General features: G+C 72.4%; 205 protein-coding genes and 3 tRNA genes (2 of these 208 only partly in view). 69 read left to right on the top strand and 139 right to left on the bottom strand.

Annotated elements, in window-relative coordinates; genetic code table 11:
- The 13 genes from ACTFTM_RS08185 to pcaF form a co-directional block, all read right to left on the bottom strand.
- Positions 1-12: the 5' end (the start) of a pyridoxamine 5'-phosphate oxidase family protein gene (locus tag ACTFTM_RS08185; RefSeq protein ID WP_449565218.1), read on the bottom strand. It extends 540 nt beyond the left edge of the window; only the first 12 of its 552 coding nucleotides appear in the window; the start codon lies at positions 10-12; its stop codon lies off the left edge, out of view.
- Positions 13-59: 47 nt separating this feature from the next.
- Entirely contained in the window at positions 60-809 is a 750-nt protein-coding gene (locus tag ACTFTM_RS08180) for a gamma-glutamyl-gamma-aminobutyrate hydrolase family protein (RefSeq protein ID WP_449565217.1), read from the bottom strand.
- 115 nt (positions 810-924) lie between these two features.
- Positions 925-1,692: a 3-oxoacyl-ACP reductase gene (locus ACTFTM_RS08175; protein WP_449565216.1), complete on the bottom strand. Its 768-nt coding sequence runs from the start codon at positions 1,690-1,692 to the stop codon at positions 925-927.
- Positions 1,693-1,697: 5 nt separating this feature from the next.
- Positions 1,698-3,053 carry an aldehyde dehydrogenase family protein gene (locus ACTFTM_RS08170; RefSeq protein ID WP_449565215.1) on the bottom strand — a complete coding sequence of 452 codons (1,356 nt, stop codon included), beginning with the start codon at positions 3,051-3,053 and terminating at the stop codon, positions 1,698-1,700.
- Between the two features lie 110 nt (positions 3,054-3,163).
- A complete protein-coding gene (locus ACTFTM_RS08165) occupies positions 3,164-4,528 on the bottom strand; it encodes a glutamine synthetase family protein (RefSeq protein ID WP_449565214.1) in 1,365 nt (454 codons plus the stop codon).
- A gap of 202 nt (positions 4,529-4,730) precedes the next feature.
- Entirely contained in the window at positions 4,731-5,141 is a 411-nt protein-coding gene (locus ACTFTM_RS08160) for a hypothetical protein (RefSeq protein ID WP_449565213.1), read from the bottom strand.
- Between the two features lie 5 nt (positions 5,142-5,146).
- Positions 5,147-9,511: a polymorphic toxin-type HINT domain-containing protein gene (locus ACTFTM_RS08155; RefSeq protein ID WP_449565212.1), complete on the bottom strand. Its 4,365-nt coding sequence runs from the start codon at positions 9,509-9,511 to the stop codon at positions 5,147-5,149.
- A gap of 255 nt (positions 9,512-9,766) precedes the next feature.
- Entirely contained in the window at positions 9,767-11,284 is a 1,518-nt protein-coding gene (locus ACTFTM_RS08150) for an amino acid permease (protein WP_449565211.1), read from the bottom strand.
- 334 nt (positions 11,285-11,618) lie between these two features.
- Positions 11,619-12,365, bottom strand: a complete 747-nt coding sequence (locus tag ACTFTM_RS08145) for an MBL fold metallo-hydrolase (protein ID WP_449565210.1) — start codon at positions 12,363-12,365, stop codon at positions 11,619-11,621.
- A 65-nt stretch (positions 12,366-12,430) separates the two neighbouring features.
- Positions 12,431-12,931, bottom strand: coding sequence for a DUF456 domain-containing protein (locus tag ACTFTM_RS08140; protein ID WP_449565209.1), 501 nt, complete (start codon positions 12,929-12,931; stop codon positions 12,431-12,433).
- An 85-nt stretch (positions 12,932-13,016) separates the two neighbouring features.
- Positions 13,017-15,179 (bottom strand): putative bifunctional diguanylate cyclase/phosphodiesterase, encoded by a 2,163-nt coding sequence (locus ACTFTM_RS08135; protein WP_449565208.1) that lies wholly within the window; start codon positions 15,177-15,179, stop codon positions 13,017-13,019.
- A 4-nt stretch (positions 15,180-15,183) separates the two neighbouring features.
- Positions 15,184-15,996 carry an SAM-dependent methyltransferase gene (locus ACTFTM_RS08130; protein WP_449565207.1) on the bottom strand — a complete coding sequence of 271 codons (813 nt, stop codon included), beginning with the start codon at positions 15,994-15,996 and terminating at the stop codon, positions 15,184-15,186.
- 154 nt (positions 15,997-16,150) lie between these two features.
- Entirely contained in the window at positions 16,151-17,356 is a 1,206-nt protein-coding gene (gene pcaF, locus ACTFTM_RS08125) for a 3-oxoadipyl-CoA thiolase (RefSeq protein ID WP_449565206.1), read from the bottom strand.
- A gap of 106 nt (positions 17,357-17,462) precedes the next feature.
- On the opposite strand from pcaF, the gene ACTFTM_RS08120 reads away from it, so the two are divergent.
- From ACTFTM_RS08120 to ACTFTM_RS08105, 4 genes are all read left to right on the top strand, one after another.
- Positions 17,463-18,428 (top strand): glutathione S-transferase family protein, encoded by a 966-nt coding sequence (locus ACTFTM_RS08120; RefSeq protein WP_449565205.1) that lies wholly within the window; start codon positions 17,463-17,465, stop codon positions 18,426-18,428.
- Entirely contained in the window at positions 18,421-19,089 is a 669-nt protein-coding gene (locus tag ACTFTM_RS08115; protein WP_449565204.1) for a DUF998 domain-containing protein, read from the top strand. The genes ACTFTM_RS08120 and ACTFTM_RS08115 overlap by 8 nt, the downstream gene beginning before the upstream one ends.
- Positions 19,090-19,287: 198 nt before the next feature.
- Positions 19,288-20,583, top strand: coding sequence for a dicarboxylate/amino acid:cation symporter (locus ACTFTM_RS08110; RefSeq protein WP_449566573.1), 1,296 nt, complete (start codon positions 19,288-19,290; stop codon positions 20,581-20,583).
- A 66-nt stretch (positions 20,584-20,649) separates the two neighbouring features.
- Complete coding sequence (locus tag ACTFTM_RS08105; RefSeq protein WP_449565203.1) at positions 20,650-21,717, top strand: NADH:flavin oxidoreductase/NADH oxidase; 1,068 nt, start codon at positions 20,650-20,652, stop codon at positions 21,715-21,717.
- A 52-nt stretch (positions 21,718-21,769) separates the two neighbouring features.
- On the opposite strand, the gene ACTFTM_RS08100 is transcribed toward ACTFTM_RS08105, so the two are convergent.
- A complete protein-coding gene (locus ACTFTM_RS08100; protein WP_449565202.1) occupies positions 21,770-25,438 on the bottom strand; it encodes an ATP-binding cassette domain-containing protein in 3,669 nt (1,222 codons plus the stop codon).
- A 1,137-nt stretch (positions 25,439-26,575) separates the two neighbouring features.
- Here ACTFTM_RS08100 and ACTFTM_RS08095 point away from each other — a divergent pair.
- The gene (locus ACTFTM_RS08095) at positions 26,576-27,142 is read left to right on the top strand and encodes a hypothetical protein (protein WP_449565201.1); all 567 of its coding nucleotides are present in this window, start codon (positions 26,576-26,578) and stop codon (positions 27,140-27,142) included.
- A gap of 85 nt (positions 27,143-27,227) precedes the next feature.
- Here ACTFTM_RS08095 and ACTFTM_RS08090 read toward each other — a convergent pair whose 3' ends face one another.
- Together ACTFTM_RS08090 and ACTFTM_RS08085 are read right to left on the bottom strand one after the other, a co-directional pair.
- Entirely contained in the window at positions 27,228-28,067 is an 840-nt protein-coding gene (locus ACTFTM_RS08090) for a GNAT family N-acetyltransferase (RefSeq protein ID WP_449565200.1), read from the bottom strand.
- Positions 28,068-28,124: 57 nt separating this feature from the next.
- Complete coding sequence (locus ACTFTM_RS08085) at positions 28,125-29,348, bottom strand: MFS transporter (RefSeq protein ID WP_449565199.1); 1,224 nt, start codon at positions 29,346-29,348, stop codon at positions 28,125-28,127.
- 111 nt (positions 29,349-29,459) lie between these two features.
- Between ACTFTM_RS08085 and ACTFTM_RS08080 the strand changes: the two genes are divergently transcribed.
- The gene (locus tag ACTFTM_RS08080) at positions 29,460-30,050 is read left to right on the top strand and encodes a PadR family transcriptional regulator (RefSeq protein WP_449565198.1); all 591 of its coding nucleotides are present in this window, start codon (positions 29,460-29,462) and stop codon (positions 30,048-30,050) included.
- A gap of 67 nt (positions 30,051-30,117) precedes the next feature.
- Here the strand turns inward: ACTFTM_RS08080 and ispG are convergent, their stop codons facing one another.
- From ispG to ACTFTM_RS08050, 6 genes are all read right to left on the bottom strand, one after another.
- Positions 30,118-31,290: a flavodoxin-dependent (E)-4-hydroxy-3-methylbut-2-enyl-diphosphate synthase gene (gene ispG, locus ACTFTM_RS08075; RefSeq protein ID WP_357122317.1), complete on the bottom strand. Its 1,173-nt coding sequence runs from the start codon at positions 31,288-31,290 to the stop codon at positions 30,118-30,120.
- A 9-nt stretch (positions 31,291-31,299) separates the two neighbouring features.
- Positions 31,300-32,550 (bottom strand): M50 family metallopeptidase, encoded by a 1,251-nt coding sequence (locus ACTFTM_RS08070; RefSeq protein ID WP_449565197.1) that lies wholly within the window; start codon positions 32,548-32,550, stop codon positions 31,300-31,302.
- On the bottom strand, positions 32,550-33,761 hold the full coding sequence (gene dxr, locus ACTFTM_RS08065) for a 1-deoxy-D-xylulose-5-phosphate reductoisomerase (protein ID WP_449565196.1): 1,212 nt from the start codon (positions 33,759-33,761) through the stop codon (positions 32,550-32,552). The genes ACTFTM_RS08070 and dxr overlap by 1 nt, the downstream gene beginning before the upstream one ends.
- Positions 33,762-33,896: 135 nt before the next feature.
- Positions 33,897-34,538 (bottom strand): Uma2 family endonuclease, encoded by a 642-nt coding sequence (locus tag ACTFTM_RS08060; protein ID WP_449565195.1) that lies wholly within the window; start codon positions 34,536-34,538, stop codon positions 33,897-33,899.
- Positions 34,539-34,730: 192 nt separating this feature from the next.
- On the bottom strand, positions 34,731-34,931 hold the full coding sequence (locus tag ACTFTM_RS08055) for a DUF397 domain-containing protein (RefSeq protein WP_449565194.1): 201 nt from the start codon (positions 34,929-34,931) through the stop codon (positions 34,731-34,733).
- Positions 34,922-35,728 carry a helix-turn-helix domain-containing protein gene (locus tag ACTFTM_RS08050; RefSeq protein WP_449565193.1) on the bottom strand — a complete coding sequence of 269 codons (807 nt, stop codon included), beginning with the start codon at positions 35,726-35,728 and terminating at the stop codon, positions 34,922-34,924. The genes ACTFTM_RS08055 and ACTFTM_RS08050 overlap by 10 nt, the downstream gene beginning before the upstream one ends.
- 209 nt (positions 35,729-35,937) lie before the next feature.
- Between ACTFTM_RS08050 and ACTFTM_RS08045 the strand changes: the two genes are divergently transcribed.
- Together ACTFTM_RS08045 and ACTFTM_RS08040 are read left to right on the top strand one after the other, a co-directional pair.
- Complete coding sequence (locus ACTFTM_RS08045; RefSeq protein ID WP_449565192.1) at positions 35,938-36,288, top strand: hypothetical protein; 351 nt, start codon at positions 35,938-35,940, stop codon at positions 36,286-36,288.
- Between the two features lie 102 nt (positions 36,289-36,390).
- Entirely contained in the window at positions 36,391-36,834 is a 444-nt protein-coding gene (locus ACTFTM_RS08040) for a hypothetical protein (RefSeq protein ID WP_449565191.1), read from the top strand.
- Between the two features lie 102 nt (positions 36,835-36,936).
- Here ACTFTM_RS08040 and ACTFTM_RS08035 read toward each other — a convergent pair whose 3' ends face one another.
- Positions 36,937-40,593, bottom strand: coding sequence for a CARDB domain-containing protein (locus ACTFTM_RS08035; RefSeq protein ID WP_449565190.1), 3,657 nt, complete (start codon positions 40,591-40,593; stop codon positions 36,937-36,939).
- Between the two features lie 337 nt (positions 40,594-40,930).
- A complete protein-coding gene (locus ACTFTM_RS08030; protein ID WP_449565189.1) occupies positions 40,931-41,482 on the bottom strand; it encodes a GNAT family N-acetyltransferase in 552 nt (183 codons plus the stop codon).
- Positions 41,483-41,533: 51 nt separating this feature from the next.
- Here ACTFTM_RS08030 and ACTFTM_RS08025 point away from each other — a divergent pair, with 51 nt between their 5' ends.
- Positions 41,534-42,364, top strand: a complete 831-nt coding sequence (locus ACTFTM_RS08025; RefSeq protein ID WP_449565188.1) for a YhjD/YihY/BrkB family envelope integrity protein — start codon at positions 41,534-41,536, stop codon at positions 42,362-42,364.
- On the opposite strand, the gene ACTFTM_RS08020 is transcribed toward ACTFTM_RS08025, so the two are convergent.
- The 4 genes from ACTFTM_RS08020 to ACTFTM_RS08005 are packed head-to-tail and all read right to left on the bottom strand — an operon-like array spanning position 42,365 to position 46,026.
- Positions 42,365-43,582 (bottom strand): ABC transporter permease, encoded by a 1,218-nt coding sequence (locus tag ACTFTM_RS08020; protein ID WP_449565187.1) that lies wholly within the window; start codon positions 43,580-43,582, stop codon positions 42,365-42,367.
- Positions 43,579-44,277, bottom strand: a complete 699-nt coding sequence (locus tag ACTFTM_RS08015; RefSeq protein ID WP_449566572.1) for an ABC transporter ATP-binding protein — start codon at positions 44,275-44,277, stop codon at positions 43,579-43,581. The genes ACTFTM_RS08020 and ACTFTM_RS08015 overlap by 4 nt, the downstream gene beginning before the upstream one ends.
- A gap of 44 nt (positions 44,278-44,321) precedes the next feature.
- On the bottom strand, positions 44,322-45,431 hold the full coding sequence (locus ACTFTM_RS08010; RefSeq protein WP_449565186.1) for an efflux RND transporter periplasmic adaptor subunit: 1,110 nt from the start codon (positions 45,429-45,431) through the stop codon (positions 44,322-44,324).
- A complete protein-coding gene (locus ACTFTM_RS08005) occupies positions 45,424-46,026 on the bottom strand; it encodes a hypothetical protein (protein WP_449565185.1) in 603 nt (200 codons plus the stop codon). The genes ACTFTM_RS08010 and ACTFTM_RS08005 overlap by 8 nt, the downstream gene beginning before the upstream one ends.
- A 122-nt stretch (positions 46,027-46,148) precedes the next feature.
- On the opposite strand from ACTFTM_RS08005, the gene ACTFTM_RS08000 reads away from it, so the two are divergent.
- The 3 genes from ACTFTM_RS08000 to ACTFTM_RS07990 all read left to right on the top strand — a co-directional run bounded on the left by ACTFTM_RS08000 (position 46,149) and on the right by ACTFTM_RS07990 (position 50,362).
- Positions 46,149-46,850, top strand: coding sequence for a response regulator transcription factor (locus ACTFTM_RS08000; protein WP_449565184.1), 702 nt, complete (start codon positions 46,149-46,151; stop codon positions 46,848-46,850).
- Positions 46,840-48,672: a HAMP domain-containing sensor histidine kinase gene (locus ACTFTM_RS07995; RefSeq protein ID WP_449565183.1), complete on the top strand. Its 1,833-nt coding sequence runs from the start codon at positions 46,840-46,842 to the stop codon at positions 48,670-48,672. Before ACTFTM_RS08000 ends, ACTFTM_RS07995 begins: the two co-directional genes overlap by 11 nt.
- 94 nt (positions 48,673-48,766) lie before the next feature.
- On the top strand, positions 48,767-50,362 hold the full coding sequence (locus ACTFTM_RS07990) for a phytoene desaturase family protein (protein WP_449565182.1): 1,596 nt from the start codon (positions 48,767-48,769) through the stop codon (positions 50,360-50,362).
- 123 nt (positions 50,363-50,485) lie between these two features.
- On the opposite strand, the gene ACTFTM_RS07985 is transcribed toward ACTFTM_RS07990, so the two are convergent.
- On the bottom strand, positions 50,486-52,075 hold the full coding sequence (locus tag ACTFTM_RS07985; RefSeq protein ID WP_449565181.1) for a Rieske 2Fe-2S domain-containing protein: 1,590 nt from the start codon (positions 52,073-52,075) through the stop codon (positions 50,486-50,488).
- Positions 52,076-52,273: 198 nt separating this feature from the next.
- Here ACTFTM_RS07985 and ACTFTM_RS07980 point away from each other — a divergent pair, with 198 nt between their 5' ends.
- The gene (locus ACTFTM_RS07980) at positions 52,274-52,498 is read left to right on the top strand and encodes a DUF2631 domain-containing protein (RefSeq protein WP_422738790.1); all 225 of its coding nucleotides are present in this window, start codon (positions 52,274-52,276) and stop codon (positions 52,496-52,498) included.
- Between the two features lie 88 nt (positions 52,499-52,586).
- On the opposite strand, the gene ACTFTM_RS07975 is transcribed toward ACTFTM_RS07980, so the two are convergent.
- The 3 genes from ACTFTM_RS07975 to ACTFTM_RS07965 form a co-directional block, all read right to left on the bottom strand.
- A complete protein-coding gene (locus ACTFTM_RS07975; RefSeq protein WP_449565180.1) occupies positions 52,587-53,849 on the bottom strand; it encodes a DivIVA domain-containing protein in 1,263 nt (420 codons plus the stop codon).
- Between the two features lie 31 nt (positions 53,850-53,880).
- Positions 53,881-55,038, bottom strand: coding sequence for a 23S rRNA (adenine(2503)-C(2))-methyltransferase RlmN (gene rlmN, locus ACTFTM_RS07970; protein ID WP_449565179.1), 1,158 nt, complete (start codon positions 55,036-55,038; stop codon positions 53,881-53,883).
- 104 nt (positions 55,039-55,142) lie between these two features.
- Entirely contained in the window at positions 55,143-56,609 is a 1,467-nt protein-coding gene (locus tag ACTFTM_RS07965; protein ID WP_449565178.1) for a phosphatidate cytidylyltransferase, read from the bottom strand.
- 427 nt (positions 56,610-57,036) lie between these two features.
- Between ACTFTM_RS07965 and ACTFTM_RS07960 the strand changes: the two genes are divergently transcribed.
- A complete protein-coding gene (locus tag ACTFTM_RS07960; protein ID WP_449565177.1) occupies positions 57,037-57,480 on the top strand; it encodes a hypothetical protein in 444 nt (147 codons plus the stop codon).
- 82 nt (positions 57,481-57,562) lie between these two features.
- On the opposite strand, the gene frr is transcribed toward ACTFTM_RS07960, so the two are convergent.
- From frr to ACTFTM_RS07935, 5 genes are all read right to left on the bottom strand, one after another.
- Positions 57,563-58,120 carry a ribosome recycling factor gene (gene frr / locus ACTFTM_RS07955; protein WP_121655235.1) on the bottom strand — a complete coding sequence of 186 codons (558 nt, stop codon included), beginning with the start codon at positions 58,118-58,120 and terminating at the stop codon, positions 57,563-57,565.
- A gap of 55 nt (positions 58,121-58,175) precedes the next feature.
- A complete protein-coding gene (pyrH, locus tag ACTFTM_RS07950; protein WP_449565176.1) occupies positions 58,176-58,943 on the bottom strand; it encodes a UMP kinase in 768 nt (255 codons plus the stop codon).
- Between the two features lie 162 nt (positions 58,944-59,105).
- The gene (gene tsf, locus ACTFTM_RS07945) at positions 59,106-59,933 is read right to left on the bottom strand and encodes a translation elongation factor Ts (RefSeq protein WP_449565175.1); all 828 of its coding nucleotides are present in this window, start codon (positions 59,931-59,933) and stop codon (positions 59,106-59,108) included.
- Between the two features lie 134 nt (positions 59,934-60,067).
- The gene (gene rpsB / locus ACTFTM_RS07940; RefSeq protein ID WP_449565174.1) at positions 60,068-60,976 is read right to left on the bottom strand and encodes a 30S ribosomal protein S2; all 909 of its coding nucleotides are present in this window, start codon (positions 60,974-60,976) and stop codon (positions 60,068-60,070) included.
- Between the two features lie 382 nt (positions 60,977-61,358).
- Positions 61,359-62,567 carry a hypothetical protein gene (locus tag ACTFTM_RS07935; protein ID WP_449565173.1) on the bottom strand — a complete coding sequence of 403 codons (1,209 nt, stop codon included), beginning with the start codon at positions 62,565-62,567 and terminating at the stop codon, positions 61,359-61,361.
- 252 nt (positions 62,568-62,819) lie between these two features.
- Here ACTFTM_RS07935 and ACTFTM_RS07930 point away from each other — a divergent pair, with 252 nt between their 5' ends.
- From ACTFTM_RS07930 to ACTFTM_RS07910, 5 genes are all read left to right on the top strand, one after another.
- Positions 62,820-63,179: a YraN family protein gene (locus ACTFTM_RS07930; protein WP_449565172.1), complete on the top strand. Its 360-nt coding sequence runs from the start codon at positions 62,820-62,822 to the stop codon at positions 63,177-63,179.
- A gap of 27 nt (positions 63,180-63,206) precedes the next feature.
- On the top strand, positions 63,207-64,727 hold the full coding sequence (locus tag ACTFTM_RS07925) for a YifB family Mg chelatase-like AAA ATPase (protein WP_449565171.1): 1,521 nt from the start codon (positions 63,207-63,209) through the stop codon (positions 64,725-64,727).
- Positions 64,724-65,920 (top strand): DNA-processing protein DprA, encoded by a 1,197-nt coding sequence (dprA, locus tag ACTFTM_RS07920; protein ID WP_449565170.1) that lies wholly within the window; start codon positions 64,724-64,726, stop codon positions 65,918-65,920. The genes ACTFTM_RS07925 and dprA overlap by 4 nt, the downstream gene beginning before the upstream one ends.
- Positions 65,921-66,048: 128 nt before the next feature.
- Positions 66,049-67,041 (top strand): tyrosine recombinase XerC, encoded by a 993-nt coding sequence (locus tag ACTFTM_RS07915; protein ID WP_449565169.1) that lies wholly within the window; start codon positions 66,049-66,051, stop codon positions 67,039-67,041.
- A gap of 44 nt (positions 67,042-67,085) precedes the next feature.
- Entirely contained in the window at positions 67,086-68,267 is a 1,182-nt protein-coding gene (locus tag ACTFTM_RS07910; protein WP_449565168.1) for an aminotransferase class V-fold PLP-dependent enzyme, read from the top strand.
- On the opposite strand, the gene ACTFTM_RS07905 is transcribed toward ACTFTM_RS07910, so the two are convergent.
- On the bottom strand, positions 68,201-68,878 hold the full coding sequence (locus ACTFTM_RS07905) for a M23 family metallopeptidase (RefSeq protein WP_449565167.1): 678 nt from the start codon (positions 68,876-68,878) through the stop codon (positions 68,201-68,203). The genes ACTFTM_RS07910 and ACTFTM_RS07905 overlap by 67 nt on opposite strands.
- 134 nt (positions 68,879-69,012) lie before the next feature.
- Positions 69,013-69,459 (bottom strand): DUF4240 domain-containing protein, encoded by a 447-nt coding sequence (locus ACTFTM_RS07900; RefSeq protein WP_449565166.1) that lies wholly within the window; start codon positions 69,457-69,459, stop codon positions 69,013-69,015.
- Between the two features lie 188 nt (positions 69,460-69,647).
- Between ACTFTM_RS07900 and ACTFTM_RS07895 the strand changes: the two genes are divergently transcribed.
- Positions 69,648-70,775, top strand: coding sequence for a sulfite oxidase (locus ACTFTM_RS07895; RefSeq protein WP_449565165.1), 1,128 nt, complete (start codon positions 69,648-69,650; stop codon positions 70,773-70,775).
- A 46-nt stretch (positions 70,776-70,821) separates the two neighbouring features.
- Here ACTFTM_RS07895 and ACTFTM_RS07890 read toward each other — a convergent pair whose 3' ends face one another.
- The 12 genes from ACTFTM_RS07890 to proS all read right to left on the bottom strand — a co-directional run bounded on the left by ACTFTM_RS07890 (position 70,822) and on the right by proS (position 79,058).
- Positions 70,822-71,145 (bottom strand): DUF2469 domain-containing protein, encoded by a 324-nt coding sequence (locus ACTFTM_RS07890; protein WP_018218957.1) that lies wholly within the window; start codon positions 71,143-71,145, stop codon positions 70,822-70,824.
- A complete protein-coding gene (locus ACTFTM_RS07885; RefSeq protein WP_449565164.1) occupies positions 71,142-71,954 on the bottom strand; it encodes a ribonuclease HII in 813 nt (270 codons plus the stop codon). The genes ACTFTM_RS07890 and ACTFTM_RS07885 overlap by 4 nt, the downstream gene beginning before the upstream one ends.
- On the bottom strand, positions 71,948-72,505 hold the full coding sequence (locus tag ACTFTM_RS07880) for an NUDIX hydrolase (RefSeq protein ID WP_449565163.1): 558 nt from the start codon (positions 72,503-72,505) through the stop codon (positions 71,948-71,950). The genes ACTFTM_RS07885 and ACTFTM_RS07880 overlap by 7 nt, the downstream gene beginning before the upstream one ends.
- A gap of 12 nt (positions 72,506-72,517) precedes the next feature.
- On the bottom strand, positions 72,518-73,153 hold the full coding sequence (gene lepB / locus ACTFTM_RS07875; protein ID WP_433537471.1) for a signal peptidase I: 636 nt from the start codon (positions 73,151-73,153) through the stop codon (positions 72,518-72,520).
- A 10-nt stretch (positions 73,154-73,163) separates the two neighbouring features.
- Positions 73,164-74,033: a signal peptidase I gene (gene lepB, locus ACTFTM_RS07870; RefSeq protein WP_449565162.1), complete on the bottom strand. Its 870-nt coding sequence runs from the start codon at positions 74,031-74,033 to the stop codon at positions 73,164-73,166.
- A gap of 181 nt (positions 74,034-74,214) precedes the next feature.
- Positions 74,215-74,571 (bottom strand): 50S ribosomal protein L19, encoded by a 357-nt coding sequence (gene rplS / locus ACTFTM_RS07865; RefSeq protein WP_030335223.1) that lies wholly within the window; start codon positions 74,569-74,571, stop codon positions 74,215-74,217.
- Positions 74,572-74,715: 144 nt separating this feature from the next.
- Complete coding sequence (gene trmD / locus ACTFTM_RS07860; protein ID WP_449565161.1) at positions 74,716-75,489, bottom strand: tRNA (guanosine(37)-N1)-methyltransferase TrmD; 774 nt, start codon at positions 75,487-75,489, stop codon at positions 74,716-74,718.
- Between the two features lie 11 nt (positions 75,490-75,500).
- Positions 75,501-76,058: a ribosome maturation factor RimM gene (gene rimM / locus ACTFTM_RS07855; protein WP_449565160.1), complete on the bottom strand. Its 558-nt coding sequence runs from the start codon at positions 76,056-76,058 to the stop codon at positions 75,501-75,503.
- A complete protein-coding gene (locus ACTFTM_RS07850; RefSeq protein WP_172862164.1) occupies positions 76,058-76,318 on the bottom strand; it encodes an RNA-binding protein in 261 nt (86 codons plus the stop codon). Before ACTFTM_RS07850 ends, rimM begins: the two co-directional genes overlap by 1 nt.
- Positions 76,293-76,763 carry a 30S ribosomal protein S16 gene (gene rpsP, locus ACTFTM_RS07845; RefSeq protein WP_355051573.1) on the bottom strand — a complete coding sequence of 157 codons (471 nt, stop codon included), beginning with the start codon at positions 76,761-76,763 and terminating at the stop codon, positions 76,293-76,295. The genes ACTFTM_RS07850 and rpsP overlap by 26 nt, the downstream gene beginning before the upstream one ends.
- Positions 76,764-76,993: 230 nt before the next feature.
- The gene (locus tag ACTFTM_RS07840; protein ID WP_449566571.1) at positions 76,994-77,614 is read right to left on the bottom strand and encodes a DUF402 domain-containing protein; all 621 of its coding nucleotides are present in this window, start codon (positions 77,612-77,614) and stop codon (positions 76,994-76,996) included.
- A gap of 37 nt (positions 77,615-77,651) precedes the next feature.
- A complete protein-coding gene (proS, locus tag ACTFTM_RS07835; RefSeq protein WP_449565159.1) occupies positions 77,652-79,058 on the bottom strand; it encodes a proline--tRNA ligase in 1,407 nt (468 codons plus the stop codon).
- A gap of 143 nt (positions 79,059-79,201) precedes the next feature.
- Between proS and ACTFTM_RS07830 the strand changes: the two genes are divergently transcribed.
- Complete coding sequence (locus ACTFTM_RS07830) at positions 79,202-79,804, top strand: TetR family transcriptional regulator (RefSeq protein WP_449565158.1); 603 nt, start codon at positions 79,202-79,204, stop codon at positions 79,802-79,804.
- Positions 79,805-80,163: 359 nt separating this feature from the next.
- Here ACTFTM_RS07830 and ACTFTM_RS07825 read toward each other — a convergent pair whose 3' ends face one another.
- From ACTFTM_RS07825 to ftsY, 9 genes are all read right to left on the bottom strand, one after another.
- The gene (locus ACTFTM_RS07825) at positions 80,164-81,243 is read right to left on the bottom strand and encodes an amidohydrolase family protein (RefSeq protein ID WP_449565157.1); all 1,080 of its coding nucleotides are present in this window, start codon (positions 81,241-81,243) and stop codon (positions 80,164-80,166) included.
- 99 nt (positions 81,244-81,342) lie between these two features.
- Positions 81,343-82,896 (bottom strand): signal recognition particle protein, encoded by a 1,554-nt coding sequence (gene ffh / locus ACTFTM_RS07820; RefSeq protein ID WP_449565156.1) that lies wholly within the window; start codon positions 82,894-82,896, stop codon positions 81,343-81,345.
- A gap of 109 nt (positions 82,897-83,005) precedes the next feature.
- Entirely contained in the window at positions 83,006-83,662 is a 657-nt protein-coding gene (locus ACTFTM_RS07815) for a response regulator transcription factor (RefSeq protein WP_449565155.1), read from the bottom strand.
- The gene (locus tag ACTFTM_RS07810) at positions 83,659-84,831 is read right to left on the bottom strand and encodes a sensor histidine kinase (protein WP_449565154.1); all 1,173 of its coding nucleotides are present in this window, start codon (positions 84,829-84,831) and stop codon (positions 83,659-83,661) included. The genes ACTFTM_RS07815 and ACTFTM_RS07810 overlap by 4 nt, the downstream gene beginning before the upstream one ends.
- Before the next feature lie 509 nt (positions 84,832-85,340).
- A complete protein-coding gene (locus ACTFTM_RS07805; protein WP_449565153.1) occupies positions 85,341-87,617 on the bottom strand; it encodes a [protein-PII] uridylyltransferase in 2,277 nt (758 codons plus the stop codon).
- 17 nt (positions 87,618-87,634) lie between these two features.
- The gene (locus tag ACTFTM_RS07800; RefSeq protein WP_007456507.1) at positions 87,635-87,973 is read right to left on the bottom strand and encodes a P-II family nitrogen regulator; all 339 of its coding nucleotides are present in this window, start codon (positions 87,971-87,973) and stop codon (positions 87,635-87,637) included.
- Between the two features lie 25 nt (positions 87,974-87,998).
- Complete coding sequence (locus ACTFTM_RS07795; protein ID WP_449565152.1) at positions 87,999-89,417, bottom strand: ammonium transporter; 1,419 nt, start codon at positions 89,415-89,417, stop codon at positions 87,999-88,001.
- A 275-nt stretch (positions 89,418-89,692) separates the two neighbouring features.
- A complete protein-coding gene (locus ACTFTM_RS07790) occupies positions 89,693-90,556 on the bottom strand; it encodes an aminoglycoside phosphotransferase family protein (protein ID WP_355051563.1) in 864 nt (287 codons plus the stop codon).
- A 6-nt stretch (positions 90,557-90,562) separates the two neighbouring features.
- Positions 90,563-91,753, bottom strand: a complete 1,191-nt coding sequence (ftsY, locus tag ACTFTM_RS07785) for a signal recognition particle-docking protein FtsY (RefSeq protein ID WP_449565151.1) — start codon at positions 91,751-91,753, stop codon at positions 90,563-90,565.
- Positions 91,754-91,836: 83 nt separating this feature from the next.
- Here ftsY and ACTFTM_RS07780 point away from each other — a divergent pair, with 83 nt between their 5' ends.
- The 5 genes from ACTFTM_RS07780 to ACTFTM_RS07760 all read left to right on the top strand — a co-directional run bounded on the left by ACTFTM_RS07780 (position 91,837) and on the right by ACTFTM_RS07760 (position 96,790).
- The gene (locus tag ACTFTM_RS07780) at positions 91,837-93,549 is read left to right on the top strand and encodes an alkaline phosphatase D family protein (protein ID WP_449565150.1); all 1,713 of its coding nucleotides are present in this window, start codon (positions 91,837-91,839) and stop codon (positions 93,547-93,549) included.
- Positions 93,550-93,575: 26 nt separating this feature from the next.
- A complete protein-coding gene (locus tag ACTFTM_RS07775) occupies positions 93,576-94,016 on the top strand; it encodes a MarR family winged helix-turn-helix transcriptional regulator (protein WP_449565149.1) in 441 nt (146 codons plus the stop codon).
- 83 nt (positions 94,017-94,099) lie between these two features.
- Entirely contained in the window at positions 94,100-95,710 is a 1,611-nt protein-coding gene (locus tag ACTFTM_RS07770) for an MDR family MFS transporter (protein ID WP_449565148.1), read from the top strand.
- A gap of 9 nt (positions 95,711-95,719) precedes the next feature.
- Positions 95,720-96,214, top strand: coding sequence for a universal stress protein (locus tag ACTFTM_RS07765; RefSeq protein ID WP_449565147.1), 495 nt, complete (start codon positions 95,720-95,722; stop codon positions 96,212-96,214).
- A 45-nt stretch (positions 96,215-96,259) separates the two neighbouring features.
- Positions 96,260-96,790: a DinB family protein gene (locus tag ACTFTM_RS07760; protein ID WP_449565146.1), complete on the top strand. Its 531-nt coding sequence runs from the start codon at positions 96,260-96,262 to the stop codon at positions 96,788-96,790.
- A 7-nt stretch (positions 96,791-96,797) separates the two neighbouring features.
- Here ACTFTM_RS07760 and ACTFTM_RS07755 read toward each other — a convergent pair whose 3' ends face one another.
- From ACTFTM_RS07755 to ACTFTM_RS07745, 3 genes are all read right to left on the bottom strand, one after another.
- Entirely contained in the window at positions 96,798-97,418 is a 621-nt protein-coding gene (locus ACTFTM_RS07755) for an HAD family hydrolase (protein ID WP_449565145.1), read from the bottom strand.
- Positions 97,418-101,032 carry a chromosome segregation protein SMC gene (gene smc / locus ACTFTM_RS07750; protein ID WP_449565144.1) on the bottom strand — a complete coding sequence of 1,205 codons (3,615 nt, stop codon included), beginning with the start codon at positions 101,030-101,032 and terminating at the stop codon, positions 97,418-97,420. The genes ACTFTM_RS07755 and smc overlap by 1 nt, the downstream gene beginning before the upstream one ends.
- A gap of 371 nt (positions 101,033-101,403) precedes the next feature.
- Complete coding sequence (locus ACTFTM_RS07745; RefSeq protein ID WP_007456482.1) at positions 101,404-101,598, bottom strand: hypothetical protein; 195 nt, start codon at positions 101,596-101,598, stop codon at positions 101,404-101,406.
- A 394-nt stretch (positions 101,599-101,992) separates the two neighbouring features.
- On the opposite strand from ACTFTM_RS07745, the gene ACTFTM_RS07740 reads away from it, so the two are divergent.
- Both ACTFTM_RS07740 and ACTFTM_RS07735 read left to right on the top strand, forming a co-directional pair.
- Positions 101,993-103,075 (top strand): CAP domain-containing protein, encoded by a 1,083-nt coding sequence (locus ACTFTM_RS07740; protein ID WP_449566570.1) that lies wholly within the window; start codon positions 101,993-101,995, stop codon positions 103,073-103,075.
- Positions 103,076-103,185: 110 nt separating this feature from the next.
- Complete coding sequence (locus ACTFTM_RS07735; protein ID WP_449565143.1) at positions 103,186-104,028, top strand: endo alpha-1,4 polygalactosaminidase; 843 nt, start codon at positions 103,186-103,188, stop codon at positions 104,026-104,028.
- Positions 104,029-104,078: 50 nt separating this feature from the next.
- On the opposite strand, the gene ACTFTM_RS07730 is transcribed toward ACTFTM_RS07735, so the two are convergent.
- From ACTFTM_RS07730 to rsmD, 10 genes are all read right to left on the bottom strand, one after another.
- Positions 104,079-105,572: an MFS transporter gene (locus ACTFTM_RS07730; RefSeq protein ID WP_449565142.1), complete on the bottom strand. Its 1,494-nt coding sequence runs from the start codon at positions 105,570-105,572 to the stop codon at positions 104,079-104,081.
- 191 nt (positions 105,573-105,763) lie between these two features.
- On the bottom strand, positions 105,764-107,983 hold the full coding sequence (locus ACTFTM_RS07725) for an MMPL family transporter (RefSeq protein ID WP_449565141.1): 2,220 nt from the start codon (positions 107,981-107,983) through the stop codon (positions 105,764-105,766).
- A 220-nt stretch (positions 107,984-108,203) separates the two neighbouring features.
- Positions 108,204-109,061 carry a bifunctional DNA-formamidopyrimidine glycosylase/DNA-(apurinic or apyrimidinic site) lyase gene (gene mutM / locus ACTFTM_RS07720; protein ID WP_357131113.1) on the bottom strand — a complete coding sequence of 286 codons (858 nt, stop codon included), beginning with the start codon at positions 109,059-109,061 and terminating at the stop codon, positions 108,204-108,206.
- On the bottom strand, positions 109,054-109,980 hold the full coding sequence (gene rnc, locus ACTFTM_RS07715) for a ribonuclease III (RefSeq protein WP_449565140.1): 927 nt from the start codon (positions 109,978-109,980) through the stop codon (positions 109,054-109,056). The genes mutM and rnc overlap by 8 nt, the downstream gene beginning before the upstream one ends.
- Positions 109,977-110,963, bottom strand: coding sequence for a phosphate acyltransferase PlsX (locus tag ACTFTM_RS07710; RefSeq protein ID WP_449565139.1), 987 nt, complete (start codon positions 110,961-110,963; stop codon positions 109,977-109,979). Before ACTFTM_RS07710 ends, rnc begins: the two co-directional genes overlap by 4 nt.
- A 114-nt stretch (positions 110,964-111,077) precedes the next feature.
- Positions 111,078-111,251 (bottom strand): 50S ribosomal protein L32, encoded by a 174-nt coding sequence (gene rpmF / locus ACTFTM_RS07705; protein ID WP_030335284.1) that lies wholly within the window; start codon positions 111,249-111,251, stop codon positions 111,078-111,080.
- 5 nt (positions 111,252-111,256) lie between these two features.
- The gene (locus ACTFTM_RS07700; RefSeq protein ID WP_449565138.1) at positions 111,257-111,820 is read right to left on the bottom strand and encodes a YceD family protein; all 564 of its coding nucleotides are present in this window, start codon (positions 111,818-111,820) and stop codon (positions 111,257-111,259) included.
- A 111-nt stretch (positions 111,821-111,931) separates the two neighbouring features.
- Entirely contained in the window at positions 111,932-112,429 is a 498-nt protein-coding gene (locus tag ACTFTM_RS07695; RefSeq protein WP_234590503.1) for an SPFH domain-containing protein, read from the bottom strand.
- Between the two features lie 294 nt (positions 112,430-112,723).
- A complete protein-coding gene (gene coaD / locus ACTFTM_RS07690; RefSeq protein ID WP_449565137.1) occupies positions 112,724-113,200 on the bottom strand; it encodes a pantetheine-phosphate adenylyltransferase in 477 nt (158 codons plus the stop codon).
- The gene (rsmD, locus tag ACTFTM_RS07685; RefSeq protein WP_449565136.1) at positions 113,197-113,760 is read right to left on the bottom strand and encodes a 16S rRNA (guanine(966)-N(2))-methyltransferase RsmD; all 564 of its coding nucleotides are present in this window, start codon (positions 113,758-113,760) and stop codon (positions 113,197-113,199) included. The genes coaD and rsmD overlap by 4 nt, the downstream gene beginning before the upstream one ends.
- Before the next feature lie 306 nt (positions 113,761-114,066).
- Between rsmD and ACTFTM_RS07680 the strand changes: the two genes are divergently transcribed.
- Complete coding sequence (locus tag ACTFTM_RS07680) at positions 114,067-115,590, top strand: cell wall anchor protein (RefSeq protein WP_449565135.1); 1,524 nt, start codon at positions 114,067-114,069, stop codon at positions 115,588-115,590.
- Between the two features lie 341 nt (positions 115,591-115,931).
- Positions 115,932-116,132, top strand: coding sequence for a BTAD domain-containing putative transcriptional regulator (locus ACTFTM_RS07675; protein ID WP_449566569.1), 201 nt, complete (start codon positions 115,932-115,934; stop codon positions 116,130-116,132).
- 296 nt (positions 116,133-116,428) lie between these two features.
- Here the strand turns inward: ACTFTM_RS07675 and ACTFTM_RS07670 are convergent, their stop codons facing one another.
- The 4 genes from ACTFTM_RS07670 to ACTFTM_RS07655 all read right to left on the bottom strand — a co-directional run bounded on the left by ACTFTM_RS07670 (position 116,429) and on the right by ACTFTM_RS07655 (position 121,870).
- Entirely contained in the window at positions 116,429-116,848 is a 420-nt protein-coding gene (locus tag ACTFTM_RS07670; protein WP_449565134.1) for a hypothetical protein, read from the bottom strand.
- Between the two features lie 160 nt (positions 116,849-117,008).
- The gene (locus ACTFTM_RS07665) at positions 117,009-117,905 is read right to left on the bottom strand and encodes a TIGR03619 family F420-dependent LLM class oxidoreductase (RefSeq protein ID WP_449565133.1); all 897 of its coding nucleotides are present in this window, start codon (positions 117,903-117,905) and stop codon (positions 117,009-117,011) included.
- Positions 117,906-118,061: 156 nt separating this feature from the next.
- On the bottom strand, positions 118,062-120,260 hold the full coding sequence (gene recG / locus ACTFTM_RS07660; RefSeq protein ID WP_449565132.1) for an ATP-dependent DNA helicase RecG: 2,199 nt from the start codon (positions 120,258-120,260) through the stop codon (positions 118,062-118,064).
- Entirely contained in the window at positions 120,257-121,870 is a 1,614-nt protein-coding gene (locus ACTFTM_RS07655; protein WP_449565131.1) for a DAK2 domain-containing protein, read from the bottom strand. Before ACTFTM_RS07655 ends, recG begins: the two co-directional genes overlap by 4 nt.
- 248 nt (positions 121,871-122,118) lie before the next feature.
- Between ACTFTM_RS07655 and rpmB the strand changes: the two genes are divergently transcribed.
- Positions 122,119-122,310 (top strand): 50S ribosomal protein L28, encoded by a 192-nt coding sequence (rpmB, locus tag ACTFTM_RS07650; RefSeq protein WP_091671657.1) that lies wholly within the window; start codon positions 122,119-122,121, stop codon positions 122,308-122,310.
- 93 nt (positions 122,311-122,403) lie between these two features.
- Here the strand turns inward: rpmB and ACTFTM_RS07645 are convergent, their stop codons facing one another.
- Together ACTFTM_RS07645 and ACTFTM_RS07640 are read right to left on the bottom strand one after the other, a co-directional pair.
- On the bottom strand, positions 122,404-122,898 hold the full coding sequence (locus ACTFTM_RS07645; protein ID WP_449565130.1) for a GNAT family N-acetyltransferase: 495 nt from the start codon (positions 122,896-122,898) through the stop codon (positions 122,404-122,406).
- A complete protein-coding gene (locus ACTFTM_RS07640; RefSeq protein ID WP_449566568.1) occupies positions 122,895-123,827 on the bottom strand; it encodes a thiamine-phosphate kinase in 933 nt (310 codons plus the stop codon). Before ACTFTM_RS07640 ends, ACTFTM_RS07645 begins: the two co-directional genes overlap by 4 nt.
- A 153-nt stretch (positions 123,828-123,980) precedes the next feature.
- Between ACTFTM_RS07640 and ACTFTM_RS07635 the strand changes: the two genes are divergently transcribed.
- Positions 123,981-124,214, top strand: a complete 234-nt coding sequence (locus ACTFTM_RS07635; RefSeq protein ID WP_007456453.1) for an Lrp/AsnC ligand binding domain-containing protein — start codon at positions 123,981-123,983, stop codon at positions 124,212-124,214.
- Positions 124,215-124,904 carry a DUF3515 family protein gene (locus ACTFTM_RS07630; protein ID WP_449565129.1) on the top strand — a complete coding sequence of 230 codons (690 nt, stop codon included), beginning with the start codon at positions 124,215-124,217 and terminating at the stop codon, positions 124,902-124,904.
- A 76-nt stretch (positions 124,905-124,980) separates the two neighbouring features.
- Here ACTFTM_RS07630 and ACTFTM_RS07625 read toward each other — a convergent pair whose 3' ends face one another.
- Together ACTFTM_RS07625 and ACTFTM_RS07620 are read right to left on the bottom strand one after the other, a co-directional pair.
- Positions 124,981-126,081, bottom strand: a complete 1,101-nt coding sequence (locus ACTFTM_RS07625) for a D-alanine--D-alanine ligase family protein (protein ID WP_449565128.1) — start codon at positions 126,079-126,081, stop codon at positions 124,981-124,983.
- Positions 126,082-126,254: 173 nt separating this feature from the next.
- Entirely contained in the window at positions 126,255-126,473 is a 219-nt protein-coding gene (locus tag ACTFTM_RS07620) for a hypothetical protein (protein ID WP_425893402.1), read from the bottom strand.
- 274 nt (positions 126,474-126,747) lie between these two features.
- Between ACTFTM_RS07620 and ACTFTM_RS07615 the strand changes: the two genes are divergently transcribed.
- Together ACTFTM_RS07615 and ACTFTM_RS07610 are read left to right on the top strand one after the other, a co-directional pair.
- Positions 126,748-127,593, top strand: coding sequence for a helix-turn-helix domain-containing protein (locus tag ACTFTM_RS07615; protein ID WP_449565127.1), 846 nt, complete (start codon positions 126,748-126,750; stop codon positions 127,591-127,593).
- 7 nt (positions 127,594-127,600) lie between these two features.
- Complete coding sequence (locus ACTFTM_RS07610; protein ID WP_422738737.1) at positions 127,601-127,801, top strand: DUF397 domain-containing protein; 201 nt, start codon at positions 127,601-127,603, stop codon at positions 127,799-127,801.
- 86 nt (positions 127,802-127,887) lie between these two features.
- Here ACTFTM_RS07610 and ACTFTM_RS07605 read toward each other — a convergent pair whose 3' ends face one another.
- From ACTFTM_RS07605 to ACTFTM_RS07585, 5 genes are all read right to left on the bottom strand, one after another.
- A complete protein-coding gene (locus ACTFTM_RS07605; RefSeq protein ID WP_449565126.1) occupies positions 127,888-128,937 on the bottom strand; it encodes an ROK family protein in 1,050 nt (349 codons plus the stop codon).
- A 197-nt stretch (positions 128,938-129,134) separates the two neighbouring features.
- Positions 129,135-129,920 (bottom strand): putative protein N(5)-glutamine methyltransferase, encoded by a 786-nt coding sequence (locus ACTFTM_RS07600; protein WP_449565125.1) that lies wholly within the window; start codon positions 129,918-129,920, stop codon positions 129,135-129,137.
- Positions 129,921-131,039 carry a cystathionine gamma-lyase gene (locus tag ACTFTM_RS07595; RefSeq protein ID WP_449565124.1) on the bottom strand — a complete coding sequence of 373 codons (1,119 nt, stop codon included), beginning with the start codon at positions 131,037-131,039 and terminating at the stop codon, positions 129,921-129,923.
- A 7-nt stretch (positions 131,040-131,046) separates the two neighbouring features.
- On the bottom strand, positions 131,047-132,054 hold the full coding sequence (locus tag ACTFTM_RS07590; RefSeq protein WP_449565123.1) for an NAD(P)H-dependent glycerol-3-phosphate dehydrogenase: 1,008 nt from the start codon (positions 132,052-132,054) through the stop codon (positions 131,047-131,049).
- On the bottom strand, positions 132,051-132,785 hold the full coding sequence (locus ACTFTM_RS07585; protein WP_449565122.1) for a lysophospholipid acyltransferase family protein: 735 nt from the start codon (positions 132,783-132,785) through the stop codon (positions 132,051-132,053). Before ACTFTM_RS07585 ends, ACTFTM_RS07590 begins: the two co-directional genes overlap by 4 nt.
- A 129-nt stretch (positions 132,786-132,914) precedes the next feature.
- On the opposite strand from ACTFTM_RS07585, the gene cofC reads away from it, so the two are divergent.
- The 5 genes from cofC to ACTFTM_RS07560 are packed head-to-tail and all read left to right on the top strand — an operon-like array spanning position 132,915 to position 138,616.
- Positions 132,915-133,562 (top strand): 2-phospho-L-lactate guanylyltransferase, encoded by a 648-nt coding sequence (gene cofC / locus ACTFTM_RS07580; RefSeq protein WP_449565121.1) that lies wholly within the window; start codon positions 132,915-132,917, stop codon positions 133,560-133,562.
- Positions 133,563-133,613: 51 nt separating this feature from the next.
- Complete coding sequence (locus ACTFTM_RS07575; protein WP_433537427.1) at positions 133,614-133,811, top strand: cold-shock protein; 198 nt, start codon at positions 133,614-133,616, stop codon at positions 133,809-133,811.
- A gap of 54 nt (positions 133,812-133,865) precedes the next feature.
- A complete protein-coding gene (locus ACTFTM_RS07570; protein WP_449565120.1) occupies positions 133,866-136,205 on the top strand; it encodes an RNA degradosome polyphosphate kinase in 2,340 nt (779 codons plus the stop codon).
- A gap of 24 nt (positions 136,206-136,229) precedes the next feature.
- Positions 136,230-137,750, top strand: coding sequence for a CYTH and CHAD domain-containing protein (locus ACTFTM_RS07565; protein WP_449565119.1), 1,521 nt, complete (start codon positions 136,230-136,232; stop codon positions 137,748-137,750).
- Positions 137,738-138,616, top strand: coding sequence for an NUDIX hydrolase (locus ACTFTM_RS07560; protein ID WP_449565118.1), 879 nt, complete (start codon positions 137,738-137,740; stop codon positions 138,614-138,616). The genes ACTFTM_RS07565 and ACTFTM_RS07560 overlap by 13 nt, the downstream gene beginning before the upstream one ends.
- 25 nt (positions 138,617-138,641) lie before the next feature.
- Here the strand turns inward: ACTFTM_RS07560 and ACTFTM_RS07555 are convergent, their stop codons facing one another.
- From ACTFTM_RS07555 to leuC, 4 genes are all read right to left on the bottom strand, one after another.
- Complete coding sequence (locus ACTFTM_RS07555; protein ID WP_449565117.1) at positions 138,642-140,717, bottom strand: endonuclease/exonuclease/phosphatase family protein; 2,076 nt, start codon at positions 140,715-140,717, stop codon at positions 138,642-138,644.
- A 146-nt stretch (positions 140,718-140,863) separates the two neighbouring features.
- Positions 140,864-141,523 (bottom strand): HU family DNA-binding protein, encoded by a 660-nt coding sequence (locus ACTFTM_RS07550; protein ID WP_449565116.1) that lies wholly within the window; start codon positions 141,521-141,523, stop codon positions 140,864-140,866.
- Positions 141,524-141,695: 172 nt separating this feature from the next.
- Positions 141,696-142,283, bottom strand: coding sequence for a 3-isopropylmalate dehydratase small subunit (gene leuD, locus ACTFTM_RS07545; protein ID WP_449565115.1), 588 nt, complete (start codon positions 142,281-142,283; stop codon positions 141,696-141,698).
- A 14-nt stretch (positions 142,284-142,297) separates the two neighbouring features.
- Positions 142,298-143,743 (bottom strand): 3-isopropylmalate dehydratase large subunit, encoded by a 1,446-nt coding sequence (leuC, locus tag ACTFTM_RS07540; RefSeq protein WP_449565114.1) that lies wholly within the window; start codon positions 143,741-143,743, stop codon positions 142,298-142,300.
- Positions 143,744-143,792: 49 nt separating this feature from the next.
- Between leuC and ACTFTM_RS07535 the strand changes: the two genes are divergently transcribed.
- Positions 143,793-144,479 carry an IclR family transcriptional regulator gene (locus ACTFTM_RS07535; protein WP_091671614.1) on the top strand — a complete coding sequence of 229 codons (687 nt, stop codon included), beginning with the start codon at positions 143,793-143,795 and terminating at the stop codon, positions 144,477-144,479.
- A gap of 229 nt (positions 144,480-144,708) precedes the next feature.
- On the opposite strand, the gene ACTFTM_RS07530 is transcribed toward ACTFTM_RS07535, so the two are convergent.
- The 4 genes from ACTFTM_RS07530 to ACTFTM_RS07515 form a co-directional block, all read right to left on the bottom strand.
- Positions 144,709-144,781 (bottom strand) — tRNA-Glu (locus tag ACTFTM_RS07530).
- 288 nt (positions 144,782-145,069) lie between these two features.
- Positions 145,070-145,142 (bottom strand) — tRNA-Glu (locus tag ACTFTM_RS07525).
- Between the two features lie 134 nt (positions 145,143-145,276).
- Positions 145,277-145,348 (bottom strand) — tRNA-Gln (locus tag ACTFTM_RS07520).
- Between the two features lie 108 nt (positions 145,349-145,456).
- Positions 145,457-146,260 carry a fumarylacetoacetate hydrolase family protein gene (locus tag ACTFTM_RS07515; protein WP_449565113.1) on the bottom strand — a complete coding sequence of 268 codons (804 nt, stop codon included), beginning with the start codon at positions 146,258-146,260 and terminating at the stop codon, positions 145,457-145,459.
- Positions 146,261-146,434: 174 nt separating this feature from the next.
- Here ACTFTM_RS07515 and ACTFTM_RS07510 point away from each other — a divergent pair, with 174 nt between their 5' ends.
- Positions 146,435-147,901, top strand: a complete 1,467-nt coding sequence (locus ACTFTM_RS07510; protein WP_449565112.1) for a hypothetical protein — start codon at positions 146,435-146,437, stop codon at positions 147,899-147,901.
- A gap of 34 nt (positions 147,902-147,935) precedes the next feature.
- On the top strand, positions 147,936-148,799 hold the full coding sequence (locus tag ACTFTM_RS07505; RefSeq protein ID WP_449565111.1) for a 3-methyladenine DNA glycosylase: 864 nt from the start codon (positions 147,936-147,938) through the stop codon (positions 148,797-148,799).
- Positions 148,800-148,809: 10 nt separating this feature from the next.
- Here the strand turns inward: ACTFTM_RS07505 and ACTFTM_RS07500 are convergent, their stop codons facing one another.
- The 9 genes from ACTFTM_RS07500 to ACTFTM_RS07460 form a co-directional block, all read right to left on the bottom strand.
- A complete protein-coding gene (locus tag ACTFTM_RS07500) occupies positions 148,810-149,403 on the bottom strand; it encodes a TetR family transcriptional regulator (RefSeq protein WP_449565110.1) in 594 nt (197 codons plus the stop codon).
- A 73-nt stretch (positions 149,404-149,476) separates the two neighbouring features.
- Entirely contained in the window at positions 149,477-150,475 is a 999-nt protein-coding gene (locus tag ACTFTM_RS07495; protein WP_449565109.1) for an aldo/keto reductase, read from the bottom strand.
- A 111-nt stretch (positions 150,476-150,586) separates the two neighbouring features.
- Complete coding sequence (gene arfB / locus ACTFTM_RS07490) at positions 150,587-151,012, bottom strand: alternative ribosome rescue aminoacyl-tRNA hydrolase ArfB (RefSeq protein ID WP_449565108.1); 426 nt, start codon at positions 151,010-151,012, stop codon at positions 150,587-150,589.
- Between the two features lie 34 nt (positions 151,013-151,046).
- Complete coding sequence (locus tag ACTFTM_RS07485; RefSeq protein ID WP_449565107.1) at positions 151,047-151,343, bottom strand: hypothetical protein; 297 nt, start codon at positions 151,341-151,343, stop codon at positions 151,047-151,049.
- A 98-nt stretch (positions 151,344-151,441) separates the two neighbouring features.
- Complete coding sequence (locus tag ACTFTM_RS07480; RefSeq protein ID WP_449565106.1) at positions 151,442-152,302, bottom strand: S1C family serine protease; 861 nt, start codon at positions 152,300-152,302, stop codon at positions 151,442-151,444.
- 34 nt (positions 152,303-152,336) lie between these two features.
- Positions 152,337-153,296 (bottom strand): VWA domain-containing protein, encoded by a 960-nt coding sequence (locus ACTFTM_RS07475; protein WP_449565105.1) that lies wholly within the window; start codon positions 153,294-153,296, stop codon positions 152,337-152,339.
- Complete coding sequence (locus ACTFTM_RS07470) at positions 153,293-154,318, bottom strand: DUF58 domain-containing protein (RefSeq protein WP_449565104.1); 1,026 nt, start codon at positions 154,316-154,318, stop codon at positions 153,293-153,295. The genes ACTFTM_RS07475 and ACTFTM_RS07470 overlap by 4 nt, the downstream gene beginning before the upstream one ends.
- Positions 154,315-155,364 (bottom strand): AAA family ATPase, encoded by a 1,050-nt coding sequence (locus ACTFTM_RS07465; protein ID WP_449565103.1) that lies wholly within the window; start codon positions 155,362-155,364, stop codon positions 154,315-154,317. Before ACTFTM_RS07465 ends, ACTFTM_RS07470 begins: the two co-directional genes overlap by 4 nt.
- A gap of 236 nt (positions 155,365-155,600) precedes the next feature.
- A complete protein-coding gene (locus ACTFTM_RS07460) occupies positions 155,601-156,110 on the bottom strand; it encodes a hypothetical protein (protein ID WP_449565102.1) in 510 nt (169 codons plus the stop codon).
- A gap of 364 nt (positions 156,111-156,474) precedes the next feature.
- On the opposite strand from ACTFTM_RS07460, the gene ACTFTM_RS07455 reads away from it, so the two are divergent.
- Complete coding sequence (locus tag ACTFTM_RS07455) at positions 156,475-157,401, top strand: endonuclease/exonuclease/phosphatase family protein (protein WP_449566567.1); 927 nt, start codon at positions 156,475-156,477, stop codon at positions 157,399-157,401.
- A 93-nt stretch (positions 157,402-157,494) separates the two neighbouring features.
- Here ACTFTM_RS07455 and cimA read toward each other — a convergent pair whose 3' ends face one another.
- Positions 157,495-159,078, bottom strand: a complete 1,584-nt coding sequence (gene cimA / locus ACTFTM_RS07450) for a citramalate synthase (RefSeq protein WP_449565101.1) — start codon at positions 159,076-159,078, stop codon at positions 157,495-157,497.
- A 209-nt stretch (positions 159,079-159,287) separates the two neighbouring features.
- Here cimA and ACTFTM_RS07445 point away from each other — a divergent pair, with 209 nt between their 5' ends.
- The 3 genes from ACTFTM_RS07445 to ACTFTM_RS07435 all read left to right on the top strand — a co-directional run bounded on the left by ACTFTM_RS07445 (position 159,288) and on the right by ACTFTM_RS07435 (position 161,218).
- The gene (locus tag ACTFTM_RS07445; protein WP_449565100.1) at positions 159,288-159,815 is read left to right on the top strand and encodes a carboxymuconolactone decarboxylase family protein; all 528 of its coding nucleotides are present in this window, start codon (positions 159,288-159,290) and stop codon (positions 159,813-159,815) included.
- Positions 159,816-159,956: 141 nt separating this feature from the next.
- Positions 159,957-160,415: a PRC-barrel domain containing protein gene (locus ACTFTM_RS07440; protein ID WP_422738709.1), complete on the top strand. Its 459-nt coding sequence runs from the start codon at positions 159,957-159,959 to the stop codon at positions 160,413-160,415.
- A 56-nt stretch (positions 160,416-160,471) separates the two neighbouring features.
- Complete coding sequence (locus ACTFTM_RS07435) at positions 160,472-161,218, top strand: tyrosine-protein phosphatase (RefSeq protein ID WP_449565099.1); 747 nt, start codon at positions 160,472-160,474, stop codon at positions 161,216-161,218.
- A gap of 47 nt (positions 161,219-161,265) precedes the next feature.
- Here ACTFTM_RS07435 and ACTFTM_RS07430 read toward each other — a convergent pair whose 3' ends face one another.
- The gene (locus tag ACTFTM_RS07430) at positions 161,266-162,363 is read right to left on the bottom strand and encodes a branched-chain amino acid aminotransferase (RefSeq protein ID WP_449565098.1); all 1,098 of its coding nucleotides are present in this window, start codon (positions 162,361-162,363) and stop codon (positions 161,266-161,268) included.
- Between the two features lie 162 nt (positions 162,364-162,525).
- Entirely contained in the window at positions 162,526-163,557 is a 1,032-nt protein-coding gene (locus tag ACTFTM_RS07425; protein WP_449565097.1) for a 3-isopropylmalate dehydrogenase, read from the bottom strand.
- Between the two features lie 224 nt (positions 163,558-163,781).
- Between ACTFTM_RS07425 and ACTFTM_RS07420 the strand changes: the two genes are divergently transcribed.
- Positions 163,782-164,624, top strand: a complete 843-nt coding sequence (locus tag ACTFTM_RS07420; protein ID WP_449565096.1) for an FAD:protein FMN transferase — start codon at positions 163,782-163,784, stop codon at positions 164,622-164,624.
- Between the two features lie 11 nt (positions 164,625-164,635).
- On the opposite strand, the gene ACTFTM_RS07415 is transcribed toward ACTFTM_RS07420, so the two are convergent.
- On the bottom strand, positions 164,636-165,586 hold the full coding sequence (locus ACTFTM_RS07415) for a hypothetical protein (protein WP_449565095.1): 951 nt from the start codon (positions 165,584-165,586) through the stop codon (positions 164,636-164,638).
- Between the two features lie 427 nt (positions 165,587-166,013).
- On the opposite strand from ACTFTM_RS07415, the gene ACTFTM_RS07410 reads away from it, so the two are divergent.
- Positions 166,014-166,370, top strand: a complete 357-nt coding sequence (locus ACTFTM_RS07410; RefSeq protein WP_449565094.1) for a hypothetical protein — start codon at positions 166,014-166,016, stop codon at positions 166,368-166,370.
- Between the two features lie 114 nt (positions 166,371-166,484).
- Here ACTFTM_RS07410 and serA read toward each other — a convergent pair whose 3' ends face one another.
- The 5 genes from serA to ACTFTM_RS07385 form a co-directional block, all read right to left on the bottom strand.
- The gene (gene serA, locus ACTFTM_RS07405; RefSeq protein WP_449565093.1) at positions 166,485-168,083 is read right to left on the bottom strand and encodes a phosphoglycerate dehydrogenase; all 1,599 of its coding nucleotides are present in this window, start codon (positions 168,081-168,083) and stop codon (positions 166,485-166,487) included.
- Between the two features lie 424 nt (positions 168,084-168,507).
- Complete coding sequence (ilvC, locus tag ACTFTM_RS07400) at positions 168,508-169,521, bottom strand: ketol-acid reductoisomerase (protein ID WP_433537396.1); 1,014 nt, start codon at positions 169,519-169,521, stop codon at positions 168,508-168,510.
- A gap of 56 nt (positions 169,522-169,577) precedes the next feature.
- Complete coding sequence (gene ilvN, locus ACTFTM_RS07395) at positions 169,578-170,093, bottom strand: acetolactate synthase small subunit (protein WP_449565092.1); 516 nt, start codon at positions 170,091-170,093, stop codon at positions 169,578-169,580.
- An 82-nt stretch (positions 170,094-170,175) separates the two neighbouring features.
- Positions 170,176-172,056 carry an acetolactate synthase large subunit gene (locus tag ACTFTM_RS07390; RefSeq protein ID WP_449565091.1) on the bottom strand — a complete coding sequence of 627 codons (1,881 nt, stop codon included), beginning with the start codon at positions 172,054-172,056 and terminating at the stop codon, positions 170,176-170,178.
- A 188-nt stretch (positions 172,057-172,244) separates the two neighbouring features.
- Complete coding sequence (locus ACTFTM_RS07385) at positions 172,245-174,599, bottom strand: putative bifunctional diguanylate cyclase/phosphodiesterase (protein ID WP_449566566.1); 2,355 nt, start codon at positions 174,597-174,599, stop codon at positions 172,245-172,247.
- A gap of 130 nt (positions 174,600-174,729) precedes the next feature.
- Between ACTFTM_RS07385 and ilvD the strand changes: the two genes are divergently transcribed.
- A complete protein-coding gene (ilvD, locus tag ACTFTM_RS07380) occupies positions 174,730-176,577 on the top strand; it encodes a dihydroxy-acid dehydratase (protein WP_449565090.1) in 1,848 nt (615 codons plus the stop codon).
- A gap of 198 nt (positions 176,578-176,775) precedes the next feature.
- Positions 176,776-178,377 (top strand): hypothetical protein, encoded by a 1,602-nt coding sequence (locus ACTFTM_RS07375; RefSeq protein ID WP_449565089.1) that lies wholly within the window; start codon positions 176,776-176,778, stop codon positions 178,375-178,377.
- 70 nt (positions 178,378-178,447) lie between these two features.
- Here ACTFTM_RS07375 and ACTFTM_RS07370 read toward each other — a convergent pair whose 3' ends face one another.
- Positions 178,448-180,892: a glycosyl hydrolase 2 galactose-binding domain-containing protein gene (locus tag ACTFTM_RS07370; RefSeq protein ID WP_449565088.1), complete on the bottom strand. Its 2,445-nt coding sequence runs from the start codon at positions 180,890-180,892 to the stop codon at positions 178,448-178,450.
- A gap of 123 nt (positions 180,893-181,015) precedes the next feature.
- Here ACTFTM_RS07370 and ACTFTM_RS07365 point away from each other — a divergent pair, with 123 nt between their 5' ends.
- Entirely contained in the window at positions 181,016-182,035 is a 1,020-nt protein-coding gene (locus ACTFTM_RS07365; RefSeq protein ID WP_449565087.1) for a LacI family DNA-binding transcriptional regulator, read from the top strand.
- 9 nt (positions 182,036-182,044) lie between these two features.
- On the opposite strand, the gene ACTFTM_RS07360 is transcribed toward ACTFTM_RS07365, so the two are convergent.
- Positions 182,045-184,390 carry an EAL domain-containing protein gene (locus ACTFTM_RS07360; RefSeq protein WP_449565086.1) on the bottom strand — a complete coding sequence of 782 codons (2,346 nt, stop codon included), beginning with the start codon at positions 184,388-184,390 and terminating at the stop codon, positions 182,045-182,047.
- A 244-nt stretch (positions 184,391-184,634) separates the two neighbouring features.
- On the opposite strand from ACTFTM_RS07360, the gene ACTFTM_RS07355 reads away from it, so the two are divergent.
- Positions 184,635-185,027, top strand: coding sequence for a PH domain-containing protein (locus ACTFTM_RS07355; RefSeq protein WP_449565085.1), 393 nt, complete (start codon positions 184,635-184,637; stop codon positions 185,025-185,027).
- 24 nt (positions 185,028-185,051) lie between these two features.
- Here the strand turns inward: ACTFTM_RS07355 and ACTFTM_RS07350 are convergent, their stop codons facing one another.
- A complete protein-coding gene (locus tag ACTFTM_RS07350) occupies positions 185,052-185,978 on the bottom strand; it encodes a 2-hydroxyacid dehydrogenase (RefSeq protein WP_449565084.1) in 927 nt (308 codons plus the stop codon).
- 159 nt (positions 185,979-186,137) lie between these two features.
- Between ACTFTM_RS07350 and ACTFTM_RS07345 the strand changes: the two genes are divergently transcribed.
- The 3 genes from ACTFTM_RS07345 (at position 186,138) to ACTFTM_RS07335 (ending at position 190,807) form a co-directional block, all read left to right on the top strand.
- Positions 186,138-187,955 carry a SpoIIE family protein phosphatase gene (locus ACTFTM_RS07345; RefSeq protein ID WP_449565083.1) on the top strand — a complete coding sequence of 606 codons (1,818 nt, stop codon included), beginning with the start codon at positions 186,138-186,140 and terminating at the stop codon, positions 187,953-187,955.
- Positions 187,956-188,001: 46 nt separating this feature from the next.
- Entirely contained in the window at positions 188,002-189,174 is a 1,173-nt protein-coding gene (locus tag ACTFTM_RS07340; RefSeq protein ID WP_449565082.1) for a PQQ-dependent sugar dehydrogenase, read from the top strand.
- Positions 189,175-189,235: 61 nt separating this feature from the next.
- Positions 189,236-190,807 (top strand): metallophosphoesterase, encoded by a 1,572-nt coding sequence (locus ACTFTM_RS07335; RefSeq protein WP_449565081.1) that lies wholly within the window; start codon positions 189,236-189,238, stop codon positions 190,805-190,807.
- Between the two features lie 22 nt (positions 190,808-190,829).
- Here ACTFTM_RS07335 and ACTFTM_RS07330 read toward each other — a convergent pair whose 3' ends face one another.
- The 6 genes from ACTFTM_RS07330 to ligA form a co-directional block, all read right to left on the bottom strand.
- Positions 190,830-193,187 (bottom strand): transketolase-like TK C-terminal-containing protein, encoded by a 2,358-nt coding sequence (locus ACTFTM_RS07330; protein ID WP_449565080.1) that lies wholly within the window; start codon positions 193,185-193,187, stop codon positions 190,830-190,832.
- Positions 193,188-193,296: 109 nt separating this feature from the next.
- Positions 193,297-194,796 carry an Asp-tRNA(Asn)/Glu-tRNA(Gln) amidotransferase subunit GatB gene (gene gatB / locus ACTFTM_RS07325; protein ID WP_449565079.1) on the bottom strand — a complete coding sequence of 500 codons (1,500 nt, stop codon included), beginning with the start codon at positions 194,794-194,796 and terminating at the stop codon, positions 193,297-193,299.
- A 13-nt stretch (positions 194,797-194,809) separates the two neighbouring features.
- Positions 194,810-196,285 carry an Asp-tRNA(Asn)/Glu-tRNA(Gln) amidotransferase subunit GatA gene (gatA, locus tag ACTFTM_RS07320; RefSeq protein ID WP_449565078.1) on the bottom strand — a complete coding sequence of 492 codons (1,476 nt, stop codon included), beginning with the start codon at positions 196,283-196,285 and terminating at the stop codon, positions 194,810-194,812.
- Between the two features lie 76 nt (positions 196,286-196,361).
- Positions 196,362-196,667 (bottom strand): Asp-tRNA(Asn)/Glu-tRNA(Gln) amidotransferase subunit GatC, encoded by a 306-nt coding sequence (gatC, locus tag ACTFTM_RS07315; protein ID WP_088991147.1) that lies wholly within the window; start codon positions 196,665-196,667, stop codon positions 196,362-196,364.
- A 123-nt stretch (positions 196,668-196,790) separates the two neighbouring features.
- Positions 196,791-199,565 carry an EAL domain-containing protein gene (locus tag ACTFTM_RS07310; RefSeq protein WP_449565077.1) on the bottom strand — a complete coding sequence of 925 codons (2,775 nt, stop codon included), beginning with the start codon at positions 199,563-199,565 and terminating at the stop codon, positions 196,791-196,793.
- 153 nt (positions 199,566-199,718) lie between these two features.
- The gene (gene ligA / locus ACTFTM_RS07305) at positions 199,719-201,854 is read right to left on the bottom strand and encodes an NAD-dependent DNA ligase LigA (RefSeq protein WP_449565076.1); all 2,136 of its coding nucleotides are present in this window, start codon (positions 201,852-201,854) and stop codon (positions 199,719-199,721) included.
- 845 nt (positions 201,855-202,699) lie between these two features.
- Between ligA and ACTFTM_RS07300 the strand changes: the two genes are divergently transcribed.
- The gene (locus ACTFTM_RS07300) at positions 202,700-203,242 is read left to right on the top strand and encodes a type II toxin-antitoxin system PemK/MazF family toxin (RefSeq protein ID WP_449565075.1); all 543 of its coding nucleotides are present in this window, start codon (positions 202,700-202,702) and stop codon (positions 203,240-203,242) included.
- Positions 203,243-203,366: 124 nt separating this feature from the next.
- On the opposite strand, the gene ACTFTM_RS07295 is transcribed toward ACTFTM_RS07300, so the two are convergent.
- The 7 genes from ACTFTM_RS07295 to ACTFTM_RS07265 all read right to left on the bottom strand — a co-directional run bounded on the left by ACTFTM_RS07295 (position 203,367) and on the right by ACTFTM_RS07265 (position 209,859).
- Positions 203,367-204,380 (bottom strand): ADP-ribosylglycohydrolase family protein, encoded by a 1,014-nt coding sequence (locus ACTFTM_RS07295; protein ID WP_449565074.1) that lies wholly within the window; start codon positions 204,378-204,380, stop codon positions 203,367-203,369.
- A gap of 31 nt (positions 204,381-204,411) precedes the next feature.
- Positions 204,412-204,783: a VOC family protein gene (locus ACTFTM_RS07290; RefSeq protein ID WP_449565073.1), complete on the bottom strand. Its 372-nt coding sequence runs from the start codon at positions 204,781-204,783 to the stop codon at positions 204,412-204,414.
- Between the two features lie 37 nt (positions 204,784-204,820).
- Positions 204,821-205,825: a methionine synthase gene (locus tag ACTFTM_RS07285; protein ID WP_449565072.1), complete on the bottom strand. Its 1,005-nt coding sequence runs from the start codon at positions 205,823-205,825 to the stop codon at positions 204,821-204,823.
- 37 nt (positions 205,826-205,862) lie between these two features.
- On the bottom strand, positions 205,863-206,936 hold the full coding sequence (gene mnmA, locus ACTFTM_RS07280) for a tRNA 2-thiouridine(34) synthase MnmA (protein ID WP_449565071.1): 1,074 nt from the start codon (positions 206,934-206,936) through the stop codon (positions 205,863-205,865).
- A 163-nt stretch (positions 206,937-207,099) separates the two neighbouring features.
- Entirely contained in the window at positions 207,100-208,275 is a 1,176-nt protein-coding gene (locus ACTFTM_RS07275) for a cysteine desulfurase family protein (protein ID WP_449565070.1), read from the bottom strand.
- 106 nt (positions 208,276-208,381) lie between these two features.
- Positions 208,382-209,032 (bottom strand): class F sortase, encoded by a 651-nt coding sequence (locus tag ACTFTM_RS07270; protein WP_449565069.1) that lies wholly within the window; start codon positions 209,030-209,032, stop codon positions 208,382-208,384.
- Positions 209,029-209,859 (bottom strand): DUF4397 domain-containing protein, encoded by an 831-nt coding sequence (locus ACTFTM_RS07265; RefSeq protein ID WP_449565068.1) that lies wholly within the window; start codon positions 209,857-209,859, stop codon positions 209,029-209,031. Before ACTFTM_RS07265 ends, ACTFTM_RS07270 begins: the two co-directional genes overlap by 4 nt.
- A gap of 230 nt (positions 209,860-210,089) precedes the next feature.
- Here ACTFTM_RS07265 and ACTFTM_RS07260 point away from each other — a divergent pair, with 230 nt between their 5' ends.
- Both ACTFTM_RS07260 and ACTFTM_RS07255 read left to right on the top strand, forming a co-directional pair.
- On the top strand, positions 210,090-210,692 hold the full coding sequence (locus tag ACTFTM_RS07260; protein WP_449565067.1) for an RNA polymerase sigma factor: 603 nt from the start codon (positions 210,090-210,092) through the stop codon (positions 210,690-210,692).
- Entirely contained in the window at positions 210,646-211,440 is a 795-nt protein-coding gene (locus ACTFTM_RS07255) for an anti-sigma factor (protein ID WP_449566565.1), read from the top strand. Before ACTFTM_RS07260 ends, ACTFTM_RS07255 begins: the two co-directional genes overlap by 47 nt.
- Before the next feature lie 94 nt (positions 211,441-211,534).
- Here the strand turns inward: ACTFTM_RS07255 and ACTFTM_RS07250 are convergent, their stop codons facing one another.
- The 4 genes from ACTFTM_RS07250 to ACTFTM_RS07235 all read right to left on the bottom strand — a co-directional run bounded on the left by ACTFTM_RS07250 (position 211,535) and on the right by ACTFTM_RS07235 (position 214,684).
- Positions 211,535-212,494 (bottom strand): electron transfer flavoprotein subunit alpha/FixB family protein, encoded by a 960-nt coding sequence (locus tag ACTFTM_RS07250; RefSeq protein ID WP_449565066.1) that lies wholly within the window; start codon positions 212,492-212,494, stop codon positions 211,535-211,537.
- A gap of 15 nt (positions 212,495-212,509) precedes the next feature.
- Complete coding sequence (locus tag ACTFTM_RS07245) at positions 212,510-213,289, bottom strand: electron transfer flavoprotein subunit beta/FixA family protein (RefSeq protein ID WP_344357351.1); 780 nt, start codon at positions 213,287-213,289, stop codon at positions 212,510-212,512.
- A 187-nt stretch (positions 213,290-213,476) separates the two neighbouring features.
- Positions 213,477-213,884: a hypothetical protein gene (locus ACTFTM_RS07240; RefSeq protein ID WP_449565065.1), complete on the bottom strand. Its 408-nt coding sequence runs from the start codon at positions 213,882-213,884 to the stop codon at positions 213,477-213,479.
- Positions 213,885-213,886: 2 nt separating this feature from the next.
- A complete protein-coding gene (locus tag ACTFTM_RS07235) occupies positions 213,887-214,684 on the bottom strand; it encodes a GNAT family N-acetyltransferase (protein WP_449565064.1) in 798 nt (265 codons plus the stop codon).
- Positions 214,685-214,726: 42 nt separating this feature from the next.
- On the opposite strand from ACTFTM_RS07235, the gene ACTFTM_RS07230 reads away from it, so the two are divergent.
- From ACTFTM_RS07230 to ACTFTM_RS07220, 3 genes are read left to right on the top strand one after another with little or no spacing between them, the layout of a single operon-like run.
- Positions 214,727-215,119, top strand: coding sequence for a YidH family protein (locus ACTFTM_RS07230; protein WP_449565063.1), 393 nt, complete (start codon positions 214,727-214,729; stop codon positions 215,117-215,119).
- Positions 215,116-215,421 (top strand): DUF202 domain-containing protein, encoded by a 306-nt coding sequence (locus tag ACTFTM_RS07225; RefSeq protein WP_449565062.1) that lies wholly within the window; start codon positions 215,116-215,118, stop codon positions 215,419-215,421. The genes ACTFTM_RS07230 and ACTFTM_RS07225 overlap by 4 nt, the downstream gene beginning before the upstream one ends.
- Before the next feature lie 27 nt (positions 215,422-215,448).
- Positions 215,449-215,865, top strand: coding sequence for a PLD nuclease N-terminal domain-containing protein (locus ACTFTM_RS07220; protein WP_449565061.1), 417 nt, complete (start codon positions 215,449-215,451; stop codon positions 215,863-215,865).
- A gap of 17 nt (positions 215,866-215,882) precedes the next feature.
- Here the strand turns inward: ACTFTM_RS07220 and ACTFTM_RS07215 are convergent, their stop codons facing one another.
- Together ACTFTM_RS07215 and ACTFTM_RS07210 are read right to left on the bottom strand one after the other, a co-directional pair.
- On the bottom strand, positions 215,883-217,505 hold the full coding sequence (locus ACTFTM_RS07215; protein WP_449565060.1) for an acetolactate synthase: 1,623 nt from the start codon (positions 217,503-217,505) through the stop codon (positions 215,883-215,885).
- Positions 217,506-217,599: 94 nt separating this feature from the next.
- On the bottom strand, positions 217,600-218,373 hold the full coding sequence (locus ACTFTM_RS07210) for an enoyl-CoA hydratase/isomerase family protein (RefSeq protein WP_449565059.1): 774 nt from the start codon (positions 218,371-218,373) through the stop codon (positions 217,600-217,602).
- A 98-nt stretch (positions 218,374-218,471) separates the two neighbouring features.
- Between ACTFTM_RS07210 and ACTFTM_RS07205 the strand changes: the two genes are divergently transcribed.
- From ACTFTM_RS07205 to ACTFTM_RS07195, 3 genes are all read left to right on the top strand, one after another.
- A complete protein-coding gene (locus ACTFTM_RS07205) occupies positions 218,472-218,951 on the top strand; it encodes a DUF6232 family protein (RefSeq protein ID WP_449565058.1) in 480 nt (159 codons plus the stop codon).
- A gap of 191 nt (positions 218,952-219,142) precedes the next feature.
- Positions 219,143-219,625: a DUF6232 family protein gene (locus ACTFTM_RS07200; protein WP_355052125.1), complete on the top strand. Its 483-nt coding sequence runs from the start codon at positions 219,143-219,145 to the stop codon at positions 219,623-219,625.
- Entirely contained in the window at positions 219,622-219,993 is a 372-nt protein-coding gene (locus tag ACTFTM_RS07195; protein WP_449565057.1) for a DoxX family protein, read from the top strand. The genes ACTFTM_RS07200 and ACTFTM_RS07195 overlap by 4 nt, the downstream gene beginning before the upstream one ends.
- Positions 219,994-220,007: 14 nt before the next feature.
- Here the strand turns inward: ACTFTM_RS07195 and ACTFTM_RS07190 are convergent, their stop codons facing one another.
- Positions 220,008-221,570 (bottom strand): alpha/beta hydrolase, encoded by a 1,563-nt coding sequence (locus ACTFTM_RS07190; protein ID WP_449565056.1) that lies wholly within the window; start codon positions 221,568-221,570, stop codon positions 220,008-220,010.
- A 90-nt stretch (positions 221,571-221,660) separates the two neighbouring features.
- Here ACTFTM_RS07190 and ACTFTM_RS07185 point away from each other — a divergent pair, with 90 nt between their 5' ends.
- Positions 221,661-222,389 (top strand): hypothetical protein, encoded by a 729-nt coding sequence (locus tag ACTFTM_RS07185; protein ID WP_449565055.1) that lies wholly within the window; start codon positions 221,661-221,663, stop codon positions 222,387-222,389.
- A 35-nt stretch (positions 222,390-222,424) separates the two neighbouring features.
- Here the strand turns inward: ACTFTM_RS07185 and ACTFTM_RS07180 are convergent, their stop codons facing one another.
- The gene (locus tag ACTFTM_RS07180; protein WP_449565054.1) at positions 222,425-222,880 is read right to left on the bottom strand and encodes a rhodanese-like domain-containing protein; all 456 of its coding nucleotides are present in this window, start codon (positions 222,878-222,880) and stop codon (positions 222,425-222,427) included.
- A 167-nt stretch (positions 222,881-223,047) separates the two neighbouring features.
- Here ACTFTM_RS07180 and ACTFTM_RS07175 point away from each other — a divergent pair, with 167 nt between their 5' ends.
- Entirely contained in the window at positions 223,048-223,980 is a 933-nt protein-coding gene (locus ACTFTM_RS07175; protein ID WP_449566564.1) for a helix-turn-helix domain-containing protein, read from the top strand.
- A gap of 40 nt (positions 223,981-224,020) precedes the next feature.
- Here the strand turns inward: ACTFTM_RS07175 and ACTFTM_RS07170 are convergent, their stop codons facing one another.
- Both ACTFTM_RS07170 and ACTFTM_RS07165 read right to left on the bottom strand, forming a co-directional pair.
- Positions 224,021-224,917, bottom strand: a complete 897-nt coding sequence (locus tag ACTFTM_RS07170) for a ribokinase (RefSeq protein WP_449566563.1) — start codon at positions 224,915-224,917, stop codon at positions 224,021-224,023.
- 10 nt (positions 224,918-224,927) lie between these two features.
- A complete protein-coding gene (locus tag ACTFTM_RS07165; protein ID WP_449565053.1) occupies positions 224,928-225,770 on the bottom strand; it encodes an ABC transporter ATP-binding protein in 843 nt (280 codons plus the stop codon).
- Positions 225,771-225,901: 131 nt separating this feature from the next.
- Here ACTFTM_RS07165 and ACTFTM_RS07160 point away from each other — a divergent pair, with 131 nt between their 5' ends.
- Both ACTFTM_RS07160 and ACTFTM_RS07155 read left to right on the top strand, forming a co-directional pair.
- Positions 225,902-226,912 carry an ABC transporter ATP-binding protein gene (locus ACTFTM_RS07160; protein ID WP_449565052.1) on the top strand — a complete coding sequence of 337 codons (1,011 nt, stop codon included), beginning with the start codon at positions 225,902-225,904 and terminating at the stop codon, positions 226,910-226,912.
- Positions 226,909-227,922: an ABC transporter permease subunit gene (locus ACTFTM_RS07155; RefSeq protein ID WP_449565051.1), complete on the top strand. Its 1,014-nt coding sequence runs from the start codon at positions 226,909-226,911 to the stop codon at positions 227,920-227,922. The genes ACTFTM_RS07160 and ACTFTM_RS07155 overlap by 4 nt, the downstream gene beginning before the upstream one ends.
- Positions 227,923-228,004: 82 nt before the next feature.
- Here the strand turns inward: ACTFTM_RS07155 and ACTFTM_RS07150 are convergent, their stop codons facing one another.
- Positions 228,005-229,176: the 3' portion of an ROK family transcriptional regulator gene (locus tag ACTFTM_RS07150; RefSeq protein ID WP_449565050.1), read on the bottom strand. Its footprint extends 4 nt past the window's final position; only the last 1,172 of its 1,176 coding nucleotides appear in the window; its start codon lies off the right edge, out of view; the stop codon is at positions 228,005-228,007.

The following is a 229,176-nucleotide window of genomic DNA, read 5'->3' as shown; positions in this document are numbered from 1 at the left end:
GACCTTGCCCATGCGTCGATCCTCCCACCGTGCGGGCCACCCGACGCGGGCGACCTGCGTCACAGCACGGGTGACTCGCCGACGCGTACCCCCTCGTCGTGATCACCCACCGGCGGGCCGGACCGCCGGGCGGCCCGGACCAGCGCGGTGATCGGCAATGGGTCCGGCTCGTTTTCCGGGTGCCACTGCACGCCGAGCACGAACGCGCGGTCCGGATCCTCCACGGCCTCGATCACGCCGTCGGCCGCCCAGCCGGTCACCGCGAGCCGGCCCGGGGTGGCCACCGCCTGGTGGTGGTACGAGTTGACCTGCTGGACCCCGACCAGGGTCCGTGCCGCGAGGCTGCCCGGCGCGAACCGCACCGGATGGGTGCCGTAAACGCCCGGTGCCGGCCGGTGCGCCTCGGAGCCGAGCACGTCCGGCAGGTGCTGGTGCAGGGTGCCGCCGTAGGCGACGGCGAGGAGCTGCATGCCCCGGCAGACGCCGAGCACGGGCAGATCGGCGGCGAGGGCGGCCTCCAGCAGCGTCAACTCACCGGCGTCCCGGTCCGGCCGGTCCTCGGTCCGCGGGTGCGGCTGCTGGCCGTACCGCCCCGGGCCCACATCGGCGCCCCCGGCCAGCAGCAGCCCGTCGAGGACCGCCAGCACGTCGGCGTCGACGTCGTCCGGAGGCAGCACCACCGCCCGGCCACCGGCGACCATCACCGCCCGCACGTACGCCTCGGGCACCAGGACCGCCCGCACACCACGCCACACGGCCCAGTCGGCGGGCTCGACGTACGCGCTGATCCCGATCAGGGGCCGCCTCACCGCACCGGCACCGTTCGCGACTGCGGGGCTCGCAAACCCGGCTCACTCCTCGCGCTCACAGAGCCTGCTGGGGTTCGCGACTGCGGGGCTCGCAAACCCGGCTCACTCCTCGCGCTCACAGGGGCGTCACGTACGCGCCCGTGATGCCGCCGTCGACCACGAACTGCGCGGCGGTCATGAACGAGGCGTCGTCGCTGGCCAGGAAGGCCACCGCGGCGGCGATCTCCTCCGGCTGCCCGAAGCGACCCATCGGCACGTGCACCAGCCGGCGGGCGGCCCGCTCCGGATCGGCGGCGAACAGCTCCAGCAGCAGCGGGGTGGCCACCGGGCCGGGACAGAGCGCGTTGACCCGGATCCCCTCCCGGGCGAACTGCACACCCAGCTCGCGGGTCATCGCCAACACCCCGCCCTTGCTCGCGGTGTACGCGATCTGCGACGTCGCCGCGCCCATCAACGCCACGAAGGAGGCCGTGTTGATGATCGACCCCTTGCCCTGCCGCCGCATGTGCGGGATCGCGTACTTGCAGCACAGGTAGACGCTCGTGGTGTTGACCCGCAGCACCCGCTCCCAGGCGTCCAGGCCGGTCTCCAGGATGGAGTCGTCGTCCGGCGGGGAGATGCCGGCGTTGTTGAACGCGATGTCCACCCGGCCGTGCCGGTCGGCCACGCCGTCGAACAGGTCACGGACCGCCGACTCGTCGGCCACGTCGGTGGCCACGAACTCGCCGCCGCACTCCTGCGCGGCCCGCGTGCCGGCCTCCGCGTCGATGTCCACGCAGACCACCCGGGCCCCCTCGGCGGCGAACCGCCGTACGGTGGCCAACCCGATGCCGCTGCCCGCTCCGGTGACCACGGCCACCCGGTCCTGCAACCGACCCTGCACTGGTCTCACTCCTTCGTCGCGATGAACACGTTCTTGACGTCGGTGAAGGAGTGCAGCGCGTCCGGGCCCAGCTCACGGCCGAGCCCGGAGCGCTTCATCCCGCCGAACGGGGTCCAGTAGCGCACCGAGGAGTGCGAGTTGACGCTGAGGTTGCCCGAGTCGACGGCCCGTGCCATCCGCAGCGCGCGCCCGACGTCCCGGGTCCAGATCGAGCCGGAGAGGCCGTACTCGGTGTCGTTGGCGAGCCGGACCGCGTCGGCCTCGTCGTCGAACGGCAGCACCGAGACCACCGGCCCGAAGATCTCCTCCCGCCAGTGCCGGTCGGCCGGCGAGTCGGCCAGCAGCACGGTGGGCGCGTGCCAGAAGCCGGGACCGTCCGGGCACGAGCCGGTGAAGGCGACAGTCGCCCCGGTCACGTAACCGGCTACCCGGTCCCGCTGGGCCGCCGAGATCAACGGGCCCATCTCGGCAGTGTCGCGGGACGGGTCCTCGACCCGCACCGCCCGTACCGCTGGTTCGAGCAGTTCCAGGAAACGGTCGTACACCGGTCGTTGGACCAGGATCCGCGACCGTGCGCAGCAGTCCTGGCCGGCGTTGTCGAAGACCGCGCCGGGCGCGGTAGCGGCGGCGGCCTCCAGGTCGGCGTCGGCGAACACGATGTTGGCGCTCTTGCCGCCCAGCTCCAGGGTGAGCCGCTTCACCTGCGCGGCGCAGCCGGCCATGATGCGCGTGCCGACCTCGGTGGAACCGGTGAAGCAGATCTTGCGGACGGCCGGGTGGCTGACGAACCGCTCCCCCACCACCGCGCCCTCGCCCGGCAGCACGGTGAACACGTCCTCGGGTAGGCCCGCCTCGCGGGCCAGCTCGGCCAGGCGCAGCGCGGTGAGCGGGGTCAGCTCGGCGGGTTTGAGCACCACCGTGTTGCCGGCGGCGAGGGCCGGGGCGAACCCCCACGCGGCGATCGGCATCGGGAAGTTCCACGGCACGATCACGCCGACCACACCGAGCGGTTCGTGGAAGGTGACGTCCAGACCGCCGGGTACGGGGATCTGCCGGCCGGTCAGCCGCTCCGGCGCACCGGCGTAGTAGTCCAGCACGTCCCGGACGTTGCCGGCCTCCCAGCGGGCGTTGCCGATGGTGTGCCCGGAGTTCCGCACCTCCAACAGGGCCAACTCGTCCAGGTGCGCGTCGACGACGGCGGCGAACCGCCGCAACAACCGCCCCCGATCCCCCGGCGCAACGTCCCGCCATGTCGTAAACGCCTTCGCGGCCCGCGAGATCGCGGCGTCGACGTCGTCCAGGGAAGCCCCGGCAACCTCCTGAAACCCCACCCCGGAAGCCGGATCAACAATCACGCCCACGCGCCCCACCCCTCGTCGTCGATCATGTAGTTGTGGTGCCTCGCGAAAGCCGTGTCACGTTGCATTCCGCCCACCACAACTCCATGATCGACACGGACAAGCGGGGAGGGCTAGAGGCGTTCGAAGCCACGGGTCAGCTCCCAGTCCGTCACCGCCGCGTCAAATGCGCTCAGCTCCACCTTTGCCTGGTTGGCGTAGTGGGCTACCACCTCGTCGCCGAAGGCGCTCCGGGCCACCTCGGACTTCTCCCACAGGGTCAGGGCGTCGCGCAACGTGGTGGGGACGCGCTCGGCGTCCGGGTCGTCGTACGCGTTGCCGGTGCACTCCGCGCCCAGTTCCAGCCCCTGTTCGATGCCGTGCAGCGCGCCCGCGACCAGCCCGGCGATCGCCAGGTACGGGTTGACGTCGGCCCCGGGCACCCGGTTCTCCACCCGCATGCCCTGGCCGTGCCCGACCACCCGCAGCGCGCACGTGCGGTTGTCGACACCCCAGCGCAACGCCGTCGGGGCGAACGAGCCCGGCTGGTAGCGCTTGTAGGAGTTGATGTTCGGCGCGAAGAGGAGGCTGAACTCCCGCATGGTGGCGAGCAGCCCGGCGAGCACCCGCTGCCCGGTCGACGACAGGTGCGCCGGCCCGTCCCCGAGCATCGCCGACGAGCCGGACGCGTCCCGCAGCGAGAAGTGGATGTGGCAGGAGTTGCCCTCCCGCTCGTTCGGCTTGGCCATGAACGTGATCGACATGCCCTCCTGGGCGGCGATCTCCTTCGCGCCGTTCTTGTAGATGACGTGGTGGTCGGCGCAGGCCACCGCCTCGTCGTACCGGAAGGCGATCTCGTGCTGGCCGAGGTTACACTCGCCCTTCGCGCTCTCCGGGGTGAGCCCGGCGCCGGCCATCTCGGTGCGGATGCGGCGCAGCAGCGGCTCCACCCGGGCGGTACCGAGCAGCGAGTAGTCCACGTTGTACTGGTTCGCCGGCGTGAGGTCGCGGTACCCGCGCCGCCAGGCGTCCTCGTACGAGTCGCGGAACAGCACGAACTCCAGCTCGGTGCCTGCGTACGCGGTCAGCCCGTGCTCGGCCAGCCGGTCCAGTTGCCGCCGCAGGATCTGCCGGGGCGAGGCGACCACGTCACCGGAGCCGTCCAGCCAGGCGAGGTCGGCCAGCAGCAGCGCGGAGCCGGGCTGCCAGGGCACCCGGCGCAGGGTGTCGAAGTCCGGCACCATGGCGAAGTCGCCGTAGCCGCGTTCCCAGCTCGACATCGCGTACCCGTCGACGGTGTTCATGTCGACGTCCACCGCCAGCAGGTAGTTGCAGCCCTCGCTGCCGCCCTCGACCACCTGGTCGAGGAAGAAGGGCGCGTGGAACCGCTTGCCCTGCAACCGGCCCTGCATGTCGACCAGGGCCAGCACCACCGTGTCGATCTCGCCATCGTCGACGGCGACCCGCAGTTGTTCCAGCGTGAGCGGCGCATTCCTCATGAGCGGGCCTCCATCACCAAGGTCTACTGGCAAACCGGATCACCGTCAATGCCCCGTGCCGCCGGGGAGCGAAACCGCGAGTTCGTCGCCGCGCCCGGGTATGGTGCGATGCGCGTCATGGCGGACCGGGAGCCGCCGGTCGCCGCCCAGGTGACATGACGAGGCCGGCGTCCGGACTCCGAACGCCGGCCCCGCTCTCACGTCACACCACGGTTCCCTTCGACACCACGATGTCCTCCCTGCCGGTCTGTGACCAGAACACCGGTTCGTCCGAATAGCTGAGTTTCGCCTCGGCCCAGAGTGGGTGCGCCGAGACCACGAACCAGTCATGGCCGCGGGACAGCAGATAGATGTCCCAACCGGGTTCGAGGACCAGTTCGTGCAACTCCGTCAGACGGCGCGTCTGCTCCGGATCTGCCCTACGCAGCCATAAGCCGCGCAGCATGAAGGGCGTGCAGAGATACTTCACGTCCTGGAACAGCACCTCGAGCCGGTGCTCGTGCGTCGAGTTCGCGTCAGCCTGGAGCCACACCTGGGTGTGGGTACGGCTCACGTGCGTGATCTGGAACAGCCGGTCCGGCGCCTCGAGTTCAGTGATGATCTTGTTGCTCATGGTTGTCACATTCCCTTGAACTCTCGCCAGCCGGCGTCCGTCGTCGGGAGCTTGCCCCACAGCTCGGCGGAGATGTCCTTGCCGTTGATGAAGAACTGAACCGACTTCCTGTCCCGCCCGCCGTCGGCCGGCCCGAGGATGATCGCATTTATCAGCTGCGCCATCTCCCAGTTCGTGCCCTGACCGCGCATCGCGTCCTCCGGACTCATGCTCTTTCCGCGTTGGACCGCGGTGCGCAGCGCGAGAAAGGCGTCCGGGTAGCCGTCCAGCCCGTCCAAGGTGACGTAGAGCTTGACGCTCGGATCCTTGATCGCCGCCTTCACCATGCCGATCCACAGCGGCAACGTGTCGTTGGTGTCCGGGTCCATGCTGGCCCAGGCAGAGCCGTTGTACGTGGTGACGTTGAGGCCATCCCTGTTGAGCAGATCCCTGAGAGCGTCACTGCCCAGACCTTCCGATGGACCGTTCAGGCCCAGCACCACATCCTTGCAGCCACCGTTGTGCACGAGGACCGGCGTCTCACCGGCGAGCACGTAGTACGTGTGCGTGCGGTGCACGGTGAGGTTGAACATCGTCCGGTGACCCGGATGGGTCCGCACCGCGGAGACGCGGGCAGCACGCCCGTCGGGGGTGTGCAGGACGCTGCCGGGCTCAAGCTCGCCAGCACCGGTCCAGCTGTGGGTCGCCGGAACGAAGAAGGGATGCTTGGGCGTGGTCCGCAGAACGGCACGCTGCCCGTTGGGCTGCTGAACGGTCAGGTCGGTGAGCTCGGTGTCGACGTTTCTGATCAGGTCGACGACCGGTTCGCCGCGGCTGCTGCCGGTCAGCGAATCGGTGGCGAGCACCCGATCGCCGACCTCCACGTCGGCGATGGGCTTGCTGGTGCCGTCGGCGAGCAGGACAGGAGTATCGGCCGCGAAACTGTTCCCGCCCGCCAGACATGAGGGCAGCCGCTTGAGTTTCGCGAAAGCGAGCGTGAGCAGCGAGATCTGAGTCTCGGCCACCTTCGCCGCGCGGCTGAGTTGGTAGAGCTGCTTGGCGGCCTTGAAGCCGGCGCCGACGAGCTTGGCGATGCCGGCGAAGGCCAGCGCCTCCAACGCGATACTGCCCAGGTGCAGCAGGGTGTTGGCCAACGACTGGTCGCCGTTGAAGTACTTGTAGACGCTGAGGCCGACATCGCCGATGGTCATCAGGGAGCCGACGACGACCTGGCAGGCCACTGTTACCACACAGCCGATACCGACGGCGATCGCGACGGGAACCAGCGCGGCCGTGATGCCCTTGAGCGACTCGGTGATCAGAGCCAACGTCTGGTCACCGGTGAACTCCGGGTTGAGAACCGACGCGAGGCAGTTCTTGCTGAGCTGACTACCGTCGGGGTAGACGCTGCAGTAGGCGGAATTGCTGTAGGCCCGTTTGGCGAGTTCGACGGGGTCAGCGATGACGTTGGAGACGCAGTTCTTGTACCAGTCTCCCTGGGTGCCGGCCAGCAACCTCTCGATGTCCGACGCCGGCCCGGCGGCGTACTCAGCGTGACACTTGGCGATCTCCGCGCCTCTGACCGACAGGAACTTCCCGTATGCCTGGTCGGCTGCGGCCTGGGCCTCTTCGGCGCTCTTTCCGGCGGCGAGCGCCGAATCGAGGGCGCGCTGGGCCGAAGCGCGTGCCTCGTTGGCGGACTTGACGGCCTGCTCGTGGGAGGCGACGGCCCAGGCTGCGGAGCGGATCGCGCTGCGTGCCGAGGCGGCGGCGCGGGTCGCGGCGGCCTTGGCGGTCTGCACCGCGACGGCTGCCTTCTCGGCCGACTGACCGGCCTGGGTGGCGTACTGATCGGCCTGTGCCGCGTATGCGGCGGCCTGCTGCGCCGACAGGGCGGCCTGGTTGGCGTAGTTCGTGGCAGCCGCCGCGTCCTTACGGGCCGTGGCTGCGACGGACTGCGCCTTGAGCGCGTCCTCGGTCGCCGTCTTGGCGATCTGGTTGATCCGCTGCACCAGGCCAGCGACCACGGCGAGGTGGGCGGCGCCGTCCTGGTCCCGCTCGGCCGCGGCGTAGCGGCCTTCGTCGAGGAACTGCCGCAGCCCTGGCGGTGGACCGTCCAGGGCGATCTGCGCCGCGGCCTTCAACTCCGGGCCGCTGTCCGGGCTGGCCATGATCGTGTTGACCTGTATGCGCTGCCCGACCGCGGCGGCCCGGTACTGGCCGGCGGCGATGAACTCCCGCAGCACCTGTCCGTCCCCGGAGTCCAGTGCCACCTGCGCCTGCTGCGCCAGATACGTGTCACCGGCGGTCTTCGCCGCGGACATGATCTGGTTGACCTTGAGCCGGTCCTGCGTGAGCCGGCCGGAGTAATTCTGCGTCTGCAGGAACTGCGCCACCTGCGCATCGCTGCCCGCGAGCGCGGCGAGCGCCGCGTCGCGCAGCGCGGTGTTGTCCGTGATGGCCAGGTCCTGCAGCGTGACCCGGTCGTCCTGCCCGGCCGCGATGGCGATACCGGTACGGACGAACTCCATCACCTGCAGGTCACTACCGCCCAACGCGGCCTGCGCGGCCTGCCGGGTCCAGGCGCCACGGGCGTGCATCAGGCTCAACGCGACCTTGCGCCCGGCAACGACAGCGAGATCGGGATCGGTGGCCGGGTTGATCGCCTCGGCGATCAACCGGTTGGTCTCCGCATCACGCTGAGCGGCCTGCACCGCGTCCCACTTGGCCGCCGCCTGCGCCTGGTCGTACAGCGTGCTGGCCTGCCGGGCCGCCTCGACGCCCTCGTCGAGCATCACCGCGATACGCTCCGCGTCGGCCGTCCGCGCCGCGTTGTACACCTCGACCGCCTGACCGGCGGTCTCCGCCGCGGCCTGGGCCGCGGCAGTCGCGGCGTTCGCGGCGTCGCTCGCCCGCTGGGCGGCTGTTGCGGCGTCACCGGCATGATTTGCCGCGTCGATCGCCGCATCCGCAGCCTGCTCCGCATGCTGCGCCGCTCGGTTCGCCGCGTCCCGCGCGCGGAACGCAGCCTGTGCGGCCACCAGCAGATAGTTCTGCGCGGCATCAGCCGCACGCAGCGCGCGATCAGCATCCGCCCGCGCTTGTTTGGCGGCCGCCACCGCCGCCGACGCGTCGGCGCCGGCCGCGTTGGCGTACCCGGTCGCCTCGTCATTGGCGTCCGACGCGTTCTTCGCCTCGAGCGCCGCCAGGCGGGCTGCGTCCACCGCACCCAGACCCGCCTGGATCGCCTGCCCCGCCAGATGTGCGCTGGTGGCGAGGTCCCGCGTCAGCCGCGCATTGTCCCGCGCCTCCTGCGCGATCACCCGGGCCGCGTCCGCCTTCGACGCGTCCGTCGCCGCGTTCGCCGCCGCGTTGTAGGCCTTGGTCGCCGCCCGCTCGGCCTGCGAGGCGGCCGACGCCGCACGCTGGGCGGCCCCGGCGGCCGCCCGGGCCGCACGCTGCGCCGAGGCTGCCGCCTGCACCGCCACCTTCGCCGCAGCCGCCGCCTTCTGCGCCGCCACCGCCGCTCGCTTGGCCTGCGCTGCCGCCTCTCGCGTGTCGTTACGCGCCGCATTCGTTGCCGCAGCGGCCTGTTGTGCCGACCGACGCGCCGCCTCGGCCGCCTCCTTCGCCCGTGCTCCCTCGTCGACCGCCCGCTGTGTCTCCTGCGCAGCCAGCCCACCCTGCGCCTGGGCCTGCGCCTGCAGCGCCGTCAGGGATTCGGTCTCCTGGTCCCGAGCTGCCGCTACCGACCACCCGTAAGCCAGGAAAGACTCCAACGCCTCCGGCGTGTCCGCATCGAGCGCCTTCTGCCCCGCGGCCTTGACGGCGGTCCCACCGGACGACATCGCCTGGTTGACCCGTAGCCGCTGATCTACCCGCCATCGCGACTGCCAGGCAGAGTCGACGAACTCACGCCACACCGACGGATCCGGCGAGTCCAACGCCACCTGAGCGGCCGCCTTGACCTGCGTCCCGCCAGCGGCCATCAACTGGTTGACCTGGACCCGCACGTCTGTGTCCGACGGCTGTTGCCAGCCGTAGTCCAGGAACCGGCGTAACGCGTAGGCGTCACCGGCATCGGCCGCGTTCAGCGCCGACTGTGCCGCGAGGCGAACCGCCGAACCGCTGTCCGCGATCACCGCGACCACGGCGTCACGGTCGTCGAGCCGCTGAGCCTCCTGCCACTTGCTCTCGAGGAACGTCCGCACCTGCTCGGGCGAACCGATCAGCGCCGTCTCCGCGGCGGCCCGTACCTTCGCTCCGCCGTACAGCCACGCCTGGACCACCGGCGCCCGGTCGACCGGCGGAGGCAGCGGATCCTCTGCTCGGGCCGGGGTGGGGTGCAGCAGGGACGCCAGCACGGCCAACGCGGTCAGGCACGCCAGCACTGCCTGCCACTGTCTGGTCGAGCGAAGCTGATGAGGTACGACCGGTGGCATGGACAATTTCGGAATCATTCAGTCCCCCGTGGACATGAGCGAGCGGCTCCTCGTGGGTCGAGGAGCATGAGTCGCCGGCCCGCGACCCTCCAAAAGAGAAGCTTGCCGATGGACCGGCGGTCGGAACCTACAAGGACTCGGCGGACCACGTGATCCCGCCAAATGTGAGCCAGCTCACAGCACCCCACGCTTCGGGGCCACCGATCAGTCGCCGCGCTCCTCGACGGTACGGACGGGGCCGGTGAACCACCTGCGGGCCGAGGCGTACCACCAGACGGCCACCACCAGCAGCACCCCGCCGACGGCGAGGGGCGCGTAGTTGACCGCCGACCAGGTGAAATCGTCGTTGCCAGGCACCCCGGCGGGCACGATCGGCAGTACGAAGTAGACGGCGATGACCGCGATCTCGATGACCGCGATCCAGCCGAGCAGCTTGTACTTGCGTCCCAGCGTCCACGGGCCGGGCACGAACCTCTCGCCCATGCGCAGCCGCAGCGCGATCGGGATGAGGAAGGACAGGTAGAGGCCGAGCACCGCGACGGAGACCACCGCGTAGAAGGCGACCGGGATGCCGGCCGAGCTCTCGTAGAGGGCCGGCAGAGTGAGCACCAGGCCGGCGATCGTCGCGCCGATAATCGCGTTGACCGGGGTGCCGTTGCGGTCGACCTTCGACCAGAGCCGCCAGCCCGGCACCGCCCGGTCGCGGCTGAACGCGTACGCCATGCGGCTCATCGACGTCACGCAGCTCATGCCGCAGAAGAACTGCCCGATGGTGGAGATGATGATGACGATCTTGAAGAAGACCGGGGTCAGCGCGGACTCGAAGATGGCACCGGAGAAGCCGCCGGCGGCGTTGATCGCCTCCACGTCGGTGGCCGCGAACAGGAAGGCCAGCAGCAGGATCCAGCCCCCGACCGCCGAGTAGAAGATCGACTGCCAGAGCCCCTTGGCGGCGGCCTGCGAGGCGCCCCGGGTCTCCTCGGAGACGTGCGCGCAGGCGTCGAAGCCCGTGATCGTGTACTGGGTGAGCAGGAAGCCCAGCGGCAGCACGTAGAACCAGAACGTCAGCCCGCCGGTGTCACCGTCACCGAAACCCGAGTTGTTGAACCGCTCGGTGAACACGAACTGAAAGCTCTGGTGGTTGTCCGGGACGAACACCAGGATGGCCACCACGACGGCGGCGCCGGCCACGTGCCACCAGACCGAGACGTTCTGGAGCACGTCGATGATCCGGTGCCCGTAGATGTTGATGAGGCCGTGCAGCGCCAGGATGATCACGAACAGGACGAACGCCTGCCGCAGCGTCCCGGCCCAGCCGTCGAAGAGCGCCGACAGGGTGAGGTTGAGGAAGGTCGCGCAGCCGTAGTCGACCGACGCCGTCACCGCGACCAGGCCGATCAGGTTCAACCAGCCGGTGAACCACCCGTGCACCGGACGACCCATGGTCGCCGCCCACCAGTAGATGCCGCCCGCCGTCGGGTACGCCGACACCAGCTCGGCCATGCAGAAGCCGATGATCAGGATGAACAGTGAGATCAGCGGCCAGCCCCAGGAGATGGCGACCGGCCCGCCGTTGTTCCAGGCCTGACCGAACGTCGTGAAGCAGCCGGCCAGGATCGAGATGATGGAGAACGAGATGGCGAAGTTGGAGAAGCCGCTCCACTTGCGGCGCAGTTCCTGCTTGTAACCGAGCTCGGCGAGTCGCCGGGCGTCGTCGTCCATCGGTTGCTCTGCGGTCGGAACGGGCGTCGTGGCCACTGCGCACCTCCCTGAGGTGGTTCCGTCAACGAGTGCGCAAAGTGTCGTCCCGATGATCAGGGGCGGTCAATACGTCGCGGGTGCCGTCCCGCTAATCCCGTTGCCGCCGCAGGCTCGACAACCGCATGCTGTACCCCGTGACCAGGCCCGATCGCGACGGGCTCCGTCGGACGCTCGGCAACGTCCGGCACACGGTGGTGCGGGGCGCCGCCTCTCTCTCGCGTACGGCCTCCCGCCGTATCCGACGAAGGCGCCCCGCGCCGCCACGTCCTCCCGCCAGTCACGGCGAGCCCCGACGTCAGCCGGGCAGCTCGACCACCACGCCCGATCGGGCCACGGTGACCGGCCCCCCGTACGCCCGCCGAGCCGCAGCCACCGCCGCGGCGGAGTCCGTGCCGGGCCACAGGTGGGTCAACAGGACCGCTCTGGCGCGTGCCGCACTGGCGTAACGGCCCGCCTCGGCGGCGCTCGACAGGAACCCGGCGTGCCCGTCCGGGATCTCGTCGACGTACGTCGCGTCGGCGATCAGCAGGTCGACGTCGCGGGCCATCTCGGCCAGCAGCGGACTCGGGCCGGTGTCCCCGGTGTACGTGAGCGACACCCCGGCCACGGAGAAGCGGGCGCCCGCGTTCGGCACCCAGTGCGGCAACGACCACGTCCGCACGGCGAACGGACCGACGTCGAAGGCGTCGCCGGGGGTGAACTCGTGCAGCTGGTACGCCGTGTCGACGACCCCCGACCCGTCGATCGCGAGCAGCGCGTCGAGGCTGCCGGTGGGCGCGTACACCGACAGAGCCGGGGCGGGTCGGTCGGCCAACGCCCTGGCCCGCAGCAAGGGCTGAAGGTCGGCGCAGTGGTCGGGGTGGCCGTGGCTGACGTACACCGCGTCGACCGCCGAGGCGGGCAGCCGGGTCAGCAGCGGTTGCAGGGTCGCGTAGCCGGGATCGATCAGCAGCCGGAAACCCTGGCGCTCGACCAGGAAGCCCGCACAGCCCTGGTCGACCGAGGGCCAGGCGCCGAGACCACCCAGCACCCCGATGCGCACGGGATCGACCCTAGCCGCAGCGGTTGTGCCGCACCGCCCCGAACGTCGTCCGGGCGAGGGGCGGATCACGTCAGCAGGAGGCCGCCGACCCAGAGGGCGCCGATGGTCAGGCCGGCCAGGAACTCCACCAGCATGGACAGGCCGACCGCCTTGAGGGCCTGCACGGTGGACGGCCAGGCGAGCCGGTTGCTGCCCAGCCGCAGCCGCTCGGCCGCCCACACCCCCACCACGAAGCCCAGCAGCAGGCCGACCACCGGGATCACGAAGAATCCCACCAGCCCGAGCGCTCCCCCGGCCAGCAGGGACGACGTCGGCACACCGGTGCGCTTGAGGTTGCGCCCCGGCCAGAGGTACTTCACGACCATGCCGCCGACGGCGACGAGCGTGGCGGCGGCGAACACCGCCCAACCACCGGGGCCGGCGCCTCCGAAGATCGCCCAGACCAGTACCCCGCCCCAGCACAGTGGCAGCGCCGGCAGGCCGGGCACCACCACGCCGGCCAGCCCGGCCACGATGGCGAGCGCGGCCACCACGGTCACCACCGTCTGCGAGTCGTTCAGGCTCACGCCGTCGCCTTCCGTCGGCACCACCCGGACCGGACCGGTCCGTCGCTCACGCCGCAGCCGTCCGTCGCCGGCCGGTCCGCGCGCCTCACGCCGCGGCCTGTCGCAGCCGGGCGGTGATGGCCTCGGCCGGGGCCGGCGCGCCGAAGTACCGCCCCTGCCCGGTGTCGCAGCGCAGGGCCCGTAGTCGCTCGGCCTGCACCCCGGTCTCCACCGCCTCGGCCGTGACCCACAGCTCCAACGCGTGCGCCAACCTGACCAACGCGTCGACGATCCGCTCGTCGCGGTGGTCGGCCGCCTCGTCCGTACCGTCGGCGCGGATGCCCTCGACGAAGGGGCCGGCCAGCTTCAGACAGTGGATCGGCAGCCGCCGCAGGTACGCGAGGTTGGAGTAGCCGGTGCCGAAGTCGTCGACCGCCAGCCGGACGCCCAGCGCCGCGAGCCGGTGCAGGCTGCGCAGCGGCTCGCCCGCGCTGCCCATGACGGCGCTCTCGGTCAGTTCCAGTTGCAGCAGCTCCGCCGGCAGACCGGTGGTGGCGAGCGCGTCGGCCACCGTCGCGACGATCGCCGGGTCGTCGGCCTGCCGGGCGGCCAGGTTGACGCTGACCACGACCCGCGCCTCGGGGAACTCCCGCCACCAGCGTTCGGCGTCGCGGCAGGCGCGCCGCAGCACCCACTCGCCGAGCCGGACGATCAGACCGGTCTCCTCGGCGAGGCCGATGAAGTGATCCGGACCGATGAGGCCCAGCTCCGGGTGTTCCCAGCGGACCAGCGCCTCCACGGCGAGCATCGTGCCCTCCAGCAGCGACACGATCGGCTGGTAGTGCAGGACGAACTCACCCCGGTCCAGCGCGGCCGGCAGGCCGGCGACCAGCGCGGACCGGGCGTGGTCACGGGCGCTGCGCTCCGGGTCGTACACCGCCCACCGGCCCCGCCCGGCCGCCTTCGCCCAGTAGAGCGTCGTGTCGGCGGCCTTCATCAGCTCGGAGGCGCTGGTCTCCGCGGCCGGGCAGTCCACGATCCCGACGCTTGCGGAGACCGCCAACTGCTGGTCGCCGACGTGTACGGGCGCGGCGACGGCGGCCAGCGCGGCCTCCGCCACGGCCACCGCGTCCTCGACGTCACCACCGCCGTCGACCAGGATGACGAACTCGTCGCCGCCCATCCGGGCGACCAGGTGGCCCCGGTCGGCCACGCACGCGGCGAGCCGCCGGCCGATCGTCACCAACAGCCGGTCGCCGAGGTCGTGGCCGAGGCTGTCGTTGATGGCCTTGAAGCCGTCCAGGTCGAGGAAGCACACCCCGACCCGCTGGCCGGGGCCGGCGGTGTCGAAGACCCGGCCCAACGTCTCGAAGAACAGCGTGCGGTTGGGGAGCCCGGTGAGCGGGTCGTGCAGCGCCTGGAAGCGCAGCCGCTGCTGGAGCTCGTACCGCTCGGTGATGTCCTCGATCATCGCGACGGTGAACCGTGGCCGGCCGTCGTCGTACCGGATCAGCGACACGGCCAGATCCGTCCAGACGACGCTGCCGTCCTTGCGGTGGTAGCGCTTCTCGACCCGCGCCGAGTCCTGCTTCCCCTCGATCAGTTCCTGGTACAGCTCCCACATGCCGGCGGCGTCGTCGGCGTGGAACAGCGCCGCCACGTTCATCTGGCACAGTTCCTCGATCGAGTAGCCGAGCATCTCGGCGAACGCCGTGTTGACGTCGATGATCTGCCCGTCCACGCCGGCGATGCCGATACCGATCGCAGCCCCGGTGAAGACCGCCCGGAACCGCGCCTCGCTGTCGCGCAGCGCCTGCTCGACCTCGTCCCGCGCCTGCCAGGCCGAACGGGCGATGCGCTCCTGCTGGGCGAAGGTGCGGTCGCGCAACGCACGGGCGAACCCGGCCGCCAGGCCGCCCTGCACCGCCGCGATCCGCTCGGCGAGATCGGCCGGCCGGCCGTCGACCGCCAATACCCGGGCGGAAAAGTCGTCGCCGAGCGCGCGCAACGACCACTCCAGGGCTCGGGGCTCGGTCAGGTGCGCCTCCACCAGGGCCCGCCCGACCTCCTCGGCGGGACGGGCGCTGAACGGCTCCGCCCGTACGACCTCCGCCAGCCGGACGGTGTGCAGCAGCAACAGCCGCTCGGTCTCGGCCGCGCTGAGCGGCACGAAACCGATGCGGCGTACGGCACGGGCCCAGTCAGCGGCGTACGCCTCGACACCGGTCCGGCCGACGTCGACCCCGGCGGGGTCCGGGACGGCGGCCACCGGATCAGCCGGCGGGCTGGTCGTACCGGGCGACGCCGCCGAAGGCGCCGAACCGCTCGGGGTGCTCGTCGACGTCCTCCGGCGAGTCGGGACGCCACAGTGGCATGTGCACCACGCCCGGTTCGAGGACGGTCCAGTCGCCGAAGAAGCCGGTGACCTGCGCGCGGGAGCGCAGGGTGATCTCGGTGTCGGTCCGGGAGGAGAGGCGCTGGGCGTCCAGCATCTCCTGCGGCTGGTCCTCGAAGGTGGAGTGCGAGACGACCAGGAAGCTGCCCGGCGCGGCGGCGGCACGCAGGGTCGCCAGGATCTCGTCGGGACGGTCGGCGTCCGGCACGAAGTGCACCACCCCGGCCAGCAGGATGCCCATGGGACGCTCGAAGTCGATCAACCCGAGCCGCCGGGTCTCGGCGAGAATCCGCTCCGGCTCGCGCAGGTCGGCGTGGATCACCCCGGTCAGGTCGTTGCCGGCGAGCAGTTCCCGGCTGTGCGCGACCGCCACCGGGTCGATGTCGACGTAGACGACCCGGGCCTTCGGGTTCGCCGCCTGGGCCACCTCGTGCACGTTCCCCACGGTCGGGATGCCGGAGCCGATGTCGAGGAACTGGTCGATACCGGCGTCGAGCAGCACCCGGACGGCCCGGCGCAGGAACTCCCGGCCGGAGCGCATGGTGGCCGCGAGGTTCGGGGTCATGCTCGCGATCTGCTCGGCCAACTGCCGGTCGATCTCGAAGTTGTGCGCCCCGCCCAGGAAGTAGTCGTACACCCGGGCCGCGCTCGGCCTGGTCAGGTCAATCTCGGTCGGCAGTGCGTCCGGCATCGGTGTGCCCCCCAGTTCGTCGCCGCGGCGCGAGGCGGCACCGGCGTCGGCGGGCGTACGCGGCCGCCGGCCGACCCCGCGGGTCGTGTGGTGTGGACCACTCTAGGCCGCCGGCCACCGCGTACGGGAGATCCCCTCACGTAACTTTCCGCACTCAGGCGGCAGACTCCAGCAGCAGCGAGATGCCCTGACCGACACCGATGCACATGGTGGCGAGAGCCCGGCGGCCACCGCGGCGGCGCAGTTCCTGGGCGGCGGTCAGCGCCAGCCGCGCGCCGCTCGCGCCCAGCGGGTGCCCGAGCGCGATCGCGCCCCCGTTGGGGTTGACGTGCTCGGCGTCGACGGGCAGGCCCAGTTCGCGCAGCACCGCCACGGACTGCGCGGCGAACGCCTCGTTCAGTTCCACGACGTCCACGGTCGCCAGGTCGACGCCGGTCCGGTCGAGCAGCTTGCGGGTGGCCGGCACCGGGCCGATCCCCATGATCCGGGGCGGCACGCCGGCCGACGCCGCGCCGACGACGCGCGCCAGCGGGGTGAGGTCGTACCGCCGCACCGCTTCCTCGCTGGCCACCAGCAGCGCGACCGCGCCGTCGTTGACGCCCGACGAGTTGCCGGCGGTCACCGTCCCGCCGTCGCGGAACGGGGTCGGCAGCGCGGCCAGCTTCTCCAGCGACGTCTCGCGCGGGTGCTCGTCGACCTCGACCAGTCGGGTCTCCCGCCGGCCGGCGGGCACCGACACCGGGACGATCTCCTCGGCGAACCGGCCGTCGGCCTGCGCCCTGGCGGCGCGCTGCTGCGAGCGGTACGCGAAGGCGTCCTGGTCGGCCCGGCTCACTCCGTACTCGGCGGCCACGTTCTCCGCCGTCTCGGGCATCGAGTCGATCCCCCAGCCGTCCCGCATCAGCGGGTTGACCAGCCGCCAGCCCAGCGTGGTGTCGTACATCTCGGCCGAGCGGGAGTACGCCGAGGTCGCCTTCGGCACGACGAAGGGCGCCCGGCTCATGCTCTCCACCCCGCCCGCGACCACCATCTCGGCGTCCCCGGCCACGATGGACCGGGCGGCGGTGGCGAGGGCGTCCAGGCCGGAGCCGCAGAGCCTGTTGACGGTGCTGCCCGGCACCTCCTCGGGCAGGCCGGCGAGCAGCGCCGCCATCCGGGCCACGTTGCGGTTGTCCTCGCCGGCCTGGTTGGCGCAGCCGAGCACGACGTCGTCGACGCGGGCCCAGTCCACCGACGGGTGCCGGGCGACCAGCTCGCGGATGACGTGGGCCGCCAGGTCGTCGGGGCGGACGCCGGCCAGCGCGCCCGCGTACCGGCCGATCGGGGTACGGACACCGGCCACCAGGTATGCCACGGTCATCGCGAGTCCTTCAGGGGTGCAGACGGCGGGGGGTGGGCACGCCCACCGGATCGCGGGGGCTGCCGGCCGCCAGGATATCCACGCCGGCAGCGGATAGGTTGACGGCATGGCCCGGGCCCAGTTCACCGCAGAGACCAGCCGTGACGGCGCGTTCGTCCGTCAGCCCAACCGGTTCACCGGTCGGGTCAGCGCCGACTCGACCTCGCCGCCCGGCGGGGGTCCGGACGAGCAGGGTCGCTGGCCGTTGGAGGCCGGCCGGTACCGGCTCATCTGGTGCCGCGCGTGCCCGTGGGCGCACCGGGCGAGGATCGTGCGTGGCCTGCTCGGGCTGGACGACGCGGTCTCGCTGGGCACCGTCGACCCGATCCGGGACGAACGGGGATGGGCGTTCGCGCTCGACCCGGACGGTTTCGACCCGGTCCTGGGCGTGCGCTTCCTCTCCGAGGCGTACCTGGCCACCGACGAGGACTACACCGGCCGGGTGACCGTGCCGGCGCTCGTCGACACGCTGACCGGCCGGGTGGTCACCAACGACTATCCGCAGCTCACCCTGGACTTCTCCACCGAGTGGCGGTCACTGCACGCCCCCGATGCCCCGGACCTGTACCCGGTCGCGCTGCGCCCCGAGATGGACGCGCTGATGGCCGAGATCCACACGGACGTCAACAACGGCGTCTACCGGTGCGGCTTCGCGACCTCCCAGGAGGCGTACGACGAGGCGTTCCGGGCGCTCTTCGCCCGGCTGGACGCCCTCTCCGAGCGGCTGGCCGACCAGCGTTACCTGATGGGGGACGCGATCACCGAGGCCGACGTACGGCTGTTCACCACGCTGGTCCGCTTCGACGCGGCGTACCACGGGCACTTCAAGTGCAACCGGAACAAGCTGACCGAGATGCCGGTGCTCTGGGCGTACGCCCGGGATTTGTTCCAGACGCCGGGTTTCGGGGAGACGGTGGACTTCGACCACATCAAGCGGCACTACTACGGCACCCACCGGGAGATCAACCCGACCGGCATCGTGCCGTTGGGGCCCGACGAGTCCGGCTGGACGACGCCGCACGGACGTGGCTGAGCCGGGTCGGGCCGGCACCGCCACGAGGCCCGCCGGCCACGGGGGCCTGGCCCGCCGGGTCGCCGGATCGGCCGCCGCCGGCTGCGCGGTGGCCGGGGCGGTCGCGGTGACGGTCGCGGTGGTCGCCGGTCCCGGTCCGGGCTTCACCGGGTACGTGAGCGAGGCCGGTATCGCCGGCAGCGCGCACGCCGTGACGTACCGGATCGGGGTTCTCGCCCTGGCCGGCGCGTTGCTGCTGATCGCCGTGGCGCTGCCGCCCGGGGTCCGGGTCGCGCCGGCTCTGCTCGCCGGCGGCGCCGTGCTCACGGCGCTGTCCGGGGCTGTGACCTGCTCCGCCGGCTGCCCGCTACCGCCGTTCGAGCGGACGACGGCGGCCGATCTGGTGCACGGTGGCGCGAGCATCGCGGCGACGGCAGCGGTAGTCCTCGCCATGGTCGCGGTGGCCGTGTCCGGGGCGGCCGGACCTCTGGTGCGCCGCCTGGCGGCGGGGGCGGCGGCGCTCGCCCTGCCGCTGTGCGCCACGATCGGTCTGGCGATGCTGGTGGTCGGCCGGGGCTCGCTGGTCGGCCTCGTGGAGCGGGTGGTGCTCGCGCTGGCCGTGCTGTGGGGCGCGGCCACCGGCACGGCGCTGGCCCTGACTTGCCGCGAGCGAAGCCTGTAAGGAGCGTCACCAGCATCACACCTTGCAGATCGAACTTATCGGCGTATCGTCGACCAACGATGAACAATGTCTGGGGCCTCACCGTCCGCCTGTATGTCGATCTCCGACTGCAGGCCAGCGGCATCTGTCCGGCGTAGCCGTCCTTCACACGCCTACCCCGACCGGACAACCTCACTTGGACATCCCATGCCCTTCGGCCTGCGCAAAATTCCCTTCTCCGTGCAGATCCTGCTCGGCCTCGTACTCGGCGTGGCGCTCGGCTTCCTGGCCCGTGCCAACGACGTGAGCTGGCTGACCACCACCCTGCACACCGTCGGCTCCCTCTTCGTCCAGCTCCTCAAGCTGGCCGTACCGCCGCTGGTCTTCACCGCCATCGTGGTCAGCGTGGTCAGCCTGCGCGGCGTGGCCAACGCCGCCCGGCTCGCCCTCAAGACCCTCATGTGGTTCGGCATCACCGCGCTGATCGCGGTGAGCATCGGCATCGGCCTCGGCCTGCTCGTCGACCCGGGCCGGGGCGTGACCCTCGACCTGGGCGGCGCGGCGGCGCCGAAGAAGACCGGCTCGTGGACGGACTTCCTCACCGGCATCGTGCCCACCAACCCGGTCGGCGCGTTCGTCGAGGGCAACGTCCTGCAGATCGTCTTCCTCGCCGTCGTCATCGGCGCCGCGGCCCTGCTGGTCGGCGAGGCCGCCGAGCCGTTCGTGGCGTTGAACCGCTCGCTGCTGGAGATCGTGCAGAAGGCCCTCTGGTGGGTCATCCGGCTCGCCCCGATCGGCACGCTCGGCCTGATCGGCAACGCCGTCGCCTCGTACGGCTGGGACCTGCTGGCCCCCCTCGCGAAGTTCACCACCGCCGTCTACGTCGGCTGCGCGATCGTGCTGTTCGTGGTCTACCCGCTGGTGCTGATCCTCGCCGGCCGGCTCAACCCGCTGCGCTTCTTCGCCGGGGCCTGGCCCGCGATCGAGCTGGCCTTCGTGTCCCGTTCCTCGGTGGGCACCATGCCGGTGACCCAGCGGTCCGTCGAGCGCCTCGGCGTCCCCCGCGAGTACGCCTCGTTCGCGGTGCCGTTCGGCGCCACCACGAAGATGGACGGCTGCGCCGCGATCTACCCGGCACTCGCCGCGATCTTCGTGGCCCAGGTGTTCGGCGTACACCTCGGCCTCACCGACTACCTGCTCATCGCCTTCGTCTCGGTGGTCGGCTCGGCGGCCACCGCCGGCCTGACCGGCGCGATCGTGATGCTCACCCTCACCCTGAGCACGCTGGGCCTGCCGCTGGCCGGGGCCGGCCTGCTGCTCGCCATCGACCCGATCCTGGACATGATGCGCACCGCCACCAACGTGGCCGGGCAGGCGCTGGTGCCGACCGTGGTCGCCGCCCGGGAGGGCACCCTGGACCGGGCCGCGTACGACTCGGCCGGCCGACGGGATCTCGTCGACGCGGAGCCGGTGGCCACCGACACCCGTTCGGAACTGAACCCCGTAGCCGCCTGACCCGTTTTCCCACGACGACGGACCCCTCGACAGGGGGGTCCGTCGTCGTACCGAGAGGATGAGCACATGAGTTCCCTGTTCACTCCGTTGGCCCTGCGCGGGGTCACCCTGCCCAACCGGATCGCCATGGCACCGATGTGCCAGTACTCCGCCGGTCCGGACGGACTGCCCACCGACTGGCACCTCGTCCACCTCGGCACCCGCGCGATCGGCGGGGCCGGACTGGTGCTGACCGAGGCGACCGCCGTACTCCCCGAGGGCCGGATCACCCCGCAGGACACCGGGCTGTGGTCCGACGCGCACGTGGACGCCTGGCGGCCGATCACCGCGTTCGTCGCCGCGCACGGCGCGGTGCCGGCCGTCCAGCTCGCCCACGCCGGCTTCAAGGCCTCCACCTACCGGCCATGGGACGCGGGCAACGGCGGGGTGCCGGACGCCGAGGGCGGCTGGACGCCGGTCGGACCGAGCCCCGAGCCGTTCAGCCCCACCTACCGGATGCCGACCGCGCTGGACGCGGCGGGCATCGCGGGTGTGGTCGACGCGTACGCCGCCGCAGCCGAGCGGGCCCTCGCCGCCGGTTTCGCCGCCGTGGAGGTCCACGCAGCGCACGGGTACCTGCTCAACGAGTTCCTGTCGCCGCTGGCCAACCACCGCACCGACGCCTACGGTGGCGACCGGGCCGGCCGGATGCGGCTCACCCTGGAGGTCGCCCGCGCGGTACGCGCCGCCGTCGGCGAGAGCGTGCCGGTGCTGACCCGGATCTCCGCGACCGACTGGGTCGAGGGCGGCTGGACCGTCGAGGACAGCGTGGTGCTCGCCGGTGAGCTGGCCGCCGTGGGCGTCGACCTGGTCGACACCTCCTCCGGTGGCGTCAGCACCGAGCAGCGCATCCCGCTGCTCGGCCCCGGCTACCAGGTGCCGCTGGCCGCCCAGATCCGCCGCGAGGCCGGCGTACCCACCGGCGCGGTCGGCCTGATCGTCGAGCCGGAGCAGGCCGAGCAGATCGTCGCCAGCGGCGAGGCCGACCTGGTGCTGCTCGGCCGGGAGCTGCTGCGCGACCCGTACTGGCCGCGCCGCGCCGCCGCGAAGCTCGGCGTCGCGTACAGCGGTCCTGTCCAGTACGCCCGCGCCTGATCCGAACCGGTACGGGCGGCTGTCGTTCCCGACGGCCGCCCGTACCGCGTTGTCAGCCGGCGAGGTGCGACCAGTCGCCCTCCAGCTCGCGCCAGGTGCCCTGGGCGGCCACCGTGCCCGCGAGCAACACCACCACGTGATCGGCGCGGACCAATGCGGCACGCTTGGCGGTCGAACCCACAACGGTCACGCCGTGCGCCCGCAACGCCTGCCACAGCGCCAACTCGGTCGTGACGTCCAGCGCCGACGACACGTCGTCCGCGACGAGCAGTTCGGTACGCGGCGCCAGCGCCCGGGCCAACGCCAGGCGCTGGAGCTGCCCGCCGGAGAGCCGGGTGCCCTTGTGCCCGATGAGCAGGCCCAGTCCGCCCCCGGCGGCGGCCAGGTCGTGGTCGAGCTGGGCCGTGCTCACCGCGTCCGCCGCGTCCACCTGGTGGCCGAGCGCGATGTTCTCGACGACCGTTCCGGAGAGCACCCGGGGTAGCTGACCGACGTAGCCGACCTGGTTCGGACGCAGGAACAGCTCGGGCTCGGTGACCGTGTCACCGTTCCACCGCAGCTCGCCCGTGTGGTGCACGATGCCGGCCAGCGCCCGCAGCAGCGAGGACTTGCCCGCTCCGACCGGCCCGACGACCAGCACCAACTGCCCGCGTTGGACCGTCAGGTCCACGCCGCGCACGGCGACCGTGCCGTCGGAGTGCACGACCGAGAAGTCGCGCAGTTCCAACCGGCGCAGCGGGCGGCGCGGCGGCGGTGTCGGCGCGGGCGCGGTCCCGCCGGCCAGGTCGACCGCCGGAACCCCCGCCGAGTACGCCCCCACTCCCGTCATCGCCACCGTCCGCCGGGTCCACACCCGCGCCGACGGCAGTTGGGAGATCAACGAGGCGGTGGTCCAGGCGAACCACCGGGCCGCGCCCAGCGTGGAGACGGCCACCAGCACCGCGCCGGCCGACAGGTCCCCGCCCAGGTAGAGGGCCCACGCGCCGATCGGCAACAGTCCGCTGACCACCGCGGGAGTCGACCGGGACCACACCTGCACCGCGATCTCCCGGCGCTGCCGGTCGCTGCGCAGCACGTCCAGGTCGGCCAGGTGACGTAGCACCGCCGACGTCGCCCCGGCGAGCTTGACCGTCCGCGCCGCGGAGAGCGCGGAGACCAGCGCGGTCGCGAAGGCGGCCCGCGCCGCCACGGTCGCCCGCGCCGCGCGCTCCAGCTTCGGCCCGAACAACGTCGCGGCCAGCCCGGAGACCACCATGGTGCCGAGGAAGAACAGCCCTGGCACGACGCTGCCGGTCACCGCCGTCATGGCGACCACCAGCACCACCGCCACGGTCTGGTCCAGCACGTTGTCGGCGAGCTGCACCACCCGCTCGGTGTCGCCACCCTGGGCCACGACCTCCGCCGGGGTGTGCGAGCTGACCCGACGAGGTCCGGTCTGGCCGTGCACCAGCCGAAGGCCGATCCGCAGCATCTGCCGCACCCACCAGTGCGGGAACCACACGTGCGTGTAGAACGGCAGCGGCAGGGTGATCAGCAGCCCCGCCACGATGCCCACCGCCGGCAGGTACGGACTGCCGGTCCCGTCGACCAGGTCCGCCCACAGCCAGGGCAGCACCGGACCGTCCAGCCCGAGCAGGCTGAGCCCGAGGAACAGCGTGATCGCGGCGGCCCCGTACCGGGGGTCGTTGGTGCAGAGTCGGACGATCTCCCGGAAGGTCCGCGCTGGCGGCGTCGGCGGCAACGGCGGCGGGTCGGTACGCGCCGCCGACACCGGCTCGGCCTCCACCGCCGCCGCGACCGGCTCAGCGGTGCCCGGGCCGGCGGAGTTCGGGCCGGCGGAGTTCGGGCCGGCGGAGTTCGGGCCGGCGGAGTTCGGGCCGGCGGAGTTCGGGCCGGCGGAGTTCGGGCCGGCCGTTTTCGGGCCGGTCAGCAGGTCCGTGCCCGCCGTGTTCGGGCCGGCCGACACGTCGGCGTCGACGGCGTCCGGGCCGGTCAGGAGGTCGAGGCCGCCGCCGGTGCGGGACGCCGACGCCGCCCCGGCGTAGACGGCGGCGTGACTGGTCGCCAGCAACTCGGCGAACCGCGTCGATGTCTCCAGCGGGCCGGCCTCGACCACCGCGCCGTCGGCGAGCACCACCACCTCGTCGCACCGGCGCACCGAGGAGAGGCGGTGCGCGATGACGATGCCGATCCGGTCGCGCAGCAGCCGCTCGGTGGCCCGCTGCACCCGCGCCTCGGTCACCGGGTCCAACCGGGCGGTGGCCTCGTCGAGAATCACCACGTGCGGGTCACGGACCAGGATCCGGGCAAACGCCACCAACTGCTCCTGGCCGGCGGAGAGCACATGGCCGCCCTCCCCCAGCCGGGTCGCCAACCCGTCGGGCAGCTCGGCGATCCAGCCGGCCAGGCCCAGTTCGTCGAGCGCCCGGGCGGCGGCGTCCAGCAGTTCCGGGTCGTAGAGCGCGACGTTCTCGGCGAGCGTGCCGGCCACGATCTCGGTGCGCTGCGGCACCAGCGCCACCCAGCGGCGCAGCTCCTCGACGTCGAGGTCGCACAGGTCGGTGCCGCCGAGGAAGACGGTGCCCGGCGGCACGTCCACGGCCCGGGTGAGCACCTTCGCCAGGGTCGACTTGCCGGACCCGGTACGCCCGATCAGCGCGTACGAGCGGCCGCGCGCGAAGGTGAGGCTGAGCCCACGCAGGGCCGGACCCCGCCCGCTCTCCGGGCCACTCACCTCGTACCCGAAGGTCAGGTCCCGGATGCGCAGGTCACCCTCGACGGGAGTGGCCCCGCCCACCGGCTCCTGCCGAACCTTCTGGAGCAACTGCACCCGGGCCCACGCGCCGAGCGCCTCCTGTAGCTCGGGCACCATCCGGCCGACGTGTTCGGCGGTGGCCCCGAAGGCCAGGGCGAGCAGCCAGATGGCGGTGAGCCGGGCCGCGTCGACGCGGTCGGTGGCCAGCGCCCACGCCCCGCCGAGCACCACCGCGCCGACGCCAACCCGGATCGTCGCGGTGGCGATCGTCGCCACCTTGGCGGAGAGCACCCAGACCCGATGGCCGCGGGACAGCACGGCGGCGGCCCGCCGGGCGTACAGCCGCAGCACGTACGGCTGGGCCAGGCTGGTTCGCACGTCGTCCTGCCCGTGCACCGCCTCCTCCATCACGGCGGCCAGGTCGGACCACGCCTCCTCCTCGATCATGCGCGCCGGGCCGATCCGTGCCGTGGGCCGCCGCAGCCCCACCCCGAGCACCACCGTCAGCAGGAGCATCGCGATGCCGGCCGGCCACCACACGGTGAGCGCGACGACCATCGACAACAGACCGACGCAGAGCCCCTGGGCGAGCCGCGAACCCTGGTTACGAACCGCCGACGCCACCTGGTAGACGTCCCCGTCGATGCGGTCCAGCAGCTCACCCACCGGCGTGGTCTCGAGGCTCGGCAGATCCTGCCCGAGCGCGACCTGGCAGAGCCGCCGACGGATGTCGGCGGACCAGTCGGCGGTCAGCCCGGCCATCACCAGGCTCACCACCAGGTCGCTGAGCACCACGGCGGCCAACGCGGCGGCAAGGACCGTGAAGGACGTGACCGACCGGTGTACGAGCACCGCGCCGGCGAGCGCGGACGCGCCAGCCTGACCGGCGGCGCCCAGCACGATGAGGACGGCCACGAGCGTCAGACGTCGCGGCGAGGTGCCCCACAGATCACGGAGCAGGCGCATGGAGGTTCCTCCGGATGTGGGTGGCGGAACACCCAGCGTGCCGGCAGCGACCCGGTCCCCTCAACCGATTTAACCGTCCCTGAGCAGGACATCCCTCGATGCCCGGTCCGTCGACGGGACGCGGGAGCCACCCGACCCGGATCGACGCGACTTCGCCGATCCGGGGGTATCAACCGGCCCGGGGTCTACATGATCGACACGACATCGCCGACACGGGGCCATCAACCGGCCCCGGATACCCCACGTTCGGCGACCTCGTGTGGATCACCGCGCGCCGACCCCCGCCGGCCCGACCACCCTCACCGGCACCAACTGGGCACCATCTCCAGTCGACCTCGCCAAGTCGGCATGATCGACACGACATCGCCGATCCGGGGGCATCAACCGGCCCCGGATACCCCAAGTTCGGCGACCTCGTGTGGATCACCGCGCGCCGACCCCCGCCGGCCCGACCACCCTCACCGGCACCAGCTGGGCACCATCTCCAGTCGACCTCGCCACGAGTCGGCATGATCGACACGACTTCGCCGATCCGGGGGCATCAACCGGCCCCGGATACCCCAAGTTCGGCGATCCGGAGTCGATCACCCCCGCGTGATCGCCTCGACTGAGCGCTATGTCCGGTTGTGGGGTGTCTGTGGTGACCGGCTGCACCCGCCGGCCGGAATCGTGGCGGGCCGGGGGTCGTTACACACCCTGACGATCGCAGGACCACCGGGCCACCCCGCCTGCGGGAATGGCCCCGGACCGCAGGTCGTCACACCCGGACCCCGGCACCCACGAGCCGCCCGCCCTGCGGGAATGGCCCCGCCCATCGGGTCGTTACACCCGGACCGGTCGAGGAACCCGCTCGCAGGCCGCCGAGCCTCCCGGGGAATGGCCCCGCCCGCCGGGTCGTTACACACGGACCGGCCGCCACGAGCCCCCCGCTCGCAGGCCGCCAAAGCCCCCCGGGAATGACCCGGCCCCCCGGGTCGTTACACCCGACCCGGCGCCGCAAGCCCCTCCGGCTCGCCGGCCGCCGCCCCCCTCTTCACGTCTTTGCACAGCGCCCGGACGAGGTGCTGACACCCCATGTTCACCGCCCCCCGCAACAGGTGGCGTGTGGGTGTTTCCTACCCCCGAAGGAGCAACCCCATGAACACGATCTTCCGCAAGAGCATGCTGTCCGTTGCTGGTCTCGCGTTCGCCGGTGGCGTCTTCGCCGGCCCGATCGCCGCCCACGCCAACCCGGCCGTGGACACCAAGCCCACCACCGCCGCAGCGGTGCAGACCGCCGCGCCGAAGCCGCAGGGCGACCAGTCCCACATCACCCTCAACGGTGAGCAGACCGCCAACGCCAAGGCCATCATCGCGGCCACGAAGAAGGCCGGCCTGCCGGAGCGGGCCGCGGTCATCTCGATCGCGACGAGCCTGCAGGAGTCCAAGCTGGAGAACCTGGGTCACCTCGGCGATATGAACGACCATGACTCGCTGGGTCTGTTCCAGCAGCGCCCGTCGAGTGGTTGGGGCACCCCGGAGCAGATCACCAACCCCGAGTACTCCACCACCGCGTTCCTCAAGGGCCTCAAGCAGGTTGACGGCTGGCAGGACATGCCCCTGACCGACGCCGCGCAGACCGTCCAGGTCTCCGCCTACCCGGATGCGTACGCGCAGTGGGAGCAGCAGGCCACCGACCTCGTCGGCCAGTACTGGAACAGCTGACACACCGAACAGCCAAGAACGACCGATGGCCGGCACCCGACAACGGGCGCCGGCCATCGCCGTCTGCGCAGAAAGCGCGAGCGCCTCAGAAGAGGACCGTGGCGAGCGTGCCGACCGGTTGGAAGCCGCATCGTTCGTACACGCGGCGGGCCGGCAGGTTGAAGTCGTTGACGTACAGGCTGACCGTGGGCGCGACCCGGGCGAGCGCGTCGCGTACGACGGCGGCCATCGCGCCGGCGGCGATGCCCCGGCCCCGCCACTCCGGCGCGACCCAGACACCCTGGACCTGGGCGGTCCGCTTGGTCACGACGGCCAACTCGGCCTTGAACACGACCTTGCCGTCGACGAACCGGGCGTACGCCCGGCCGGCACGGACCAGGTCGGTGACCCGGCGTCGGTAGCTGCGGCCGGCGTCCTCGGCGAGCGGCGAGACGCCCACCTCTTCGGTGTACATGGCGACGGCCGCCGGAAAGAGTCGGTCGACCTCGCCGGAGCGGACGCGGCGTACCTCTGGATCGGCCGGAACGGCCGGTGTCGTGTCGGTCGCCAGCAGCGGCTGGTTGGGGCGGACGTCGCGGGCCGGGCCCCACGTGTCGGAGAGCCGGTCCCAGAGGGCGAGGACGGCGTCCGCGCGGCCGACGATGGAGGAGCAGAGCCTGTCCTCCCCGGCGAGCAGGTCGGCGAATGCGGACACGGCGGCGTCGCTGGCGAGCACCGGCGTCAGGTTGCCGCCGAGCCAGCACAGTGATTCGAGGTTGCGGCGGGCGCCGTATCCCAGGATCCGCCCTTCGGCCCGCCACCAGGAGAGTCCGCGCGCGGCGATGCGCTCGGCGACCTGCGCGCCCGCGAACGGGTCGCGGTCGAGGAGGCGCTCGACCGCTCGGCGCTCCGATTCCCCCAGTTGCCGTACCGGCACTGTCAGCACGACTACCAGCCTGCCAGATCGACCCCCCGCCCCGCCGGCCGAGTGGCGAGCCCGGCCTCAGACGGTCAGCGGCTCGGCGACCGGGCTGGTCGGTCGGGTCCGACCGGCCCACCGGACGACCGGGGGCACCAGGGCACCGAGCAGGAGGAACAGCCCGCCGAGCACGAGCCACCCCGGTACGCCCCAACCCAGGGCGAGACTGGTCACGACGACGGGCGCGAGCATCTTGCCCAGCTCGTAACCCATGCCGTAGGTGCCCTGGTACTGCCCGTGCGCGTCGGCGGGCGCCAGCCCGAAGGAGATCCCCCATCCGGCGGCGGAGTGCCACAGCTCCCCGATCACGTGCGCCAGCGATCCGACGCAGAGCAGGCCGATGGCGCCCGGTGTGGGCAACGCGCCGCTGGCGGCGAACAGTACGCAGGCCAGGGCGATGACCACCCCCGCCCGGCGTGATGCGCGGGCGGCTCCCGGCAGGGTGACGGCGCTGCGTGCCGCCCGTACCTGAAGGAGCACGACCAGCACCGTGTTGACAAGCGTCAGCACCGAGATCATCCAGACCGGCGCGGTGGTGTGCCCGGCGATCCACAGCGGCAGGGCGAGGGTCAGCAGGCTGAAGTGCATGGACATCAGCCCGTCGAGGAGGGTGAAGGCGAGGAACGGACGGTCGCGCAGCGCGACCAGTCGGGGTCCGCGCGCCGGGGCGGGGATGGGGGCGACGGAGGGCAGCCGGACGGAGATTGCCGCTGCGGCCAGCGACGCCGCCGCCGTGGTCAGGATCAACGTGAGGTAACCGGCGCGGGTGTCGGCGGCGATGGCGAAGCCGCCGAGGACGGCCCCGACGGAGATTCCGACGTTTGTGGTGGCCCGCAGGTAGGCGCGGGTGTGTACACGCTGGTCGGCCGGGACCGCGCCGGCGATGAGCGCTCCCCGCGCGCCGCGCTCGACGGCGTCGGCGAGCGCGGTGGCGGCACCGACCAGCACGAACGTGGGGAACGACCGGACGGTGACCAGACCGGCGGTCAGGACGGCGGCCGCGATGAGCCCGCCCACCTGTGCTCCGCGCGGTCCCACTCGGTCGGCGAGGTAGCCGCTCGGGGTGCTGACGAGCACGCCGACGAGCGCCGAGATGGTCAGCCCGACTCCAACCTGGGTCGCCGAGAGGCCGACCGAGCGGGTGAGGAAGAGCGCGCTGGCGACCAGCCACAGACCTCGCCCGATGGTTCTGACCAGGGTGGCGAGCGTGAGGATCCGGGCCGGGCCCGGCGGTGGGAGCAGGCGCATATCCGGAACTCTAGCAAGACGTACGTACGGTTTGCAGCCCGCTACTTGTCGCCGATGCATTGGCGATATATCGTTGATGCATCAGCGACAGCACGGAAGAAGGAGAACCCGATGAGGTTCCATCGACAGCACCACCCCCTGCACGAGGCCAGGATGCGGGGCTTCGGCTTCCCGCCGGTCCCGCCCGGCCCTCACGAGCACGGTCACGAGCACGGCGGCCGCGGTCGCGGTCGCGGACGTGGTCGCGGCAGGGGGCGACGCCCCAACGTCCGTGGCGCGGTGTTGGCCCTGCTCACCGAGCGGCCGATGCACGGCTACGAGATGATCCAGGAGATCGACTCCCGCACCGGCGGGGCCTGGCGGCCCAGCCCGGGTTCGATCTACCCCACGCTCCAGCTCCTGGAGGACGAGGGTGTGATCGTCGCCAGCACCGAGGAGTCCGGCGGCGGACGGAAGCGGTTCACCGTCACCGAGGCCGGTCAGGCCGAGGCCGCCGCGGCCGCGGAGACTCCGCCCTGGGCGGACGTCGCCCAGGACACCGTGAGCAGTTGGCATGACATCCGCGACTCCGGCGCGCAGGCGATGAACGCCCTGCGGCAGGTGATGATGAACGGCACCGACGAGCAGCGTGAGCGGGCCGCCCAGGTCCTCGACGAGACGCGCCGCAAGCTGTACGCGATCCTCGCCGACGAATCCGAGTGAGCCGAAACGGGAAGAGCGGCCGTCTCCCCGAGGGGAAGCGGCCGCTCTTCGAGCGAAGCAGCAGAGCTCAGTGCACGGTGACGGTCGGGCCGGTGACCAGCCCGCGCAACTCCTCGGGCAGTTCGGCGCCCATCTCGTCGGCGATGCGCAGCGCCTCTTCGATCAGCGTCTCCACGATCTGCCCCTCGGGCACCGTCTTGACGACCTGCCCCTTGACGAAGATCTGGCCCTTGCCGTTGCCGGAGGCGACGCCGAGGTCGGCCTCGCGGGCCTCACCCGGGCCGTTGACGACGCAGCCCATGACGGCGACCCGCAGCGGAACCGGCAGCCCTTCCAGGCCGGCGGTGACCTCCTCGGCGAGCTTGTAGACGTCCACCTGGGCACGCCCGCAGGACGGGCAGGAGACGATCTCCAGGCCGCGCTCGCGCAGGCCGAGGGACTCCAGGATCTGGTTGCCGACCTTGATCTCCTCGACCGGCGGGGCGGAGAGCGACACGCGGATGGTGTCGCCGATGCCCTCGGCCAGCAGGGCGCCGAAGGCGACCGCCGACTTGATGGTGCCCTGGAAGGCCGGTCCGGCCTCGGTGACGCCGAGGTGCAGCGGGTAGTCGCACTGCTCGGCGAGCTGCCGGTACGCCCGGATCATCACGACCGGGTCGTTGTGCTTGACCGAGATCTTGATGTCACGGAAGCCGTGCTCCTCGAACAGCGAGCACTCCCACAGCGCCGACTCGACGAGCGCCTCGGCGGTGGCCTTGCCGTACTTGGTCAGCAGCCGCTTGTCCAGCGAGCCCGCGTTGACGCCGATCCGGATCGGCACCCCCGCGTCCCCCGCCGCGCGCGCGATCTCCTTGACCTTGTCGTCGAACTGGCGGATGTTGCCCGGGTTGACCCGGACGGCCGCGCAGCCGGCGTCGATGGCGGCGAAGACGTACTTGGGCTGGAAGTGGATGTCGGCGATCACCGGGATCTGCGACTTCTTGGCGATCGCGGGCAGCGCCTCGACGTCGTCCTGGGACGGCACCGCCACCCGGACGATCTGGCAGCCGGACGCGGTCAGCTCGGCGATCTGCTGAAGGGTCGCGTTGACGTCGGAGGTGAGGGTCGTGGTCATCGACTGCACGGACACCGGCGCGCCGCCACCGACCGGCACCGAGCCGACCATGATCTGGCGGCTCGCCCGGCGGGGAGCCAGGGGCGGGGGTGGCACGGCGGGCATACCGAGACTGATAGCGGTCACTTCAGGCACTCACCTTGAGAAGAGCGTGATGGGGTTGACGACATCCGCGGCGATGGTGAGCAGTGTGAACGCGCCACCGATCAGGATCACCGCGTACGTGAAGGGCATCAGTTTGAGGTAGTCGACCCGGCCGGGGTCCCGCCGGCCGATCCGCGCGTAGATCCAGGAGCGGGCCCGTTCGAACCAGGCGATGGCGATGTGGCCGCCGTCGACGGGGAGCAGCGGCAGCAGGTTGAACACGCCGATGAAGAAGTTCAGCGACACGAACAGCATGAAGAAGACCAGCCAGGCGTTGTTCTGAACGGCCTCGCCGCCGAGCCGGCTCGCGCCGACGACGCTGATCGGGGTGTCGACGTCCCGCTCGCCGCCGGTGAGGGCGGTCCACAGGGCGGGGACCTTCTGCGGGATGCGCTGCAACGCCTGCGCGGTGCCGACGGCCAGTTGACCGGTGAAGTCGGCGGTGGCGCCGAACGCACCCCCCGGCCCGTACGTCACGCGGGTGGGCGTGCTGGGGACGAGGCCGACACCGAGCGCGGCGACCGGCCCGGCGGCGCCCTCGGGGTTGTCCAGGGGCGGGCGCTGGGTCTGCGCGAGCACGGTGCTCGTGGTGCCGGGCTGCCCGTCGCGGACGTACGCGATCTGCGTGGTCTCCCCCGGCTTGAGGGCGCGCAGCGTGGTCAACAGCTCGCCGTAGTTGTTGATCGGGGTGCCGTTGATGGACGTGATCCGGTCGCCGTCGCGGAGCTGGGCCTGGGCGGCCGGGCTGGGGGCGTCCGTGGAGGTGCAGGCGCGCACCGTGTTCTCCGGCACCACGCAGTCGCTGAGCTGGATGACGGCGGGCTCCTGGCGGGCCTGCGCGTCGGTGGTCGGAAAGTCCGGGTTGGGCAGGCCGGCGGAGACGGCGAGGATCCAGATGGTGATCAGGGCGAGCGCGAAGTGCGTGATCGAGCCGGCGGCCATCACGATCGTCCGCTTCCAGACCGGGTAGCGCCACATCACGCGCGGCTCGTCGCCCGGCTCGACGTCGTCGTCCTGCGGCGTCATTCCGACGATCTTGCAGAAGCCGCCGAGGGGGATGCCCTTCAGGCCGTACTCGGTCTCACCCCGCTGGAACGACCAGATCGTGGGGCCGAAGCCGACGAAGTACTTCGTCACCTTCATCCCGAACATCTTGGCGGTGAGCAGGTGCCCCGCCTCGTGCAGACTCACCGAGACGAGGATGGCCAGGGCGAAGAGGACCACCCCGAGCAGGTACGACATCAAGCTCCTTCCACCGAACCCGCGATGATCTCCTGCGCGTGCGCGCGCGCCCACGACTCGGCCGCGAGCACGTCCTCGACGGTACCTGGTTCGGCGAAGTCCGGAGCGTCCTCCAACACGCGCTCGAGGGTGTCGACGATGCCGAGGAACGGCAGCCGTCCCGCCACGAACGCCGCCACGCACTCCTCGTTCGCCGCGTTGTAGATCGCCGGACGGCAGCGCCCGGCCTCCCCGGCGGCCTTCGCGAGGGCGACGGCCGGGAACGCCTCGTCGTCGAGCGGCGCGAACTCCCAGGTGTGCGCGGCCGTCCAGTCGACGGCGGTGGCGGCGTCGGGCACCCGGTCCGGCCAGCCGATGCCGAGCGCGATCGGCAGCCGCATGTCCGGTGGGCTGGCCTGGGCGATCGTCGACCCGTCCACGAACTCGACCATGGAGTGGATCACCGACTGCGGGTGCACCATGACGGTGATGTCGGCGTAGGGCACGTCGAACAGTTCGTGCGCCTCGATCACCTCCAATGCCTTGTTGACCATGGTCGCCGAGTTGATCGTGACGACCGGCCCCATGTTCCACGTCGGGTGGGCGAGCGCTTGTTCCGGTGTGACCTGCGTCAACTCGTCGCGCCGCCGCCCCCGGAACGGGCCGCCGCTGGCCGTGACGATCAGCCGCCGCACCTCACCGCGCGACCCGGACCGCAGACACTGCGCGAGCGCCGAGTGCTCCGAGTCGACCGGGACGATCTGCCCCGGCCGCGTCACCGCGGCCTTGACCAGCGGGCCGCCGGCCACGAGCGACTCCTTGTTGGCCAACGCGAGAGTACGACCACCGCGCAGAGCGGCCAGCGTAGGAGCGAGGCCCAGCGAGCCGACCACCCCGTTCAGAACGATGTCGCACGGCCACTGCGCCAGCTCGGTCATGGCGTCCGGGCCGGCCACGATCTTGGGTAGCTTGAAGTCTCCGGTGGCCCAGCCGCGCCGGCTCGCCTCGGCGTAGAACGCGAGTTGCAGGTCCTGTGCGGCGGACGCCTTGGCCACCCCGACCGCCTCGACGCCCAGTTCGAGGGCCTGCGCGGCGAGCAGCTCGACGTTGCCGCCACCGGCCCCGATCGCCACCACCCGGAACCGGTCCGGGTTACGCCGGACGATGTCGATGGCCTGCGTGCCGATCGAACCGGTGGACCCGAGCAGGACAAGATCACGGGGGGAAGTCACGGAGCCATTCTCCCCCACCCCCGCTGTACGCCCGCTGGGAGCCTCAGCCCAGCCGCATCCTTGATCGACACGAGTTCACCGATCTCGGGGTATCCGCAGCCCCCGGACGCCCCCACATCGCCGAACCCGTGTCGATCAAGAGGTGCCAGGCTCTTCCGGGACCGCCTCCTCGCCGAGCAGGTCGGCCGGATCGATGGAGAACTCGAACGGCTCCCGCATAACGAAGCGCGTCCCGGCCGCGGCGGCGGCCACCGGCCGGTACTCCCCCTCGGTCAACTCGTACAGCGCGATCGTTGGCACCCGATTGCGCAGGTCGACCCGGAGGAAGAACGGCACGCCGACGGCGGCGTACTCACGCGGCCGGTCGATGATGTCCTTCCGCCGGTTGCCGGGAGAGACGATCTCCCCGAGCAGCACGGCGTGCCCGATGTCCATGGTCGTCCGACCGCCACCCGGCGCGTCGAGGATGACGATGTCTGGGATGAACAGGTCCTGGCCGGAGACGATGTTCGTCTCGAGGTAGAGCCACAGCTTGGCCCGGCGGGCCGCCTGCTTGAGGTGGAACGCGAGGTCCAGCTCCGCGTCCTGATGGTCGTACCCGGCATGTGGTGTCACGATCACGCTTCCGCTCAGGACCTCAACCTTGGGGCCGTTGGTCTCCGGCAACAGGTCGAGGGCGAGCTGCGCGGTCCACGGCTCGTCATGCCACCGCAACACGTCGAACGACGGCTCGGTGTGCTGCGGCGCCGGCTCCGGCGCGAACGCTGCCTCGGCCATCCGGGCTCACCCCCTCAGCGGACCATCCTGCTCAGGTCAGCCTAGCCACCGCAGCCCGCGCAGCGCGGCATCGCACACCGAGTCCGCCAGCGATCACGCACCAGATTCGCGCGGCACGCGCAGATCTTGGACAGTTACCGTCAGGACGGAACGGGAAGTGTCCAAGATCTGCGGTACGGAAGCGGTCTGCGGTCATCGCGAGGGTTGGCTGACCACCGTGAATTCGATGAAGGCGGTCCAGGCCGACGGGGTGAAGGCCAGCACCGGCCCGTGCCGGTCCTTGCTGTCGCGCACGCCGACCAGGTGCGACAGGTTGGTGGCCACCTCCACGCAGGTGGCGCCGCCGTTGTCGCTGCGGGTGGACGTGCGCCACACCGCGCCGGTCAGGTCCATGACTTCGCCAACTCCCGTACCAGCTCCCGTGAGGCCCGCCGGGGCAACGCCTCGCCCCGCAGGCTCTCCCATCTGCGCTGAAGGTTATCAACGTCCTCCGGACGGTCGGTGACGTGCGCGCGCACGGCGGTGTCGAGGTGCGCGACCTCACCGCTGTCGGGTGTCCGGGCCAGGATGAACGGGCCCGCCAACCCGGCATGCATGCCCGCCTCGGCCGGCACGACGTACAGGTCCACGTGGGGCTGCTCGGTGATCTGGAGCAGGTGCTCGAACTGCGCCACCATCACGGCCGGTGCGCCGATCGCCCGCCGCAGCACCGCCTCGTCGACCACGGCCACGAACTCCGGCGGGTGCTCCCGGCTCAGCACCGACTGCCGGTCCATCCGTGAGCCGAGCCGTTGCTCGACCTCCGGCTCCCGCAGCATCCCCCCGCCGCGCAGCACCGCCCGGGCGTACGCCTCGGTCTGTAGGAGCCCGGGAATCAGGGACGGCTCGAACCAGCGGATCATGGTCGCCTCCCGTTCGACGGTGATCCATTCTCTGAACCACGGCGGGGCCGCGTCGGCCCGGACCAGGGTGAGCAACCGCTCGAACAGCCCACCGGCCTCCAGTATCCCGTCGACCCGGGCGATGAAGTCCTGCGAAGGCGTCCGGTGACCGATCTCCACCATCCCCACCAGCGACGACGAGTAGCTGATGCGCTGTGCCAACTCCTCCTGGCTCAGGCCACGCTCCCGGCGAGCCCGTCGCAGCTCCGCCCCGAGGAACTCCAGCGTCGAAGCCGGGCCGTTGTCCATCACACCTCCACCACATCTCACCCACCCATCACCACCGGCCATCACCGCGTCTCGGCGAATCGGCACACCCGGCGCTGAGGGCGCTCACCACCTTCCGAACGTAGTCGCGTCCACACCAGAGTGTGAACAGGCGCGAGAAAGGTGGGTGTGATGGGCAGGCAGGTCGGGTTGGTGCCGCTGACACCGAGGCATCGCCGCAACTGGGCACGGTGGGGTCGGTACTGCACCTGTGGGCTGCGCTGGCCCTGCCCGGACCGGCGGCGTGGTGCGGCCCGGCCACGGTGGCTCTGCCGGTGGACGCGATGACCGCGCCACGGTGGATCATCCACCTGCCGACCACGCTGACCAGCCTCGACGACGTCACCGCCCTGGCCGTGGCGCTGGCCGACTCGCTCGGTCACGTCACCGTCCTCGACTTCGGGGAGACGACGCTCAGCGAGGAGGACGCGCAGTTTCTGCGTACCCGAGTGTTCTGTGACGCCCGGCTCGGCGGCGCGGGCCGGTGCCGGCGGCCCGACGCCCACGACGGCCCCTGCGGGCTGGCCCCTCACTGCGGGTGACCCGCCCGACCGTCATGATCATGCGCCTGTTCGTCGGATGGCCCAGGGTGTCCTGCTCCGCGAGCATCAGCGGCGGTCACGGTCAAACACGGAGGGGACCACATGAACCAGAAACTTCAGACGCGCGCGTTCGAGCGGGTGGCGTCGATCCTGCAACCCGGGGAACAGCCGGTCACCGCGACCCGGGCGCTGGTCGGCAGTTACTCGGCCGGTCGACTCGGGACGATCGTCGCGCAGGGACTGATCAACGCAGGCGCCGGGGCGGTGGGCCACGCACTGTCGCGGACCAAGAAGCAGTTCGTCGTCCTCACCGACCGGCGGCTGATCTTCCTGCCGCAGACCTTCTTCGGCGGGCCCGGCACGGGTGTGCTCGGCGAGGTGCCCCGGGAACACGTCGCACTCGCCGAGGCGAAGATGGGCATCGTGAGCCTGCTGCGCATCGCCTTCGGCGCTGCCGGCGACGGCGTGACCCTGACCTTCCCTCGGGTGGACAAGAAGAACGCCGAGGCCCTCGCGGCGGCCCTGGCACCGGTGCCGGCCGCCTGACCCGTTCGCCCACGGTCCGCGGGAGGACCTGATCGACTCGCGTTCATGGAAATCGGGGTGTCCGCAAGCCGCGGACACCCCGACTTCATGGAAACCGGCCGGTCAGCCGCCGTTGATGACGAACTGCGAGCCCGGCTCGACGACGATGTTGCCGTCGGCCGAGTTCGTGATCGTCACATTGGTGAGGTTGGCGTTGCCGCGTGCGCCGCCCATCGCGAGGATGCCGGCACCGTTGTTCGATTTGTCGATACGTACGTTGGTGATGGCGACGTTCGGCATGTTGCCGCCGCCGTTCTTGAACTGGATGCCGTCGTACGTCGAATCGATGATGTCGGTGTCCCGGATGGTGACTCCCACGATGTCCCGGGTCGCGGGGAACAGGGTGATCGCGCCGAACTCCTGGTCCTCGTTCCAGAACGCGCCGCCCGTGCGGTAGAGGCCGTTGTTGGCGATCAGCGTCGTTCCGGAGAACGGAAGCGGGTCGTGGTCGGTCGCCAGCATGATGCCCGGGTAGTTGGCGGTGTCGTAGACCAGGTTGTTCTCGATCGAGTTGTCGTAGCCGCCGTAGATCGCGATGCCGTTCGCCCGCCACGGGAGTTGGATGGTGTTGTTGACGAAGTGGTTGTCGTGCGCGATGTCGACGGTGCGGTCCTTGACGTACGGGTTGGCCCAGACGGCGAGCGCGTCGTCGCCGGTGGTGCGGAACGACGAGTTGAACACCCGCGAGTTGCGCGTGCCGTTGCTGAAGTTGATGCCGTCGGCGTACGTGTTGCGGATCCGCATGCCGCTGAACTCCAGCCCGTCGGCCGGCCCCCACAGGTCGGGGATGTTGTCGTAGTCGCGGCCCACCCAGACGCCCACGTTGGCGTGCTCGATCCAGACGTTGCTGATCTTCGTCCCGGTGCCGAAGCGACCGTTCAGACCGACGCCGCCCTCGGCGTTGCCGTCACCGCCGCGGATCCGGCCGGAGCCGAAGATGGCGATGTCGGAGATCTGGACGTTCTTGTCGATGTCGAAGCCGAAGTTGCCCTCGTGCGGGTGGTTGATGCCGCCCACCACGTTCTGCGGCTCGGTCAGGGTGTAGAGCTGCGAGTGCCACATGCCGGCGCCCCGGATGGTGACGTTGCTGATGCCGACCTGGTTGTACATGCCCCGGTTCAGCGGGTCGTCGGTCAGGATCTTCTGCTCCTGCCGCCACTGACCGGCGGGGATCCAGACGCAGCTGATGACGCCGTTCTGGTCGTCGGTCACGGCCCGCTGGATGGCGGCGGTGTCGTCGAGCCCGTCGTTCGGGACGGCGCCGTACGCGGTGATCGAGGTGCAGCCGGCCGGCTGGCTCGCCGGCGGGGCGACCTGCTCCAGGTCGATCATGTCGATGACGTAGAACGAGGCGGTGTCGCCCGAGTCGCGCTGCAACTTGAAGCGGGTGCCGGCCGGGTACGACTGGGACAGCAGAGCGTTCGACTCGTCGAACAGCCGACGGGCGTCGGCCTGCGGCGTGTTGGTCAGCGCCTCCGGCCCGTCGGTGTTGCCGTAGAGCCAGCTGTGCTTGGACGACAGGGTCAGCTTGCGGGAGAACACGTCGTTGACGTAGAGGCTGATGGTCGCCTCGATGCCGCCGCCACCGGGCGCGTCCGGGATCGAGTTGCGCACCACGATCGCGTTGGCCTGGTTGGCCGAGGTGAACTCGACGAACTGGCCGGTGCTGGTGAGGCGTACCGACTTGCGCCCCGAGGACTCGCTGGCGAAGTTGGTGTGCCCGAAGGTCCGCAGCTGGTCGGCCTCCAGCAGCGTGCCCGAGTAACGACCGGCCTCCGCCTCGTACGAGACGTACGGGACGGCCGCTCCACGTCCGACCACGATGGACTGACTGAGGGCGTTGTTGCTCTCGTTGGTCTCGGCGACCACGTTCGTGGCGTCGGCGGTGGCGGTGATGGTCGCGCCGCCACTGGTGGCGGTCCAGCTACCGCTGACGACCACGGTGACCGTCGCGCCGGCCGCGATCGAGGCGGTGTTGGTGTTGAGCGTGGTGCCGCCCACCACCAGCCGGGTCACGGTGGTCGCGCCGGTCGCGGCGGTGCCCCTGTTGCGAACCGACACGGTGAACGTGACGGACGCCCCGACGGCCGGGTTCGGCGGGTTCGAGGCAATGCCCAGCACCTGGAGGTCGGGTCCCGGGGCCTGTGCCACCACCAGCGGCGACGCCGCCGTGAAGGTGTTGTTGCCGTTGTTCTGCTCGACGATGGTGTTGGTCGGGTCGACCGTCGCCGCGACGGCGTAGCTGCCCATCGGCCGGGTGCCGGCGTTGAACGACACGGTGGTCGAGGCGCCAGCGGCGAGCGCACCCACCGTGGCGCTGCCGACGACCGCGCCGGCCAGGCTGAAGTTGACGGTGGTGGCTCCGGCCGCCGCCGAGCCGATGTTCTGCACGACGGCCGAGAGGGTGACCGCGCTGGCCTCGCTGGGCGATGACGGCGACCAGGTCACCGAGCTGACGACCAGGTCCGGGTTCGGGGCCGGGGTGCCGCACACCTCCAGCTCGGCTACCTGGCCGGACGGCGCGCCGGTGTTGCCGGTGAACCGCAACTGCACGTCCGCCGTGGTCGCGCTGACCGGAATGGTCACCGTGTTGACGCCCTGCACGAACTGGTAGGCCGCCGCCGGAACCAGGCTGGTGTACGACGACGACGCCTGGTCGCGGCCGAGGACCTGGATCGTCTGGGTACGGGTGCCCCAGGACGGGTCCGGGTTGAGCTTGACGGTGACGCCGGAGATGGAGTGGTTCGCGCCCAGCGCCACGGTCAGGTTCTGCGGGTAGCTGGCCGCGCCCTCCCAGTAGGTGGCGAGCTGCCCGTCGTTCGCCTTGTCCGGGGTGAAGGTGAAGGTGGAGCCGCTCGCCGTCATGCTCTTGCCCTGCGCCACGTTGGTGCAGGCCGGCGGGTTGCTGCCGGTACGGGTGACCGTGTTGCTGTTGCCGGACAGGTTGCCTGCGCCGTCGCGGGCGCGGACGTAGTACGACACCGTCGCGGTCGCCGGCTGGCTGTCCTGGTAGGTGAGGACGGTGCCCAGCGTCGCGATCAGGTTGCCGCCCCGGTAGACGTTGTAGCCGGCGAGGCCGCTGCCGCCGGAATCGGTGGACGCACCCCAGTTCAGCGTGATCGTGCTGCCCGACGTGCTCTGCGACAGCGTCCCCGGGACGCTCGGCGCGGTGGTGTCACCGGTGGTGCCGCCGCTGCCGTACACCTCCAGCTCGGAGAGCTGCCCGGCCGGCCAGCCACTGTTGGCGGTGATGGTGATCCGGACGTAGCGGGTGGCGGTCGAGCTGAAGTTGATCGTCGCGGTGCTGCCGCTCGCCGGGTCGAAGGTGTACGTCCGCGACCCCGCCAGGTCGGTGAAGGACGAACCGTCGGCGCTGCCCCGCACGCTCAACGTCTGGGTACGAGCGCCCCAGCCCGAGGTGGGCAGCTTCAGTACGACCTGGTTGACCGACTGTGACGAGCCGAGGTCGACCTGCACCCACTGGGGGAACGAGTTGTTGACGCTCTCCCAGTAGCTACCCGCGTTGCCGTCGACGACCCTCGACGAGTCGTAGACGTCGGCGTGGCCACTCTCCTGGGTGGGACGACCCAGGGCGAGATTGGTGGCCGCCGCGGCGAAGGCGCTGCTGGCGGCGGCCGGTTCGTCGGCGGGGCGGGCGGCGAGGGCAGGGTTCGCGAGGGCCGTCGCGATCAGCGTGGCCGCGACTGTCGTCGCCACCATCCTGAACGGTGTCGCTCGTCGTCTCATGACTGTCCTGTCGTCGGGGGACGGTGGCCGCGGGCGGGGGTGACCGCGGGTGGAGGTGAGTGGTGGCGCGGAGATTTCCGAGGAGATGCATAAAACCAAGCACCTCTTTGTCGAAATCTTGCACGAGTTTGGCCAAAGGTTACTGACGTGCTACGGGAGCGTCAACACTTCGACCGGCGTGACTATTGATGGGCTTGCTCGCAGCCCGGCGCCGGGCACGACGGTGAGCCGTATGCCTCAGCGTCATCAAGATGACCGTGCGGTATACGGCTCTACGTGGTGTGGAACTCGGAAGGAGGCGCCCGGGGGCTCAGCCGCCCGGGGCGGCCAGGACGAAGGTCTCCAACTCCTCACCGCCGTACCAGTCGGTGCGCCGGCCCACGTGCGCCATGCCGAGTCGTCGGCAGACCGCCATCGACGGCTCGTTGCCCGGCGACACGACCGCGTAGATCCGCGGGGTGCCGGCGGCGAACTCCCGGGCGATGAGCGCACGGGCCGCCTCGGTGGCGTAGCCGCGCCCCCACGAGTCGGGGTGCAGGTGCCAGCCCACCTCGATGTCGTCGGTACGCCGTGTCTCGTCGCGCCCCGGCAGCGGCTTGAGCAGGATGGTCCCGGCCACCTGCCCGGTGTCGCGCACCTCCATCGCCCAGGTGCCGTACCGGCCGGCGTCGGCGGCGTGCCGGTCCCGCCACATCTGGAGCCGTTCGGCGGCCTGACCCGGCTCCACCATCGGCAGACCCGGTGACACACCCAACCAGCGCGTGATCTCCGGGCGCGAGTAGATGTCGTAGATCCGGGCCAGGTCCGTCGCTTCGTCGGTCCAATCGCGCAGGATGAGGCGTTCGGTGGTGACAACAGTCATGACCGGCGATCTTAAGGAGTGACCGCCCCGCCGACAGGGAAGGAGAACCCGATGGGCAGCGGATGGCAGCGCGCGAAACGGATCATCAGTGCCGCGTTCCGCCCGGTGCGTGGGCGTGACCTGTCGCTGCACGCCGCCGCGATCACCTTCTACGGGGCGATCGCCGTGGTCCCGGTGGCGCTGCTGGCCCTCTGGCTCACCTCGCTGATCGCCGGCGACGACCGGGTACGCCGGCTCACGTCGTACGCCGTGGAGGCGCTGCCGACGGCGATCGGCGCGCCCCGGGCGGTGGCCGCGCTGGTCGACGCCGGGGTGCAGTTGACCCCGCTGCTGGCGCTCGCCTCACTGCTGCCCGCGTCGCTGTACGGCGAGGGGCTGCGCCGGGCGTTCGTGTCGGTGGCGGCGCCGCGTTCCGACGAGCACCTGGTGGGGTGGCGGGGGCGCCTGCTGCTGCTGCCGCTGCTCGCGCCGGCCCCCGCCCTGCTGCTGTCGATCCTGCTGGCGCTGCCGCTCACCACCCGCCTGGTGCGCCAGGGCGGCTGGGTCGGCGCGCTGGGCGTGGTGCTGTCCTTCCTGGCGGTCTGGCTGGTGCTCACACCGGTGCTGGTGTGGGTGTTCCGGGTGGTCGGGCCGGCGTCGCCGGACTGGCTCTCCACCGTCGGGATCGGGTCGTTCACGGCGGCCAACCTCTCCGGATTCCTGCACGGGTTCGTGCTGTTCGCGTCCCTGCCGCTGGACCTGGGCGTGCCGTTCGGCGGCTTCGACGAGATCGGCGCGGGCGTGGCCGTGCTCCTGTGGCTGTACGTGTTCCACGTGATCGTCCTGGCCGGCTACTCCGCGACCCTGGCCCTGTCCCGCTGGCGTGCCCAGCGGCAGAAGTGATCACGGGGCAGCGAGCGCTTCGGTGGGGGTGAGGCGGGCGGCGCGGATCGACGGGTAGACGCCCGCCACCATTCCGACCAGCAGGGCGCCGGCGATGCCGCCGATGACGGAGGTCATCGGGATCGTCGGCGGCCAGCCCTGGTAACCGGCGTACCCGGCCGTGCCGAGCACGCCGAGGACCGCACCGGCGGCCCCGCCGAGCACGGACAACAGCACCGACTCGGTGAGGAACTGCACCCGGATCTGACCACGGTTCGCGCCGAGCGCCCGGCGCAGACCGATCTCCCGGCGGCGTTCCAGCACCGAGATGACCATGGTGTTGGCCACCCCGATCCCGCCGACCAGCAGCGCCACCGCGGCCAGGCCGAGGAAGAGCGCGGAGAACGTGTTCTCGGTGGCCCGCTTCGCGGCCAGCGCGTCCGAGGGACGACTGACCTGGATCAGTCCGGGCAACTGCGGGTCGAGGGTCGCCGGCAGGACGGCCCGGACGTCCTCCAACGCGTCCTCGCGGGCCCGCACGTACACGACGGTGGGGTGGCCGTCGAAGCCGAGCAGGTCCCGGGCCGCGTCCCAGCCCACCAGCACCGACCGGTCCAGGTCGGGGGCGATGGGCAGCGGATCGAGTACGCCGATCACGGTGAACCACCGCTCGCCGATGAACACCTGGGGCGGCTGGGCCGGGTCCACGGTGGCGAAGCCGAGCCGGCTCGCGGCCACGTAGCCGAGGACGACGGTCGGCAACCGGGCCGTGCCGTCGTCGAGGAAGCGGCCGGCGCGGACCCGGCCGTTGACGGTGTCCAGCAGATCCGGTCGGGTCGCCAGGGTGGTCAGCCCCGAGGTGTCGTACCGGTCCATCACGTCGCTGCGGCGGACCGTCACGTGGGTGTTCGCGACGGCGCTCACCGTCTCGACGGGCCCGATCCGCTGCACCATCGCCACCGACTCCTGCGGCAGCAGCACGGGCGGGTCCTGGTCCGGTACGGGCTCGGCGCGCAGCAGGTTGGTGCCGAGCGCGGAGAGCTGGTTCATGAGGTCGCGCTGGCTGGACGCGGGGATGCCCACCACGACGATCATCGTGGCGATGCCGATGGAGATGCCCAGGGCGGACAGGACCGCCCGCATCCGCCGGCTGGTCAGCCCGAGCAGACCGAGCCGGAGTACGTCGCCCGGGGCGAGCCGGGGCGGTCGGCCGCCGGGTACCGCTGTCGGTGTGCTCATGCGGAGGTCCTGTCACGCGTGTCGGAGACGATCCGCCCGTCGCGGATGTCCACCTGTCGAGGGGTACGGGCGGCGAGGTCCCGGTCGTGGGTGATGACGGCGATGGTGGTGCCCTCCGCGTGCAGGCTCAGCAGCAGCGCCAGGACCGCCTCGCCGTTGGCGGTGTCCAGCGCGCCGGTCGGCTCGTCGGCCAGGACCAGCGCCGGGTCGTTGACCAGCGCCCGCGCGATTGCCACCCGCTGGCGTTCCCCGCCGGAGAGCTGGTGCGGCAGGTGGTCGACGCGGTGCGCCAGGCCGACCCGGGCCAGCGCGTCCATGGCCGTGCGGCGACGGCGACGACGGGGTACGCCGGCGTAGAGCAGCCCGGTGGCGACGTTCTCGGCGGCGTCGAGCCCTCCGACGAGGTGGAACTGCTGGAACACGAAGCCGAGCCACCGGCCCCGCAGCGCGGAGAGCCGCCGGTCGGACAGGTCGGTGACCTCCTGCCCGGCGACGCGTACCCGCCCGCTGGTGGGCAGGTCGAGGGTGCCCATGATGTTCAGCAGGGTCGACTTGCCGGACCCGGACGGTCCGACGATGGCGAGGAGTTCTCCCTCGCGCACGGTCAGCGAGACGTCGTCCAGGGCGGTGACGCCGCCCGGGTACGTCCGGCTCACCCCGTCGAGTTGCAGGACCGGTTTCGGGTACGCCGGGATCACCTCGGTCGGCGCGTCCCGGACCGGAAAGGGAATGACGGTGCTCACGCGGCGGTCACCACCGTGAGTCCCTCGGTGACGCCGTTCCCGCTGACCTCGACGAGCCCCCGGGAGAACATCCCGGTCTCCACGGCCAGCAGCCCGCCCTCGGGCAGTTGCAGGGCGTGCCCGCCCTCGCGGAGCGCCACCAGCGCGCCGACCGGGACGGCCAGCACGCCCTTGCGGGTGTTGGTGGTGAACGTGACCCGGACCGACGCCGCGTCCAGCTTCGCGACGTCCGCCGCCTTGGTCGGTGTGACGAGGACGTTCACCTTCGGCGGACTTGCCTGGCCCGCGCCGGAGTCCGGACCGCCGCCGTCGACGGTGTGCGAGATCGAGGCGACCCGACCGGGGCTCTCGGTGGTGTCGGGCAGGGTGATCGCGACCGTGGCGCCCACCCGGATGCTGCCGACCTCGGTCGCCTCCACCGCGACGGTCACCAGCTTGACCTTCTCGGTGACGGCCACCAGCTCACCGGCGGCCGGGTCACCCGGCGCCGCCTTCACCGCGCTGATCCGGACCGGCCCGGGCAGCACCACGGCCCGCCCGGCCTCGATCCGGCCGGTGGGTTGCAGGTTGAGCGCCTGCTGCCACTTCTTGATCGCGGCAACCAGGGTGTCGGTGAGCAGGGCCTGTCCTGCGGGGATCTTCGTGCCGTCCTTGGCCCGGGTCGGCTGCGTACCGGTGACGTATCCGAGCGCCTTCAGGTTGTTCCGCACGATCAGCACGTCGCTGCCCACCAGGCCGGGCTTGTCGAGGGTACGAAAGAGCGGGGTGTCGCCGAACAGCACCGGTACCGGCTGGTCGTTGACCCAGTAGAGCGGCTTGCCCCGGGCGACCGTGTCACCGACCGTCGGCAGGCGGGTGACGACACCCTCGCCCGCGCCCTTGACCACGCGCTCCGGGCCGAACCCCAACGTGCCGTCGAGCGACCGGCTGTCCGACAGGTCGGTGCGGATGACCTTGGTCGTCGTCAGCGCCGGCGGTGCGCTCGCCGCCGCGTCCGCGCCACCGCGACGCAGCGTCAGCACCGCGACTCCGGCACCGACGACGACCACCACGGTCGCCAGCGCCACCAGGACCGTGGCCCGCCGGAACGGCTTACTTCTAGCCACGGAACGACTCCAACGTGCATTCCTTCTCCGCCTTGTCGTAGGCCTCACCATGGAGACCGCCGAACGGGTCTGCGACCCCGTCGTCGTACGTCCAGCCGGAGCCGTCCGGTAGCGCGTGGATCTTCAGGCCGCGGCCGCGCAGACACTGCACGTAGTCGTTGTACTGGCTCGCGTAGTTCGGGTTCTTCTCCTCGTCCATCTCCGGTGGCTGAAGAGGCAGCTTGTTGGCGCACGCCACGTACGCCGCCTTCGGTTCGCCGCTCTGGTCGAGGGAGATCACGCGCTTGCCCTCGGCGGTAGCTGCCGCCGAGCGCTCCTTGATCTCCCGCACGCCGTTGTCCCGCAGACAGACCTTGTACGTGTACCAGAGGTCGTCCTCCTCCGCCTCGGTCATGTCCATACGCAGCTGCGGGCGACCGGTTGCGGACCCGCCGGAGGTGGACCCGCCTGAGGTGGGCGTGGCGGAACCCGTGGCGATGGATGCGACATCGGCCGCGCCTGCGGCGTCGTCGGACTTGGCGCCGCCGCAACCCCCCAGGACCGTGGCGAACAGGGTGAGCGCGACGAGCCCGACTCGTCGTGGTGCGTTCGTCATGGCGGCAGCCTCACGGACAGTTGTCAGAGACCTGTCAGGAAGCGGTCCTCATCCGGTAGTCCCAGCTCAAGGACGTCACTGGCGGCTCTTCACCTCGGCCCGGGGCACGTACAGTCGCTGCCGTGAATGCGCGGGTGCTGATAGCCGAGGACGACGAGAAGCAGGCCGAACTGGTCCGCCGTTACCTGGAACGGGAGGGGCACACGGTCGTCGTCGTCGGCGACGGGCGGGCCGCGCTGGAGCAGGTCCGTCAGCACCCACCGGAGCTGCTGATCCTCGACGTGATGATGCCCAAGGTCGACGGTCTGGACGTCTGCCGCATCCTGCGCCGTGAATCCGACCTGCCCGTGCTCATGCTGACCGCCCGCGCGACCGAGGACGATCTGCTGCTCGGCCTCGATCTGGGCGCCGACGACTACATGACCAAGCCGTACAGTCCGCGCGAGCTGGTGGCCCGGGTGCGGACGCTGCTGCGCCGGAGTCAGCGGACGACGCGCGCGGCCGACCCGGTGCTGCGCGTCGGCGCCCTGCACGTCGACCCGGTCCGGCACGAGGTACGCGCCGACGGACGACGCGTGGACTGCACGCCGGGCGAGTTCCAACTGCTCCAGGCGATGGCCACCCAGCCGGGGCGGGCCTTCACCCGCGACCAACTCCTCGGCCACCTGCACGGCTTCGACAAATACATCACCGGCCGGACCGTCGACGTCCACGTGATGAACCTGCGCCGCAAGATCGAGCCGAACCCGCGTAAACCGACCCGCCTGCTGACCGTGTACGGCGTCGGCTACAAGTTGGCGGAGGTGAGCCACCATGCGGCGTGACGTGCCGCTGCACCGCAGCCTGCTGCTCCGGCTGCTCGCGCTGGCCGTCCTCATCGCCGTGGGCTCGATCGCGGCCACGGCCTGGCTGGCCGTCCGCACCACGACCGGTGCGATCCGGCAGGAACAGGGCCAGGCACTCGCCGACGACGCCCGCATCTACGACACCTTGATCGGCTACGCGGCGACCCACCCGAGCTGGGACGGTGTCGACACCGCCCTGCGACCGCTCGCCGAGCAGGTCGGCCGACGCATCACCCTGACCACCGAATCGGGCACGCCGCTCGCCGACTCGGCACCGCAGGGCGGCCCGCTGCCCACCAAGCCGTCCGCGACCATCGACGCGCTCGCCGTCGACACCGCCCTGACCCCGAGCTCCCCCGCAACCGTCGACGCCGCGCGCATCGACCCCCGCGCCGCCGGCCCGTACCTGCTCCCGGCCAACGAGCGCCGGACGCTGCGCGACATGGCGGACCAGGCCGTCCTGTGCCTGCGGGTGCGGCCCAGGATCGCGGCCGTCGTCGAGGAGGGGTCCACCGGCCGCCCACGGATCGCCACCCCCGGCACCGACCTGAGCGACAAAGCCTCCTGCGAGCAGCTCCGAAGGGACCTGGCGAAGCCGACAGCGACCGAACGCAAGGCGCTGGCGCAGCTCAACGCGCTGGTGAACACCTGCCTGGCCCGGCGCAAGATCGCGCCCGTGACCGTCGACCTGGACTGGACCTGGACGACGCGGTCCACCCCCGCGCCGAGCAGCCGTCGGAACGTCACGGAGATCGACCAGGGCCAGGGCCGGGCGGTCAACGCCTGTGTGGGCACCAGCCGGCGGGAGCAACTCCTCCCGTACGTCGCCCCGGCGGCGACCCTGTTCGTCAGCGACCCGGGCGGTCGCCCCGCCACGACCTTCGACCTGTCCCGCGCCAACCAGGCCCGCATCGTGGCGGTCGCCGGTCTCGTGCTGCTGGTGACCGTCGGCGTCACCGTGCTCGCCGGCGTACGGCTGACCCGGCCGCTGCACGCGCTGACCGGCGCCGCCCAGCGGATGCGTGACGGTGACGGATCCGCCCGCGTCCGCGTCACCGGCCGGGACGAGATCGCCCGGCTGGCCGAGGCGTTCAACGACATGTCCGAGCGGCGCGAACGCCTCGAACAGCTCCGTCGCGCCATGGTCAGCGACATCGCCCACGAGCTACGGACCCCGGTCACCACGATCCGGGGTTGGTTGGAGGCCGCCGAGGACGGCGTCGCGCCGGTGGACCGGAGGTTGGTGTCGTCGCTGCTGGAGGAGGCGACCCTGCTGCAACACGTGATCGCCGATCTTCAGGATCTCGCCGAGGCCGAGGCGGGCGCGCTGCGGCTGCACCCCGAGACGGTCTACCTCGCCGACCTGCTCGGCCAGGTGGCCGAGGCGTACCGCGTGCAGGCCGGCCGGGCCGGCGTGACGCTCGCGCTGCGGGTCGACGCCGACCCGCAGGTGTACGCCGACCCGGTGCGACTGCGTCAGGTCGTCGGCAACCTGGTCGGCAACGCGGTACGCCACACTCCGGCCGGCGGCAGCGTCACGATCAGCGCCGGGACGGCCGACGGGCAGGTGACCATCGCCGTCGCCGACACGGGCAGCGGCATCAGCGCCGAGGACCTGCCCCGGGTGTTCGACCGCTTCTGGCGGGCGGAGAAGTCCCGCAGCCGGCAGACCGGCGGCAGCGGCCTGGGCCTGGCCATAGTCCGCAAGCTGGTAGAAGCCCACCAGGGCACGGTCAAGGCCGAAAGCCAACCCCAGAAAGGCTCAACCTTCACGGTCCACCTCCCCACCCACCCCCGGTGATCAAGAGGTTCGCGTCATCCGGACGGCGTTTCCTGACGCCAACCTCTTGATCACCGGGTCACAGGGGGCGGTGGTGGGACTAGGCTGCGGCGGCATGAGTGGTGAAGTTCCGGCTCGGGTTGATGTTGTCGTCGTCGGGAGCGGGCACAACGGTCTGGTCTCCGCAGTTCTGCTGGCCCGCGCCGGTCTGGACGTCCTCGTGCTGGAGGCGGCCGACGTGATCGGTGGCGCGACCCGCACCGAGAACCCGTTCCCCAAGGTGCCGGGGCTGCGCCACTCCACCGGCTCGTACCTGCTCGGGCTGATGCCACCGGAGCTGCTCGCCACCCTCGACGTCCGCATCCCGGTGCTGCGCCGCGACCCGCACTACTTCCTGCCCACGCCGGGTGGCCTCGGCTCGCCGTACCTGCTCTTCGGCAGTGACACGGCCGCCACCAGGGCGCAGCTCGCCGAGTTCTTCTCCCCCGCCGACGTGGCCGCCGACGACGCCATGCAGGCCGAGCTGGCCGCGCTGCGCGAGGACCTCGCCCCGGCCTGGCTGGCCGAGCCGCTGACCGTCGAGGAGACCGCCGAACGGCACGTCCGCCCGGCGCTGCGGCAGGTCTTCGTCGACCTCGTCCGCGGGTCGGTCGCCGGCTACCTGGCCCGCTTCGAGTTCCGCTCCGAACTCCTGGTCAGCATGTACGCGGTCACCGACGGCCTCTCCGGCCTCAACGCCGGCCCGGACGACCCCGGGACGGGCCACAACTTCCTGGTGCACAACATGTGCCGGCTACCCGGTTCGGGCGGCACCTGGATGATCGCCGAGGGCGGCATGGGCACCGTCGCACGGACGTTCGCCGACGCCGCACGCGCCGCCGGGGCCACCATCGCCACGGGTACGCCGGTGAGCGCGGTGACCCTCGACGGCGGCGCGGCCAGTGGCGTCGTACTGGCCGACGGTCGGCAGGTAGCGGCGAGGGTGGTGCTCGGCGCGTGTGACCCGTACACCCTGATGGACCTGTTGCCCGACGGCGCGCTCCCGGCGCGACTCGGCGATCAGATGGCGGCGGTCCGCCGGCCCGGCACCACCCTCAAGCTCAACCTGGCGCTGCGCGGCCTACCCCGCTTCTCCTGCCTGCCGGCCGACGCGCCGAGCCCATTCGGGTCGACCATCCACCTGCTGCCCGGCTCCGCGTCGCTGGTCGGCGGGGACGCCACCTCGCCGATGACCGCCCTGCGCGCCATGTGGGCCGACGTGCGGGCCGGGCGGCTGCCGGCGGAGCCGACCATCGAGTGGTACCTGCACACCACCGTCGACCCGTCGCTCTCCGACGCCGCCGGGCACCACTCGTCGGCGCTGTTCGTCCAGTCGGTGCCCTACGACCTTGTCGGCACCACCTGGGACGCGGAACTGCCCGGCTACGTCGACCGGCTCGTCGCGATCGTCGAGCGGTACGCTCCCGGCACCGCCGACCTGATCGCCGACGCGGTGCCGCTGCCGCCGCCCGGCATCGAGGCGCACTTCGGTATCAGCGGCGGGCACATCCACCACGTGGACAACACCGTCTCGTTCACCGACCGCATGCCGTACTCGACCGGCATCGACGGCGTGTACGCGGGCAGCGCCGGCTGCCACCCGGCCGGCAGCGTCATCGGCGCGGCCGGCCACAACGCCGCCCGCCGAATCCTCACCGACCTACTCCCCTAACCCCCACGCCCACGCCCCACGCCCCACGCTGTCGATCATGCAGTTGTGGTGGTGAACGAAGGTGACGTGATGGTGCACAACGGGCACCACAACTCCATGATCGACGCGCGAGGTGGGGTGGGGTCAGGTCAGGGCTTCGCCGGCCGGGGCGGGGGTTTCCGCGTCTACGCGGTGGGCGCGGACCTTGTGGCCGACGCTCGTCAGGCAGCGGCCGCTGGGCAGGTCGAAGCGCCAGCCGTGCAGCTGGCAGGTGAGCTGGTCACCCTCGACGATGCCGAACCGGGTCAGATCCGCCTTGAGGTGCGGGCAGCGGCGCTGCACCACCCAGTCCCCAAGCGTGATGTCCTCGGCGTCGGTGGAGCGCTCGTGCTCGTCGTACCAGCCCTCGGCGTACTGGAGACGCTCCTCGGAGAGGCACTTGAAGAACGCGTAGACGAACTCGTTGTACTGGCCGATCCGAGCCGCCGAGAACCGGCAGGACAGGAAGAGCGAGTTGACCCAGTCCACCTCGTCGATGAAGAGCAGGTGCTCGATCAGCGACCGCTCGGTCCGGAACCGGTAACGCACCTTCTCGTCCGCGTACGGCCGGACCTCCTTGCCCGGGAAGTCCACCACAATCGATTCAAGGGTCTCCCCGCCTGAGCTGTCGGTGCCGACCAGGTCGAAACGGACCGGACCACCGACCCCCTTGGCCAGGTAGATCGACTCGTCGAGCAGCGGCTCGATCCGGCGCTTCATCTCGCCGAGCACGTCCACCTCGGGGTGCCGCCAGGACGCCTTCTCCGCCTCGATGATCGGGCGCTTGCGCTCCCGCATCTCCTCCAGGTGCGCGACCTTGTTGGCGAAGAACTCCTCGACCGGCACCGGGTGGGTGGTGCTGGCGCCCTCGGTGGTGACCTCGGCGACGCTGCCCGGCAGCAGCACGATCCCGTTGGTGCCGCCGACCTTGGCGTACTCGGCCAGGAAGACCGACTGGTCGGGGAAGATGTTGCCCTCGTCGCCGAAGATGTCGTTGAACTGCCACAGCTCGTCGTCGAGGAAGCACGGCGGCCCGGCGATCGGGAAGACGTGATCGGCCTTCAGGTCGTCGATGTACCGCCAGGTCCGGTCGAACTGCCGGTCACGCTTCTGCTTACCGAACGCGGTCTTCGCCGCCTGCGGCAACTCGTAGACCATCGGGTACCAGATGGCCCCGGAGAACTGGAGCAGGTGCGCGTGCACGTGCCCCAGCTCGGCGAACACGCTGAGGTCGGTGGGGCGGGCGTCGTTCTGGTTCAGCAGCCGCACCCCGTCGTACTCGACCCAGAGCGAGGAGTCGCCGATCGGGCCGTCGGTCGGGCTGGTCAACGCCTGGATCATGATCTTCAGGCCGCCGTCCAGCTCCACGACCTGCTCGTTTGGCGCCTTCAGGAACTTCGTGAAGCCGAGCGCCCGGAACTCGTCCTCCATCTCGGAGGTGGGGAACTCGGGGAGCAGGACGGTGGCGTCCTTGCTGACGTAGTCCCGCAGGTGCTTCGCGTCGAAGTGGTCCCGGTGCAGGTGGGAGACGTACAGGTAGTCGACCTGACCCAGGGTCTCCCAGTCGAGAAGGGAATTGTCCGGGAAGGGGAACCACGAGGCGAAGTAGGCCGGATTGACCCACGGGTCGCACAGGATGCTGCCCGCGGCCGTGTCGATCCGCATGCTGGCGTGCCCGGTTCCGGTCACTCGCACCGCACAGTCCCCCTCAAACAGACAATCAGGTGTACGCCAAACGCTACCGGAGGGAGTCTGACCGCCACCCCGCGACGCCCGTAGTGCCGTCCGGCCTGGGCGGGCAGGGCCGTACGGCCGGGAAACCCCCACCGCGCCGCCCCCGGCGCGAGGCGTGCCAGACTAACCAAAGATCCGATCGCGAGGGAAGGACCGACAGTGGCAGGAAGCGAGCCGGTAACGTCGCCGGACCAGCACAAGCCCGGGCATCGCAAGTCGGGGCGCATCGGCGCGGTGCTGTCCGCGCTGGCGCTGGTCGTCATGGCGTTCTGCGGCAACCACGAAGGCAGGGTCGAGGAGATCTGGCTGATCGGCCTCGCCGCGCTGCTGCTGGTCATCGTGATCGGCGATGCCGTGCTGCGGCGCAACGGTCTGCGCTCCTGACCCGACCGGCCGCCGGGCGACCGGCCAGGGAACGCCGAGGGCCCGCCCCCACACAGGGGACGGGCCCTCGTTCGTGTACGCGTCGGAGTCAGCGCCCGAACAGGATGTCCTGCACGTCCTTGAGCGCCGCGTCGACCTCGGCCTCGAAGTAGCCGCCGGGCACCAGACCGAACCGGAGCGTGTCCAGGTCCTTCGGGTCGACCGGCATCGGGTTGCGACGCTGCATGCCACCGAGCAGGGACTCGAAGAACTGGTCCACCTGGTCCGGGTCGTACCCGCTGCCGAATCGACGTACCTGGAACCTGCGGCGGATCTGGTCGACCCGGTACAGGTCGCTGCCGGGCGGACCAGCCATCGGCGGGCCACCCATCGGCGGACCGGCGACGGCGGGCGGGCCGGCCATCGGCGGGCCACCGATGCCCTGCTGAGGCATCGGGGGCGGGCCGGCAGGGCCGCGCCGCAGGTCACGTAGATCACGCTCGGGCATACGGATCTCGGCGGTCATGTCGGCGCGGGCGCGCCGGCCGGCCTCGAAGCCGTCGAAGCGGGGCTCGTCCTGCGGCGGCGGGTAGCCACCGGGCGCCCGCGGACCGTCCGGCGGACCGTACCCGCCGGGCATCCGCTGGTCGTCCGGCGGACCGTAGCCACCGGGCATCCGCTGGTCACTCGGCATGCGCTGGTCGTCCGGCGGACCGTAGCCACCCGGCATGCGCTGGTCGTCCGGCGGACCGTAACCACCCGGCACGCGCTGGTCGTCCGGCGGACCGTAACCACCCGGACCGGCCGGCAGGCCACGCGGCGGCAGACCGTGCCCGCCCATCGGGCCACCGGGCCCCATCGGGCCGGGACCGCCCGGGCCGGGGCCAGGGCCACCAGGGCCGGGCCCGCGCTGCGCGTCGTAGCCGCCCCGAGGCGCGTCGTACCCGCCAGCGAAGGCACCGGTGGGCTCGTCGTACCGGCCGTAGCGATCGGCCGGCGGACCGGCCTGGGCGGGCATCGGTCGGGGAGGCATCGGCTGCGGGAGCATGCCGCCACGGTCGTCACGCATCGGCGGACCCATCCGGTCCGGCGGACCCATCCGGGGGTCGCCGCCGCGTCCGGCGCTGTTGCGCTCCTCCAACTCGGCCAGCTGACGCTCGACCCGGTCCAGGTGCAGGTCGACCTGCCACTCGTCGTAGCCGTTGAAGCGGACCCGGAAGACGACGTCGTGGACCTCCTGCGAGGCGACGGGCGCACCGACCTGCCGGCCGTCGAGCGTCGCCTCGACCCGGTCGAGGAAGGCGTCCACCTCGTCGACCTTGTATCCCCGGCGAACCGCCTTGCGCCGGAAACGCTGACCCTGACTCGCCACTATGTCTCCTGGTGTCGTTCGCCACGCCCGGTCACGCCGGTGCCTCTCCGGCGCGGTCGGTGAAGGTGTCGGTGTCCTCGGCGGCGGCGAGCTGGCCACACGCGCCGTCGATCTCGCGACCCCGGGTGTCCCGTACGGTGGTGGAGACTCCCGCGTCGCGCAAGCGCCGGACGAACTCCCGCTCGACCGGCTTCGGGCTCGCGTCCCAGCGGCTGCCCGGCGTCGGATTGAGCGGGATGAGGTTCACATGCGCCAACTTGCCGGCCAACAGCCGCCCGAGCAGGTCAGCTCGCCACGGCTGGTCGTTCACGTCCTTGATCATTGCGTACTCGATGGACACGCGACGGCCCGTCCGGGCGGCATAGTCCCACGCTGCGTCCAGCACCTCGGCTACCTTCCAGCGCTGGTTTACCGGCACGAGTTCGTCGCGCAGATCATCATCGGGCGCGTGCAACGACAACGCAAGGGTCACAGAGAGGTCTTCGCTGGCCAGTCGGCGGATGGCCGGAACCAGGCCGACCGTGGAAACGGTGATGTGCCGCTGGGACAGGCCGAGCCCCTCCGGAGCGGGACTGACCAGCCGACGGATCGCCGCGATGACCCGGTTGTAGTTGGCCAGCGGCTCGCCCATGCCCATGAAGACGACGTGCGACAGCCGCGGCGGTGAGCCGGCGACGGCTCCGGAGGCCGCGACCCCGGCCAGGTAGACCGCCTGGTCGACGATCTCGGCGGTGGACAGGTTGCGGGTCAGCCCGGCCTGGCCGGTGGCGCAGAACGGGCAGGCCATGCCGCAGCCCGCCTGGCTGGAGATGCAGACCGTCACCCGGTCCGGGTAGCCCATCAGCACGCTCTCCACCAACGCGCCGTCGTGCAGCTTCCAGAGCGCCTTGCGGGTCGCGCCGTCGTCGCAGGCCAGCTCACGCACCGGCGTGAGCAGCGTGGGCAGCAACTCGTCGGCCAGGCGCGCACGGGTCGCGGCGGGCAGATCGGTCATCGCCTGCGGATCGCGTACCAGCCGCCCGAAGTAGTGGTTGGAGATCTGCTTGGCACGGAAGGCGGGTTCACCCAGCCCGGTGACCAACGCCTGGCGGCCAGCCAAGTCCAGGTCAGCCAGGTGCTGCGGTGGCATGGAGGCCCGGCGTGCGGTCGGGGCGTCCGAGATGGCGGGGATCAGCGGCAGACTCGTCATGGCCGGTCCAGTGTGTCACGCCTGAAGCGTTCGGCACCTGTCCGGAGGCGTCGAACCGGCCCTCGGCGTCCGTCGCCAGCGCTCCGGCCATGGTGACGCATGCCTCAACCCGCCACCGGCACGAAGATCACCAGCAACAGGTACGCGGTCGGCACCGCGAACAGGATCGAGTCCAGCCGGTCCATCAGGCCACCGTGCCCCGGCAGCAGGTTGCTCATGTCCTTGATCCCGAGATCCCGCTTGATCATCGATTCGGCGAGGTCGCCGAGGACCGCCGCGCAGGAGACCGCCACCCCGAACAGGGCACCCCACCACGGTGCCAGGTCGAACATCAGCCACAGCAGCAGGGCACTGCCCAGCGCCGCCGCGGTGACCGAGCCGGCGAAGCCCTCCCAGGACTTCTTCGGGCTGATGGACGGGGCCATCGGATGCCGGCCGAAGGAGACGCCGGCCGCGTACCCGCCGGTGTCGGAGAGGACCACCGCGATCAGCGTGGCCAGGATGCGCAGCCGACCGTCATCGGGAGCCGCCGCCAGCAACGCCGCGAAACCGGCGAGGAACGGCACGTAGACGGCGATCAGGGTGGCGGCGGTGAGATCCCGCTGGAAGCCGGCCGGGCCGTCACCCAACCGCCAGATCATCGTGCCGAGCACCGTCACCAGCAGCCCGAGGCTGAGCGCGTCCGGGCCGGCGAACCAGGCCAGACCCACGGTCAGGACACCACCGGCGAGCAGCGGCACCAGCGGCGGGTGGGCGCCGCTGCGCCGGACCGCCCGAGCCATCTCCCAGATCCCGATGGCGACAGCCGCGGCGATCACCGGCAGGAACGCCGGCGGGTAGACGGCCAACGGCACCACGATCAGCGCGCCCAGGGCGAGGCCGACACCGATCGCCGCCGGCAGGTTGCGGCCGGCCCGTCCGGTACCCACCTGCTGGGTCGCCGGCCGGTCGACGCTGGCCCGTCGGCGCCCCTTCGGACGTCGACCCACCGGCGGCTCCGGGTCGGCGATCGGGTCGTCGTCCGGCAGGATCTCGGCGCCGATGGGCGCGAGCTGCGCGGTCGGGAAAGCGTCATCGTCGTCGAAGCGCGGCGGCGCGTCCGGGCGGTCGTAGCGGGACACGTCCCGGTCGTCGTAGCGAGACACGGCATCCCGGTCGTCGTAGCGCGGGTGGGCGTCGCGGACGTAGCCGGGCCCGTCGCGGTCGTCGTAGCGCGGGTGGGCTTCGCGGTCGTCGTAACGCGGCCCGGCTTCGCGGACGTCGTAGCGCGACGGGGCGTCACCGGTCGGGGGGCGGTCGCCGTAGCGAGCCCGGTCGTCGAAACGGTCACCGTCGTCGAAGCGGTCCCGGTCGTCCGGGCGGACCGTCCGGCCGCGCTCGTCGTACGGGTCCGCCGGGTGCGGCTCGGCGTACGGCCGGGTGCGGGGCTCGGCGTACAACTCGGGCCCGGGGGCCGGCCGGCGGCTCCACTGGCCCGCCTCAAGCTCCTGCTCGGGCCAGGGCAGGGCGACCGGGCGCTCCGGCCGATCCCAGCCGCGCGGCTCGCCGCCGTAGGGGTCGGGGCGGGACATCACGCACCGTGTCGGAGCGCGAGTGCCACCACATGACGCAAGACCACAAGCATCCCCTACAAGCGCGACTGTTTCCTCCGGCTCGACCGCCCCGGTGGTCGGTCGATTCCCGGTGCGCACCACCCGGTGGCCGGGAATCCTGCCGAGCCTACTGCACCCGCCGCCGGGGCGAGGCGGACGATGGCACCCGTGACCGCCGGGCCCCTGGCGGGTCACGGTGCGCGAGGTCCGACGAGTCGCCGTGCTGCCACGACGGCGGCGGGCGCCCGGCGGCCTGAGCAACCCCGCCCGCCCCAGGCGCATCGACGCCTATCCGACCGAGCATCCGGGCGAACAGGGGATGACCCGCGCCACCCGTCGGTGGTCGGCTGTCGGTGTGCCGGCGTCCGCCGGCGGTCTATACGACAGCAGCGGGGAAGGAACGTTCGTGCGCAGAATCAGCCTGGCGGTGCTGACGATGGCCGCCCTCGTCCTGACGGCGGCCCCACCGGCCACCGCGGCGACACCGGACGCCAGCATCAGGATCGACCACCGCACCAGCGGGATCTACCTGTACGACGGGAGTCCCGACGGCACGGGGCCGGCGTTCCCGGCCGCCACCGCCCGAGGGGAGGTGCGCAACTGCCCGACCGGCGTGTACTTCCTGTCGGCGTCGCTGACCCAGGACGGCCTGCCGACCTTCTGGGCCACCGGCGGCCTCGGCGCCGGCGAGATCGTCTGCGACGGCGGCACCGCCAGCATCTCGATGGGCTTCTACCGGGCCGACCCGGTACTGCATCCGGGTCGGGCCACCGTGCGCTTCGAGCTGCACGACGCGTACGTCGGAACGACCCTGACCGAGACGACCCGTACCGTCCGGATCCCCCGCTGACGCCCAGACGGCGCGAGGCCCGTCCCCGGATCGGGGGCGGGCCTCGCTTCGGCCGTTCACCCGGCGGAAGCCGGGTCGGGCCTCAGACCTCCAGCAGCTCGGTCTCCTTGTGCTTGACCAGGTCGTCGATGCTGGCGACGTAGCGCTGCGTCAGGTCGTCGAGTTCCTTCTCGGCGCGGCGGCCGTCGTCCTCGCCGGCCTCGCCGTCCTTGACGATCCGGTCCAGTTCCTCCTTGCCGCGGCGGCGGACGTTCCGGATGGCCACCTTGGCCTCCTCGCCCTTGTGCCGGGCCACCTTGATCATGTCGCGGCGGCGCTCCTCGGTCATCTGCGGGAGCAGGATGCGCAGCTGGTTGCCCTCGTTGTTCGGGTTCACCCCGAGGTCCGAGTCGCGGATCGCCTTCTCCATCGCGTTGATCTGCGAGTTGTCGTACGGCTTGATGATGGCCATGCGCGGCTCGGGGATCGCGACGGACGCCATCTGGGTCAGCGGCGTCGGCGTGCCGTAGTAGTCGATAATGATCTTGGAGAACATGGCGGGGTTGGCGCGACCGGTGCGGATGGCGCCGAACTCCTCCTTGGCGTGCTCAACCGCACGCTCCATCTTCTCCTCGGCCTCGAGGAGGGTGTCGTCGATCACCGGTCTCCTCGCCTCCTTCTGTGCTCGTCGTGGGCTCTGCTGAAAGTCGTCAGGCTCACGCGGTGATCAGGGTGCCGATCTTGTCGCCACCCACCGCGCGGATGATGGTGTCGTCACCCTGCGCGCCGAAGACCAGCATCGGCAGGCCGTTCTCCATGCAGAGGCTGAACGCGGCCGCGTCGGCCACCCGGAGGTTGCGGCGCAGCACCTCGGAGAAGGTGATCGAGTCGAGCTTGCTGGCGGTCGGGTCGACCCGCGGGTCGGCCGTGTAGACGCCGTCCACGCCGTTCTTGCTCATGAGCACCACGTCGGCGCGGATCTCCAGCGCCCGCTGGGCGGCCACGGTGTCCGTCGAGAAGTACGGCATGCCCGCGCCGGCGCCGAAAATGACCACGCGGCCCTTCTCCAGGTGCCGGATCGCCCGCAACGGAATGTACGGTTCGGCGACCTGGGCCATCGTGATGGCGCTCTGCACCCGCGTCTCGATGCCCTCCTTCTCCAGGAAGTCCTGGAGAGCGAGGCAGTTCATCACGGTGCCGAGCATGCCCATGTAGTCGGCGCGAGCGCGGTCCATCCCGCGCTTCTGCAGCTCCGCGCCCCGGAAGAAGTTGCCCCCACCGACCACCACCGAGACCTGCACACCGCGCCGGACCACGGTCGCGATCTGGCGGGCGATGGCCTGCACGACGTCCGGGTCGACGCCGATCGCGCCACCACCGAACACCTCACCGGAGAGCTTCAGCACCACCCGGCGGGCCCGTCCGGGCGGCGGCGCCGTCGGATCGTCCATCGCCAGCGTCCGCTCACTCACAACCTGCGTCATCCGCCCCGCCTTCCCCACGCGCACGCCCCGGGCGACGCGTTACCGCGAACCTGCCGCTGCCGACCCTATGTGACGAGGAGGCCGCGGTGCCTGTCACGTACACCGGCGGCCTCCTCGTTCGACGTCTTGCGCCCACGGACGCACGCGGCGCCCGGTGGCGGCTCAGGCCTGGCCGACCTCGAACCGCACGAAGCGGGTCACCTCGATGCCGGCCTCGGCCAGCACCTGCTTCACCGACTTCTTGTTGTCGGCCACCGACGCCTGCTCAACGAGGACGTAGTCCTTGAAGAAGGCGTTCACCCGACCCTCGACGATCTTCGGCAGAGCCGCCTCGGGCTTGTTCTCCTCGCGGGCGGTCTGCTCGGCGATGCGCCGCTCGGACTCCACGACGTCGGCCGGAACCTCGTCGCGGCTGAGGTACTTCGGCCGCATGGCCGCGATCTGCATCGCGACGCCACGGGCGTCGGCGTCGCCCGCCTCGTCGCTCTTACCGGTGTACGACACCAGCACGCCGACGGCCGGCGGCAGGTCCTGGGCCTTGCGGTGCAGGTAGACCGCGGTGGTGCCCTCGACCTTGGCGAACCGGTTGAGCACCAGCTTCTCGCCGATCTTGGCGGACTGCTCCTGGATCAGATCCGCGACGACCTTGCCATCCAGCTCGGAGGCGAGCAGCTCCTCGGCGTTGTTCACGCCCGAACGCTCGCCGTGCTCGACCAGCTGCTGGGCCAGCGCGATGAACGACTCGGTCTTGGCGACGAAGTCGGTCTCGCAGTTGAGCTCGAGCAGCGCCTTGCCGGAGTGGGCGACCAGACCGTTGGCGGCCGTACGACCGGCCCGCTTGCCGACGTCCTTCGCGCCCTTGACGCGCAGGATCTCGACGGCCTTGTCGAAGTCGCCCTCGGCCTCGGTCAGCGCCTTCTTGCTGTCCATCATGCCGGCGCCGGTGAGGTCGCGGAGCTTCTTGACGTCCGCGGCGGTGATTTGGGACATGGCTCTCTCTTCGATGTTGAGTCGGCGTGTGGATGGTCAGAGGTGCCGGTTACCCGGAATCGGGCGGAACGTGCCCGGCGTACCGTCACCGCCCGCCGTTCGTGAAAACGGACGGCGGGGCGGCGACGGTGCGGTCACTCCGCGGCGGCGGCCGCCGGCTGCTCGGTGGCGGCGGGCTGCTCGGTGGCAGCAGGCTGCTCGGTGGCGGCAGGCTGCTCGGCGGCGGCGGGCTGCTCGGCCGGGGCCGACTCGTCGGCCTTCTTCGGCTCCTCCAGCAGCTCGCGCTCCCACTCGGCCAGCGGCTCATCGCTCGCGACACCCTCAGGCTTCTCGTCCCCGCCCCGGCGACGGCCGGAACGCGCGATCAGACCGTCCGCGACGGCGGCGGCGACGACCTTGGTCAGCAGCTCGGCCGAACGGATGGCGTCGTCGTTGCCCGGGATCGGGAAGTCGACCTCGTCCGGGTCGCAGTTGGTGTCGAGGACGGCGATCACCGGGATGCCCAGCTTGCGGGCCTCGTCGACGGCGATGTGCTCCTTCTTGGTGTCCACGATCCAGACGGCGGCCGGCAGCTTCTGCATGTCCCGCAGACCACCCAGCGTGCGGGTCAGCTTGATCTTCTCGCGGGAGAGCTGCAGGGTCTCCTTCTTGGTGTAACCGGCGGCGGTGCCGCTCAGGTCACCAAGGGCCTCCAGCTCCTTCATCCGCTGGAGCCGCTTGTACACCGTCTGGAAGTTGGTCAGCATGCCACCGAGCCAGCGGTGGTTGACGAACGGCTGACCGACCCGGGTCGCCTGCTCGGCGATGGCCTCCTGGGCCTGCTTCTTGGTACCGACGAAGAGGATGCTGCCACCCTCCGCGACGGTCCCACGCACGAACTCGTACGCCTTCTCGATGTAGTCGAGGGTCTGGCGCAGGTCGATGATGTAGATACCGTTGCGCTCGGTCATGATGAAGCGCTTCATCTTCGGGTTCCAGCGCCGGGTCTGGTGCCCGAAGTGGACACCGCTCTCCAGCAGCTGACGCATGGTCACAACGGCCATGGTTGGGGCACTCCTCAAGATCCCTGGTTGTCACGCCCGGCCGGTGGCCGGGCGTCCTGGCGCCTGGTCGCCGACCCATGGTGGACCCGATCAAGATCGGGACCAGGGAGGCCGTCGCTTCACGACGATTCGTGAAGAGGGCACGCGAGGTCGACCGCGCAAGGCGGTCGCCAGTTGGCCAGTGTACGCCCCTTCCCGGCCCGACGACCTCCGGGTGGGCGGGGGCCGGGTGCCGGGTCCCGGTGGCCCGTGGTCCCGGGTCCCGGTGGCCCGTGGTCCTGCGGCCCGGTGGCCCGGCGTCCTACGGCCCGGTGGCCCGGGGTCGTGTGGCCCGGTGGCCCGGGGTCGTGTGGCTCGGTGGCCCGGGGTCGTGTGGCCCGGGTCAGCCGGCGGCGAGCGCGGCGGCGACGAAGAGCACGAGGCCGACCGTCAGGTACGCCGTCGGAGGGCGCAACCAGCCTCGACCGTTGTCGGAGAGGGCCAGTCCGCCCGTTCTGAGCCCGTACAGCCCCACTGCGAAGATCGGCAGCCCGGCGACCAGGCAGATACCGGCCACGACGTTCCCGGCGTCCACCGGGTCGCCGGTCACCCCCGCCAGCAACACCCGCAGCGCGGGGACCTCGAAGATCAACGCCAGCAGGGCGAAGAGGGCCGCCAACGCCGGGCGGCGGGTCCGGTAGACGCCGTCCGGCGCAGCGGAGTACGCCGGTGGCTCGCCCGCGGGCAGGTCGGGGCGGGGGCCGATACCCGGCATCGGTCCGGTCGGCAGGTCAAGCGGGTGCGGCTGGTCGGCGCCGCCACCCCGGTTCGGCCCGACGATCGGGTATCCGGCGAGCGGCGCGGGCCGGGTCGGCTCGGCGAAGGGGGCGGGCTGGCCCTGGTCGGCGAGGGCAGCGGGCTGGCCCGGCTCGGCGGGTCTGGTCTGCCCGGTGAGCAGAGCCGCTGCCGGGACGGCGTCCGCGCTGGTCACCGGTCCGGTGTCGCGGGTAAGGGCCGGCACGGCGTCCCGGGCGGCGTCCGGCGTGATCGTGGCCAGCGGGTCCCGGGCAGCCCGGCGGCCGGGCAGCTCCCCGGAGATCTCCGAAGGGTCCCGATCCGCCCGGCGGGAGCGGGTCGCCCGGTAACCGTCCGCGTCCGTACGGACCTCACCCAGCGGGTCGACCGCGCCGAACCGCCCGGAGTCGGCCTCAGCCGTACCGAACCGCCCCGACTGGGCGTCGACGGCACCGAAGCGCCCGGAGTCCGCTTCCGGCGCACCGAAGCGGGTCGCGTCCAGCGCGCTCAGGCGGACGGGGTCGGGCTCGGGCGAGCCGCCGAAGCGGACCGGGTCGGGCTCGGGCGAGCCGCCGAAGCGGACCGGGTCGGGCTCGGGCGAGCCGCCGAAGCGGGCCGGGTCGGGCTCGCGGCGTCGGCCGACGCCGGTGTCCTCGAGGGAGCGGGCGTCCTCGACGCCGCGCTGCTCGGGGATCTCGCCGTCGCGGTATCGCGGTTCACCCACTCCGCGCCACTCGGGCTCGCCGTACCCGCGCCCCCGCTCGTCGGGGTACCAGCGCGACTCCTGATCTTCCGGAAAGCTCCGTCGTCCGTCCACGTCAGGCACCGTATGCGACGGCCCGTCCCCGCGTCATTTCGGCCCGGCCGGGTTGATCGACTCCGGGTCGCGGAAGTGGGGGCATCCGATCGTCAGGACACCCCCACTTCGCCGATCTGGAGTCGATCAGCGGCGTCCTCGCCGTAGCACAGCAGGACCTTGATCGTCCGGTCGTCCACAGAGCGACCGTCATCCACAGGCGGGCGGCAGCGGGGTCGCGGCGCTCATGCTCCGAGGGGCACCGTCGCGGCCATGACGAAGCGGAACCAGGCGGTCGGCGCGTACGGCGAGCGGTGCGCCGCCCGGCACCTGAGCGAGTCGGGACTACGGCCCATCGTCCGGAACTGGCGCTGCCCGGAGGGCGAGATCGACATCATCGCCTGGGACGGGCCGGTGCTCGCGTTCTGCGAGGTGAAGACGCGTCGGGGCGACGCGTTCGGCTCGCCGGCCGAGGCTGTCGTACCGGCCAAGGCCCGCCGCCTGCGCGGGCTCGCCGCGCGCTGGCTCGCCGAGACCGGCACGAGCGCGGACGAGGTGCGGTTCGACGTGGTGTCGGTGCGCCTGCCCGACAGCGGTCCCGCCCGGGTCGACCACGTCAAGGGCGCGTTCTGAGATGCGCCGACGAATGGGTGACGCGCCGTGAGCTACGCCAAGGTGCTCTCCGTGGGGTTGGTCGGCGTCACCGGCCACCTGGTCGAGGTCGAGGCGGACCTGGCCGCGGGCCTGCCGGCGGTGGTGATCTCCGGTCTGCCGGACACCGCTCTGCACGAGGCCCGCGACCGGGTGCGGGCCGCCGTCGTCAACTCGGGCCAACGGTGGCCCAACCGGCGCATCACGCTGAACCTGCTGCCCGCGACGCTGCCGAAGTTCGGCTCGGCGTTCGACCTGGCCATCGCCGCCGCGCTGCTGGGCGGCTCCGGTGAGCTGCCGCTGCTGCCACTGGAGAAGGTGGTGGTCCTCGGCGAGCTGGGCCTGGACGGGACGGTCCGGCCGGTACGCGGCGTCCTACCGATGGTCGCCGCGGCGGCCAGGGCGGGCATCGAGCGCGTGATCGTGCCGACCGGCAACGCCGCCGAGGCCGCGGTCATCCCCGGCGTACGGGTGCGGGCGGTGGACACGCTGCACCGGCTGGTCACCTTCGTACGCGACGGCAGTCCGCTGATCGAGCCACCGACGGACACCCCGGCCCCGATCACCGGCGGCCCCGACCTCGCCGACGTCGCCGGGCAGCAGGTGGGCCGGCGCGCGCTGGAGATCGCCGCGGCGGGCGGGCACCACCTCGCGCTGCTCGGCCCGCCCGGGGCCGGCAAGACGATGCTGGCCGAGCGGCTGCCATCGCTCCTGCCGGAGCTGGACGACGACGCGGCGCTGGAGGTGACAGCCCTGCACTCGGTCGCCGGACTGCTGCCACCGGGCGGTCGGCTCCTGCGTCGTCCGCCCTTCCAGGCGCCGCACCACACGGCGACCGTTCCGTCCCTCGTCGGCGGCGGCTCCGGGCTGGCCCGCCCCGGCGCGGTGTCGCTCGCCCACCGCGGGGTGCTCTTCCTCGACGAGGCGCCCGAGTTCAGCAAGGGCGCGTTGGAGGCGCTGCGCCAGCCCCTGGAGCACGGCCGCATCCAGCTCAGCCGCAGCGGTGGCGGCACCGAGTACCCGGCCCGGACGCAACTCGTGCTGGCCGCCAACCCGTGCCCGTGCGCGAAACCGTCCGGCGACGCGTACTGCGAGTGTTCGCCCGTGGCCCGCCGCCGCTACCTGGGCCGGCTCTCGGGGCCGCTGCTCGACCGGATCGACGTGCAGGTGCGGCTGATGCCGGTACGGGCGGCGGAACTGATGGCGGCCGGAGCCGACGTCGAGTCCTCGGCCACGGTCGCCGCCCGGGTCGCGGCGGCCCGTAGCGCGGCGGCCACCCGCTGGGCCAGCCTCGGCCGGCGACTCAACGCCGAGGTGGACGGCCCGCTCCTGCGCCGCCCGCCCTGGCGGCTACCGGCGCTGGTCACCGCCGAGCTGCGCTCCCGGCTCGACTCCGGCTCGCTCTCGGCGCGCGGCTTCGACCGGGTGATCCGGATGGCCTGGACCATCGCGGACCTCGACGGCCGGGACCGGCCCGACCGTGAGGACGTACGAGAGGCGACCCAGCTACGGACGGGAGAGACGGCATGAGCGCCGACGAGGAGAGCAGGCTGGCCAGGGTGGCGCTGACCTGGCTGGCCGAGCCCGGCACCCGCGTGGTGCACGCGCTTGTCGAGCGGCTGGGGCCGGTGGCGACGCTGGATCTGCTGCTCGATGGCGGCAGCCCCGACCGGCGGCTGGCCGCCGCCGTGGCCGCCCGGATGTCCTCCGGCGACGCCCGGGCGGTGGCGGCCGAGGCTTTGGACCGGGCGGATCGGCTCGGCGCGCGTCTGGTCACCCCGGACGACGACGAGTGGCCGGCCCGGGTCGCCGACCTCGTCGGGCTGCGGCTGCCGGACCTGACCCGCCGCGTGGACGTGGAGACCGCGCCGCCACTCTGCTTCTGGGTACGCGGCGCGTGGCCGCTCGGTGAGGCGTTGGAGCGCTCGGTGGCCGTGGTCGGCGCGCGGGCGGCCACGGCCTACGGCCAGCACGTGGCCACCGACCTCGGGTACGGCCTGGCCGAACGGGACTGGACGGTCGTCTCCGGTGGCGCGTTCGGGATCGACGCCGCCGCCCACCGGGGCGCCCTGAACGCCGAAGGGCTCACCGTGGCGGTGCTGGCCTGCGGGGTGGACCGGCCGTACCCGATGGGCAACACCGCCCTCTTCGACCGGATCGCCGACACCGGGCTGCTGGTCAGCGAGTGGCCGCCCGGCGCCGAGCCACTGCGGCCACGGTTCCTGATCCGCAACCGGGTGATCGCCGGCGGCACGCTGGGCACCGTCGTGGTCGAGGCGTCGGCGCGCAGCGGAGCGACGCAGACCGCCCGGCGTGCCATTCACACCGGCCGGATGGCCATGGCGGTACCCGGGCCGGTGACCTCGGCAATGTCCGTCGGCACGCACGAGTTGCTGCGCGAGCACCCCAAGGTCCGGCTGGTCACCGGGGTCACGCACGTCCTCGAGGAGGTGGGTCGGATCGGCGTGGACCTGGCCCCGCTGGCCCGTGGCCCGCAGCGGCCGGCCGACGATCTGGACGACGACGCCCGGTCGGTGCTGGAGGCGTTGCCCCGCCGGGGCGCACGGGGTGTGGACGCGCTCGCCGCACGCGCCGGCCTGGACGTGCGGACCGCGCTGCGCAAGCTGTCACTGCTCGAAGAGCTGTCCATGGTGGTACGACGCGACGACGGCTACGCCCTCGCCCCGCCCGGCAAACCCAAAGGCCCGGCCGATCGCCCGTAGACGGGCACGCCGACGTGGCCGGCGGAGCACAACCCTCGGTCGTACGCTGGTGCCGTGCCTGCTGCCAGCGAGGGTGCCCACGCCGCCCGGCGGACCGCATCCGTGACGCCGCGAGGGGCGTGGCGGCCGTGAGCCGGTCCGCCCGGGGCACCCGGACCACCCACCAGGAGCTGCCACCGGCGCTGCGCGACGCGGTCGACGACTTCGCCGAGCATCTCGCCCAGGTCCGCAACCGGTCGGCGCACACGGTCCGCGCGTACGTCACCGACGTGGTCGCGTTGCTCGACCACGCGGTGCGCATGGGTTGCCGCGACCTGGGCGAGGTCGACCTGTCAGTCCTGCGGAGCTGGTTGGCACGGCAGCGGACCACCGGCGCCGCCCGTACGTCGCTGGCCCGTCGGGCCGCCTCGGCGCGGGCGTTCAGCGCCTGGGCACACCGCGCCGGGCTGCTCCCCGCCGACGTGGGGGCCGCGCTCGCCAGCCCTCGGGCGCACCGGGAGCTGCCCGGCGTCCTGCGCGCCGATCAGGCCGCCACGCTGCTGGAGGCGCCGATCCGGCAGCCGATGACCAGCCCCGGCACAGAAGGAGAACCCACGACGGAGGGGGCAGCCGACGCGGCGGTGTCGTTGCGCGACCGGGCGCTGCTGGAACTGCTCTACGCCACCGGCGTACGGGTCAGCGAGGTGTGCGGGCTGGACGTGGAGGACGTCGATCACGGCCGGCGCGTGATCCGGGTGTTCGGCAAGGGCCGCCGCGAGCGTTCGGTGCCGTACGGCGTGCCGGCGCAGCGGGCGCTCGACGAGTGGCTGCGGCAGGGCCGGCCCGCGCTGGTCGCCCCGCACTCGGGCGGCGCGCTGCTGCTCGGGGCGCGCGGCGGTCGGCTCAACCCGACGACGGCGCGTCAGATCGTCGGCGGGTACGCCGAGGCAGCCGGCCTGCCCCGGACGAGCCCGCACGGATTGCGCCACTCCGCCGCCACCCATCTGCTGGAGGGCGGCGCCGACCTGCGCGCCGTGCAGGAACTGCTCGGACACTCGTCGCTGGCCAGCACGCAGATCTACACCCACGTGTCGGTGGAACGGTTGCGCGCCGCGTACCGCCAGGCGCACCCCCGCGCCTGATCACGGGCCGGGAGGTCGGACCGCCCGACGGTTACGATCATCCGGTGAGCGTCCCGCAGCCTCCCGAGCCGATTCCGGGCGCCCGCCTGCTGTTCTCCCTGGATCCGGCGGTCAGCCACCTCAACCACGGCTCGTTCGGCGCGGCGCCGATCAGCGTGCAGCGCGCCCAGCAGCGGCTACGCGACGAGATGGAGGCCAACCCGCTGCGCTTCTTCACCCAGGGGCTCGTCGACCGGATCGGGCACACCCGGCGGCACCTCGCCGGATTCCTCGGCGCGGACCCCGAGGGCAGCGCGCTGGTCGGCAACACCACCACCGGCGTCGCCGTGGTGCTCCAGTCGGTGGGCCTGCGCCCCGGGGACGAGGTGCTCAGCACCGACCACGGGTACGGGGCGGTGAGTCTGGCCATCGCGCGGGAGTGCCGCCGTACCGGCGCGGTCAGCCGGGTCCTGCCGATTCCGCTGGACGCCGGCGACGAGCAGATCGTGCAGACGATCCGGGCCGGCCTGCGCCCGGGCCGAACCCGGCTGCTCGTCGTCGACCAGCTCACCTCCGCCACCGCGAAGCTGTTCCCGACCGCTGCCATCGTGGCGGCGGCCCACGAGAGCGGCGTACCCGTCCTGGTGGACGCCGCGCACGCCCCCGGCATGCTCGCCACCACGGTCGCCAGCATCGGCGCGGACTTCTGGGCGGGCAACCTGCACAAGTGGGCGTACGCACCGCGCGGCACCGCCCTTTTGGCGGTCGCCCGGCAGTGGCGCGAGCGGATCGAGCCGCTGGTGGTGTCGTGGGAGCAGGAGACGGGCTTCCCGGCCCGGATCGAATGGCAGGCGACACTCGACTACACCTCGTGGTTGGCCGCCCCCGCCGGGCTGTTCACGCTGCGCAGCCTCGGTGTCGACCGGGTACGGGAGCACAATGCCGCGCTCGCCGCGTACGGCCAACGGGTCGTGGGGGACGCGCTCGCGGTGCCCCCCGCCCAGTTGCCCGACCCCGGCGGACCGGGGGTGGCGCTGCGTCTCATCCCGCTGCCGCCCGGCACGGCCACCACCGTCGACGCGGCGCGGGCGTTGCAGACGCGCATCGGCGAGCGGCTGGCCGCCGAGGTCGCGGTGATGAGCTGGGACGGCCGTGGGTGGCTGCGGCTCACGGGTCAGGTCTACAACACGGCCGACGAGTACGAGCGGCTGGCCGTACGACTGCCGGCGCTGCTCGCCCAGCGCTGACCTCGCGCACCCGGGTCGAGCGGGAGGAGCCGCACCGGGCCGAGGCCGAGCAGGGCCAGCGGGTCGAGGTACTCCTCGCCTCGGCGCAGGCCCCAGTGCAGGCACGCGTCCGCCGGGCAACCCGGGTGGCCGGGCAGCAGTTCGCCCAGCGGCGTGCCAGCGGTGACCGCCTGACCGGGGCGTACCGCGGGCTGAACCGGTTCGTGGGTGGTTCGCAGCCCTCCGGCATGCCCCACGGTGACCACCGGTCGGCCGGCCACCAGACCGACGAAGAGCACGGTGCCCGGTCCGGCGCTGCGGACCACAGTTCCCGCCGAGGCGGCCAGGTCGACACCCCGGTGGCCGGACAGCCACGGCTGGGGTGGCGGGTCGAAGCGGCGCACCGGTCGCGGTGGCCCGTCGAGCGGCCAACGGAAGCGCTCGGCGGGAGCGGGCGCAGGTGCGGCAGCCTGGAACGCGATCGGCACGGTCGGCGTCGGTGGCTGGCCGGGCACCGGCGCGACAAGCACCGCCAGACCGCAGAGCTGCACGGCCAGAGCGAGGGGGAACGCCGCGCAGAGCAGCACGGTACGGCGGATCGAGCCGAGACGGGTGGTGGATGGCGAGCGCATGCCGGCAGCCTCGGCCCGGAGCCGGGTCGTCCGCCAGCCCGGCCACCGAAGCTGTGGACAACCGGCGGCCCTGTGGACGACCACCCGGAGGAGTCGATGATCTGCTATGCCGCGCTGGGGGAAGCTGAGGCAGATCACCACCACTGTTCGTTGGAACCGGTCTCGTAGTCGTACTCCTCGACGTGGTCCCACTCCGCCCCGGTCAGCTTCTGATAGGCGTTGGACGGGACATCGAGGATCGAATCCGCGTGCGCTGCCTCGACGGTGGTGAAGCGTGCGAACGCCGCCGGATCGGCGAGCACAGCATCGAATGCCGCAGGTCCCGCCACCACCACCGCGCAGCGCGCGTAGAGGAAGCCGTCGTCGGACAGCTCGTCCATCCCCGGTGCGGTGACCTGGGCGAGCACCCGGCGGTCCAACTGGTACAGCTTGAACGCGAGCGTCTCGGCGAAGTCGATGATGCGCTCCGCCGACTCCTGGGCCAGCACGGCGGTCAACCGCTCGTACGGGCCGTCGTCCTGGACCTCCGGCTGACCGCCGAGCACGGCGACGAGTCGCCAGAATTCCTCATCCGCAAGCATCGAATCCTCAACCCGTCATCGGTACGGCCGAACCAGTGCCCATTCTTGTCTACCGAAGGGCACGCTCCTCTACCGAAGGGCACGCTCCGAAGATCCTGACGAACCCCTCTGATCAGCTGGGTGACCCGGGCAGGGCCTAGGCTGGGCCGCGTACGGCGGGCGCCGCCGTCTGCACCGGGGAGGCCCACATGACCACTGTCGACGACCGGGGGCCGAGCGTGGCCGACGTGAGCGGCCCGTCCCGGCTCGCCGAGCCGGACGAGGCGATCAGTGCCGACGAGTTGCAGCTGGCGGCCCGCAACCATGGCCTTCCGCTGGAGGCGCTGCGCTACGACGTCACCCCCGCCGGGCTGCACTACCTGCTGATCCACTACGACATCCCGGAGCTGGACCCGGCGACGCACGCGCTCACCGTCGGCGGCGCCGTCGGGCGGCCGTTGACCGTCGCTCTGAACGAGCTGCGGGAGCGGCCCCGGGTCACCCACCGGGTCACCCTGGAGTGCGCCGGCAACGGTCGGGCGCTGCTGCACCCCCGGCCGGTGAGTCAGCCGTGGCTGGTCGAGGCGGTCGGTAACGCGGAGTGGACGGGTACGCCCCTCGCTCCGCTGCTGCGCGAGGCGGGCCTCGGCCCGGACGCCGTGGACGTGGTCTTCACCGGTGCCGATCACGGCGTCGAGCGGGGGGTCGAGCAGGACTACCAGCGGGCGCTGCCGGTGGCCGACGCGCTGCGCGAGGAGGTGCTGCTGGCGTACGAGATGAACGGCGCTCCCCTGCTGCCGCAGCACGGCGCGCCACTGCGGCTGATCGTGCCGGGCTGGTACGGCATGGCACACGTCAAGTGGCTGCACTCGATCGAGGTGCGGACCACGCCGTTCGACGGTTACCAGAACGCGGTGGCCTACCGGCTGCGCCGCGACGCGGACGACCCGGGCCAGCCGGTCACCCGGATCGAGCCGCGTGCGCTGGTCCGTCCGCCTGGCTTTCCCGACTTCATGACGCGCCGCCGGGTGCTGCGGCCGGGACCGTGCACGGTGGACGGTCGGGCCTGGTCGGGGCACGCGCCCGTGGTGGCGGTGGAGGTGAGCGTCGACGGCGGGACGACGTGGGCGCCGGCCGAGCTGGACCCGGTGGCGGGCGGCGATTTCGCCTGGCGGCGGTGGCGGTACGAGTGGACGGCGACGCCGGGCCGGTACGTGCTCAGCGCGCGGGCGACCGACGCGTCCGGGCGGACCCAGCCGGTCGAGCAGCCGTGGAACCGTGGCAGCTTCGCCAACAATCTGGTGCAGCGCGTCGAGGTCGTCGTACCGGCCGAGTGACCGGCCGGTCAGCCTCGGGTGGGGGGCCCGGGGCGCGACGGGCCGGTCAGTTGCCGAAGCCGGAGTCGGCGGGCAGGGAGATGTCGGGCTTCTCCAGCTCTTCGACGTTGACGTCCTTGAAGGTCATCACCCGGACGTTCTTCACGAAGCGGGCGGGGCGGTACATGTCCCACACCCAGGCGTCGTGCATCTCGACCTCGAAGTAGACCTCGCCGTCGGAGTTGCGCACGTGCAGGTCGACCTGGTTGGCCAGGTAGAACCGGCGCTCGGTCTCCACCACGTAGGAGAACTGGCGGACAATGTCGCGGTACTCCCGGTAGAGCTGCAGCTCCATCTCGGTCTCGTACTTCTCGAGATCTTCCGCGCTCATCGCACTCCGCCTTCCATGACCACATCTTCCCCCACCGGCGTCGAAGGCCGAGGCTGCTCGCCCAACGCCACGCCGACGGTACCCCCTGACGCCCAGGAGTGCCCCATCGGCTCGTCCGAGGCGGGGCCGACGGGCCGCCGGGCGCGCGGTGGCCGGCCGTCGCGGCCGGAGACCGCGGCGACATTGACGTACGAGAAGCGGTGTTCCCGGCACGGCCCGTGCTCGCGCAGCGCCGCGCTGTGCTCCGGAGTGATGTAACCCTTGTGCTCGGCGAAGCCGTACGCCGGGTAGACCCCGTCCAGCTCCACCATGATCCGGTCCCGGGTCACCTTGGCGAGCACGCTGGCCGCCGCCACGCAGGCGGCAACCCGGTCGCCCTTCCACACCGCCAGCCCCGGGACACCCAGGCCGTCCACGCCGAAGCCGTCGGTCAGCACGTACTCCGGTCGGGTGGTGAGCAGGGCGAGCGCCCGCCGCATCGCGGCCAGGTTGCACACGTGCAGCCCCCGGGCGTCGACCTCGTCGGCGGGAATGACCACCACGGCGTACGCCAGGGCACGGTCGACGACCTCGGCGTACACCCGCTCCCGGCTGGCCGGGGTGAGCAGCTTGGAGTCGGCGAGCCCGTCGATCTCGCCGCGCCGCCCCTCGGGGAGCACGGCCGCGGCGGCGACCAGCGGCCCGGCACACGCGCCGCGACCGGCCTCGTCGGCGCCGGCCACGTGCCGGAAGCCGCGCCGCTGCAACGCCCGCTCCAGCGCGTAGAGCCCGGCCTCCCGGCGTACGACGGTACGCGGCGGGGTCAGCACGACGCCTCGGCGGCCGGCGGCAGGAGCCGGGCCAGCAGGTCGGGCAGCTCGGGCGGGTAGTACCGCTCGCCGCTGGCGGCCAACTCGGCGGGCCGCCACCAGCGGTGACCGGCGATGCTGCGCTGCTCGACGTCGGTGAAGCCGACGCTGTCGACCTGCCAGGACGGGACGCGGAGCAGGAAGAAGTCCTGCTCCTGGCGGTACCAGTCGCCGTCGAACGGGAACTCGGTGGCGTCGGACCAGACGGGCTCGCCCAGCTCGGCCGGATCGACCCGCAGCCCGGTCTCCTCGGCCAGCTCCCTCGCGGCTCCGGAGGCCGGAGACTCGCCCTCGTCGAGCCCGCCGCCCGGGGTGAACCAGTAGCGGTGCTCCGGGCGGGCCGGGTCGAAGCCGTGGAACAGCAGGATCCGGCCCGCCGCGTCGACCAGCAGCACCCGCGCCCCGCGTCGGGAGATCCAGACGCGGTCGGCACTGTTCGCGCCTGCGGGGCTCGCAAGCCCACTCCTCACGGTCACCGCACCAGCCTGCCAGACGGGCGGCCGATCGCCCATGCCCCCGCCGCCCTAAGGCTTGGGAATGCCGTCGAACTGGTCCGGCACCGTCAGCCAGGTCGCCCGGTTCACCGGCCAGAAGACGGTGAACGCCCGCCCGACCACCTCCCCCTCGGGGATCGTGGCCTCGGTGATGTTCTGCCCGGACTGCTGCCAGTGCTCCAGCGAGTCACCCGAGGCGGACCGGTGGTCGCCCATCACCCACAGCCGTCCCTTCGGCACGGTGATGTCGAACTCCTGGTCGGCCGCCTTGTCCCGGACACCGTCGATGGAGAAGATGTACGGCTCGTCGAGCGACTTGCCGTTGATCATCAGGCGCTCCTGCGGGTCGCAGCAGACCACGTGGTCGCCGCCGACGCCGATGACCCGCTTGATGAAGTCCTCGCCGTCGGGGTTGCCGCTCCACTCCGTGGGCGCCTTGAAGACGATCACCTCGCCGCGGTGCGGTGACCGGAAGTCGTAGACCAGCTTGTTGACCAGCACCCGGTCATCGATCTTGAGAGTGTTCTCCATGGACGGGGACGGGATGAAGAAGGTCTGCAGCACGAAGGCGCGGACCAGCACCGCGACCAGGATCGCCACACCCAGCAGGATCGGCAGCTCCTTCCAGAAGGAGCTACGCGGCTTGTCGGTCTGCTCGTCAATCACGCCAAGGAGCCTACGTTGCCGGGCCGGACGTCACCGTCCGGAACGCGCGGGAACCCCTCAGCGCAAGCGTCAGCGGGAGTATCAGCAGCACACCGCCCTGCGGGGACGGGCGGGCCGGCGGCACGCCGGAGGCGGCCGTGGCCGGCGCGGCCACGTCGTCGAACGTCGCCGGCACCGACAGCGCCGCCCAGCGCGACGACGGCCACACCACCATGAACGCGCGGCCGACCACGTTGTCGATGGGCACCGGCCCCTGGCAGCGCGCGTCCTGGGAGACCTCGCGGTGGTCGCCCATCACGAAGATCTGACCCGGGGGTACGACCACCTCGTCGAAACGCCGGGAGCGGCACTCCTGCGGGTTCGGCGGCAGGTCCAGTGGCGAGTCGCGCAGCACGTACGACTCGTCGAGCGGGGTCCCGTTCACGGTGACCCGCCCCTGCGAGTCGCAGCACTCCACCCGGTCACCCGGTACGCCGATCACCCGCTTGATGAAGTCCTTCTCGCCGGGACGACTCACCCCGACCAGGTCGCCGACGGTCCGGGCGAGCTTGCCGGCGAAGCCGGGCTCCGGCTCCTCGTCCACCTGCGGCGCCCAGCGGTCGGTGCCCCGGAACACCACCACCTCGCCGCGCACTGGGTCACGGACGTCGTAGACGACCTTGTTGACCAGCACCCGGTCGCCGATGAGGAGGGTGTCCTCCATCGAACCGGACGGAATGAAGAACGCCTGGAGCAGGAACGTGCGGATCAGCACCGCGAGGCAGAAGGCCACCACCAGCAGCAGCGGAAGCTCCTGCCAGAGAGGCATCTGACGCCGGGTGCGGCGGACCCGCCGGCGCCACGGATCGACGGTGCCGTCCTCGTCAAGCGTCTGCACCACGCCACTCCCCGGTCCGCAGAAACACCACCGCCCGGGAGCCTCGTCGAGGCTCCACGGGCGGTTGTGGACGGCTGCCCGCCTCGTCGGCGGGGCCGCCGCCTGGCTGCGCCCGTACGACCAGGGTAGTGCGGTCCGATCGGTACGGCATGTGCGCAGCTCAGGCGGCGTGGCGAGCGGGAAGTCAGCTGGGCTGCTTCTCCCGCTTCTCCTTGATCTTGGCCTTCTTGCCGCGCAGCTCGCGGAGGTAGTAGAGCTTGGCGCGACGCACGTCACCGCGGGTCACGACCTCGATCCGGTCGATGCCCGGGCCGTTGAGCGGGTAGGTCCGCTCGACGCCGACACCGAAGCTGACCTTGCGAACCGAGAAGGTCTCGCGCAGACCGTCACCCTGGCGACGGATCACGACGCCCTGGAAGATCTGGACACGGGACCGGTTGCCCTCGACGACCCGCGCGTGCACCTTGACGGTGTCACCGGCACGGAAGTCGGGGAGGTCGGTCCGCTTCGACTGGGCGTCAAGGGCGTCCAGGATGTTCATCGCTGCGTCCTCGTAAGGCTCACGGCGCACCGTCACTCGATGCGCGGATGGGTGATTCTGATTCCCGGGTGGTGGTCGGCGGGGCCAACCCCGGTCGGGGATCCTCGCAGCCGCCCGCGGGCGCGGACGGATGCGGCAACCCCCCTACTTTGCCACATCCCCCGGCGGTGGCTGAAATCCGGCCTGCTCCAGCGCCGCGATGTCCCGTTTGTCGAGCCGCTCGGGGGGCAGCGCGGCCAGCAGGTCCGGACGTCGGGCCGCCGTACGCAGCAGCCCCTCCTCGCGCCGCCAGCGGGCGATCCTGCCGTGGTCGCCGGAGCGGAGCACGTCCGGCACGTCGTGGCCGCGCCAGCTCGGCGGCTTCGTGTAGATCGGCGCCTCGAGCAGCCCGTGCGCGTGCGACTCCTCGTCCAGCGAGCCGGCGTTGCCCAGCACACCGGGCAGCAGTCGGGTGACCGCCTCCAGGACGACCAGCACGGCGACCTCGCCACCGAAGAGCACGTAGTCACCGAGCGACACCTCGGTGACCGGCATCCGGGTGGCGGCGTGCGCCAGGACCCGCTGGTCGATCCCCTCGTACCGGCCGCAGGCGAAGAGCAGGTGCGGCTCGGCGGCCAGCTCGTGGGCCATGGCCTGGGTGAACGGCACGCCGGCCGGCGACGGCACCAGCAGTCGGGGCGGCGGGGCCTCGGCCGGCGCGAGCGCGTCGAGCGCCGCACCCCACGGCTCGGGCTTCATCACCATCCCCGGGCCGCCGCCGTAGGGGGTGTCGTCGACCGTGCGGTGCACGTCGTGGGTCCAGGTCCGCAGATCGTGCACGGCCAGCTGGAGTACGCCGTTGGCGCGGGCGCGGCCGATCAGCGACAGGTCCAGCGGGGCGAAGTACTCCGGGAAGATCGACACGACGTCGACGCGCATGCGGGGTGGTCCTAAAGATCGAGCAGTCCGGCCGGCGGGTCGACGATCACACGTCCACCGGCCAGGTCGACCTCCGGGACGATCGCCCGGACGAACGGGATCAGAGCGGTACGCCCCTCGGGCCGCCGCAGCACCAGCAGGTCGGACGAGGGCGCGTGGTCGATGCGGGCGACCTCGCCCAGGCGTTCGCCGGTCGGCGTGACCACGGCGAGGCCCACCAACTGGTGGTCGTGGAACTCCTCCGGGTCCTCCGGAGGCTCGACGTCGGCGCTGTCGACCACGAGCAACGTGCCGCGCAGCGCCTCGGCGGTGTTGCGGTCCAGGATCCCGTCGAACGCGACAAGCATCCGACCCTGGTGGAAGCGGGCTTCCTCGATGGTCAGCTCGGCCGGCACCCGGAACGGCACGCCCGGCCCGTCCGCCGGCGCGGGCGGCGGAACCGCCCCCGGCTCAGTGCTGAGCACTGTGCCGGGGGCGAACCGCGCTTCGGGCTCGTCGGTCCGCACCTCCACGGTGACCTCACCGCGGACACCGTGCGGCTTGCCGATCCTTCCGACGACGAGCTGCATCAGTACGAGTCGACGATGTCGACGCGTACGCCGCGCCCACCGATGGAGCCGATCACCTGACGCAGCGCCTTGGCGGTCCGACCGGACCGCCCGATCACCGTGCCGAGGTCCTCGGGGTGCACGCGGACTTCCAGCCGCTTGCCCCGACGGGAATCGACCATCCGGACCCGGACGTCGTCCGGGTGGTCGACGATGCCCTTGACCAGGTGCTCCAACGCGGGACGCAGAGGCATGTCAGGCCTGCTCACCGGCGTCGGCAGCGGGGGTCTCGGCCGGAGCCTCGGTCGCCGGGGCCTCGGCGGCCGGAGCCTCGGCGGCCTTGGCGGCCTTCTTGGCCGGCTTGGCCGGGGTCTCCGGGGCCAGCCCGGCGGCGGCCTTCGCCTCGGCCTCGTACGCCGCCTTGCGGTCGGCCCGCTCGGGGGCGACCTTCAGCGGCGGCGGGGCCGGCAGACCCTTGAACTTCTGCCAGTCACCGGTCAGCTCCAGCAGCCGCTGCACCGCCTCGCTCGGCTGGGCGCCGACGGACAGCCAGTACTGGACCCGCTCCGACTTGACCTCGATGACCGAAGGGTCCTCCTTCGGCTGGTACACCCCGACGAACTCGATCGCCCGGCCGTCGCGCTTGGTGCGGGAGTCGGCGATGACGATGCGGTACTGCGGGTTGCGGATCTTGCCCATCCGCAGGAGCCGGATCTTTACGGCCACGGTTGTTTCGCTCCTGTTGCGATCTCACCAGCCCACTACGGGCGGTGTGCATGGGTGAGCGCCGACCGGCACAGTGGGGTTGGGCCGGAGACAACTCGGTGGACTGGCGACGCGCCCGGGTTAGAGGGCGCCGGACGCGCGCCGGATACCAGCGACCCATTCTGCCAGATCCGACGCCGATCTCTCGCATCGGACCCGGACACCGCGTCGCCGGTGATCTGGAACACCTGTCAGCGCACCGGCGGACGGTCCCATCCTGGCGGCAGTTCGTCCGGAACGTCCCAATCCGCGGGCGGGGTGAAGTCGATCCAGGTGCCGTCGAATGGGAACGCGCCGGCCTCGGCGAGCGCGATCACCCGCTCCCCCTCGGCCCGGACCGCCTTCTCGTCCGTCACCCAGTAGTCGTCGCCGAAGGCGAGCCGCTCGACGAACTCGTCCTCGTCCTTCCACTTCCAGCTCCGGTCCGGGCGTACCACCACGTCGAGGTCCTGGTCCACCACGTCGACGCCGGCCACCGGGCCGTCGTCCCATCGGACGCCGGGCTCCTCCAGGTTGACGTACCAGTGGGCGAACCGACCCCGCGCGTCGCGGAACCACCACACCGAGTGCGCCGCACCGGTGGGCAGGAACTTCAGCAGCGGCGGGCCGTTCCAGCGCCCGTGCGCCAACCGGTACGACGACGAGACCCACTGGGCGAACGGCATGGCCCGCATGTTGAGCCCGGCCTCGGTGACCTCGTGGGCCACCGGCGAGTCCCGGGCGATCCAGACCAGCAGGCCCCGCTCGTCGTCGCTGACCACCCGCCCCGGGCGCACCCAGCCGATCCGGCCGTGCCGCACGTTGCGGTGCATGATCAGCCGACCCGGCTGGAACCGGTCGACCAGCACCTCAGTAGGCGCGGGCGAGGATGGCCACCAGGTCGGGCTCGTCCTCCGAGTCCGGCACCGAGCCGTCGGCCCGCAGCAGGCAGCGCACCGTCACGCCCTGACCGTTCGCCTCGGCCTCGCCGGCCACGCCGACCGCCGACCACGGCACCATGGCCCAGCCGGTGGCGGCCGCCTCGATCGCCTCGGCGAGGGTCGACACCTCGACCGTGCGGGACTTGCGGTGGGCGAGCGCCTGGTCGTGCAGCGCCTGCTGGTCGGCCTCCAACGCCGCGAGGACCGCGCCGACCACGTCGGCCACCGGCGTCGGGGACTTCGAGGAGTCGGTACGACGTACCACCGTCGCGTTACCGGCGGCCAGGTCACGGGGGCCGACCTCCACGCGTACCGGATAACCGCGCAGCTCCGCGTCGACGGCCCGGCGGCCGAACGCGGTGTCGGTCCGGTCGTCGAGCGCGACCCGGACACCGGCGTCGCGCAGGCCGTCGCGCAGCTTGGCCGCCGCCTCCGCGACGCCCTCGCCATCCTTGACGATCATGATGTACGCCTGGATGGGCGCCAGCCGCGGCGGCACCCGCAGGCCGTTGTCGTCGCCGTGCGCCATGATCAGGCCGCCGAGCATCCGCGTCGACGTGCCCCAGGAGGTCGTCCAGGCGTGCTCCCGGCCGCCCTCCTTGGCCGAGTAGCTGATGTCGAACGCCTTGGCGAAGTTCTGGCCCAGCTCGTGGCTGGTGCCCAGCTGGAGTGCCTTGCCGTCACCCATCATGCCTTCGCAGGTGTACGTGGCCGTGGCCCCCGCGAACCGCTCCCGGGCCGTCTTCAGGCCCACCACCACCGGGATGCCCAGCACGTTGACCATCAGGTCCTCGTACGCCTCGTGCAGGATCCGCCGCGCGTAGGCGCGGGCGTCCTCACGGGTGGCGTGCGCGGTGTGCCCCTCCTGCCAGAGGAACTCGCTGGTCCGCAGGAAGATACGGGGACGCAGCTCCCACCGGACCACGTTCGCCCACTGGTTGAGCAGCAGCGGCAGGTCCCGGTACGAGTCGATCCACTTGGCCATGAACTCGCCGATGACCGTCTCGCTGGTGGGACGCACCACCACCGGCTCGGCGAGCTGCTTGCCACCACCGTGCGTGACGACCGCCAGCTCCGGGGAGAAGCCCTCGACGTGCTCGGCCTCCCGCTTCAGGTAGCTCTCCGGGATGAACAGCGGGAAGTACGCGTTCTCCGCTCCGGCCGCCTTGATCCGGGCGTCCATCTCGGCCTGCATCCGCTCCCAGATGGCGTAGCCGGCCGGTCGGATGACCATGGTCCCCCGGACCGGGCCGTTGTCGGCCAGCTTCGCCTTGGCGATCAGGTCCTGGTACCAGCGGGGAAAGTCCTCCGCACGGGGAGTGAGCACGCGTGCCATGACCGCACATCCTATGCGCCACGCGAGACGCCACCGCGCCCGGGAGGCGTCGCGCCCCCCGCGCGGCGGCGTCGCCCCTTCCACGCGGACCCGCCGCCCGGGCCGACGGGTCGCGACCAGGCCACGCGTAGAATTCGACCATCATGACTGCGATGACGGGCTCACCGCGCCAGCGACTCCGGGACACGATCGTGGACGCGGCCCGCGCGCGGACCATCGCCGCCGGCTGGGACGCGGTACGGATGGGCGGGGTGGCCACGGCCGCCGGCGTGAGCCGACAGACCGTCTACAACGAGTTCGGCAGCAAGGCCGGTCTGGCCGAGGCCCTCGCCCGCCGCGAGGTGGACCGTTTCGTGGGCGACGTCCGCGAGGCACTGGACGCGCACGGCTCGGACGTGCGGGCCGGCGCGTACGCGGCCATCGCGCACACCCTCGCCACCGCAGCGGACAACCCGCTGGTCAAAGCGATCCTGACCAGCGCCCGGGGCGGCTCGGACGAACTGCTGCCGTACCTCACCACCCGGGCCGAGGTGGTCCTCACCGAAGCATCGGACGCGTTGCTCGGCTGGGCCGGCGACCACCTGCCGGGCGCGGACCCGACCGCGCTGGCCTTCGCCGCCGACACGATCGTCCGCCTCGTGGTGAGCCACATCGTGCTCCCCGGCGCGCCGATCGAACAGACCGCGACCGCCCTCGCCGACCTGGCCGTCCACCTCTTCACCGTCGCCGCCACCGCGCGCCGCTGACCCGCGCCCCGCGCCCCGCGCCCCGCGCCCCGCGCCCCGCGCCCCGCGCCCCGCGCCCCGCGCCCCGCGCCCCGCGCCCCGCGCCCCGCGCCCCGCGCCCCGCGCCCCGCGCCCCGCGCCAAGATCCTCACAACATCACCGAAGTTGCTGCCTCAGACGCGCCGGAAGCAGCAACAACCCTGATGTTGCGCGGATCTTGAGCAGGCAAGATCGCGCTGCATCCTGGATGTAGTGGGATCCCACACCCGCCGAGGCCACTACATCCAGGATCGAGCACGATCTTGCGCGGGCCAGCGCGGCACAGCACGGCACAGCCCAGCGCGGCGCGGAAGAGGTCAGCGCGGCGCGGCGCGGAAGAGTCAGCGGACCACTCGGCCGCGCAGGATCGTGCGGGACGGGGCACGGACGACCCGCAGGTCGCGCCGGGGGTCCTCGGGGTAGACCGTCAGGTCGGCGAGACCGCCCTCGACCAGTCCGGGGAAGCCGAGCCATTCCCGGGCGCCCCAGGAGGCGGCGGCGAGCACGTCCTCGGCGGGCATGCCGGCGCGTTCGTGCAGCAGCAGCATCTCCTCGGCGGCCAGCCCGTGGTCGATGCCACCGCCGGCGTCGGTGCCCACGTAGATCGGCACGCCCGCCTCGTGCGCGGCCCGTACCACTTCCGGGAAGCGGTCGCGCAACGCGAGCATGTGTTCGGCGTACCCGGGGAACTTGGCCCGCGCCTGCTCGGCGATTCCGCCGAAGGTCGCAATGTTGATCATCGTGGGGACGAGCGCGGTGCCGCGGCGGGCCATCTCGTCGATCAGGTCGAGGCTCAGGCCGGTGCCGTGCTCCACCGAGTCCACACCGGCGCGCACCATGATCTCGACGGCCGACTCGGAGAAGGTGTGCACGGCGGCGCGTACCCCGGCGTCGTGCGCGGCCCGCACGGCGGCCGTGAGGGTGTCGGCGTCCCAGGCTGGCGCGAGGTCGCCGACGCCCCGGTCGATCCAGTCGCCGACCAGCTTGACCCAGCCGTTGCCGGCCTTCGCCTGGGCGGCCACCGTCGCGGCGACCTCGGTCGCGTCGACCTCCACGCCGATGTCCCGCAGGTAGCGCTTCGGGGGCGCGACATGCCGGCCGGCGCGGGCCAGTCGCGGCAGGTCGGGTTCGTCGTCCAACTCGGGGTACGGGTACGGCGAGCCGGCGTCCCGGATCGCCAGCACCCCGGCGTCCCGGTCGACGTGGGCCAGCTCGCGGGCCTGGTCGAGCGACGTGATCGGGGCGCCACCGCGGGCGATACCGATGTGGCAGTGCGCGTCGACCAGCCCCGGCAGCACGAACCCGCCGTCCACGACCGTCTCCGCGTCGGGCACCGGGGTGAAGGTCACCCGGTCGCCGACCAGCCAGAGGTCCCGCACCTCGTCGTCGGGGAGCAGCACGCCGCGCACATGAAGGGCCATGCGCACAGTCCTACCCGATCACTCCTCGTCGGGAGCGAGCAGGTCGTTCTTCCGGCTGGTCAACGCCGACGGGATCGGCCTGCCGCTTACCGACACGCGTCAGCGCGGGCCCTTGTCGCCGCCCTTGCCGAGCTTGTTGAAGTCGATCTTCGGCAGCTTGAAGCCGGGCGGAAGACCCTGGCCAGCGGCGAGGTCGTTCGGGTCCATCCCCGGCGGGAGCTGCGGCATGCCACCCGGGAAACCGGCCGGCATCCCGGCGCCGGTACGCGGACGACCGCCACCCTTGGTGCCCTTGCGCTTGTTCTTCGGGCTCTTGGTCGCCTTGCGCCGACCGCCCCCGGGCAGGCCCATCATCCCGCCCATCTGCTTCATCATCTTCTGCGCGTCGGCGAAGCGGTTGAGCAGCTGGTTGACGTCCATCACGGTGACCCCGGAGCCGTTGGCGATGCGCGCCCGACGGGAGCCGTTGATGATCTTCGGGTTGGTCCGCTCGCCCGGGGTCATCGACCGGATGATCGCGGTGACCCGGTCGAAGTGGCTGTCGTCCAGCTCGGCGAGCTGGTCCTTCATCTGCCCCATGCCGGGCATCATGGCCAGCACGTTGGCGATCGGGCCCATCCGCCGCACCGCGATGAGCTGGTCGAGGAAGTCGTCAAGCGTGAACTGCTCGCCGCCCATCAGCTTGGCGGTCATCTTCTCCTTCTGATCGGAGTCGAAGGCCTGCTCGGCCTGCTCGATCAGAGTGAGGACGTCGCCCATGCCGAGGATCCGGCTGGCCATCCGGTCCGGGTGGAAGACGTCGAAGTCCTCCAGCTTCTCACCGGTGGAGGCGAACAGGATCGGCTGCCCGGTGACCTCGCGCACCGACAGCGCGGCGCCACCACGGGCGTCGCCGTCGAGCTTCGAGAGCACCACGCCGGTGATGCCGACGCCGTCGCGGAACGCCTCGGCGGTGCGGACGGCGTCCTGACCGACCATCGCGTCGATGACGAAGATGACCTCGTCCGGCGAGACGGCGTCACGGATGTCGGCGGCCTGCTGCATCATCTCGGCGTCGATACCGAGGCGGCCGGCGGTGTCGACGATGACGATGTCGCGGGCGGCGCGCTTGGCGTGCTCGATCGACGCGCGGGCCACCTGCACCGGGTCACCGGTGCCGTTGCCGGGCTCCGGGGCGTACACCTCGACCCCGGCTCGGCCACCGAGCACCTGGAGCTGCCCGACGGCGTTGGGACGCTGGAGGTCGGCGGCGACCAGCAGCGGCTGGTGGCCCTGGCCCTTGAGCCAGCGGGCCAGCTTGCCGGCGAGGGTGGTCTTACCGGAACCCTGGAGACCGGCCAGCATGATCACCGTGGGCGGCTGCTTGGCGAACTGGAGTCGCCGCCCCTCGCCGCCGAGCACCTTGATCAGCTCTTCGTTGACGATCTTGATGATCTGCTGGGCGGGGTTGAGCGCCTGGGAGACCTCGGCGCTACGGGCGCGCTCCTTGACGGCCGCGATGAAGCCCTTGACCACCGGCAGCGCGACGTCCGCCTCCAGCAGCGCGAGGCGGATCTCGCGCGCGGTGGCGTCGATGTCGGCGTCGGTGAGCCGTCCCTTGCCGCGGAGCTTGGTGAAGATCCCGGACAGGCGGTCACTCAAGGTGTCAAACACGCGAACATCCCGTTTGTCAGTGTTCCGGCGGGCACAACGCGGCCGGCACTGCGGAGTCCGGCCACCGCTAGGGTAGCCGCCCGGCCGCACGGCCGCTGGCGGCCCGGCCTCACCCCGAGACCAAGCCCGATTGGTACGCGAAGACGACGAGCTGGGCCCGGTCCCGGGCTGCCAGCTTGCCCATCGCCCGGCTGACGTGTGTCCGGGCGGTCGCCGGGCTGACGACCAACCGGGCGGCGATCTCCTCGTTGTTCAGTCCCTCGCCGACCAGGCCCACCACCTGGCGTTCCCGATCGGTGAGCGTGTCCAGCCGGGGGTGCGGACGGGGCGCCCGCGACGGCCGGGTGGCGAACTCCCGCACCACCCGGCGGGTCACCGACGGCGACAGCAGCGCCTCCCCCTCGGCGACCAGCCGGATCGCGCGCAGCAGCTCCGGTGGCCGGGTGTCCTTGGTGAGGAACCCGCTGGCGCCGTGGCGCAGCGCGTCGAAGACGTACTCGTCGAGCTCGAAGGTGGTGAGCACCACCACCCGCGTACCGGCCAGGTCGGGATCGGCGACGATCCGGCGGGTCGCCTCGATCCCGTCGATGCCCGGCATCCGGATGTCCATCAGGACGACGTCCGGGCGCTCCCGCCGGGCCAGCTCGACCGCCCGCAGTCCGTCGGCGGCCTCACCGGCGAGCGCCAGGTCGTCTTCGCTCTCCACCAGCGCGCGCAGCCCGAGGCGGACCAGGTCCTGGTCGTCGGCGATCAGCACCCGGATCACGGGGACGCCTCCACCGGCAGCCGGGCCCACACGCGGAATCCGCCGCCCGGACGCGGTCCGATCGTCAGCCGCCCGCCCAGCGCTGCCACCCGCTCCCGCATACCGGCCAGCCCGTGCCCGCCGGACTGGCCGTCGACCGGTTCGGGGTCGCCGCCCGCGCCGAGCCAGCCGGGAACGCCGACACCCCGGTCCGTGACCTCGACGGTCAGCTCGTCGGCCTGGTAGCCCACGGTCACCTCGGCATGCGCCACCCCGGCGTGCCGCAGCACGTTCGTCAACGCCTCCTGCACCACGCGGTACGCGGCCAGGTCCACCGCCGCGGGCAACTCCCGCGGGTCACCGTCCTGGCGCAGGTCGACCGCGAGACCGGCGCCCGCCAGGCGGTCACAGAGGGCGGGGAGCCGCGCCAGACCGGGCACCGGTTCACGCTCCGCGCCCCGCCGCACCGCGCCCAATGTGACCCGAAGTTCGTCCAGCGCCTCCCGGCTGGTGCGGCTGATCGCGGTCAGAGCCACCTCCGCCTGTTCGGGCCGTTTCGGCAGCAGGTGCAGGGCGATCTCCGCCTGCATGCTGATCGCGGCCAGCCCGTGCCCCACCACGTCGTGTACCTCCTGGGCGATGCGCAGTCGCTCCTCGTCGGCCTGTCGCCGACCCTGCTCGGCACGCTCACGGGCCTCCTCGGCTCGGATCCGGGCGGCCGCCTCCCGGCTGACCCGCACCACGACACCCACCGCGAACGGTACGACCACCCAGGCCGACGCCGGCAGCACTCCGAACCAACCCGGCGCCGGCCCCCGACTGACGAAGACGTGCGCCACCAGCAGGACGAACGCCCCACCGGCGGCGAGCGCCGCCGTACGCACCGGCAGCCGCACCGCCACGGTGTACACCGCGAGCAGGAACGCGAGCAGAATCGGCCCGTAGGGGTAGCCGAGCACCAGGTACGTCGAGGTGGCCACGGTGACGACGGCGAGGGTCGCCACCGGGGATCGCCGCCGGAGCAGCAGGGCGAGGGCAGCGACCACGATCAGTGCCCGACAGACGACATCCACCGGCCGGGACCCGGGCTGGTTGTCCCCGGCCAGGCCGGTGGCGAGCAACCCGAACACGAGCAGCGCCAAGGCGAGAAGGCCGTCGGCCACCGCCCCCCGCCACCTGGTCCCTCGCATGGTCGTCATTCTGCCCGCGGCGACCCCACCAGGCGTGCGTCCGGGAGCGGCATCGCAGCTACGTCCCGGGACGTACCCACGACCTCACCCCGCTTACGCCAACCCGGCCCTAGCCGCGGACATGCCCTCCTCAGCCGACGACGCACAGATGCCCACGGCCGCCGACGAAGACGCCGACGGCGGTGGCGCGACGACGGCGCAACCGTCTGAGGGCGCGGCGGTGTCTGAGGGACCGGCGGTGTCTGAGGGCGCGGCGTCTGGCGGTCGGGGTCTGGCGGCGGGCACCGCAGTAAGCGTGATGACTCTGAGGCATCTTGATGCCACTGAGTCATCAGCCGCACAGTAGCCATACGCGCTCCGGTTCCGGCGCGACCACGCCAGCAGCCGGGGTACCGGAGTTCGAGCACGCGTACCCGAGGCTCCGGGCACACGACGGCCGGCGCAGGCACACGACGGCCGGCGTGGGCGAGCGCTGGCGACGCTGGCCGCTGCACGGCGACGCCCGCTGGTCAGACGGCGGCGAGGACCGCAGCCTCGAGGCGGGCCCGGGTGGCATCGTCCGGCCAGCCGCCCACGAGGTAGAAGGCGTCGACGACGTCCGCGCCGAGGGTGGAGATCCGTGCGGCCCGGACCAGGGCACCCGCCTCGTCGAGCGCGCCGGCCACCCGGTAGAGCAGCCCGGCGGCGTCGGCCGCGCGGAGTTCGAGCAGTACCGCGTCGGTGGCGGCCTCGCGGTGCCAGACGACGCGCGGCGCCGCGCCGCTGCCCCGGGCGGCGAGCGCACGGCCGCGCAGCCGTTGGGTGACGGACACGTCGCCGGCGACCGCACGGCGCAGGTCGGCGCGGAGCGGGACCGGGTCGGCCGGCAGGCCGTAGCGGGGTTGGACGCGGCACTCGACGAGCGCTCGACCGTCGACCACGGAGGCGTCGGCGGAGAGCACTTCCAACCGGTGCAGGGCGAGGCAGCCGGCCACCGTGGCGAGGAGCCCTCGCCGGTCGGCGGCGGCAACCGCCACCCGGTCTCCGGTCAGGTGGACGACCGGCAGCGGCCCGGCGAGCAGCGCCGGGTCCGGTGCCGGGGGTTCGGGCAGCACACCGGTGTCCAGGGCGGTACGGACGCGGGCGACCAGTTCGGCGACGAGTCGGCCCTTCCAGTCCGACCAGGCGGCCGGGCCGGTGGCGGCGGCGTCGGCGCGGACCAGGGCGTGCAGCAGGTCGAGCGTGCCGGTGTCGCCCACCGCCTCGGCGACCGACGCGATGGTCACCGGGTCCGCGAGGTCCCGCCGGGTGGCGACGTCCGGCAGGAGCAGGTGCAGCCGGACGAGCGTGCCGATCAGCGCCACCTCCGGGGCGGGCAGCCCGACCCGGGTCGCCACCGCCTCGGCGAGCGGCACGCCGGTCGTGCTGTGGTCGCCGGGCAGGCCCTTGCCGATGTCGTGCAGAAGAGCGCCGAGCAGCAGCAGGTCGGGACGGTCCACCTCGCGGGCGTGTCGGCTGGCCTCGTGGGCGGCCTGCACGAGGTGCCGATCCAGGGTGTAGCGGTGCACCGGGTTGTGCTGGGGCAGGCTGCGCAGCCGGGTCCACTCGGGCAGCCAGCCGTCCACCAACCCGTACCTGTCGCAGGTCTCCCAGGCCGGCACCAGCCCGGGACCGGCGCCCAGCAGCGTGGTGAGTGCGGCCCGGGCCTCGGGCGGCCAGGGCGCCGGCAGCGGAGGGCAGTACGCCGCCAGCCACTCACAGGTGGCGCGCGCGATGGGCAGCCGGGTGGTGGCCGCCGCGGCGGCCACCCGCAGGGACAGGCTCGGGTCGGGACGCGCGCCGATCGCCGTCCGGGCCAGCACCAGCTCCCCGTCGTGCTCGACCACGTCCCGGGCCACGGGCCGACGCAGCGGTGCGCCGTTGCCGCCCCGGGAACGGCCGGAACGCAGCCGGTCGGCGGCGCGGAAGGCGTCGTCGAGGGCGTGGCTGACCGTGCGCGCGTCCCCGGCCACCCGCCGCAGGAGGGCGTCGCCGTCCTCCAGAGCGAGCAGCGCCGCGACGCCGTCGCGTTCCTGGGCGACCAGTCGGTCGACGCGGCGGCCGACCTGCTGGTGCAGTGCGTCACGCGTGTCCAGCAGCCGCAGGTGGGCGGCGCGGACAGCGGGACGCAGCGCGTCGGTGATCCCGGCGGCGGAGATCGCGCGCAGCAGCCCCACGTCGCGCAACCCACCGGCGGCCTCCTTGAGGTCGCCTTCGAGGAGGAAGGCCAGTTCGCCGTGCGCCTGCCAGCGGGCGACGGTGATCTCACGCAGACGCGGGAGCTGGCGCACGGCCGTCCGCCGCCAGTGGTCGGCGGCGGTGCGGGTCAGGGCGTCGGCCAGGGTCTGATCGCCGGCCACCAGGCGGGCGTCGAGCAGCCCGAGAGCGACCTTGACGTCGTCCTGGGCCACCGACAGGGCCTCGGAGACGGTCCGTACCGAGTGGTCCAGGCGCAGGCCGGCGTCCCAGATCGGGTACCAGACCTTGGCTGCCAGCTCGTCCGTGCCGGGCACTCCGGCGTGCAGCAGCACCAGGTCGAGGTCGCCGTAGGGTGCGCACTGCCGCCGCCCCAGGCCCCCGACGGCCATCAGCGCGACGCCGTCACGCGCCGGCAGCAGCCCCCGCAGGAACTCGTCGTACGCGGCCGCCCGCCCCACTCGGGCGGCCTCCCCGATCCCCCCGGGTACGCCGACGACCTCGTTGATCAAGAGGTTCGCGTCACCGTTGTCGGCGTTTCCTGACGCGTTCTTCTTGATCAACGAGGTCATGTCGGTCGTGGTCCGGATCAGAGGGCGTCGAGGCCGCGCTCGCCGGTACGCACCCGGACGACCTCCTCGACACCGGTGACCCACACCTTGCCGTCGCCGATCTTGCCCGTACGGGCGGCGCCGACGATGGCGTCCACGATCTTTTCGACGTCGATCTCGTCGGTGAGCACCTCGACCCGGATCTTGGGCAGGAACTCGACCGTGTACTCGGCACCCCGGTAGACCTCGGTGTGCCCCTTCTGCCGCCCGTACCCCTGAACCTCGCTGACGGTCAGCCCGGCCACGCCCAGGGCGTGCAGAGCTTCCTTCACCGCGTCCAGCTGGTACGGCTTGATGACCGCGGTCACCAGCTTCATGTCCAACCCCTCCATCTAAGGAACGTTAACCGGCGACCTTGGCGCTGACCGGCTCGGTGGACTCGGTCTCGGGAGCCGCGGTGCTCGGCGCGCCACCGGTGCTGCCGATGCCGGCCATCGCGAACGCGCCACCCGTGCCGCCGCCCGACGGGGACAGGTCGTAGCTGCTTTCGGCGTGCTCGGCGATGTCGATGCCCTCGACCTCGGCCTCGTTCTTGACGCGGAAGCCGATCGTCTTCTCGATCGCGAAGGCGATCACCCAGGCGATGCCGAACGACCACGCGGTGACGATCAGACCGGCCAGGGCCTGCCGACCGAGCTGGGTGACACCGCCGCCGTAGAAGAGGCCGTCGGAGGCGCCCACCACGTCGCTGATCGCGGCGTTGACCGAGTTGGTGGCGAACAGACCGAGCCAGAGCGAGCCGATCCAACCACCGACGAAGTGCACGCCGACCACGTCGAGGGAGTCGTCGTAGCCCAGCTTGTACTTGAGGCTGACGGCGACCGCGCACACCGCGCCGGCGACGATGCCGAGCAGGACGGACGCCCACGGGGCGATGAAGCCACAGGCCGGGGTGATGGCGACCAGGCCGGCGATGGCGCCGGAAGAGGCACCGACCATCGTCGGCTTGCGGTCCTTGATCCACTCGACCGCGATCCAGCCGAGCACCGCGGCCGCGGTGGCGAGCTGGGTGTTGATGAAGGCGAGACCGGCGACCCCGTCGACGGTCAGCTCCGAACCGGCGTTGAACCCGAACCACCCGAACCACAGCAGACCGGCGCCGAGCGCGACGAGCGGGATGTTGTGCGGCTTCATGCCCTCGCGGGGCCAGCCGAGACGCTTGCCGAGCACCAGGGCCACGGCCAGGGCCGCCGCACCGGCGTTGATGTGCACCGCGGTGCCACCGGCGAAGTCCAGCGCCTTGATGTGGCCGTCACCGCCACCGATGAAGCCACCACCCCACACCCAGTGGGCGACGGGGAAGTAGACCAGGGTGGCCCAGCCGAACGCGAACAGCAGCCAGCCGGCGATCTTGGCCCGGTCGGCGATGGCGCCGCTGATCAGCGCGACGGTGATCACGGCGAAGACCATCTGGAACGCCATGAACACGTAGAGCGGGATGCCGATGCCGCTGGGGTTCTCCGCCGTGGCGCCCCACAGGTCGGATTCGGCGAGGAAGGTCTTGGTACCGAGGTACGTGCTCGGGTCACCGATGATGCCGCTCTGATCGGTGCCGAAGGCGACGCTGAAACCGTAGAACCACCACAGAACAGAGATGAGCCCGATGGCCGTGAAGCTCATCATCATCATGTTGAGTACGCCCTTGGCCCGGTTGAGGCCGCCGTAGAACAGCGCCAGTCCAGGGGTCATGAGCAGCACGAGCGCGGTCGAAACCAGCAGCCACGTGGTATTGGCGCCGTCGATCGTCGGTGCTTCAGGCACGCTGGCCTCCTAAAGGTGAAGTCCTCCTTCGCGGCTTTCCGGGGCAGCGTCGCCCGTAGGCCGGTTGCGCGGAAGCTTTGTTGCCGGCTGTTTCACCCAGGGTCCCGTGCGGGTTTCCAATTCGTGACGGGTTGTTTCGTACGTGTCACGGAGTCCGCACAGCGCGCGGCATGGACAGGGGTGGATCGCCCGGACGGCGTACGTCGATGGCTGACCGGTCGGCCCGACCGACCGGCTCGCCCATCACGACCAGCCGGGCATCGTCGAATCCGCGCTCAGCGGAGGGCGTTCTCCAGAGCGTGCCGCTCGTAGTCGAGCAGCCGCAGGTCGCGCATCGGCCGCCGCAGGTGCCCCTTGTGCACGATCCGGACGAACGCCGGCTCGCCGGCGGCGGCCATCCGGCGGATGCCCTCGACGTGGTCCACGATCCGCTTGCGGATGGTCCGGATCAGCCGGTGCCGGTCCCGCGGGATCAGCCCGTACGCGTCGGCGAAGAGACGCAGCCGGCGCGGCCGGTCCGGGTGCTTCCAGCCCAGCGTGATCGAGTCCCGGTCGGCGAAGATCGGCACCCACGTCCACGCCGCGTACGCCACGTCGTAGATCCGCGCGCCCGGTGAGGCGAGGTCGAAGTCGATCAGCCCGAGGGTCCCGTCCGGCCGCCAGATCACGTTGTGCGGGGCGGCGTCGTGGTGGCAGATCACCTCGGTGTCCGGCGGCGGGGGGCCGAACGAGCGCCAGACGGCCCCGGCCGGCGGGGCGAAGCCGTACTGCGCGTCGTGGAACATCCGCAGCATGGTGGCGACGGTGACCAGCGCCTCGTCGGTCACCCAGTGCGGGGCGAGCGGGTACTCCCCGCACTCCCCCTCCAGGTACGACAGCACCTCGCGGTTGCGCTCGTCCATTCCGAGCGCCCGGGGGGCGCCGGTGAAGCCGACGTACTCCAGGTGCCGGAGCAGGGCGTGCACGGACGGGGTCCACGGTCCGGCGTTGCGACGGACCGTGTCGCCGACCCGGACCACGGTGCTCACGTTGCCGCCGTGCAGCGGGATCTCCTGCGAAGTCACGTACGGTCTCCCGAGGCGCTGCGAGGAATGGCCGGGGTCACGCCAGCCCGCGTACGCGCGATCGTCACTGGTCACCCGAGACTACGCGTCCCGTCCAGCGGGCTCGGTGCCCAGCAGCGCGTCGACGAACTGCGCCGGGTCGAACGGCGCGAGGTCGTCCTTGCCCTCACCGAGGCCGACGAGCTTCACCGGGATGCCGAGCTTGCGCTGTACGGCGATCACGATGCCGCCCTTGGCGGTGCCGTCGAGCTTGGTCAGCACCACGCCGGTCACGTTGACCACCTCGGTGAAGACCCGGGCCTGCTCCAGACCGTTCTGGCCGGTCGTGGCGTCGAGGATGAGCAGCGTCTCGTCGATCGGGCCCTGCTTCTCCACGACCCGTTTGACCTTGCCCAGCTCGTCCATCAGGCCGACCTTGTTCTGCAGGCGACCGGCGGTGTCGATGAGCACCGTGTCCACGCCGGTGTCGATGCCCCGCTTGACGGCGTCGAACGCGACGCTGGCCGGGTCGGCCGCCTCGGGGCCGCGGACGGTCTCCGCGCCGACCCGTTCGCCCCAGGTCTGCAACTGGTCGGCGGCGGCGGCCCGGAAGGTGTCGGCGGCGCCGAGCAGCACGGTCCGGCCGTCGGCGACCAGCACCCGGGCGACCTTGCCGCAGGTGGTGGTCTTGCCGGCGCCGTTCACGCCGACCACCAGCACCACCGCCGGCACGCCGTCCTTGGGCGCGGTCCGTAGCGCGCGGTCCATGCCGGGGTCGAGCGCGTTGACCAGCTCGGCGGCGAGCAGGGCACGGAGTTCGCCGGCCGAGCGGGTGCCGAGCACCCGGGTGCGCTCCCGCAGCCGGTCGACGATGTCGCGGGTCGCGTCCACGCCGACGTCGGCGGTGATCAGGCTGTCCTCGATCTCCTCCCAGACGTCCTCGTCGAGGTGGTCGCGGGCGAGCAGGCCGAGCAGGCCCTTGCCGAAGACGTTCTGCGAGCGCGACAGCCGCGACCGGAGCCGGACCAGCCGCCCGGCGGTCGGCTCGGGAACCTCCACGGTCGGCGCGGGCGCCTCGATGACCGGCGGCGGCTCGACCAGGACACCGGTGGACAGATCGGACTCCGGTGCCTCGACCGGCGGACCGGCAAGATCCTCTTCCGCCCGGGTGTCGACCTCGGTGCGCGGAAGCGGAGGCTCGGGCCGCCGCCGCAGACGGGGCACGACCAGCCCGACTGTGCCGGCGATCAGCACACCGAGCAGGACCAGAGCGAGGACGAGATATTCGGCCATGCCGGAATCCTGTCAGATGCCGGCGACGGCGTCCCAGCCACCGCACCCGGCCGGTGTCCGGAAACCGGCGGTAGGCTCGCGTCATGCCCGCCGCACACCTCCTGATCGGCCCACTGCTGCGGCGAGTGGTCGACACCCGGGCGACGATCTGGGTGGAGACCGCCGCGCCCGCGGTGGTCACCGTCCGCACGGCCGGCGGCGCCACGGGCACCGCGCCCACCTTCTCGGCGTACGACCACCACTACGCCCTCGTCGTGGTGGAGGGCCTCACCCCGGACAGCGCCACCACCTATGAGGTGCTGGTCGACGACGAGCTGGTCTGGCCGGTGGAGAGCAGCGGCTTCCCGCCCAGCGTCATCCGTACCCGGGCGGTCGATGACCTGGACCAGCCGGTCAGCCTGATCTTCGGTTCGTGTCGGGAGACCACGCAGCACGCCACCACCCGCAAGCTCCCGCCGGACGCCCTGGACGCGTACGCCCGGCGGTTGATGGCCGATCCGGAGTCGAACCCGCTGCCCGACCTGCTGGTGCTCCTCGGTGACCAGGTGTACGCCGATGTCACCTCACCGACCGTGCGCCGGCTGCTGCGCCGACGCCGGCGGCGGCCCAAGGGCGCTCCGGCCGACCAGGTGGTGAGCTTCGACGAGTACACGAAGCTCTACCTGGAGTCGTGGCGTGATCCGGAGATCCGCTGGCTGCTCTCCACCGTCCCGAGCGTGATGATCTTCGACGATCACGAGATCATCGACGACTGGAACACCTCGGCGTCGTGGCGGGCCGAGATGCGCGAGCAGCCGTGGTGGGCCGAGCGGATCGGCAGCGGGCTGGCCTCGTACTGGGTCTACCAGCACCTGGGCAACCTCGCGCCGGACGAGATCGCCGCCGACCCGGTCTTCGCGAAGGTCGCCGCCGCCGAGGACGCGACCGGCGTGCTGCGCGAGTTCGGGCACCGGGTCGACCAGGAGGCCGACCTGGCGCACGACACCGAGCGCTGGCGGGCGGTGCAGTACCAGTGGAGCTACGCGCTCGACCTGGGGCGTACCCGGCTGGTCATGCTCGACAACCGGTGCAGCCGGGTGCTCGAGCCGGGCAGCCGCGCGATGCTGCCGCCGGGCGAGTGGTCGTGGTTCCTGGACCAGGCGCACGGCGTCTACGACCACCTGGTGGTGGGCGCGTCGCTGCCCTGGCTGCTGCCCCAGGGCATCCACCACATCGAGGCGTGGAACGAGAAGCTGGCCGACTCGCGCCGGCCGTGGGTGGCCCGGACTGCGGAGAAGCTGCGAAGGGCTCTCGACCTGGAGCACTGGGCGGCGTTCCGGCGGTCCTTCGAGGCGCTCGGTGAGACGTTCGCGCGGATCGGCACCGGCACGCCGGGAGCGTCCGGCGCACGGGTCGGCGCCGGTCCGGCGTACGCCCCACCGGCCTCGATCAGCGTGCTCTCCGGGGACGTGCACCACTCGTACGTGGCCCGGGCGCGGTTCGCCGACCCCGCGGTGGTCACGCCCGTGCACCAGCTCACCTGCTCGCCGATCCACAACCAGGTGCCGGCCGGTATCCGGCCGCTGATGAAGATGGGTTGGTCGTCGGGGCCGGCGGGCGCGACGCGGGCGCTGGCCCGCTCGGCGGGTGTCCGGCGACCGGGGGTGCGCTGGCGCAAGCTGGCCGGCCCCTACTTCGGCAACGCCGTCGCCACCCTGACCCATCGGGGCCGGCAGGCCGAGGTGGTCATCGAGGGCACCACCAGCGACGGGCACCTACGCCCCGTGATGAGCCGCCGCCTCTCGGGCGACGGGTGACCGGGCCTCGCCGTACTCTCTAGGCCGTGAGCGAGCATCAGCCGGAGCCGATCCGGGCCGTCGAGCACGAGCTGACCGCGCTGCTGCGGCGCGGGCGGGCGGTCTCGTGGGAGATCGCCCGAGAGGTGCACCCGACCCTCGAACCGAACACCTACGGGCTGCTGCTCTGGTTGCGGCGCAGCGGTTCGATCCGGCTGACCGAGCTGGCGGCGCGGCTCGGCGTGGGCAAGGGGACGCTCAGCCGACAGATCAACGGGCTGGAGGCGCTCGGCCTGGTGCGCCGCGAGCCCGACCCGGGTGACCGGCGGGCGGCGCAGATCAGCCTCACCGACGAGGGCCAGCATCGGTTCGACGTGGCCCGGTCCGCCCGGTTGGGCGAGTTCCTGCGGACGCTCGACGACTGGCCGGCCCGGGACGTGGAGGAGTTCGCCCGGCTCCTGGGCCGCTTCAACGATTCCTGGAGATGACCCCGCGAGGCGGGGAATGTCGCCGCCGTCCGTCGAGTTGTTGCTTGAGGCAACCAAAGCGTACGAGCTGGAGGCACCACACGATGAGCCAGGCGACAGCGTCCCGAGCGCCCGCCGTCGACATGACCCACCGGCAGATCCTGGAGGCCCTCTCCGGCCTGTTGCTGGGCATGTTCGTCGCGATCCTCTCCTCCACGGTCGTCTCGAACGCGCTGCCGCGGATCATCACGGAGCTGCACGGCGGCCAGTCCGCCTACACCTGGGTGGTCACCTCGGCGCTGCTCGCGACCACCGCAACAACCCCGATCTGGGGCAAACTGGCCGATCTGACCAGCAAGAAGACACTTGTTCAGCTCGCTCTGGGCATCTACGTCCTGGGCTCGGTGCTGGCCGGCCTGGCACAGGGCACCAGCGAGCTGATCGCGTGCCGGGTGCTCCAGGGCGTCGGCGCCGGTGGCCTCACCGCCCTGGCGCAGGTGATCATGGCCACGATGATCGCGCCGCGCGAGCGGGGCCGCTACAGCGGCTACCTCGGCGCCGTGATGGCAGTCGGCACCATCGGCGGACCGCTGATCGGCGGCGTGATCGTGGACACCTCATGGCTCGGCTGGCGCTGGTGCTTCTACGTCGGCGTGCCGTTCGCCATCGCCGCGCTGGTCGTGCTCCAGAAGACCCTGCACCTGCCGGTGGTCCGGCGCAGGGCGCAGATCGACTGGTGGGGCGCCACCCTGATCACGGCGGCGGTCTCGGTGCTGCTGATCTGGGTCTCCCTCGCCGGCGACCAGTTCGCCTGGGCGTCCTGGCAGACCGTCGTGATGATCCTCGGTGCCCTGCTCCTCGGCGCGCTCGCCATCCGGGTGGAGACCCGGGCCGCCGAGCCCATGATCCCGCCGCGCCTGTTCCGCAACCGCACGATCACCCTCGCCGTCGTCGCCAGCGTCGCGGTGGGCGTGGGCCTGTTCGGCGCGTCGATCTTCCTGGGCCAGTACTTCCAGATCAGCCGGGGCGAGTCGCCGACGATGGCCGGCCTGATGACCCTGCCGATGATCCTCGGCCTGCTGGTCGCCTCGACCGTCGGCGGGCGGATCATCACGAAGACCGGCCGCTGGAAGCGGTTCCTGGTGGCCGGGTCGGCGCTGCTCACCGTCGGCTTCGCACTCATGGGCACGCTGCGCGCGGACACCAGCTACACCCTGCTCAGCGTCTACATGCTGCTGATCGGCGTCGGCCTGGGCCTCACCATGCAGAACCTCGTCCTCGCCGTGCAGAACACCGTCGGCCCGCACGAGCTCGGCGCGGCCAGCTCGGTGGTGGCGTTCTTCCGCAGCCTGGGCGGCGCGATCGGCGTCTCCGCCCTCGGCGCGGTCCTCGCCCACAAGGTAAAGGACTACACCGCCGACGGACTGGCCCAGCTCGGCATCCCCGCCTCCCGCTCCGGCAGCGGCGGCGCCCTGCCCGACGTGCACACCCTGCCCGGTCCGCTGCGGGCCGTGGTGGAGGCCGCGTACGGCCACGGCGCCGGTGACATCTTCCTGGCCGCCGCCCCGTTCGCGCTGATCGCGTTGATCGCGGTGGTCTTCATCCGGGAGGTGCCACTGCGGCAGCACAACGTCAGCCCGGTTTCCGGCACGGGCGAGCGGGAATCGAACTCTGTGATGAGCGTCGGCGCGATCCCCGCCGACGGGCAGAGGTGAGGTAGAGCCATGAGCGTGGGAGCACCGGACCGCGAGGAGTACGGCCCCCGGGTCAGCTCGCTGCCCTTCGAACGCGGCACCGACGGCCCTCGGGTGATCATGGTGGGCGTCGACGGCACACGTACCTCCGGGCGGGCCGGCTCCTACGCCGCCGGGCTGGCCCGCCGGCAGGGCGCCGCCCTGGTGGTGGTCTTCGTCAGCTCGGCGAGCGGCCTCACCTCCCTGGTGCCCGGGATGGACGCCGGCGCGATCCAGCGCACCCACGACGAGCTGGCCGACGAACTGCGCCGGGAGTGCCGGCGTGGCGCCGAGCAGCTGGGCATCCCGGTGACGCTGCTGTGCCGGCGCGGCGACGCGTACGCCGAACTGTGCGCGGCGGCCGACGAGTTCCGGGCCGACATGGTGGTGGTGGGCGCGTCCGAGCAGGCCGGTCACCGACTGGTCGGCTCGGTCGCCACCCGGCTGGTCCGCAAGGGCCACTGGCCCGTCGTCGTGGTGCCCTGAATAAACCGTCGCGGACCGTCACAGGTCCCGGGCAGGATGCGCGCCATGACATGGACCGCACCGGAGATCACCCGGACCCCTGAACCGCACGTCGGCGACGAGCGCACCATGCTCGACGGCTGGCTCGACTACCACCGGCAGACACTGCTGCTCAAGTGCGCGGGCCTCACCGAGGAGCAGTTGCGCACAGCGAGCGTCGAGCCGTCCGGGCTGACCCTGCTCGGCCTCGTCCGGCACATGGCCGAGGTGGAGCGGTGGTGGTTCCGCATCCGGGCCGCCGGCGAGAACGTGAGCCACATCTACGACGACTCGGACGACCCGGACATCGACTTCAACGGTGTCGCCGACGCCGACGCCGAGGCCGACTTCGCCACCTTCACGGCCGAGGTGGAGGCCGCGCGCAAGGCGGCCGCCGGCCTCACGCTGGAGCAGACCCTCGCGACGCCCCGCCGGGACGGCACGGCCGAGACGAGGAGCGTCCGCTGGGTGTACGTGCACATGATCGAGGAGTACGCCCGGCACAACGGCCACGCCGACCTGATCCGGGAACGCATCGACGGCGTCACCGGCGAGTGAGCGCCGCTCAGTAATCCAGGGCAGCCCGCAGGTAGCGCAGGTCGGCGTGGCCGCCCCAGCGGTGCGCCGAGAGCCCGGCGGACCGGGCGCCCCGGACGGCCCAGTCCTCGTCGTCGACGAAGAGCACCCGCGCCGGCGGGGTGGCCAGCGCCTGGCAGGCGGCCTGGAAGTACTCCGGCGCCGGCTTGTGTACGCCGAGCGTGGACGAGTTGACCACCACGTCGAACTCGCCGACCAGCCCGAGCGCGGCGAGGTCGGCGTCGAGCAGGTCGGTGGCGTTGGTGCCCAGGGCGACGGGAACGCCGGCGGCGCGCACCTCCCGGACGAAGTCGAGCACCTCGGTGTCCACCTCGCCCCGGTAGCGCTGCCACTGCTCGACGGCCGCGCGGGCCCGGTCCGGTCCGCCGGCCGGCTCGGCCAGCGCGTCGGCCACGCTGCTCACCCAGTCGGCGTGGCTTACCTGGCCGGTGAGCACCGGCTGGAGCCGTCCCCACTGCATGGCGATCTCGGTGAGCACCCCCTCGGAGAGGCCGTACTCCCGCTCGACGTCGGCGGCCACCGCCGGGTCCCACCGACGCAGTACGCCGTCGAAGTCCAGCAGGAGCGCCTTCGCGCGTTCCCGAGCCACTACCCGTTCTCCTCGCCGCGGCCGGGCCGCTGGTCGTCCTCGTCGGCCCGGTTGAGCCGTTGACTGATCACCTGGGTGACCCCGCTGCGCATGGTCACCCCGTAGAGCGCGTCGGCGATCTCCATCGTCCGCTTCTGGTGCGTGATGACGATCAGCTGACTCTTCTCCCGCAACTGTGCCAGCAGCGTGATGAGCCGGCCCAGGTTCACGTCGTCCAGGGCCGCCTCCACCTCGTCCATGATGTAGAACGGGCTGGGCCGGGCGCGGAAGATCGCCACGAGCATGGCCACGGCGGTCAGCGACCGCTCGCCACCGGAGAGCAGCGACAGTCGCTTGATCTTCTTACCCGGCGGGCGGGCCTCGACCTCGACGCCGGTGGTGAGCAGGTCGTCGGGGTCGGTGAGGATGAGCCGGCCCTCGCCGCCGGGGAAGAGCACCGTGAACACCTGCTGGAACTCGCGCGCCGTGTCCTCGAAGGCGCTGGCGAAGACCTCCAGGATCCGCTCGTCCACGTCCTTGACGACGGTGAGCAGGTCCCGACGGGTGGCCTTGAGGTCCTCCAACTGCTCGGAGAGAAACTTGAAGCGCTCCTCCAGCGCCGCGAACTCCTCCAGGGCGAGTGGGTTGACCTTGCCGAGCAGCGCGAGTTCACGTTCCGCCTTGGCGGCCCGCTTCTCCTGCACCGGCCGCTCGTAGCGGACCGGCTCGGGCACCGGCAGACCGTCGCGTTCGGCGGCGGCGACGTCGACCTGGGTGGGTGGGACCAGCTGGGTCGGGCCGTACTCGGCGACCAGCGTCTCCACGTCCAGCCCGAAGTCCTCGGCGGCCTTCGCCTCCAGTTGCTCGATACGCAGCCGTTGCTCCGCGCGGGCCACCTCGTCGCGGTGCACCTGGCTGGTGAGGCGCTCCAGCTCCGCGCCGAGGCGCTTGGCAGCCCCGCGTACCTCCTGAAGTTCCGCCTCGCGGGCGGCGCGTTCGCGCGCCACGGCGTCGCGGTGCTGCTCGGCCGTCGCGATCGACGTGGTGAGCCGGGTGAGCGCCGCGCGGGCGCCGCCCGCGACGGCCCGGGCGATGCCCGCGCCCCGGGCTCGTGCGGCCCGCCGGGCGGCGGCGCGTTCCCGGGCGGCCCGCTCCGCGGTGGCCTGCCGGGCGAGGGAGTCGGCGCGGCCGGCGATCGAGGAGACACGCTCCTCGGCGGTACGCACCGCGAGCCGAACCTCCATCTCGTTCTGTCGGGCCTGCGGCACCATGGCGGCGAGCTGGTCCCGCTCCTCGGTGGAGGGCTCGGCGTCGACCGGGGTCTCCTCGGCCAGCCGCAGCCGCTCCTCCAGCTCGTCGAGCGTGGCGAGGTCCCGCTGCCGGGCGGCCTCGGCGCGGGCGCGGGACTCGCCGAGCCGGTCGGTCTCCGCCTTGGCGGAACGGGCGGCCGCGCCCAGCTCGGCGAGCCGGCGGGCGGCGGCGTTGCGGTGGCTCTCCGCCTCGCGCTTCTCGGCGGCGGCGTGCTGCACGGCCTCCTTCGCGGCCGTCACCTCGGCGCGGGCCTCGACGAGCTGGTCGCGCAGCTCCGCACCGGTCCGCTCGGCGCTGAGCCGGTTGGTACGGGCCTCCTCGACCGCCGCCTGCACCTCGATGTAGCTGGGCGCCTTGGCCGACCCGCCGGCTGCCGCATACGCCCCGACCACGTCACCGTCCGGGGTGACGGCCCGCAGTTCGGGGTTGCCGGCGACCAGCTCGGCCGCCGCGGCGAGATCGTCGACGAGCGCCACGTCACGCAGCGCCCGGTGCACCGCCGGACGGATGTCGGGCGCGCACTCCACCAGGTCGGGGGCCCAGCGGGCGCCGTCGGGGAGCTTCGGACGCAGCGCGTCGGCCGATCCGGTCATACCGGCCCCGGCGGGGCTGCCGACCAGCAGACCGGCCCGACCGGCGTCGGAGATCTTCAGCAGCCGCATCGCCTCGACGGCCTCGTCCACCCCGCTGACGGCGACCGCGTCGGCGAGACCGCCGAGCGCGGCGGCCAGCGCGGCCTCGTGTCCGGGCGCGACGGTGAGCAGCCCGGCGAGGCTGCCGAGCAGACCGGGTACGTCTTCGGCGCGGGCGAGCAGCGCTCCGGCGCCGTCCTTGCGCCGCAGGCCGAGTGCCAGGGCCTCCTCGCGGGCCTTCCAGGTGGCGGCGTCCTTCTCCGCGGCCCGCTCGGCGTCGGCGAGGGCCCGTACGGCCGCCTGGGCGCGGTCCTGGACGGCGAGCGCCTCGGCGTGCCGGGCGTCCAGGTCGGCGTTGTCCCGGTCCGCCTCGGTGGACTGGGCGGCGACCACGTCGAGGTCGGCCTGCGCCTGTTCGGCGCGCCCCAGCGCGTCGGCGTGCGCGACGGCGAGGCGTTCGATCTCCTCACCGGCGCTGGTGGTCCGGGTGCGGGCCGAGTTGACCTGGCCGGTGAGGCGGGCCAGGCCCTCGCGCCGGTCGGCGATCGCCTTGGCGGCGGCGACCAGCTCGCGTTCGGCGGCGGCGAGCTGACGTTCCAGCTCCTGGCGGTGCTCGACCGCCTCGGCCAGCCGGATCTGGTCGTCGGTGAGCGCCGCGCGCAGCTCCTCCTCCTGCTCGCGGACGCGTTCGGCCTCGGCCTCCAACTGGTCGGGGTCGCGGCCGGGGCGTTCGTCGTCGCCGCCGGCGCTGAGGTGCCGCAGCCGTTCGGTGGCGAGCTGTTCGATGGAGCGGAAGCGCTCCTGCAGCGCGGACAGCTTGTACCAGGTGTCCTGCGCGGCGGCGAGCAGCGGTGCGTCCTCGGCGAGGGCGGCCTCCAGCTCGCCGAGCCGGCCCTGCACCTCGGCGTGCTCCCCCTCGATCTGCTCGCGCCGCTCGCGCAGCGCGGTCTCGTCGGCGATCTCCCGGTCGAGCGTGGTCCGCAGGGTGGCCAGGTCGTCGGCGAGCAGCCGCAGACGGGCGTCGCGCAGGTTGGCCTGGATGGCGGCTGCCCGGCGGGCCACCTCGGCCTGGCGGCCGAGCGGCTTGAGTTGACGGCGCAGCTCGGCGGTGAGGTCGGTGAGCCGGTTCAGATTGGTCTGCATCGCGTCGAGCTTGCGCAGCGCCTTTTCCTTGCGCTTGCGGTGCTTGAGGACGCCGGCCGCCTCCTCGATGAACGAGCGGCGGTCCTCCGGCTTGGCGTGCAGCATGCCGTCCAGGCGACCCTGCCCGACGATGATGTGCATCTCCCGACCGATGCCGGAGTCGGACAGCAGCTCCTGGATGTCGAGCAGGCGGCAGGAGTTGCCGTTGATCTCGTACTCGCTCTCGCCGGAGCGGAACATCCGGCGGGTGATGGAGACCTCGGTGTACTCGATCGGCAGCGCGCCGTCGGTGTTGTCGATGGTGAGGGTGACCTCGGCGCGGCCCAGCGGGGCGCGGCCGGCGGTGCCGGCGAAGATGACGTCCTCCATCTTGCCGCCGCGCAACGCCTTGGCGCCCTGTTCGCCGAGCACCCAGGCGATGGCGTCGACGACGTTGGACTTGCCGGAGCCGTTCGGGCCCACCACGCAGGTGATCCCGGGCTCCAGCTTCAACGTCGTCGCGGAGGCGAAGGACTTGAAGCCCTTCACCGTCAGGCTCTTGAGATACACCTTCTCGATCCTCGTCCGGTGGCCGCCGTACCGTCGCCGGCTGCGGGGACCTGGGTGAACCCGCAGACTAACCCGCTGGCGGCACCCGCCCGGCACGCGACCCGCCCCGGTCCGGCACGACGAGCCGCTCCCCGTCACGCGGGACCGGCCCTGCTCTCGTCGCGGCGGTGACGGAAAGACAAACACCGCTCACGATCGGAAGGTGGTTGCCGCCGTTCTGTCGAAACTGCGGGAGCACTTAAGGCGAGCCCAGTTACAAGATCATAAAATCGTCGGCCGGCGAAAGGGGCCGGACAGCGTTGCGCGCCGGCACAGAGGTGTCGGCGCGCATTTTTGCGGTGGTGCTGCGATTCAGTTTTCCGACCCGAAGATCAGGTCAGCGCCGGCTCGGCGAGACGGAGCAGGTCGTCCGCTTCCGCCGCAGCCGCCGCGAGCCGATCATTGTCGGCACGCAGACGCGTGATCTCGAACTCCAGTGCCTGAACCCTGGCACGCAGTCGGGTGACCTCGTCGAGCAGACGCCGGTCGGGCGCTGCACCTACGTGGCCGTAGAGGGCCTTCGCCATGCTGACTCCTTGATATGCGCTGCCGGAAAGGCCGGCCAAGCGCGCGCCCATTAAGTACGCGGCTGTCATTCCAGTTGTATCTGGGCATGACCGGGCGCGACTGGCGACACCTATATATTGAGCCGCAAACCCCTCCTTCGTCAAGTTCTCGCAGGCCGTAGATCATCTCCACGTCGACCTGTCCACTTGTCGGGGGGCTGCCGCAAGGCACGGACACGCTCTGTCCGGACCCCTTTACTGTACGCCCGCATTCCCGGAAGTCACCGCCTTGGCGTCCGACTTCCTCTTAACTCTTCCTTAGCCACGTTGCCGCAGGTCGCGGGCGAGTCGTAGCGTCACCCGGGCCAACAACCGACCCCGTGGAGGCAGAGGCGTGTACGGCTGGACCGACCCGATGGACCCGAACGGCGCCTCCCGGCGCGCCGAGCGGCCGACCGACGAGCCGGACTGGCTGAGAGACCGCCCGGAGCCCCGCTCGGCGTACCTGTTCGGAGACGACCCCGACCAGCCCGGCGACGAGTGGCACGCGGCCGAGCCCGCCGCCGACTGGCGGCACAAGCCCGCCGAGGCGCCGACCACCGGCCAGCCAGACCAGCAGTGGAGCGACGAACCGACCCGCGGCTGGCGCGGCGACGCGCGACCCACGGAGGTCACCGACGGGTGGCGCGCCGAGACCGACGCGTACGCCACCGGAGGCGGGAACACGGGTGCCGTCGCCGACGGGCGGACCGGCGCCGGGCGGCACCGGACGCCCCGCAACTGGCGTCGCCCGCTGATGATCGGCGGCGCGGCCGCGGCGGCCACCCTCGTGGTGAGCGTCGGCGTCGGCGCGCTCGCGATGCCCGGCGGCAACGGTCCGGCCGACGAGCCGACCGCCGTCGACGACACCGTCGCCGCCGCGCCAGCGGTCCCCACCGAGCAGGCGACCAGCGACGCCCCGGTCGCGCCCACCCCGACCGCTTCGCCCAGTCCGGCCCGGCCGAGCCCGTCGCCGAGCAGGGTCGTCAAGCCCACCCCGGCCTCGTCGCGGACCGCCGCCACCTCGCGCCGCAGCGTCAACCGCAGCACCGCCCCGAGCACCACCAGCGGCACCGTCAGCGACCAGGCCCGCGAGGTGGTGGATCTGGTCAACGCCGAGCGGGCCAAGGCCGGCTGCAAGGCGCTGAGCATCGACGACAAGTTGATGACCGCCGCGCAGCGGCACAGTCAGGACCAGGCCGACCACAGCAAGATGTCGCACACCGGCAGCGACGGCAGCGACACGGGCGTCCGGCTGGACCGCGTCGGCTACGCGTGGCGTACCTACGGCGAGAACGTGGCGTGGAACCAGAAGACGCCGGCCGCCGTGATGGACGCCTGGATGAACAGCTCCGGACACCGCGCCAACATCCTGAACTGCGCGTTCACCGAGATCGGCGTCGGCATCGCCAGCAGCAACGGGCCGTACTGGACGCAGGTCTTCGCGGCGCCGCGCTGACCGCGCGTCGTCCACGCCCCCGCGCTCGTTGACCCGGGTGGGTACGCCGGGGTGAACGGCGGCGTGCCGGTGGGGGCGGCGACCGGCCGCCCGGGACCCGGGAGCTGCCGATGCGGATCCGGCCGTGGCGACGTCGCGCCGCACGCACGCTGCGCCGGATCGTGTCGGCCGCCGTCGTCCTCGTCCTGGTGGTGCCGGTGTACGGCTGCCGCCGCGAGCTGACCCCGCCCGGCGCGCCCACCCCGTGGCCGGCCGCCCAGTCCCGCCGCTGGCAGTGGCAGTGGCAACTCGACGGCCCGCTCGACGAGACGGTGGAGGCGGACGTCTTCCTGCTCGACCCGGTGGCGACCACGGCGGCGCAGACGGCCGAGCTGCGCGCGCGGGATCGGCGGTTGATCTGTCAGGTGGCTGTCGGCTCGGTGCGCCCGACCGACCCGGACGCCAGCCGACTGCCCGCCGTCGCGCTCGGCGCCCCCGGCCGACAGTCCGGCAGCCGGTGGCTGGACGTACGGGCCTGGGACGCGCTGGAGCCGGTGCTGGCCGACCGGTTCCGGCTGTGCCGGGGCAAGGGCTTCGGCGCGGTGGCGCTGGCCGACGCTGACGGGTACGCGCACCGCAGCGGTTTTCCTCTGGGCTTCGACGACCAGCTGCTGTTCAACCGTCGCCTGGCCCGCCTGGCCCGCGCGCTGGACCTCTCCCCCGGGCTGGTCAACGACGTGCCGCAGCTCGCGGCCCTGGCGCCGGACTTCGACTTCGTGGTCAACGAGGAGTGCGTCCGGCTGGACCAGTGCGCGAAGCTGCTGCCGTTCGCGGACGCCGGCAAACCGGTCTTCCACGTCGAGTACGTCGGCGCGACCGACGACTTCTGCGTCACCACGGTCGGCTACGGCTTCGCGTCGATCCGCAAGGACCGGGAGTTGGACGCCTGGCGGGAGCCCTGCCCCCTGCCGTGACCGCCCGGTGCCCCCGTCCGGCACGAACGGGGGCACCGATGGCCGGGTTTTCAGACGGTGCTGGACGGGCTGCGCTCGGCCGGTGTGCGCGGGGACGGCACGTCCGCCTGCTCCGCGCTGAGCGGGGTGGCCAGGTTCTCCAGCGACTGCCCCTCGGCCCGCACGCCGAGCGCCATCTCGACCAGCCCGCCGATGATCATCACGATGGCGCCGATCACGAACGCCAGCACGGTGTCACCGACCTCGCCGGTGCCGACCAGCTTCGAGAAGAGCAGCGGGCCCGTGATGCCACCGGCGGCGGTACCGATCGCGTAGAAGAACGCGATGGCCATGGCGCGGGTCTCCATCGGGAAGATCTCGCTCACCGTCAGGTACGCCGCGCTCGCGCCCGCGGAGGCGAAGAACAGCACGATCCACCAGCAGGCCGTCATCGTCGTGGCGCTCAGCGAGCCGTTGTGGAACAGCCACGCGGTGCCCAGCAGCAGCAGACCGGAGAGCACGTACGTGCCGGCGATCATCGGCACCCGCCCGACCGTGTCGAAGAGCCGACCCAGCAGCAGCGGACCGGCCAGGTTGCCCACCGCGATCACGGCGAAGTAGTAGCCGCTGTTGCCCGGCCGCACGTCGAAAAAGGTCTCCAGGATCTGGGCGAACCCGAACGTGATCGCGTTGTAGAGGAACGCCTGACCGATGAAGAGCGAGAAGCCCAGGATCGCGCGCTTCGGGTAGCGGGCGAAGAGCGTCTTCGCGATGGCCAGGAAGTTGGTGCTGCGGCGCTGCCGGATGGTGATGTAGTCGTCGGCCTCGGTGAGTTCCCGGCCGGTCTCCCGGCGTACCTCGGCCTCGACGGAGTCGACCAGCTCGTTCGCCTCGTCCGCCCGGCCGTGGATGAACAACCAGCGTGGACTCTCCGGTACGTGCCGGCGGACCAGCATGATCACCACGCCCAGGACCGCGCCGAGGCCGAAGGCCACCCGCCAGCCCAGGTTGGTCGGCAGGCCGTTGAGCAGCGGCACCGTCAGCAGCGCGCCCATCGCCGCGCCCAACCAGAAGGTGCCGTTGATGATGATGTCGATCCGGCCGCGGTGCCGGGCCGGGATCAGCTCGTCGATCGCCGAGTTGATCGCCGCGTACTCGCCGCCGATGCCCATGCCGGTCAGGAACCGGAACAGGAAGAACCACCAGGTGTCGAACGAGAGCGCGGTCAGCGCGGTGGCGACCAGGTACAGGCCCAGGGTCAGCAGGAACAGCTTCTTGCGCCCGAACCGGTCGGTGAGCCACCCGAAGAAGAGCGCGCCGGTGCACGCGCCGGCCACGTAGAGCGCGGCGGCCAGCCCGGTGACCTGGCTCTGGGTGATGTCCAGACCGCTGCCGGGCTCGGCCAGCTTGCCGGACAGATTGCCGACGATGGTCACCTCGAGGCCGTCGAGGATCCACACCGTGCCCAGGCCGATCACGATCATCCAGTGCCAGCGGGACCACGGGAGGCGGTCGAGCCGGGCCGGAACGTTGGTGCGTACGGTGGCGGTCTGCACGTCGGTCATGGCGTACTCCGGCGTGGTTCGGAATGCCCCGGCGCGTCGGCCCGCGAGAGGGCAGCCGGGGTGCGCTGTTCGTCCATGCCGGCCCAGATGCCCCGCCCCCCGCTCGGCTAATCCTGCCGCCTCGGCGCTCCCCTGCGCCGGGACGGCCGTGTGCCGGGCCGCTGGTCGCGGCCCGGCACACGGTCGGCTGCTCAGGAGACGGGCACCAACTCCGGGGCGGGCGTCGGCGGGTCGGTGGGAGCGGGCGTCGGGTTCCGGCGCAGGAACCGCGGCGCCCACCAGTTCGCGTCACCGAGCATGGTCATGAGAGCCGGCAGCACCACTCCCCGGATGATCGTGGCGTCCAGCAGGATCGCCGCCGCCAGACCGATGCCGAGCTGCTTCATGTCGATCGTGCTCAACGTGGCGAAGATCGAGAACACCCCGACCATCACGATCGCCGCGCTGGTCACCACCCCGGCCGACGACGTGATGCCGTACGACACCGCGTCGCGGTTGGACATGCCGGCCCGCACCCCCTCGCGGATCCGGCTCACCACGAACACGTGGTAGTCCATCGAGAGGCCGAACAGCACCACGAACAGGAACAGCGGCAACCAGGAGACGATCGCCCCCATCGACGTGAAGCCGAGCAGGCCCTCGGCCCAGTCACCCTGGAAGACCAGCACCAGCAGCCCGTACGCGGCGCCGGCCGAGAGCAGGTTCAGCACGATCGAACTGGCCGCCACCACGACCGAGCGGAAGGTGAGCGTCATGACCAGGAACGTGAGCACCAGCACGAAACCCATCACCAGCGGCAGCTTGTCGCGGACGTGCGCCGCGTAGTCCTCGCTGTCGGCCACACTTCCACCCACCGCGTACTCGATGCCGGGGATGCCCCGCAGCTCGGCCGGGACCAGCTCGGTCCGCAACTTCTCCAGCGACTGCACCGACCGGTCGTCACGGCTGGCGTACGGGGTGGCGACGTCCAGCACCGACACCTGGCGGTCGGCCGACACCTTGATCTTCGGGCCGTCGGCCTCGGTGGGGGCGAACAGCGGATCGGCGGAGGCGCGGGCGGCCAGGCCGGTGAGGGCCGCGCCGACCCGGTCCGCCTGCTCGGCCGGCGCCCGGACGGCCACCACGTGATTGGTGCCGGTGCTCGGGAAGGCGGCGGTGAGCCGGTCGTACGCCTGCATCGCCGGTGTGGTGCGGGGCAGGTCCTCCATGCCGGGGAACTTCAGCTTCATGCCGAGCGCCGGCGCGGCCAACGCGAGCAGCAGGCCGACCGAGATGACGAGCGTCGCCACCGGCGCCCGCAGCGCGGGACGCAGCACCGCCGGCCAGAGCCGGGGCGTACGCGCCTCGCCGTGCCGTGGAGTGCGCGGCGCGGTGAGGCGCCACAGCAGCGGCACCCGGGGCCGGTCGACCCAACGGCCGAGACGGGCCAACAGGGCGGGCAGCACGGTCAGCGAGCCGGTCACCGCGACGGCGACCACCAGGATCGAGCCCACCGCCAGGGACGAGAAGACGACGTCACCGGCGAGGAAGAGCCCGGCCATCGCGATGATCACCGCGACCCCGGAGACCACCACGGCGTGTCCGGAGGTCTCCGCGGCGATCTCCACGGCGTCCAGGCCGGAGCGGCCCTTGGCGCGTTCCTCCCGCTCACGGCGGATGTAGAACAGCGAGTAGTCGACCCCCACCGCCATACCGATCAGCAGGATCACCGGTGACGTGGTGTCGGTGGCCGGCACCAGGTGTGAGGCGAGCGTGGACAGACCCATCGCCGCGGCGACCGACGAGAGCGCCAGCAGCACCGGCACGCTGGCCGCGATCAACGCGCCGAACGCGATGATCAGGATGGCCAGGGTCACCGGCAGGCTCAGCAGCTCGGCCCGCTCGAAGTCCTTGCCGAGGGTGTCGTCGAGCGCCTGACCGATCGACGGCCCACCGACCTGCTCGACGCGTACCTGCGGGTGCGCGCTCTGCACCCCGGCGGTGGCGTCGCGCAGCGGCTGCACCCGGTCGGACGCCGTCTCCGGGTCACCGGACATCGTGATCGGCAGCAACAGCGCCGACCCGTCCCGCGCGGTGACCGGCGGGCCGACCTCGGCAACCCCGGTGACCGTACGCAGCCGGGCGGCGGCATCGTCGGCGGCCGCCTTCGCCGCGGCCGGGTCCAGGGCGCCGCCCCGGGAGGTGATGAGGACGTTCTCCACGGCCGGGTCGTCGAAGGCGCCGCCGTCCACGATGAGGCTGGCCCGCCCGGCCTCGCCGATTGCCTGGTCACCGCTGGTGGCCTCGTTGAGGCCGGCGGCGCTGCCCCCGACGAAGCACACCGCCACGAAGACGACCCACAACGCGATCGCCCGCCACGGATGCTCGGCGCTCCACCGCGCCATCCGCACCGTCACCGGTCTGCTGCCCATCAGTGCCCCCCTGTCACGTCGACCCCCTGCCGACCGTGCTGACGTTAGGGGCGTGACGAGGCGGTCACATCGGGGAACGGCCCCGGCCCGCCCCGGAGTCGTCCCACCGGGGGCGGCGGGTCCGCCGGACGGGCATCAACCGCGATTCGGACGTACGCCGGGGAACTGCCCGGAGCGTCCGGCCGCGACCCGCCGGCACCGACCCGGAACCGACTCCGGGTCATCCCCGAAGGGCACCCCGAGGCCGGGGCTGACAACGCGGGCAACTGTACGAGGACCGGTTCATGAACGACTCGCGCCGGATCGGCGTACCGCAGCGCCGGCACGGCTCGCCCTCGCGCCCGTACGCGTTCAGCGCACGGTCGAAGTAGCCGCTCTCGCCGTTGACGTTGACGTAGAGGGCGTCGAAGCTGGTGCCGCCCTCCTTGATGGCCTCGGCCAGCACGTCACGGACGTGGCCCAGCAGGCGCTGGGCGGCCGGGCCGGTGAGCGCGTCGGTGGGACGGGCGCCGTGCAGCCGCGCGCGCCAGAGCGCCTCGTCGGCATAGATGTTGCCCACCCCGGAGATCAGCGTCTGGTCGAGCAGGGCCCGTTTCACCTCGGTCCGTCGCCGTCGCAGCGCGGCGACGAACGCCGCGTCGGAGAACTCCGGGTCCATCGGGTCACGCGCGATGTGCGCGATCTCCGCCGGCAGGTCGGCGCCGCCCTCGCTCACCGCGAGCCCGCCGAACGTGCGCTGGTCGACGAAGCGCAGCTCGGGCCCGTCGTCGGCGAACCGGAAGCGGACCCGCAGGTGGGTCTCGTCCGGGGTGCCGGGCGGCTGGAGCAGCAACTGACCCGACATGCCGAGGTGCCCGACCACCGCGTCGCCGCTGTCCAACGGGAGCCACAGGTACTTGCCGCGCCGCCGGACGTCGAGGATCGTCCGTCCGGCGAGCACGTCGGCGAAGTGTGCGCCACCGGGTACGTGCCGGCGGACGGCACGCGGGTGACGGACCTCGACCGAGGCGATCCGCCGGCCGGTGACCCACTGGGCCAACCCCTGCCGGACGGTCTCCACCTCGGGCAGCTCAGGCACGACCCGACCTCTGCTCTTCGGCCACGTCGGCCGGCATGACCTGCGCCAGGTGGTCGGCCTCCTCGGCCTGGGCCGCCTGCTCGGCACGCTCCAGCGGACCGGCCGCGTCACCCTGGTCGGCGGTGCCGGCCTGGTCGGCGGTGCCGGCCTGGTTGGTCTGGTCGGCCGTGTCGGCCTGGTCGGCCGTGTCGGTCTGGTCGGCCTGCTCGTGCTGGTCCGAGAGCATCCGCCAGGCCGCCTCGGCGGCGCGCTGCTCGGCCTCCTTCTTGCTGCGCCCCTCCGCGCCGCCGTACCGGTTGCCGGCCACCACGACCCAGGCCGTGAACGTCTTGAGATGATCCGGCCCGGTGCCCTCGATCCGGTACTCGGGCACGCCGAGGCCGAGCGCGGCGGTCAACTCCTGGAGGCTGGTCTTCCAGTCCAGGGCGGCGCCCCGGCCGGCCGACTCGGCCATCAGCGGATCGAAGAGGCGGTGGATCACGATCCCGGCGGTGTCCAGCCCGTACTGGAGGTAGATCGCGCCGAGCAGCGCCTCCAGGGTGTCGGCGAGGATGCTCGCCTTGTCCCGACCACCGGTGGTCTCCTCGCCCTTGCCCAGCAGCAGGTACGCGCCGAGGCCGTCCGGGCCGAGGCCACGGGCCACGTCGGCGAGCGCCCGCATGTTGACCACGCTCGCCCGGAGCTTCGCCAACTGCCCCTCGGGCAGGTCCGGATGGTTGTGGAACAGGGCGGTGGTGATCACGACGCCGAGCACCGAGTCGCCGAGGAACTCCAGCCGCTCGTTCGTCGGCAGGCCGCCGTTCTCGTACGCGTACGAGCGGTGGGTCAGCGCGCGTTGCAGCAGGTCCGGCTCCAGGCTGACGCCGAACGCGGCTTCCAGGTGACTGACGGACGCCCGCCGCCGCTTGTCGTTGCTCATGATGTGCGTACCTCGGTGTCGGTGGAGCGGTCGGTGCGGTCCGTCACGGCGTCGCCGTCGAGCAACGCGGAGACCAGATCGGTGGCGCGCCGTCGCCACAGGTGAGCGGCGAGGGCGATGCCGGAGGCGACGTCGGCGGCGCGGGCGGAGCCGTGACAGACGACGACGGTCCCCGCGACGCCCAGCAGGGCCGCCGCCCGGGGCGCGCCACCTTCGGCGGGTGGGCCGCCGGCCATGGCGTACGCGCCCTCGATCGCCTTGAGCAGCACGTTACCGGTGAAGCCGTCGGTGACCACCACATCGGCGCGCGCGCCGACGGCCACGTCGTACCCCTCGACCAGGCCCACGTAGCGTGCCCCGGCGGGCAGCGGCTCGACGGCGAGCAGGGGATCCGTGGCCCGGCGTACCCGGTCGCCCTTGCCGGCCTCGGTGCCCACCGAGAGCAGGCCGACCCGCGGCGCGGCGATCGAGTGGGCCACCGCGGCGTACGCGGCGCCGAGCACGGCGTGCCGGGCGAGGGTGGCGGGGCGGGGTTCCAGAGAGCCGCCCACGTCGAGCAGGACCACCGGCCCGGCGACCGCGGGCAGGGTGGCGACCAGGGCGGGTTGGCGGATCTCCGACCAGCGTCCGAGCCCGAGCACGGCGGCGGTGACCGTGGCGCCGGTGGCGCCGGCGGAGACGACGGCGTCGGCGGTGCCGTCGCGGACGGCGGTGACGGCGGCCCGAACGGTGCTCTCCGAGCGGGCGGCGCTGGGATGGTCGGCCATGCCGACGGCGGCGCGGACCGGCCGGACCGTGATGCGGCCTCGTTCGGCCGGGGTGAGGGCAGCGATCAGCGCGTCGGCGTCCTCGGTGGGGCCGACGAGCAGCAGGTGCAGATCGGGATCGGCGCGCATGGCCCGCAGAGCGCCGTCAACCACGACGGCGGGAGCGTCGTCCCCGCCGAGGAGGTCAACGGCGATCCGCGCGGCGCCCGGCTCCACCGGAACACCGGCCGGGTTGGGCCGGCCGGTGTCGGAGGGAGCCGGGGCACCGGGCGAATGCCAGGGTGCGCGCGCCGCCCGACCCGGGGTCGGGGGCGTCACTCGGCGTCCAGGTCAGACCTCGAGAACCTGGCGGCCGTTGTAGGTGCCGCAGACGGAGCAGGCGGCGTGCGGCAGCTTCGGGGACTTGCACTGCGGGCACGCGACGGTCGCGACCACGGTCGCCTTCCAGTTCGCCCGGCGGGACCGGGTGTTGCTGCGCGACATCTTGCGCTTGGGGACGGCCACGGTTCTTACTCCTCTGTACGGGTCAGTTGCGACAGGCCCGCCCAACGCGGGTCGATCTGCTGGTGACTGTGGTCGGCCGGCAGATCGTCCCAGTGCGCCCCACACTCGGGGCACAGTCCTGGGCAGTCCTCCCGGCAGAGCGGGTTGGTCGGCAGCGTGAGCACCAACGCGTCCCGCAGCGCCGGCTCCAGGTCGATCAGATCGCCCTGCATCCGGCCCACCTCGTCCTCGTCGGTCGTGGCGTCCGTGGTGCTGTTCTCGTACGCGTACAGCTCCTGGATCGTCACGGTCGTCGATTCGTTGATCTCGCGCAGGCAGCGCCCGCACTCGCCCCGGACGGGACCGGTGATGGTCCCCGAGACGAGCACACCCTCGGACACCGACTGCAACCTCAGATCGAGGTCGAGGTCCGCGCCCTCCGGCACGCTGATCAACTCCACACCGAGGTCCACCGGTGCCGGCACGACCCGCTGGACTTCACGCAACACACCAGGGCGGCGCGGCAGGTCCCTCGTGTCGAGGACCAGCGGCGACCTGGGGTCGAGTGTCGATGGCGAGTGCTTGGGCATAGTAAGACTCCGGCCGGTGAGAGGCCGACAAAAAAGGTTACCTGGGCGACCGCCCGGCCGTCGAACCGGGGGCGACGCCTGTGGCGCGAATGTCGGCTGGTGAGGTGCCGCTCAGAAGGGTAGCGGGCGTTCCGCCTCATCCCCACCGAAGGTGCCGATCTCCCGCAGCGCGTGCATTTTGTCACGGCCACGCTCTATCGAGGCGAGGGCCCGGGTGAGGAACTGCTCGAAGTTGGCCAGCGCCGTGTCGACGTAGTCGTCGACCTCCTCGCGAAGGCGCTGCGCCTCGGCGCGGGCCTCGGCGATGATCCGGGCGCCCTCGTGCTCGGCTGACACGGTGATCTCGTTCACCGACACGAGTCGGGCGTGTTCTGCCTCACCTTCGCTGATGATCCGGTCCGCCTCGCGCTTGCCCGCGTCCATGATCTTGTCGCGCTCCTCCAGGAGCGCGGCGGCGCGGCGCAGGTCGGCGGGAAGATCCGCGCGCATCTCGTCCAGCGCGGCGATCATCTCGCCCCGATCGACCATGCAGTTGTTCCGCGACATCGGGACGGAGCGCGCCTGCTCCACCATGGCGATCAGTTCGTCGATGCGATCGAGCGGGTCCACCGGTACCTCACTCCTGTCGTTCGTCGGCCGACCTCCATGATGCGGGCTACGGCCGGTTTCCCGCTGTGCTCATCATGGCGTGCCCGCCCCACTCGATCCCCCACCACCCCAACCCGGCGCGTCGCGCCCCCGTCACACAGCGCCCACCGTGACTCCCCGAACCCCGATGTTCGCGCCGATCTTGCGGTTTCTGTCCCGCCAAAACACCCCGAACACGGCAATCCGACAACCGAAAGTGCAAGATCGCGGGGCGGGGGTGGACGGGGGCGGGAAGGTGGGGTGGGGGTGGGGGGATCAGGGGCGCAGGCGGGCCTGGAGGGCCTCGCGGACCGGATCGGGGACGTGCGCGGAGATGTCGCCTCCCCACTTGGCCACGTCCTTGACGAGGCTGGACGAGAGGAAGGAGTAGAGCGGATTGGTCGGCATGAAGAGCGTCTCGACGCCGGCCAGCCCGATGTTCATCTGCGCCATCTGCAGCTCGTAGTCGAAGTCACTGACCGCCCGCAGACCCTTGATCAGGACGCTCGCCTGCTGCGCCCGGCAGAAGTCGACGAGCAGCCCCCGGAACGACTCGACCCGTACGTTGTCGTACGAGGCGGTCACCTCGCGGAGCATGTCGATCCGCTCGTCGACGGTGAAGAGGCCGCTCTTCGACTGGTTCACCAGCACGCCGACGATCACCTCGTCGAACAGCCGACTGGCGCGGCCGATGATGTCGAGGTGTCCGTTGGTGACCGGGTCGAACGAGCCGGGACAGACCGCACGTCTCATGATCGGCGACCGTACCAAAGGGTGGTCTCGCCGTACCGGCGACTGCGCTGCGGGGTGATCCCCTGCACCCACTCGAAGTCCCTGGTCCGGCGCGAGCGTTCCACCACCACGAGCGCGTCCGGGGCCAGCCAGCCGCCCTCGACGAGCGTCGTCAGCAGCGCGGTGATCTCCGCGTCCGGCACGGCGTACGGCGGGTCGGCGAAGACCACGTCGTAACCGCCACCGTCCGGACCGGCGGCCAACACCGTCGCCACCTTGCCGGCCACCAGGCGTACGGCCGAGCCGGCCCGCAGGGTCGCCACGTTCTCCCGGATCACCCGGGCCGCCCGCGGGTCGGACTCCACCAGCAGGACGTGCCCGGCGCCCCGGGACAGGGCCTCCAGCCCGACCGCCCCGGAGCCGGAGTACAGGTCGGCGAAGCGCGCCCCGTCCAGGTCGATCTCGGATTCGACGGCACTGAACAGCGCCTCCCGGACCCGGTCGGACGTGGGCCGGGTGCCGGCGCCGGGCGGCGCGGCGATCCGCCGGCCTCCGAGCGTCCCGGCCACGATCCGGGTCACCGTCTCCTCCTGCTCATGACCACGACGCTACGCGACCGGCCGGGCCAGCCCGCCGACACGGTAGGTACCGCCCTGCGGAGCATGTGATCACTTCTCGTATATCAATGATCTCAAGTTCATAACATCAGTCTTAGCAAATCCTGAGCGCTGTATCACGCGGTGCGATATCGCTAGGGTCTGCCGGGTGCCGGCGACAAACCCGCCGGCCCACGGCTCGGGAGGGCGCCTCTCCGATCGGACGTGCGGTGACCGTCCACTGTCTCTCCCGTGCCACACCCCTGACGCTTCAGCACTCCAGGAGTACCCGTGATCCGTCCCAAGCTGTCGCTCCGGCGACCGCTGGCCATCCTGGGAGCCGCCATCGTCGGCCTCACCGGGGTCGTCGCGGTGGCCGCCCCAGCCAGCGCACACCACACCACGATCAGCGCCACGGTCGGCTGCGACCGGCAGAGCGGCGAGCGCCTGATCACGTGGAAGGTGGAGAACAGCGAGACCAACAAGGACGCCACGCTCCAGACGGTGACCACCACCGCGGGCACCCCGGTGAACGTGATCACCAAGACCGCCAAGGCGGTACCGCTGCAGGGCTACGTCATCGACCAGGGCAGCTTCGTCCTGGCCGAGCAGCGAGTGCCCGCCAACACCACCACGGCGAACCTCAACGTGTACGCCGAGTGGCTGGTGGACGGCGTCAAGACCGCCGACAACACCAAGAACGAGACGATCACCCTCGCCGCCGACCGGGGCTGCGCGCCCGCCTCGACGTGCATCGACGCCAGCAAGGCCAAGTACACCCACACGTTCGACGGCCCGAAGGGCACCGCCACCGTCAAGCTCGACGGCAAGCTGCCGATCTGCGGCGACGGCAAGCAGTACTTCACGCTGGTGTCGTACTTCGCGCCGCGGCCGCAGTTCGCCACCCCGCAGTACGTGTACGGCACGCCGGACAGCGACTTCGTCAGCGCCACCCAGACCGAGATCACGCTGAACGTCGAGATCCCGGACTGCCACACCCAGGTCGACCTCATCTGGGGCGACAAGGACCAGGTCATCGACGAGATCGTCGACGGCGGCAAGCGCTACGACAACAAGAAGCTCGGCTCGCCGGGCGCCCCGGGCAACCGGTCCAAGGGCCCGCAGGGCTGGTACAACGGCGGCAGCAAGAGCTGCGTCACCCCGGCCTCGACCTTCGCGTCCAACTGCGACGGTTCGGTCGCCGTGTCGCTGAGCAACGACGGCAAGATCAGCAAGTACGCCGTCGAGTTCGAGGTCAAGGGCGAGAACGGCTTCACCAAGAAGGTCTCCGTCGCCCCCGGCAAGGCCGACACCAGCATCGTGGTGCCCGCCGCCGACGCCGGCAAGATCGAGGTTCTGGTCGACGGCAACGTCATCGAGAACGGCACGTACTCCTGGACGCGCCCCGAGGACTGCCCGCTGCCGGCCGTCACCACCAAGGCCGACTGCAAGGAGTTCGCCCTCACCGTCACCAACCCCGAGGGTGGCCTGCCGGTGAAGACCACCTTCACCTACGGCGACAAGACCGAGACCCGTACGGTCGCGGCCGGCGCGTCGGAGACGGTGACCTTCAAGGCTGGCAAGGACAAGACGGCGATCGTCGCCCTGCCGGACATGGACCTGGAGCTGGAAGCCATCTACACCCCGGAGGGCAACTGCGGCGGTAGCGGTGGCGGTGGCGGCGACGACGAGCCGGGCCTCCCGGTCACCGGTGCGGCGGCGGGCGGCATCGCCGCTGGCGCGATCGCGCTGCTGATCGCGGGCGCGGTGCTCTTCGTCATCGCCCGTCGGCGTCGGGTGACCTTCACCGCCTGACCTGACCTGCGCTGAAGCCAGAGGGCGCGTCGACCACCCGGTCGACGCGCCCTCGGTCGTGTGGCATCGGTCGCCAGAGTGGGCCGCCGCAGAAGCCGGTCGATCTCATCTACGCAGATGCGCACTACTGCCAGCCCAACGCTTGGTCAACCTGCGATCGATTCGCCGAGCGCAGTAAGTGGGTTCTGCTTCTCGCGGGCGGCCAGCGCATCAGCAGTCGCAAACTCGTCCAGTCGCTGTGGGCGATACCGCCGCGATCCGCGATGTCGAACCTACGCAGCTATCTCGGAGCGAGCAGCAGTCTCCTGCGCGATATCCGCGCCCTCGTGCTCGACTAACCCCTGCGCGACCGTCCATGGGAACAGCTCATGCGAGCGCTGTATCTCACCGGCGACCCGGCGGGAGCCCTCGTGACCTACCAGAAGGTGCGCGCATCATTCAGCGAGGCGCTCGGCATCGAGCCTTCCCGACGTCTCCAACAGCTACAGGGCTCGATCCTGCAACGCGACGACGGCGCCATCGCCCGACTCGCCCTGGCATAAGGATCACGTCAGCCCTTCGCCAGTTGCTCGGTGCAGCCGCCCCGCCCATCGCGACGTGGTGCTCCCATCATCGCCCAGCAGCGTCGGGAGACTTCATCCCTGATCGGTCCTGAAGCCCGAGGGAGCGCCAACCACCCAACTGGCGCGGTGGCGGCAGCTCAGCGCGGATGGAGTCCACCCCCGACGCGTCGATTTGGTGCTGTACGACCGGAGGCCGTCGGTGGGATCGGAGTGCGATCCCACCGACGGCCTCGTGAACGGCACGTCAGGCACTCACCCTTGACGTGGCTCGAAAGTCAGCGGGCGAAGTAGCGGTTGGACTCGGGGCGGTAGAGCAGCACCACCAGGGCGATGTCGGCGATCGCCACGAGCACGTTGAGAGCCAGCTGCACCGTCCCGAGGCCACCCTCGACGTCGGCCAGGCCGACGAGGGTGCCGATGAGCTGCAGGATCGCGAGAATCGTGAGCACCCTGCGGGCCCAGTTCGCGCCGTCACGCATCTTGAGGGCGACGAAGAACTGGACGACCACGAGGATGACGGCGAAGGCCACGGCACCCCACACGGTGCCCGTGCCGGCCGCCTCCGCATCGTCGCGGCCGCCGTCGAACAGGGAGACCACGTTGCTGAGCAGCGCGAGCCCGATCACGAGCAGGGTGAGACGGAACGCGTTGCGCACGGCACCGGGAACGCCCTGCTGCACCTGAGTTGCCTGCATGGAACACCACCTCTTGTCGAACGGACCACATCGGACGGGCATCGGCCGATCGACAAGATTTCTAACCGCTGAGCAACACCCGCAAACCCCCTAATGTGGAACTTTTTCCCCTAACTTGCCAAGTCGGCACATTAGGGGATATCTCGCATCTGAACGCCGGTCAGCCGGCCCGGACGATCCCGATGAACCGGCCGGCGACGTCCAGCAGTTCCGGGACCGACGCGCATGCCTGACCAAGGTCGATGAACGCCTCGTCGAGGCCGAGGGCGGACGCCTCCCGCACGTACGAGGCGGTCTGCTTCAACGCGTCGTCGGACACGCCGGTCGGCTCGACGTTGATGCGCAGCGGCGCTCGGAGGGTCGCCGGGTCCCGGCCAACGCCCTCCCACTCGGCCCGCAGAGCGCCCCACAGGTAGGTCAGGTTCTCCATCGGCATCTGGACGGGCAGCCAGCCGTCCGCGCTGCGGGCGATGCGCTTCAGAGCCGGCGGGGCGAATCCCGCCAGCAGGATCGGCGGGTGCGGCCGTTGCGCCGGCTTGGGATCGATCGTCGTGGGCACGATGTCGAAGTACGTCCCGTGATGCTCGACGACCTCCTGCGTCCAGATCGTCTTCAGTACGTCGACGGTTTCGTCGAGGCGACCGCCACGGTCCTTCCACGGCACGTTCACCGCGCTGTACTCGTCGTGCAACCAGCTGATGCCGAAACCCGCGTCGACCCGGCCGCCGCTGAGGATGTCCAGGGTCGTCAGGGTACGAGCCAACAGGACGGACGGGTACCACAACGCGTTGAGCGTGCTCATGCCGAGCCGCATTCGCTCGGTGTGCGCGGCGGCGAAGGTCAACGCGGTCAGCGGATCGAAGTACGTCTTGAAGGGTGCCGGCATGGGCGCCCCGGGCACGCCGCCGTAGCCGTCGCTGGGATCGAGCGGCGCGAGGATGCGATCGCCCGTCCAGAGACTGTCGTAGCCCATCGCCTCCGCCGTACGGCTGACCTCGACGACGGCTTCCTTCGTCGTGAACGTGCCGTAGTGGGGCAGGCCGATCCCGATCCGCATGAACTTCTCCCGACACCGCTGATGTCCGACTGTGAGTGGCGACCATGCGGCACGGGCTGTGGAGACGACCGTCAGCGTCCGTCGCACAGCCTTTCAGGAGTCAAGCACGGCCGTCGGAACAGCGTCTTGACGGTCAGTGGACGCGCGCGGCAGGCGTCAGCCCTTCTCCAGGTACTCCGCGCGGTCCTCGTCGACGAGCGCCGCCACCGAGGCGGCCAGCGCCGGATTGCGGGTCAGCTCCGGATCGTCCGCGATGAGGGTGATCGCCTCGGCGCGGGCGTCGCGGATCAGGTCGGCGTCGCGGCGCAGCGACAGCAGCCGCAGGTGCGAGCGGTGCCCGGACTGGGTGGCGCCGAGCACGTCGCCCTCGCGGCGCTGCTCCAGATCCAGCTCGGCGAGCTTGAAACCGTCGCTGGTGGAGGCCACCGCGTCCAGGCGCTCCCGCGCCGACGAGCCCTCTGCGGCCTCGCTGACCAGCAGACAGAGCCCGGCCGCGGCGCCCCGACCGACGCGGCCACGGAGCTGGTGCAGCTGCGAGACGCCGAAGCGGTCGGCATCCAGCACGATCATCACGGTGGCGTTGGGCACGTCCACGCCGACCTCGATCACCGTGGTCGCCACCAGCACGTCCAGGTCACCGGCGGCGAAGGAACGCATCACCGAGTCCTTCTCGTCGGCCGGTAGGCGGCCGTGCAACACCCCGATCCGCAGCCCGTGCAGCGGCCCCTCGGCCAGCAGCGGGGCCACCTCGGTCACCGCCAGTGGCGGCCGCCGACCGTTGTCGTCCTCCGGGGGCGGCTCCTCGTCCGACACCGGACCGTCTCCGATTCGCGGGCACACCACGTACGCCTGGTGGCCGGCGGCCACCTCCTCGCGCAGCCGACGCCAGGCCCGGTCCAGGAACGCCGGCTTCTCGGCGGCCGGGACCACGTGCGAGGCGATCGGCGACCGGCCCCGGGGCAACTGCGAGAGGGTCGAGACCTCCAGGTCGCCGTAGACGGTCATCGCCACCGTGCGCGGGATCGGCGTCGCGGTCATCACCAGCGTGTGCGGAGGCTGGTCGGCCTTGGCGCGCAGCGCGTCCCGCTGCTCCACACCGAAACGGTGCTGCTCGTCGACCACCACGAGACCCAGGTCGGCGAAGTCGACGCCCTCGTAGAGCAGCGCGTGGGTCCCCAGCACGATGCCGGCGGCGCCGCTGGCCACCTCGCCGAGCGCCCGTCGGCGGGCCGCCGCGCCCAGCGAGCCGGTGACCAGCTCGACCCGGGTGGCGTGCTCGGCGGAATCCAGCTCACCGGCCCGGCCCAACGGCCCGAGCAGGTCGAGCATGCCCCGGTGGTGCTGCGCGGCGAGCACTTCGGTGGGGGCCAGCAGCGCGGCCTGCCCGCCCGCGTCGACCACCTGGAGCATGGCCCGCAGGGCCACCACCGTCTTGCCCGAGCCCACCTCGCCCTGCAACAGACGGTGCATCGGGTGCGCGGCGGCCAGGTCCTCGGCGATCTCCGCGCCCACCTCGCGCTGGCCGGCGGTCAGCTCGTACGGCAGGCGGGCGTCGAACGCGTCCAGCAGCCCACCGGCGCGCGGCGGACGGGGCCGGGCCGGCCAGTCGGCGGCCCGGTGCTTGCGCTGCACCAGCGTCAACTGGACGGCGAACGCCTCGTCCCACTTGAGCCGCCGTCGTGCCCGGTGCAGCGCCTCCTTGGTGGACGGCCGGTGGATCTCCCGCAGCGCCGCGCCCAGGTCGACGAGGTTGCGGCTGGCCCGGACCGCGGCCGGCAGCGGATCGTCCGGCGGGGTGAACGTGTCCAGGACGACCCGTACGCAGCGGGCGATGACCCAGGTCGGTACGGCGGCGGCGGCCGGGTAGACGGGGATCAGCGCGCCCGCGAACTCCTCGATCTCGTCGTTGACCGCCGCCTCGCCCTCGCCCCCCTCGCCGAGCAGGACGTACTCCGGGCCGTTGAGCTGCCGTTTACCCCGGAACTCGGTGACCTTGCCGGCGAACAGCCCCCACCGGCCAGGTCGCAGCTCCCGTTCGCGCCACGCCTGGTTGCCGAAGAACGTCAGCGTCAGCACACCGCCGGAGCCGTCGCCGACGGTCACCTCGAGCAGGTTGCCGCGTCGCTGGCGCATCGGCCGTACGGCGGTGCGCTGCACCTGGGCCAGCACGGTGACCTGCTCGCCGACGTCCAGCGAACGGATGTCGGTGTGCTCGCCGCGCTCGTCGTAGCGGCGCGGGAAGTGGTAGATCAGGTCACCCGCCGTGTGCAGGTCGAGCTGGGCGGCCAACGCCTTGGCCGTCTTGTCGCCGACGAGCTTCTTCAGCGGCGTGTCCACCGTGGCCGACTCACTCATTCGACCCCCACCAGGAGCGGATAGTACGGCTGACCGCCCGGGTACGCCTGCACCTCGACGAACGGCCAGCGCCGCGCGACGTGCGCGCGGACGGCATCGGTGAGCCCGACGGGGGCGTCCACCCCGGCGAGCAGGGTGACGAGTTCCCCGCCACCGCCGAGCATCCGGTCGACCACGGCGACGCAGGTGTCGGTGAGGTCGGTGCCGATCAGGTGCACCTCCCCCTCGACCAGCGCCAGCACGTCCCCCGGGCGGCAGCGGCCGGCGACCGTGAGCGCCTCGCGGCTGGCGTGGCAGACCTCGGCGTAGCGGCATGCGCCGGCCGCCTCGGCCATCGCGATCACGTCGTCCTCGAATCGGCGGGCACCGTCGCGGACCGCGAGGGCCGCGAGTGCCTGCACCGGTGAACGGGTCGGCACCACGCTCACCTTGACGCCGTGGCGGTGGGCCTCGCGGGCCGCCGCGCTGGCGACCGCCTCCGTGTTGGGATCGTTCGGCAGGACGACCACCCGGGCCGCCCCCGTGCCGCGCACCGCGGCCAGCAGCTCACCGGTGGACGGGTTGCCGGGCACCACCGTCGCGCCCTCGGCGGCGAACAGCTCGGCGATCCCGGCGCCGCTGGCCACCACCACGGCGGCCCGGCCGTCCTCGGTCGGGCCGTCCGACGGCTGCGGCTGGTCGGCGAAGCGGGTCACCGAGATCCGGTACGGGCGGCCGGCGGCGATCCCCGCCTCGACCGCCGCGCCCACGTCGTTGACGTGCACGTGCACGGTCCAGGTGCCGTCCGGCTCGCGCCCGTCACCGACGACGACCAGCGAGTCGCCCAGCGCGTCCAGGGTGCGGCGCAGCACGGCCACCGCGTCGGCGCGCGCGTCGAGCAGGTACTGCACCTCGTACGCGTACTCCTCGGAACCGGTCTCGCGCGCGACGGTGGCCGCCGGACGGGCGGTGCGCGGCGGCGGCGCGGGCGTTGTCGTGCTCTCCCCGGTGAGCACCTCGACCAGGGCGTCGAGCAGGACGCAGAGCCCTCGCCCGCCGGCGTCGACGACACCCGCGCGGGCCAGGGCCGGCAGTTGCTCGGGCGTACGGGCCAGGGCCTCGGCCGCCGCCCGCGCCGCCTCGCGGGCCACCTGCGTCAGGTCGTCGCTGCCTGCCTGTTCGGCCCCCGTGGCGGCCGCGGCGACGACGGTCAGCAGGGTGCCCTCGACGGGGCGGCCGACCGCGGTGTACGCGGCGGCGGTCGCCGCCCGTAGCGCGACGGCCAGGGCCCGGCCGCGCACCGCCGGCACGGCGGCGACCGCGTCGGCGAACCCGCGCAAGATCTGCGAGAGGATGACCCCCGAATTGCCCCGCGCGCCCAGCAGCGCGCCCTGCGCCATCAGCCGCAGCGCGTGCCCGTGGGCGGTCGGACCGCTGTCGGGGAGGGTGTCCAGGTCCATCGACAGGGCCTGCTGCGCCGAGGTGAGGGTGAGCACCAGGTTGGTGCCGGTGTCACCGTCGGGCACCGGGTAGACGTTGAGCTGGTCGATCTCACCCTGGTGGCGCTTGAGCGCGACCAGGCCGCTCGCGCACCAGCGGCGGACCGCGACGGCGTCGAGGGTGTCCAGCACGGCAGAAGCCTACTGGCGCGCACCGACACGCGTCGGACTCGTCCGGCGTGTCCGGTTGCCCCGACGCCCGACGGGCCCACCCGCCCGGCCCGACCAGGCGAGCTTCGCCCGGCAGGTACAGTGGCCGCCGGAGCCAGCCCCCGGTCAGGGCGGTTGGTCACCCCGGCGGGGCATCGGGTAGGCTGACGCGGTTGCCCGGGCAGCACCTGCCGGCGACCTCATGAACGTTTCAATCCCAGGAGTATCCCGTGGCTAGCGTGTGCGACGTCTGTGGCAAGGGACCGGGCTTCGGCCACAACGTGCCCTGGTCCAAGAAGAAGACCAACCGCCGCTGGAACCCGAACATCCAGTCGGTGCGCACCCCGGCCGGTGGTGGCAACACCAAGAAGCTGCAGGTCTGCACCTCGTGCATCAAGGCTGGCAAGGTCACCCGCGCCTGACGCGGTAGCGCCACCTCTTCTCGTTCGGCTCAGCCGGCGGGCCCTGCGGCCCGCCGGCTCTGTCGTGTCCGCAGCCAGCGTGACGCTGGTGGCTCAGAGCGTACGGCCGAAGGAGACGCAGCCCTCGGCGTCCTTGTAGAAACCGAAGTTCGGAATCCGGTCATAACCGGCGGACGTGTACATGGCGATCGCCTCGGGCTGCTTGTCCCCGCACTCCAGGACCATCCGCTTGCGGCCCTGCTCCCGGGCCGAGCGCTCGACGGCGGCGAGGACCGTGCGGGCCACTCCGCGCCCCCGCGCCGCTGGGGCCGTGTACATCCGCTTCAGCTCGGCGGTGTCCGTGCCGTGGCTGCGCCAGCCGCCGCAGCCGACCGGCTCGCCACCCAGGTAGGCGACGAGGAACGCGCCGTCCGGCGGCTCGAACTCGGTCGCCGCCACCGGGGTGTCGTCGCCGGTGCCCCCGTAGCGGGCGGCCAGGTCGGCCAGAGTGGCCTTGATCAACTGCTGCGCCTCCGGCGCGTCGAACCGCACCCGCCGGATCTCGATGTCACTCACGGTGTCCAGGGTACGGCCGCCGAGGGACCTCATCGGAAGTGGTCCCAGCCCCGGGGTCCTTCGTAGGCGTCGCTGTCGACGGTCACCCCAACACCGTCCGTCACCAGGCCGATGGGACGCCACTGCGGCGGCAGCGCCACCGTCGGGGGGAAGGTCGCGGCCAGCGCGTGGTCCTCGCCACCCGCCAGGATCCAGGTGTACGGGTCGACACCGAGCGCCTGCGCGGCGTCGGCCATCTGCCGGGGCACCTCGAAGGCGTCGCGGTGTACGTCGATCGCCACACCGCTGGCCCGCGCCACGTGCCCCAGGTCGGCGAGGAGCCCGTCCGAGACGTCGATCATCGAGGTCGCGCCGAGCTGGGCGGCCTGCGGCCCGGCCGGGTAGGGAACCTGCGGCCGGCGGTACGCCTCGACCAGCAGCCGGGGAGTGCGGAAGCCCCGGCTGAGCACGGTCAGCCCGGCCGCCGCGTACCCGATGCGGCCGGCCAGGGCCAGCACGTCGCCCGGGCGGGCGCCGGTGCGCACCACGGGCGCCCGGCCGCCGAGGTCACCCAGCGCGGTGACCGCGATCGTCAGGGTGGGACTCGACGACATGTCCCCACCCACCACGCTCGCGCCGACCGTGGCCGCCTCCGCGGCCAACCCGTCGGCCAACTCCTCCGCCCAGCTCGTCTCGAGGTCGGCGGGCATGCAGAGGGCGACCAGCAGCGCGGTCGGGACGGCGCCCATCGCCGCGACATCGGCCAGGTTGGCCGCGGCGGCCCGGTGACCGACGTCGCGTGCCGACCCCCAGTCCCTCCGGAAGTGCCGCCCGTCGACGAGGACGTCCGTGCAGGCGACCACCCGGCCGTCCGGCGCGGCGACCACCGCCGCGTCGTCGCCCGGCCCGAGCACCGTCGTCGGGCCCATCGCCAGGCGGGCGGTGACCCGCCCGATCAGCCCGAACTCACCGATCCCGGCCACGCTGGCGGCACTGCCGGCGTCCGACCCGTTCTGCCCGGCACCGCCGCGCTCGCTCACCGCTGCTCCTTGACGACCGATAGGGATCAGACCTGGTCCGTAAGGTAGTTTCACCCTTCGGGCCGCCTTCGGGCGGCGACGGACGGAGGTCGAGTCGTGGTACAGGCGTACATCCTCATCCAGACCGAGGTCGGCCGCGCACGGGACGTGGCGGGTCTCATCGCGGACATCGCCGGCGTGGTACGCGTCGACGCCGTCACCGGGCCGTACGACGTGGTCGTCCTCACCGAGGCGAACACCGTCGACGAGCTCGGCAAACTCATCGTCAGCAAGGTGCAGATGGTGCCCGGCATCACCCGCACCCTCACGTGTTCGGTGGTGCGGCTGTAAGTGGACGAGATGACGACCCCCTCGGTGGTTCGGGACGACGGCGAGCGGGAGCCGACGGACACCTCGCCCGAGCCGGCTGACGGTACCCGCGCGGACGCCGACCCGGCCGCCGACGCGCCGGCCGGCCGGGACCGGACCGTCCGGGGAGCGGCCCTGCTCGCCACGGTGATCGCACTGCCGGTCACACTGCTGGTGGCCGTGCTGGCCTTTGCCAAACTCGCCCCGGAGACGCCGGCAGCCGCGCCGAGCCCTTCGGCGAGCACCGCCCGGGCGCAGTCCAACGCGCCGGTCGAGATGGCCGCGCCGGCGCTGGCCGACCGTCCGGCCACGGTCTGCCGGGCGCTGCTCTCCCAGCTTCCGCAGACCATCCGTGACCTGAGCCAGCGTCCCGTCACGGCGGGCCCGGAGCAGAACGCCGCGTACGGCGACCCGGCGCTCACCGTGGCGTGCGGAGGCACCGAGCCGGCCGTTCCGGCCACCGACGAGGTCTGGGTGGTCAACCGGGTCTGCTGGCACCCGGTCGAGGAGACCGATGCGACGGTGCTCACCACCGTCGACCGGGAGACGCCGGTGACGGTCCGCATCCCGCGCTCCTACTCGCAGCCGTTGCAGTGGGCCGCCCCGATCTCCAGCGCCATCGTGGCGTCGGTGCCCTCGGGCGGCGCGGTCCCCGCCGGCTGCCAGGGCTGACGCGCCGACGCGTGGCCCGTGCGGCGGGCCACGCGTCGAGGACGGCGTCGCTCAGTGCAGGCCGACGCCGGTCGGCTCAGTGCAGGCCGACGCCGCGCCGCTGGGCGGTACGGATCAGACGGTTGACCAACTTGGGGTACTCCAGGCCGGAGGCCGCCCACATCCGGGGGAACATCGACGTCGGGGTGAACCCGGGCATCGTGTTGATCTCGTTGAGGTAGACGTCCAGCTCGGGGGTGACGAAGAAGTCGGCCCGGGCCAGGCCGGCGCAGTCCAGCGCGGTGAACGCGCGGACGGCGTACTCCTGGACCTGACGGGTCACCCTGTCCGGCAGGCCGGCCGGGATGTCGTACTCGCAGGAGTCGTCGAGGTACTTGGCCTCGAAGTCGTAGAAGTCGTGGTCGGCGACCACCCGGACCTCGGCCAGCACGGACGCCTCGGGGGTGCCACCGGCCTCGCCCTCCAGCACACCGCACTCGACCTCGCGACCGACGATCGCGGCCTCGATGATGACCTTGGGGTCGAACTGCCGCGCGGTGGCGACCGCCTCGTCCAGTTGCGCCCAGTCGGTGACCCGGGTGATGCCGAACGAGGAGCCGGCGCGGGACGGCTTCACGAAGACCGGCAGGCCGAGCCGCTTCTTGTCCTGCTCGCTGAGCGTCATCCCGTTGCGCAGCACCGCGTACGCGCCGACCGGGATGCCCTCGATGGCGCAGAGTTTCTTGGTGAACTCCTTGTCCATCGCGGCGGCGGAGGCGAAGACGTTCGCCCCCACGTAGGGGATGCCGGCCATCTCCAGCATGCCCTGGATGGTGCCGTCCTCGCCGTACGTGCCGTGCAGCACGGGGAAGACCACGTCCACGTCGGCCAACGCCCGGGGGCCCTCGGTCGGGTCGAGCACCATCAGCCCGTTGCCGGTGGGGTCGGCGCGCAGCACGATGTCCGCGCCGGACTCGGCGGTGATCTCCGGGAGCTGGCGGGCGTTGATGGCGAGCTGGGCGGGATCTCCGCTGGTCAGCACCCACTGGCCGGCGCGGGTGATGCCGACCGGCACCACCTCGTACTCGTCCGGGTCGAGGGCGCCGAACACGCTGCCGGCGCTGACGCAGGAGATGCCGTGCTCCGGGCTGCGGCCGCCGAAGACGATCGCCACGCGGGTCTTGCCTGGGGTGGTCACTCCGGTCACCTCTTCGTACGCGACTGCGGCTGGTCGTGCTCGCCGGTGGCGCTCACCCGGTTGACCTTACTGTGCGTGGCGATCAGGCGCGGCGATACCCGGCGAGCCCCGAAGCGACACGGCAATCGGTCAACAGAGCATATACGGTGCGTGACGGAATGGTAGCGGTCGAATCAGTCCCGGGCGTGCCGGCGACCGACCGCGATCACCTTGACCCGCTGCCGGCCGGCCCGGACCATGCCCAGCGCCATGAAGGCTCCGGCGATCCGGTCGGCGGCCTCCCTGCTGCTGGCTCCCACGACCTGGCGGCGGCGTTCGGGGGCGACCCGCTCGTTACGGTCGACGCCCTCGACGGGACGCACGTCGGTGAGCACGACCAGGAAGCGCGTCATCACCGACCCCTGGCACGCGGGGGCGGAGACTTCGGAACGGTACGCACGTCGTCTCCTTCCGGCGGGCGGGCACGGGCGGCACGCGACGATCGGGTACGGGGGAGAAACCCGATCGCCGCGCGCCCTATCCCCTCCGGTCGCTCACCACCACCGTCGCCACGACAACCGGCGGTGAGGACGCGATAACAGATTGACACGTCTACAGCCATGAATGCAACTCTCATCGGCCATCTCTCATGTACCCGTTCCCGTAAATGTGTGCGACCATCGATGCATGGCCCCCAAGACCGCCCGCGCCCGCCGACTCGGCATCGCCCTACGCCAGTTCCGGGAAGCCGCCGGGCTGACGCTGGAGTCCGCGGCGGACGAGATCAACAGCACCCGCAGCACCCTCTCGCGCTACGAGAACGCCCAGACCCTGGTCAGCCCCGCCACCGTGCGCGCCCTGCTCACCTCGTACGGGGTGAACGCCGAGGAGGTGGCAGCGGCGGTGCAACTCGCCAAGGACGCACGCAAGCCGGGCTGGTGGGTCTCGTACTCGTACCTGCTCGACCCGCGCACCATCGACTTCATCGCCCTGGAGGCGGAGGCCACCGCCATCGCCAACTTCGAGCCGTCGGTGGTGCCCGGCCTGTTGCAGACCGCCGACTACATCCGCGGAGTGATGCGCGGCGGCCCGCACACCCTCGGCGACGAGCTGGTGGAGCAGCGGGTGAAGGTCCGGCTCGACCGCCAGCAGCGGCTCACCGCCGACACCCCACCCATCCTCGACGCGATCATCGACGAGGGCGCGCTGCTACGCCCCGTCGGCGACGAGTCGGTGATGGAAGGCCAACTGCGGCACCTCGTCAAGATGGCCGAGCTGCCGAACATCACCGTCCAGGTGATTCCACTCTCCGCCGGCTACCACCGGGGCACCCGTGGCTCGCTGCACATCCTGGAGTTCGCCGACCCGGAGGACCCGATCATCGCGTCGGTGGAGACCGTCGCCGGTCAGATGATCCTCGACCGGGCGGGCGAGACGCGTACCTGCACCAAGATCATGGAGCATCTGCGCAGCGTGGCGCTCAGTCCGGCGGACAGCCGGGCGATGCTCCTGTCAGTCCTGAAGGGACGGTAGGAGACCGATGACACCGACGATCACAGCGGCGTTGGCCGCGGCGGCGTGGCGCAAGAGCAGCCGCAGCGGCGACGAGGGAGCCTGCGTGGAGGTGGCCACGATCCCCCGACTGGTGGCGGTCCGCGACTCCAAGGACCCGGCCGGCCCGGCCCTGCTGTTCCCCCCGGCGGCCTGGGCCGCCTTCGCCCAGGCCCCACCGCGCCGCTGACCGCCGCGCGATCCGCACGAGACCCGCGCCCCGCCGACCGGGCTGACCCAGCCCGGAACGCGGGGCGCGGCCGGGCCGGGGCGGGCTCAGGCGATCAGCGGGCGGGGCTCCGGCGCGGCCCGTACCGCCTCCAGGGCGGCGATCGCCACGCCACGGGCCCCAGCCATGTCGCGGTCCGGCACGAGCGCGAAGGTGGCGACGGCGGCCTGCTCCGCCCGGAGCACGGTGTGCTCGCGGACCGTCGCCAGGAACCAGTCGCGGAATTCCGGCGCGGCCTCCACCACACCGCCGCCGACGAAGTACGCGTGCGGGTCGGTGAAGTTGGCCGCCAGGGTGAACAGGCGACCCAGCGCCATCGCCTGCTGGGCGAAGAGGTCCCGGGCCAGCGCGTCACCCCGCTCGCCGTAACCCCGGACGAGCTTCGCCGCCCGTGCCGGCGGCTCGGCCGCGAGGGGGTGGTCGGGATACCGGGTCAGCCAGTACGGCAGCAGGTTGCGCTCGATGCCGGTCAGCGACGCGACGCTCTCGACGTCGCCGATGAACCCACAGGCGCAGGTCGGCTCCGACTGCTCCGGGCCGAGCAGGCCACCCAGCGGGATGTGCACGTGACCCAGCTCGCCGGCCATGCCGGCGGCGCCGGCGATCACCCTGCCGCCCTCGACCACCCCGCCGCCGAGGCCGGTGCCGACGATTGCGGCGACCGACGACCGGGTCATCGCCTCCTCGCCGAAGTACACGTGGTGGGCGTAGAGCGCGGCTGCGTTGCCGTCGTTGTGGTAGATCACCGGCAGGCCGAGCCGTCGTTCCAGCGCACCCCGTACGTCGAAGCCACGCCAGGCCGGCTGTGAGAAGTTGGTCGAGCCGCGCGACGAGATGACGCCGGTGGCACTGGCGGGTCCAGGGGTGTCGAGCCCGACCGCGCGGACCAGCTCCCGGGGGACACCGGTCTGGGCCAACGCCCCGTCGAGCGCCCGTGCCAGCGCCTCGATCGCCGCCTCCGGGCCGGCCTGCACCTCGCTGGGGATCTCCAGCAGGCCGTCGACCAGGAAACGGCCGTCCATCGTCAGCACGGTGGCGTTGTTACTGGTGCCACCGTTGTCCAGGCCGACGACCACCGGCACCCCTGCGCTGCCCACCGCAACCGCCTCCCGCCCTCATGAGTGTGAGCCGAGGCTAGTGCCAACCCCGCTCCCCCGCCACGCCCCGCCCCCTCCCGACCCAGGATCCCCGCGATCTTGCACTTTCTGTGCCGACAAAAGGAACATCTAGCCACACCTCGACCACAGGAAGTGCAAGATCGCGGGGTGCGGGGCGGGGTGCGGGGCGGGGTGGGTCAGTGGGGGCGGCGGGCGGTTACCGCTGTTGCCTCTCGGTCTTCGTCGTGGTGGACGGCGGGGATCAGGTTGGCCGCGCGGAAGGCCGCGCACAGCTCGTCCACCTGCGTCTTGCCGGCCTCGACCACCAGGTGCCCGCCCGGGGCCAGCCAGGCTGCCGCCTCGACGCCCACCCGGCGCAGCACGGCGAGCCCGTCCGGCCCGCCGTCGAGCGCCACCGGGGCCTCGTGCAGCCGTGCCTCCGGCGGCATCAGCGCCACCGCGTCGGTCGGCACGTACGGGGCATTGGCCACCACCAGGTCGAGTCGCCCCCGCCAGCGCTCGGGCAGCGGGGCGAACAGGTCACCCTCGTACACCTCGGCGGCCAGCCCGGCGAGGTTGCGCCGGGCGCACGCCACCGCCACCGGATCGATGTCGGCGGCGGCCAACCAGCGCGGCGCGAGCCGGTGGGCCAGCGCGACGGCGGCAGCTCCGGAACCGCAGCAGAGGTCGACGACGGCGGGGTGGGGACCGGCCAGCTCGACCGCCACCTCGACCAGCAGGGCCGTCCGGCCGCGCGGGACGAAGACGCCCGCGTCGACGGCGATCCGCAGGCCGCAGAACTCCGCCCAGCCGAGCAGGTACTCCAGCGGCTCGCCGGCCACCCGGCGGTCGGTCAGCTCGGTCAGCGTCACCGGATCGTCGGTGGCGGCGAGCAGCAGCTCCGCCTCGTCCTCGGCGTACACACAGCCCGCGGCGCGCAGCCGGCCCACCAGGGCGGACCGCTCGATCGGGGGTGACTCCACTCAGGCTCCCGCGCTGACGTCCAGCGCGGCGGCGATGTCGGCCACCAGGTCGGCCGTGTCCTCGGCGCCGCAGGAGAGCCGGACGAAGCCGGGGGCGGTGTCGTCCCCCCACTGCGCCCGCCGGTCCGCCGTGGTGTGCAGACCACCGAAGGAGGTGGCGGCCGCCACCAGCCGCGCGGCCTCGATGAAGCGGGCGACCCGATCGGCGTCGCCCAGGTCGAACGACAGCACCCCGGGCATCCGGCGCATCTGCGTCGAGGCCACCGCGTACGCGGGGTCGTCCGGCAGCCCCGGCCAGCGCAGCCCGGTCACGTCCGGACGGGCCGCCAGCAGGTCGGCGACGGCCGCGGCGTTCGCGCTCTGCCGGGCCAGCCGCAGGTCGAGGGTCGCCAGCGACCGGTGGGCCAGCCAGGCGTCGAACGCGCCCGGCACCGAACCGGTGCTGGTACGCCAGAGCGTCGCCGCCTCCACCACCTCGGCCGACCGGCTGGCCAGGTAGCCGAGCAGCAGGTCGGAATGGCCGGTGAGCGCCTTCGTGCCGGACGCCACCACCAGGTCGGCCCCGAGGTCCAGCGGACGCTGCCCGAGCGGGGTGGCCGTGGTGTTGTCGACCGCGAGCAGAGCGCCGGCGGCGTGCGCCCGCTCCGCCAGGGCGGCCACGTCGACGACGTCCAGGCCGGGGTTGGCCGGGGTCTCCACGAGCACCAGCCGTACGCCCTCGAACGACGGGTACGGGCCGACGGTCGGCACGAAGAGCACCCGTACGCCGATCGTCTCCAGCACGGCCGTGGCGAACGCCCGCACCGGGAAGTACCCGTCGGAGGGCAGCACCACGGTGTCCCCCGGGCGCAGCAGGGTGAACAGCGCCGCCGTGATGGCGGCCTGGCCGCTGGCGAAGACGCGGCAGTCCCCGCCCTCCAACTCGCCCACCGCGGCCTCGAGCAGCCGTCGGGTCGGGTTGTCGGGGCGGCCGTAGCCGTTCGGCGACGCGTCCGGCCCCTGCCGCGGGTCGAGGTGGTACGGCGCGGCGAACACCGGCCCGGGCAGGAACGGGTCACCCGGCGCCGGCTCGGGCAGGCCGGCGCGTACGCACCGGGTGCCGTCTCCCCATTCGCTCATCAGGTCCTCACTCGTACGACTCGGGCTTGGCGGTGCGGCTCATCAGCGCCTGGACGGCGAGGCGTGGGTCCATCCCCTCGTGGCAGATCCGTTCGACATGCTCGGTGATCGGCATCTCCACGCCGTGCGCCCGGGCCAGGTCACGGATCGCGAGGCAGCTCTTGACGCCCTCGGCGGTCTGTCGCGTGGCGGCCTGGGCCTGTTCCAGCGTCTCGCCCCGGCCCAGGTGCTCGCCGAAGGTGCGGTTACGGGCCAGCGGGGACGAGCAGGAGGCGACGAGGTCGCCCATGCCCGCCAGGCCGGCGAAGGTGATCGGGTCCGCGCCGAGAGCCACGCCCAGGCGGGCCGTCTCGGCCAGCCCCCGGGTCATCAGCATGGCCCGGGTGTTGTCGCCGAAGCCCATCGCGGTGGCGATGCCGTACGACAGCGCGATCACGTTCTTGACCGCGCCGCCCAGCTCGCAGCCGATCACGTCGTCGTTGGTGTACGGCCGCAGGTACGGCGTCCGGATCGACGACTGCACGAGCGTGGCCCGGTCGGCGTTGGTGCCGGCGACCACCGTGGCGGCCGGCTGCTCGGCGGCGATCTCCGGTGCCAGGTTCGGGCCGGAGACCACCACCACCCGGTCCGCGGCCACCCCGGCGGTCTCCACGATGACCTCGCTCATCCGCCTGGTGGTGCCGAGTTCGATGCCCTTCATCAGCGACACCAGCGTCGAGTCCGGGTGCAGGTGCCCGGCCCACTCGGCGAGGTTGCCGCGCAGGGTCTGCGACGGCACCGACAGCACCACCACCTCGGCGTCGGTGATCGCCTCGGCGGCGTCGGTGGTGGCGGTGACCCGGGCCGGCAGCAGCAGGTCCGGTAGGTACTCCGGGTTGCGACGCTCGGTGCGGATGCTCTCGGCCACCGGGGCGCGGCGGGCCCACACCGTGACGTCCCGGCCCGCGTCGGCCAGGATCTTGGCGAAGGCGGTGCCCCAGGAGCCGGCGCCGAGCACCGCGACGTGGCCGCTCATGCCGCTTCGTCCTGTCGCGGCTCGACGGACGGTCGGGGCGGTCGTTCCCACAGCGGCGGCGGGGTGCCGCCACGGATCTCGGCGAGCATGTCCCGCAGCCGCAGCATGATGGCGTCCGTCATCTCTTCGAGGGTTTCCCGGGTCGGCGACGCGTCCGCCCAGCGGCTGAGGTCGACCGGGTCACCGGCCACCACGGTGACCGGGATCCGGGGGCGTGGGTTGAGCCGGTTGGTACGCGGGTCGAAGATCCGCTCCGGTCCCCACATCACCAGCGGCACCACGGGCGCGCCGGTGGCCAGCGCCAGCCGGGCGGCGCCGGTCTTGGCCTTCATCGGCCACAGCTCCGGCTGCCGGGTGGTGGTGCCCTCCGGGTAGATCACGACCGCGCCGCCCTCGTCGAGCGCGGCGACGAGCTTGTCCAGTGAGCGGACCGCCTCGACGCTGCCCCGCTCGACCGGGATCTGCCGGCACCGGTGCAGGATCCAGCCGACCACCGGCACCCGGAACACGCTGGCCTTGCCCAGGTACTGCGGCCACCGGCCGGAGTCGTAGATGAAGTGCGCGGAGACCAGCGGGTCGGCGTGCGAGATGTGGTTCGGCACGATGATCACGCCGCCGTCGCGGGCGAGGTGCTCCTGGCCGCGCCAGGTCCGCCGGGTCCAGACGGTCATCACCGGCTTGACCAGCCCCACGGCGAACCGTTGCCAGAACCCCAGCCTCCGCCGTGCCACTGTGCCTCCTCGTCGCGCCCCGAGCCCACCGCGCGCGCCCGACCCGCGACACCCGCAGCGGAAATCATGCCTGCTCGCCCCCGGTACGGCCAGCGAGGGTCCCGTCGTCCGGCTGGCAGGATTGCGGACGTGAGTCAGCCGAGGTGGGCCGTGGTCGTGCCGGTGAAGCGTCTGACCGTGGCCAAGAGCCGGCTGCGGGGCGCGCTGGCCGGCGTACCCCACGAGGAGCTGGCGCTGGCCCTGGCGGCCGACACCCTCCGCGCGGTGCTGGCCTGCCCGGCGGTCGCCGAGGCCCTGGTGGTGACCGACGATCAGCGGGTGGCGCGGGCGGCCCGGGCCGTCGGGGCGCGGACGGTCGCCGATTTGCCGGACGCCGGCCTGAACGCCGCGTTCCGGCACGGAGTTGCACAGACCCCGCCGGGGTGGGTGGCCGGGCTCACCGCCGACCTGCCGGCGCTGCGCCCGGACGACCTGGCCGCCGCGCTGCTCGCGGCGCAGCACGGGCCCGAGGGGGTACGCCGGTTCGTCGCGGACGCGCCCGGCACGGGAACGGTGCTGCTCGCCGCGCCGCCGGGCGTCGACCTCGACCCGCGGTTCGGGATCGACTCGGCGGCGGCACACGCGGCGAGCGGGGCACTGCCGCTGACCGGCGACTGGCCCAGCCTGCGGCGCGACGTGGACACCGCCGGGGACCTCGTCGCCGCCGCCCGCCTGGGTCTGGGACCGCGGACGGCCGCGCTGGTCGCCACCGTCCGCCCGGCGCGCGCCACGAGCTGAGGGCGCCGGCTGCGCGGCACCGAGGGGATCCCGCCGGTGTACGGTGCCAGCATGCAGGGCACGGTGGCCAGCTACGACGCGACGACACGCAGCGGTGTGCTGCTGCTCGACGACGGCACCGAACTGCGCTTCCCCACCCGGGCGTTCGACGCCTCCGGCCTGCGGCTGCTCCGGCTCGGCCAGCGGGTGCGGATCGACACGGATCCCGACGGCGAGGTCGTCCGGGTGACATTGCCGACGATGAACTGAGCTGGCGGGGCCAAGTTCATTTTGCGTTAACTCGAATCGGGTGATTATGAGCGGGTGAGCACCCCTCGCGAGCACCCGGTCACCCCACCCGCCACCGACCCCCGCAACGGCGCCCGCATCCGCGGCACCGACGGCCGCTTCCGCCCGTCCCGGGCCGAGCGGGCCGGCGCCGCCCGCGCCGACACGCTCGCCGACGACCCCGGCGGCGCCTCCTCCGGGCTGGACGAGGTCCTCGACCCCGCCGTGACGACCACCGAGACGGACGGCCCGGCGGCCGGCGGAGTCCAGCCGACCCTGCCGCCCGCCGAGGACGACGAGGAGCCGCCGGCCCCCCTGCCGGAGGACCGCTTCCTCAACCGGGAGCTGTCCTGGCTCGACTTCAACGCGCGGGTACTCGCTCTCGCCGAGGACCAGAGCACTCCCCTGCTGGAGCGGGCCAAGTTCCTGGCGATCTTCGCGAGCAACCTGGACGAGTTCTACATGGTGCGGATCGCCGGCCTGAAGCGACGGCTCTCCGCCGGCCTGCCGGTACGCGGAGGCGATCGCCTCCCCCTGCGCACGCAGCTCGAACTGATCGCCGAACGGACCGCCGAGCTGGTCGCCCGGCACGCCGCCTGCTTCGTCGACGACGTCCTGCCCCGGCTGGCCGAGGAGGACGTCCGCATCCTGCGCTGGGGTGACCTCGGCGACCCCGAGCGGGAACGGCTGCGCACCTACTTCCGGGAGCACATCTTCCCCGTGCTCACCCCGCTCGCGGTGGACCCCGCGCACCCGTTCCCGTACATCTCGGGACGGTCGCTGAACCTGGCGGTGGCCGTCCGCGACCCGGATGGCGGGTCCGAGCTGTTCGCGCGGGTGAAGGTGCCCAACAACGTCCCGCGGTTCGTGCGTGTCGACCGGGACCAGCCGGGCGTGCGGATGCTGCCGGTCGAGGACCTGATCTCGGTGCACCTGGGTCAGCTCTTCAGCGGCATGCAGGTGGTCGAGTGCCACCTGTTCCGGGTGACCCGCAACGCCGAGGTGGAGGTCGACGAGGACCGCGACGAGGACCTGCTCCAGGCCCTGGAACGGGAGCTGGCCCGCCGCCGGTTCGGTCCGCCGGTCCGCCTGGAGGTCGCCGCGTCCATCTCCGACCACGTGCTGGAACTGCTCGTCCGTGAACTGGACATGGACGACCAGGACGTGCTGCGGGTGCCCGGCCTCCTGGACCTGTCCGCGCTGTGGCAGGTGTACGGCGAGGCCGATCGACCGGACCTGAAGGACCCGCCGTTCGTGCCGTCGACGCACCCCCGGCTCACCGAGGGTGAGGTGCCGCGCAGCGTCTTCGCCACCCTGCGGGACGGGGACATCCTCGTGCACCACCCGTACCACTCGTTCGCGACGAGCGTGCAGCGCTTCATCGAGCAGGCCGCCGCCGACCCGAACGTGCTCGCCATCAAGCAGACCCTCTACCGGACCAGCGGCGACTCACCGATCGTGGACGCGCTCGTCGACGCGGCCGCCGCCGGCAAGCAGGTGGTGGTGCTGGTCGAGGTGAAGGCCCGCTTCGACGAGGTGGCGAACATCGGCTGGGCCCGCACCCTGGAACGCGCCGGCTGTCACGTCGTCTACGGACTGGTGGGGCTCAAGACGCACTGCAAGACCGCCCTGGTGGTCCGGCAGGAGGGCAACCAGATCCGCCGGTACTGCCACATCGGCACGGGCAACTACCACCCGAAGACCGCCCGGCTGTACGAGGACTTCGGCATGCTCACCGCCGACCCGGAGATCGGAGCGGACCTCACCGACCTGTTCAACGTGCTGACCGGCTACAGCCGGCAGACCGCGTACCGGCGGCTGCTGGTCGCCCCGCAGGGCATCCGCAGCGGACTGATCGAACGGATCGAACGGGAGGTAGCGCACGTCCGCCTCGGCATGCCCGGCCTGGTCCAGTTCAAGGTGAACTCGCTCGTCGACGAGGAGGTGACCGACGCGCTGTACCGGGCGTCCCAGGCCGGCGTCCACGTCGACCTGCTCATCCGTGGCATGTGCACGCTGCGACCGGGCGTGCCGGGGCTGTCGGAGAACATCCGGGTGCGCTCCATCCTGGGCCGGTTCCTGGAGCACTCGCGCATCTTCCGCTTCGGCAACAACGGCGAGGCCGAGTTCTGGGTGGGCTCGGCGGACCTGATGCACCGCAACCTGGACCGGCGGGTGGAGGCGCTGGTGCAGGTGAGCGATCCGATCGCCCGGGCCGAACTGGACCACGTACTGACCGCCGCCATGAGCCCGGACGTCGACGCGTTCGAGCTGGCCGGCGACGGCACCTGGACCCGGCGTGCCGGCCGCGACGAGGCGGCCCGCACGCATCTCCAGGAACTGCTGCTCCGCCGCGTCGGTGGCACGGCCGGCTGAGCGATCACCGCATAGGCTGAGCTGATGGTGGAGGAGGAGCAGAAGTACGAGGTGGACGACACCTTCGTGCTGCCCGACCTGTCCGCCGCCGCACCGGTCGGCGGACGGGTCCGGGCGCTGCCGCCGGTGACGCTCGTCGCCCGCTACCTCGACACGGTCGACCTGCGGCTGGCCCGCGCCGGGGCGTCGCTGCGCCACCGCGACGGTGACGAGCCGCCGTGGACGGTGAAGCTGCCCACCGGCACACCCGGCGTCCGGCACGAGATCTCCCGTCCCGGTCCGGCCGGGCAGCCGCCGCCGGAGCTGGTCGAACTCGTCACCGCTCTGCACCGGGGCGCGCCACTGACGCCGGTGACGGTCGTCCGCACCGTCCGGCACGCCCACGAGGTGTGCGCCGAGGACGGCACGGTGCTCGCCGAGGTGGTGGACGACCGGGTGAACGTCCTCGACGACACCGGGGCCGTCACGAACGCCTTCCGCGAGGTGGAGGTCGAGCGCAAGGCCGGCGACCGCGACCTGCTGGGCCGCATCGGCACGGCGCTGCGCGACGCCGGGGCGCGGATCGGGGCGTTCACCCCGAAGCACGTGCGGGCACTGGGGGAGGTGGCACAGGACGAACCCGACCTGGTCGCGCCGGGCGAACTGGCTGACGACCCGAGCGCCGGGGACGTGGTCACGGAGGCGGTCCGCAAGGAGGTACGCCGGCTGCTGGCGCACGACCCCCTCGTACGCCTGCACGCCCCGGCCGGCGGCGGCGACAGCGCCGTACACCAGATGCGGGTGGCCTGCCGACGCCTGCGCAGCGACCTACGCACGTTCCGGCCCCTGGTACGCCGGAGCTGGGCCCGCCCCCTGCGCGACGAGTTGCGCTGGCTGGCCGGGGTGCTCGGCGAGGCGCGCGACGCCGAGGTGCTACGCGGGCGGCTGCGACGCACCGCCGCCGCCGACCCGCTCAGCCCGCTCGACGCGGACGCGGTCGACCGGCTGGACGACGCGCTCGCGCAGCGGCAGCGGCAGGCGCTCGCCGCCATCAACGAGGCGCTGCGCTCCCCGCGCTACCTGGCCCTGGTGGACGCCCTGGTGCTGGCCGCCCGCGCGCCCCGGCTCACCCGGCGGGCAGCCAGCCCGGCGGCCCGCACGCTACCGAAGCTGGTGGCCCGCCCGTGGCGGCAGCTCACCGGCCCGGACGGCGTCGACGGGCTCGACCCGCTCGCGCCCGACGACCGCTGGCATGCCGTCCGCAAGCAGGGCAAACAGGCCCGGTACGCGGTCACCGCCGTCCTCCCCGCGGTCGGTGCGGACGCGCGGCGGCTGGCCCGTGCGCTGGCCCGTGTCCAGGACGTGCTCGGTGAGCACCAGGACGCCGCGGTGGCCGCCGAGACCTGGCTCGCCCTCGCCGCCGAGCGCCCGGACGACCACGAGATCGCCGTCACCGCCGGGCGGCTGGCCGAGCGGGAACGCGACACGGTCCGTCGGATGCGGGCCCGATTCCCCGACGCGTGGCACCGGGCGACCCGGCGACGGCGGACCAGATGGCTGCCGTGACGGGCATCCGGGCCGCCGGCGGCGTCTGCTGGCGACCCACCGACGACGGCGTACGGGTCTGCGTCGTGCACCGCCCCCGCTACGGGGACTGGACGCTGCCCAAGGGCAAACTGGAACCGGGCGAGCACCCGCTCGTCGCGGCGGTCCGCGAGGTCGCCGAGGAGGCCGACGTGCGGGGCGTACCGCAGGTGCGGCTGCCGTCGGTGCGCTACCGCAGCGAGGGGCAGGCCAAGCTCGTCGACTACTGGTCGATGCTCGCGGTCGCCGAGGGCGGTTTCCAGCCGGGCACCGAGGTCGACGACATCCGGTGGCTGACCGTGGACGACGCGATCCGACTGGTGAGTTACCCGCACGACGCCGAGGTGCTGACCGCGTTCGCCGCGCTGCCGTCGGTGACCGCGACCGTCGCGCTGGTGCGGCACGGGCACGCCGGCAAGCGGGCCACGTGGACCGGTCCGGACACCGCCCGGCCGCTCGACGACGAGGGGTGGGCCCAGGCGTACGCGCTGGCGCCGCTGATCGCCGTGGTCCGGCCGGCCCGGCTGCTGTCGGCTTCGGCACGCCGCTGCGTGCAGACCCTGGACCCGACCGCCGCGCTGCTCGACCTGCCCATCGAGGTCTGCGGGGACCTGGACGAGCCGCAGCCGGGCCAGCAGCACGACGAGCGGGTGCTGGCCACGGCCGCGCAGGTGCTGGAGCTGGCCTGCGTCGGCGGGCAGGTGGCGGTGTGCAGCCAGGGCAAGGTGCTGCCGGGCGCGTTGGAGCGGCTGACCGGCCGCGCCGACGAGGATTTCAGCACCCCGAAGGGCGGCGGCTGGCTGCTCGCCTTCGCCGGCGACAGACTGCTCGCCACCGACCGCCTGTGACGGGGGTCGTCCGAGTGGATCAGGGCTAGCGCGGCGGCAGCGTGAGCGTCACCGCCACCGGCAGATGGTCGCTGGCCTCGCCCCGCGGCGCGACCGGGTCCGCCGCCGTCAGACCGGGCGAGACGAAGACGTGGTCGATCTGCTGCCGGGGGTCGTCGGCGGGGCTGGTCGCCAGCGGTCGGGCGGCCGCCAACGCGTCCACCAGACCGGCCGCCGTGAACTGCCCGAACGCCTCGTCACCCGGCTCGGTGTTCAGGTCGCCGGCCACGACGAGCGGCCGGCCCGCCGCGTACCGGGTGGCGAAGTCGGCGACCGCACGGGCCTGGACCACCGGTCCCCGGCCGGGCGGTGGCTGAAGGTGGGTGCTCACCACGGCGGTACGCACATCATCGCCGAGGTCGAGGGTGACGGCGAGCGCCTGCGCGCCCGTCGGCGCCCCGACGGCCGGCAACGGCAGGGACTCCGGCACGGTCACCGGCCAGCGGCTGAGCACCGCGTCACCCCACACCGGGTCGGCGGCCGGCCCGAAGACGTACGGCATGCCGAGCCGGTCGGACAGCAGGTCCAGCGTGTCGTGGCCTCCGTTGAGCAACCAGCCCCGGTCCACCTCGCTCAGCAGCACCACGTCCGGCCGCTGCCGGCCGATCGCGGCGGCTAACCCGGCCAGGTCGAACCGACCGTCCAGGCCGAAGCCCATCCGGATGTTGTACGCCACCACCCGCAACCGCTCCGGCGGGCCCTCCCGGTTGCCGGCCACCGGGAGTTCGTCGGCGACGAGCGGCGCCAGCACGGCCAGCGCGGTCACCACCGCCGCGGTCGGCAGGGGCGCCAACGGTCCGGGGAGCCGGAGGCGGAGGGGACGGGCCGTCAGGGCCACCACGGCGACCACACCGGCCACCACGACCGGCACCGCGGCGTTGGGGTAGCCGAGATCGTAGGCGGAGTAGTAGCCGATCGAGCCGACCACGAAGACGAGCATGCCGGCGGCCACCGCGTATCCCCGGCGGGCCGCCGCCCGCCCGGCACCGCGCTCCCTGTCCACCCCGGCCCGGTCGGGGCCGCCGGCGGTCGCGGCTGCGGCGGTCGCGGCTGCGGCGGTCTCGGCTGCGGCGGTCTCGGCTGCGGCGGTCTCGACCCGAACGACGCCGTCGGCCGGAGCGGCGATCTCGGCCTGATCGACGTCGTCGTTCCCGGTTGGGGCGGCGTTCCCGGTTGGAGCTGTCGTCCCGGCCGGGGCGGCGTTGTCGGTGTGGGCGAGGCAGGCCCCGAGACCGACGGCGCTGAGCAGCATCGCCGCGACCAGCAGGTCGCCACGGTCGAGGGCGAAGAGCACCGCGCCCGCCAGTAGGGCCACCGGCCCGAGCGGTCGGGCCCACGGCCGGATCGGGCCGGCCAGCGCGGCCAGCAGGAATCCGGCGACCGCCACCGGCACCGGCGCCAGGCCGAGGATCGGCGAACGAGCGACGGACCCCCCCGCTTCCAGGTACGACATGCCGGCCTGCGCCACGGCCGGCGCGAGGGCCACCATCCCGGACAGCAGCAACGTCGGCCCGAACAGCAGCCACGATCCGGCGCCGCCGGGGCCGGGTGGCGCGGCGGGCAGGGCCGCGTCGAGCAGGAACAGCGCCACCGCCACGACGCTGAGCAACCAGGCCGCCCAGCCGCCGCGCCAGACGAGGTCGTAGGTGTCCAGCAGCGCGTGACCGACGGCGTTGACCGCCAGCCCGAGCGCCAGCCCCGGCACCGGACGGTCGGTGCCGGCGGCGACGCCGACCAGCCACACCAGCCCGGCCAGCAGGCCCGTGGTGGCCAACCAGAGCTGCGGACGGCCGCCAGGGGTCGCGGTGAGCGCGAGTCGGGCCACGGCCAGTACGACGGCCGCAGCGACGGTCACCGAACGGGCACCGACGCGGCGGACCAGCGCCGGCGCGGCCAGCGCCAGGACGAACCAGCCGAGCGCGAAGGCGCCCATCAGCTCGGCCGGAGTGGAGGCGGCCTGCCCGAAGATGGTGATGATGCCGGGTAGCCAGACGCGCAACACGTCGACGAGCAGGATGACGCCCAGCGCGAGCGATGAGGTGGTGAGCTGGCGGTAGCGCACCGGCGCCCCACTTCCGTCGACGGACCGGCCCGAAGGGGGAGCCGGCACGGCGATTCTGCGCGTACGGTCCGGTCGGGTCAACGGTTCCGGCACGCACGAGGGGCGCCCACCACGCGGTGGACGCCCCTCGCAGCCGGGTCGGTCGGTCAGCGCTTACTGGCCGCCTTCTTGGCCGGAGCCTTCTTCGCCGGAGCCTTCTTGGCCGCCGTGCTCTTGCTCACCGCCGCGGTGGTCTTCTTCGCCGTGGCGGACTTGGTGGCCGCGGCGCTCTTCTTCGCCGGGGCGGTCTTCTTGCTGGCGGCCGTCTTGGTCGCCGTGGTGGTCTTGCTCGCCTTGGCGGGAGCCGTCTTCTTGCTGGCCGCCTTGGTGGCCGCGGCGGTCTTGCTCGCCTTGGCGGGGGCGGTCTTCTTGCTGGCCGCCTTGGTGGCAGTGGCCTTGGTGGCGGTGGCCTTGGTGCCCGTCGCCTTGGCGCCGGCTGCCTTCGCCGTGGTGGTCGCGGTCTTCTTCGCCGCCACCGTGGCCTTCGGCACCTTGCCGCTGGCCACCATCTCCTTGAACCCGGCGCCGGGACGGAAGGTCGGGACGGATGTCTTCTTGACCTTCACCGCCTCGCCGGTACGCGGGTTGCGCGCTGTTCGTGCGCCACGGACACGCTTTTCGAATGCTCCGAATCCGGTGATCGCCACCTTCTCGCCCTTGGTGACCGCCGCCTGGACCTCAGTGAGGACCGCGTCGAGCGCGGCCGTCGCCGTTTTCCGGTCCCCCAGGCGAACGGCGAGCGCCTCGATGAGCTCGGCCTTGTTCACGACTTCCTCCCGATTGTGCAACTGACTCGACGCGAGCCATTCTGCGCGCACCGTATGCCCTGTAGTGCCTGGACACAAACATTCGGCGGAAAAAAGCCCTTGTGTCGTAACGGATTCGCCCCCACCGGTTGGACCGGTGAGGGCGAAATCCGATGTGCGGGTGGGCGTACGGCTATGCCACCGAGGGCAGGAACGGCGGCCGGGTGGCCTCGTAGGAGTCGATGTCGGCGGCGTGTCGGAGGGTGAGTCCAATGTCGTCCAGGCCCTCCATCAGCCGCCAGCGGCTGAAGTCGTCCAGCGGGAACGACCAGGTCGCATCCCCGGCACGGAGCTGTCGGGCGGTCAGGTCGACGGTCACGGGCGTGGTCGGATCGGCCTCGACGAGATCCCACAACTCCTCGACGGCTTTCAATTCCAACTCGACCGGCAGCAGGCCCTCCTTGAGCGCGTTGCCGCGGAAGATGTCACCGAAGCGCGGGGACACCACGGCGCGGAAGCCCCAGTCCCGCAGCGCCCAGACGGCGTGCTCACGCGAGGATCCGGTGCCGAACTCCGGTCCGGCGACGAGGATCGACGCCCCGGAATAGGATTCATCGTTGAGCACGAATGCCGGATCTTCCCGCCAGGCGTTGAACAGCCCGTCGGCGAAGCCGGTTCGAGTCACCCTCTTGAGGTACACGGCCGGGATGATCTGATCCGTGTCCACGTTGGACCGCCGCAGTGGCACGGCCGTACCGGTGTGGGTGGTGAACTTGTCCATCTCGTCGGTCCCTTCTACAGGTCGGCGGGGGCGGCCAGCCGGCCGACCACGGCGGTGGCGGCGGCGACCGGCGGGGACACCAGATGGGTGCGCCCGCCCCGGCCCTGCCGGCCCTCGAAGTTGCGGTTGGAGGTGGAGGCGGAGCGCTCGCCCGGCTTGAGCGTGTCCGGGTTCATGCCGAGGCACATCGAGCAGCCGGCGAACCGCCACTCGGCGCCCGCGTCGGCGAACACCTTGTCCAGCCCCTCGGCCTCGGCGGCCTCGCGAACGGCGGCGGAGCCGGGCACCACGAGCATCCGGACCCCGTCGGCGACCCGGTGCCCGCGCAGCACGTCGGCGGCGGCCCGCAGGTCCTCCAGACGGCCGTTGGTGCAGGAGCCCACGAAGACCACGTCGATCGGCAGTTCCCGCAGCGGGGTGCCGGGGCTCAGGTCCATGTACTCCAGGGCCCGGCGTGCGGCGGCGCGCTCAGCGTCGGTGGTGAACTCCTCCGGGTCGGGCACCGGCGCGCTCAGCGGCGCGCCCTGCCCCGGGTTGGTGCCCCAGGTGACGAACGGCGTGATCCGGCTGGCGTCCAGCGTCACCTCGGCGTCGAAGGACGCGCCCTCGTCGGTGGGCAGCGTCCGCCACCAGTCGAGCGCCGCGTCCCAGTCGGCGCCCTGCGGCGCGTTCGGCCGACCCTTGAGGTACGCGAAGGTCGTCTCGTCCGGCGCGATCATGCCGGCCTTGGCGCCCCACTCGATGGACATGTTGGCGATCGTCATCCGCCCCTCCATGGAGAGGTTGCGGATGGCCTCGCCGCGGTACTCCACGATGTGCCCCCGGCCACCGCCGGTGCCGACCTGGGTGATCAGCGCGAGCACCAGGTCCTTCGCGGTGACGCCCGGCGCGAGCTGGCCGACGACGTTCACGGCCATCGTCTTCGGCCGGGTCTGCGGCAGCGTCTGGGTGGCCAGCACGTGCTCCACCTCGCTGGTGCCGATGCCGAAGGCGAGCGCCCCGAACGCGCCGTGGGTGGCGGTGTGCGAGTCGCCGCAGACGATCGTCATACCCGGCTGGGTGAGCCCGAGCTGCGGGCCGATGACGTGCACGATGCCCTGGTTGTCGTCGCCGAGCGGGTGCAGGCGCACCCCGAACTCGGCGCAGTTGCGGCGCAGCGTCTCGATCTGCGTACGCGACGTCGGGTCCGCGATGGTGAGCAGGTCACCACGGCGGGACCGGAACGCCGGATCGGCGTACCCGGTCGGGGTGTTGTGGTCCTCGGTCGCGAGGGTCAGGTCGGTACGACGCACCCGGCGCCCGGCGAGCCGGAGCCCGTCGAACGCCTGCGGGCTGGTCACCTCGTGCAGCAGGTGCAGGTCGATGAAGAGCAGGTCCGGCTCACCAGCGGCGGACCGTACGACGTGCGCGTCCCAGACCTTCTCGGCCAGGGTCCTCGGCTCAGGAGTGACTCCCACCATCTGGACATCCTAAATTCTGGGAGGTAAGTTTCGGCTTGTGGGACACAGTATGAGCGGTGTCGGCGTTCTCGACAAGGCGGTGGTCATCCTGGCCGCCTGTGTCGACGGCGCCAGCCTTGCCGAACTCGTTGAACGCACCAAGCTGCCCCGGGCCACCGCACACCGGTTGGCGCAGGCCCTGGAGATCCACCGGATGCTGGTCCGGGACACACAGGGCCGATGGCGCCCCGGGCCCCGGCTCGGTGAGCTGGCCAACGCCGCCCCGGACGTCCTGCTGACCGCCGCCGAGCCCCTGCTCGCCGCGCTGCGCGACGCCACCGGCGAGAGCGCCCAGCTCTACCTGCGCCGCGCCGACGAGCGCATCTGCGTGGCCGCCGCGGAGCGTGCCAGCGGCCTGCGGGACACCGTCCCGGTCGGCTCGGTGCTGCCCATGACGGCCGGATCGGCGGCTCAGATCCTGCTCGCGTGGGAGCCGCCGGAGGCCGTGATGCCGCTGCTGCCGCGCAGCAAGTTCACCGGCCGCACCCTGGCCGAGGTACGCCGTCGGGGCTGGGCGCAGAGCGTCGCCGAGCGGGAGGCCGGTGTGGCGAGCGTCTCCGCCCCGATCCGGGACCGCACCGGCCGGGTGATCGCCTCGATCAGCATCTCCGGCCCGATCGAACGCCTCGGCCGCCGCCCCGGCGAACGCCACGCCATGGCCGTGGTGCGAGCAGGCCAACGCCTCTCCGGCCTCTAAGCCCCCACCCCTTTGACCCTGTTGATCATGAGGTTAGCGCCACCCGCACCGGCGTGTCGTGACGCTAACCTCATGATCAACGGGGACGGGCCGGGGCCGGGTGGGCCGGGGACGGGCCGGGGCCGGGGCCGGGGCCGGGGCCGGGGCCGGGCCGGGGCCGGGTGGGACCGGGAGTCGGGTGGGGATATGGAGAAGGCTCACCTCGCTGGGCGAGGTGAGCCTTTGGTTGTAGCCCCGACCGGATTCGAACCGGCGCTACCGCCTTGAGAGGGCGGCGTCCTGGGCCGCTAGACGACGGGGCCAGAACTTTCCTGTTCACCGCCCTCGCGGGCGGTGCGACTTGTAGTCTAGCGGCACCGCCCGCGTGGGCGAGAACCGGGTACGGGCAACGGTCGCAGGTGCGGCGGCACAGGTCGAGTCGGATTCCGTGAACTCGGCCTGTCGGCCGGCACCGGTCACCACGGCTTCCTGCAAGCCGAGTCGATCAAGCCAGGCCGCGACCCGGCAGGCCGTGAACGGCGGGCCGCGACCGGCAGGCGGCGGACACGAAACAGCCCGCCTCACCGCAGTGAGACGGGCTGTGCACGATGTAGCCCCGACCGGATTCGAACCGGCGCTACCGCCTTGAGAGGGCGGCGTCCTGGGCCGCTAGACGACGGGGCCAGAACAACTTTCGCTCCCCCACCCGTGTGGGTGGAGGAGCTGCACTCCTTCGAAGACCACCCTCCGCCCCCGCAGGGACGGAGTCGAACTCCGTCAGAATCCAGCGTCCGGGATTCTCACGAATCCCAGCTGCGCTGGGGTACCAGGACTCGAACCTAGACTAACTGAACCAGAATCAGTCGGGCTGCCAATTACCCCATACCCCATCGGCCCCTTGCGGCGCCGGGAGTGAACATTACCCTCCCGGTGCCGACAGGCCAAATCCGATCCCCCCGAAACACCCTTGAGCTGCGGAAACAGGGGCATCAGACCGATCAGGCGACGGGGACCACCGGGTTGCTGAGCTCGCCGATGCCCTCGATCCGCACGGTGACCGTATCCCCCTCGACGAGCGGGCTAACCCCCGCCGGCGTGCCGGTGAGGACCACGTCGCCGGGGAGCAGCGTCATCACGTGCGAGATGTACGACACCAGGCCGGGCACGTCGAAGACCATGTCCTTCGTCCGGCCGAGCTGACGTACCTCCATCTCGTCGGGGTTGCGACCGACCTCACACCGGATCTCCAGGTCGGAGACGTCCAGACCGGTGGTGATCCAGGGGCCGATCGGGCAGAACGAGTCGAAGCCCTTGGCGCGGGTCCACTGCCCGTCCGAGCGCTGGAGGTCCCGGGCGGTGACGTCGTTGGCGCAGGTGTAGCCGAAGATGGCGCGTTCGGCGGCGGCGCGGTCGGCCCGGCGGGCGCCCGGGGCGCCGATCACGACGGCCAACTCCGCCTCGTGCTCGACCTGCTTGGAGAAGATCGGCAACCGGATCGCGTCGCGCGGACCGATCACCGAGGTGGACGGCTTGAGGAAGAGCAACGGCTCTTTGGGTACGTCGTTGCCGAGTTCGGCGGCGTGGTCGGCGTAGTTGCGGCCCACGCAGACCACCTTGCTGGGCAGGATCGGCGAGAGCAGCCGGACGTCGGAGAGGGCCCAGCGGGCCCCGCTGAAGGAGAGCTGGCCGAACGGGTGACCCTCGATCTCGGCGATGGTCAGGCCCTGCGGCCCGGCCTCCGGCTCGCCCTCGACGGCTCCGAACGACATTCCCTTGGCATGAGCGAAACGAGCGATACGCACCCGGCCAATCTAGCCCCGCCGACGCGTCCACCGGCCACAACGCCGGGCGGGTGTGCGCAACCCGTCAGTGTCGCGGCACCTTAGCGCAGGTCGGGACGGCCGAAGCGGAATTCCGCATTTCGTACCCGCACGGAGGCCGGGCAGCCCTAGCGTCGGCTCCGGAGGTTCGTTCGTATGCCTGCATCGACACGACACCACAAAGCCCTCGCGGTGTTCGTACACTGCCTCGGCATCCTCGCCGCCGTGCCGGCCCTGCCCGCGGCGGCCCCGGAGGCGGCGGCCGCGCCACGACCGGCGGCCGTCACGCCACCGCCAACCGTGCCACCACCGGCGGCCGGCACGCCACGACCGGCCGCGCCGCCGCCCACAGCCACGCCGCCGCCCACGACCAGACCGACGGCGGCCGGACCGCCGGTGCCGGTGGCCGCGCGGGCGACCAGCGCGGAGCCCACGCCGCCCTCGGCGCCACCGGCGGTGGCGACGCCCACGCGGGCGGTCGTGCCGGCGCCCCCGCCTCCGGTCACGGTGGCGGTCGCGCCCGAGAGCAGTCCGGCGCCGCGTTACCGGATCCACGTTCGCAACGTGGGCAACTCACCCGTCGACACCACGGTCCGTCAGGAGTTGCCGTCCGGATCGTCGGCGACCGCGATCAGCGCGGGCGGCCGGTCCAGTCGCTCCGGCGGGTCGACGGCGGAGGTGACGTGGCGGTTGCGGCTGCCGGCCCACGGCAGCACGACGCTGGGCACGGCCCTGACCGCGACCGCGCCGGGCCGGCCGCTGACCGCGCCGGCCTGTGCGTTCACCAGTGACGGTAGCCGGCCGTACGACTGCGCCACCGCCACCTGGCAGGCGGCGGCCGCCGCACCGGCGGCGGAGGTCACCGAGGCGCCACCCTGGCGGCGGTACCCCGTGCTGTTGGCCGGGTTGGGGATCCTGCTGCTGATCAGCGCCGCCGTGGCCTGGGTGTGGCGTCGGCGACGCGGACGGCGGGTGACCGCCGCGGCCCTGGCCGACGGGGCGGCGGACGGTGGACGCGGAACGATCTACCCCCGCCCGGCGACGCCGAGCCCGAGCCGACGTCGACGTACCCCGCCGGTCTGGCTGCTGGTCGGCGGCGCGGTGGTGGTCCTGGCCGGGGTGATCGGTACGGCCGGCTGGACCGCGACCCGGCAGGTGTCGTCGATCGACACCCAGAAGCAGCCGACCAGTGGCGCGTGGCGGGGTACCGGGGTCTCCGGACCGATGGGGGTGCCGTTGCGGGAGTCCGCGTTCGAGTTCACCGTCTACCGGATGACGTGCGGCGGGGCGGGCAGCGCGGCCACGGCCCCGGGGGCCAGCGCGCCGCCGCCGGGCGCACGGAGCTGTCAGGCCACCGTGGGTGTGCGTAACCTCACCGGGACCCAGCAGCCGTGGCACGGCCAGTTGCAACGCGCCTACCTGCCCGGCAACCGGTGGGTGAGCACGGACGAGTCGGCCACCCGGGCGGCCAACCTGGGAAGGGACGTCTTCGCCAACCCCGTGGCCGCGGGTAGTCGGGTGGTGCTCCCGCTGGTCTTCACCGTCGACGGGCGGGACCCGCCCCGCCAGTTGGAGCTGCGCAGCGGGGTGTTCTCCGCCGGCGTCCGGGTGCAGATGCCCTGACCGGCGTGCGGGCGGCGGTCGTACCCTGGGTTCCGTGACCGCCGCCCTCGCCCCCGCCGTGCTCGACGCGGCAAGCTGGCAGGCACGCCGCCGGGCCCACGAGGAGCGGGCGGACGCCTGGCTGACGCCGCACCTGGCGCGACGACGTCAGGGTGAGCGGCATCCGGTGGAGGACTTCCTCTTCACCTACTACTCGCACCGTCCGGCGCAGTTGCGGCGCTGGCATCCGGGCGCGGGGGTCGAGCTGCGCGACGCCGACCCGGCCGAGTTCGGCCGGGACTACCGCGCCACGTCCGCCGGGGTCATCGTCGACACCGAGGGGGTACGCGCCAGACGCGGCGATTCGATCACGTGGATCCGCTCGCTGCTGGAGGCCACTGCGGGCCGGACGCCGCACTTCGGCTGCTTCGGGATGCACGAGTGGGCGATGGTGTACCGGCAGACCCGCGAGGAACTGCGGCACAACGCCTGGCCGCTGCGGTTGACCCCGGAGCGGACCGCCGAGGTCGTCGAGGAGCGTGGCGTGCGGTGCAGCCACTTCGACGCGTTCCGCTTCTTCACCCCGTCCGCCCGGCCGTTGAACCTGCTCAACCCGACGCGCGAGACGCAGCACGCGAACGAGCAGCCGGGCTGCCTGCACGCCAACATGGATCTCTACAAGTGGGCGTACAAGCTGTCGCCGCTGGTCCCGTCGGAACTGGTGGCGGACTGTTTCGAACTGGCCCGTGAGATCCGCACGCTGGACATGCGGGCCAGCCCGTACGACCTTGCGGCGCTCGGTCACCCGCCGGTGCGCGTGGAGACGCCGGAGGGTCGGGCCGGGTACGCGACGGCGCAGCGCGGTTTCGCCGACCGCGCGGCCGTGCTCCGCGACCGGTTGCTCGCCGCCGTCTCCTAGTGGGCGGGTGTCAGCGCGGGCGGGCCCGCAGGCCGTCGAGGAGCAGCGCGACCACGGCGGCCAGGTCGTCGTCGAGGCCCGGCTCGTCCCACTCCGTCCGGTGCGACGGGTGGTGGAAGCGGGCGGTGGCCTGAAGCAGCGCGCGGCCGGCCACCGCCGGGTCGGGCACGGTGAACTCACCGGCTGCGACCCCGTCGGCGACGATCAGGCTGAGCTGACCGGCGAGGACCTCCAAGTGGTTGGCGACCGCCCCCTCGGAGAGCGTGGCGAGCTGGTGGAAGTTGTCGAACAGCTCCGGGTCCTCGCGGGCCATCCGTCGCTTGGTGCCGCTCAGTTCGGCCAGCCACCGGCGCAGCCGCTCGGAGGCCGGCTCGGGGCCGGTGGCGACGTCGATCAGCGGGGTCGACACCCGGGCCAGCCAGCGTTCGGCGACCGCCTCGCGCAGCGCGGCCTTGCTGGCGAAGTGCCGGTAGACGCTGCCGTGGCTGACGCTCAGCGCGCGTGCCACGTCGAGCACGGTGGCCTTCGCCGGGCCGTATCGGCGTAGCACCTCCTCGGCGGTGTCGAGGATGCGGTCGGCCGTCAGGGCGGTGGCGTCGCTCATCGTCCCAGCCTCCCTGACGACGTCGCCGGTCGTGGCGCGACCCCCGGCCGGCGGTCGCGCCACGACCCGGCCGTCATGCCCGCTCGCTGTCCAGCATCGCCATCTGCGCCTCGCCGTACCGGCTGCCGGCCACCGCGTCGGAGGGGACGGCGGCCTCGATCGCGGCCAGGTCGGCGTCGGTCAGGGTGACCGCCGCGGCGCCGAGCGCCTCGGTCAGCCGCTCCCGGCGGCGCGCGCCGATCAGGGGCACGATGCTCCCGCCCCGGGACAGCACCCAGGCGATGGCGATCTGCGCCACGGTGACGCCCCGCGCCTCGGCGACGGCGCGCAGCGCGTCCACCAGGGCGAGGTTGCGGTCCAGGTTGGCGCCCGTGAACCGGGGCAGGTCGGTGCGGAAGTCGCGGGCGGTCATCTGGCGCTGCGGTGTCCAGTGCCCACTGATCAGCCCTCGGGACAGCACGCCGTACGCGGTGACGCCGACGCCCAGTTCGCGGGCCGTGGGCAGGATCGCGGCCTCGGGATCGCGGGAGATCAACGAGTACTCGATCTGGAGGTCGGCGACGGGGTGCACGGCGTGCGCCCGCCGGAGCGTCTCGGCGTTCACCTCGGACAGGCCGATGTGCCGGATGTGACCCGCCTTGACCAGTTCGGCCAGGGTGCCCATCACGTCCTCGACCGGCACGTCCGACGCGAGCCGGGCCGGGCGGTAGATGTCGACGTGGTCGGTGCCGAGTCGGCGCAGCGTGTAGGCCAGGAAGTTCTTGATCGCGGCGGGTCGCAGGTCGTGGCCGATCCAGTTGCCGTCGACGTCGCGCAGGGCGCCGAACTTGACGCTGATCACCGCGTTGTCCCGGTTACGGCCGCGTAGGGCGTCGCGCAGCAGCATCTCGTTGTGGCCCATGCCGTAGAAGTCGCCGGTGTCGAGCAGGGTGATGCCGGCGTCCAGGGCGGCGTGGATGGTGGCGATGCTCTCGGCCTCGTCGGCGGGGCCGTAGAGGTCGGACATGCCCATCAGGCCGAGCCCGAGGGCGGAGACGGTGGGGCCGTTGCTGCCGAGGGTGCGGGTGTCCATCGGTCTTCCTCTCACGTGGGGTACCCGGATGACAGTACACCGATCGGATGACAGATTCCAGATTCTGTCATCCGATGGCAGCAGCGTCCGCGGCAGGTGATCTCGGTACCGCTACTCGCCGTCGACGCGGCGGTCGCGCTTGCGCTGCGACTGGCGCTTCTTCTCGGCCAACCGGCGCTCCTTCGCGCCCCGCGACGGCCTCGTCGCGCGGCGCGCAGGCGGAGGCGGGGCCGCCGCCTCGCGCAACAGCGCCGCCATCCGCTCGCGGGCCGCCTCCCGGTTGGCAAGCTGCGCCCGGTGCTCGCTGGCCGCGATCGTCAAAACGCCGTCCACCAGCCGGTTGGCGAGGCGCGCCAACGCCCGCGCCCGCAGCGACTCGGGCACGGCCGGAGAGTTCGCCAGGTCGTAGCTCAGCTCCACCCGGGAGTCGGCGGTGTTCACGCCCTGCCCGCCGGGGCCGGACGAACGGGAGAAGCGCTCCCGCAGCTCCCCGGCGGGGACGACCCACCGGTCGGTCACCCGCAGTCCGTCGTCCACGTCCCGAGGCTAGCCCGCCGACGGTGGCACCGGGTCACCGGTGCGAAGGCTCACCCTGCGTCGTGGACGAGGTGGGCGCCGGGCCGGCGGTTTCCTCGTCGGAACCCACGGCGGCGTACGCGACCGCGCCGAACAGCAGCAACCCCACGATCGCGGCCTTCACGGCGACCCCGCGGACCAGCAACCACGCGCCCCGGCGAGCGCCGGGCACCGATTTCTTCGCGGTCTGGTAGTCGGTCCACCCGCGTCGTGCCCGGGCGTACGCCGACCCCACCGCCCATCCGATGACCAGGCCCACCAGCAGGAGGACCGTGAGAAGAGGACGCTCCACCTCAGCCAGTATCCATACCGAGCGTCATATTTCCATCCTCCGATGACGTCGGGCCGGATATCCGACACTGGAGGCGGCCGGGAGGGCCGACGCGCAGGTCAGCCGCCCTTACCGATGATCGTGTCGGCGGTCTGCTGGACCTGCTCGATGGGGATGGCGAAGCCGATTCCGATCGAACCGTTGCCGTCGATGGTGGCGATGGCGGTGTTCACCCCGACCACCTCGCCCCGGGCGTTGACCAGTGGCCCGCCCGAGTTGCCGGGGTTGATGGACGCATCGGTCTGCACCGCCCGGTGCCGGCTGTTGCCCAACCGCACCTGACGGTCCAGGGCGCTGACGATGCCCGCGGTGACCGTTCCGGACAGGCCCAGCGGTGAGCCCACCGCGAGCACCGGTTCACCGACCCGGGTGGCGCCCGGCTTGGCCAGCGGCAACGGAGCGAGTCCGGCCGACGGTGGCACCTTCAGCACCGCCAGGTCGCTGCGGGCCTCCCGGCCGACCACCTCGGCTTCGTACCGGCGGCCGTCGGGCAGCTCCACCGTCACCGGCCCGCCACCGCCCTTGGCCAGGATGTGGTCGTTGGTGACCAGGTGCTGCTGGTCGTCGATCGCGAATCCCGAGCCCGTCGCGGACGCGCCGTTCGCGCCGCCGGCGAGCACCGACACCACACCCGGCACGGTCCGCTCGGCGGCGGTGACCAGCTCCGCCGGCACCGGAGCGGCGGACGCCGCGGCCGGCCCGCCGGCGCCGTCCCGGCTGGCCACCACGCCCCCGGCCAGCGCGCCCGAGACGGCCGAGACCGCCACGATCGCCAGCGCGGCGAGGAACCGACCGGGTCGCCGCCCGCCGGGGTCACGGCCCGAGCCGGGGGCGTCCCACCACCCGCGCCCGTCGGGGTCGAGGTCCGGCGAGATGAACCAGGGACCACGCGGTTCGCCCAGTCCGGTCTGTACTGCCATGCGTACTCCTCACGGTCGACGTCGGCGCTGGGGATCAGGGCAGTCGGGAGAACCAGCGCATCGATCCGGCGGCGGCCCCCATCGCGAACACCAGTCCGAGGCCGATGAACCGCGCCGAGACGTCCTGGCGTTCGGTGCGGTAGCCGACCGAGCTGCCGATGTCGTCGTAGACGGCGCGCAGTTCGTCGACGGTGCTGGCCTCGTGGAACATCCCGCCGGTCTCGTCGGCGACGGCCCTGAGCGTCTGCCCGTCGACCGGCACCTGGATCGGCCGTCCGCCCCGGTCCACGAACCCCGAGGGGGTGCCGAAGGAGATCGCGTGCACCGGCACCTTGGCCGCGACGGCCTCCGCCGCCGCCTCCATCGGGTCCATTCCCGAGGTGTTGGCCCCGTCGGAGAGCAGGATGATCCGGGCCGGTGGTGGTTCCTTCGCGGCCTCGCTGTCCAGGCTCTTGACCGCTCCGAGCGAGGTGTTGATGGCCTCACCGATAGCGGTGCCCTGGACCCCGGTCACCCCCTCGGCCAGCCGGCCGATGCCCTCGTCCAGGGCGTCCCGGTCGGTGCCCGGTGGCACCAGGACGGCGGCGCTGCCGGCGAACGCGACGAGCCCCACGTTGAACTCGTCGGGCAGGCCGTCGACGAATCGTCGGGCGGCCTGTTTCGCCGCCGCCAGCCGGTCCGGCTCGACGTCGGTGGCGAGCATCGAGGTGGACACGTCCACGGCCACCATCACGGTCGCGCGCTCGCGGGGTACCCGGACCTCGGCGGTGGGCCGGGCGAAACCGACCACCAGCAACGCCAGCATGGCCAGGAACAGCCCGGCGGGCACGTGCCGTCGCCAGGCCGGCCGTTCGGGCGCCACCCGGTCCAGCAGCCGCAGGTTGGTGAAGCGGACGGCGTAGCGGGCACGTCCGCGCTGCATCACCAGGTACGCGGCGACGAGCGCGAGCACCCCCACCAGCAGCCAGAGCCGCAGCGGGGACTCCCAGCTCACGCGGCACCTCCCCGGGCGGCCCCGGCCGGCGCGGCGGCCATCCGTCGCTGGGCGTGCACGTGGCGGACGATGTCCGCGCTGACGTCGCGGTCGGTACGCAGCGCCAGATGTGTCGCCGCGCTCCGGCGCAACGCCTGCCGGACCTGATCCCGCTGGGCGGCGGCAGCCGCGGCGTACCGCTCCCGCAGGCGGCGGTCCGATGTGCACACCTCACGGCGGCGGCCGGTCTCCGGGTCGACGAGCGTGATCAGGCCGACGTCGGGCAGTTCCAGCTCGCGGGGGTCGGTCACCTCGATCGCCAGCACCTGGTGGCGCGCGGACAGCCGACGCAGGGTCCGCTCCCACGGCGGCGGCTCGGCGGGGTCGTCTCCAAGGCCGTCGAGGAAGTCGGAGACCACCACGACGAGTCCACGCTGGTTCGCGACCCGCTGCAACGCGTCGAGCCCATCGGACAGCTCCGGGGACGGCGCGGCCGTCTGACGCCCCGGCCGATGGGTGGACGCGCTGGCACGTGGGGCCGCGAGCAACGCCCGCAGCAGACCGAGCAGATGGGTACGCCCGCAGCGGGCCGGAAAGCGTCGCATCCCGTCGGCGCTCAGCACCTGGGCGCCCAGCCGGTTGCCGACGCCCGCGGTCAGGAAGCCGACCGCCGCCACCGCGGTCACCGCCAGCTCCCGCTTGTCCAGCTCGGCGGTGCCGAACTCCATGCTGGCGCTGGAGTCGACGAGCAGCCAGGTCGTCAGTTCCCGATCGGCGTCGACCTGACGGACGTGCGGCACGGCCGTCCTGGCCGTCACCGCCCAGTCCATCCGGCGGACCTCGTCCTCCCCCGGTCGGTACTCCCGGCTGCCGGCGGGTTCGCTGCCCGGCCCGGGCAGCAGGCCACGGTACTGACCGTGCAGCAGACCGTCGAGTCGCCGGGTGACGGTCAGTTCGAGGCGGCGCAGACGCTGGTCGGGGGTCAGCTCGGCCAGGCCGGGGTCGGGTGCCGTGGTCACCGACGGACGGCCGGCGCGTCTCATGCCGCCGCCAGGTCGGGCGCGTGCTGGAGGTGCCCGGTGGCCACCCGGGGCGGGGGCACCGTCTCCACCAGCCGCCGGATGATGCTCTCGGCCGAGACTCCGTCGGCCACGGCGTCGAAGGAGAGCACCAGCCGGTGGGACAGGACGTCCACCGCCAGCTCCCGGACGTCCTCGGGCAGCACGTACTCCCTCCCGCGCAACAGCGCCTGCGCCCGGGCGGCGGCGACCAGGCCGAGCGTGGCCCGGGGGCTGGCGCCGTACGCGAGCAGCGGCGCGATCTCCGCCAGGCCGAACCGGGCCGGGTCGCGGGTGGCGAGGATCAGCCGGACCACGTACTCGGCCAGGGCGTGGTGGACGAAGATCCGCTCGGCGAGCCCCTGGAGGCGTTGCAGTCGTTGCGGGTCGAGCACCTGGCGCGGGCTCGGCCGGTCGCTGCTCATCCGGTAGAGGATCGCCAGCTCGTCGGCGTCGCTGGGGTAGTCGACGACCACCTTCATGAGGAACCGGTCGCGCTGCGCCTCGGGGAGTTGGTAGACCCCCTCGGACTCGATCGGGTTCTGGGTGGCCAGTACCAGGAACGGCGCCGGTACGGGCCAGCTGCGCCCGCCGATGGAGACCTGCCGTTCGGCCATCGCCTCCAGCAACGCCGACTGGACCTTGGCGGGCGCCCGGTTGATCTCGTCGGCCAGCACCAGGTTGGCCATGATCGGACCCAGCTCGATGTCGAAGGTCTCCTTCGAGGCCCGGTAGATCCGCGTGCCGACGATGTCGGAGGGGACCAGGTCGGGGGTGAACTGGATGCGGGAGAAGGTGCCGCCGACCACGGTGGCGAGGGTCTGCGCGGCGAGGGTCTTGGCCACGCCGGGCACGCCCTCCAGGAGGCAGTGCCCATTGGCGAGCAGTGCGGTGAGCAGACGCTCGACGAGCCGATCCTGCCCGACGATCACGCGTTTGACCTCGAAGAGGGTCTGTTCCAGCTCAGCGCCGGTCGGCTCGGGATCGACCGGGGTGGGCATGCTGGCCAGGGTGTCCGAGATGTCCGTCACGGTGCTTGCTTCCCGGGCGGGACCCCCGGCAAACGTCGGATTGTGCGGGCCGGACCGGCCCGGAGCGTCCGCAATGGGCACGGGCCGCGCGAAAGAGTGACGAGCCACGCGAGCCGGCCGGACGGGATCGAATCACCCCGGGTCGACCGGGAGGGCGCAGAGGTCGACAGCGTTGCGGGCGCGAACGCGATCCGGCCCCCGCGCGGGTGCGCGGGGGCCGGGCCTCGTCACCTCGCTCAGAAGGTGTGCGTGAGCAGCGTGAAGCCCAGGTCGGCCGGCACTCCGGACGAGTTGTACGTCTGGACGAAGACCGCGTTCGGGGTGCTCAGCCGCGGGGCGACCGAAACCTCGCCGGCGGGTGGGACGCAGCAGGAGTTGGCGCTCGAGATGGTCGCCAGGTAGGCGCCGGTCGAGACGTTCACGCCGAACTGCACCTCGTACTGGCCGGCGCCGTACTTGATGACGGTGCCGGTGCCGCGGACCTTGGTGCCGTTGGCGTTGACGACGGTGTAGTAGGTGGCCGTGGCCAGGGTGCTGGCGTTACCGGCCTTCAGCGCGGCCTTGGCCTTGCGGGCCGATTCCGCCGTCACCGGTGGCTGGGTGTTGGTGGCGCGGGAGGCCGGCTGGACGGCCGCCTGCGGCGCCTTCGCCGACGGCTGGGCGACGGCGATGCCCCCACCCGCCAGGGTGAGTGCCGCGACCGCGAACCCGATCGCTGCCGCCTTACGTCGGAAGGATGTGCTCATGACAGGTCCCCCTTGTGTGACCGTGCGAATTCGGCCGACCCGCGGGGCGGGACGGATAACTGCCGACAATGAATCATGCGGTTGATTTCTCGATGTTGTACACCGGCTCTGAGCTGGGGTTACTACTCAGAGTTGCGTCGTTTCAACCAGATGGAACGTAGCACCGCCAAAAGCCGCAGGTCAATAGTTGATCTCGCATTATTGGCCTGTCGCTCAACCGTCAAACAATTGTGAAAGGTGAGCGGAAAACCATTCACGAAATTGTTCGGGTGCGATTTCGGTTAGGCTGAGCGGCATGATCGTCACCGACGACCCGCCCGTGCCAACCCGCCGCCGGACGCCGATCACCACAGCGCTCTGCTGGATGCTCGTCGGGCCCACGGCCGCCTGGGCCGTCGTACGCCTGGCCGGGCTGGACCGGGGGCCACTGGTGCAGGCGCTCGCTTTCACCCCGTACGTCGCCGCCGCAAGCGTGCTCGTCCTCGGGCTCAGCGTCGCCCTGCGGCGCTGGTGGCCGGCGGCGGTCGCGGCCCTGGCCACGGTGGCGCTGCTCGGCGTGGTCGCGCCCCGGGCGCTGGCCGCGCCGCAGCCGACGGCGACCGGGCCGACGATCCGACTGCTCACCGCGAACCTGCTCGCCGGCTCCGCCGACGCGTCGGCGCTCGTGGAACTGGTCCGGCGGCACCGGGTCGACGTGCTCACCGTGCAGGAGTTCACGCCCGACGCGCAGGTCGCCCTGGATCGGCTCGGCCTCGACCGCCTGCTCCCCCACCGGCAGCTCAACGCGCAGGACGGCACGCCCGGTTCCGGGCTCTACTCGCGCTGGCCGATCAGCGACGTCGGCATCCGGAACAACCGCGGGGGCTGGGGTTTCACCCAGGCGTACGGCACCCTGGCGGTCCCCGGCGGGCCACCGGTCCGCGTCGAGTCGGCCCACCCCTCGGCGCCGTACGCGCTGGACCAGGTCGACGCGTGGCGTACCGACCTGGCCGCCCAGCCTCCGGCCACGCCGGACGGGGGCCTGCGGATTCTCGCCGGTGACTTCAACTCCACCCTGGACCACGGGCCGCTGCGGGCGCTGCTGCGCACCGGCTACGTCGACGCCGCCGACGCCACCGGAACGGGGCTGACCGGCACGTGGGGCCCGTACGACGGTGACCTCATCCCCCCGGTCACCATCGACCACGTGCTGGTCGACCGCCGCATAGCCGTAGACAAGGTGCAGGTGCCACCCCTCCCGAAATCCGACCACCGCCCCGTCCTGGCCACCCTCCGCCTCCCCGCCCCCTGACCCCCGTCGATCTTGCACTTTCTGTGGCCGCATCAGCGACGAAAGCCGCGTGTCGTCGACGCAAAGTGCAAGATCGCGGGGGTGAGGTGGGGGTTAGACCGGGGTGGGGGCGAGGCCGTAGGTGAGGGCGTCGACCAGGGCGTGCCAGCTCGCCTCGACCACATTGGGGTGCACGCCCACCGTGGTCCAGTCCCGGCCGGTGCCGTTGGCCGTTTCCAGCAGAACCCGGGTGACCGCGCCCGTGCCGTGGCTGCCCTCCAGGATGCGCACCTTGTAGTCGGCCAGCTCGAAATCGCGCAACTGCGGATAGTGCCGGGCCAGCCCCACCCGCAGCGCCTCGTCCAACGCGTTGACCGGGCCGTTGCCCTCGGCCGTGGCGATGACCCGCTCGCCGCGCACCCGGATCTTCACGGTCGCCTCGGAAACGACCGCGCCGTCCTCGCGGTGCTCGACCAGCACCCGGTACGACTCGAGGGTGAACGGCCGCGCCGGGCCACCCTCCGGGAGTTCGGAGCGGACGAGCAGCTCGAACGAGGCGTCGGCGGCCTCGAAGGACCAGCCCCCGGCCTCCAGCTCCTTGACCCGCTTGGTGACCCGGGTCAGCGCCTCCGGACGGTCGGCCAGGTCCAGGCCGAGCTCGCGGCTCTTGAGCTCGACGCTGGCCCGGCCGGCCATCTCGGTCACCAGGATCCGCATGTCGTTGCCCACCACCGACGGGTCCACGTGGTTGTAGAGCAACGGGTCGACCTTGATCGCGCTCGCGTGCAGCCCCGCCTTGTGGGCGAAGGCGGCGGCCCCGGCGTACGCCTGGTGGGTGTCGGGGGCGATGTTGGCGATCTCGGCGATGGCGTGCGAGACCCGCACCATCTGCGCCAGGCAGCCCTCCGGTAGGACGGGCATGCCGAGCTTGAGCTGGAGGTTGGCGACGACCGCGAAGATGTCGGCGTTGCCGGGGCGTTCGCCGTACCCGTTGGCGGTGCCCTGCACGTGGCGGACACCCGCCTCGACGGCGGCGATCGTGTTGGCGACCGCGCAGGCCGTGTCGTTCTGGGCGTGCATGCCGAACAGCGCGGCGTCGACCCCGAGCCGGTCGGTCAGGTCGTTGATCGCGGCGGTCACCTGGGACGGCAGCATGCCGCCGTTGGTGTCGCACAGGACCATCCGCTCGGCGCCCGCGGCGAGCGCGGTCTGCACCACGGCGACGCCGTACGCCGGGTCGTGGCGGTAGCCGTCGAAGAAGTGCTCACCGTCGACGAACACCCGGCGTCCCTCGGCGACCAGGTGGGTGACGGTGTCGTGGATCATTGCCAGGTTCTCCGCGCCGGTGGTGCGCAGGGCGCGCTCGACATGGCGGATGTCGGCCTTGGCGACCAGGGCCACCGCCGGGGTCTGCGCGTCCAGGAGACCGCGCACCTGGGGGTCGTCGGCGACCGCCACGCCGGCCTTGCGGGTGGCGCCGAACGCCACCAGCACCGCGTGGCGCAGGGTCAGCTCGGTGCGGGCGCGACGGAAGAACTCGGTGTCCTTGGGCACGGCGCCCGGCCAGCCGCCCTCGATGAACCCGACGCCGAACTCGTCGAGCAGCCGAGCCACCGCCAGCTTGTCGACCACCGAGTAGGTGAGCCCCTCGCGCTGGGCGCCGTCTCGCAACGTCGTGTCGTAGACCTGGAACGTCATCAGGATCCTTTCTCGGAGCAACAAAAAGACCCCCCGCGGGATGCGGGAGGTCTGCGCGCTCGGCGGAGGGGAGAGCCGGCGCGCTAGGTCGCAATAATCAGGGCGGTGCTGGTCACGATCGCTACTCTGCCACCCGCTCCCGCTTTTGGGAGAGACTATCCATATGGTGGGACATGCCGGCCCCGGGCCGGGAAACACAAGGAGGCCCCGTGCTGGACCGGATCCGGGCGGCCCTGCCCACGTACGCCACGGACATCGCCCACAACCTCGACACCACCATCGGCGCGTCGACGCTGACCCCCGCGCAGACGTGGGGCACGGCGCTGGCCTGCGCGGTGGCCGCCCGCAACCCGCTGGTGCTGCGCGAGATCGCCGCCGAGGCGCTCGACCACCTCGGGCCGGACGGCGTCGAGGCGGCCAAGGGCGCGGCGGCCGTCATGGCGATGACCAACATCTACTACCGCGCCACGCACCTGATCGGCGACGGGGAGTACGCCTCGATGCCGGCCCGGCTCCGCATGCAGCTCATCGCCCGACCGGGCGTGGACAAGAGCGACTTCAAGCTGTGGTGCCTCGGCGTCTCGGCGATCCACGGCTGCGAGATCTGCCTCCAGACGCAGGAGAAGGCGCTGCGCCGTCGTGACGTCACCCGCGAGCAGGTGCACGAGGCGTTGCGGATCTCCGCCGTCGTACACGCGGCGGCGGTCACGCTGGACGCCGAGGCCGCCCTGACCTGAGTCCGTCCCACGGTCCGGCGCCGGACCGGCCGTCGCGCCCGCCCGGTCACCGTTTCCGGAGCCCCGCCGCCGGGTAGCTCCTCGAAGGGAAACACGGGCACGCCAGCCCGGGACGATCGGCGACAGTCAGGAGCGAACGGCATGGACAGGATCGACCCGCACGCCGCCCACGCAGGGCCGGATCCGCTGCGCGGCGGCGACCAGGGCGCCGTGCCCGGCGGGGCGCCGGCCGGCACGTTCGACCCGTGGCGCTACCGCGACACCGCCGCCGTGGCCGACGCCGACCTGGTCGGCTACAAGGTCGAGGCCACCGACGGCGGTGTCGGCAAGATCGACAGCGCCAGCCACGAGGTCGGCGGCAGCTACCTGGTCGTGGACACCGGGCCGTGGATCTTCGGCAAGAAGGTGATGCTGCCCGCAGGCACGGTCAACCAGGTCGACCACGACCAGCGCACCGTCTCCGTCGACCGCACCCGCGACCAGATCAAGGCCGCCCCGGAGTACGACGAGACCAGCCACAGCGACCCGGCGTACCGGGACCAGCTCGGCGGTTACTACGACGAGACGTACGGCGCGATCCCCCCGGGCACCGCGCGCTGACCGATCCGACCCGACGGCCGGTGGGACACGAGCCCGCCGGCCGTTACCGTGTGCACGTGGACGCCATCGACGACGAACGTCACATCACGCTGCCCGCCACCTTCAACTTCCGGGACGTCGGCGGCTACCTCGGCCACGGCGGCCGCACCGTACGCCGTGGTCGCCTCTACCGCTCCGACTCCCTGCACCGGCTCGACGAGCAGGACCGCGACGCGTTCGCCGCGATCGGCATCCGCACCGTCGTCGACCTGCGCCGCCCGACCGAGGTGGAGCGCGACGGTCGGGTGCCGGACTACCAGGGCCTGACCTACCGGCACATCCACCCGGAGCACGAGGACTGGTCGCTGACGCCGCACGAGGAGGGCACCGACCTGGCGCGCTACCTCGCCGACCGCTACGCCGACCTGGCCCAGACCGGCACCGTGGGCCTGGGCGAGGCGATCGGGCTGATCGCCGACTCGGCGAACGCCCCGGTTGTCGTGCACTGTGTGGCCGGCAAGGACCGCACCGGCATCGTGTGCGCCCTCACCCTCGCCGTGCTGGGCGTCGACGACGCCGACATCACCGCCGACTACGCGTTGAGCAGCGAGGCGTCGGCCCGGTTCAGCGCCTGGCTGGCCGCCACCATGCCGGACGCCGCGGAGGTGCCGGCCCCGTTCCTGGCGTCGCCCGCCGAGGCCATGCAGATCTTCCTGGACGAACTGCGTGCGGGGCACGGCTCGGTAGAGGCGTACCTGCGGCATGCCGGGGTGACCGACAAGCAGCTCGCGGCCCTGCGCGACCACCTGCTCGACGAGGGTTAGTACGTGGCTGACCGGCCCGTGCGATCGGGCCGGTCAGCCGACGGACGTCAGAGGACCTGGCGCACCCAGCCGTGCGGGTCGGCGGCCTTGCCGCGCTGGATGTCGACCAACTGCTGACGCAGCGACATGGTGACCCGGCCGGGCTCGCCGCCACCGATCAGGAACTCGCCGTCGGGGAAGCGCACCCCGCCGATCGGCGTGATCACCGCGGCGGTGCCGCAGGCGAAGACCTCCCGGAGCCGACCGCTGGCCGCGTCGGCCTGCCAGTCGGCGAACGAGACCGGCCGCTCCTGCACCTCGTGCCCGGCCTTGCCGGCCAGCGTCATGACCGCGTCGCGGGTGATGCCGGGCAGGATCGTGCCGGTCAACGGCGGGGTGACCACCGTGTCGTCGTCGTACACGAAGAAGACGTTCATGCCGCCCAGTTCGTCGACGAAGCGGCGCTCCACCGCGTCGAGGAAGACCACCTGGTCGCAGCCGGCATCGATGGCCTCGGCCTGGGCCGCCAGCGACGCCGCGTAGTTGCCGCCGCACTTGGCCGCGCCGGTGCCGCCGGGAGCGGCCCGGGTGTAGTCCGGCGAGACCCAGACCGTGACCGGCTTGACCCCACCGGTGAAGTACGCGCCGACCGGCGAGGCGATCACCATGTAGAGGTACTCGTTGGCCGGACGGACGCCGAGGAAGACCTCACTGGCGAACATGAACGGCCGCAGGTAGAGGCTGCCGTCCTCGCCGGTCGGGATCCACTCCCGGTCGATCTCGATGAGCTTGTGCAGCGAGTCGACGAACACCTCGGGCGGCAACTCCGGCATCGCCATCCGCCGCGCCGAGTCGGCGAACCGGGCGGCGTTCGCGTCCGGCCGGAACATCGTCACGCCACCGTCGGCCGTCCGGTACGCCTTCAACCCCTCGAAGATCTCCTGCGCGTAGTGCAGCACCGCGCTGGCCGGGTCCATCGGGATCGGCCCCCGCGCCTCCACCCGGGCGTCGTACCAGCCCTTGCCCTCCGCGTAGCGGACGGTGACCATGTGGTCGGTGAAGACTCGGCCGAACCCCGGGTTGGCCAGCAGGGCAGCCCGGTCGGCGGCGGATACCGGCGCGGGATTCGGACGGATCTCGAAGTCGAGCTTGTCACCACCGCTCATCGCGCTGACCTCCCTGCGGGACAACGGCATGCGGGACCGCACACCGACATGGCTGTGCCAGAAACTTACCCCGAACGACCGTTCAGAAGGTAGCGCCGGTCGGGACCGGGTGGACTGCCCGGACAGGCGGATTCCGCCCCGGCCGGAAACCGGCCCGGGCGGTCAGGCTACGGCGTGGGCCGCGAGCCGGTCGCCGACCTCGGCAGTGCGCAGCGTCGTGCCCGGGGTGCGGCCGGACAGCTCGGCGGCGACCGCCGCGTTGACCCGGGTCGCCGCCTCGGCGTGCCCGAGCTGCTCCAGCAGCAGCGCCACGGAGAGCACCGCGGCCACCGGGTCGGCGACGCCCTGCCCGGCGATGTCCGGCGCGGAGCCGTGCACGGGCTCGAACATCGAGGGGTACGCCCCCTCGGGGTTGATGCAGCCGCTGGCGGCCAGCCCGATACCACCGGTGACGGCGGCGGCGATGTCGGTGAGAATGTCGCCGAAGAGGTTGTCGGTGACCACCACGTCGTAGCGCTGCGGCTGCGTCACCAGGAACATCGCGGCCGCGTCGACGTGCTGGTACTCCGTCGCGACGTCCGGGTGCTCGGCGGCGACCGCCGCGAAGGCCCGCGACCACAGCGACCCGGCGTGGGTCAGCACGTTGGTCTTGTGCACCAGCGTGACCTTGCGCCGCTCCCGACGACCGGCCCGCGCGAACGCGTCGCGGATCACCCGCTCCACGCCGTGCCGGGTGTTCAGGCTCTCCTCCGTGGCGACCTCGGCCGGCGTGTCGCGGTGCAGCGTCCCGCCCGCGCCGGCGTACAACCCCTCGGTGCCCTCGCGGACCACCACCAGGTCGACCTCGCCCGGCTTCACGTTGCCCAACGGACCGGCGACGCCGGGCCAGAGCCGCGAGGGGCGCAGGTTGACGTACTGGTCGAAGGCGAACCGGAGCTTGAGCAGCAGGCCGCGCTCCAGGACACCCGGCGGCACCGTGGGGTCACCCACCGCGCCGAGCAGGATCGCGTCATGCCCGGCCAGCTCGGTCAGCACCGAGTCGGGCAGGACCTCTCCGGTACGGTGCCAGCGGGCGGCGCCGAGGTCGTACTCGGTGGCCTGCACACCGGGAAGCACCGCGTCGAGGACCTTGCGGGCCTGCGCGACCACCTCGGGCCCGATGCCGTCCCCGGCCACCACCGCGATCCGCGTCACGCCCGCTCTCCCCACGCTCGACTGCCCTGTCGGGCAACCGTACGTCGCCGTCCCGCCCCCCGGTACGATGCTTCCAGCATTCGGGACAGGCGGATGCACAGCACCCTCTCAGCTGGGATTCATGTAGCGATCATGTGCGCTGCCTACGGTGGGGAACAGCGGGTCAGGGGGCCCGCCAACGGTGGTCGCGACGACGCGACGTCAACCGCGAGGGGGCAGGCGCCATGCGCATCGACGAGCAGCCGCGGACCCGCTGGCCGGAGCTGTCGGCGTTCCGGCACCGCAGGCCGGACCTCCGCCTCGGCAGCAGCCGCCGCCGGTTCGACCCGGCCGGCGCCACCCAGGGCCGGATCGCCGTGCAGCACACCGTACGCACCGCCACGGCGGAGTACACGCTGCTGCTCAACGCCTCCGAGCGGCTCGGTCGCCGGGCCGTCGGCGAGGCGCTGCGGGACGCCGTCGCCGAGCTGCGCGCCGTCGACCTGACCTACAGCCCGAACCGCCCGGAGAGCCTGGTCTCCCGGTTGCGTCGGGACGAGATCAGCCCCGAGTCGTACCCCCCGCTGGCCGACCTGGTGGACCGTTGCGCGGCGATGCGCGCCGTGACCGACGGCTGGTTCGACGCCTGGGCGGTGCCGGGCGGCTTCGACCCCGGCGGCCTGCTGGGCGGCTGGGCCGTCGAGCGCGCCGCCGCCCGGCTGCGCGCGGCGGGCGTGCACGACTACGCCGTACTCGCCGGCGCCGACCTCGTGGTCCGGGGCCGCGCGCCGCACGGCGGGCCGTGGCGTGTCGCGATCCACCACCCGACGGCGCCGGACCGCGCGCCACTGGTGCTGGAGATGACCTCCGGCGCGGTGGGCACGTCCGGGGTGTCCGGGCGGCAGGGACACGTGGTCGACCCGCACACCGGCGAGCCGGCCGACCACCTCGTCGCCGCGACCGTCGTCGGCCCGGACCTGACGGTCGCCGACGCGTACGCCACCGCGCTCTACGCCGCCGGCCCCACCGGCCTGGCCTGGTTCCGGGGTGGCTCGGAGTACCGGGCGCTCTTCGCGCACCGACGCTGAGCGCTCCCCCGCTAGCGTCCTGTGCTGGGGTCCGGCACGGTCACCCGCGCCGGGGTCCGCGCTCCGAAGACGGTGGCGACCAGGTCGCTCACCGCGTGTACGCCCGCGTCGATCCCCTTGCCGGGTGGGAGTTGGTACATCACGGCGACCACGTAGCGCTGGTCGTCACCGGCGAAGCCCACCGTGTTGGTGACCCAGTGCTCGCCGCCCGGATCCGGCTCGATCGACCAGCCGTTCTTGGTGCCGGGTCGCTGGCCCGCGCCGGCCGCCCAGACACCCCAGTGCTGGATCGAGCCCACCGAGCGCATCGCGCCGACGAGGTAGGCGCGGTCGGTCGGGTTGAGATCATCCAGCACGTACGACATCAACCGTTGGAGATCGTCCGCCGTGCACTTGAGGTGACCCCAGAAGCGCGCGTATCCGGCCACGGTGACCAGACCAGTCATGCCGTAGCGCTGCTGGAAGCGTTTGAGCTGCTGGTCACGGCCGTAGCGGTTCCACAGCGCGGTGGCCGCGTCGTCGGAGGAGAAGTTCAGCATGTCGGCGATCTGCCGACGCGCGGTGGTGTCGAGCGTGATCTCACCCGCGCGGGCGCGCTCCAGCAGCCCGACGGCCATCGCGAGCTTGATGGTGGAGGCGGTCCAGATCGCATGGTCGGTCGTTCCCGCGCGCCAGAGCTCGCCCGTGCGCCGGTCCCGCACCAGAATGCCGAGGACACCCGGCCTGCTCTTGACCAGAGCCGCCGCCGCGAGACGTCGGCGTCGCGCCTCGTCGGCGCCGACCGCGTCCGGCGCGCCGGATCCCCGGCCCCCGGCGGGGCCCAGCCCACTCGTCGATCGCGGCTCGGCGGTCCCGGTGGACGCCGACGAGTCCCGGGACGCAGCCGGGCCGGTCGGCCCGGTCGAGCAGCCACCCAGCACCAGTACCGCCAGGAAGGCCGCGAGGAGACTCCTCAGCCCCACCGCTCGCCCCGGCAGCGCAGCCCGCCGGTCATCACCATCTGCTAACTGGGCGCTTGTCACGGCGGCCGATCATAGTGTGACGGCCGCGCGCCTGGTCGCACGTCGCGCAGTGGCCGCAGAGCGCCTGGATGCGATCGGCCCCCACGGCCTCGGCAACGGCTGTGGGGGCCTATCAGCGACGAGTGCGCGTGGCTCGCACAATCGAGGGGTGCGGACCGGTCGGGCCGGACGTCGGCCGCGCCACCCGAAGACGGGCCGGCGCCACGGCCTGGCGGCCAGTAACCGCAGTCGTACGCTAGCGAATCGACGCAACTCGACGCAAGAGTCTCCACAGCGGACCCCTTCCGACGCCACGGCAGCGGTTCGCCAATTGGCCTGCGGCGAGGCAGTTTCGACATGGTGAACGACGGATGGCACGCTGTCCGCCGTGAGTTTCGATCTGAGTGTGTGGGCCCTGGAGGACGGGGCGACGCCCGAGGACGTGCGGGCAGCGGTCGAGGGTTGCCGGCAGGGGCGGCACGTGGACCGATACCCGGACCCGCGCGTCGTCGGCTTCTACCGGGCGATCACCGCGTCCTATCCGGACCGTCACCCCGGCCCGGACAGCCCCTGGGCGGTCGCGCCGCTGCACGCCGCCCACGATCACGTCGAGCTGAACCTGCACCCGACCTGCCCGGACCAGGTGCTGCTGGACATCGAGCGGTTGGCCGGCGAGCACGCGCTGATGCTCTTCGACCCCCAGGACGGCTCGGTCTACCCGCCCCCGGCCCGGCTGCCGAACTGACCATCTCCGGGGCGGAACACCTCCCGGCGTACGACGAAGGGGCCCGGCGCTGTCGCCGGGCCCCCCGTGGTGCTGTCGTCGTGCCGCCACCGCCGGTCGGGCGGCGGCCCCTCGCTACTCGTCGCGCAGATCCGCCGCGCTGGCCGCGGTCGCGCCGATCGAGTCGGCCGCCGAGGTGAGCAGGTCGGCGCCGAGCGCCTGGTCGACGGTGAGGGTCATCAGGGTTTCGCCGCCCGCCTCGCGCCGGGCCACCTGCATCGCGGCGATGTTGATGCCCGACTCGCCGAGCAGCGTACCGACGGTGCCGACGACGCCCGGGCGGTCGGCGTACCGCAGGAACAGCAGGATGCCCTCGGCGGCGATCTCCACGTCGAAGCCGTCCACTTCGGTCAGCCGCGGGACGTCACGACCGCCCGCGTGGGTCACCGTCCCGGAGACGCTCACCGACCGGCCGTCCGGCAGGGCGCCGCGCACCGTGACCAGGAGGGGCTGGTCGGCGGTCTCGACCTGGCTGTCCAGAGTGACCTCGACGCCGCGCTCGGCGGCCAGGTGCGGGGCGTTGACGTAGGTGACCTGCTCCTCGACCACCGAGCTGAACAGGCCCTTCGTCGCGGCCAGCTTCAGCACCGACACGTCGTGGCCGACGACCTCGCCGCGAACCTCGACGGTGACGCTGGCCGCGACCACGCCGGCGACGGCGGTGAACGCCCGGCCCAGCTTCTCGGCCAGCGGCAGCAGCGGGCGGATGTCCTCGGCGACCACGCCGCCGGCCTGGACGTTGACCGCGTCCGGCACGAACTCGCCCTGCAGCGCCAGCTTCACGCTCTTGGCGACCGCCAGACCGGCCTTGTCCTGCGCCTCGTGGGTCGAGGCGCCCAGGTGCGGGGTGGCCACCACGTTGTCGAAGGCGAACAGCGGCGAGGAGGTGCAGGGCTCCTTGGAGTACACGTCGACGCCGGCGCCGGCGACCCGCCCCTCGGCGATGGCGTCGGCGAGCGCCTGCTCGTCGACCAGGCCACCGCGGGCGGCGTTCACGATGCGGACGCTGGGCTTGACGAGCGTCAGCTCCTTCTCGCCGATCAGACCGACCGTCTCCGGGGTCTTCGGCAGGTGGATCGAGATGAAGTCACTCTCGCGCAGCAGCTCCTCGAGCCCGACCAGGCGTACGCCGAGCTGCGCGGCCCGAGCCGGCTGGATGTACGGGTCGTACGCGATCAGTCGGGTGCCGAACGCGGCGATGCGCTGCGCGAAGAGCACCCCGATGCGGCCGAGCCCGACCACACCGACGGTCTTGCCCTGCACCTCGACGCCCGTGTACTTGGACCGCTTCCACTCGCCCGCCTTGAGCGCCGCGCTGGCGCTGGCGGTGTTGCGGGCGACGGCGAGCAGCAGTGCGACGGCCTGCTCGGCGGCGGAGACGATGTTCGAGGTGGGCGCGTTGACGACCATCACACCCCGCGCGGTGGCTGCCGGCACCTCGACGTTGTCGAGCCCGACGCCCGCGCGGGCGACCACCTTGAGTCGCGGCGCGGCGGCGACCGCCTCGGCGTCGATCTGGGTCGCGCTGCGCACGATGACGGCGTCGGCCTCGGAGAGCGCCGAGAGCAGGGCCGGACGGTCGGTGCCGTCGACGTGACGGACGTCGAAGTCGTGGGCGAGCACCTCGATGGCGGCGGGGGCGAGTTCTTCGGCGATCAGTACGACAGGATTCATCGGTCCTCGTAGAGGTCGTGTTTGCGATCGGCGCGGGTGGCGGGGCGCCGCACTGCACCCCGTGCTGATCCGTGCCGTGGCCGTCAGGTGCCGGCGCAGCGCACCTACCCGCGATCGTAGGGGCCGCGCTGGCCGGCGTGTTCCGGTCTGCGGGGTGAGTGCCCTCACACGCCCGGACAAGCGACCGACATCAGTCGTTCACCACCCCGAAACCCACCCCACCCACCCCGGCAGCGCGCGGCCTGCGCCCTCCAAACTCCGCGATCTTGCACTTTCTGCGGTGACGTAAGGGGCAGAGGCCCACAAATCGACATGCACAAGTGCAAGATCGACGAAGCAGGGGGGTGGGAGCGCAGGGGCGCGCGGGTTGCCCCGGGCGCGCGCTGGGGAGAGCGCGCGCCCGGGGCCTGAGGAAGGGGGTGGGTCAGGCGGTTTCGGTGATCGGGCGGTCGACCCAGCTCATCATGCCGCGCAGCTTCCTACCGGTCTCCTCGATCGGGTGCGCCGCGCCCTCGGCCTGCCACTTGGTGAAGTTGGGCCGGCCGGCCTCGTCCTCGGCGACCCACTCGCGGGCGAACTCGCCGGACTGGATCTCGCCGAGGATCTTGCGCATCTCCTCCTTGACCCGGGAGTCGATGATGCGCGAGCCCCGGGAGAGGTCGCCGTACTCGGCGGTGTCGGAGATGCTGTACCGCATCTTGGCGATGCCGCCCTCGTACATCAGGTCGACGATCAGCTTCAGCTCGTGCAGGCACTCGAAGTAGGCGACCTCCGGGGCGTAGCCGGCCTCGGTGAGCACCTCGAAACCGGTCTGCACCAGCGCCGAGGCGCCGCCGCAGAGCACCGCCTGCTCGCCGAAGAGGTCGGTCTCGGTCTCCTCGGTGAAGGTGGTCTTGATCGCGCCGGCCCGGGTGCCGCCGATCCCCTTGGCGTACGCGAGGGCGAGGGCGAACGCGGTACCGGTGGCGTCCTGCTCGACGGCGACCAGACAGGGCACGCCCTTGCCGTCGACGTACTGGCGGCGCACCAGGTGACCGGGGCCCTTGGGGGCGACCATGGCGACGTCCACCTCGGCCGGCGGCTTGATCAGGCCGTACCGGATGTTGAAACCGTGGCCGAAGAAGATCGCCTTACCCGGAGCCAGGTGCGGCTCGATCGACTCGGCATAGATCTTGCGCTGGGCGGTGTCCGGCGCAAGCACCATGATCACGTCCGCCTCGGCCGAGGCCTCTGCCGGCGTGACAACCCGCAGGCCCTGCTCCTCGGCCTTGGGACGGCTCTTCGAGCCCTCCGGCAGACCGATCACCACGTCGACGCCGGAGTCACGCAGCGACAGCGCGTGGGCGTGCCCCTGGCTGCCGTAGCCGATCACCGCGACCTTCTTCGCCTGGATCAGGCCGAGGTCGGCATCGTCGTCGTAGTACACCTCAACGCTCATGAGAACTTCCCTTTCGTACGACGGCCTGAGTGCCCGTCGTGGTCTGTGCGGATGGGTCAGGCGGCCCGCAGCGCGGGACCGGCGGTGATCGAGCGCGAGCCGCGCCCGATGGCCACCAGCCCGGACTGGACCATTTCCTTGATGCCGAAGGCCTCGAGGTCGCGCAGCAGCGCGTCGAGCTTGTCCGGCGTGCCGGTGGCCTCGATGGTCAGCGTGTCCGGTGCGACGTCCACCACCCGGGCGCGGAACAGGTTGACGGTCTCCAGCACCTGGGACCGGGCGGCACGGTCGGCGCGGACCTTCACCAGCAGCAACTCCCGGGCGACCGAGACCTGCGGATCCAACTCAACGATCTTGAGTACGTTGACCAGCTTGTTGAGCTGCTTGGTGACCTGCTCCAGCGGGGACGAGTCCGCGTTGACCACGATGGTGATCCGGGAGACGTCCGGGTTCTCGGTCTCGCCGACGGCGAGGCTGTCGATGTTGAAGCCGCGTCGGGAGAAGAGGCCGGACACCCGGGCGAGGACGCCGGGCTTGTTCTCCACGAGCACGGACAGGGTGTGCATCGTCATGCCACGACCTCGCTTCGCCCGGTCGCGCCCTGACGACCCGCAGCACTGAGCCTGATGATTCGTTCGCTTCGCTCACTCATGGTCAGATGTCATCCTCGTCGAAGGCCGGGCGGACGCCACGGGCGAACATGATCTCGTCGTTACTGGTGCCGGCGGCGACCATCGGCCAGACCATGGCGTCCTTGCCGACCACGAAGTCGATCACCACCGGGGCGTCGTTGATCTCCATGGCCGCGGCGATGGTCTTGTCCACGTCGTCGGCGGTCTCGCAGCGCAGCCCCACGCAGCCGAGCGCCTCGGCGAGCTTGACGAAGTCGGGGATGCGGTGCTTGTGCGTGCCCAGCTCCGTGTTGGAGTAACGCTCGTTGTAGAAGAGCGTCTGCCACTGCCGGACCATGCCGAGATTGCCGTTGTTGATCACGGCGATCTTGACCGGGATGCCCTCCAGCGCGCAGGTCGCCAGCTCCTGGTTGGTCATCTGGAAGCAACCGTCACCGTCGATCGCCCACACCACCGCGTCCGGCTTGCCGACCTTCGCGCCCATGGCCGCCGGCACCGCGTAACCCATCGTGCCGAGGCCACCGGAGTTCAACCAGGTGTACGGCTTCTCGTAGGAGATGAACTGCGACGCCCACATCTGGTGCTGCCCCACACCGGCCACGAAGATCGTGTCGGGGCCGACGATCTCCCCCAACCGCTTGATCACGTACTGCGGGGAGAGCGTGCCGTCGGACGGCTCGTCGTAGCCCAGCGGATAGCGGTTGCGCAGATCGTCGAGCTGGGCCCACCAGTCCTTCAGGTCGGTGACCCGCCCCGCCGCGCGCTCGACGGTGACCGCCGCGATCAGCTCGTCGATGACGTGCTTGGCGTCACCGACGATCGGGACGTCCGCGTGCCGGTTCTTGCCGATCTCGGCGGGATCGATGTCGGCGTGCACCACCGCCGCGTCCGGAGCGAACGAGTCGAGCTTGCCGGTGACCCGGTCGTCGAACCGCGCGCCCAGCGCGACGATCAGATCGGCCTTCTGGAGCCCGTACACGGCGGCGACCGTGCCGTGCATGCCCGGCATGCCGAGGTGCTGCGGGTGCGAGTCGGGGAACGCGCCGAGCGCCATCAGCGTGGTGATGACCGGAATGCCGGTCAGGTCGGCGAGGCGACGCAAACCCTCGGTGGCGCCGGCCTTCAGCACACCGCCGCCCACGTACAGCACCGGCCGCCGGGCGCCGGCCAGCAGCCGGGCCGCCTCGCGGATCTGCTTGCCGTGCGGGTGCAGGGTCGGCCGGTAGCCGGGCAGGTCCAGCGTGGGCGGCCAGGTGAAGGTGGTCGACGCCTGGAGCACGTCCTTGGGGATGTCGACGAGCACCGGGCCGGGCCGGCCGGTGCTGGCCAGGTGGAACGCCTCGGCCAGCACCTGCGGGATCTCCTCGGCGGTCTGCACGAGGAAGTTGTGCTTGGTGATCGGCAGCGTGATGCCCTGGATGTCCGCCTCCTGGAAGGCGTCGGTGCCGATCGACGGGCGGGCCACCTGACCGGTGATCGCCACCATCGCGACCGAGTCCATGTACGCGTCGGCGATCGGCGTCACCAGGTTGGTCGCGCCCGGGCCGGAGGTGGCGATGCAGACGCCGACCTTGCCGGTGGCCTGCGCGTACCCGGTCGCCGCGTGACCGGCGCCCTGCTCGTGACGGACCAGGATGTGCCGGACCGTGGAGTCGTAGAGCGGGTCGTACGCCGGCAGGATCGCGCCACCCGGGATACCGAAGACGACGTCGACGCCGAGCGCCTCGAGGGACCGCACCAGCGAGCCGGCGCCGGTGACCTGGGCCGGGGCGGATGTCCGTACGGCCGGGACTGCCGGCGTGGCCGCTGCGCGGGCGGCGGGATCGGCGGCGCCGGCCGGGTCGGCGGTCGCGCGGGCCCGCCGGGCGGTGTGGGCGAGGGTCTCGGGCGTTGGTCTCGTCATGGTGGTTCTGGCCTTCGGCTGGAGTGGCTGGGGCTTGTTCAGCGATGCGACGTGGGCATGGGCCCGTCGCGACAGGTTCCGACGGCAATAAAAACGGCCCTCGTGCAGATGCACGGGGCCAGCGCACTCTCGACGGAGGAGAGTGCGCTCAGATAAGTACTCGCAGCGACCGGTACGACGACATGCGGCTAAGCCTGACGCATCTCACGCGATGAGTCAACTGATCCCACATGTTGGTTAACGGATGGCGGCGCGTCGGTCGTCGCCGCGCCGCCGCCAGGCGGCATGACCTGCCCGGACCCGCCCGCTGACCGGCGCTGGGCGGGCACCGGGCCGGGCCGGGCGCCCGGCGAGGTGGCCGCCTCCAGCATCGCCTCCAGGTGCTCCGCGGGCACCCCCCAGCCGAACAGCGCCCCCTGTCCGAAGCGGCAGCCCGCGGCGACCACCGCGGCCAGCTCCGTCGGCGTGGTCACACCCTCGGCGATGACCTCCATGCCCAGCTGGTGGCCCAGCCGCATGACGATGTCGACCATGGGCGCGAACGCCGGACCGTCCTGGCCCACCGGCCGGACCGGCTCGTGCTCGGCCACCAGGCTGTGGTCGATCTTCAGGATGTCGATGGGGAGCCGGCGTAGCTGCCCCAGCGACGAGTACCCGGCGCCGAAGTCGTCGAGCGCGATCCGTACGCCGGTCAGCCGCAGTGCGGTCAGCCGCCGGATCAGCTCGTCCAGATCGGTGGCGACCGCGTGCTCGGTGACCTCCAGCACCAGCCGCTGCGGCGGTACGTGGTGGGCGCGCAGGGCCTCGGCTACCTGGACCACGTACTCCGGGGCGTGCAGCTCGCGCGGCGAGACGTTCACCGAGACCCAGACGTCGTGCCCGTCGGCCAGCCAGCGGGAGAGCTGGTAGCAGGCCTGGTGCAGCACCCAGGCGCCGAGCGCGGCGATCATGCCGCTCTCCTCGGCGATCGGGATGAACTCGTCCGGGCGGACGTTGCCCAGCTCGGGGTGGTGCCAGCGCAGCAACGCCTCGGCCCCCACCGGCCGTACCGACGGCAGCGACGCCACCGGCTGGAAGGCGAGCCGCAGCTCGTCGCGGTCGATCGCGCCCCGCAGCTCGTGCTCCACGGTGGTACGGCGGCGCAGCAGCTGGTCGTACGCCGCGTCGTAGCGCTCGATCCGGTTCTTGCCGCGTTGCTTGGCGTAGCGCAGCGCCAGGTCGGCGTGGCGCAGCAGCAACTCCACGTCCGGCTCGGCGGCCCACCCGGCCACGCCGATGCTCACGGACAGGAAGACCGGGCCCTCCGGCTGGTCGTACGGGCGGTTCAGCACCCCGAGCAACCGCTCGGCCACGCGGTCCGCCTCGGCGGGTCGGGCCGGCATGAGCACGGCGAACTCGTCGCCGCCGAGCCGGGCCGCCACGTCGCCCGGACGCAGGTTGCCGCGCAGCCGTCGGCCCACCTCGGCCAGCACCGCGTCGCCCACGTCGTGGCCACGCATGTCGTTGACGTTCTTGAAGCCGTCCAGGTCCAGACCGAGCAGGACGCACGGCGTGCCCGCCGCCGCGCCGTCGTGCAACGCCCGCAGCAGCCCGCGCCGGTTGGCCAGCGACGTCAACGGGTCGGTGTGCGCCAGTTCACGGAAGTGCGCCTCCCGCTCGACCAGGCGGCCGGCGTAGTCCCGGACGTCCTTGAGGGTGAGGTACTGACGGGCCACCAGGGCGAAGCCCTCCACGCTGCCGGCGAGGATGCCCGGCGCGGTGAAGCGGCCGTCCTGGAGCAGGTGGTACATCGCCGAGGCCGCCATCGCCAGCATCGGGGCGAGGGCGTACTCACCGTCCCGACCGACGAGATCCAGCGCGACCTCGCCCGGCTGGTCGGTCCGGCGCACCTCCATCGCGACGGTCAGCAGGCCGGCCGACAGCAGCGCCGCGCCGGTGAGCGCCATGGTCGGCCCGGACTGGCAGAGCCCCGCGCTGAGGCCCAGCCCGCCGCAGCTCACCGCGGTGATGCCGGTCGCGAGCACGGCCAGCCGGCGGCGCGGGGCGGCGGCCCGGAAGACGACGATCACGGCGAGGCCGGCGCCGAGCGCGGCGCTCACCGTCGTCACCAGGATCGCCGGGCAGGCCATCGGGGTGGCGGCGCCGAGCAGCCGGGTCGGCTCGGAGAAGAGCACCCAGCCGACGAACCACAGCGCCGCCGCCACGGTGACGCCGTCCAGCGCGAGCCGGGCGGTGCCCGCGGCGGTGGCGGCGACCCCCGGCAGCCGGAGCAGCCCGGCCGCGAAGGCCAGCCCGGCCACCGCCGTACCGATCGCCGCGGCGGTGGCCCATCCGGTCCGCTGCCCCTGCTCGTGAGCCCAGTGGTCGCTCGCCGCCAGCACCGCCGCCACCCCGGCCAGCAGGCTGACCAGGGACACCCCGGCGGCGACCGCGATCAGCACGTGCGCCGGTCGACGCGGTCCGGTCCGCCGCCGGGCGATCACGGTCAGCAGCGCGGTGGCCGCGGCCGCGACCAGCCCGCTCAGCGCCGCGACGGCGACCATGCCCGGGGGGAGATGCACGAGAACAAGAGTGCCGGATGAGCGCACGTCGCGGGAGACCGGATGTGCATCTGTTGGGACACGGCCCCTCTCCCGCAGGGTCCTGCGCGGTGGCGGTGTCATGCTGGTACGCATGCCTGAGCTGCGATCGAGGACGTCCACACACGGTCGGACGATGGCCGGCGCCCGGGCCCTCTGGCGGGCCACCGGGATGACCGACGACGACTTCGGCAAGCCGATCGTCGCCATCGCCAACAGTTTCACCCAGTTCGTGCCGGGTCACGTACACCTGAAGGACATGGGCGGCCTGGTCGCGGACGCGGTGGCCGAGGCCGGCGGCGTCGGTCGGGAGTTCAACACGATCGCGGTCGACGACGGCATCGCGATGGGGCACGGCGGCATGCTCTACTCCCTGCCCAGCCGCGAGCTGATCGCCGACGCGGTGGAGTACATGGTCAACGCGCACTGCGCGGACGCCCTGGTCTGCATCTCGAACTGCGACAAGATCACCCCGGGCATGCTGCTGGCCGCGCTGCGCCTCAACATCCCGACCGTCTTCGTCTCCGGCGGCCCGATGGAGGCCGGCAAGACGGCGGCGATCGAGGGCGTCGTGCACAGCAAGATCGACCTGATCGACGCGATGATCGCCTCGTCGAACGAGGCGGTCACCGACGACCAGCTCGGCGAGATCGAGCGCTCCGCCTGCCCCACCTGCGGCTCCTGCTCGGGCATGTTCACCGCCAACTCGATGAACTGCCTCACCGAGGCCATCGGGCTCGCGCTCCCCGGCAACGGTTCGACGCTTGCCACCCACGCCGCGCGCCGGTCGCTCTTCGTCGAGGCCGGCCGGACCGTCGTCGACATCGCCAAGCGGTGGTACGACGGCGACGACGACTCGGTGCTCCCCCGCACCGTCGCGTCCAGGGCCGCCTTCGAGAACGCGGTCGCCCTCGACGTGGCCATGGGTGGCTCCACCAACACGGTGCTGCACCTGCTCGCCGCCGCCCGCGAGGCGGAACTGGACTTCGGCGTCGCCGACATCGACGCCATCTCCCGCCGGGTGCCCTGCCTGGCGAAGGTCGCCCCGAACTCCCCGAAGTACCACATGGAGGACGTGCACCGCGCCGGCGGCATCCCCGCGATCCTCGGTGAACTGGACCGGGCCGGGCAGCTCAACCGGGACGTGCACGCCGTGCACTCCCCCTCGCTGGCCCAGTGGCTGACCGACTGGGACGTGCGCGGCGGCTCGCCGACGCCGGAGGCGGTCGAGCTGTTCCACGCCGCGCCGGGCGGGGTGCGTACCGTCGAGCCCTTCTCCACCACCAACCGCTGGTCGTCCCTGGACACCGACGCCGCCGAGGGCTGCATCCGCGACCGCGAGCACGCGTACTCCGCCGACGGCGGCCTGGCCATCCTGCACGGCAACCTGGCCCCGGAGGGCTGCGTCGTGAAGACCGCCGGGGTGCCGGACGACTGCCTGACGTTCCGCGGCCCGGCGAAGGTGTACGAGTCGCAGGACGACGCCGTCACCGCGATCCTCGCCAAGGAGGTCGTCGCCGGGGACGTCGTGGTGATCCGCTACGAGGGGCCCAAGGGTGGCCCCGGCATGCAGGAGATGCTGTACCCCACCTCGTTCCTCAAGGGTCGCGGTCTGGGCCGGTCCTGCGCGCTGCTCACCGACGGCCGTTTCTCCGGCGGCACGTCCGGCCTCTCCATCGGGCACGCCTCCCCCGAGGCAGCCTCCGGCGGGCTGATCGCGCTGGTCCGGGAGGGCGACGAGATCGTCATCGACATCCCGGCCCGGTCCATCGAGCTGAACGTGCCCGCCGACGAACTGGAGGCGCGGCGGGTGGCGGAGGAGAAGCGCGACAAGCCGTACACCCCGACCGACCGGCAGCGGCCGGTGTCGGCGGCGTTGCGCGCGTACGCCTCGATGGCCACCTCGGCCAGCGACGGCGCCTACCGCCGCGTCCCCGAGTAAGCGCCGCTTGATCGAAGCGACTTCGCCGATGTCGCGGTATCCCCACAACGGGATGCCACGACATCGGCGATCTCGTGTGTGGATCAAGGGCGCCGGGACACACGTGCGTCGACTACGCTGCGGGCTCGTTCCGCCGAACGGCGGCCAGCGGCGACGGATCCGGTTCGGTCCGATCGCAGCCTCACGGGGAGGACAGCCATGGTTCCTGCGCGCCTTCGAACACTCTCACGCCTGCTGACCACAGTCACCGTCGCGACGACGCTGGTGGCGGCGGCTCCGGTGCCGGCCGTCGCGGCGTCGAAGCCGACGATCGCCTTCTCCGACATCGCGTTCGCCACCGACCACGTCGACACCACCGGGGGCGGCACCACCGTCACTCTGAACTGGACGGTGACCGACACGTCGACCACCGCCCGCGACCTCAACGGCAGCATCTACGTGCAGGCTTACCAGGGCGCCACCGCGATCGGTCCGGTGGAGCAGGTCCGCTTCGCCCTCAACCGGGGCTGGCCCGTGGTTTCGCCGTACACCGGCGGGATCGCCAGCTCGTCGTACGCGTACGACTTCCTGGTGACCGAGTACGGCCCGACCGCGCCGGTGACCTACCGGGTCACGAAGATCACCGCGACCGACGATCAGGGCACGACGCGGACGCTCTCCGGCGACAAGATCAGTCCGGCCGCCGTGCTGAACGCCACGCAGACCCCGGACACCGCACCGCCGACGACGGAACATGTCTGGCTCGAATCGCCGACCAGGAACGTGGTCTACGACGACGGTTCCGGCGTGACCCTCCGATACGGCCTGTACGCCTTCGACGAGCCCGGCGCAGGCTTCTGGAAGGGTCGTATCGTGCTGGACGGCCCCGGCACGGCCGAGGTCGCGGCGCCGATCACCCTGACGAAGAACGACCAGGGTTACCTACTCTGTGGCGACAACCAGAACTGGGATATCTGGTACGTCATCTGCACCGTGCCGGTGACCCTGCCGGCCGGCAGCCCCACCGGCGACTGGACGGTGAAGTCGGTCAGCCTGACCGACCGCGCCGGCAACACGAAGCGCTACACCGGCATGGAGGCGCCGACGGTGCGGGTGACCCGCAACGAGGCCATCGACGCTACCGGTTTCGCGTTGAACCCGACGTTGCTGAACAACTGGCGCGAGTCGGCGACGACGACTCTGACCTTCAACGCGACCGGGGTCCAGGGCAAGCTGACCGCCACCACGGAGACCCGGGGCTGCTCGACCTGGAATCAGGTGCTGACCGAAGGCCCGGCGGGCACCTACGCGCTCCCGGCCGAAATCAACACATTGAACAGCGTCTGCACCATCGAGGGCATCCTGCTCACCGACGAGGCCGGCTCGGTCTCCGTGTACGGCGCGCACTACGGCCGGCCGGCACTCGGTCTGACGGCCACGCGGATGCCGGACACAGCCCGGCCGGTGGCGACGGCGGCCGCTTTGAGCAGCACCGAGGCCCGGCCAGGCGATGTGTTCAACGGCATCAGCATCCGCGTCACCATCGACGACGTCACGCTCGCTCCGATCGACGGCTACTCGACCACCATCTACAACTCCCTCGGCCACTCCGTCGGCGGTGCGAACGGTGGCATCCGGGTCGGGGCCGACGGACAGGTCTCGCTGTCGGTCTACTTCCGCGACCTGCCGCCGGGGACGTACACAGTAGGGTTCTCGCTCACCACCGCGGCCGGCAACACCGCCGGATGGGGCTACCCCAACGGGGGCAGTCCGGCGCCGTCCGGGCCGTTGGTGTTCACGAGCCTCCCTGCTGCCATCTGATCGACCCGACGTCGCCGATGTCGCGGTATCCCGTCCAATGGATACCGCGACATCGGCGACCGTGTGTTCATCAGGTGAGGTCGTTGACGGCGCGAAGCACCGGGCGGCGCGTCAGCGCGTCGACGTCCAGCGCGGCCTCGGACCGCACCATGAACGTGGCCGACTCACCCGGTAGCAGCGTGACCAGGGCCTTGTCGACGGATGCCGAGGCGTCCAGCCGGTCCGGGAAGAGGGTCAGGTCGCGCAGCACCGTGCGCGCCGTCACCCGGACCCGCTGACCGCCGTCGACCGGCTCGACCGTGGCGTCCCACGCCGCCGTCGGCCACTCGATCTCCCGGTCCTCGGCGAAGAACCACAGCGCACGCTCCGCAATGCCGCCGGCCTCCGCGACCAGCAGCTCACGACGGCTCTCGTCCGGCCGCGCCAGCTCCGCCGGCAGCGCCAGCACCACCGAGGAGTACGCCGGGACGTCCACCTCCACCGTCGTCTTCGCCCGAGGTTCACCGCTCAGGGTCAGCCGGGTCACCGGAACCGACGCCTGCCACGGCCGAGCGCTGTCGTTCACCGCGACCAGGGCCAGCCCACCGTCGCGGGGTTGCACGGTCAGCAGCCGGTCGGTGTACGCGTGGCGCAGCGCGTACCACAGGGGTTTGCGGCGGCCGTCGCCGTCGACGGCCGACCAGGAGGTCACCGGCCAGCAGTCGTTGAGCTGCCAGACGATCGTGCCGGCGCAGACGTCGCGATGGGAGCGGAAGTGCTCCACGCCGAGCTGGATGGCCCGCGCCTGGTTGAGCTGGGTGAGGTAGTGCCAGTCGTCGAAGTCGGCAGGTGCGGGCAGGTGGGCGTCCAGGCCCCGCTGGAGCTTGGCGTCACCGCCGACCGCCTTCTGGTGGTGGGCCATGCCCGGTGAGTCGGGCGCGAGCGGTTCGTCGCTCAACGCCCGGCGCAGGGTGGCGTACGCGGGTGGGCCCTGGTAGCCGAACTCGGCCACGAAGCGGGGCACGTACTCGCGGTACTTCGTGTAGTCGTCGGTGTTCCACACGTCCCAGATGTGGGTGGTGCCGTGCGCCGGGTCGTTGGGGTGGATGGTCTCGGTGCCCGACCAGGGGCTGCCCGGCCAGTACGGGCGGGTCGGGTCCAGCTCGCCGACGACGCGCGGCAGCACGTCGAGGTAGTAGCCGCGCCCCCAGGTGCGGCCCGCGAGGGATTCCTGCCAGTCCCAGTCGTGCCAGCCCCAGATGTTCTCGTTGTTGCCGGTCCAGAGCACCAGCGACGGGTGCGGTGTCAGGCGGGTCACCTGCTCGGCGGCCTCGGCGGCCACCTCGGTGGCGAACGGCTCCTCCTCGGGGTACGCGGCGCAGGCGAAGAGGAAGTCCTGTTGGACGAGCAAGCCGCGTTCGTCGGCGAGGTCGTAGAAGTCTTCCGACTCGTACCGGCCGCCGCCCCAGACGCGCAGCAGGTTGACGTTGGCGTCGGCGGCCTGGTCGAACCGCTCCGCGAGTCGCTCCCGGGTGATCCGGGTGGGGAACACGTCGTCGGGGATCCAGTTGACGCCCCGGACGAAGACCGGCACGTCGTTGACCGAGAGCGCGAACGGGGTGCCGTGCTCGTCGGGGGTGGTGTCCAGCCGGACCGAGCGGAAGCCGATCCGCCGGGACCAGGAGTCCAGGGTGTTCCCGTCCGGCGCGTGCAGGGCCACGTCCAGCAGGTGGCGGGCCTGCTCGCCGTACCCCCTGGGCCACCAGAGCGCGGGCTCGCGGACGGCGAGGGTCAGCACGGCCGTGCGCTGGCCGGCCTCGACGACGGCCTCGGCGCGGACGCCACCGACGGAGGCCCGGACGGTCAGTGGGACGTCGGCGGCCCGCTCGACCTCGACGTGCACCTCGACCCGGCCGTCACGGCCGTCGAGGGTGACCAGCGGACGGACGGTGGCCAGCCGGGCGGTGGACCAGGCATGCAGGCCGATGTCCTGCCAGATGCCGGCGGTGACCAGCGTCGGACCCCAGTCCCAGCCGAAGTTGCAGGCCATCTTGCGGACGAACTGGAAGGGCTCCGGGTACGCGTTGGGTCGGTCGCCGAGTCGGTTACGTTGCGCCTCGGCGTAGCGGTACACGGAGTCGAACGCGACGGTCAGCTCGTTGTCGCCGTCGCGCAGCAGCGCGCGCACGTCGAACCGGTAGCCGCGGTGCATGTTCTCGGTGCGGCCGACCTCGACACCGTTGACGCTGACGGTGGCGACGGTGTCGAGGCCGCCGCAGACGAGGTCGACCCGGTCGTGGTCACCGGCCGGCGACCGGAAGGTCGTCCGGTAGCGCCAGTCGGCGTGGCCGATCCAGGTCAGGGACAGCTCGTTGTCGTCGAGGTACGGGTCGGGGATCAGCCCGGCGTCGAGCAGGTCGGTGTGGACACACCCGGGCACGGTCGCCGGCACCGTCCGGTCGGCGATCCGCGCGGGCACGTCCGCCCCGGATGTCACCCGCAGCGTCCAGCCGTCGTGCAGGACCTGTCGGCTCACGATGCACCGCACCTTCGTGATCGAGACGTTAGCTGAACCGGATAAGCTCAGCCACCGTACGATCCGACCTCCGGGCTGTCAAAGACCGGTTGACGGCCCCCTCAGCAACCAAGGAGCACGCCGGTGAAGCGGCCGACCATCGCGGACGTCGCCCGACGCGCGGGGGTGTCCAAGGGCGCCGTGTCGTACGCGTTGAACGGGCAGCCCGGCGTCTCCGAGGCCACCCGGCAGCGCATCCTCGCCATCGCCACCGAGATCGGGTTCAGTCCCAGCAGCGCCGCGCGGGCACTGTCCGCCGCCACCGCCCGTGCCGTCGGCCTGGCCCTGTGCCGGCCGGCGCGGACGCTCGGCGTCGAGCCGTTCTTCATGGCGCTGATCAGTGGCGTGGAGGCCGAACTGTCGGCCCGCTCGTACGCGCTGACGTTGCAGGTGGTGGCCGACCACGACGCCGAGATCGCCGTCTACCGGCGGTGGTGGGGCGAGCGCCGGGTGGACGGGGTGCTCGTCTGCGACCTGCGCACCGACGATCAGCGCATCCCCGCGCTGGAACAGTTGCGCCTGCCGGCCGTCGTCATCGGTGGGCCGGGCGGCACCGGGGAGTTGGCCAGCCTGTTCTCGGACGACGCGGCGGCGCTGACCGAGGCGGTGGAGTACCTGGTCGCGCTCGGGCACCGCCGGATCGCCCGGGTCGGCGGCCTGCCCGACCTGCGGCACACCGAGATCCGTACCGACGCCTTCGCGGCGGTCTGCCAACGACTCGGTCTGACCGAGACCGTCACCGTCTTCTCCGACTACACCGGCGAGGAGGGCGGGCGGGCCACCCGACGACTGCTCAGCGCCACCGCGCGGCCCACCGCCGTTATCTACGACAACGACGTGATGGCCATCGCGGGGCTCTCGGTGGCCCAGGAGATGGGCCTGAGCGTGCCGGCCGACCTGTCCATCGTGGCCTGGGACGACTCGCCGCTGTGCCGGCTGGTGCACCCGCCGTTGACGGCGCTGGGCCGCGACATCTCCGCGTACGGCGCGCACGCGGCCCGGCACCTGCTCGGCGTCATCGCGGGCGAGCCGGCGACGCGGCTGCGGGACGAGACGCCGCAGTTGACCGCGCGGGGCAGCACGGCACCGCCCCGGCAGAGGTGAACCGGTTCATCACCGGTACGCCGAGGGAAACTCCTCGAAGTACGCCTCGACGCGCTCGGCGGTCGCCGGACGGGACAGCGCGAAGCCCTGCCCGTAACGACACCCCGCCCGGTGGGCTCCCTCGACCTGGGTGGGCGACTCCAACCCCTCCGCGACGATCTCCACGCCCAACCGCTCACCGACGTTGACCACCACGTCGATCAGCGGCGGCTGCCCCGTCGGCTCCGCCCCGACCAGGTCGGGACCCACCTTCAGCAGGTCGATCGGCAGTCGCCGCAGGTGGGCCAGCGAGGCGTGTTCGGGCCGGAAGTCGTCGAGCGCGGTGCGTACGCCAAGCGACCGCAGACCCGCCAGCCGGGCGACCACTGTCGACAGGTCGGCGGCGATCCTCGGCTCGGCCACCTCCACCACCAGGCGCTCCGGCAGCACCCCGTACGCGGCCAGGACCGCCGCCACCCGCTGCACGAAGTCGGGCGTGGTCAGCTCGCGGGTGGTCACGTTGACGGCCATCCACAGCTCCCGGGAGCCCGCGGACCAGGCGCTCAACTGGCGGCAGGCCCGGTCCAGCACCCACCACTCCAACTCGCCGACCAGATCCAGATCCTCGGCGACCGGCAGCAGCTCGGCCGGGAGCACCGTGCCGAGCACCGGGCTGCGCCACCGCAGCAGCGCCTCCGCGCCCACCGGCTGCCGGTCGGTCAGGTCGAGCACCGGCTGGTAGACCAGGTCCAGCTCGCCCCGGGCGACCGCGCCCGGCAGCTCACGTTCCAGGTCGAGCCGACGGACCAACTGCTCCTCCAGGAACGCGTCGTACCACTCGACCCGGTCCCGGCCCAACTGCACCGCCCGCCGCCGGGCCAGCTCGGCCTGGCGGAGCACGTCGGCCGGCCCCGCGCCACCCACCTCGGCCAGCCCGATGCTCGCCTGCACGCGCAGCACCGACCCGGCCAACCGGTACGGCGAGGTGAGCGTGGCCAGCAGCCGGGTGCCCAGCGCGTACGCCAGCACCGGCCCCGCACCGGTGACCACCGCGAAGCCGGCGCTGGCGCAGGCGGTCACCAGATCGCCGGGCGCGACGACCGCCCGCGCCCGCAGGGCCGCCTCGGCGAGCGCGTCCTCGCGGGCCACCGGACCCAGCCCCTCGATGCCATGCAGCTCCACCAGGAGCAGCGCGCCGGCCGGCGCGGGCACGTCGCCGATCGCGGCGAGGGCGGCGAGCAGGGCAGCCCGGTCGCCCGGCCCGTCGCCAGCCGGGCCGAGGCCGTGCCGCGACCAGGAGACACCCGTGTCGGGCCACGTCGCGTCGACGTCGGCCGCGGGAGTCAACGACCCGGCCGTCGGGGTCTCCCACGGCGGTTGCGGCTCCCGGCGGCGGATCGCGTGGTCGGTGGCCCGGCGGTGCGCGGCCTGCCGCTCGGGACCGCCCCCGTCACCGCCGCGCAGCAACTCCCGCAGCACCAGAGGTGGCACCGCTGCCAGGGCGAGCAGCAGACTCGTCCGGTCCGGAGCGCGACCAGAACCGAGGTGCAGGCCCGCCGCGAGCAGCAGCACCGACGCCGGGACCACCGTCCGGGGCCAGGTCGTGGCGGGCCGACCGGCCGACGACGTCGCACTGGCCGCCGCTACCGCGGATGTCGCGCCGAGGGCGGTCAGCAGCATGCCGAGCACCAGCGGCGGCACCGCGAGAAGCGGCGCGCGCCCCGTCGACGCGGGCGGCAGGATCGTCAACAGCGCCAACCCGGCCAGGGTGAGCAGGACGCCTCCCCGGCAGGTCGCGTGACCCGAGCGCCGCCCGGCGCCGGTGAACGCGCTGAGCGCGGCGTTGCCCAACCCCGCCAGCGCCAGCGCCCCGACCAGCCGGGCCGGCGCGCGGAGAGTGTCGACGGGCAGGAGCAACCACCCGGCGAGGGTCAGCCCGACCGTCGGGCCGGCCGCCTCGACCACCGTCCGTAGGCGGCCCCGCGAGGGCGTTCGCGCCGGAAGCCCGCGCAGCCCGGCCACGGACAGGACCGCGACGGTGAGCGACCCGAGCAACGCGACCGTGCGCTGCCGGGTGTCGACCAGCGGCAGCGCGGCAGCGACCCAGCCGGCCGCCACCACCGCCGCGTCGAGCAGGACCGCCGACACCCGCCACGAGCCGGTCGACGGCGGCGCGGTGGGCCGGCGGGCGGCCAGCCGGGAGAGTCGTACGCCGGCGAGGGTGGCGCCCGCGCCACCGGCCAGCGCGATCACCACCGGTGTCGGGACCACCGCGGCCGCGCCGGCGAGGACGAGCAGCGCCACGGCCGTGGACACGGCGGCCTCCGGGGCCGCCCGGCGGGGGACGAGAAAACGGAACGGGTACGCGAGGAGCACGGCGGTCGCCTTCGTGAGGGGGCACGGGGCGGTGCGGCGGTGCAGATGGTGCGGCGGTGGTGCGGTGGTGCGGGACGGCGGATGTTGCGAGTCCGCTGCCCAACACTGAGAAACGACCGGCGACCGGCTTGGTTACGCCTCGGCCATCGGCACGAAGCAGTGACCCATGTCACTGTACGGCGTACGGGCCTCCGTGACACCGCCCGCCGCGACCCCCGCCGACCAGGGGTGGGATCATCGCAGGGTGAGTACGCCCGACACGGTCCGCTTCCGTTTCAACCAAGCCATCCTGGTCGCCGCGGTCATCGCCTTCATCGGCGCCCTGCCGCTGGCGAACGCCCGGGCGTACCTGCTGCCGGTGCTGCTCGTCCCCCTCGGCGTCGGGGTGTGGGCCTGGCGGGCCGGCACCGACGCCGACCCCCGGGAGCTGCGCCTGCGGGCGCTGTTCGGGCAACGCCGGATCGGCTGGGACCACGTCGTCGAGTTCGCCACCGACGCACGCGGACGGGCCGTCGCCCGACTCGACGACGGCCGGCAGGTCGTCCTGCCGGCGGTACGCGGCACCGACCTGCCCCGACTGGTCTCGGCCACCGGCCAGACCCTGCCGGACGAGGCGGCCGAGACGCCCGGCGCCTAGGGCGTACCGCGACCGCCCGCCGGATCAGTAGCCGTCGACCACCCTGTTGGTGAGCGGTTCACCGGCGGCGAACCGTCGTACCTGCTCGCCGACCAGCCGGTACGCACGCGGCAGCAACCCCCGCACCGACCCCGCCACGTGCGGGGTGAGCAGCACGTTCGGCATCGTCCACAAGGGAGACTCGGCGGGCAACGGTTCCGGGTCGGTGACGTCCAGCGCGGCCGAGATCCGGCCGGTGGCCAGTTCGGCGACGAGCGCGTCGGTACGCGCCACCGGACCACGGGCCGCGTTGACCAGCAGCGCCCCGTCGGGCATCGCGGTCAGGAAGTCCTTGTCGATCAGACCGCGCGTCTGGTCGGTGAGCGGCACCAACACCACCACCACGTCGGCGTCGGGCAGCAGCCGCGGCAGCTCCGCGACGGCGTGCACCGACTGCTCCGGCCGGGCGCTGCGGGCGACGAGGGTGAAGCTCACGCCGAACGGCGCGAGCCGGTCGCGTACCGCCGTGCCGATCGAGCCGGCCCCGACGATCAGCACCCGCTTGCCGGTCAGCTCGTCCGTCGGCGTGTTGCCGTCGTACGCCCACCGCCGCTGCGCCTGCGCGCGGACGAAGGCGGGAAACGCCCGGAGCTGCGCCAGGATCGCGGTGACCACCCACTCGGCGGTGGACGGATCGTGCACCCCCCGGGCGTCGCAGAGGGTGACCCCGTCGGGCATCCGGCCGACCCAGGTGTCCGCCCCGGCGGAGAGCAGTTGCACCACCTCCACGTCGGGCAGCTCACCCAGCAGCGCGGTGGCGTCCGAACCGCTCAGGAACGGCGGCACCCAGAAGCGGACGTCGGCAACGGCGGACGGCAGGCGGTCTGCGTGTTCGGCGACCTCCACCGTCACGCCCGGGGGCAGCTCGCCGACGAGGTCCAGGCCGGCCCGGTGCGGAATCCATACCTTCACGTCCGCCGACGATAGCCGTCGCCACGACGGCCGGCGCGGGCACGGCGGAACCCCGCCCTCCGGGCGAGACGCGACACACTGGTTTTGGACCCGGCCACGGCGAGGTATAACCGAGGATCGGGGGCTCGGTCGGCCTCCACCCCGGCAGACAGGTGTTCGATGACCGACGGCTCCCCCGCCAGCGCGCGACGTTCGAACGCCTCACCTCCGGCGCTCGGCGACACGGCGCGCCTGCGCGCGCTCGCCGACACGGGGCTGGACGCGGCCCCGGACGAGGCGTTCGACCGGTTCGCCCGACTGGTCAGCGACCTGCTGGAGGTGCCGGTCGCGCTGGTCTCGCTGGTCTCCGCCGACCGGCAGTTCTTCCCGGGCGCGGTCGGTCTGCCCGAGCCGTGGTCGCAGCGGCGGCAGACCCCGTTGAGCCATTCGTTCTGCCAGCACGTGGTGGACACCGAAGTGCCGATGGTGCTGCCGGACGCCCGGCTCTACCCCCGCGTACGGGACAACCTCGCCATCGACGACCTCGGCGTCGTCGCGTACGCCGGGATGCCGTTGACCGACCTCTCCGGCCGGGTGCTCGGCTCGCTGTGCGCCATCGACAACAAGCCCCGGGCGTGGACCGCCGGACAGCTACGGACGCTGTCCGACCTCGCCGCAGCCTGTTCCTCGGAGTTGCGCCTGCGGATCGCGCTGGACGGCGCGCAGGAGGCGCGTCGTCGGGTCGTACGGGCGCACCAACGACTGGAACTGCTGGCCGGTGTCAGCGAGACGCTGGCCGGCACCCTGGACGTGGGCACGTCGCTGCGCCGGCTCACCGCCGCCATGGTGCCGCTGCTCGCCGACTGGTGCGTGCTCATCCTGGCCGGGCCGACGGGACAGCCCCGGGAAGTCGTCGCGGCGCACCGGGACCAGGCCCGGACGCCGGACGTCGACCGCTTCGCCGGGCTGCTGCGGACCGGCCTGAACCAGGAGTCGGTGATTCGCTCGGTGCTGCGGACCGGTCAGCCCCGGCTCGGTCCGGTGGCGTCGCCGGCCGACGTGGCCCGGGGCACCACGGACGCGGAGCTGCCGGCGATCGCCGAGCGGCTGGGCATCGCGTCGTACCTCAGCGTGCCGGTGCGGGCCGCCGGGGGCACCGTGCTGGGCGCCATCACCCTGGTCAACGCCCCCGGCCGCCAGCAGTTCGACGACCGCGACCTGCTCACCGCCGTGGACATCGGCCGCCGCGCGGGGCAGGCCATCGGCAACAGCTCGATGTACGGGGAGCAGCGGCACGTCGCCGAGGTCCTGCAACACAGCATGCTGCCGCGGCTGCCGCTCGTGTCGGACCTGGAGCTGGCGGCCCGCTACCAGCCGGCGGCCGAGCGGGTGGAGGTCGGTGGCGATTGGTACGACGCCTTCGTGCAGCCCGACGGCGACCTGATCGCGGCGATCGGGGACGTGGCCGGGCACGACATCGAGGCCGCCGCGACCATGGGTCAGCTCCGCAACCTGGTGCGCGGCAACGCGTTCGGCCGGCACGACGAGGTCGGGGAACTGGTGAGCCACCTGGACGAGGCGATCCGCGGTCTGCGACTGCCCATCGCGGCCACCGCCACGTTGGTGCGCATCCGCCCGGTGCGCTCCGGTGTCCGGGACGTGACGTGGTGCAACGCCGGACACCCGCCGGCCCTGGTGGTCCGCGCCGGCGGCGCGGTGGACGTGCTCGAGGCGACGCCGGAGCCGCTGCTCGGCCTGGCCCGGCCCACGCCGCGGACCAGCCGGTCGACGAGGCTCGCCCCGTCAGACACGCTGCTGCTCTACACCGACGGGCTGATCGAGCGTCGGGACCGGTCCATCGACGACGGGCTCGCCGAGCTGGTGGCCCGGTTGACCGGCACCGACACGCTGCCCTTGGACGAACTGTGCGACCTGCTGCTCGCCTCGATCGACCGCCGCGAGGACGATACGGCGCTGCTGGCGGTCCGGGCCCGCTGAGAGCAGCGGGTCCGGCCGGGCGGTCCGGCGGGCTACCCTGGGCCGGGTGAGAGCCCGTCCCCCGTACCCTCGCGTCCGCCGCCTCCGGGCGGTCCTCGCGGCGTCCTGCGCGGCGCTGCTGTTCGCCTCGGGTTGCAGCTTCGGCGAGCCGGAACCCGACCCGGCGGGTGAGCCACCCAACCTGCCGACCCCGTCGGCGTCGGCGAACCCCGGCGGCGCGGACCGGCAGGCGGTGACCACCGTGCTGGCAAAGGGGCTGCGCGTGCCGTGGGCCATCGCGTTCCTGCCCGACGGCGGCGCGCTGGTCACCGAGCGGGACACCGGCCGGATCCTCCAGGTGGGCCCGGAGTCCGGCCCGGACGGGCTACGGGTCCGGGTCGTGCAGACGATCAACGATGTGGCGGCGGCGGGTGAGGGCGGCCTGCTCGGCATCGCCGTCTCCCCCGGCTACGCCCAGGACCGGACGGTCTTCGTCTACTACACCGCCGAGCAGGACAACCGGGTCGCCCGCCTGCAGATCGGAGGGCAACCCACCCCGATCCTCACCGGCATCCCGAAGGCGAACGTGCACAACGGCGGTGGGTTGGGCTTCGGGCCGGACGGGCAGCTCTACGTCAGCACCGGTGACGCGGGCGAACGACCCAACGCGCAGGACACCAAGAGTCTCGGCGGCAAGATCCTGCGGATCACCACCGACGGCAAGCCCGCGCCGGGCAACCCGTTCCCCGGCTCGCCCGTGTGGTCGTTCGGCCACCGCAACGTGCAGGGCTTCGCCTGGGACGCGGCCAAGCGCATGTACGCCGTGGAGTTCGGCCAGAACACCTGGGACGAGGTCAACCAGATCACCAAGGGCGGCAACTACGGCTGGCCGGAGGTCGAGGGGCAGGCCGGCGACAAGCGCTACACCGACCCGATCGCGCAGTGGGCGACGTCCGAGGCGTCCTGCTCCGGGCTGGCCGCCGCGGACCGGCTGCTGGTCACCGGCTGCCTGCGCGGCAAGCGGCTCTGGGTGCTGGAGCTGACCGACACCGGCACGCTGCTCGGGCAGCCCAGCGAGCTGTTGACCAACCGGTACGGGCGGCTGCGTGCCGTGGCCGCCGCGCCCGACGGCTCGCTCTGGGTGAGCACCTCCAACCACGACGGGCGGGGTGATCCGGCGGCGGACGACGACCGTCTCCTGCGGGTGGTCTTCGCCGGCGGTGACGGCGGCCGCAGCTGACCTGCGTCACCTTCCGCCCAGGTTTGCCAAGATCCCTCGACGGGCAGGTCAGAATCTCAGCATGGACGGGCAACGCGACGAGCGGCACGGCGACGCCGAGGACCGGGACGACCCGGTGACCGGTGGCGAGCCGCCGCGCCCGACCCGCCGGCGGATCGGTCGTCCCGGCGGACCGGTGCGGCGCACGGGCACGATCCTCGCCGTGCTGGTGGTGGCCCTGGCCGGGGCGGTGCTCGGCGTGCTGGCCGGTGGTCGGGTGGACACCGACATCGGGCCGTTCCGGGCCAACCTCACCCTCTCGCCCGCCGGCGACGGCGGGACGACCATCGACGTGCCGCCGCTGGGCGCGCTGCTGATCGACAGCCACAGCGGCCCGACGCACCTCACCGTCCGGCTCGGCGCGCTCGACCAGGGACGCACCGAGGCGCTGCTCGACGACCCGGCGAGCATCAGCCGGGCCAGCCAGAGCGCTGTGGAGGACGTGCGCTCCGGGGTGATGCGGCTCGGCCTGCGTACTCTCGCCTCGGCGGTGCTGGTCACCCTCATCCTGGCCGCGTTGGTCTTCCGGGACGTGCGGCGTACGGCGTGGGCGGGCGGCTTGGCGCTGCTGGTCACCGCCGGCAGCCTCGGCACGGCCGCCGCGACGCTGCGCCCACAGGCGATCGAGGAGCCACGCTACGAGGGTCTGCTGGTCAACGCGCCGGCGATCGTCGGTGACGCCCGCCGCATCGCCAACGACTACACCAAGTACGCCGAGCAGCTCCAACGCATCGTGGGCAACGTCAGTCAGCTCTACACGACGGTGTCGGCGTTGCCGGTGCTGGACCCCGCGCCGGGCACCACCCGGGTCCTGCACGTCTCCGACATGCACCTCAACCCGACCGGCTGGCAACTGATCCGCACGGTGGTGGAGCAGTTCGGCATCGACGTGGTCATCGACACCGGCGACATCACCGACTGGGGCAGTGAGCCGGAGGCGTCGTTCGTCGGCTCGATCAGCCTGCTCAAGAAGCCGTACGTGTTCATCCGGGGCAACCACGACTCGGGTAAGACCGGCGCCGCGGTGGCGCGTCAGCCGAACGCGATCGTGCTGAACAACTCGACGACCACGGTGGCGGGGCTGACCATCGCCGGCATCGGCGACCCGCGCTTCACCCCGGACAAGAACACCTCGCCGGCCGGCAGCGGGTTGACCCAGGAGGTGGCGGACCAGGTGATCGGCGCGGGTGAGCAGCTCGCCGCGACGATCCGCAACTCGCCGCGGCCGGTCAACATCGCCCTCGTGCACGACCCGGCGTCGGCCGGGCCGCTGGCGGGCACCTGCCCGTTGGTGCTGGCCGGACACACGCACGCCCGGCAGGTCTCCAAGCTGCCGCAGGCAGCCGGTCAGCAGCCCACCACCCTGTTCGTGGAGGGCTCGACGGGCGGGGCCGGGCTGCGCGGCCTGGAGGGCGAGAAGCCGACCCCGCTGTCGATGAGCGTGCTCTACTTCGACCAGCAGAAGATGCTCCAGGCGTACGACGACATCACCGTCGGAGGCACCGGCCAGGCCCAGGTGAACCTGGAACGCCACATCGTGCAGGACCCGAACGCCGGCACGCCCGCCTCGGTCACCCCCACCCCGACCCGCTGAGCGCGGGCCGGGGCGTAGCGGGTCAGCGCAGGGCGACGGCGGCCAGGGCGGCGTTGACGATGCTGCCGGGCAGCAGGTCGTGCAGCTCGTACAGGTCGGCGACGCTGCCGGACTGGCCGAACTCGTCCACCCCGAGCGGCACCGCCGGAGCGCCGAGCGCCGAACCGAGCCACGCCATCGCGTGCGACGCCGCGTCGTGCACGGTCACCACGGGCACCCGGTCGGCGAACGCGGACCGCAGCGCGCCGGGCACGCTGGGCACGGTGGCCGTGCGGACGCCCTGACGCAGGGTGCGCTGCCAGGCCCGGTAGAGCCGGTCCAGGCTGGTCACATCCACCACGTGCGCGGCGATGCCCTCCTCGGCCAGCTCCGCGGCGGCGGCCAGCACCTCCGGCAACACGGCGCCGGAGGCGGCGAGCTGCACCACCGGCGCGTCGGCCAGGTGCGGGTACGCCTGGTGCGCGTCGACGAGCCGGTACGCCCCGGCGACCACCTGCCGGCGCAGCACCGCGTCGCCGAGTCGGGCCCGCGCCGCCTCGAACGGCGCCTGGTCCAGCGGACGGGTGCTGAGCCGGAAGTAGTACGCGCCGTCCTCGGCGGGAGCGGCCGTCGCGGCGGGCCTGGATCCGCCGGCGATCTGACCCAGCGCGTCGCAGAGCAGCCAGTCGAGACTGCCCGCGTACGCCGGCTCGACGAACGTCACGCCGGGCAGCTCCAAGCCCACCGAGGCGGTGATCGTGGACTGGTGCGCGCCGCCCTCGGGGGCCAGGGTGATGCCGGACGGGGTGCCGGCCACCACGAACCGCGAGCCGGAGTACGTGCCGTACAGGAACGCGTCCAGGCCCCGCAGCACGAACGGGTCGTAGACCGTGCCGACCGGCAGCAGCGGCTGCCCGGAGAGGTCCCAGGAGAGGCCGAGCTGACCGAGCAGCAGGAACAGGTTCATCTCCGAGATGCCCAGCTCGATGTGCTGCCCGGTCGGGCTCTCGGTCCAGCGCAGCATCCGGTCCTCGGTCCAGGAACGCTGCTCGGTGGGTGCGAACACCCCGGTCTTGTTGATGAACCCGGCGAGGTTGGTCGAGGTGGCCACGTCCGGGGCGGTGGTGACCAGGTAACGGCCGACCTCCCGGTCCCGCGCCAGGTCGACGAGCACCCGACCGAACACCTCCTGCGTGGAGATGGGCTTGTTGGCGCGTACTCCCGTGCTCTCCGGAACGGTGACCCCCAGCGCGCGCTCGCGCGGCGCGCGGGACAGCGACTCACGGCGGGCGCCGGCCCGGATGCCGGCCTCCGACGCCGGGTCGAGGCGGTCCCACTCGGTCTCGGCGGTCAACCCGTGCGCGGCGCGCAGCGCGTCGACCTGCTCGGTGCTGAGCAGCGCGGAATGGTTGCGCGGATTGCCGGCGATGGGCAACCCCCAACCCTTGACGGTGTACGCGAAGACGACGCTGGGCCGGTCGGTGACCGCGTCGCACTGGGCGTAGGCGTCGAGCATCGCGGACAGGTCGTGCCCGCCCAGGTCGGTGACGAGCGGGCCGAGGTCCTCGTCGGTGATGCCCTCGATCAGCTCGGCGATGCGGGCCGGCGCGCCGTCCAGGAACTGCTTGCGCAACGCGTCGCCGGCCAGCCCGAACAGCGACTGGTACTGCTCGTTGGGCATCGCGTCGATCCAGTCGCGCAGCGCCTCGCCACCGGGCCGGGCGTACGCCTCGGCGAGCTTGCGGCCGTACTTGACCTCCACAACGTGCCAGCCGGCCGCCTCGAACTGGCCGCGCCACTGGTTGATCCGGATGCCGGGCACCACCCGGTCCAGCGACTGCCGGTTGAAGTCGACGAGCCACATCACGTTGCCCAGGCCGGTGGTGGCGGGGTCGGCCACCGCCTCCCAGATGTTGCCCTCGTCCAGCTCGGCGTCGCCGATCAGCGCCACGAACCGGGAGTGCGGGCGGGCCCCGAAGTGGGCGTCGACGTACCGACGGGTGGCGGCGGCGAAGAGCGGCGCCGCCGCGCCCAGACCGACCGAGCCGGTGGAGAAGTCCACCTCGTCGGGGTCCTTGGTGCGCGACGGGTACGACTGGAGGCCACCCCGCTCCCGCAGGCGGGGCAGGTAGGAGCGGTCCAGGTTGCCCAGCAGGTACTGGATGGCGTGGAACACCGGGGAGGCGTGCGGCTTGACGGCGACGCGGTCCTCGGCGTCCAGGTGGGCGAACCACAGCGCGGTCATCGCCGTGACGAGCGAGGCGCTGGACGCCTGGTGACCGCCGACCTTCACGCCGTCGCCGGTGGCCCGGTCGTGGTTGGCGGCGTCCACGATCCGGGTGGCGAGCCAGAGCACCCGCCGCTGGATCTCGTCGAGGACGGCAAGGTCGTGCTGGGTCACGGTGGCTCCATTCGGGCGTCGACGCCGGGACGCGGGGTGGCCGCGTGTCGACAGGGGTGAGGAGAAGGCCGCCGCCGGGTCGCGGCGGCGGCCTGTTCCGGGTGGGGTCTCAGCCCTGGACGCCCAGGCGCTCCAGGATCAGCGTGCGGACCGCTGCGGCGTCGGCCTGACCACGGGTCGACTTCATCACCGCGCCGACCAGGGCGCCGGCTGCCGCCACCTTGCCGCTACGGATCTTGTCGGCGATGCCCGGGTTGGCGGCGATGGCCTCGTCCACGGCGGCGGTGAGCGCGCCGGTGTCCGAGACGACCTCCAGGCCACGGCTGGTCATGATCTCGGTGGGCGAGCCCTCACCGTCGACCACGCCCTCCAGCACCGTACGGGCCATCTTGTCGTTGAGCTTGCCCGCGTCGACCAGGCCCTGCAACTCGGCGACCTGCGCGGGGGTGGCGCCGACGTCGGCCAGTTCCACGCCGCTCTCGTTGGCCCGCCGGGACAGCTCGCCCAGCCACCACTTGCGGGCCGCCGCCGGGGTGGTGCCGGCGGCCACGGTGGCCTCGATCAGCTCGACCGCTCCGGCGTTGAGCACCGACTGCATGTCCAGGTCGGACAGGCCCCACTGCTGCTGGAGCCGACGCCGGTGCACCCGGGGCAGCTCCGGCAGGGCGGCCTTCAGCTCGGCGACCCAGGCCGGGTCCGGGGCGACCGGCACGAGGTCCGGCTCCGGGAAGTACCGGTAGTCGGTCGCGGTCTCCTTCGAGCGGCCCGGCGTGGTGTCGCCGGTGTCCTCGTGGAAGTGCCGGGTCTCCTGGGTGATCCGGCCGCCCGCGTCGAGCACCGCCGCCTGCCGCAGCATCTCCGAACGGACCGCCCGCTCCACCGACCGCAGCGAGTTGACGTTCTTCGTCTCGGTACGCGTGCCCCACTCCTGCCCCGGCAGGTTGAGCGAGGTGTTCACGTCGCAGCGCAGCGAACCCTCCTCCATCCGCACGTCCGAGACGCCGAGGGTACGGATCACGTCGCGCAGCTCGGCGACGTACGCCCTGGCCACGTCGGGGGCGAGCGCCCCGGTGCCCACCACGGGCTTGGTAACGATCTCGACCAGCGGGATGCCGGCCCGGTTGTAGTCGACGAGCGACTCGGTCGCGCCGTGGATCCGCCCGGTGGCGCCGCCGACGTGCAGCGTCTTGCCGGTGTCCTCCTCCAGGTGCACCCGCTCGATCTCGATCCGGACCGTCTCGCCGTTCACCTCGACGTCCAGGTAACCGTCGACGCAGATCGGCTCGTCGTACTGGCTGATCTGGAAGTTCTTCGGCATGTCCGGGTAGAAGTAGTTCTTGCGGGCGAACCGGCACCACTCGGCGATCGAGCAGTTCAACGCCAGACCGATCCGGATGATCGCCTCGATGGCGGCCTTGTTGGCCACCGGCAGCGACCCGGGCAGGCCCAGGCACACCGGGCAGACCCGGGTGTTCGGCTCGCCACCGAAGTCGGTCGGGCAGCCGCACCACATCTTGGTGTTCGTGCCCAACTCGACGTGGGTCTCCAGGCCGATCACCGGTTCGTAGCGCGCGACGACCTCGTCGTACGCGGGAAGCGTCGTCGTCATCTGGGCTCCTGCCTCACAGTGCCGGTGGGGTGAACGTGCCGACCGCGGACTCCAGCGCGGCCGCGACCCGGTACATCCGGTCGTCGGCCATCGTCGGGGCCATCACCTGAAGGCCCACGGGCAGCCCCTCGGACAGGCCGCAGGGCACCGAGATGCCCGGACCGCCGTACAGGTTGGTCGGGATGGTGAACAGGTCGGCCAGGTACATCTGGTACGGGTCGGCGGTGCGCGCGCCGATCGGGAAGGCCGTGAACGGGGTGGTCGGCGAGATCAGCGCGTCGACCCGCTCGAACGCGGCCGTGAAGTCCCGCGTGATCAGCGTACGGACCTTCTGCGCCTGCCCGTAGTACGCGTCGTAGTAGCCCGACGACAGCGCGTACGTGCCGACCATGATGCGGCGCTTCACCTCGGGGCCGAAGCCGGCCTCGCGGGTCAGCGACATGACCTCCTCCAGCGACCGGTTGCCGTCGTCGCCGACCCGCAGGCCGAACCGGACGCCGTCGAACCGGGCCAGGTTCGAGGAGCACTCGCTCGGCGCGATCAGGTAGTACGCCGGCAGCGCGTACGCGAACGTCGGGCAGGAGACCTCCACGACCTCGGCGCCCATCTTGGTCAGCGCGTCGACCGACTCGCGGAACGCCGTCATCACACCCGGCTCGGCGCCCTCGCCGACGAACTCACTGACGATGCCGAGCCGCACGCCGGTCAGGTCGCCGGTCGCGCCGAGCTTCGCCGCCGCCACCACGTCCGGCACGGGCTGCGGGATCGACGTCGAGTCCATCGGGTCGTGCCCGCCGATCACCTGGTGCAGCAGGGCCGCGTCGAGCACGTTGCGGGCGCACGGGCCGGGGGTGTCCAGCGACGAGGAGAACGCCACCAGGCCGTACCGGGAGGTGCCGCCGTAGGTGGGCTTCGCCCCGACGGTGCCGGTGACCGCGCCGGGCTGGCGGATCGAGCCACCGGTGTCCGACCCGATCGCCAGCGGCGCCTCGTACGCGGCCAGCGCGGCGGCGCTGCCGCCACCCGAGCCACCCGGGATGCGGCTCAGGTCCCACGGGTTGTGCGTCGGGCCGTACGCCGAGTACTCGGTGGAGGAGCCCATCGCGAACTCGTCCATGTTCGTCTTGCCCAGCATCACCGTGCCGGCGGCGCGCAACCGCTGCACGATCGTCGCGTCGTACGGGGGGCGCCAGCCTTCGAGGATCTTCGAGCCGACGGTGGTCGGCACGCCACGGGTGGCGAGCACGTCCTTCACGGCGACCGGCACGCCCGCGAGCGGGCCCAACTCCTCGCCGGCGGCCCGGCGCTCGTCCACGGCACGGGCCGCGGCGAGCGCGCCGTCGGTGTCCACGTGCAGGAACGCGTGCACCCGGTCATCGACCGCGGCGATCCGGTCCAGGTGCGCCTGGGTCACCTCGACGGCGGAGGTCTCCCCGCCGGCGACCAGGGCGGCGATCTCCGTCGCGGTCATTCTGGTCAAATCACTCATGCCGTCACTCCGCTTCGCTCCGCGACGCCATGAGGCACCACAGCGCTGCACTGTTGATTCGCTCGCTGGCGCCCGCTCATGACGCAACGTCCTCGCTCAGAATCCGGGGTACGCGGAACCGCTGGTCCTCGGCGTCCGGCGCGCCCGACAGCGCCTCCTGCGGGGTCAGGCACGGCGTGACGACGTCCTCGCGGAAGACGTTGGTCAGCGGCACCGAGTGCGAGGTCGGCGGGATGTCCGCGGCGGCGACCTCGCCGACCTGGGCGACCGCCTGGAGGATCACGTCGAGCTGGCCGGCGAACGTGTCCAGCTCCTCCTCGGTGACGGCGAGCCGCGACAGGCGCGCCAGGTGCGCGACCTCCTCGCGGGAGATGGCGGCCATCCGTGCCCCCTTCTGATGTCCTGCTGGTCGGGCGGTGTGCCGGCCGCGCGGCGGGTGCAGCGTGACGCGCGGTGACCGGAGCGAGTCTATTGTTCCGCGCCCCGCGCCGGCTGCTCGGGTGGGTCAGCGCGTCAACCGGCGACCGGCGTCCGGGTCCGGGCCGCCGCTGGGGCGCACCGGCCGGTACCGGGCCAGCCAGGTGACCAGCTCCTCGGCGGGCATCGGACGGGCGTAGAACCAACCCTGGGCCGCGTCGCAGCCGGCCGCGTACAGCATCCGCCAGGTCCGCTCGTCCTCCACGCCCTCGGCGACCACCCGCAGACCCAACGCGCCCGCCAGCTCGATCGTCGAGCGGACGATCGCCGCGTCGTCGGCGTCCTCGGCCATCCCCAGCACGAACGACCGGTCCACCTTCACCTCGGACAACGGCAGCCGGCGCAGGTGCTGCAACGACGAGTAGCCGGTGCCGAAGTCGTCAAGCGCGATGGCCACCCCGATCTGGTGCAACCGGGTGATCGTCGCCAGCACCCGGCGCGGATCGGCCATCAGGGCGCCCTCGGTGATCTCCAGTTGCAGCCGCTCGGCCGGCACCCCGTACCGGGCCAGCCGGTCGGCGATCTGGTCGGCGATCTCGCCGGTGTGCAGGTCACGCACGCTGACGTTGAGCGCCGCACGCAACCCGATGCCGGCCGCCGACCACTTGGCGAGCTGCTCCACCACGTCGTCCACGACCCGACGGGTGAGCAGCCGCATCACCGCGCTCTGCTCGGCGACCCGGATCAGCTCCTCCGGGTCGACCATGCCCCGGCGGGGATGCCGCCAGCGCAGCAGTGCCTCGACGCCGACCACCTCCCCCGTCGCGATGGCGATCTGCGGTTGGTAGTACATGGTGATCTCGCCGGCGTCGTCGACCGGCTCGCCGTCGCGTACCCACGCGCTCGGCTCGATCATCCGGCCCTCGGCGGCGGACCCGCCGTCGTGCCCGGGACGGCGGTCCCCCGCCGGCGGCAGCGCGCCGCCGTTCGGCGACCGCCGCCCGTGACCGCCGGCACGCCGGTCCCGGCCCGGACCGGGTCGGGTGCCGGGAATCGTCGCGCGGCTGTTGCGGCCCCGGATCGGATCGGCCGCGGTGGCGATCCGGTTGATCAACTCGTCGGCGTGCGCCGCCTCGTCGCCGGCACGCCGGCGGCGACCCCACCACCGTCCGCCGGTCACCGGCGGCGCGGCGATCACCGGCGCGGCCCCGGCCGGCAGCGCGGCGCCGTCACCGCCGCGCACCTCGGCCTCCACCGCGAGGGGTACGTCTGCCGTCCGCTCCGACCCACCCCGCTCGGCGTGCCGGGCCCGCGTGGCATCCCCTGCTCGTACGGCCTGCTCGGCTTCGGCGGCGTGGCCGGTCTCAGCGGCGTGACCTGCCCCGACGCCGTGGCCCTGCTCGGCGGCATGCCCCGTCTCGACGGCATGGCCCGTCTCGACGGCGTCGCCCGCCTTGACCGCGTGGCTCGCGTCGACCGCGTGGCTCGCGTGGCTCGCGTCGATTGCGCGGCTCGCGTGGCTCGCGTGGCTCGCGTCGATTGCGTCGTCGGCGGATGGGCCACTTTCGAGCACCCGGCGGAGGTCGGCGAGGAGCCCGAGCCGCTCGGCCGAGTTGTGGTCGGACTCCGGGGCGTACACGGCGACCGTGTCGTTGCGGTGCTTGGCGTCGTACATCGCCACGTCGGCATGCCGCATCAGGGTGGCGAAGTCCTCGCCGTGCTCCGGGAAGAGGGCGATCCCGATCGAGCCGCCGACGTCGAGCGGCAACCCGTCCAGCGGCACCGGCTCGGCCAACGCGGCGACCACCCGGTCGGCCAGCTCACGCGCCTGGCTCACGTCGGACAGCCCGGTCATCACGATGGCGAACTCGTCCCCACCCAGCCGGGCGATCATCTGCGGCCGGGGCTCCACGTCCGCGAGTCGGGCACTGACCTCGACCAGCAGTCGGTCGCCCACCGCGTGCCCGAGCGCGTCGTTGACATTCTTGAAGCGGTCCAGGTCGATGAGCAGCAGCGCCAGGTGCCCGTCGGGCTCGCCCCGGGCGGTCCGCTCGGAATGCAGGTGGACCTGCTCCGCGACCTCGGCGAGCAACGCCTTGCGGTTGGGTAGACCGGTCAGCGGATCGGCGGCGGCGAGGTGCTGCTGTTCGACCGTCAAACGGGCCATCCGGTACACGGCGAACAGGGGCACCAGCACCAGCGGGATCAGCGCCGCACTGAGCCGGGCGGCGGCGACGAGCACCGGCGCGAGCAGCAGCAGCGAGCCGGTGGAGAGCAGCTCGAACCCGACGCCCTGGCGGACGGTGGGCCACCAGCGACCACCGAAGCGCAGTCGTACCGCCCAGCTCACCAGCCCGTAGTTCACGACGAACCAGGCGAGGGTCGCGCCGCCGACGGCGACCACGCCGGGCCAGTGCAGGCGTCCCCCGGAGAAGATGGTGCCCGGCCCGAGCTGGATGACCCCGTACGCGGCAGCGAGCGCGCAGGCGTACTGGCCGACGTTGAATGCCGTCCGCCAGGCGGCGTTGCCCATCCGCCAGCCGGAGACGATCACCCCGAGGGCCTGCACCGCCACCGCCGGGCCGAGCCCCCAACCGAGCAGGATCGCGAAGGTGAAGCAGGTGGACGGAAAGACCGCCGAGGTCTGCCGTCGCCCGGGCGGAACGAACGGGCGCGCGTCGCAGATCACCGCCAGCGCGGCCATCGTCCAGAACGCCACCGGCAGTCGGGACAGCTCCCCGGGGAGCGTCGTGAGTGGAGCGGCCGCGGCCAGCGCCGCCACCACCAGGATGCCGACGACGAAGGTGGCGAACGGCCCCACCCGCCCAGGTGGGAGGGAGTTGCGCGGGTCGGCGACCTCCATCACACCTCCCGAGAAACGGTCGACGTGTCGGTCAGCACGTCGTGACCCAATGAAACGCCCTCGGGCCCGGGTTTCCCGGTATGACAGTCACGAATCGGTAGTAGTCGTAATTAAGTTGGTATACGCGGCGGCCACCTCGGCGACGTGGCGGCGTCAGCCCTCGACGCGGGCGACCTCCCGCGCGGCGTCCGGACCCGCGTCCAGCAGCAGCCGGAACCCGTCCTCGTCCAGCACCGGAACCTTGAGGCTGGCCGCCTTGTCGGCCTTGGAACCCGGGTTGTCCCCCACGACGACGAAGCTAGTCTTCTTGGAGACCGAGCCGCTGACCTTGCCGCCCCGGCTCTGCACGGCCTCGGCGGCCTGGTCCCGGGAGAAGCCGGCGAGGGTGCCGGTCACCACGACGGTCAACCCCTCCAGCGGACGCGGGCCCTCGTCGACCGCCTCCTCGGCCATCCGTACTCCCGCGTCGGCCCACTTGCGGACCACCTCGCGGTGCCAGTCCACGGCGAACCACTCGCGGATGCTGGCCGCGATGGTCGGCCCGACGCCGTCGACCGAGGACAGCTCCTCCTCGCTGGCCGCGTCGATGGCCTCCATGGAACGGAAATGCCGGGCCAGCGCCTGGGCGGCCGTGGGACCGACGTGCCGGATGGAGAGCGCCACCAGCACCCGCCACAGGTCACGTTCCCGGGCGACGGCCAGGTTGTCGAGCAGCTTGACCGCGTTGGTGCCGAGGCTGCCGTCCTTGTTGACGAAGAACGGCGACCGGGACAGTTGGTCGGCGTCGAGCTGGAAGAGGTCACCCTCGTCGTGGATGATCTCCGCGTCCAGCAGCGCCGCCGCGCCCTTGTAGCCGAGCACCTCGATGTCGAACGCGCCACGGCCGGCGAGGTGGAACACCCGCTCGCGGAGCTGGGCCGGGCAGCTGCGGGTGTTGGGGCACCGGATGTCGACGTCGCCCTCCTTGGACGGCGCGAGCGGCGTGCCGCAGGACGGACAGCTCGCCGGCATGACGAACGGGCGGGCGTCGGCGGGCCGCAGGTCGACCACCGGGCCGAGCACCTCGGGGATCACGTCGCCGGCCTTGCGCAACACCACCGTGTCGCCGATCAGCACGCCCTTGCGCTCCACCTCGCGAGCGTTGTGCAGGGTGGCGAGCGCGACGGTGGAGCCGGCCACCCGCACCGGCTCGAGCACGGCGAACGGGGTGACCCGGCCGGTACGCCCCACGTTGACGTCGATGTCGAGAAGCTTCGTGGTGACCTCTTCCGGCGGGTACTTGAAAGCGATCGCCCAGCGCGGCGCACGACTTGTCGAGCCGAGACGGCCCTGGATGGAGACCGGGTCGACCTTGACCACCACACCGTCGATCTCATGCTCGACGTCGTGTCGGTGCTCGGCGTAGTAGGCGATGTATTCCGCGACGCCGGACAGATCCGGAACGACCCGCCACCGGTCACTTGTCGGCAGCCCCCACGCCTTCAGCGCCGCGTACGACTCGGACTGCGCGGTGGGCCGGAAACCTCGGCGGGCGCCGATGCCGTGCACCACGAGACGCAGCGGTCGGGAGGCGGTGACCCGCGGGTCCTTCTGCCGCAGACTGCCGGCGGCGGCGTTGCGCGGGTTGGCGAACGGCGCGCGGCCCTGCTCGACCAGGCCCGCGTTGAGGTCGGCGAACGCGGCGACCGGGAAGTAGATCTCGCCCCGGACCTCCAGCAGCTCGGGGATCGTGGGGAACTCGGCGGACGGCGTGAGCTGGCCGGGCACGTCCCGGATGCTGCGCACGTTGGCGGTGACGTCCTCGCCGGTACGACCATCACCCCGGGTGGCCGCCCGGACCAGCCGACCGGCTTCGTAGGTCAGGTTGATCGCCAGCCCGTCGACCTTCAACTCGCAGAGGTAGGGCACCGGCCCGCCGGCGTCCCGTTCGACCCGCTCGGCCCAGGCCGCCAACTCCTCGTCGGCGAAGGCGTTGTCGAGCGAGAGCATGCGCTCGGCGTGCGTGACCGGGGTGAAGTCGGTGGAGAACGTGCCGCCCACCCGTTGGGTCGGCGAATCCGGCGTACGCAGCGCGGGAAACTCCTGCTCCAACGCCTCCAGCTCGCGCAACTGCCTGTCGAACTCGGCGTCGGTGATGATCGGCGAATCCAACACGTAGTAGCGGTACTGATGCTCGGTCAGCTCACCGCTCAGCGTGGCGTGGCGCTCCCGCGCCTGCGGCGTCGGCTCCGCGCCGGCCGCCGCCTCCTGAGCCGGGCTGACCTGCTGACCGATCTGCTCCTCGGACACCCCGCCACCTTCGGACACGCCTGCGACCTCCCTGATCACGCTACTAAGGCACGGTATCGGTCCGGGCCGACAATCCGCCGCCCACCCGCGCCACAGGTGATGCCCCACGCGCTCTCGCCCCGGGCCCCGTTGCGCGTCGCCACCGAACCCGCCGGCCTTGATCGACTCCACATCACCGATGTCGGGGTATCCCAGCCCCCGGATGCCCCCACATCGCCAACGTCGGGCCGCCCCAGCGCCCGGACGCCCCCAGATCACCGACCTGGAGTCGATCAAGGCACCCCACCCGCCGCGCGCCCGGCGAGATCGTGCCCGAGCCCGGCGGCACCCGCCAGCGCGGTGAAGGCCAGCCCCGCAGGGACCCCGACGGCGGTGTCCTCGGGAGGCCGAGGCGGGCCCGTCGCCGGACTCCCGGCGATCTTGCAGTTTCGGTCGTGGATAGGGGCGGGATGCCCGAGATGTCGCAGCAGAAAGTGCAAGATCGCCGCGGGTGCGGCCCGGCCGGCGCGGGTGCGGCCCGGCCGGCGCGGGTGCGGCCCGGCCGGCGCGGGTGCGGGACGGCCGGCGCGGGTGCGGGACGGCCGGCGCGGGTGCGGGACGGCCGGCGCGGGTGCGGGACGGCCGGCGCGGGTGCGGGACGGCCGGCGCGGGTGCGGGACGGCCGGCGCGGGTGCGGCCCGGCCGGCGCGGGTGCGGGATGGCTGGACCGGGGAGGTCCGAATCGCTCCGGACCGCGGGGTCCTCTGCGGCACGGGTGGCGGTGTCGTCGGCGGGCGGGAGGGGCGGTGACGTGCGAGGATCGCCGCACGAAGCGGCCGGCGTGCCGCGTGGGCGCGGAGGTGGCGATGAACGAGACGCTGCTCTGGGCGGTGGCGATCCTGCTCGCGGTGGCCGCCGGTTGGGCGTGGAACAGTTGGCGGCACCGGGCGGCCACGCGACGCTCTACCAACCGACCCGGTCGGGACGCCACCCGCGCGGGTGGCCGTCGTCCGGCGCCCCCGAGGCCGCGTGGCACCGATCGGCCGGGCGCGACGCCCCGCTCCCGTCACACCGATCGGGCGACCGACGCGCCGGCGGCGGGCGAGATCTGGTGGGCTGACGTGCCGTACACCGACGGCAGCGGCTCGAAGATCCGCCCCTGCCTGGTGCTACGCGCCGATTCGCGGGGCGCCGACGTCCTGAAGATCACGAGTCAGGACAAGAGTGACCGCGACGACCACGTCCGGATTCCCACCCGGGACTGGGATCCCAGTGCCGAGCATGACAGCTATCTCAGCCTGACCGAGCCGGTCCGGATCAGCTCGGCCGACTTCGCCGACCGCGCCGGCCGCTGCGACGCCGACCTGTGGCGCAAGGTCCGCAGCCTGCGCCACCTGCCCACCAGCTAGGGCCTCTCACCCCCGGACCCCACCACGTGATCCACTCGACTTCCGGGAAACCGGCCCGTCTTCCCAGCAGCAACACCCCGACTTCCAGAGGGCCGAGTCGATCGCCGCAGTCAGGTCGCGCCGGTCAGTCCCAGCTCTTGCCGAGGGTGGCGAGCTGATCGGCGTACTCGATGCGCTCGGCCCATCCGGGCGGCCAGGCGGCCGTGCCCGCCGCCGCGCCCACGAAGGCGCCGGCCAGGGCGGCGATCGAGTCGGAGTCGCCGGCGGTGGTCGCGCCCCGGGCCAGCGCCGCGACCGGGTCGTCGGCGTGGCGTACGGCGCAGAACAGCGCGGTCGCCAGCGCCTCCTCGGCCACCCAACCCTCCCCGGTGACGCGGCACGGGTCGCCGCCGTCGTCCGGCTCGGGCAGGGCGGTCGTCAGCCGGCGCAGCGCCGCCAGGCACTCGTCCCAGCCGTGGGCGATGAACTCCTCGGGCGTGTCGAACTCCGAGCGCCGCCACAGATCACCCAGCCAGTCCTGGTGGTAGACCCGGCGCTGGACCCGCGCCCGCTCGGTGAGTACCGCGGGCAGCTCGGACAGACCGACGCCACCGCGCAGGGCGACGACCGCGTACGCGGTGAGTTCGCTGGCGGCCAGACCGGTCGGGTGGCCGTGGGTCAGCCCGGCCTGCAACTGGGCCAGACCGGCCATCGTGTCGAGGTCGACGTCCAACAGTCCCACCGGCGTGACGCGCATGTTCGCGCCGCAGCCCTTCGAGCCGGCGACCGTCGCCTCCTGCCAGCGCAGCCCCCGATCCAGGTCGGCGCAGGCGCGCAGGCAGGTCATCCCGGGGGCGCGGTTGTTGTCCGGGCTGACCGACCAGGTGATGAAGCGGCGTCGCAGCAGCGGCTCCACCGCCTCCGGCGTGAGCGTCGACGCCTCGTGCAGCGCCCAGCCCACCGCCAGCGCCATCTGCGTGTCGTCCGTGACGAGCGCCGGGTCGCCGGCCAACTCACGTGGGCCGGCCGGGCCGTAGCGGCGTTCGATCTCGGCGACGGTCAGGAACTCGGTGGGCTTGCCCAGCGCGTCGCCGTAGGCGAGACCGAAGAGCGAACCGGAGGCGCGCAACACGGCGGTGGAGGTCACGGCGGCCATCATGCCCGGCCGCCGCAACCGCCGTCGTGCGCCGTCAGTCCCAGCAGAGGCAGAACGGGTGGCCAGCGGGATCGGCGTAGACGCGGAAACCGTCGCCCTCGCCGGGCAACCGCCGAGCACCGAGCGCGAGAGCCGCCTTCTCGGCGGTCTCGATGTCGTCGACCGTCACATCCAGGTGGAACTGCTGTGGGCGCTCCGGGTCCGGCCAGGCCGGCGGCCGCAGGTTCAGCGCCCGCTGGAACGCGATCCGGGGCTGGTGCCCGGGCGGACCGCCCAGCACCACCCACTCGTCATCGGCCTCGACCTCGTCCTCGAACAGGGGGATGCCGAGCAGCTCGGAGTAGAACGCGGCCAGCGCCCGCGGATCGGGGCAGTCGATCACCACTGAACGTAGCTGTCCAATCATGACGGTCATCCTGCCCACGGGGTACGACAGGAAAACGTCACTCCTCGCTGAACCGGCGGCCGGCGTCCCGACACGCCGCGAGCACCGCCCGGGCGTACTGTTCGGTGGCGCCGGCCAGGCCACACGCCGGGGTGACGACCACCTGCTGGGCGAGCTGCCGGCGGGGGAAGCCGAGGCGGTCCCAGATCCGGCGTACCCGATCGGCGATCTGGCCGGAGGTCGGTGCGCCACCGGCCGACGGCGGCCGGGTCGGCGCGGCGCCGGCCAACAGCCCGAGGCCGGCGTCGATCGCCTCGCCCAGCGGATCCAGGTCGGTGACGAGGTCGAGGTCGAGGGCGACCGCGACGGCCCCGGTGGAGCGGATCAGCTCCAACGGCACGTCCGGGGCGCAGCAGTGCACCACCGTGGGTACGGCCACGGCGTCGACGACCGTGCGCAGCAGGGCCGCCGCGTCGGCCGACTCCACCGCCCGGTACGCGCCGAGCCCACTCTCGGTCGGCACGTGGCCGGCCAGTACGGTCGGCAGCGACGGCTCGTCCAGTTGCAGCAGCACCGACGCCTGGGGCAGCCGTCGCGCGACCGCCGCCACGTGCGCGCGCAGGCCCTCGGCGAGGGAGCCGGTGAGGTCGCGCACGGCGCCGGGGTCGCGCAGCAGGCGGCCTCCGATCGGCAGCTCCAGCGAGGCGGCCAGGGTGAACGGGCCGGCGGCCTGCACCTTGATCGGACCGGCGTACCCCTCGGCCTGCTCGGTGAGCTGGTCCAGGTCACGCTCCATCAGGTCGCGGGCCCGGCGCAGGTCACGGCCGGGGCGGGGGGCGACCCGCCAACGGCCGGTGTACAGCTCGACGGGCAGCTCGACCAGCAGCCCGGCGCTGCGGCCGATCAGGTCGGCGCCGGGGCCTCGGGCCGGTAGCTCGGGCAGGTGCGGCAGGTCGGGAAGCTCGCCGAGAACCACCCGCTGGGCCTCGGCGATGTCGGTGCCGGGCAGCGAACCGATGCCGGTCGCCGCGCCCGCCGGCCAGGGCCACGCCTGATCTGTCACGGCCGAAGGCTATCCCGCGAGCACCCGGGTCGTGCGGTCAGCCGGCGATCGTGGCCGAGCCGAGGACGATGTCGCCGGCCGGGTCCGGCCGGTACGCCACCAGGGCCTGACCGGCGGCGACGCCGCGAACCGGTCGGCGCAGCTCGGCGTGCAACGAGTCGCCGTCGAGGTCGACGGTCGCCGGCACCACGTCGCCGTGCGCACGGAGCTGCACCTCGCACTCGACCGGCGCGTCCGGACGGGGGCCGCCGGTCCAGACCGGGCGGACGGCCCGGACCTGGGACACCTCCAGCGCCTCGGCCGGACCGACCGTCACCGTGTTGGTCTTGGGCGTGATGGAGAGCACGTAACGGGGCCGACCGTCGGGGGCGGGCCGGTCCAGGTGCAGGCCACGACGCTGGCCCACCGTGTACGCGTACGCGCCGGTGTGGCTGCCGACCACCGCGCCGGTGGTCGCGTCGACGACGTCGCCGGGCGTCTCACCGAGCCGGCCGGCGAGGAAGCCGCGGGTGTCACCGTCGGCGATGAAGCAGATGTCGTGGGAGTCCGGCTTCTCGGCCACCGCCAGGCCACGCTCGGCGGCCTCCGCGCGGACCTGCGCCTTCGTCGAGTCGCCGAGCGGGAACATCGAGCGGTCGAGCTGCTCGCGGGTGAGGACCGCCAGCACGTACGACTGGTCCTTGGCGATGTCGACGCTGCGGCGCAGCAGCCCGTCCGGGCCGAGCCGGGCGTGGTGACCGGTGACCACCGCGTCGAAGCCCAGCGCGACAGCCCGGTCCAGCACCGCCGCGAACTTGATCTTCTCGTTGCACCGCAGGCACGGATTCGGCGTACGACCGGCGGCGTACTCGGCGACGAAGTCGTCCACGACGTCCTCGTGGAACCGGTCCGCCATGTCCCACACGTAGAACGGGATGCCGATCACGTCGGCGGCCCGGCGGGCGTCCCGGGAGTCCTCCAGGGTGCAGCAGCCCCGCGCCCCGGTCCGGTACGTCTGCGGGTTACGCGCCAGCGCCAGGTGTACGCCTGTCACGTCGTGCCCGGCCGCCACCGCCCGGGCCGCCGCCACTGCCGAGTCGACCCCGCCCGACATCGCCGCCAGAACTCTCACCAGCCAACCCTATCCACCACCCCACCCGACCCCCCACCCCCGCCCGGCACCCGGCCCCGACACACGCCGTTGATCATGAAGTTACCGCCACGACACGCCGGGCCGAGGGGCGATAACTTCATGATCAACGAAGAAGGAGCGCGCCGGAACCGGGCCGGGGGGGTTAGCGGGGGGTTCGGGGGGCGGCGGCTCGGCGGGCTCTCTCCACCGCTGCCGGGAGAGCCGCCACCAGGGCGTCGATCTCGGCCTGGGTGCTGGTGTGGCCGAGCGTGAAACGCAGCGAGGAACGGGCGCGGTCGTCGTCGGCGCCCATCGCCAGCAGCACGTGCGACGGCTGGGCGACGCCGGCCGAGCAGGCCGAGCCCGTCGAGCAGGCGATGCCCTGGGCGTCGAGCAGGAGCAGCAGAGCGTCGCCCTCGCAGCCCGGGAAGGAGAAGTGCGCGTTGCCGGGGAGGCGGTCGGTCGGGTCGCCGTTGTAAATCACCTCGGGCACCGCACGGCGGACCCGCTCGATCAGGTCGTCGCGCAGGGCGGCCACCCGGGCCGCGTACTCCTGCTGGCCCTTGACCGCCGTCTCGACGGCGACCGCGAAGGCGACGATGCCGGCGGTGTCCAGCGTGCCGGAGCGGACGTCGCGTTCCTGGCCGCCGCCGTGCAGCAGCGGCACGGCGGCCACGTCCCGGCCGAGCAGCAGGGCGCCCACCCCGATCGGGCCGCCCAGCTTGTGGCCGGTGACGGTCAGCGCGCTGGCCCCGCTGGCGGCGAAGTCGACCGGCACCTGGCCGACGGCCTGGATGGCGTCGGTGTGGAACGGCACACCGTGCTCGGCGGCGACGGCGGCCAGCTCGGCCACCGGCTGCACGGTGCCGACCTCGTTGTTGGCCCACATCGCGGTGACCAGGGCCACCCGATCGGCGTGCGCGCCGAGCTCGGCGCGCAGGTGCTCCGGGTCCAGCCGGCCGGTGGAGTCCACCGGCAGCGTGCCGACCTCGGCGTTCTCGTGCGCGGCCAGCCAGTCGACCGAGTCGAGCACGGCGTGGTGTTCGACGGCGCTGGAGATGACGCGCCGCCGGTCGGGGCCGGCGTCCCGACGGGCCCAGAAGATGCCCTTGACCGCCAGGTTGTCGCTCTCCGTGCCACCGCCCGTGAAGATCACTTCGGACGGCCGCGCGCCGAGCACCGCGGCCACCCGCTCACGCGACTCCTCGACCCGGCGACGGGCACGACGACCGGCCGCGTGCAGGGAGGACGCGTTGCCGACCTCGCGGGCGGTGGCGACGTACGCCTCCAGTGCCTCGTCGAGCATGGGGGTGGTAGCCGCGTGATCCAGGTAAGCCATCACCTTCAGCGTACGGCCGACCGGCCGGAGACCGGAGGGCGGAGTGGACTCCGTGCGACGTGCCGGGGCGGGATTCCCCCGCTCCGGCACGTCGCCGAGCGCCCGATCAGGCGGGCACCGCCGTGACGACGATGTTGTCGCGGTACTTGCGGGCCTTGGCGTCGAACGGGCCGCCGCAGGTGATCAGGGTCAGCCGTGGCTTGCCGTCCCGGGCGAAGTAGCGGTCCAACGGGATCTTCGTCTTGGCGTACTCCTCCCGGGCGACGACCCGGTACCGCCGTGCCGTGCCGTCGCTGCCGGTGGCGGTGAGGGTGTCGCCCTGGTCCAGTTCGCGCAGCCGGTAGAACGCGCCCCTGCCCTGTCTGGCGCTGTCCACGTGCCCGGCGATGACCACCGATCCGGCGTCGGCCTCCAGGCCGGGGCCGTAGCGGTACCAGCCGATCTCGTCGACGCTCGGCGGCACCTCGAACTCGTTGGTGCGCTCGTTGATGCCGACCGCGTTGACCGTGGCGGTGACATCGATCTCCGGGATGACCAGCCGGACCGGCGGGACGGTCCGGACGTCGGCGGGCAGGTCGCCACCGGCCACCGGCACCGACGGGACGGACGCGGTCGGGGTGGGGCTGGCCAACGCGGTCGCCTCCTCCGTACCGACGTTCCCGGCCGGCTGCGAGTTGCACGCCACCAGGGTGGCGACGGTGAGCGCGGCAGCGCCGGCGGCCAGGGCCGCCAGCGCGCCGCGGTTGCGCACCGTCACTTGCGGCCGTTCCGCGCGGTCGCCATCCGCGCCCCACCACCGACCAGCAGGAGTACGCCGGCGCCGGTGAGCGCGTACCACCAGGCGCCCACGCCGGTACCCGCCAGACCACCGTCACCGCTCGGCACGCCGCCGGGCGCGGAGTGCAGGCCGGTGATCGTCTGGGCCACCACGTCGAGGTTCTTGCCCTCGGCGGAACCGATGGCGTAAACGATCGTCGCGGTACCCTCCTTGAGGTTGAGGTCCGCCGGGCCGATGGCCACGGTGTCGGTGCCGGCCAGCACCACGTCCGCCTTCACCGTGCCGGCGTCGACGTCGCCCTTGGCCTCGTTCGGGTTGGTCAGGCCCTTGAAGACCGGGGTGCCGCCGGCCCGTACGTCGACCGCCGGGGCGGCCGCGGTGTGCCGGACGATCAGGCGGGCCTTGCCGGCGTCGACCTTGGAGACGTCGTTCACGAACGGCGTGATCTTCGGCTTGCCGGCGGCGTCGAGGTGAGCGGCGATGCTGATGTTCGCCCCGCCCGGCACCTTGGCGTCGTCGGCCTTGAGGATCGCGCTGCCGACCGGCTCGCCGGGCTTGGTGAGGGCGATGTCGTACTCCCCCTCGGCCAGGTTCAGCGGTCCGGCGACGTCGCCGGGCTTGAAGTTGTCGAGCGTCTTCTTGCCGTTGACGTAGACGTCGACCGGGGTGTCCGGGATGCCGTGGATCACGGAGACCTTCGACGTGGCGGCGTACGCGGGGGTGGCGGTGAACGCGCCGACGCCGGCGAAGGCCAGCGCGGCGACCGCGCCGCCCGCGGCGACCCGACGGAAGTACGAGAGCTGCATGTCTGCCTCCTGGTGATTGGTGCTGATTCGTCAGGCCTGGCTTGCAGAACGGGTTACGCCGGCTGCGCGGCGGGTGGATGCGCTCGCGACGCGTTTTCTTTTCTCGGCTCCGACCGCATCCAGATCACCGTCGGCGGACGAAGAGCAGGTGAGATGACTCTGACCGGGGAAGTGGGGCGAGGGCTGTGGGAGCTACAGTCGGGCATGCCCCATCGAAGGTGGGCCGCCCCGTGACGGCGCTGCCACCACAACCGGACCCACCGGCGGACGACCTCGCGGCCCGGTTCCGGGCCGGCGACGAGGCCGCGCTGCGCGAGGCGTACGACCGCTACGGCCGCGCCGTCCTGCACCTGGCGACGTCCATGCTGGCGAACCGGGCCGACGCGGAGGATGTGACCCAGGCGACGTTCGTCGGCGCGTGGTTGGGCCGGGACACCTTCGACCCGGCCAAGGGTTCGCTGGTCGGTTGGCTGCTCGGTATCGGCCGGCGCAAGGTCGTCGACCGGATGCGCGCCTCGGCGCGGGAGACCCGGGTGGTGGAGACGGTCCGGCAACTGCCCGAGCCGGCGCAGACCGGCCCGGACCCGGACCGGGTGGTGGATCGACTGGTGATCGCGGACGAGCTGGCACGTCTCCCGGACGACCAGCGACGCATGCTGGAGTTGGCCTTCTACGACGACCTGACACACCAGCAGATCGCCGCGGTGACCGGGGTGCCGCTGGGCACCGTGAAGAGTCACATCCGACGCGGCATGGCGAGCTTGAAGCGCAGATGGGAGGTGGATGGTGCAGCACCTGGAGCACGAGCGGCTGGTCTTTCTGGCGCTCGGTGAGAGCGAGGCGGACGACGGGGAGCGCACCCACCTCGACACCTGCGCGCACTGCCGGACGGAGCTGACGACCCTGCGGCAGGTGGCCGGGCTCGGCGCCGAGACGCAGGGCCTCGGCGACCTGCCCGATCCGCCGGAGCACATCTGGCAGGGCATCGAAGCCCAGATCCGGGCGGCCGAGGGCAGCGCGGTCCACGCACCCGTAGGGGTGCTGACCAGCGCCGACCGGCAGCAGGTACCTGGGCAGACGGCGACCGAGACGGTCACCCGGCTGGACCCGACGCGTCGTCGGTCCCGCCGGGATCGTGGCTGGTCCCGTTGGGCGGCCACGGCGGTGACCGCCGTCGCGGCGGCGGCGATCGGTGTCGTGGGCACGGTCACGGTGCTGCGGCCGACGGATCCGGAGCCTGCGAAGACCCCGACGGTGCTGGCCAGCGCCCCGCTGGCGGCGTTCGGCTCGACGCCGAAATCGGCCCAGGGCGACGCGCGCGTTCTACAGGGCGGCCAACTGCATCTGCATGTGGCGAATCTCCCGCGCGTGCCGGGGTACTACGAGGTCTGGCTCATCAACCCGACGACCATGGAGATGTTCTCGATCGGCACCCTGGGTAACGACGCGGACGCTCTGCTGCCCCTGCCCCCGAATGTCGACCTCAAGAGCTACTCGGTGGTCGACGTGTCCGCCGAGCAGTACGACAACAACACCCGCCACTCCGGCGACAGCCTGTTGAGGGGCACCCTGACGGGCTGATCGGCGGGCCGGCTCAGCTCCCCGGCCCGCCGATCAGCTCCCTACGGAAAGTGGCCGCCCGTCACGACGGGCGGCCACTTTTCGCGTCACACGCTCACTTGCGCTTGCGGATCTCCTCGGCGGCCTGCGGAACGATCTTGAACAGGTCGCCCACCACGCCGAAGTCGGCCAGCTCGAAGATCGGCGCCTCGCCGTCCTTGTTGACGGCGACGATCGTCTTCGAGGTCTGCATGCCGGCCCGGTGCTGGATGGCGCCGGAGATGCCCAGCGCCACGTAGAGCTGCGGGGAGACCGTCTTGCCGGTCTGGCCCACCTGGAACTGGTGCGGGTAGAAGCCGGAGTCGACGGCCGCGCGGGACGCGCCGACGGCGCCACCGAGCAGGTCGGCCAGCTCCTCGACCAGCTTGAAGTTGTCGGCGTTGCCGACGCCGCGACCGCCGGAGACGACCACGCCGGCCTCGGTCAGCTCGGGGCGGGAGCCCTTCTGCTCGGCAACCCGCTCGACGACCCTGGCCAGCTTGTCGGTCTCGGTGACCGACACCGTCAGCTGCTCGATCGACGGGGTGGCCGCCGCCGGGGCGGGGGTGACCGAGTTGGGCCGTACGGTGACCAGCGGCAGGCCCTTGGTGACCTTGGACTTGACGATGGTGGAGCCGGCGAAGGCCACCTGGGTGGCGGTGCCGTCGGCGTCCAGGCCGACCACGTCGGTCAGGATGCCGTTGTCGAGCTTGACGGCGAGCCGGGCGGCGATCTCCTTGCCCTCCTGGGCGGAGGCCAGCAGCACGGCGGCCGGCTGCACCCGCTGGACCAGCTCGGCCAGCACGGTCGCCTTGGGGGCCACCAGGTAGCCGTCGATGTCCGCACCCTCGGCGGCGTAGATCTTCTCCGCGCCGTACTCGCCCAGCTTGGCGCTCAGCGCCTCGGCGGCGCCGGGGCCACCGAGCACCACGGCGCTCGGGGTGCCCAGCTCACGGGCGAGGGTGAGCATCTCGAGGGTGACCTTCTTGACGCCGAATTCCTTGGTGGCTTCGACGACGACGAGAACCTCAGACATGTCTCAAAGCCCCTCTCACACGAACTTCTCGGTGGCGAGGAACTCGACCAGCTTGACGCCGCCCTCGCCCTCGTCGGTGATCTTGGCGCCGCCGGAGCGCGGCGGGCGCTTGGTGTGCTCGACGACGGCACTGGTCGCGCCGTCGAAGCCCACCTCGGTCGGGGCGACGCCGAGGTCGGCCAGGGAGAACGTCTGCACCGGCTTCTTCTTCGCGGCCATGATGCCCTTGAAGGAGGGGTAGCGCGGCTCGTTGATGGTGTCCCAGACGGAGACCACGGCCGGCGTGGAGGCCGTGACGACCTCGTAGCCCTCCTCGGTCTGCCGCTCGACGGTCAGCGTCGCGCCGTCGACGGTGAGCTTGCGGGCGCCGGTGAGCGCCGCGACGCCGAGCCGCTCGGCGATCATGTGCGGCATGACCTGGACACGGCCGTCAGTGGACTCCGCGCCGCAGATCACCAGGTCGGCGTTGAGCTGCCCGAGGGCGGCAGCGAGCACCTTCGACGTCGCCACCGCGCAGGAGCCGTGCAGGGCGTCGTCCACCACGTGCACGGCCTTGTCCGGGCCCATGGAGAGCGCCTTGCGGATCGACTCGGTCGCCCGGTCCGGACCCATGGTCAGGATGGTGACCTCGCCGCCGTGCGCCTCCTTGATCTTCAGCGCCTCCTCGATGGCGTACTCGTCCATCTCGTTGATCACGTTGTTCGCCGAACCGCGGTCGACGGTGTTGTCGTCATTGCGCAGGTTGCGGTCCGCGCCCGAATCAGGCACCTGCTTGACGAGTACGACGATATTCATCGCGCTTCGACGACCCTCCTGTGTGGTGTTGCGATTGGCTCGCCCGGTCTGGGCCGCAGCCTCGCGTGTCGGTCGACGCCCGGTCAACCGTGGGCTGCTGTGCAGTTGCCCACGCGGCAATGTTACCTGCCAGTAGGTTACCGCCGCCGGGCACGCAGAGTGACACAGGTCACCGGCGTGGCGCAGGTCAGACGGACTCGGCCAGCGCGCCGCGGATCTGCTCGATGGCGGCGGCCTCGGCCGGGGCCACCCCGTCGTGTGCGCGGGCCACCCGGTCCGCGGCGGTCAGCACCACCGACCGGTACGCCTCGACGTCGCCCGGCGACTTCTCCCGCAGGATCCGTACCGACCGACCGAGCGCCGGCAGCACCACCGACTCGATCTCCAACTGGGAGTCCCGGGGCAGACGGGGCAGCGGGCCGGTGGTCAGGGCCTCCTTGACCACGCCACTCGCGTCGGCCAGCGCGCCCGAGGCGGCCAGGCTCTCGCGGATCACCCCGAGCATGCCCGGGTCGGCGTTCGAGACCAGGAAGACCGCGCCGAACGCGCCCGTCTTGAGGGTCAGGCGCTCCTCGTCCGTCAACCGCTGCTCCATGATCACGGAGTGTAGACGTACGGCGTGGTGGTGGTGACGGCTACGAGACCGAGTCGCTGGAGGATCGGCCGGCTGTCCTCGGAACAGTCGACCTGCACGAGCGTCCGATCCCGCTGCTCGGCCAGCCGCGCCCGGTAGTTGACCAACGCCCGGTAGATGCCCTTGCGACGCCACTGCGGCAGGGTCGAGCCGCCCCAGAGGGTGGCGAAGCCGGTGTTCGCCGGGAACCGCACCCAGCCGGCGCTCACCACCGTCCCGTCCGCCTCGGCCACCACCACCGTGATCGAGTTCGGGTCGGCGTCGATCTCCTTGGCCAGACCCGTCACCAGGTGCGAGCGGTCCGCCTGCCAGACCTCCTCCTCCATGGCGGCGATCCGCTCCAGGTCCTCCCGGGCGGTCACCTCACGCAGGCGTACTCCCTCGGGAACCACCGGCAGCGCGGCGGCGAGCGGCGCGACCGGCCCGACCACGACGGTCTCCCGGTCCTCCGGCACGAAGCCGGCGGCGCGCAGCCGGTCCGCCAGGTCGGCCGGCTCGTCGTGCTCGTTGAGCTTCCACTCCACCGACTGGCCGCGCTCGCGGAACAGCGCCACCTGGCGAGCGATCAGCTCGTCCAGCGCGTCGCCGGTCAGCCCACCCAAGTCGCGGTAGGTGAGGAACCCGCCGGCGTCGAGTCCGATGATCCGCACGAGGGGGCCGTCCCGTTCGACGGTCACGCCGGCGGGGACCGGGTCGGGGATCTCCGGGCGGAGTTGGTTGTCGTAGGCGGCGCGCAGAGTGTTCACATCAAGATCGGTCACCTGACCAGGCTAAGGGTCGAGGGAAGCGGATAATCTCCCAGCGTGTGGGAAGCAATCAGGCGCTGGTTCGACCCGGCGGAGGCGCGCGCCGTCGGTGAGACGCCGGACTACCGGTTCTCCCTCGCCAACGAGCGGACCTTCCTCGCCTGGCTGCGCACCGGTCTCGCGCTGGTCGGCGGCGGGCTGGCCGCCGCGCAGTTCCTGCCACCGCTGCCGATGAGCCACCTGCGGGAGGTCATCGCGGTCGCGCTGCTGCTGCTCGGTGGCACCGTCGCGGTCCGCGCCGTGGACCACTGGGCGCGTACCGAACGGGCCATCCGGCTCGGTCAGGAGCTGCCCGCCTCCCGCTTCCCCGCCGTCCTCGCCCTCGCCGTGGGCGCGGGGGCGATCCTGCTGGTGCTCGCGGTCCTGGTTCGGGCGATCGGAGAACGGTGAGCGCCGGACGCGACCCGGGCCTGCAACCGGAGCGGACCCGGCTGGCCTGGCGGCGCACCCTGCTGACGCTGACCGTGGTGGCCGCGCTGGCCGTGCGGCTGGCGTCGGCCGGCGGCGTGTTCGGCGCGCTCGTCGTCGGCGCGGCCGTGCTCGTCTGGGGTGGCCTGCTCGTGCTCTGCTGGCCGCGCGCCACCGGCGTCGGCGCGGCCCGTACCGGCGGCCGGACGCTGCCGCTGGTCGCGCTCGGCACGGTCGGACTCGCGCTGCTCGGCGTGCTGCTGACGGTTCGCGGACTACGCTGACGGGACACCGTACGCCATGATGGGTGCATGGCCCGGCTGTACGTTCTCCTCTTCCTGGCGCAGATCGTCCTCGCCGTCTGCGCGCTGATCAGTTGCCTGTCCGCCGAGGAGGGTCAGATCCGTGCCCTGCCCCGGATCGCCTGGGTGTTGATCATCCTGTTCTTCCCCCTGGTCGGGTCGATCGCCTGGTTCGTCGCCGGGCGCGAGCCCGGCACCGCGGGCCGCACGGCGTGGCCGGGTGGCAAGGGTGCCCCCGAGCGCCAGCCGCGCCGCCCGCTCGCTCCGGACGACGACCCGGAGTTTCTCCGGTCCGTGCAGGACCGCGCCAAGCAGCAGGACGCGGAGCTCTTCCGCCGCTGGGAGGAAGACCTACGGCGGCGTGAGGACGACCTGCGCCGGCGCGACGGTGAGCCGCCCCGCGAGGGCGACCGGCCGGAGGTCTAGGCCCCGGCCGGCGCGACTCAGGCCAGGTTCGACGAGCGGGGGTACGCGTCGGTCGGGTCGGTGAGCACGTTGACCAGGTACGGCACGCCGGAGTCGAAGGCCCGTTGCAGTGCGGGCGCGAGGTCGGCGGCCTTCGCGACCGTCTCCCCCGCGCCACCCAGCGCGCTGACGACCGTGTCGTAGCGCAGCTCCGGCTGGAGGTCGGCGGCGACGTCGTAGCCGTACATGGCCCGCATCGGGTGCTTCTCCAGACCCCAGATGCCGTTGTTGCCGACGACGATCACGACGGGCAGCTTCTGGCGGACCAGCGACTCGACGTCCATCAGCGAGAATCCGGCCGCGCCGTCGCCCATCAGCACGCAGATCTGCCGGTCCGGGTGACTGACCCGGGCACCCATCGCGTAGCCCATGCCGGTGCCGAGGCAGCCGTACGGGCCCGGGTCCAGCCAGGTGCCCGGCTGCGACGGCTCCAGGTAGCGCCCGGCGTACGACACGAAGTCACCGCCGTCACCGATGGTGATGGCGTCCGGGGCCAGCGCCCGGCGCAGCTCGCCGTAGATCCGGGCCGGCCGGATCGGGTCGGTCTCGGCGGCCATCTCGGCGGCGTCCCGGGCCTTCGCCGCGTCCTCGGCGACCCGCAGGTCGGCGATCCAGTCGGTGTGGTCGGCCCGGTCGCCGGCGTGGTCGGCCAGCGCCGAGAGGATCAGGCGCAGGTCGCCGGCGGGAGCCACGGCCGGCTGGACGTGCGTGGCGCGTTGGCTGGGGGCGTCGACGATGTGCACCACCTTGGCGTCCCCGAAGTCGCCGAAGCTGAGCCGGAAGTCCAGCGGGGTGCCGACCACCACGACGACGTCGGCGCCGGAAAGCGCGGCGCGGCGGGCCTTGGCGAAGGCGAGCGGGTGTTCCGGCGGCAGCGAGCCGCGGCCCATCCCGTTGGTGAACACCGGCACCTGCAACGCCTCGGCGGCCTCGCGCAGCGCGGCCACCGCGTCACCGGCGTACACGTCCGAGCCGGCGATGATGACCGGCCGTTGCGCGCCGGCGATCAGGGTGGCGGCCCGGGTGACCTCGTCCGGGTCCGGTTCGACGGCGTCGACGCCGGTCGGCGCGGGCAGGTCCGCGTCGGCGACCGAGAAGACCGTCTCCAGCGGGAAGTCGAGGAAGACCGGGCCGCGGTGCGGGGTGAGCGCGGCCGTGAGGGCGGCGCCGACCGCGCGTGGGATGTCATCGGTGCTGAACACCGTCTCGGCGTGCTTGGTGACCGGGGCGACCAGTGGCAGGTGGTCCATCTCCTGGAGGCTGCCCGAACCCCACCGGAAGGCGGGCGCGCGGCCACCGAGCACCAGCACCGGGGAGGCGTTGAAGAAGGCGCTGGTCATACCGGAGATGCCGTTGGTCACACCCGGGCCGGCGGTGAGTACGGCGAGGCCGGGACGGCGCTGGAGCTTCGCCACCGCCTCGGCCGCGAAGACCGCCGACTGCTCGTGCCGGACGTCGTAGATCGGGAAGTCGGTCTTGTGGGCGGCGTCGTAGAGCGGAAAGACGTGGCCACCGGAGAGGGTGAACATCTCCCGCACCCCGTGCGCCCGCAACGCCGCGAGTGCCAGTTCCCCGCCGTGACCTTCGATCCGCTCCGTCATCGCCGCTCCTTCTCGTCGAACCCTGGCCGACGTCACACGTTACTGGCCGGTAGGCGGAATGTGAACCGTTCTCGGTTCGCCGTCGGCCAGGCCGTCAGCGGCCGGTGAAGTCCGGTTTGCGCTTCTCGACGAACGCGGCCATACCCTCACGCCGGTCGTCGGTCGCGAACAGCGCCGCGAAGAGCTGACTCTCCCAGGCCAGGCCCGAATTCAGGTCCATGTCCAGGCCGCCGTCGACCGCCAGCTTCGCGGCGCGCAGGGCCTGCACAGGCCCCTTGAGGTACGGCGTGACAAGCGCGACGGCCGCGTCGTACACCTCGGCGGCCGGTACGACCCGGTCGGCGAGACCGATGCGCAGCGCCTCCTGGGCGTCCACCATCCGCCCGGACATGATCAGATCCTTCGCCCGCGCCGGACCCACGAGACGGGCCAACCGCTGCGTGCCACCCGCACCGGGGATGATGCCCAGCTTGATCTCCGGTTGGCCGAGCTTGGCGTCCTCGGCGACCACCCGCCAGTCACAGGCCAGCGCCAGCTCGCAGCCGCCACCGAGGGCGTACCCGGTGATCGCGGCCACCACCGGCTTCGAGATCCGGGCGATCGCGCCGAGCGCGCTGGACAGGGCCGCCGCCCGGTCGGCCATGTCCACGTAGGACATGTCGGCCATCTGCTTGATGTCCGCCCCGGCGGCGAAGACCTTCGCACCGCCGTACACGATGACGGCACGGACCTCGGGATCGGCGGTGGCCGCCGTGGCGGCGGCGCGCAACTCCTCCTGCACCTGCGTGTTGAGCGCGTTCATCGGCGGCCGCTCCAGCCGGATGGTGCCGATGCCGTCCCTGGTCTCCAGCCGAACGAACTCGCCCACGCTGCCCTCACTTCCTCGTCGAAGTCGCGTGCCAACCTTACGACCCGGCTCGTTGGGGTAAGTACTGTGGTGTCAGCCCCGCGGGCGGGAGTCCAACCATGATCACTTTCTACGACGACAGGTCGGTACGGGTCACCTCCACCGCCTTCCAGGTCGACGGGCGCAGCTACCCGCTGGCCGAGATCACGATGGTCTGGCACCGCCGTGGCAGCCGCTCCTGGCGGGTGCTCGCCGGGCGGGGCGCGATCGGCGCCGCCCTGGCCGGTCCGCTGGTCGCTGCGGTGATCGGCATCGGCGTGGCCGTCTGGCTGCACCGCTCGCCCACCGTCACGATCGCGATCGTGGGCGCCTCGGTGCTGGTCGGGCTGGCCGCCGGCCCGGTCGCCGACTTCCTCTTCGAACACCTGGACCGTTCGTACGCCAGGGGCAGCCGCCAACTGGAGATCTGGGCCCGTTGGCGGGGACAACCGGTGCGGTTGCTACGCACCGGCGACGCGCTGCGCTTCGGCCAGATCTACCGGGCGGTCCAGCGCGCCATGGACGCGACGCAACCCGTCCGCCCCGCCGCCCGCCGCTAGCCACCCTTCTCCCGCCCCGCGCCCTCCACACCCCTCTCACGCCGATCTTGCAGTTTCTGTTGTCAGCATGGACGGCTGTGCCCCTTATGTCGCAACAGAAAGTGCACGATCGACGGGGCGGGGGCGTGGAGGGCGCGCGGGGCGGGGGCGCGGAGGGCGCGCGGGTTGCCTTGCGGTGGTTAGGCTTAGTGATGACCCTCTATTACCGGGACGACGCGGTGCAGGTGACCTCCGAGTCGATCCGGGCAGGCGGTCAGGTGATCGCACTGCCCGACGTGACGTTCGTCTGGCACCAACGAGGGCCGAAGACTCTCGCCGTACGCGGCCGGGTGCTGGGTCGCGGCGTACTGGTCCTGCTCTTGTCGCTGCCACCCCTCGTCGCACTGGTCTGCGTGGTCTCGCTGGCGTGGTCGGCACAGGACCGGGGCAACTGGCAGTTGGCGCTGATCATCCTCGCCGCCTGCGCGGTGGGGGCGCTGGCGCTGGCGCCCTTCCTGGAGATCCCCCTCGGCTGGCTGGACCGCTCCTACGAGCGCGGCAGCCACGTGCACGAGCTGTGGGTGCAGCACCACGGTCAGGAGCACATGCTCCTGCGCACGCCGGACGCGCTACGGTTCGGGCAGATTTACCGGGCCGTGCAGCGCGCCGTCGAACAGCAGGGAGACCATCGATGACCACCCGACGCGGTGCGGCCGTCGCCCTGGCTGGGCTGCTCGCCACGGCCGGCGTCACCCACCTGCTGCGCCCCGGGTACTACGACCCGATCGTGCCACGTACGCTGCCCGGTCCGGCCCGCCTCTGGACGTACGCCAGCGGGTTCGCGGAACTGGCGGTGGCCGCGGCGGTGGCGCACCCGGTCACCCGGCGGACGGGTGGCCGAGCCGCCGCCGCGCTGTTCGTCGCCGTGCTGCCGGCCAACGTGCAGATGGCGGTGGACTGGCGACACCGGCGGCCGGCGAGGCGGGCGATCGCCTACGGGCGGGTGCCGATGCAGATACCGCTGATCTGGTGGGCGCTGCGCGTCGCCCGCGCCGCCCGGTAGACCCCGGGCCGCGGTCAGGTCAACGGCAGGGTCGTGGCGATCGGCCAGCCCAGCAACGCTGCGCCGACGAGGGCCGGCAGCCAACGCGGGGACGCGTACCGACCCAGCACGGCGGCCCACAGAACGTGCCAGCCGAGCAGTACGGCGAACAGCGGCACCACCAGCAGCACGAACCCGGGTGCCAGGCCGACCACCGCCGACGTGCTCAGCACGACCACGGTGACCGCGACGACCAGCAGCCGACGCCACGTCCGGCCGGACGCGACCAGCTCCACGGCCAGCAGGAACAGCAGGCACGCGACCATCACCAGCGGAAGCAGCCACCAGCGGGCGCCGACCGGCCGCGCCGAGGTCAGCCCGAGGTGGATCGGCAGCGCCACGGCGAGAACCGCGTACGCCGCCAGCGCCAGCGCCGCGCCGGTGGTCCGTGCCGGTGTCCGCCCGCCGACCGGCTCATCGGCGCTCTCCGGCGCACGTGTCGTGGCGGGCAGCCACCGGTGACCGCCGATCATCAGGAGGCCGGTCACCAGCAGGAAGCCAGCGACGTAGCCACCAACCGCGAGCGGGAGGCGGTTGGTGGGCAGGATCGCCGCGACGGCCGCGCCGAACCCGCTGGCGAGGACGGCCAGCACGAGAAGGACGGAACCCCGCAGCGCCGTCGCACTCGGAACCAGCCGACCCGACGGCAGCACCACGGCAGACCGCTGTGCCGGCGAGAGCGCCCCGGCGGCCCGCCGGCCCAGCAGCAGCGCCGCCAGCGGAACCAGTCCGACGGCGAACGCGACCACGAGCAGCCCCGCGCCGGCGAGACGGGCGAGCGGGCGGGCCGGGGCGTCCCCGTCCACGCTCGGCAGCCAGCGGGCGATCTCCTCGTGGGTACGCGGGGCGAAGAGCACCGAGATGTGCTCCACCCCCGGCACCACGACGGCGGGCCGCCGACCCACCGTCGCGCCCCGCCGTGCGGCGTCGTCGGCTGCCCGCCGGAACGCGGGGAACTCCGCGCCGCCCACGATCAGCAGCAGGTCGGTCGGGCGACCGGGAGGCAGCTCGCCGGCCTCGGGCAGCGATATCGCCACGGTCCTGGCGATCTCGGGGTGTTCGGCCGCGTAGCGGGTGACCGCGCCGGCGCCCATCGAGTGGCCGACCAGCATGATCTGTGTCGGGTCCACATCCGGCTGGGCACGCAGGTGTCCGACGGCGGTGTCCAGGTCGGCGGCGAGCGTCGGGGGCGACGTGCCGGCACCGAGTCGGGCCGGGTTGACGCCGTGCCCGGCGAAGTCGAACAGCAACGCGACCGCTCCTCGTCGGGCGACCGTGTCGGCGATCGGGCGCATCAACCGCGCCGAGCCGGCGAACCCGTGCGCGATCACCACGCCGGGTCGCGGGGCGTCCGGGGTCGGCGGACCGGCGCGTACCTCGGTCATCGGCACGCCGTCGACGGTGATCTGCCGCACGGTGAGGCCGGAGTCGGCGCGTACCAGAACCGCCGTGCCGAGCGCGGCGCTGACCGCCGCGAGCACGGCGAGCAGGACGGCGATCCGGGTGCCCGGTGGGTGGCGCGGCGGTGCGGCCGACATGCCGGCACCCTACCGCCGGGCGTCCCGGAAAGGACCGGGCCGGCAGCCGCGAACGAGCGGTTGTGGCAGGACCGACGCACACTTGGTCCCATGGCGCTTCCCCTCCCCACACCCACCGCGGTGGTCGGCCTGACCCGCTCCGCCCTCGACCAGGCGCTCGGCTCGGCCGCCTCGTTCGCCGCCGTGCCGGCCCGCGCGTTCGCGGTGTTGGACGGGGTGGAGGCGCTGCTGGCCAGGATCAACGGCGTCGTCGACCGGATCGAGACGACCCTGGACCGGACCGATGAGGTGCTCACCGACGCCGAGACGGCGGTCCGCGAGGTGGCGGTGATCAGCGCCGCCGCGACCACCGCCGTCGACACGGCCACCGAGGTGGCCGCGGCCGCCGCCGTGGTCGTGAACGAGGCCGACAAGGTCGCGCGCCTCGCGGGCACGGTGGTCACCGAGGCCGACGTGGTGGCCGGCAACGCCGCGGTCACCGTGAACACGGCCGCTCAGGCCGCGGCCACGGCAGCCGAACTGCTGGCGGTGTACGAGCCGGCGCTGCGCCGCGCCGCGCCGATGACCGACCGGTTCGTGCAGGAGCTGAGCCACGAGGAGATCACCGCGGCGATCCACCTGATCGACGAGTTGCCCAAGCTCAAGGAGCACCTGACCGCCGACATCCTGCCGATCCTCGCGACCCTGGACCGGGTCGGGCCCGACCTGCACGACCTGCTGGACGTCACCCGTGACCTCAAGCTCGCCGTGGCCGGCATTCCCGGCCTCGGCATGCTGCGGCGGCGGGGCGAGAAGCTGACCGACGAACAGGTCGACTGACCCCGCGCCCGGCCGGGGAGTCCCGGGCGGCCGGATCAGCAGTCGCAGGTTGCCGTCGTTGGTGCGGTCAGGTCGTCCACGGGACGTCGAGTCAGTCCGCTCTCGGTCTCCACCGGCAGCCCCTCCCGTACCCAGTACTCGAATCCGCCGAGCATCTCTTTGACCGGAATGCCGAGCCGGGCGAACTCCAGCGCCGCCCGGGTCGCGCCGTTGCAGCCCGGCCCCCAGCAGTAGGTGACCACCGATGTACCGGCGGGGATCTTCTCGGATGCCCGGGCGGCGACTTCAGCGGTGGGCAGGTGCACCGCTCCCGGAAGGCGGCCCTGCGCCCATGCGGCCACTCCCCGGGAGTCGACCACCACGAGCCCGGGCGTACGGGCGGTCAGGTCGGCGTGCACGTCGCTGACATCGGTCTGGACGCTGAGTCGGGCGAGAAAATGGGCGACTGCGACGTCCGGAGCGGCTGGCGGGACGGCGAAGGTGAAGGTCATGCCACTGATCGTGGCCGGTCCGGCAGGCCGGGACGAGTGGCGGAAACGACGTCCTGCGCTAACATCCCGCCATGTCCAACGGCGCGGTGAGTGCCGGTCCGCAGGCGCTGCCGTCGCCGCGACAGCCAACCGCCGGTCACCGCGTCGCGGTGCTCGCGTACCCGGGAATGTCGGTGTTCGAGACCGGCATCGTCACCGAGGTGTTCGGACTGCCCCGCCCCGAGTTCGACGTCGACTGGTACGACCTGGTGATCTGCGCTGAGAAGCCGGGGCCGGTGCCGGTGGTCGGCGGGGTCAGCCTGCACACCCCGTACGGCCTGGCGGAGCTGGCGGCGGCGCGGACGGTGATCGTGCCCGGCGTGCCGGACGTGACCGCCGACCCGTCGCCCGCGCTGGTGGCCGCGCTGCGGACGGCGCACGCCCGCGGCGCCCGGGTCATGTCGATCTGTTCGGGCGCGTTCGCGCTGGCCGGCGCCGGGCTGCTGGACGGGCGGCGGGCCACCACCCACTGGCGGTACGCGGAACTGCTGGCACGGCGGTACCCGCGCGTCGAGGTGGACCCGAACGTGCTCTACCTCGATGACGGCGACCTGTTCACCAGCGCGGGCAGTGCCGCCGGGCTCGATCTCAGCGTGCACGTGGTGCGGCGCGACCACGGCGCGGCGATCGCCAACGCGGTCGCCCGCCGGTTGGTCATCCCTCCGCACCGGGACGGCGGACAGGCCCAGTTCGTCGAGGCGCCGGTGACCGCTGACCCGGACGACGACCGGATCGCCGCCAGCATCGACTGGGCGCTCGCACACCTCGCCGAGCCGCTGAGCGTCGCCCGGCTCGCCGGGCGGGCACACATGTCACCGCGCACCTACCTGCGGCACTTCACCCGAGCCACCGGGACCAGCCCGATCCGGTGGCTCATCGACCAGCGGGTTCGGGCCAGTCTGGCGCTGCTGGAGGAGACCGACGCCGCGATCGAGCAGATCGCCGGGGCGGTGGGCTTCGACACCCCGGTCACCTACCGCCACCACTTCGGACGGATCATGCTGACGTCGCCATCGGCCTACCGGCGGGCCTTTCGGACGGGCGCCGGCCGGCCGGCGTGACGTGGCCGGGCAGGTCGACGTCCCGGCACTCGACGACGGGTCAGCCCGGCGCGTACAGCGCGTCGATCTCGGCCCGCTGCGGCAGCGCCACCGAGGCGCCGAGCTTGCGTACGCAGGCCGCGCCGGCCGCCGCCGCCCAGCGTACGGCGTCAACGACGTCCCGCCCCTCGCCCCAGCCGACCGCCAGCGCGGCGGTGAACGCGTCGCCGGCCGCCGTGGAGTCGACCACGTCGACCTGGACGGCGGGCACGTGCACCTCGGCGCCCTCCCGGTCGACGTACCAGGCGCCGGCGTCGCCGAGGGTGAGCACCGCGCGGGGCACCAGGTCGAGCAGCGCCCTCGGGTCGTCCCGGCCCCGGCCGGTGAACGCCTGCGCCTCGCCCTCGTTGACGACGAGCAGGTCCACGGCTTCGAGCAGTTCCGGCGGGAGATCCCGGGCGGGTGCGGCGTTGAGGACGACCCGGGTGCCGGCGGCGCGGGCGGCCAGCGCCGCGGCGGTCACCGTCTGCACCGGGATCTCCAGCTGGGCGACCAGGACGTCCGCCCCCCGTACAGTGGCCAGTTCCTCGTCGGTGAGGCCGACCAGCGCGTCGTTCGCGCCCGGGGTGACCACGATGGCGTTCTCCCCCTGGGCGTTGACCAGCACGAGCGCCACGCCGGACGTGCCGTACACCACCCGCAGGTGACCCGTGTCCACGCCGGCCGCCGTGATGCGGGCGCGGAGTGTCACGCCGAACGCGTCGGAGCCGATCGCGCCGAGGAAGGCGCAGGAGGCGCCCGCCCGAACGGCGGCGATGGCCTGGTTGGCGCCCTTGCCGCCGGGCACCATCACGAAGTCGGTGCCGAGCATGGTCTCGCCCGGCCGTGGCAGCGAGGGGGCCATCGCGACCAGGTCCATGTTGGCGCTGCCCACCACCACCACCCGCGTCTGCGACATGGTCACCCGCTCAGGCGGCGCGTGCGGTGTAGCGGTCGCCGGAGCGTTCGACCACCAGCGGCAGACCGAAGGTCTTGGACAGGTTGTCGCCGGTCAACGTCTCGGCGAGCAGGCCCTGGGCGACGACCGCGCCCTCGCGCAGCAGCAGCGCGTGGGTGAACCCGGGCGGAATCTCCTCCACGTGGTGGGTGACGAGCACCATGGCGGGGGCGTCCGGGTCGTACGCCAGCTCGGCCAGCCGGCCGACCAGGTCCTCGCGGCCACCGAGGTCGAGGCCGGCGGTGGGCTCGTCGAGCAGCAGCAGTTCCGGGTCGGTCATCAGTGCCCTGGCGATCTGCACGCGCTTGCGTTCGCCGTCGGAGAGGGTGCCGTAGCGGCGCTCGGCGAGGTTGCCGACGCCGAGCTGGCTGAGCAGCGCCCGCGCCCGCGCCACGTCGCCGTGCTCGTAGCTCTCCCGCCAGCGTCCGACCACCGACCAGGCTGCGGTGACGACCACGTCGCTGACCTGCTCGTCGGCGGGCACCCGCGCGGCGAGCGCGGCCGTGGCGAGCCCGATGCGGGTCTGCAGCTCGTTGATGTCGGTGCGGCCGATCCGCTCACCGAGGACGTACGCGACGCCGGTGGTGGGGTGCAGCCGGCCGGCGGCCAGGTTGAGCAGGGTGGTCTTGCCCGCGCCGTTGGGGCCGAGCACCACCCAGCGCTCGTCCAGCTCGACGCGCCAGGTCAGGTCCTGCAACAGGGGGTTGTCGGAGCGGCGTACGCCCACGCTGTCGAGGCTGACCACCAGATCCGGGTCCACGGGTGCGGCGGCAGGCGCGGCGCCGGCAGCGCCGGGGATCAGGTCACCAGTCACCCGCCCATCCAACCACGCAGGGGTGGCGTGCCCCCCATGGGCGGCGCTCTGGCCATAGGGTGGGGCACCGTGTCGTTGATCACCACACCCGAGGGACGGCCCATGCCCGGTCGACGTTTGGCGCCGCGCGGATGAGCGCGGTCATCGAGATCGAGGGTCTGCGCAAGACCTTCCGCAGTGTGCGCAACGGCAGGAGGGTGGCGGTCGACGGGTTCGACCTGCTGGTCGAGGCCGGTCAGATCCATGGCTTCCTGGGGCCCAACGGCTCGGGCAAGACCACCACGCTGCGCGCCCTGCTCGGGCTGGTCCGCGCCGACGGTGGCCGGATGACCGTGCTCGGCGAGCCGTCGCCGGCGCTGCTGCCCCGGGTGGCGGGGCAGGTCGGCGCCATCGTGGAGAGTCCGCAGTTCTTCGGCAACTTCACCGGCCGTCGTACGCTGCGGCTGCTGGCCCGCGCCGGCGGGGTGCCGATCTCACGGGTGGACGAGGCGCTGGAGCTGGTGGGCCTGCGCGACCGGGGCGACGAGCGGGTGAAGGGCTACTCGCTGGGCATGAAGCAGCGTCTCGCGGTGGCGTCCGCCCTGTTGAAGGACCCGCGGTTGCTCATCCTCGACGAGCCGGCGAACGGCCTCGACCCGGCGGGCATCCGCGAGATGCGCGACCTGATGCGGTCGCTCGCCGCGGCGGGGGTGACCGTGCTGGTGTCCAGCCACATCCTGGGCGAGATCCAACTGATCTGCGACCACGTCACCATCATCTCGCGGGGGCGGCGGGTGGCGGCCGGCCGGGTGGACGAGGTGCTGGCGGGTCACGACCGGCACGAGTTCCTGGTCCGGGTCGCCGAACCGGAGCGCGCCGCCGACCTGCTGCGCGCGGCGGAGTTGACGACCACCGTCGACGGCGGGGCGCTGGTGGTGGGCGGGACGACCGACCCGACGGTCATCAGCCGCGTCCTCGGCGAGCAGGATCTGTGGGTCGCCGAGCTGACGCCGCTGCGACCCGACCTGGAGAGCGTCTTCCTGGAGCTGACCGGCGCCGGCGAGCACCCCTCGGTGCCCCGCCAGGTCGACGAGGCGGCCCGACCGGTGGGCGCCGACGGCGCCGCGGTGATCGATCTCGACGTACGGGGAGTGGACGCGTGAACCTGGTCCGGGCCGAGTTGGAGCGGCTCTCCGCGCGCCGTTTCGTGCAGCTCATGGTCGTCCTGTTGGTGCTGGCGTTCGGCGTCACGGCCGCGACCGCCCTGGCCGGGTCGCACCGGCCGAGCGCCTACGAACTCTCCCAGGCCCGGCAGAAGGCCATCGAGGCGCGGCAGAGCATGGAGGTCAACTACCAGCAGTGCCTGGCCCAGCGCGGCGGGATCTCGACGCCCGACACCCAGGACTATCTGCCCCCCGACTGTTCCGACATGGACCCGGCCCAGCAGGACCGGTTGCCGGTCGCGTCCGACTACCTGGAGGGCGTGTTCAGCTTCACCGAGCAGGCCCGCCCGTTGCTGTTCTTCCTCATCACGTTCCTGGTGTTGTTCGGGTTCCTGGTCGGCGCCTCGTACATCGGGGCGGACCTGAACTCGGGTGGGGTGGTGAACCTGCTGCTGTGGCGACCACGCCGACTGACGGTGCTGGGCGCGAAGCTGGGCACCCTGCTGGGCGGCGTGTTGGCGCTGGCGGTGGCGGCCTCGGTGGTCTATCTGGCCACCTTCTGGATGATCGGGCAGGTCGCCGGGCAGACCGGCGAGCCCGACGGTGACTTCTGGCGCTCGCTGGCCGCCGTCCACGGGCGCGGTCTGGTGCTGGTGCTGCTGGCCACGGCGACGGGCTTCGCCATCGCGACGCTGGGCCGGCACACGTCGGCGGCGCTCGGCGCGGTCGCCGCGTACGCGGTGGTGTGGGAGCTGGGCGCCCGGCTGGTGCTGGCGATCGTGAACGCCCGGCGGCCGGAACAGATGATGCTCTCGACGTACCTCGGGGCGTGGCTCAACGGCGAGGTGCGGCTCTGGGACAGCCAGCTCTGTCGGGACAACTTCAGCGGTACGTCCTGCCAGGGTTTCTACACCCTCACCTGGAGGCCGTCGCTGGCGGTGCTGCTCGCGGTCGCCGGTGGGCTGACCATGCTGGCCTTCGCCGCCTTCCGCCGCCGCGACCTCAACTGAGGGGGCCGACGCCCCGGCGGCAAGAGCTTGCAGCCGGGGCGTCGGCGGTGAAATATTCCTTCACATGACCGCCCCAGCGGGCTCAGCCGACGGTGGAGCCGAACACCTCGTCACGGACGGCGTTCAACGCGGTACGCAGGGCGCCCCGCAGGATCGGCTCCTCGGTGAGGCCGGTGGGTACCACGCGCGGGCGGACCAGCGTGATCGCCGCGACCTCCCGCTGCACCCGGTCGGCGAGCGCCGCGCCGCCGGCCTGGCCGACCTCGCCGGCCAGCACGACCAACGGCGGGTCGAGCACCACACAGGTGCTGGCCACGCCGAGCGCGAGCCGGCGGGCCAACTCGTCGAGCATCGGGGCGCCGGCGGCGCCGGCCGCGACCGCCGCCCGCACCGCGCTCGCGGCGTCCGGGGCGGAGAAGCCGTGCTCGCGGGCCACCGCACGTACCGAGTCACCGCCGATCACCTGCTGGAAGGCGGGCTTGGCGCGCCGCGAGACGTCACGCGGGATGGGTGCGCCGGGCACCGGCAGGTAGCCGATCTCGCCCGCCGCTCCGCTGCTGCCGTGGTGCAGCCGCCCACCCAACATGATCGCCAGGCCGACGCCGGCGCCCACCCAGACCAGGACGAAGTCCGCCACACCCTGGGCGGCGCCGGACTGCGCCTCGGCCACCGCGGCCAGGTTGACGTCGTTCTCGAAGACCACCGGGGTGTGCAGGTCGTCCCGCAGCGCGGCCAGCAGACCGCTGTGCCAACGCGGCAGGTTGAACGCGAAGGTGATGTCGCCGCTGTGCGGATCGACGAGGCCCGGCGTACCGAGCACGATCCGTCGGACGCTGCTGAGCTGCGCCTGGGCGCTGCTGGCGGCCTGCACCACGGCGTTGTGCACCACGCCCACCGGATCGTCGGTGTCCCGCGTCGACTGCTCGACGCGGCCGATCACGGCACCGGTGATGTCGGCGCACGCGGCCACCACCCGGTCCGGTCCGACGTCCACCCCGACGACGTGGGCGCTGCTGGCGCGTACGGCGTAGAGCTGGGCGTTCGGCCCGCGCCCGCCGGCCTGCTCACCGACCCGGCTGACGAGGCCGCGCTCCTCCAGGCGCTCGACGAGTTGCGAGGCGGTGACCTTGGACAGGCCGGTCAGCTCGCCGAGCCGGGCCCGGGTGAGCGGCCCACGCTCAAGGAGCAGTTCCAGCGCCGCACGGTCGTTGAGCGCCCGCAACAGGCGGGGGGTGCCGGGCAGCCGGGTCGCAC

It is taken from the genome of Micromonospora sp. RB23 (assembly GCF_053585025.1).
This window is presented reverse-complemented; position numbering and strand designations above follow the sequence as displayed.

Excerpts from the sequence above, each read along its gene's own strand:
- leuC (WP_449565114.1), bottom strand. The coding sequence starts at position 143,743 with ATGGTGGGAGTCACTCCTGAGCCGAGGACCCTGGCCGAGAAGGTCTGG.
- ACTFTM_RS08050 (WP_449565193.1), bottom strand. The coding sequence starts at position 35,728 with ATGGACAACGGCCCGGCTTCGACGCTGGAGTTCCTCGGGGCGGAGCTG.
- pyrH (WP_449565176.1), bottom strand. The coding sequence starts at position 58,943 with ATGACGCAGGTTGTGAGTGAGCGGACGCTGGCGATGGACGATCCGACG.
- ACTFTM_RS08130 (WP_449565207.1), bottom strand. The coding sequence starts at position 15,996 with ATGCCGGACGCACTGCCGACCGAGATTGACCTGACCAGGCCGAGCGCG.
- ACTFTM_RS07575 (WP_433537427.1), top strand. The coding sequence starts at position 133,614 with ATGCAGGGCACGGTGGCCAGCTACGACGCGACGACACGCAGCGGTGTG.
- ACTFTM_RS07455 (WP_449566567.1), top strand. The coding sequence starts at position 156,475 with ATGCTCGTCGGGCCCACGGCCGCCTGGGCCGTCGTACGCCTGGCCGGG.
- ACTFTM_RS07245 (WP_344357351.1), bottom strand. The coding sequence starts at position 213,289 with ATGAATATCGTCGTACTCGTCAAGCAGGTGCCTGATTCGGGCGCGGAC.
- ACTFTM_RS08100 (WP_449565202.1), bottom strand. The coding sequence starts at position 25,438 with ATGCGCCTGCTCCGTGATCTGTGGGGCACCTCGCCGCGACGTCTGACG.
- ACTFTM_RS07560 (WP_449565118.1), top strand. The coding sequence starts at position 137,738 with ATGGCTGCCGTGACGGGCATCCGGGCCGCCGGCGGCGTCTGCTGGCGA.
- ACTFTM_RS07430 (WP_449565098.1), bottom strand. The coding sequence starts at position 162,363 with ATGAGCGGTGGTGACAAGCTCGACTTCGAGATCCGTCCGAATCCCGCG.
- ACTFTM_RS07215 (WP_449565060.1), bottom strand. The coding sequence starts at position 217,505 with ATGACGGAGCGGATCGAAGGTCACGGCGGGGAACTGGCACTCGCGGCG.
- ACTFTM_RS07610 (WP_422738737.1), top strand. The coding sequence starts at position 127,601 with ATGACACCGACGATCACAGCGGCGTTGGCCGCGGCGGCGTGGCGCAAG.
- ACTFTM_RS07830 (WP_449565158.1), top strand. The coding sequence starts at position 79,202 with ATGACTGCGATGACGGGCTCACCGCGCCAGCGACTCCGGGACACGATC.
- ACTFTM_RS07420 (WP_449565096.1), top strand. The coding sequence starts at position 163,782 with ATGCGCATCGACGAGCAGCCGCGGACCCGCTGGCCGGAGCTGTCGGCG.
- ACTFTM_RS07295 (WP_449565074.1), bottom strand. The coding sequence starts at position 204,380 with ATGATGGCCGCCGTGACCTCCACCGCCGTGTTGCGCGCCTCCGGTTCG.
- ACTFTM_RS07670 (WP_449565134.1), bottom strand. The coding sequence starts at position 116,848 with ATGCAGGCAACTCAGGTGCAGCAGGGCGTTCCCGGTGCCGTGCGCAAC.
- ACTFTM_RS08150 (WP_449565211.1), bottom strand. The coding sequence starts at position 11,284 with ATGGACGACGACGCCCGGCGACTCGCCGAGCTCGGTTACAAGCAGGAA.
- rplS (WP_030335223.1), bottom strand. The coding sequence starts at position 74,571 with ATGAACATCCTGGACGCCCTTGACGCCCAGTCGAAGCGGACCGACCTC.
- ACTFTM_RS07500 (WP_449565110.1), bottom strand. The coding sequence starts at position 149,403 with ATGAGCGACGCCACCGCCCTGACGGCCGACCGCATCCTCGACACCGCC.
- ACTFTM_RS07645 (WP_449565130.1), bottom strand. The coding sequence starts at position 122,898 with ATGAGGTCCCTCGGCGGCCGTACCCTGGACACCGTGAGTGACATCGAG.
- ACTFTM_RS07620 (WP_425893402.1), bottom strand. The coding sequence starts at position 126,473 with ATGACGCGCTTCCTGGTCGTGCTCACCGACGTGCGTCCCGTCGAGGGC.
- ACTFTM_RS07990 (WP_449565182.1), top strand. The coding sequence starts at position 48,767 with ATGAGTGGTGAAGTTCCGGCTCGGGTTGATGTTGTCGTCGTCGGGAGC.
- ACTFTM_RS07300 (WP_449565075.1), top strand. The coding sequence starts at position 202,700 with ATGAACGAGACGCTGCTCTGGGCGGTGGCGATCCTGCTCGCGGTGGCC.
- ACTFTM_RS08030 (WP_449565189.1), bottom strand. The coding sequence starts at position 41,482 with ATGACTGTTGTCACCACCGAACGCCTCATCCTGCGCGATTGGACCGAC.
- ACTFTM_RS07335 (WP_449565081.1), top strand. The coding sequence starts at position 189,236 with ATGGACGGGCAACGCGACGAGCGGCACGGCGACGCCGAGGACCGGGAC.
- ACTFTM_RS07345 (WP_449565083.1), top strand. The coding sequence starts at position 186,138 with ATGACCGACGGCTCCCCCGCCAGCGCGCGACGTTCGAACGCCTCACCT.
- ACTFTM_RS07275 (WP_449565070.1), bottom strand. The coding sequence starts at position 208,275 with ATGGCTTACCTGGATCACGCGGCTACCACCCCCATGCTCGACGAGGCA.
- ACTFTM_RS08105 (WP_449565203.1), top strand. The coding sequence starts at position 20,650 with ATGAGTTCCCTGTTCACTCCGTTGGCCCTGCGCGGGGTCACCCTGCCC.
- tsf (WP_449565175.1), bottom strand. The coding sequence starts at position 59,933 with ATGTCCCAAATCACCGCCGCGGACGTCAAGAAGCTCCGCGACCTCACC.
- gatB (WP_449565079.1), bottom strand. The coding sequence starts at position 194,796 with ATGACGACGACGCTTCCCGCGTACGACGAGGTCGTCGCGCGCTACGAA.
- ACTFTM_RS08120 (WP_449565205.1), top strand. The coding sequence starts at position 17,463 with ATGGCCCGGGCCCAGTTCACCGCAGAGACCAGCCGTGACGGCGCGTTC.
- ACTFTM_RS07745 (WP_007456482.1), bottom strand. The coding sequence starts at position 101,598 with ATGGCGAAGGCCCTCTACGGCCACGTAGGTGCAGCGCCCGACCGGCGT.
- gatC (WP_088991147.1), bottom strand. The coding sequence starts at position 196,667 with ATGGCCGCCATCTCCCGCGAGGAGGTCGCGCACCTGGCGCGCCTGTCG.
- ACTFTM_RS07205 (WP_449565058.1), top strand. The coding sequence starts at position 218,472 with ATGATCACTTTCTACGACGACAGGTCGGTACGGGTCACCTCCACCGCC.
- ACTFTM_RS08005 (WP_449565185.1), bottom strand. The coding sequence starts at position 46,026 with ATGACGAACGCACCACGACGAGTCGGGCTCGTCGCGCTCACCCTGTTC.
- ACTFTM_RS07480 (WP_449565106.1), bottom strand. The coding sequence starts at position 152,302 with ATGGCAGTACAGACCGGACTGGGCGAACCGCGTGGTCCCTGGTTCATC.
- ACTFTM_RS07200 (WP_355052125.1), top strand. The coding sequence starts at position 219,143 with ATGACCCTCTATTACCGGGACGACGCGGTGCAGGTGACCTCCGAGTCG.
- gatA (WP_449565078.1), bottom strand. The coding sequence starts at position 196,285 with ATGAGTGATTTGACCAGAATGACCGCGACGGAGATCGCCGCCCTGGTC.
- ACTFTM_RS07615 (WP_449565127.1), top strand. The coding sequence starts at position 126,748 with ATGGCCCCCAAGACCGCCCGCGCCCGCCGACTCGGCATCGCCCTACGC.
- ACTFTM_RS07905 (WP_449565167.1), bottom strand. The coding sequence starts at position 68,878 with ATGCGCTCGCCATCCACCACCCGTCTCGGCTCGATCCGCCGTACCGTG.
- ACTFTM_RS07175 (WP_449566564.1), top strand. The coding sequence starts at position 223,048 with ATGTCGGTGTTCGAGACCGGCATCGTCACCGAGGTGTTCGGACTGCCC.
- rlmN (WP_449565179.1), bottom strand. The coding sequence starts at position 55,038 with ATGACGAGTCTGCCGCTGATCCCCGCCATCTCGGACGCCCCGACCGCA.
- ACTFTM_RS07495 (WP_449565109.1), bottom strand. The coding sequence starts at position 150,475 with ATGGACACCCGCACCCTCGGCAGCAACGGCCCCACCGTCTCCGCCCTC.
- ACTFTM_RS08160 (WP_449565213.1), bottom strand. The coding sequence starts at position 5,141 with ATGAGCAACAAGATCATCACTGAACTCGAGGCGCCGGACCGGCTGTTC.
- ACTFTM_RS07840 (WP_449566571.1), bottom strand. The coding sequence starts at position 77,614 with ATGCACCGCAACGTGCGGCACGGCCGGATCGGCTGGGTGCGCCCGGGG.
- rpsB (WP_449565174.1), bottom strand. The coding sequence starts at position 60,976 with ATGGCCGTTGTGACCATGCGTCAGCTGCTGGAGAGCGGTGTCCACTTC.
- ACTFTM_RS07195 (WP_449565057.1), top strand. The coding sequence starts at position 219,622 with ATGACCACCCGACGCGGTGCGGCCGTCGCCCTGGCTGGGCTGCTCGCC.
- ACTFTM_RS07220 (WP_449565061.1), top strand. The coding sequence starts at position 215,449 with ATGGCCCGGCTGTACGTTCTCCTCTTCCTGGCGCAGATCGTCCTCGCC.
- ACTFTM_RS08165 (WP_449565214.1), bottom strand. The coding sequence starts at position 4,528 with ATGAGGAATGCGCCGCTCACGCTGGAACAACTGCGGGTCGCCGTCGAC.
- pcaF (WP_449565206.1), bottom strand. The coding sequence starts at position 17,356 with ATGACCGTGGCATACCTGGTGGCCGGTGTCCGTACCCCGATCGGCCGG.
- ACTFTM_RS07895 (WP_449565165.1), top strand. The coding sequence starts at position 69,648 with ATGACCACTGTCGACGACCGGGGGCCGAGCGTGGCCGACGTGAGCGGC.
- rimM (WP_449565160.1), bottom strand. The coding sequence starts at position 76,058 with ATGCAGCTCGTCGTCGGAAGGATCGGCAAGCCGCACGGTGTCCGCGGT.
- ACTFTM_RS07290 (WP_449565073.1), bottom strand. The coding sequence starts at position 204,783 with ATGATTGGACAGCTACGTTCAGTGGTGATCGACTGCCCCGATCCGCGG.
- recG (WP_449565132.1), bottom strand. The coding sequence starts at position 120,260 with ATGAGTGAGTCGGCCACGGTGGACACGCCGCTGAAGAAGCTCGTCGGC.
- ACTFTM_RS07810 (WP_449565154.1), bottom strand. The coding sequence starts at position 84,831 with ATGCGAGGGACCAGGTGGCGGGGGGCGGTGGCCGACGGCCTTCTCGCC.
- ACTFTM_RS07385 (WP_449566566.1), bottom strand. The coding sequence starts at position 174,599 with ATGGTCGCCGTCGCGGCGCTGAGCGGGCTGGTCGCGGCCGCGGCCACC.
- ACTFTM_RS07185 (WP_449565055.1), top strand. The coding sequence starts at position 221,661 with ATGGCGCTTCCCCTCCCCACACCCACCGCGGTGGTCGGCCTGACCCGC.
- ACTFTM_RS07595 (WP_449565124.1), bottom strand. The coding sequence starts at position 131,039 with ATGAGCGAATGGGGAGACGGCACCCGGTGCGTACGCGCCGGCCTGCCC.
- ACTFTM_RS07765 (WP_449565147.1), top strand. The coding sequence starts at position 95,720 with ATGAGCGTGGGAGCACCGGACCGCGAGGAGTACGGCCCCCGGGTCAGC.
- ACTFTM_RS07725 (WP_449565141.1), bottom strand. The coding sequence starts at position 107,983 with ATGGGCAGCAGACCGGTGACGGTGCGGATGGCGCGGTGGAGCGCCGAG.
- ACTFTM_RS07930 (WP_449565172.1), top strand. The coding sequence starts at position 62,820 with ATGACGAAGCGGAACCAGGCGGTCGGCGCGTACGGCGAGCGGTGCGCC.
- ACTFTM_RS07590 (WP_449565123.1), bottom strand. The coding sequence starts at position 132,054 with ATGAGCGGCCACGTCGCGGTGCTCGGCGCCGGCTCCTGGGGCACCGCC.
- proS (WP_449565159.1), bottom strand. The coding sequence starts at position 79,058 with ATGGCACGCGTGCTCACTCCCCGTGCGGAGGACTTTCCCCGCTGGTAC.
- ACTFTM_RS07770 (WP_449565148.1), top strand. The coding sequence starts at position 94,100 with ATGAGCCAGGCGACAGCGTCCCGAGCGCCCGCCGTCGACATGACCCAC.
- ACTFTM_RS07375 (WP_449565089.1), top strand. The coding sequence starts at position 176,776 with ATGGTTCCTGCGCGCCTTCGAACACTCTCACGCCTGCTGACCACAGTC.
- ACTFTM_RS07535 (WP_091671614.1), top strand. The coding sequence starts at position 143,793 with ATGAGCGGTGTCGGCGTTCTCGACAAGGCGGTGGTCATCCTGGCCGCC.
- ACTFTM_RS08085 (WP_449565199.1), bottom strand. The coding sequence starts at position 29,348 with ATGCGCCTGCTCCCACCGCCGGGCCCGGCCCGGATCCTCACGCTCGCC.
- ACTFTM_RS07170 (WP_449566563.1), bottom strand. The coding sequence starts at position 224,917 with ATGTCGCAGACGCGGGTGGTGGTGGTGGGCAGCGCCAACATGGACCTG.
- ACTFTM_RS08060 (WP_449565195.1), bottom strand. The coding sequence starts at position 34,538 with ATGGCCGAGGCAGCGTTCGCGCCGGAGCCGGCGCCGCAGCACACCGAG.
- ACTFTM_RS07240 (WP_449565065.1), bottom strand. The coding sequence starts at position 213,884 with ATGGAGCAGCGGTTGACGGACGAGGAGCGCCTGACCCTCAAGACGGGC.
- ACTFTM_RS08070 (WP_449565197.1), bottom strand. The coding sequence starts at position 32,550 with ATGTCGTACCTGCTCGGGGTGGTCCTCTTCGCCCTGGCCATCCTCGTC.
- ACTFTM_RS07995 (WP_449565183.1), top strand. The coding sequence starts at position 46,840 with ATGCGGCGTGACGTGCCGCTGCACCGCAGCCTGCTGCTCCGGCTGCTC.
- ACTFTM_RS07470 (WP_449565104.1), bottom strand. The coding sequence starts at position 154,318 with ATGAGACGCGCCGGCCGTCCGTCGGTGACCACGGCACCCGACCCCGGC.
- ACTFTM_RS08020 (WP_449565187.1), bottom strand. The coding sequence starts at position 43,582 with ATGAGCACACCGACAGCGGTACCCGGCGGCCGACCGCCCCGGCTCGCC.
- rnc (WP_449565140.1), bottom strand. The coding sequence starts at position 109,980 with ATGAGCAACGACAAGCGGCGGCGGGCGTCCGTCAGTCACCTGGAAGCC.
- ilvN (WP_449565092.1), bottom strand. The coding sequence starts at position 170,093 with ATGACGATGCACACCCTGTCCGTGCTCGTGGAGAACAAGCCCGGCGTC.
- ACTFTM_RS08025 (WP_449565188.1), top strand. The coding sequence starts at position 41,534 with ATGGGCAGCGGATGGCAGCGCGCGAAACGGATCATCAGTGCCGCGTTC.
- ACTFTM_RS07180 (WP_449565054.1), bottom strand. The coding sequence starts at position 222,880 with ATGACCTTCACCTTCGCCGTCCCGCCAGCCGCTCCGGACGTCGCAGTC.
- dprA (WP_449565170.1), top strand. The coding sequence starts at position 64,724 with ATGAGCGCCGACGAGGAGAGCAGGCTGGCCAGGGTGGCGCTGACCTGG.
- ACTFTM_RS07965 (WP_449565178.1), bottom strand. The coding sequence starts at position 56,609 with ATGTCCCGCCCCGACCCCTACGGCGGCGAGCCGCGCGGCTGGGATCGG.
- ACTFTM_RS07825 (WP_449565157.1), bottom strand. The coding sequence starts at position 81,243 with ATGGCCCTTCATGTGCGCGGCGTGCTGCTCCCCGACGACGAGGTGCGG.
- ilvC (WP_433537396.1), bottom strand. The coding sequence starts at position 169,521 with ATGAGCGTTGAGGTGTACTACGACGACGATGCCGACCTCGGCCTGATC.
- ACTFTM_RS08095 (WP_449565201.1), top strand. The coding sequence starts at position 26,576 with ATGAACACGATCTTCCGCAAGAGCATGCTGTCCGTTGCTGGTCTCGCG.
- ACTFTM_RS07440 (WP_422738709.1), top strand. The coding sequence starts at position 159,957 with ATGGACAGGATCGACCCGCACGCCGCCCACGCAGGGCCGGATCCGCTG.
- ACTFTM_RS07800 (WP_007456507.1), bottom strand. The coding sequence starts at position 87,973 with ATGAAGCTGGTGACCGCGGTCATCAAGCCGTACCAGCTGGACGCGGTG.
- ACTFTM_RS08040 (WP_449565191.1), top strand. The coding sequence starts at position 36,391 with ATGAACCAGAAACTTCAGACGCGCGCGTTCGAGCGGGTGGCGTCGATC.
- ACTFTM_RS07700 (WP_449565138.1), bottom strand. The coding sequence starts at position 111,820 with ATGCCCAAGCACTCGCCATCGACACTCGACCCCAGGTCGCCGCTGGTC.
- ACTFTM_RS07190 (WP_449565056.1), bottom strand. The coding sequence starts at position 221,570 with ATGTCGGCCGCACCGCCGCGCCACCCACCGGGCACCCGGATCGCCGTC.
- ACTFTM_RS07510 (WP_449565112.1), top strand. The coding sequence starts at position 146,435 with ATGCCTGCATCGACACGACACCACAAAGCCCTCGCGGTGTTCGTACAC.
- ACTFTM_RS07265 (WP_449565068.1), bottom strand. The coding sequence starts at position 209,859 with ATGCAGCTCTCGTACTTCCGTCGGGTCGCCGCGGGCGGCGCGGTCGCC.
- coaD (WP_449565137.1), bottom strand. The coding sequence starts at position 113,200 with ATGAGACGTGCGGTCTGTCCCGGCTCGTTCGACCCGGTCACCAACGGA.
- ACTFTM_RS07760 (WP_449565146.1), top strand. The coding sequence starts at position 96,260 with ATGACATGGACCGCACCGGAGATCACCCGGACCCCTGAACCGCACGTC.
- ACTFTM_RS07460 (WP_449565102.1), bottom strand. The coding sequence starts at position 156,110 with ATGAGCACATCCTTCCGACGTAAGGCGGCAGCGATCGGGTTCGCGGTC.
- ACTFTM_RS07735 (WP_449565143.1), top strand. The coding sequence starts at position 103,186 with ATGCGGATCCGGCCGTGGCGACGTCGCGCCGCACGCACGCTGCGCCGG.
- ACTFTM_RS07390 (WP_449565091.1), bottom strand. The coding sequence starts at position 172,056 with ATGACGAGACCAACGCCCGAGACCCTCGCCCACACCGCCCGGCGGGCC.
- ACTFTM_RS07160 (WP_449565052.1), top strand. The coding sequence starts at position 225,902 with ATGAGCGCGGTCATCGAGATCGAGGGTCTGCGCAAGACCTTCCGCAGT.
- ACTFTM_RS07900 (WP_449565166.1), bottom strand. The coding sequence starts at position 69,459 with ATGCTTGCGGATGAGGAATTCTGGCGACTCGTCGCCGTGCTCGGCGGT.
- trmD (WP_449565161.1), bottom strand. The coding sequence starts at position 75,489 with ATGCGCGTCGACGTCGTGTCGATCTTCCCGGAGTACTTCGCCCCGCTG.
- serA (WP_449565093.1), bottom strand. The coding sequence starts at position 168,083 with ATGAATCCTGTCGTACTGATCGCCGAAGAACTCGCCCCCGCCGCCATC.
- ACTFTM_RS07730 (WP_449565142.1), bottom strand. The coding sequence starts at position 105,572 with ATGACCGACGTGCAGACCGCCACCGTACGCACCAACGTTCCGGCCCGG.
- ftsY (WP_449565151.1), bottom strand. The coding sequence starts at position 91,753 with ATGGCCGAATATCTCGTCCTCGCTCTGGTCCTGCTCGGTGTGCTGATC.
- ACTFTM_RS07890 (WP_018218957.1), bottom strand. The coding sequence starts at position 71,145 with ATGAGCGCGGAAGATCTCGAGAAGTACGAGACCGAGATGGAGCTGCAG.
- ACTFTM_RS07740 (WP_449566570.1), top strand. The coding sequence starts at position 101,993 with ATGGACCCGAACGGCGCCTCCCGGCGCGCCGAGCGGCCGACCGACGAG.
- ACTFTM_RS07250 (WP_449565066.1), bottom strand. The coding sequence starts at position 212,494 with ATGTCTGAGGTTCTCGTCGTCGTCGAAGCCACCAAGGAATTCGGCGTC.
- ACTFTM_RS08080 (WP_449565198.1), top strand. The coding sequence starts at position 29,460 with ATGAGGTTCCATCGACAGCACCACCCCCTGCACGAGGCCAGGATGCGG.
- ilvD (WP_449565090.1), top strand. The coding sequence starts at position 174,730 with ATGCCTGAGCTGCGATCGAGGACGTCCACACACGGTCGGACGATGGCC.
- ACTFTM_RS08055 (WP_449565194.1), bottom strand. The coding sequence starts at position 34,931 with ATGGACCTGACCGGCGCGGTGTGGCGCACGTCCACCCGCAGCGACAAC.
- ACTFTM_RS07310 (WP_449565077.1), bottom strand. The coding sequence starts at position 199,565 with ATGGAGGTCGCCGACCCGCGCAACTCCCTCCCACCTGGGCGGGTGGGG.
- ACTFTM_RS07665 (WP_449565133.1), bottom strand. The coding sequence starts at position 117,905 with ATGCGGATCGGGATCGGCCTGCCCCACTACGGCACGTTCACGACGAAG.
- ACTFTM_RS07565 (WP_449565119.1), top strand. The coding sequence starts at position 136,230 with ATGGTGGAGGAGGAGCAGAAGTACGAGGTGGACGACACCTTCGTGCTG.
- ACTFTM_RS07780 (WP_449565150.1), top strand. The coding sequence starts at position 91,837 with ATGCCCGCCGCACACCTCCTGATCGGCCCACTGCTGCGGCGAGTGGTC.
- ACTFTM_RS08035 (WP_449565190.1), bottom strand. The coding sequence starts at position 40,593 with ATGGTGGCGACGACAGTCGCGGCCACGCTGATCGCGACGGCCCTCGCG.
- ACTFTM_RS07880 (WP_449565163.1), bottom strand. The coding sequence starts at position 72,505 with ATGGGCGATCGGCCGCCCGTCTGGCAGGCTGGTGCGGTGACCGTGAGG.
- leuD (WP_449565115.1), bottom strand. The coding sequence starts at position 142,283 with ATGGACAAGTTCACCACCCACACCGGTACGGCCGTGCCACTGCGGCGG.
- cimA (WP_449565101.1), bottom strand. The coding sequence starts at position 159,078 with ATGACGTTCCAGGTCTACGACACGACGTTGCGAGACGGCGCCCAGCGC.
- ACTFTM_RS07805 (WP_449565153.1), bottom strand. The coding sequence starts at position 87,617 with ATGACCTCGTTGATCAAGAAGAACGCGTCAGGAAACGCCGACAACGGT.